The 195,783-nt window shown below is 33.8% G+C and carries 166 protein-coding genes, 5 tRNA genes and 1 pseudogene; 98 read left to right on the plus strand and 74 right to left on the minus strand.

The window, feature by feature from the left end; all coding sequences use genetic code 11:
• Positions 1-34: 34 nt before the first annotated feature.
• Entirely contained in the window at positions 35-1,006 is a 972-nt protein-coding gene (locus NBRC110019_RS05230) for a YpdA family putative bacillithiol disulfide reductase (RefSeq protein WP_281753049.1), read from the minus strand.
• A 171-nt stretch (positions 1,007-1,177) separates the two neighbouring features.
• Here NBRC110019_RS05230 and NBRC110019_RS05235 point away from each other — a divergent pair, with 171 nt between their 5' ends.
• Positions 1,178-1,600, plus strand: coding sequence for a CBS domain-containing protein (locus tag NBRC110019_RS05235; RefSeq protein ID WP_281753050.1), 423 nt, complete (start codon positions 1,178-1,180; stop codon positions 1,598-1,600).
• 100 nt (positions 1,601-1,700) lie between these two features.
• Here NBRC110019_RS05235 and NBRC110019_RS05240 read toward each other — a convergent pair whose 3' ends face one another.
• The 4 genes from NBRC110019_RS05240 to NBRC110019_RS05255 form a co-directional block, all read right to left on the minus strand.
• A complete protein-coding gene (locus NBRC110019_RS05240) occupies positions 1,701-2,234 on the minus strand; it encodes a DUF4890 domain-containing protein (RefSeq protein WP_281753051.1) in 534 nt (177 codons plus the stop codon).
• A 120-nt stretch (positions 2,235-2,354) separates the two neighbouring features.
• On the minus strand, positions 2,355-4,832 hold the full coding sequence (locus tag NBRC110019_RS05245) for a zinc-dependent metalloprotease (RefSeq protein WP_281753052.1): 2,478 nt from the start codon (positions 4,830-4,832) through the stop codon (positions 2,355-2,357).
• A gap of 301 nt (positions 4,833-5,133) precedes the next feature.
• Positions 5,134-6,609: an SLC13 family permease gene (locus NBRC110019_RS05250; protein WP_281753053.1), complete on the minus strand. Its 1,476-nt coding sequence runs from the start codon at positions 6,607-6,609 to the stop codon at positions 5,134-5,136.
• 113 nt (positions 6,610-6,722) lie between these two features.
• Positions 6,723-7,604 carry a DUF6268 family outer membrane beta-barrel protein gene (locus NBRC110019_RS05255; protein ID WP_281753054.1) on the minus strand — a complete coding sequence of 294 codons (882 nt, stop codon included), beginning with the start codon at positions 7,602-7,604 and terminating at the stop codon, positions 6,723-6,725.
• A 211-nt stretch (positions 7,605-7,815) separates the two neighbouring features.
• On the opposite strand from NBRC110019_RS05255, the gene NBRC110019_RS05260 reads away from it, so the two are divergent.
• A complete protein-coding gene (locus tag NBRC110019_RS05260; protein WP_281753055.1) occupies positions 7,816-8,472 on the plus strand; it encodes an HAD family hydrolase in 657 nt (218 codons plus the stop codon).
• A 56-nt stretch (positions 8,473-8,528) separates the two neighbouring features.
• Here the strand turns inward: NBRC110019_RS05260 and lysS are convergent, their stop codons facing one another.
• The 3 genes from lysS to NBRC110019_RS05275 form a co-directional block, all read right to left on the minus strand.
• Positions 8,529-10,217 carry a lysine--tRNA ligase gene (lysS, locus tag NBRC110019_RS05265; RefSeq protein ID WP_281753056.1) on the minus strand — a complete coding sequence of 563 codons (1,689 nt, stop codon included), beginning with the start codon at positions 10,215-10,217 and terminating at the stop codon, positions 8,529-8,531.
• Between the two features lie 158 nt (positions 10,218-10,375).
• Positions 10,376-12,124, minus strand: coding sequence for a T9SS type A sorting domain-containing protein (locus NBRC110019_RS05270; RefSeq protein ID WP_281753057.1), 1,749 nt, complete (start codon positions 12,122-12,124; stop codon positions 10,376-10,378).
• 151 nt (positions 12,125-12,275) lie between these two features.
• Positions 12,276-17,201, minus strand: a complete 4,926-nt coding sequence (locus NBRC110019_RS05275; protein ID WP_281753058.1) for a PKD domain-containing protein — start codon at positions 17,199-17,201, stop codon at positions 12,276-12,278.
• A gap of 449 nt (positions 17,202-17,650) precedes the next feature.
• Here NBRC110019_RS05275 and NBRC110019_RS05280 point away from each other — a divergent pair, with 449 nt between their 5' ends.
• The 5 genes from NBRC110019_RS05280 to NBRC110019_RS05300 all read left to right on the plus strand — a co-directional run bounded on the left by NBRC110019_RS05280 (position 17,651) and on the right by NBRC110019_RS05300 (position 21,773).
• Positions 17,651-17,809, plus strand: a complete 159-nt coding sequence (locus NBRC110019_RS05280; RefSeq protein WP_281753059.1) for a YqaE/Pmp3 family membrane protein — start codon at positions 17,651-17,653, stop codon at positions 17,807-17,809.
• 53 nt (positions 17,810-17,862) lie between these two features.
• Entirely contained in the window at positions 17,863-18,576 is a 714-nt protein-coding gene (gene lipB, locus NBRC110019_RS05285) for a lipoyl(octanoyl) transferase LipB (RefSeq protein ID WP_281753060.1), read from the plus strand.
• Positions 18,577-19,025: 449 nt separating this feature from the next.
• Positions 19,026-19,436 (plus strand): hypothetical protein, encoded by a 411-nt coding sequence (locus NBRC110019_RS05290; protein ID WP_281753061.1) that lies wholly within the window; start codon positions 19,026-19,028, stop codon positions 19,434-19,436.
• A gap of 110 nt (positions 19,437-19,546) precedes the next feature.
• Positions 19,547-21,298 carry a discoidin domain-containing protein gene (locus NBRC110019_RS05295; RefSeq protein ID WP_281753062.1) on the plus strand — a complete coding sequence of 584 codons (1,752 nt, stop codon included), beginning with the start codon at positions 19,547-19,549 and terminating at the stop codon, positions 21,296-21,298.
• Position 21,299: 1 nt separating this feature from the next.
• Positions 21,300-21,773, plus strand: a complete 474-nt coding sequence (locus NBRC110019_RS05300) for a GNAT family N-acetyltransferase (protein WP_281753063.1) — start codon at positions 21,300-21,302, stop codon at positions 21,771-21,773.
• Between the two features lie 98 nt (positions 21,774-21,871).
• On the opposite strand, the gene NBRC110019_RS05305 is transcribed toward NBRC110019_RS05300, so the two are convergent.
• Positions 21,872-22,819, minus strand: a complete 948-nt coding sequence (locus tag NBRC110019_RS05305) for an aldose epimerase family protein (protein WP_281753064.1) — start codon at positions 22,817-22,819, stop codon at positions 21,872-21,874.
• Positions 22,820-22,945: 126 nt separating this feature from the next.
• On the opposite strand from NBRC110019_RS05305, the gene NBRC110019_RS05310 reads away from it, so the two are divergent.
• Genes NBRC110019_RS05310 through NBRC110019_RS05320 form a run of 3 tightly spaced genes read left to right on the plus strand, consistent with a single transcriptional unit; the run spans position 22,946 to position 25,539 of the window.
• Complete coding sequence (locus NBRC110019_RS05310; RefSeq protein WP_281753065.1) at positions 22,946-23,497, plus strand: RNA polymerase sigma factor; 552 nt, start codon at positions 22,946-22,948, stop codon at positions 23,495-23,497.
• On the plus strand, positions 23,481-24,077 hold the full coding sequence (locus tag NBRC110019_RS05315) for a hypothetical protein (protein ID WP_281753066.1): 597 nt from the start codon (positions 23,481-23,483) through the stop codon (positions 24,075-24,077). The genes NBRC110019_RS05310 and NBRC110019_RS05315 overlap by 17 nt, the downstream gene beginning before the upstream one ends.
• On the plus strand, positions 24,037-25,539 hold the full coding sequence (locus NBRC110019_RS05320; RefSeq protein ID WP_281753067.1) for a hypothetical protein: 1,503 nt from the start codon (positions 24,037-24,039) through the stop codon (positions 25,537-25,539). The genes NBRC110019_RS05315 and NBRC110019_RS05320 overlap by 41 nt, the downstream gene beginning before the upstream one ends.
• Here the strand turns inward: NBRC110019_RS05320 and mnmL are convergent.
• From mnmL to NBRC110019_RS05335, 3 genes are all read right to left on the minus strand, one after another.
• Positions 25,536-26,474 (minus strand): tRNA modification radical SAM protein MnmL/YtqA, encoded by a 939-nt coding sequence (mnmL, locus tag NBRC110019_RS05325; protein ID WP_281753068.1) that lies wholly within the window; start codon positions 26,472-26,474, stop codon positions 25,536-25,538. The genes NBRC110019_RS05320 and mnmL overlap by 4 nt on opposite strands.
• 172 nt (positions 26,475-26,646) lie before the next feature.
• Positions 26,647-27,534 carry a peptidase associated/transthyretin-like domain-containing protein gene (locus NBRC110019_RS05330; RefSeq protein ID WP_281753069.1) on the minus strand — a complete coding sequence of 296 codons (888 nt, stop codon included), beginning with the start codon at positions 27,532-27,534 and terminating at the stop codon, positions 26,647-26,649.
• Positions 27,534-28,265, minus strand: a complete 732-nt coding sequence (locus tag NBRC110019_RS05335; RefSeq protein ID WP_281753070.1) for a sugar-binding protein — start codon at positions 28,263-28,265, stop codon at positions 27,534-27,536. The genes NBRC110019_RS05330 and NBRC110019_RS05335 overlap by 1 nt, the downstream gene beginning before the upstream one ends.
• A gap of 158 nt (positions 28,266-28,423) precedes the next feature.
• On the opposite strand from NBRC110019_RS05335, the gene NBRC110019_RS05340 reads away from it, so the two are divergent.
• The 8 genes from NBRC110019_RS05340 to NBRC110019_RS05375 all read left to right on the plus strand — a co-directional run bounded on the left by NBRC110019_RS05340 (position 28,424) and on the right by NBRC110019_RS05375 (position 48,335).
• Positions 28,424-30,289, plus strand: coding sequence for a cytochrome-c peroxidase (locus NBRC110019_RS05340; protein WP_281753071.1), 1,866 nt, complete (start codon positions 28,424-28,426; stop codon positions 30,287-30,289).
• Between the two features lie 4 nt (positions 30,290-30,293).
• Positions 30,294-32,282 carry a cytochrome-c peroxidase gene (locus NBRC110019_RS05345; RefSeq protein WP_281753072.1) on the plus strand — a complete coding sequence of 663 codons (1,989 nt, stop codon included), beginning with the start codon at positions 30,294-30,296 and terminating at the stop codon, positions 32,280-32,282.
• 124 nt (positions 32,283-32,406) lie between these two features.
• On the plus strand, positions 32,407-32,976 hold the full coding sequence (locus NBRC110019_RS05350; RefSeq protein ID WP_281753073.1) for an RNA polymerase sigma factor: 570 nt from the start codon (positions 32,407-32,409) through the stop codon (positions 32,974-32,976).
• A gap of 96 nt (positions 32,977-33,072) precedes the next feature.
• Complete coding sequence (locus NBRC110019_RS05355) at positions 33,073-34,056, plus strand: FecR family protein (RefSeq protein ID WP_281753074.1); 984 nt, start codon at positions 33,073-33,075, stop codon at positions 34,054-34,056.
• 95 nt (positions 34,057-34,151) lie between these two features.
• Positions 34,152-37,409, plus strand: a complete 3,258-nt coding sequence (locus NBRC110019_RS05360; RefSeq protein WP_281753075.1) for a SusC/RagA family TonB-linked outer membrane protein — start codon at positions 34,152-34,154, stop codon at positions 37,407-37,409.
• A gap of 5 nt (positions 37,410-37,414) precedes the next feature.
• Positions 37,415-39,025, plus strand: a complete 1,611-nt coding sequence (locus tag NBRC110019_RS05365; protein WP_281753076.1) for a RagB/SusD family nutrient uptake outer membrane protein — start codon at positions 37,415-37,417, stop codon at positions 39,023-39,025.
• Between the two features lie 421 nt (positions 39,026-39,446).
• Positions 39,447-47,336 (plus strand): LamG-like jellyroll fold domain-containing protein, encoded by a 7,890-nt coding sequence (locus tag NBRC110019_RS05370; protein WP_281753077.1) that lies wholly within the window; start codon positions 39,447-39,449, stop codon positions 47,334-47,336.
• 87 nt (positions 47,337-47,423) lie between these two features.
• Positions 47,424-48,335 carry a leucine-rich repeat domain-containing protein gene (locus NBRC110019_RS05375; protein WP_281753078.1) on the plus strand — a complete coding sequence of 304 codons (912 nt, stop codon included), beginning with the start codon at positions 47,424-47,426 and terminating at the stop codon, positions 48,333-48,335.
• Here the strand turns inward: NBRC110019_RS05375 and msrA are convergent.
• From msrA to NBRC110019_RS05410, 7 genes are all read right to left on the minus strand, one after another.
• Positions 48,332-48,997 carry a peptide-methionine (S)-S-oxide reductase MsrA gene (msrA, locus tag NBRC110019_RS05380; protein WP_281753079.1) on the minus strand — a complete coding sequence of 222 codons (666 nt, stop codon included), beginning with the start codon at positions 48,995-48,997 and terminating at the stop codon, positions 48,332-48,334. The two genes, NBRC110019_RS05375 and msrA, sit on opposite strands and share 4 nt — an antisense overlap.
• 137 nt (positions 48,998-49,134) lie before the next feature.
• Positions 49,135-52,503 carry a preprotein translocase subunit SecA gene (gene secA / locus NBRC110019_RS05385; RefSeq protein ID WP_281753080.1) on the minus strand — a complete coding sequence of 1,123 codons (3,369 nt, stop codon included), beginning with the start codon at positions 52,501-52,503 and terminating at the stop codon, positions 49,135-49,137.
• Between the two features lie 82 nt (positions 52,504-52,585).
• On the minus strand, positions 52,586-52,807 hold the full coding sequence (locus NBRC110019_RS05390; RefSeq protein ID WP_281753081.1) for a DUF2795 domain-containing protein: 222 nt from the start codon (positions 52,805-52,807) through the stop codon (positions 52,586-52,588).
• 153 nt (positions 52,808-52,960) lie between these two features.
• The gene (locus NBRC110019_RS05395; RefSeq protein ID WP_281753082.1) at positions 52,961-53,536 is read right to left on the minus strand and encodes a cob(I)yrinic acid a,c-diamide adenosyltransferase; all 576 of its coding nucleotides are present in this window, start codon (positions 53,534-53,536) and stop codon (positions 52,961-52,963) included.
• 73 nt (positions 53,537-53,609) lie between these two features.
• Entirely contained in the window at positions 53,610-54,296 is a 687-nt protein-coding gene (locus NBRC110019_RS05400) for an ABC transporter ATP-binding protein (RefSeq protein ID WP_281753083.1), read from the minus strand.
• Positions 54,297-54,485: 189 nt separating this feature from the next.
• Entirely contained in the window at positions 54,486-55,271 is a 786-nt protein-coding gene (locus tag NBRC110019_RS05405) for an O-methyltransferase (RefSeq protein ID WP_281753084.1), read from the minus strand.
• Positions 55,272-55,282: 11 nt separating this feature from the next.
• Positions 55,283-57,139, minus strand: coding sequence for an ABC-F family ATP-binding cassette domain-containing protein (locus NBRC110019_RS05410; protein WP_281753085.1), 1,857 nt, complete (start codon positions 57,137-57,139; stop codon positions 55,283-55,285).
• A gap of 188 nt (positions 57,140-57,327) precedes the next feature.
• Between NBRC110019_RS05410 and NBRC110019_RS05415 the strand changes: the two genes are divergently transcribed.
• From NBRC110019_RS05415 to dnaK, 17 genes are all read left to right on the plus strand, one after another.
• The gene (locus tag NBRC110019_RS05415) at positions 57,328-58,044 is read left to right on the plus strand and encodes a polysaccharide biosynthesis/export family protein (RefSeq protein WP_281753086.1); all 717 of its coding nucleotides are present in this window, start codon (positions 57,328-57,330) and stop codon (positions 58,042-58,044) included.
• A gap of 14 nt (positions 58,045-58,058) precedes the next feature.
• Positions 58,059-60,539: a polysaccharide biosynthesis tyrosine autokinase gene (locus NBRC110019_RS05420; RefSeq protein ID WP_281753087.1), complete on the plus strand. Its 2,481-nt coding sequence runs from the start codon at positions 58,059-58,061 to the stop codon at positions 60,537-60,539.
• A gap of 4 nt (positions 60,540-60,543) precedes the next feature.
• Positions 60,544-61,113 carry a sugar transferase gene (locus tag NBRC110019_RS05425; protein WP_281753088.1) on the plus strand — a complete coding sequence of 190 codons (570 nt, stop codon included), beginning with the start codon at positions 60,544-60,546 and terminating at the stop codon, positions 61,111-61,113.
• A 1-nt stretch (position 61,114) separates the two neighbouring features.
• Complete coding sequence (locus NBRC110019_RS05430; protein ID WP_281753089.1) at positions 61,115-61,981, plus strand: ABC transporter permease; 867 nt, start codon at positions 61,115-61,117, stop codon at positions 61,979-61,981.
• Between the two features lie 3 nt (positions 61,982-61,984).
• On the plus strand, positions 61,985-62,797 hold the full coding sequence (locus tag NBRC110019_RS05435; RefSeq protein ID WP_281753090.1) for a polysaccharide pyruvyl transferase family protein: 813 nt from the start codon (positions 61,985-61,987) through the stop codon (positions 62,795-62,797).
• A gap of 7 nt (positions 62,798-62,804) precedes the next feature.
• Positions 62,805-64,094 (plus strand): ABC transporter ATP-binding protein, encoded by a 1,290-nt coding sequence (locus NBRC110019_RS05440; RefSeq protein WP_281753091.1) that lies wholly within the window; start codon positions 62,805-62,807, stop codon positions 64,092-64,094.
• Positions 64,078-64,638: an acyltransferase gene (locus NBRC110019_RS05445; RefSeq protein ID WP_281753092.1), complete on the plus strand. Its 561-nt coding sequence runs from the start codon at positions 64,078-64,080 to the stop codon at positions 64,636-64,638. Before NBRC110019_RS05440 ends, NBRC110019_RS05445 begins: the two co-directional genes overlap by 17 nt.
• A gap of 58 nt (positions 64,639-64,696) precedes the next feature.
• Positions 64,697-65,347: a sulfotransferase family 2 domain-containing protein gene (locus tag NBRC110019_RS05450; protein WP_281753093.1), complete on the plus strand. Its 651-nt coding sequence runs from the start codon at positions 64,697-64,699 to the stop codon at positions 65,345-65,347.
• Positions 65,331-66,239, plus strand: coding sequence for a glycosyltransferase family A protein (locus NBRC110019_RS05455; protein WP_281753094.1), 909 nt, complete (start codon positions 65,331-65,333; stop codon positions 66,237-66,239). Before NBRC110019_RS05450 ends, NBRC110019_RS05455 begins: the two co-directional genes overlap by 17 nt.
• Positions 66,240-66,241: 2 nt before the next feature.
• A complete protein-coding gene (locus NBRC110019_RS05460) occupies positions 66,242-67,252 on the plus strand; it encodes a glycosyltransferase family A protein (protein WP_281753095.1) in 1,011 nt (336 codons plus the stop codon).
• 135 nt (positions 67,253-67,387) lie between these two features.
• Positions 67,388-68,080, plus strand: a complete 693-nt coding sequence (locus NBRC110019_RS05465) for a hypothetical protein (RefSeq protein ID WP_281753096.1) — start codon at positions 67,388-67,390, stop codon at positions 68,078-68,080.
• Between the two features lies 1 nt (position 68,081).
• A complete protein-coding gene (locus tag NBRC110019_RS05470) occupies positions 68,082-69,533 on the plus strand; it encodes a hypothetical protein (protein WP_281753097.1) in 1,452 nt (483 codons plus the stop codon).
• Positions 69,534-69,556: 23 nt separating this feature from the next.
• A complete protein-coding gene (locus NBRC110019_RS05475) occupies positions 69,557-70,636 on the plus strand; it encodes a glycosyltransferase family 2 protein (protein ID WP_281753098.1) in 1,080 nt (359 codons plus the stop codon).
• Entirely contained in the window at positions 70,623-71,774 is a 1,152-nt protein-coding gene (locus tag NBRC110019_RS05480; protein ID WP_281753099.1) for a glycosyltransferase, read from the plus strand. The genes NBRC110019_RS05475 and NBRC110019_RS05480 overlap by 14 nt, the downstream gene beginning before the upstream one ends.
• Positions 71,775-71,784: 10 nt before the next feature.
• A complete protein-coding gene (locus NBRC110019_RS05485; RefSeq protein ID WP_281753100.1) occupies positions 71,785-72,945 on the plus strand; it encodes an acylneuraminate cytidylyltransferase in 1,161 nt (386 codons plus the stop codon).
• Between the two features lie 483 nt (positions 72,946-73,428).
• Positions 73,429-73,551 (plus strand): hypothetical protein, encoded by a 123-nt coding sequence (locus tag NBRC110019_RS05490; RefSeq protein WP_281753101.1) that lies wholly within the window; start codon positions 73,429-73,431, stop codon positions 73,549-73,551.
• Positions 73,552-73,668: 117 nt separating this feature from the next.
• Positions 73,669-75,591 carry a molecular chaperone DnaK gene (gene dnaK, locus NBRC110019_RS05495; protein WP_281753102.1) on the plus strand — a complete coding sequence of 641 codons (1,923 nt, stop codon included), beginning with the start codon at positions 73,669-73,671 and terminating at the stop codon, positions 75,589-75,591.
• Between the two features lie 68 nt (positions 75,592-75,659).
• On the opposite strand, the pseudogene NBRC110019_RS05500 reads toward dnaK, so the two are convergent.
• Positions 75,660-75,895: pseudogene (locus tag NBRC110019_RS05500) on the minus strand (integrase core domain-containing protein); the annotation flags it as partial.
• Positions 75,896-76,070: 175 nt separating this feature from the next.
• Positions 76,071-76,949 carry an N-acetylneuraminate synthase family protein gene (locus NBRC110019_RS05505; protein ID WP_281753103.1) on the minus strand — a complete coding sequence of 293 codons (879 nt, stop codon included), beginning with the start codon at positions 76,947-76,949 and terminating at the stop codon, positions 76,071-76,073.
• Between the two features lie 190 nt (positions 76,950-77,139).
• Between NBRC110019_RS05505 and NBRC110019_RS05510 the strand changes: the two genes are divergently transcribed.
• From NBRC110019_RS05510 to NBRC110019_RS05585, 16 genes are all read left to right on the plus strand, one after another.
• A complete protein-coding gene (locus tag NBRC110019_RS05510; RefSeq protein WP_281753104.1) occupies positions 77,140-78,534 on the plus strand; it encodes a UDP-glycosyltransferase in 1,395 nt (464 codons plus the stop codon).
• Between the two features lie 36 nt (positions 78,535-78,570).
• Positions 78,571-79,821: an alpha-1,2-fucosyltransferase gene (locus NBRC110019_RS05515; protein ID WP_281753105.1), complete on the plus strand. Its 1,251-nt coding sequence runs from the start codon at positions 78,571-78,573 to the stop codon at positions 79,819-79,821.
• Positions 79,822-79,824: 3 nt separating this feature from the next.
• The gene (locus NBRC110019_RS05520) at positions 79,825-80,973 is read left to right on the plus strand and encodes a glycosyltransferase family 4 protein (RefSeq protein ID WP_281753106.1); all 1,149 of its coding nucleotides are present in this window, start codon (positions 79,825-79,827) and stop codon (positions 80,971-80,973) included.
• Entirely contained in the window at positions 80,970-82,505 is a 1,536-nt protein-coding gene (locus NBRC110019_RS05525) for a glycosyltransferase family 2 protein (protein WP_281753107.1), read from the plus strand. The genes NBRC110019_RS05520 and NBRC110019_RS05525 overlap by 4 nt, the downstream gene beginning before the upstream one ends.
• On the plus strand, positions 82,495-83,499 hold the full coding sequence (locus NBRC110019_RS05530; RefSeq protein WP_281753108.1) for a glycosyltransferase family 2 protein: 1,005 nt from the start codon (positions 82,495-82,497) through the stop codon (positions 83,497-83,499). The genes NBRC110019_RS05525 and NBRC110019_RS05530 overlap by 11 nt, the downstream gene beginning before the upstream one ends.
• On the plus strand, positions 83,496-84,509 hold the full coding sequence (locus tag NBRC110019_RS05535; RefSeq protein ID WP_281753109.1) for an ATPase: 1,014 nt from the start codon (positions 83,496-83,498) through the stop codon (positions 84,507-84,509). Before NBRC110019_RS05530 ends, NBRC110019_RS05535 begins: the two co-directional genes overlap by 4 nt.
• Positions 84,510-84,525: 16 nt before the next feature.
• On the plus strand, positions 84,526-85,641 hold the full coding sequence (locus tag NBRC110019_RS05540) for a glycosyltransferase family 4 protein (RefSeq protein WP_281753110.1): 1,116 nt from the start codon (positions 84,526-84,528) through the stop codon (positions 85,639-85,641).
• Positions 85,642-85,646: 5 nt separating this feature from the next.
• Complete coding sequence (locus NBRC110019_RS05545) at positions 85,647-86,717, plus strand: glycosyltransferase (protein ID WP_281753111.1); 1,071 nt, start codon at positions 85,647-85,649, stop codon at positions 86,715-86,717.
• Positions 86,704-88,086, plus strand: a complete 1,383-nt coding sequence (locus NBRC110019_RS05550) for an O-antigen ligase family protein (protein ID WP_281753112.1) — start codon at positions 86,704-86,706, stop codon at positions 88,084-88,086. Before NBRC110019_RS05545 ends, NBRC110019_RS05550 begins: the two co-directional genes overlap by 14 nt.
• Complete coding sequence (locus NBRC110019_RS05555) at positions 88,046-89,068, plus strand: glycosyltransferase family 4 protein (protein WP_281753113.1); 1,023 nt, start codon at positions 88,046-88,048, stop codon at positions 89,066-89,068. Before NBRC110019_RS05550 ends, NBRC110019_RS05555 begins: the two co-directional genes overlap by 41 nt.
• A 101-nt stretch (positions 89,069-89,169) precedes the next feature.
• Entirely contained in the window at positions 89,170-90,357 is a 1,188-nt protein-coding gene (locus NBRC110019_RS05560; protein ID WP_281753114.1) for a phenylacetate--CoA ligase family protein, read from the plus strand.
• 5 nt (positions 90,358-90,362) lie between these two features.
• Positions 90,363-91,751, plus strand: a complete 1,389-nt coding sequence (locus NBRC110019_RS05565) for a sugar transferase (protein WP_281753115.1) — start codon at positions 90,363-90,365, stop codon at positions 91,749-91,751.
• A gap of 101 nt (positions 91,752-91,852) precedes the next feature.
• Positions 91,853-92,917, plus strand: a complete 1,065-nt coding sequence (locus NBRC110019_RS05570; protein ID WP_281753116.1) for a putative type IX sorting system protein PorV2 — start codon at positions 91,853-91,855, stop codon at positions 92,915-92,917.
• A gap of 30 nt (positions 92,918-92,947) precedes the next feature.
• The gene (gene lnt / locus NBRC110019_RS05575) at positions 92,948-94,534 is read left to right on the plus strand and encodes an apolipoprotein N-acyltransferase (protein ID WP_281753117.1); all 1,587 of its coding nucleotides are present in this window, start codon (positions 92,948-92,950) and stop codon (positions 94,532-94,534) included.
• A 32-nt stretch (positions 94,535-94,566) separates the two neighbouring features.
• Complete coding sequence (locus tag NBRC110019_RS05580; RefSeq protein ID WP_281753118.1) at positions 94,567-95,301, plus strand: CDP-alcohol phosphatidyltransferase family protein; 735 nt, start codon at positions 94,567-94,569, stop codon at positions 95,299-95,301.
• A gap of 3 nt (positions 95,302-95,304) precedes the next feature.
• On the plus strand, positions 95,305-96,258 hold the full coding sequence (locus NBRC110019_RS05585) for a glycoside hydrolase family 25 protein (RefSeq protein ID WP_281753119.1): 954 nt from the start codon (positions 95,305-95,307) through the stop codon (positions 96,256-96,258).
• Between the two features lie 81 nt (positions 96,259-96,339).
• Here the strand turns inward: NBRC110019_RS05585 and lptB are convergent, their stop codons facing one another.
• Genes lptB through NBRC110019_RS05605 form a run of 4 tightly spaced genes read right to left on the minus strand, consistent with a single transcriptional unit; the run spans position 96,340 to position 99,258 of the window.
• Positions 96,340-97,080 carry an LPS export ABC transporter ATP-binding protein gene (gene lptB / locus NBRC110019_RS05590; protein WP_281753120.1) on the minus strand — a complete coding sequence of 247 codons (741 nt, stop codon included), beginning with the start codon at positions 97,078-97,080 and terminating at the stop codon, positions 96,340-96,342.
• A gap of 32 nt (positions 97,081-97,112) precedes the next feature.
• Entirely contained in the window at positions 97,113-97,463 is a 351-nt protein-coding gene (locus tag NBRC110019_RS05595) for a carboxymuconolactone decarboxylase family protein (RefSeq protein ID WP_281753121.1), read from the minus strand.
• On the minus strand, positions 97,463-98,293 hold the full coding sequence (gene tatC, locus NBRC110019_RS05600) for a twin-arginine translocase subunit TatC (protein WP_281753122.1): 831 nt from the start codon (positions 98,291-98,293) through the stop codon (positions 97,463-97,465). The genes NBRC110019_RS05595 and tatC overlap by 1 nt, the downstream gene beginning before the upstream one ends.
• Positions 98,293-99,258, minus strand: coding sequence for a KpsF/GutQ family sugar-phosphate isomerase (locus NBRC110019_RS05605; RefSeq protein ID WP_281753123.1), 966 nt, complete (start codon positions 99,256-99,258; stop codon positions 98,293-98,295). The genes tatC and NBRC110019_RS05605 overlap by 1 nt, the downstream gene beginning before the upstream one ends.
• An 86-nt stretch (positions 99,259-99,344) precedes the next feature.
• Here NBRC110019_RS05605 and recQ point away from each other — a divergent pair, with 86 nt between their 5' ends.
• The gene (gene recQ / locus NBRC110019_RS05610) at positions 99,345-101,546 is read left to right on the plus strand and encodes a DNA helicase RecQ (protein WP_281753124.1); all 2,202 of its coding nucleotides are present in this window, start codon (positions 99,345-99,347) and stop codon (positions 101,544-101,546) included.
• 70 nt (positions 101,547-101,616) lie between these two features.
• Here recQ and NBRC110019_RS05615 read toward each other — a convergent pair whose 3' ends face one another.
• Positions 101,617-102,396 carry a zinc ribbon domain-containing protein gene (locus tag NBRC110019_RS05615; protein WP_281753125.1) on the minus strand — a complete coding sequence of 260 codons (780 nt, stop codon included), beginning with the start codon at positions 102,394-102,396 and terminating at the stop codon, positions 101,617-101,619.
• 3 nt (positions 102,397-102,399) lie between these two features.
• On the minus strand, positions 102,400-103,494 hold the full coding sequence (locus NBRC110019_RS05620; RefSeq protein ID WP_281753127.1) for a Nif3-like dinuclear metal center hexameric protein: 1,095 nt from the start codon (positions 103,492-103,494) through the stop codon (positions 102,400-102,402).
• Positions 103,495-103,573: 79 nt separating this feature from the next.
• On the opposite strand from NBRC110019_RS05620, the gene lpxK reads away from it, so the two are divergent.
• A complete protein-coding gene (gene lpxK / locus NBRC110019_RS05625) occupies positions 103,574-104,578 on the plus strand; it encodes a tetraacyldisaccharide 4'-kinase (protein WP_281753128.1) in 1,005 nt (334 codons plus the stop codon).
• On the opposite strand, the gene NBRC110019_RS05630 is transcribed toward lpxK, so the two are convergent.
• The 9 genes from NBRC110019_RS05630 to NBRC110019_RS05670 form a co-directional block, all read right to left on the minus strand.
• Entirely contained in the window at positions 104,575-106,737 is a 2,163-nt protein-coding gene (locus tag NBRC110019_RS05630) for a response regulator (RefSeq protein ID WP_281753130.1), read from the minus strand. The genes lpxK and NBRC110019_RS05630 overlap by 4 nt on opposite strands.
• An 87-nt stretch (positions 106,738-106,824) precedes the next feature.
• Positions 106,825-107,820: a type I glyceraldehyde-3-phosphate dehydrogenase gene (gene gap, locus NBRC110019_RS05635; protein WP_281753132.1), complete on the minus strand. Its 996-nt coding sequence runs from the start codon at positions 107,818-107,820 to the stop codon at positions 106,825-106,827.
• Positions 107,821-107,874: 54 nt separating this feature from the next.
• A complete protein-coding gene (gene lipA / locus NBRC110019_RS05640) occupies positions 107,875-108,753 on the minus strand; it encodes a lipoyl synthase (protein ID WP_281753134.1) in 879 nt (292 codons plus the stop codon).
• Between the two features lie 42 nt (positions 108,754-108,795).
• Complete coding sequence (locus tag NBRC110019_RS05645) at positions 108,796-110,010, minus strand: Nramp family divalent metal transporter (protein ID WP_281753136.1); 1,215 nt, start codon at positions 110,008-110,010, stop codon at positions 108,796-108,798.
• 3 nt (positions 110,011-110,013) lie between these two features.
• Positions 110,014-110,577 carry an RNA polymerase sigma factor gene (locus NBRC110019_RS05650; RefSeq protein WP_281753138.1) on the minus strand — a complete coding sequence of 188 codons (564 nt, stop codon included), beginning with the start codon at positions 110,575-110,577 and terminating at the stop codon, positions 110,014-110,016.
• Entirely contained in the window at positions 110,568-111,680 is a 1,113-nt protein-coding gene (locus tag NBRC110019_RS05655; protein ID WP_281753140.1) for a glycosyltransferase, read from the minus strand. The genes NBRC110019_RS05650 and NBRC110019_RS05655 overlap by 10 nt, the downstream gene beginning before the upstream one ends.
• Before the next feature lie 14 nt (positions 111,681-111,694).
• The gene (locus tag NBRC110019_RS05660) at positions 111,695-111,901 is read right to left on the minus strand and encodes a membrane or secreted protein (protein ID WP_281753142.1); all 207 of its coding nucleotides are present in this window, start codon (positions 111,899-111,901) and stop codon (positions 111,695-111,697) included.
• A 69-nt stretch (positions 111,902-111,970) separates the two neighbouring features.
• A complete protein-coding gene (gene murB, locus NBRC110019_RS05665; protein ID WP_281753144.1) occupies positions 111,971-112,984 on the minus strand; it encodes a UDP-N-acetylmuramate dehydrogenase in 1,014 nt (337 codons plus the stop codon).
• The gene (locus NBRC110019_RS05670) at positions 112,981-114,174 is read right to left on the minus strand and encodes a pyridoxal phosphate-dependent aminotransferase (RefSeq protein ID WP_281753147.1); all 1,194 of its coding nucleotides are present in this window, start codon (positions 114,172-114,174) and stop codon (positions 112,981-112,983) included. The genes murB and NBRC110019_RS05670 overlap by 4 nt, the downstream gene beginning before the upstream one ends.
• 147 nt (positions 114,175-114,321) lie before the next feature.
• Between NBRC110019_RS05670 and NBRC110019_RS05675 the strand changes: the two genes are divergently transcribed.
• Complete coding sequence (locus tag NBRC110019_RS05675) at positions 114,322-115,614, plus strand: PDZ domain-containing protein (protein ID WP_281753149.1); 1,293 nt, start codon at positions 114,322-114,324, stop codon at positions 115,612-115,614.
• A gap of 13 nt (positions 115,615-115,627) precedes the next feature.
• Here NBRC110019_RS05675 and NBRC110019_RS05680 read toward each other — a convergent pair whose 3' ends face one another.
• Positions 115,628-116,059, minus strand: a complete 432-nt coding sequence (locus NBRC110019_RS05680; RefSeq protein WP_281753151.1) for a DUF1573 domain-containing protein — start codon at positions 116,057-116,059, stop codon at positions 115,628-115,630.
• Between the two features lie 122 nt (positions 116,060-116,181).
• Between NBRC110019_RS05680 and NBRC110019_RS05685 the strand changes: the two genes are divergently transcribed.
• A complete protein-coding gene (locus tag NBRC110019_RS05685) occupies positions 116,182-118,815 on the plus strand; it encodes a valine--tRNA ligase (RefSeq protein ID WP_281753154.1) in 2,634 nt (877 codons plus the stop codon).
• An 85-nt stretch (positions 118,816-118,900) separates the two neighbouring features.
• Here NBRC110019_RS05685 and NBRC110019_RS05690 read toward each other — a convergent pair whose 3' ends face one another.
• The 6 genes from NBRC110019_RS05690 to rsfS all read right to left on the minus strand — a co-directional run bounded on the left by NBRC110019_RS05690 (position 118,901) and on the right by rsfS (position 123,714).
• Positions 118,901-119,167: an acyl-CoA-binding protein gene (locus NBRC110019_RS05690; protein ID WP_281753156.1), complete on the minus strand. Its 267-nt coding sequence runs from the start codon at positions 119,165-119,167 to the stop codon at positions 118,901-118,903.
• 2 nt (positions 119,168-119,169) lie between these two features.
• Positions 119,170-119,817 (minus strand): phosphatidylserine decarboxylase family protein, encoded by a 648-nt coding sequence (locus NBRC110019_RS05695; RefSeq protein ID WP_281753157.1) that lies wholly within the window; start codon positions 119,815-119,817, stop codon positions 119,170-119,172.
• A complete protein-coding gene (locus NBRC110019_RS05700; RefSeq protein ID WP_281753159.1) occupies positions 119,807-120,631 on the minus strand; it encodes a phosphatidate cytidylyltransferase in 825 nt (274 codons plus the stop codon). Before NBRC110019_RS05700 ends, NBRC110019_RS05695 begins: the two co-directional genes overlap by 11 nt.
• A gap of 4 nt (positions 120,632-120,635) precedes the next feature.
• A complete protein-coding gene (locus NBRC110019_RS05705) occupies positions 120,636-121,247 on the minus strand; it encodes an LUD domain-containing protein (protein WP_281753161.1) in 612 nt (203 codons plus the stop codon).
• Between the two features lie 121 nt (positions 121,248-121,368).
• Positions 121,369-123,339, minus strand: a complete 1,971-nt coding sequence (gene ftsH / locus NBRC110019_RS05710) for an ATP-dependent zinc metalloprotease FtsH (RefSeq protein WP_281753162.1) — start codon at positions 123,337-123,339, stop codon at positions 121,369-121,371.
• Between the two features lie 3 nt (positions 123,340-123,342).
• Entirely contained in the window at positions 123,343-123,714 is a 372-nt protein-coding gene (rsfS, locus tag NBRC110019_RS05715; RefSeq protein WP_281753163.1) for a ribosome silencing factor, read from the minus strand.
• A 94-nt stretch (positions 123,715-123,808) separates the two neighbouring features.
• Here rsfS and NBRC110019_RS05720 point away from each other — a divergent pair, with 94 nt between their 5' ends.
• Complete coding sequence (locus NBRC110019_RS05720) at positions 123,809-124,540, plus strand: biotin--[acetyl-CoA-carboxylase] ligase (protein ID WP_281753164.1); 732 nt, start codon at positions 123,809-123,811, stop codon at positions 124,538-124,540.
• 38 nt (positions 124,541-124,578) lie between these two features.
• Here the strand turns inward: NBRC110019_RS05720 and NBRC110019_RS05725 are convergent, their stop codons facing one another.
• Entirely contained in the window at positions 124,579-124,971 is a 393-nt protein-coding gene (locus NBRC110019_RS05725; protein ID WP_281753165.1) for an SRPBCC family protein, read from the minus strand.
• 52 nt (positions 124,972-125,023) lie between these two features.
• On the minus strand, positions 125,024-125,665 hold the full coding sequence (pyrE, locus tag NBRC110019_RS05730) for an orotate phosphoribosyltransferase (protein WP_281753167.1): 642 nt from the start codon (positions 125,663-125,665) through the stop codon (positions 125,024-125,026).
• A gap of 7 nt (positions 125,666-125,672) precedes the next feature.
• Between pyrE and NBRC110019_RS05735 the strand changes: the two genes are divergently transcribed.
• On the plus strand, positions 125,673-126,278 hold the full coding sequence (locus NBRC110019_RS05735) for an NUDIX hydrolase (RefSeq protein ID WP_281753169.1): 606 nt from the start codon (positions 125,673-125,675) through the stop codon (positions 126,276-126,278).
• 1 nt (position 126,279) lies between these two features.
• Here the strand turns inward: NBRC110019_RS05735 and NBRC110019_RS05740 are convergent, their stop codons facing one another.
• Genes NBRC110019_RS05740 through NBRC110019_RS05750 form a run of 3 tightly spaced genes read right to left on the minus strand, consistent with a single transcriptional unit; the run spans position 126,280 to position 129,547 of the window.
• Entirely contained in the window at positions 126,280-128,037 is a 1,758-nt protein-coding gene (locus NBRC110019_RS05740) for a M14 family metallopeptidase (protein WP_281753171.1), read from the minus strand.
• 53 nt (positions 128,038-128,090) lie between these two features.
• Positions 128,091-128,543, minus strand: a complete 453-nt coding sequence (gene coaD, locus NBRC110019_RS05745) for a pantetheine-phosphate adenylyltransferase (protein ID WP_281753173.1) — start codon at positions 128,541-128,543, stop codon at positions 128,091-128,093.
• A 26-nt stretch (positions 128,544-128,569) separates the two neighbouring features.
• Positions 128,570-129,547, minus strand: a complete 978-nt coding sequence (locus NBRC110019_RS05750) for a D-alanine--D-alanine ligase (protein WP_281753175.1) — start codon at positions 129,545-129,547, stop codon at positions 128,570-128,572.
• Positions 129,548-129,708: 161 nt separating this feature from the next.
• On the opposite strand from NBRC110019_RS05750, the gene NBRC110019_RS05755 reads away from it, so the two are divergent.
• The 7 genes from NBRC110019_RS05755 to NBRC110019_RS05785 all read left to right on the plus strand — a co-directional run bounded on the left by NBRC110019_RS05755 (position 129,709) and on the right by NBRC110019_RS05785 (position 135,329).
• A complete protein-coding gene (locus NBRC110019_RS05755) occupies positions 129,709-130,350 on the plus strand; it encodes a PASTA domain-containing protein (RefSeq protein WP_281753177.1) in 642 nt (213 codons plus the stop codon).
• On the plus strand, positions 130,337-131,380 hold the full coding sequence (locus NBRC110019_RS05760; RefSeq protein ID WP_281753179.1) for an RluA family pseudouridine synthase: 1,044 nt from the start codon (positions 130,337-130,339) through the stop codon (positions 131,378-131,380). Before NBRC110019_RS05755 ends, NBRC110019_RS05760 begins: the two co-directional genes overlap by 14 nt.
• A 175-nt stretch (positions 131,381-131,555) precedes the next feature.
• Positions 131,556-132,317 (plus strand): peroxide stress protein YaaA, encoded by a 762-nt coding sequence (yaaA, locus tag NBRC110019_RS05765; protein WP_281753181.1) that lies wholly within the window; start codon positions 131,556-131,558, stop codon positions 132,315-132,317.
• A gap of 19 nt (positions 132,318-132,336) precedes the next feature.
• On the plus strand, positions 132,337-133,062 hold the full coding sequence (locus NBRC110019_RS05770) for a hypothetical protein (RefSeq protein WP_281753183.1): 726 nt from the start codon (positions 132,337-132,339) through the stop codon (positions 133,060-133,062).
• A gap of 7 nt (positions 133,063-133,069) precedes the next feature.
• Positions 133,070-133,741, plus strand: a complete 672-nt coding sequence (locus NBRC110019_RS05775; protein WP_281753185.1) for a uracil-DNA glycosylase family protein — start codon at positions 133,070-133,072, stop codon at positions 133,739-133,741.
• 186 nt (positions 133,742-133,927) lie between these two features.
• Positions 133,928-134,590: a hypothetical protein gene (locus tag NBRC110019_RS05780; RefSeq protein ID WP_281753187.1), complete on the plus strand. Its 663-nt coding sequence runs from the start codon at positions 133,928-133,930 to the stop codon at positions 134,588-134,590.
• A 28-nt stretch (positions 134,591-134,618) separates the two neighbouring features.
• Positions 134,619-135,329, plus strand: coding sequence for a hypothetical protein (locus tag NBRC110019_RS05785; RefSeq protein ID WP_281753189.1), 711 nt, complete (start codon positions 134,619-134,621; stop codon positions 135,327-135,329).
• A 58-nt stretch (positions 135,330-135,387) separates the two neighbouring features.
• Here NBRC110019_RS05785 and NBRC110019_RS05790 read toward each other — a convergent pair whose 3' ends face one another.
• The 22 genes from NBRC110019_RS05790 to NBRC110019_RS05895 all read right to left on the minus strand — a co-directional run bounded on the left by NBRC110019_RS05790 (position 135,388) and on the right by NBRC110019_RS05895 (position 158,195).
• Entirely contained in the window at positions 135,388-136,233 is an 846-nt protein-coding gene (locus NBRC110019_RS05790) for a sugar phosphate isomerase/epimerase family protein (protein ID WP_281753190.1), read from the minus strand.
• Positions 136,234-136,250: 17 nt separating this feature from the next.
• Complete coding sequence (locus NBRC110019_RS05795; RefSeq protein ID WP_281753191.1) at positions 136,251-137,651, minus strand: carbohydrate porin; 1,401 nt, start codon at positions 137,649-137,651, stop codon at positions 136,251-136,253.
• Positions 137,652-137,702: 51 nt separating this feature from the next.
• A complete protein-coding gene (fucP, locus tag NBRC110019_RS05800) occupies positions 137,703-139,022 on the minus strand; it encodes an L-fucose:H+ symporter permease (RefSeq protein ID WP_281753192.1) in 1,320 nt (439 codons plus the stop codon).
• A 22-nt stretch (positions 139,023-139,044) separates the two neighbouring features.
• The gene (locus NBRC110019_RS05805; RefSeq protein WP_281753194.1) at positions 139,045-139,965 is read right to left on the minus strand and encodes a carbohydrate kinase family protein; all 921 of its coding nucleotides are present in this window, start codon (positions 139,963-139,965) and stop codon (positions 139,045-139,047) included.
• Positions 139,966-140,105: 140 nt separating this feature from the next.
• Positions 140,106-141,113, minus strand: coding sequence for a LacI family DNA-binding transcriptional regulator (locus NBRC110019_RS05810; protein WP_281753196.1), 1,008 nt, complete (start codon positions 141,111-141,113; stop codon positions 140,106-140,108).
• An 86-nt stretch (positions 141,114-141,199) separates the two neighbouring features.
• The gene (locus tag NBRC110019_RS05815; protein WP_281753198.1) at positions 141,200-141,916 is read right to left on the minus strand and encodes a VIT1/CCC1 transporter family protein; all 717 of its coding nucleotides are present in this window, start codon (positions 141,914-141,916) and stop codon (positions 141,200-141,202) included.
• A 395-nt stretch (positions 141,917-142,311) separates the two neighbouring features.
• Entirely contained in the window at positions 142,312-143,910 is a 1,599-nt protein-coding gene (locus NBRC110019_RS05820; protein WP_281753200.1) for an MDR family MFS transporter, read from the minus strand.
• A 3-nt stretch (positions 143,911-143,913) separates the two neighbouring features.
• Positions 143,914-144,996, minus strand: a complete 1,083-nt coding sequence (locus tag NBRC110019_RS05825) for an HlyD family secretion protein (RefSeq protein ID WP_281753202.1) — start codon at positions 144,994-144,996, stop codon at positions 143,914-143,916.
• A gap of 30 nt (positions 144,997-145,026) precedes the next feature.
• Positions 145,027-146,337 carry a TolC family protein gene (locus NBRC110019_RS05830; protein WP_281753204.1) on the minus strand — a complete coding sequence of 437 codons (1,311 nt, stop codon included), beginning with the start codon at positions 146,335-146,337 and terminating at the stop codon, positions 145,027-145,029.
• A complete protein-coding gene (locus NBRC110019_RS05835; protein WP_281753206.1) occupies positions 146,327-146,947 on the minus strand; it encodes a TetR/AcrR family transcriptional regulator in 621 nt (206 codons plus the stop codon). Before NBRC110019_RS05835 ends, NBRC110019_RS05830 begins: the two co-directional genes overlap by 11 nt.
• Positions 146,948-147,381: 434 nt before the next feature.
• A complete protein-coding gene (trpA, locus tag NBRC110019_RS05840) occupies positions 147,382-148,140 on the minus strand; it encodes a tryptophan synthase subunit alpha (RefSeq protein WP_281753208.1) in 759 nt (252 codons plus the stop codon).
• On the minus strand, positions 148,133-149,227 hold the full coding sequence (locus NBRC110019_RS05845) for a family 10 glycosylhydrolase (protein WP_281753210.1): 1,095 nt from the start codon (positions 149,225-149,227) through the stop codon (positions 148,133-148,135). The genes trpA and NBRC110019_RS05845 overlap by 8 nt, the downstream gene beginning before the upstream one ends.
• Entirely contained in the window at positions 149,224-150,252 is a 1,029-nt protein-coding gene (locus NBRC110019_RS05850; RefSeq protein ID WP_281753212.1) for a carbohydrate-binding family 9-like protein, read from the minus strand. Before NBRC110019_RS05850 ends, NBRC110019_RS05845 begins: the two co-directional genes overlap by 4 nt.
• Before the next feature lie 74 nt (positions 150,253-150,326).
• Positions 150,327-151,508, minus strand: a complete 1,182-nt coding sequence (trpB, locus tag NBRC110019_RS05855) for a tryptophan synthase subunit beta (protein WP_281753214.1) — start codon at positions 151,506-151,508, stop codon at positions 150,327-150,329.
• 16 nt (positions 151,509-151,524) lie between these two features.
• Positions 151,525-152,160: a phosphoribosylanthranilate isomerase gene (locus NBRC110019_RS05860; protein WP_281753216.1), complete on the minus strand. Its 636-nt coding sequence runs from the start codon at positions 152,158-152,160 to the stop codon at positions 151,525-151,527.
• Positions 152,157-152,942: an indole-3-glycerol phosphate synthase TrpC gene (gene trpC, locus NBRC110019_RS05865; protein WP_281753217.1), complete on the minus strand. Its 786-nt coding sequence runs from the start codon at positions 152,940-152,942 to the stop codon at positions 152,157-152,159. The genes NBRC110019_RS05860 and trpC overlap by 4 nt, the downstream gene beginning before the upstream one ends.
• A 5-nt stretch (positions 152,943-152,947) precedes the next feature.
• Positions 152,948-153,943: an anthranilate phosphoribosyltransferase gene (gene trpD, locus NBRC110019_RS05870; RefSeq protein WP_281753218.1), complete on the minus strand. Its 996-nt coding sequence runs from the start codon at positions 153,941-153,943 to the stop codon at positions 152,948-152,950.
• Between the two features lie 51 nt (positions 153,944-153,994).
• Positions 153,995-154,564, minus strand: coding sequence for an anthranilate synthase component II (locus tag NBRC110019_RS05875; RefSeq protein WP_281753220.1), 570 nt, complete (start codon positions 154,562-154,564; stop codon positions 153,995-153,997).
• A 10-nt stretch (positions 154,565-154,574) separates the two neighbouring features.
• Positions 154,575-155,975 (minus strand): anthranilate synthase component I family protein, encoded by a 1,401-nt coding sequence (locus tag NBRC110019_RS05880; RefSeq protein WP_281753222.1) that lies wholly within the window; start codon positions 155,973-155,975, stop codon positions 154,575-154,577.
• 544 nt (positions 155,976-156,519) lie between these two features.
• Positions 156,520-157,080 carry a YceI family protein gene (locus NBRC110019_RS05885; protein WP_281753224.1) on the minus strand — a complete coding sequence of 187 codons (561 nt, stop codon included), beginning with the start codon at positions 157,078-157,080 and terminating at the stop codon, positions 156,520-156,522.
• Between the two features lie 27 nt (positions 157,081-157,107).
• The gene (locus NBRC110019_RS05890) at positions 157,108-157,740 is read right to left on the minus strand and encodes an NAD(P)H-dependent oxidoreductase (protein ID WP_281753226.1); all 633 of its coding nucleotides are present in this window, start codon (positions 157,738-157,740) and stop codon (positions 157,108-157,110) included.
• Positions 157,741-157,745: 5 nt separating this feature from the next.
• Positions 157,746-158,195, minus strand: a complete 450-nt coding sequence (locus NBRC110019_RS05895) for a MarR family winged helix-turn-helix transcriptional regulator (protein WP_281753227.1) — start codon at positions 158,193-158,195, stop codon at positions 157,746-157,748.
• 219 nt (positions 158,196-158,414) lie between these two features.
• On the opposite strand from NBRC110019_RS05895, the gene NBRC110019_RS05900 reads away from it, so the two are divergent.
• The 34 genes from NBRC110019_RS05900 to guaB all read left to right on the plus strand — a co-directional run bounded on the left by NBRC110019_RS05900 (position 158,415) and on the right by guaB (position 191,808).
• On the plus strand, positions 158,415-159,011 hold the full coding sequence (locus tag NBRC110019_RS05900) for a TlpA disulfide reductase family protein (RefSeq protein WP_281753229.1): 597 nt from the start codon (positions 158,415-158,417) through the stop codon (positions 159,009-159,011).
• Positions 159,008-159,637, plus strand: coding sequence for a thioredoxin family protein (locus NBRC110019_RS05905; RefSeq protein ID WP_281753231.1), 630 nt, complete (start codon positions 159,008-159,010; stop codon positions 159,635-159,637). The genes NBRC110019_RS05900 and NBRC110019_RS05905 overlap by 4 nt, the downstream gene beginning before the upstream one ends.
• 59 nt (positions 159,638-159,696) lie before the next feature.
• Entirely contained in the window at positions 159,697-160,002 is a 306-nt protein-coding gene (locus tag NBRC110019_RS05910; protein ID WP_281753233.1) for a rhodanese-like domain-containing protein, read from the plus strand.
• Between the two features lie 59 nt (positions 160,003-160,061).
• Positions 160,062-161,336, plus strand: a complete 1,275-nt coding sequence (locus NBRC110019_RS05915; protein ID WP_281753235.1) for a DUF2851 family protein — start codon at positions 160,062-160,064, stop codon at positions 161,334-161,336.
• Positions 161,337-161,363: 27 nt separating this feature from the next.
• The gene (locus NBRC110019_RS05920) at positions 161,364-161,591 is read left to right on the plus strand and encodes a PspC domain-containing protein (protein ID WP_281753236.1); all 228 of its coding nucleotides are present in this window, start codon (positions 161,364-161,366) and stop codon (positions 161,589-161,591) included.
• Positions 161,592-161,594: 3 nt separating this feature from the next.
• A complete protein-coding gene (locus tag NBRC110019_RS05925; protein WP_281753238.1) occupies positions 161,595-162,614 on the plus strand; it encodes a potassium channel family protein in 1,020 nt (339 codons plus the stop codon).
• Positions 162,615-162,713: 99 nt separating this feature from the next.
• Positions 162,714-164,372 (plus strand): alanine/glycine:cation symporter family protein, encoded by a 1,659-nt coding sequence (locus tag NBRC110019_RS05930; RefSeq protein ID WP_281753240.1) that lies wholly within the window; start codon positions 162,714-162,716, stop codon positions 164,370-164,372.
• Between the two features lie 15 nt (positions 164,373-164,387).
• Positions 164,388-165,287 carry a ComEA family DNA-binding protein gene (locus tag NBRC110019_RS05935; protein WP_281753242.1) on the plus strand — a complete coding sequence of 300 codons (900 nt, stop codon included), beginning with the start codon at positions 164,388-164,390 and terminating at the stop codon, positions 165,285-165,287.
• Positions 165,288-165,962: 675 nt separating this feature from the next.
• The gene (locus NBRC110019_RS05940) at positions 165,963-167,105 is read left to right on the plus strand and encodes an acyl-CoA dehydrogenase family protein (protein ID WP_281753289.1); all 1,143 of its coding nucleotides are present in this window, start codon (positions 165,963-165,965) and stop codon (positions 167,103-167,105) included.
• A gap of 116 nt (positions 167,106-167,221) precedes the next feature.
• Positions 167,222-168,598 carry an alpha-amylase gene (locus tag NBRC110019_RS05945; RefSeq protein ID WP_281753244.1) on the plus strand — a complete coding sequence of 459 codons (1,377 nt, stop codon included), beginning with the start codon at positions 167,222-167,224 and terminating at the stop codon, positions 168,596-168,598.
• Between the two features lie 72 nt (positions 168,599-168,670).
• Positions 168,671-168,865 carry a 30S ribosomal protein S21 gene (rpsU, locus tag NBRC110019_RS05950; protein WP_281753245.1) on the plus strand — a complete coding sequence of 65 codons (195 nt, stop codon included), beginning with the start codon at positions 168,671-168,673 and terminating at the stop codon, positions 168,863-168,865.
• A gap of 84 nt (positions 168,866-168,949) precedes the next feature.
• Positions 168,950-169,843 carry a tyrosine-type recombinase/integrase gene (locus NBRC110019_RS05955; RefSeq protein WP_281753246.1) on the plus strand — a complete coding sequence of 298 codons (894 nt, stop codon included), beginning with the start codon at positions 168,950-168,952 and terminating at the stop codon, positions 169,841-169,843.
• Between the two features lie 47 nt (positions 169,844-169,890).
• Positions 169,891-170,193 carry a ribosome hibernation-promoting factor, HPF/YfiA family gene (hpf, locus tag NBRC110019_RS05960; RefSeq protein WP_281753248.1) on the plus strand — a complete coding sequence of 101 codons (303 nt, stop codon included), beginning with the start codon at positions 169,891-169,893 and terminating at the stop codon, positions 170,191-170,193.
• Positions 170,194-170,285: 92 nt separating this feature from the next.
• Positions 170,286-170,359: transfer RNA gene (locus NBRC110019_RS05965), tRNA-Thr, on the plus strand.
• Positions 170,360-170,387: 28 nt separating this feature from the next.
• Positions 170,388-170,470 (plus strand) — tRNA-Tyr (locus tag NBRC110019_RS05970).
• A gap of 13 nt (positions 170,471-170,483) precedes the next feature.
• Positions 170,484-170,556, plus strand: a tRNA-Gly gene (locus tag NBRC110019_RS05975).
• 22 nt (positions 170,557-170,578) lie between these two features.
• Positions 170,579-170,650: transfer RNA gene (locus NBRC110019_RS05980), tRNA-Thr, on the plus strand.
• 56 nt (positions 170,651-170,706) lie between these two features.
• On the plus strand, positions 170,707-171,894 hold the full coding sequence (gene tuf, locus NBRC110019_RS05985; protein WP_281753250.1) for an elongation factor Tu: 1,188 nt from the start codon (positions 170,707-170,709) through the stop codon (positions 171,892-171,894).
• A gap of 51 nt (positions 171,895-171,945) precedes the next feature.
• A tRNA-Trp gene (locus tag NBRC110019_RS05990) sits at positions 171,946-172,016 on the plus strand.
• 18 nt (positions 172,017-172,034) lie between these two features.
• Positions 172,035-172,229 (plus strand): preprotein translocase subunit SecE, encoded by a 195-nt coding sequence (gene secE, locus NBRC110019_RS05995; protein WP_281753252.1) that lies wholly within the window; start codon positions 172,035-172,037, stop codon positions 172,227-172,229.
• Between the two features lie 19 nt (positions 172,230-172,248).
• Positions 172,249-172,800: a transcription termination/antitermination protein NusG gene (gene nusG / locus NBRC110019_RS06000; RefSeq protein WP_281753254.1), complete on the plus strand. Its 552-nt coding sequence runs from the start codon at positions 172,249-172,251 to the stop codon at positions 172,798-172,800.
• Positions 172,801-172,864: 64 nt separating this feature from the next.
• A complete protein-coding gene (gene rplK / locus NBRC110019_RS06005) occupies positions 172,865-173,302 on the plus strand; it encodes a 50S ribosomal protein L11 (protein ID WP_281753257.1) in 438 nt (145 codons plus the stop codon).
• 18 nt (positions 173,303-173,320) lie between these two features.
• Positions 173,321-174,010: a 50S ribosomal protein L1 gene (rplA, locus tag NBRC110019_RS06010; RefSeq protein WP_281753259.1), complete on the plus strand. Its 690-nt coding sequence runs from the start codon at positions 173,321-173,323 to the stop codon at positions 174,008-174,010.
• Between the two features lie 23 nt (positions 174,011-174,033).
• Positions 174,034-174,552, plus strand: coding sequence for a 50S ribosomal protein L10 (gene rplJ, locus NBRC110019_RS06015; RefSeq protein ID WP_281753261.1), 519 nt, complete (start codon positions 174,034-174,036; stop codon positions 174,550-174,552).
• A gap of 54 nt (positions 174,553-174,606) precedes the next feature.
• Entirely contained in the window at positions 174,607-174,981 is a 375-nt protein-coding gene (gene rplL, locus NBRC110019_RS06020; protein WP_281753263.1) for a 50S ribosomal protein L7/L12, read from the plus strand.
• A 129-nt stretch (positions 174,982-175,110) separates the two neighbouring features.
• Entirely contained in the window at positions 175,111-178,920 is a 3,810-nt protein-coding gene (gene rpoB / locus NBRC110019_RS06025; protein WP_281753265.1) for a DNA-directed RNA polymerase subunit beta, read from the plus strand.
• 69 nt (positions 178,921-178,989) lie between these two features.
• Positions 178,990-183,288 carry a DNA-directed RNA polymerase subunit beta' gene (rpoC, locus tag NBRC110019_RS06030; RefSeq protein ID WP_281753267.1) on the plus strand — a complete coding sequence of 1,433 codons (4,299 nt, stop codon included), beginning with the start codon at positions 178,990-178,992 and terminating at the stop codon, positions 183,286-183,288.
• 12 nt (positions 183,289-183,300) lie between these two features.
• Positions 183,301-183,612, plus strand: a complete 312-nt coding sequence (locus tag NBRC110019_RS06035) for a DUF3467 domain-containing protein (RefSeq protein ID WP_281753269.1) — start codon at positions 183,301-183,303, stop codon at positions 183,610-183,612.
• A 104-nt stretch (positions 183,613-183,716) separates the two neighbouring features.
• Positions 183,717-184,904 carry a tRNA 2-thiouridine(34) synthase MnmA gene (gene mnmA, locus NBRC110019_RS06040; RefSeq protein ID WP_281753271.1) on the plus strand — a complete coding sequence of 396 codons (1,188 nt, stop codon included), beginning with the start codon at positions 183,717-183,719 and terminating at the stop codon, positions 184,902-184,904.
• Positions 184,905-184,923: 19 nt separating this feature from the next.
• On the plus strand, positions 184,924-186,537 hold the full coding sequence (locus tag NBRC110019_RS06045; RefSeq protein WP_281753274.1) for a S8 family serine peptidase: 1,614 nt from the start codon (positions 184,924-184,926) through the stop codon (positions 186,535-186,537).
• A complete protein-coding gene (locus NBRC110019_RS06050) occupies positions 186,537-187,487 on the plus strand; it encodes an NAD(P)H-dependent flavin oxidoreductase (protein ID WP_281753276.1) in 951 nt (316 codons plus the stop codon). The genes NBRC110019_RS06045 and NBRC110019_RS06050 overlap by 1 nt, the downstream gene beginning before the upstream one ends.
• 4 nt (positions 187,488-187,491) lie before the next feature.
• Positions 187,492-188,355 (plus strand): hydroxymethylglutaryl-CoA lyase, encoded by an 864-nt coding sequence (locus NBRC110019_RS06055; RefSeq protein WP_281753277.1) that lies wholly within the window; start codon positions 187,492-187,494, stop codon positions 188,353-188,355.
• 16 nt (positions 188,356-188,371) lie between these two features.
• On the plus strand, positions 188,372-190,264 hold the full coding sequence (locus NBRC110019_RS06060; protein ID WP_281753279.1) for a tetratricopeptide repeat-containing sensor histidine kinase: 1,893 nt from the start codon (positions 188,372-188,374) through the stop codon (positions 190,262-190,264).
• A 71-nt stretch (positions 190,265-190,335) separates the two neighbouring features.
• Entirely contained in the window at positions 190,336-191,808 is a 1,473-nt protein-coding gene (guaB, locus tag NBRC110019_RS06065) for an IMP dehydrogenase (RefSeq protein ID WP_281753281.1), read from the plus strand.
• 147 nt (positions 191,809-191,955) lie between these two features.
• Here guaB and rplT read toward each other — a convergent pair whose 3' ends face one another.
• From rplT to thrS, 4 genes are all read right to left on the minus strand, one after another.
• The gene (gene rplT / locus NBRC110019_RS06070) at positions 191,956-192,300 is read right to left on the minus strand and encodes a 50S ribosomal protein L20 (protein WP_281753283.1); all 345 of its coding nucleotides are present in this window, start codon (positions 192,298-192,300) and stop codon (positions 191,956-191,958) included.
• A gap of 108 nt (positions 192,301-192,408) precedes the next feature.
• On the minus strand, positions 192,409-192,606 hold the full coding sequence (gene rpmI / locus NBRC110019_RS06075) for a 50S ribosomal protein L35 (RefSeq protein ID WP_093025656.1): 198 nt from the start codon (positions 192,604-192,606) through the stop codon (positions 192,409-192,411).
• Positions 192,607-192,677: 71 nt separating this feature from the next.
• Positions 192,678-193,226 (minus strand): translation initiation factor IF-3, encoded by a 549-nt coding sequence (infC, locus tag NBRC110019_RS06080; RefSeq protein ID WP_281753291.1) that lies wholly within the window; start codon positions 193,224-193,226, stop codon positions 192,678-192,680.
• A gap of 29 nt (positions 193,227-193,255) precedes the next feature.
• Positions 193,256-195,199, minus strand: coding sequence for a threonine--tRNA ligase (thrS, locus tag NBRC110019_RS06085; protein ID WP_281753287.1), 1,944 nt, complete (start codon positions 195,197-195,199; stop codon positions 193,256-193,258).
• Positions 195,200-195,783 lie beyond the last annotated feature (584 nt).

Below are 195,783 nucleotides of genomic sequence, written 5' to 3' on the forward strand. Positions count from 1 at the left end.
AAAGATTCTATCTGAAATATAACATAAACGGAGGCTATTTAGCCTCCGTTTTTTGTTTAAATAAAATATTTTTTGTGATAAGCTCTGCGTGAATTATGGAGTTTTCTATAAACCATTTATGAGTTTCCATACCACCACAAATAACGCCTGCTAAGTACAAGTTATCTATATTGGTTTCCATGGTTTCGGGGTTATATGATGGTTTTAAAGCATCTTCTGTATTTAATGAGACTTTGGCCATTTTTAAAAACTTAAAATTTGGCATATACCCTGTAAGTGCTAGTACAAAATCGTTTTCAATTTCAATCGTACCTTCTGGAGTATGAACTTGTATAGTGTCTTCTTTTATTTCGGTAATATTAGCATTAAATAATGCTTTTATACTGCCTTCCTTAATACGGTTTTCTATATCAGGTTTTACCCAATACTTTACACGTTCTCCAATAGCGTCTTGTCTAACAATCATTGTAACATCGGCTCCTTTTCGGTAACACTCTAGAGCGGCATCAACAGAGGAGTTACTAGCACCAATCACTGCTACTTTTTGATTCACATATAAGTGTGGCTCTGTATAGTAATGTGATACCTTAGGTAAATTCTCACCAGGCACTTTTATTAGATTAGGAATGTCATAAAAACCTGTTGCAATAATTACATTTTTAGCAGTATACTTATCTTTAGAAGTTGTAACTGTAAAATCATTATTATTTTCAATATTAGTTACTTCCTCGTATAATTTTATGTTCAGTTTATTAGAGGTAACAATACGTCTGTAATACTCCAACGCTTCGTTACGTTGTGGTTTGGGTTCTTTACAAATAAAGGGGATGTTGTCTATTTCTAGTTTATCAGAAGTAGAAAAGAAATGCATATTTAGGGGATAATTGAAAATAGAATTGGTAATACATCCTTTTTCAATTATTAAATGTGACAAGTTATTTTTCTTGGCTTCTAATCCACAGGCAATTCCAATAGGACCACCCCCAATAATAATTATATCATACATAGTACTAAGGATTAAGATACAAATTTACAATAATCTAAAATTCTATGATAGTAATGAAGGGCATGAGTAATTATATTATTTACAAAATTTTTAGCGTTTTTAGTATGATTAAAATCAGTATTCAGCAGTTTTTTATTCAGGATATTTATAATGTTTTAAAGAAGCACTGATATGAAAGTAAATATCCCAGTTTTGGAAATTATGACAACGGATTTGGTGCTGTTGAATACAGATGATAGTCTTAATAAAGCAGAGCAGCTTTTTAAGAAACATCATATAAGGCATATACCCGTAGTTAAAGGTAAGGTTATTGTAGGAATGCTCAGCTTTACAGATATCTTAAGAATTAGCTTTGCAGATTTTGCAGATGATGAAGAAGAAGTTGAAACCATTGTTTATAATATGTTTACAATAGAGCAGGTAATGTCTAAAGCGCCAACGGTTGTAAGTCCCACTAGTACAATTAGAGAAGTGGCAGAAATACTCTCAGAGAAAGAGTTTCATGCGCTACCTGTTGTAAATAAGAGAACTTTGGTAGGTATAGTAACAACTACCGATATTTTAAAGTATTTATTAAAACAATGTGATTATTAATATTAAAACAGAATTTCAGATTTTTGGGGTTTATAGTTAGCAAAAGGCCAGTAAGAATTAATCTTGCCGGCCTTTTCCATATAAAATATACCATATTTTATTATTGTCTTGATTTTTGCCCTATTGATCCCTCTAGTCTGTGTCTTTTACCGTCTTTAAAGTTACTTTTCATATGCTTTTTCATTCCTTCTTTACGTTGTTCACGCATGGTGTACCATTTTTGGTATTGCTCATCGGTAAGTATAGATTTCATTTTATTTTTAAAAGCAATTTGTTCATCTAAGCGCTCGTTTTCCATAGCAAAGCGTTCTTCTGCTGTAGGTCTTTCAAATTCACCATCTTTTGCTTTTTCTCTTTTAGTTTTCATAGCTTCAAACTTAGCTTTACGTTTGGTAGCCATTTTTGTATTTACTTTTAAAAGCTCTTTTTGTTGTTTTTCAGTAAGGTCAAGAGCTAATGTTAATCGTTTTGTTTTTAAAGTGGCTATTTGTTCTGGAGTAAAGTCTTCCATCATTCTTTCAAATCCCGGTCTTGGATCTTTTCCATCTCTACCCTTTACTTTTTCTTGAAAATTTCCCTGAGCCATAGCTACTGTGGTAACTAAAATGGTTGCTAATACTAATAACTTTTTCATAATAAATATTTTAATGTTTGGCTATAAGACGGAACCATTTAGATAAAGTTTAATGAAAAGAGGGTGTAAAATGAAAAAAGCACCTATTTTAGGTGCTTTTTAACATTTTTATGCGGTATTCTATTTTACAGGATTCAGAATTAGTTCAATTCGTTTCTGTAAATCTTTTAAATGGTATTTAGTAGTAAGATCAGATGTTCTTGCTGCTCCAGACTTCACTTTAGATAAAAGCGTTCCCAATTCACCACGAACGATAGCTCTAATATCAGACTGACTAACATTAACGGTTGTATTTCCGAAAGATTTACTTTGGTCTTCGGTCATTAAGTATTCCATACGATCTACATAAGCACGTTGTAAATTACGTCTGTAAGTATCCATTTTCTTTCCGTATGGTAATTCACTAAAAATCCCCTTGCGTAACTCGGTCATCATATCTAATAAAGAATATGCAGACTTTCCATTGAGCGTTTCATTTTCAATTAATCGCTCCATTCTTCCAAAATCTAAAATATTATTTAGCGTTCTTACTTGTAGTCCACGAATACGCTCTACAGCACCGGCAAATTCAATTTTATTAAAAATATTCTCATCTATTAGCCATTCTGGTGTAGTAAATAATTGCTCTTGTAAGAAGTTCATGCAGTTTTGCTGATGCTCTTTAGAAACATGTGTATATACAGCACCTTCCTGATCGTACGTTTTATAATACTCATAAACCCCGCCAATGTTAGCGGTAACGTGTCCCATGTAGCGGTTAAACTGATTTAATAATTGTCCGTACATGAAATCTAATTCTTCATAATCTTGTCCTTTTTCATAAGTCCAATCGATTAGGTTTGGCATAATACGCTTTAAGTTAGCAATACCATATAAAGAAGCTTTAATAGCGTCATCTCCTAAATCTTCTGTTTGAGAACTTGGATCAATTACGATCCATTGCTGACTACCAAATCTATATAATGGATCACCTGCATGTTCTAAAATCCATCCGTCTAATATTTCTTTTTCATCTTTAGCATCTTTATCAAGAATAGGTTTGTACCCCCACATAATAGCGTACTTATCGTAAATACCAATATTAGGCATTAAAGCAACTCCTTTATCTTCTGGTTGTGCTACATAGTTAAAACGTGCGTAATCCATAATAGAAGGGGCTGTACCAAATTTATTAGTAAAGTTTGCAGATCGTAGTGAGTCTACCGGATAGGCAACACTACTACCCATATTGTGCGGTAAACCTAAGGTATGACCAACTTCGTGAGAAGAAACAAAACGAATTAAACGTCCCATAACTTCATCTTTAAACTCGGTTGATTGCGCATCTGGGTTAATAGCTGCTGTTTGAATAAAGAACCAACCTTTTAATAAGGTCATTACATTATGGTACCAGTTAATATCAGATTCTAATATTTCTCCACTTCTAGGGTCACTCACGTGAGGACCGTTAGCATTTGGTATAGGAGAGGCTAAATATCTTACAACCGAGTATCTGATGTCTTCAGGAGACCATTCAGGATCTTCTTCTACTGTAGGCGCATCCTTTGCTATAATTGCATTTTTAAATCCTGCTTTTTCAAAGGCAACTTGCCAATCTTCAATACCTTGTTTTATATATGGTACCCATTTTTTAGGAGTAGCACGATCTAAATAATAAACTATTTGTTTTTTAGGTTCAACTAATTCACCTCTTTTGTATTTTTCAATATCTTCTTCCTTTACTTCTAATCTCCATCTGTCAAGGTATTTAATAGATTTACTTTCTTGTACATCTAAACCATAGTCGGTTTGTCTTGTAGTAAACCACCCTACACGTTGATCAAAGTATCTACGTTTCATTGGTTCCTCAGGAAGTAAAATCATAGAAGTGCTCATTTCAACAGTAATGGTTCCTAAACTATAGTTAGAAGGAGGCTGGTTAGATCCGTACGTTTTTACGTGTCTTGCTTCTATGTTAAGAGGATAACTCTTAATAGATTCAATAAAGGATTTTTTGCTGTCTAAACGTGTTACTTTATAACCTTTTCTATAATATTCGGGAATACCTAGTGCTTTTACATCGTCTTCGAAAAGATTATTGATCTGAATTACAGTAGAGTTTCCTAATGAGTCTTTTTTCTCAGACTTAATGTCGAATGCTTCAAGAATAGGTTCGAAATTTGAGTTAACAACCGCTTCATGAATTGGCAACGAATCGTTTGCGTATACGTCATAAGAAACAACACGTAATAATACTTGCTTATCTTTTTTCTCCCATCTTAATACCTGAGTATTAGCTTTACCACCACCAAAACCAAGTCCGTTAGCAGTTTTAGCAATACGCGATACCATTAACATTTCTCTTCCGAATAGGGAATCCGGGATTTCATAAAATTCTTTTTTGTCTATTTTATGAACTTTAAAAAGTCCTTCATCGGTAATGGCGTCTTTAGTAATAACCTTATTATAGGGTTTGATGCCTCCTTTGGGTTCGGGTTTTTTTTGTTCTGTTTGTGCTTTCTTTTTATTTTTCTTTTTCCAGAATTGGGCTTGCGCATCTTGCATACCCAAGAAACAACCAAACACGAGTAGAAGTGTTAGCGAAAGATATTTTTTCATGATAATGTAATTAGTACTTACAAAAGACTGAAAATTATCTGTTTTATAAAAGTAAAGTTGAAAATTAGATAAGAGATATTATTTTTTAATACAAAAAGTACAATCTTAAAGAAACGATAAAAATGTTAAATTATAGCCAACAAGTGCAACATTTTTAGCTTTTTAGAGTCTGCATAATAAATGGTTTTAAAATTATTTTTGAGTTAGAATTATTTGAATTAGCGATTAAAAGAGCCTTCTAGAAAATAGAAGGCTCTTTTTTATGAAACTACTTCGGGGCAAGTCCACGAAGCATTTAATCTCAATTATTGAGTAAAAATTCTTTAGGAAACATATTTGGGTCTAAATCCCATAGCATTGGGATTAAAAAATATACAGAAAGGGTAACTATGATAATAGATAGTATATTTAACACAATACCTTTACTAACCATATCGGGTATCTTTAAATAGCCGCTACCAAATACCACAGCATTAGGAGGAGTTGCCACGGGTAACATAAAAGCGCAAGAAGCGGCAACAGCTGCGCCTGTCATAATGATTAGCGGATGAATGTTTAGTGATAGCGCCATTGGTGCTAGTATGGGTAACAGCATAGCTGTGGTAGCTAAATTGGACGTTATTTCTGTTAGAAAATTAACAGATGCTACAAGAATAAGTAAAATTAGTAAAAGAGAGAATCCTTCTAGACCAGCCATTTTACTGCCAATCCAGTTGGCGAGTCCGCTAGTATCAAAGGCACTTGCTAATGCCATACCACCACCAAATAGCATAATAATACCCCATGGTAGTTTTTGAACATCTTTCCAAACCATTAAATTCTCAGTTTTTGTTTTATTAGGTACTATGAACAATACAATACCAAAGGTTATAGCAATAATAGTATCATCTACCCCAGGAATTAAATGTTTTAAAACAAATGATCTCAAAATCCAGCAGAGAGCTGTTAAAAAGAAAATAAGGGTCACTAATTTTTCTTCATAAGAAAGTGGACCTAGTTCTTTTTTAATACGTTGTATTTCTGATTTTCCTCCCGGAATATTTTTTTGCTTAAATGAAAATGCTCCATTAGTTAAATACACCCAGCAAATAACAAGTAAAACACTGGCCACTGGGAAACCATATTTAAACCATTGAAAAAAAGTAATTTCATAATGATATGTTTTTTGAACGATACCTGCTAATACCAGATTAGGAGGAGTACCAATTAAGGTGGCAATGCCACCAATGCTGGCGCTGTAAGCAATAGACAGCATAAGTGCTTTACCAAAACGTTGGTTCTCTTTTTTATCGGTATTTGGATTTTCTTTTATTTGAGAAACAATGGCTAAGGCAATTGGTAGCATCATTACCGATGTAGCAGTATTACTAATCCACATAGATAAAAATGCAGTAGCCAACATAAAACCTAAAATTAACTTCTTAATATTGGTACCTATTAAAAGAATGATGTTAATAGCTATTCTTTTGTGTAGGTTCCATTTCTCAATAGCCAAGGCAATAATAAAACCACCAAAATATAGAAATACGTATTTATGGCCGTAGGCGGCTGTGGTAGCACCAATACTTAATCCGTTAGTAATAGGAAAAAGTACAATAGGGAGTAGGGCAGTTACGGCAATAGGAATAGCCTCTGTAATCCACCATGCAGCTATCCATGCAGTTGTTGCTAATACAGCATTTGCTTCGGTACTTAATCCTTCCGGATGAAATAGAAATCTAATTAAAAGAAAAAATACCGGACCTAGTAGTAATCCTATTTTTTTTGATGTTTTCATGCTACAACGTTTGATGGTGTCTAATTTACCAAAATATATTAGGTAGCAAATACAAAAAAAGGAATCTGTATCACAGATTCCTTTTTTATTTGTTCGGAAATGTTAACGCTATTCTAGTCTAATAGCTTATTGGGTATATTCCAGTTAATCCCTACATTAATGTAGAAACTATTATCAATATCAAAATCATAAACTTCGTTTTGATCCATATCCCAAATACTCATATTGTTATAAAGTGTTTTACCAGCTTTTAAAGTGGCCGAACCATTTTTCCATAATTTAAGATTGTATCCCAAGCCTGCTAATACAGTAGTTTGTCTTAAAATACCAGTATCTTCAAAATTTTCGGTTTTAATTTCAAGGTCATCGTTAAATGTTCCCATAAAACCATCAAGTTTAGCAAAAGCACTAAACGTATGAACCTTACCAACATGGTATCTAAAGTACATTTGTGGCACTCCAATTTGGTAAGACATTTTTTCGTTTACTTTTTTAGCATAAGTAATAACAGGTATAGGAGAGCTTAACCCGTATTGCGGATTATATGTTGCTCCAAAGGTAATAGTAGCGTTTGCTGTAGTATCTACTTTTCTTACTACAATAGTACCATTATAAAAGTAACTATCATCTAAGTTGTCTGTCTTATAGTTAGAAGAAATCATTCCACCTGCCTTTACAATAAAATTCCACTGATTCCCAAAGGCTCTGGCATATTTTAAAGAAGGACCAAAGGTGTAAAATTCTTCAATCTGATCGGTAGCATAAGGTACATCCTCATCAACGTAGTCAAAATTTATGAGTTGATAATCGAATCCTACACTAAAACTGTTATTGTCATTTTTAAAAAGGGGAATGTTTGCACCAGCATTTACTTTACTAATGTCAGCTACATTACCACCAGACAGCATTCCGGCATTAGCATACATACCATCAGATAGCTGCGCCAAAGATATTTGGCATAAGCATAATGCAATTACAAAAGATAAAATTTTCATGTATTTAAACTATTAATTATAATACGAATGTACGCATTGAGTCCCTAAAAATAGCAGTAAACATAAGGGGTTTAACAAAATTTTGATAGTATATTATACCAAGCGGTAAAAAGTATCTACCAACAAAAAATAACTAATTTTAGGCTTTTAAATTAATAGTGGCTAACATCTATTTTCTAATTTTGCTAGAACTGGAGTAAATAAAAGTATTATGGCACAATATAAGGCAGTTATTTTTGATTTGGATGGTACATTGGTTAACTCAATTGATGATTTGGCAGAGTCAATAAACGAGGTTTTAAGAACAGCGAATTTTCCGGTGCATACTATAGAAAAATGCAAAAGCTTTATTGGTAGTGGGATGAGAAAATTGGTGTATCGTGCACTACCGGAATCTGCTAGAAGTGATGAAGAAGTTAGCAATTATACCAATAAATTAATTGAAATATATGGTGAGAGGTGTACACTTAAAACCTACCCATATGATCATATAGTTGCTGTATTAGATAAATTAGCCTTTGAATCTATTGTGATTGCTGTACTTTCTAATAAAATAGATCATTTAACTAAAAAAATTGTAAATTACTTTTTTTCAGATTATGAAATTAAAGAGGTTTACGGAGTAAAGGACGACAGACTTAAAAAACCTAATCCGGAAGTGACACTACAGATAGCTAAAAATTTAAATTTAGCACCAATGGAGATTCTTTTTGTGGGAGATTCAGATATAGATATACAAGTGGCAAGAAATGCAGGTATGGATGTGGCTAGTGTAACTTGGGGATTTCAGCCTAAGGAAAAACTAGTAGGCAGTAAGCCTGATTATATAATCGATTCTCCTTTAGAGTTAATAGCGGTTATATCATAAAAAAAAAGGAATCCCTTTCGAGGATTCCTTTTCAGTATAGTTTAATAGAGTATAGCTTACAGTACTTCAACAAATAAGCCATCATCTGTTTTTTCTACTTTAGCTACTTTTTTAGCAGTAAGACCTTTAATGGCTTTATCCCATTTTTTGTTACTCATACCAGTAGCTTCTTTAAGAGCAGGCAATTCAATAGGGGATTGCTTTTTCAAGATTTCAAAAACAGCCTTTTCATCATCACCCAATTCTACTTGCTTTTTCTCTGGTTTCATTTGTGGGAAGAACAATACTTCCTGTATAGATTGGTTATTCGTTAAAAACATGATCAATCTGTCCATACCAATACCTAATCCTGAAGTAGGAGGCATACCAAATTCTAAAGCTCTCAAGAAATCTTGATCAATAAACATAGCTTCATCATCACCACGATCCGCTAATTTTAACTGAGCTTCAAAACGTTCACGTTGGTCTATTGGGTCATTAAGTTCAGAGTATGCGTTAGCAATTTCTTTACCGCAAACCATTAACTCAAAGCGCTCGGTTAACTCAGGGTCGTTTCTATGGGCTTTACATAAAGGAGACATCTCTTTAGGATAATCTGTAATAAAGGTTGGTTGAATAAAGTTACCTTCACATTTTTCACCAAAAATTTCATCAATCAATTTACCTTTACCCATGGTATCGTCTACAGCTATCCCCATTTCAAGGGCAGCAGCTTTTAACTCTTCCTCGGTTTTTCCGGTAATATCAAACCCTGTAAATTGTTTAATAGCATCGGTCATAGTTACACGAGCGTAAGGAGCCTTAAAATCTACCTTATGTTCTCCAAAGGTAGCTTCAGTAGTACCGTTCACCTGCATCGCACAATATTCTAGCAAGTTTTCGGTAAACTCCATCATCCAGTTGTAATCTTTGTAAGATACATAGATTTCCATGGCGGTAAACTCAGGGTTATGTGTTCTGTCCATTCCTTCGTTACGGAAGTTTTTAGAAAACTCATAAACACCATCAAATCCACCAACTATTAAACGCTTTAAATATAATTCGTTTGCAATACGCATGTATAGCGGAATATCTAAAGAGTTGTGATGTGTAATAAACGGACGCGCCGATGCACCCCCCGGAATTGATTGTAAAATAGGCGTTTCTACCTCAAAATATCCTTTGTCGTTAAAAAAGGTACGCATAGCTGTAAACAGTTTGGTACGCTTCATAAATACCTCTTTAACTTGTGGATTTACTACTAAATCTACATAACGCATACGGTAACGTAATTCTGGGTCTGTAAACCCATCATGTATGTTTCCTTCAGCATCTGTTTTTGGTAAAGGTAAAGGGCGTAACGTTTTACTTAATAGGGTAAAGTCTTTTACCAATACCGTTTTTTCACCTACCTTAGTAGTAAATAGTTCTCCTTCAATACCTATAAAATCACCTAAATCAATAAGTTTTTTAAATAGGTCATTGTATTTAGATTTATCATCACCCTGACAAATTTCGTCACGGTTAAAGTAAATTTGAATTCTTCCTTCGCCATCCTGCAACTCTGCAAAAGAAGCCTTTCCCTGAATACGGGTAGACATTAATCTACCTGCTAAGATAACCTGTTTACCTTCTTCATATTCCTCTTTCACCTTTTTAGATGTGTGGTTTACAGGGTATAGCGCAGCCGGATATGGCTCAACGCCCATCGCTCTTAAGTCCTCCAGTTTTTTTCTTCGAATTAGTTCTTGTTCAGAAAGTTGCATACTATTTTAATTTAGAAGTGCAAAAGTACATTTTTTAGAAAATTTGCACACACCTTTTTAGGTAATTTTAATAGATAATAGCGGTTATAGGTTCTTTGATGGGGTTCGAAATTAAAATTTGATTCTTATAAATAGATTTTTAGGTAGCCTTGTCTAGGTTACTGTTTTATAATTTTATGTGTTTGTGTGTGTCCGTTTGCTGTGGTTAGAGTTAATAGGTACATGCCCTTAGGATAGCTGTTTAGCTTTACGGTATTGTTGGTATTGTTGAGTGCGCCTTTTTGTAGCAAGGCTCCTTGTAGGGTAACCAGTGTATAGGTAGCTTCTTGTTTTAAGGTAAGTGTCACTAAGTCTGTGGTAGGGTTGGGGTATAGTTCAATGGTATTTTTTTGTAGGGTTTGGTTAGCCATAGGAGTACATGCCTGCGTGGCATATTTAGCGATAAAAAAATCGGAGTCACCGCCTATAAAGTATATATTGTTATTGTTTGCATCTTCCAACATATATCCAAAATTACCTCCCAAGAGATAGTCTCCTGAATTATCGATAGCAATAGCTCTTGCGTAATCATTTTGACCTGTACTTCCATTCATGTAATGTAAACCAGTACAATCACCCGTTATAGGATCAAAAGTACCTAATAGCGGAAAGTTGCCCAACGGGTTATTTGGATATGCCGTTTGACTACCCCATACATAGGGCCCTGTATATCCGCATAATCCTGCATATATTAACTGGTTTTGGTTGGTGTCTAACATCAGGTCACCAAAGTTAGCTGCAATCGAATAATTATGGGTACTCCAATAGGTCGTATTTGCAGTAGCCGCATCTGTTTTTAAAATAAAACTAGGAATGATAGATTCAGAAATAGACATTCCTAGAAAACTATCCATACTATAGCCAATTGTTTTACCAGCAATATACATATCGTTTTGATCATCAAAAATTAGTTTATGGATATATAAAAGGTTAGGATCTGTTGCCGTGTTTTGTTTTATAAATTGTAATTGTCCTGTGGTATCAAAACATGCAATTACAGTGCTTCCGGTAACTGATTGTCCTTCTATACTCATAGTTTCATTTGGGTTGTTCTTTCTTGAGGTAATATAAAAGTAACCGTTGTTAGGATTTCTATAAAATAGCATATCATTATAAAAGCCTCCATCCGAAACATCAATATCCAGTTCGGTGGCGTCTATATAATTACCATTGGCATCGTATTTAAAAATAAAAATACCTCTATCGGTGCCTGTATAGGTAAATGCCCCATCTGCAAAAGTACCGGCAAAGTTAATTCCAACAAGCCAGTAAATAGTACCATCATCTAAAACAATTAAATCTAGTGATAGCATGTTGTTAGAAGGTTCATTCATATCTTGAGGGTTTTCCATCCATTGAAATACCCCGTTTTCATCATATTTTACCAGAAAGTTAAGTCTGCAATCTATTGGAATAGTATTTTGTTCATTTATCCAGTCATCATCGATACGTGGCGGACTTGTGTTGTTGAGATAGCAACTCATAAATTTTCCTGCAACATAGGTATTATTGTTGCCGTCAATTTCAAATCCTTTTATAAATTCGTTTCCACCGCCTCCAATTATTTTACTCCATCTGTACGTACCATCACAGCTAAAGCTTGAAAGTGCATAATCGGGGTTGGTGTTAGAAGCCCCATAAAAAGCTTTACTAACTCCTGCAATATCAAGAGCTGCACCACCTACTGTAGATAGCGTGTAGATGTTATTGTTAGAGTCAACTTGAATTTCAAAAACAGCTTCTTTATCGTCTGCAGCCCCCATTGTAGAAATAGAGCCGCCCCGTTGTATCCATTGCCAGTCTTGGGCATGAGAGATTGTTGGTATATTGAAAATAAGACAGATTGAGAAGAGTAGTTTTTTAGTCATAGGTCATATTAATTTAATATATGGGTGATTTTCATATTAGAATTGTCATTTATTTTTGAAATACTTTCAGGTTTTTTCCTGAAGTTGTTTAAGATACATCACTAATGTATTAAAAAAATAGACTGCCTTTAAAAAGGCAGTCCATAAGTAGTTATTTTACTACGAATTTAATTGATTTAATAGTATTTCCATTTTGATGTAATGAAATAATATAAGTACCTGAATTCCAATCGCTGCAGTTAAGCTCATGTACTCCCTCATTGTTTGGTAATGCAATTTTTGCAACTGTTTGTCCGCTAAGGTTTGTAACAATTAAACTTAATGTATTTTCTGCTGGTGTATAATAATATACGGAAGTTGATTGATGCGCTGGATTAGGTGCTGCTATCAACTTTTCTTCAAGTGTAGTATCTGTACTTAATGCTATCCGTTTATTATCGCCACATTCAGGAACTTCAATAGTTATACTTTTAAATATGCATGGATGTGGTTCACCGGTAATTTGACCAATAAAAGATACGGTTGTACCTGCCGTTCCTGAAGCAGGGAAGTAGTAGAAGTATCCATTACTACTACCGTAAGGGCTTAGTGTAATGGTACTATTTCCTGTATATCCTGCAGATGACGGATCTACTGAGAATTGAATTGTTGTAGTATATGGAGATGTACTGTATACGTTATATTCAACTTTAATAACATAATCACCATTGATATACTCACAGAATGTTTTTATTAATTTTGTACTATATTCATGTTCACATTTTGAACAATCAACTCTAGATAAATCTAACTCACCCATAGTATAATCACAACCTTCATTATTAATAGTTAGCTGGAAAATGTTAGGGCTCTGTCCGTATGAGAAATCTATTTGTTCTCCAACCGTCCCAATTCCTGAATTTCCAGCAGGTTGATAGTCAACATCCCATTGCCAGTTATGATACGAACCCAATGGTCCAATTAGATAGGCATCTTCAGAAATAGAGTCACAGAGTTCAACACAACCAGTAGGCACAATCCATGCCAGCGCCTCTACATCGATAGGAAGGTCTATTTGGGATGTTGCAGAACAACTGTTTTTCTCAACACGTACCTCTAGGGGGCCATCGTGGTATACTGTAGTATCGCTACCGGTATCGCCATTACTCCAATAGTATTGTGCACCTGAGTCTACGTTGGTTACATTAACCTTTACCATATACGGATCACAGGTTATGAGCGTGTAAGTAATAATTGGTGGGGTTAGAGGAGCATCCACAGTTACTTCCCAAACACCTGCATCACTTGTACATGTGGTTCCAAGAGCAGATGTTACTTCTGCAATTACAGAATAGGTATAAGTTCCTGCAACGGTTGGTGTATCTGTAACTTCTGTAAGCCCCGTCCAGCTACTTTGCAATGTTCCGTTAATACTCCAATAGTAAGTAAGATTACTGCTAGCGCTTACCGAAAGTTCTACATCTTCACCCAAACACACAGCATCGGGACCTTTAATTACAGGAGTTTCCGGTATAGGAACTTGATTAATATCAATAGCAGGGATAGCATAACTTGTACAGCTTTCGTTACTCGTTACATATACAAAGTAATGTCCCGAACTATTTACAGTAATGGTATTTGTTTGAGTAGTTTGTATAAAGTTATCTAGGTCATCTTTATACCAAGAGTACTCTGTAGGCATTGTTGCACTGTTAATAAAAGTAATATCAACATTAGAACCTTCACAATTTTCTATGGGTGATATGGCTAAATATCCATCTAAATCAGGATCTACTACAGTAAGTATTTTAGTAATTTCAGTATAACAACCAAATTCATTGGTTACTTTAAGGGTTACCTGGTATGTTCCGTCTGTATCGAAGGTGTATGCAGTTGATTCAAGTGAATTTGTTGCGTATGGAAAGGTCCATAGGTACGTGAATGAGCTTCCCGAAGGTACGCCTGTAGGATAAAAATAGATAGGTTCTTTCATACACTTTCCTACTATTTCCATATCAAAAGTAGACATGTCTGGTAAAACCAATTCATCGAATGCAGTACAGGTTGAATAACCAGATGTTTCAAGTTTTACTCCTATATGGTAAATACCCGGACTTAACGTTACGTTGTATTGTGGATTAGTACTTACGTTTGTAGCGGCGTACCAGTTGCTACCGCCATCAAACGTGAATGAAAAGTTATCTACTCCAATAGGATTGTATACTTCTGAGAAGTCTAATAATTGAACTTCATAATCTCCGTTTGTACCACAAGTAACATTGTATTTGATACCTGGAACATACGGATTATCAATTATAACTGTTTCATTAATTGAGCAATATTGCCCATTTATTAAATAGATAGCGGTAATAGAAACAGCGTATTGTCCGGCAGGTGCATCCTCAATCTCTGCATAGGTACTTGTATTTGTGACTACATAATCATATAAGTCGCTATTAACAGGAATGCCTACGGAAACGGGGTTTCCCGAAGCGGTATAATTAATTAAAAAACTTCCGCATCCTTGTTGTGTCACACTTGCCGTAATGGTTTCATTAGCAACACATCCTGGTTGGTTTGAACAATAAACACGAATAAAATCTGTATATGCTGTACACTGATATTCATTGGTAACAACGGCATAGTAGTATCCTGTGGCTGCTCCTGAAAGATCTATCGTATCTGTATTTCCTGTCAGTATAGTACCTGTGTAACTTTCAGAGGTTGAATAATACCATGTTATATTGGTAGTAGCTCCAAAACCACTCTGAATATTTACCGTGTACGTACTATCGCTATTGTTAGCGCAATAATTATAGTTTTGCTCAGGGCTTATTGTAATTACCGGAGACGGAGATACAATCATATTATAAGTGGCAGTAGCAGGTAAGCAGCCCTGATCAAAATATACCGTAGCTGTAATAGTCTGCTGTACGCTTCCACCTGTTGGTTGTAAAAACGTATGGTCTTGCGATCCTGATGTTGAGGTCTCATAGGTGCCTGCAAAATCCCAGTCTACCGAGGTTATATTTGCTGAACCTGTGTGTGAAATCGTAAAATTAACGGTTTCATCAGCACAAACATCTGTAATGTTACCTACTGTATTAATGGTAACTTCAGGGCTTTCTACAATTGTTACAGGAAGGATATAATTATAATCAACATTACATTTTCTAACGATTAATTTAACGTCTGCATTGCTTGGATTTGTGGAAGGATTATTCCATAATACTTGTACAGAATTTGTGTTTTGACCAGCTATAATACTACCCGATGAGGTGGCATCAATACTCCATTCGTAGCTATCAACATCATCTAGTAAAGGAGTGGTATAGGTTTGTGTAGAACTTCCACAGGTATTTATAGGTCCGCTAATTGAAAGCGTAGGTACATCTTTCGCTATGGGTAATGTTAATACTGAAGAGGAACAACCCTCTTTTTCATACCATACATTTACTTCATAACTGGAGTAATTGCTGTCAAAAACAGCAGTGATTTCGCTTCCTGTATCGCTGCCTAGGATACTACCATTGGTAACAGACCAATGTGCAGTTAAACCGCTAGGTACTGTAACGGAATATGTTTCGGAAATATCAGGACATACTTCGTCTTCTCCTATAATGGCTGTGGGTGCATTAGGGGATGCTTTCACATTAATATATATCGGGTCTGAGCAATAGTTACTTGAGATGATACTTAATACATATGTTCCCGATGTAGGAAAGCTGTATGTAAATGAACTCCCAGAACCTGTAATTGTTGTTCCGGTAGGGGTAGATAATGACCATGACGAAGGGGTTATGGCAGAAGTTCCGTAAAGTGCACTATATGTTGTTGAGGTATTTTGACATACTTCTTCCAGTCCTGATATTTCGGCCTTTTTTAAAACCTCCAGTGTAATGGTGGCAGATCCACCACACCCTAAAAGCGTATTGTTGTATGAACAGTTTAATGTAATTTGTCCGCTGTTTACAGTATTTACAATAATTTCATTACGTTGATTGGTGTATACCAAATAAGCGCCTGTTGAGCTTATAATACTCCAGTTGTACTCAGTAGTAGGCCATTGTGGTAAGCTAAAGGTAGCCTGCTCGTCTGTACATAGTACAGTATCGCCAACAATAGACCCTACAGAAGTTACTACAGGAACTTCAATAGTAGAAATACAATTAGTACAAGAAGAGGCGATGTTTACAGTACCATAGCCCGAGGAACCCACATTATCCCAAAGAATGGTAGCACTTCCGTTGTTAGAGGATATCAATGTTCCTCCGTTAACCGTCCAATTATAAGAGCATTGCCCTGCATAGTTAGAGATGGTATACGTAGCTTGTTGTCCTTCACAAACAACCGAAGGGCAATCGATACTACTAATACCATTAGAAACTTGTATTTCGTATTTGTAGGTTGATGAACAGCCACAACCATTGGTTACCGTTAAAATAACGTAATAAATTCCTGCAGCTGTGTATTGATGAGTAGGTTCAAATTCGGTAGATGAATTACCGTCACCAAAATCCCAATAATAATATAGTACAGAATTTCCATCAGATGGAGAGGATAGGTTATCGAAAATAGTCTCGTTTTCCATACAAATTACGGGAGCACCTGCTACCGTAAAAAGAGCCTTAGGAGCATCTATTTTTTCGATACAAAGTTCAATGGTTTTTTCAGTACCATCGGATAGTGTACAGGTGACCGAAACATATCCTTGCGGATTGATGGCACTGCCCCATGAAACATTACAGGTGGTGCTAGATTGTGAATTGATTGAGCCTCCTGTAATCTGCCAGCTAGCGCTGGTAATATACGAGGTATCACCAATAATAGTGTATATCACAGAACTGTTTTCACAGACTCTTATACATTCTCCATCTACGATGTCGGAGGTGCTGTGAATACTAGTTTTTGTTTTTTCACTAGAGTTTTCCTGACAGCTTACATCGGTGTTCCATTTTAAATAGAGATCAATGCTATTGGGGAGTTCAGAGGTTAAAGATGCATCTAAGCATTTCAAGGGATTTGTACCTTCATAGGCAAAGACACTGTTTAGGCATATTATAAGAAATATGCCTAAAAGAGAAGTAGTTTTCTTCATAGGTTATATTAAATTAAAATGTTTACAAAACAGAAACAGTTTAGAGGTACAAGACTTTGGGGTGTTGGGTATTTTGGTATATTTACATAGTGTTAATGTATTTATTGTTTTATAAATATATTAAATAAAATAGTACACTAATGTATTTTTTTATATGTTTTTTTAAAGTTTATTCTTATTTTTTGTTAAAAAATAAATTAAAACCAACGTTCTTTTGCTTTTAGTGAGCACTAGGCTTTTACTCAATAATTGAGATTAGATGCTCCGAGACTTGTCTTAAAATAGAAATGCAATGCTTACTAAATGCTTCGTGGGCTTGCCCCAAAGTAGTTTACTATGGTAATGGTTAAATTTCACTAGAGCTAGTTAATATTGTGTGTTGTTGGTGTAACATTTTAGATTAAAAATAGTCTTATTAGTATCAATCAAATCAAACGAAATTAGAAAAGATGGGATGTTTTAGAGTATTATTATGTATTATTTGTCCGCCACTTGCCGTGATGGATAAGGGGTGTGGCTCTGTAGTTATAACCACCATTTTATGGATTTTAGGATGGATTCCCGGAACAATAGCGGCCCTAATTATTCTAAATAACCCTGACCGATAATTTTGTATCTTTACACTTAAGTTTTTAGTAGAATTCTATAAAGATTAATGACGTTGAATAAGAAAGTTTACATAGAAGATTTAGGGGTAAAGGATTATAAAGAAACCTGGGATTATCAGGAAACTATATTCAAATCTATATTAGACCTTAAGATTACCAATAGAAGAGAGGAAACAGATAAAGAAACACCAAATTATTTTTTATTTGTTGAGCACCCACACGTATATACTTTAGGAAAAAGTGGTGATAAAAGTAATTTGCTACTTAACGAAGAGCAACTACAGGCAAAAGGGGCTACTTTTTATAAAATTAATAGAGGGGGAGATATAACCTACCATGGTCCTGGTCAAATAGTTGGGTACCCTATTCTTGATTTAGATAATTTTTTTACAGATATTCATAAATACCTTCGTTTTTTAGAAGAGGTTATTATTTTAACACTTGCAGATTACGGATTACAAGCTGAAAGAAGCGAAGGAGAAACTGGAGTGTGGCTAGATGTAGGTACACCGTTTGCCCGAAAAATATGTGCCATGGGTGTTAGAGCATCTCGCTGGGTAACCATGCATGGGTTTGCATTAAATGTAAATGCCGATTTGGGCTACTTTGATAATATTATTCCATGTGGTATACGCGGTAAAGGAGTAACCTCTTTAAATGTGGAATTAGGAAGAGCCGAAATACCATTAGAGGAAGTTAAGGAAAAAATAAAAGGACATTTTCAGCACCTTTTTGAGGCTGTTTTTGTGGAGAAATCTGAAGTTTAGTAAACTATATTTATGATATTATCTGGTAGCTATTAGCACAAAAGCTGCTTATTGGAGTAAGTTGCGCAAGGATGTAGCTGTTATTTTTTTATAGAAAGTAGCATTTTACATATTTTTAGTATTTATTTTTTTGTCTTCATTTATAGCAACATATGCGTTCTTAGTGTATAGTTTTTCTTTGTTTATGTAATAAATATGATTGCCTATTGCCTTTCCCACTGTCTTTAGTAGAGGTTTTATATAGTTGTTAAAATCAATCTCTTAATAAAGATGTTAAAAATATACTTTGATGTTTTTATTTTTTATATATTAGCGTTATATGATTGCTGTTTAGTAAGTGTATGTATACCCAACGTCTTACGCATAGAATGAGTACTACTTATAACGTAATTTAAATATATCAATAAGCGTATTGATAATTTTTTGGTGTGTTTTGATATAAGAGTGCCATGAAAACAATTATTAAAAGACCGCATACATTTTTTTGGGTTTCTGTTCCCATACTTATTTTGGGAGGAGTTATTCATACAGATGCCTTTTATTACCTATCAGTTAGCAATTACATAATCTCTATAAGAGGAGTTGATCTTGCTATATTAGCGGCCATTGTGTTTGAATTTATCGGAATTGGTTATTACCATTCAGATCGTAATAAAAAACAACTTTCTAGAATTATAAGCACACTTCATATTGTAGTTTCAGGAGTAGGAGTAGCTATGTTTTTTATATGTACGGTTTGTGCCCTTACTAAAATCATGGTATTTGGCGTATTTATTGGTCCTTTACTTTTGGTCATGCTGCTAGCTCAGTTTCTTTTTGCTATTAATTATTTGTGGGGCGTTTATAAAACATTAGGATAGTAAGTTTTTTTGTCAATTTGTTAAAATATTTTTATTTTACTATAAAAAACACAATTGAGCGGTTTGTTTTTTATAATTTTAAAATTATAAAAAAACGAACAAAAACTCGAATGAGATACTTCTTAAGTATTGTTATGTTATGTGTTGGCCTACATTCATACGGTCAACAGCAAACGTATTGCAACCCAATTAATATAGACTATGGGTACACTCCAATAGAACCTTTTACAACATTTGGTAAACATCGTGCAACTGCAGATCCTGTTATTGTTAACTATAAGAGCAAGTACTTTCTGTTTTCTACCAATCAATGGGGCTATTGGTGGAGTGATGATATGTTGCATTGGAATTTTATTTCCCGAAAATTTTTAAGAGAACGTAATAAAGTATGGGATGAGCTTTGCGCTCCCGGAGCTTTTGTAATGAATAATGAACTGTACCTAATTGGTTCTACTCATGGTAAGGCATTTTCAATGTGGAAAAGTAGCAACCCAACCAAAGACGATTGGGAGATAGCGGTAGATTCTTTAAAAGTAGGGGCTTGGGATCCTGGATTTTTATATGATAAAGATAAAGACAAATTATTCTTGTACTGGGGTTCTAGCAATGTGTTCCCTATTTTAGGTACCGAGCTAGATACGAAGACCTTTCAGTCTGATGGATATGTGAAACCAATTCTTACGTTACATCCTGAGGATCATGGATGGGAACGTTTTGGAGAGCATAACGATAATACATTCTTTCAACCCTTTATGGAAGGTGCTTGGGTAACTAAGCATAATGGAAAATACTATATGCAATATGGTGCTCCTGCAACAGAGTTTAGCGGCTATGCAGACGGGGTGTATGTAAGTGAGAGCCCTCTTTCTGGTTTTGCGTATCAAAAGCATAATCCGTTTTCCTATAAACCAGGTGGATTTGCTAGAGGTGCAGGGCATGGGGCTACTTATCAGGATAATTATGGTAACTGGTGGCATACATCTACCATAACCATTGCAAAAAAGAACAATTTTGAACGACGCATAGGAATTTGGCCAGCAGGGTTTGATACTGATGATGTAATGTATTGTAATACAGCCTACGGAGATTATCCTACTTATTTACCCCAAAAGGATGCTGACCATATAAAGGGACTGTTTACTGGATGGATGTTGTTAAACTATAACAAACCGGTACAAGTATCTTCTACATTGGGAGGATATAAGCCTAACTTTGCTGTAAATGAAGATTTGGAAACTTATTGGAGCGCTAAATCAGGAGATAAAGGAGAATATTTTCAGACCGATTTAGGAGAGGTTTCAACTATAAAAGCTATTCAGATTAACTATGCCGATCAGGATGCTGAATTTATGGGGAAAATGTTAGAAACGTATCACCAGTATAAAATTTATATTTCTAATGATGGGAAACAATGGAAAACATTGGTAGATAAAAGTAAAAACAAAACCGATGTGCCTCACGATTATATAGAGCTTGAAAGACCTGCTAAAGGAAGGTTTCTAAAACTTGAAAATATTCATATGCCGACGGGTAAATTTGCGTTAAGTGGATTTAGGGTATTTGGAAAGGGAAGTGGAGAAAAACCTACAACTGTGCAAAATTTTGTAGTGCTTAGAGCTAATCCTGCTCAATACGGTGAGCGCAGAAGCTCTTGGATTAAATGGAGACAAAATGATATTGCAGACGGATATGTAATTTATTTTGGTAAAGACCCGGATAAACTTTATGGAAGTATTATGGTATACGGAACTAATGAATATTGGTTTACTGGAATGGATAGAACCGATACCTATTATTTTCAGATAGAAGCTTTTAATAATAATGGCGTTAGTGAACGTACCGAGGTAATAGAAGTAAAATAAAATGAAAGAGGAAATAGCAATTATTCCATATACAGGAAAATATGCAAAAGCCATTAAAGAGTTAAATTATGAATGGATTTTACATTATTTCAAGTTAGAGCCGGGAGATATTAAATCACTTAACAATCCTGAAAAAGAAATTTTGGATAAAAGTGGTTATATATTTTATGCCATTGTAAATGAGAATGCTGTTGGGGTGGTAACCTTATTAAAAATCTCTGATACTGTATATGAACTAAGTAAAATGGCGGTATCTTCTGCTTATCAAGGAAAAGGTATAGGAAAGAGATTAATAGTGCATGCGCTTCATTTTTCAAAAGAAAAAGGATTTGAAAAACTAGTTTTGTATTCTAATACAAAACTGGTTTCAGCAATTCATCTTTATAAAAATTTTGGATTTTATGAAGTTGAATTGGAAACCGGTTTGTATGAAAGAGCTAATATTAAAATGGAAAAGCTCCTTTCTTTTATATAAACGATACTTTGGGGTAAATACACAAAGCATGTATGATAGTTACATTTTTGTTTCGAGATAAGCCTGAAAACACTTAATCTCGGTTATCGGGTAAATAGTTACCTTAAAGTAAACTCAAAGGCACTTACATTTTTATATTCTTCACCTGCTTTTAATAGTGGAGAAGGAAAATTTTCATGATGTGGTGCATTTGGGAAGTTTTGTGTTTCAAAACAAATTGAGGAATAACTACCGTATTCAGCATCATTTAAAAAGTTACATTCTCCTAAATTTTCAGGAGTAAAAACAACCATTCCTGGTTGGTTGGTAGTAACTCTCATCTCAATTCCCGTTTTAGGACTAAATAAGCGTGCCGCTTCTACATCTTTTAAAGCAAAACAATCATCTACCCCTTTAAATCCTTTTTTATCTTTTATAATAATAGGTGCTCTAAAATCAAAAGGAGTATCGGTTACATCTATTAGTTTTCCGGTAGCTATTTGTGTATCGGTTACCTCTAAAAAGGCATCACTATTAATAAAAAGCTCATGCTCTAATATGTCTCCTTCTCCGTTTAAATTATAATAGTTGTGGTTGGTAAGATTAATAACGGTATCGGCATCAGAAGTTGCCGTGTAGGTAGTAACCAACTTATTAACATCTAGTGCATAAGTTACTCTTGCCACAAGGTTTCCCGGGTAGCCTTCGTCTCCGTTTTCACTTTCAATTTTAAAAGTAATGCTGGTATCTGTATGGTTTTCCACTTCCCAAAATCTTTTATGAAATCCGTTTTTACCACCGTGTAAATGTACTCCGTTATCATCTGTGTAAATAGGATATTTGGTTTCGTTTACTTTAAAGTACCCGTCTCCAATTCTGCCAGCATAACGCCCTATACTAGCCCCTAAACAATACCCATGATTTTGATAATCTTCTAAGGTTTTAAAACCTAGTACAACATTGGTGTCGTTTCCTTTGTTATCTTTAGTAACCAGTGAGGTAATGGCTGCGCCATAATCTGAGCAAAATAACTTAAGAAAGCTATTTTTAATAGTATATGTTTTCAATGTAGATAATTTAAAAGGTTATTCTAACAAATTTACTATTTATTGATCACTTTTTTGCAACGCTGATACTTTTATATCGTCTATAAGAGCGTAAAGTAATTTTTAACCACCAAGAAACTAGCCGGCATGTTTCAAGGCAATATTATTGAAAAGTGTAAAAATAATGACCGTAAGGCCCAAGTGCAATTGTATAACAACTATTGTAATGGGATGTTTCATGTTGCCTACAGGTTTTTAAAATCGGTAGAAGACGCGGAAGATGCAATGCAGGAAGCTTTTGTAAAAGCCTTTAAGAAACTGCACCAATATAATAGTGAAGTGCCATTTGGCGCTTGGCTAAAGCGAATTGTAATTAATCATTGTTTAGATCAGTTGAAGTATGATAAAAATAAAATAGAATCTATAGAAGATCAGCTGTACGAACCTGTGGAGGTTGAGAATGAAGAGTTTTCAGAAGCATGGCTATTAGAAGTGAAAGAAAGTATTATGGAAGCTATAGAACGACTATCGGAAAAATATAGAATTGTGGTATTGTTGTTTTTAGTGGAAGGGTATGATCATAAAGAGATTTCGGAGATTTTAGGAATTACGGAAACAGCTTCGAGAACAAAGCTTTTAAGAGGCAAAAGAAAATTACAAGAATATTTAAAAGTTTATAGCAATGGCGTTACAAAGTGAAGAGAAGAACATGTTTCGTAGCAATGTAGCATTGCCGGAAGGACATGAGAAAAGATTTCTAGACAAGCTTGAAAAAGAGCTACCTGAGAAGCAAAAGAAGCGTTCGGTTTTCTTTTATGTAAAAATAGCTGCAGCTGCAATTATCGTCATAGGTATTGGTAGTATGTTGTTTATTCATAGTATATCTGATACTAAGGAGGAATTAGTACCCGATAATCAGGTAGTAGATACAACTGAGGAAACGGAATCATCACCGGAAAACGAACAGATTACTTTGGGCGATTTGTCACCCGACCTTAAAAAAGTAGAAGAATACTATGTTGCAAGCATTAATGTTACCTTGGCAAGTTTAGAAATTAATGATGTTAATAAAAGGCTGTTTGAAGGTTATATGGATAGATTGTCTGTTTTAAACAAAGAGTATAAAACACTTACGACAGAATTAAATACATATGGCCCTAATGAACAGACCATTGGTGCACTTATAAATAATTTACAATTACGGTTACAATTGCTTTACAAGTTAAAAAACAAATTAGATGAATTTAAAAAAACAAAGCAAGATGAAAGCAAAGGCTAATTATTTAACTTTTATGATGTTTTTGGCGGTGGCTGTAGTAAGTGCGCAAAAACAGACCAAAGAGTTTAAGGAAACGTTTAGTGTAAACAAAGATGTTACTGTAAATGTTAATACAATAAATACAGATGTAGAGTTTGATACTTGGAACCAAAATAAGGTTGAGGTAACGGCTACTATAGAAATTGAAGGATTGAGTAAAGAAGAGGCTCAGGAATATTTTAATAGCTGGGAGTTTGAAGCTTTAGGAAATAGTTCTAAAGTAGAAATTTCTGCTGTTGGAATGAAACATTCAGTTGTAGATGTCCAATCTATTGATTTTTTATCCCCTACTAATGATCTTGTAGTTATAGGAAGTCCGTTTGTAGAAGAAATAGAGATAGACTCTTTGTGTATTTTACCTCCGTTACCACATGCTATTATAGAGTTAGGAGAAGTAGATTTTGATTATGAAGCATTTGATAAAGAGGGAGAAGCCTATTTGAAAAAATGGAAACAGGAATGGGATCAGAATTTTAACAAACTCTATAGCAAGGCTGCCATAGAAGAGAAAATGGAGGAGTGGAAAGCTAAGGTTGAGAAACAAAAAGCAAGACGTATTGTGCTTATGGAAAAACGAAAAGAAGCGGTATCAAAGAAAAGAGAAGAACTCCAAAAAGAACTTGAAAACCGTAAGGAAGAGTTGATAGAAAAGAGAACAAAACTTGAACTTAAAAGGGCAGAGTTAATAGAGAAAAAAGTAGAAAAAGTAATTGTAACCAATTATCCTAGAATAGAAAATAAATTGGTAAATGGTTTTAACTATGATTTTTTTACTGGCAATGGATCTAGTGAAATCACCATTCATAAAGATGGTAAAGTCATCACGTTAAAAATTAAGAAAAAGATAAAAGTTAAACTTCCTAAAGGTGCTAAGTTACATTTAAATGTGCGTCATGGAGAAGTGAAATTGGCTGAAAATACGACCAATATAAAAGCAACCTTGAATTATTCAAGGTTGCTTGCCAATACTATAAATGGGAATAAAACCTATATTGAGTCTTCCTATGCTCCTGTTGAAGTCGGACAATGGAATGATGGTAAGTTGATTTTGAATTTTTCTAATAAAGCGGATATTAAATCGGCAGGAGATATTCATTTAATAGCCAGCTCTTCCAATGTTATTATTGATAAATTAACTAAAAAAGCCGTTATAGATGCTAATTTAGGCTCTATTAAAGTGACGGAAATAAATCCTGCTTTTTCATCTTTAATTTTGAATATGGATAATATGGAGGGGAGTTTTAAATTTCCGAATACACCTTATAAGCTTTTTATAAAAGATGAGCATGGGTCATTAAAATTTCCTAAAAACTGGAAACTTACAAAGCTTGATAAAGTTACAAAGCAAGGCTATAATATTAACTCAAATACGTCTAAGACCGTAACTTTAAATAGTTTTTTTAGTAACCTAGTATTTCTTTAGGTTTCGTAATATTTTCCTTGCCATGTTTGTTTTTGTTGTAATGTGTTTTGTAGCATGTTAGCAAATTCATAGTTTTTTAATCCCCAAGTAGGAGCAATTAATAACCTAAGTGGAGATTGCGAAATAAAACGCTCCATGGCAATATCTGGTCTTAATCTTTCTAAGAAAGAAATAACCAGTTCTAAATATTCTTCTTTCGTATAGAGCTGAAACCATTCTGGGTTTGTTTTGTATTGCTTTGCCATTATAGTTCCTTTTACTAGTTGTAATTGATGCAGCTTTAAAGTATCTAAAGGAAGTTTGGAAATTTTCTCTGCATGCTCTAAAATTATATTCTTGTTTTCACCAGGAAGCCCTAAAATTAAATGCGCTCCTGTATGTATACCTCTTTTAGCCGTAGCTTCTATTGCATCCACAGCACATTCGTAGGTATGTCCTCTATGTATAAAATCAAGTGTTTTGTTGTTGGTAGATTCAATACCGTATTCAATCATTACGTACTTTTCTTTAGCCATTTCTGCAAAGTAATCCAGTAGCGTATCCGATACACAATCGGGTCTGGTGCCTATTACAATACCCTCTATCTGTGGGTGTTTAAGTGCTTCTCCATACAGTTGTTTCAAATTTGCAAGAGTGTCGTAAGTATTAGTGTACGATTGAAAATAGGCTAGGTAATACTGACTTTTATAGCGTTTGTTGAAGAAGGAAATATTGTTATCTATTTGTTCAGTAATTGGCTGTATTTCTTTACTAAAGTTAGGGCTAAACGATTGGTTGTTACAATACGTACAGCCACCATAGCCTTTACTGCCATCACGGTTAGGACAGGTAAAGCCTGCATTGATACTGATTTTTTGTACTCTACCACCAAATTGATCTTTTAAAACCGTATTGTAATTTAAGTAGGGTAGTGTAATACCATCTAATAACTCCATAGCCAAACAATGTAAGTGTAACGCAAAGAAGTAATATTTGTATGAGATAAAGAATGATATTCTTCAGGTTTACTTTAAAATAGAGATCAAACCCCTTTGTATCTGTTTCGACATAAAAGAGTACTGCTTATAACTACTCTGGAAAACTTACCTAAAAGCAGTTTAACTATTTTTAGTAAACAACATATTCAAAGGCAAAATTTAAAAAACGTTCTCCTTCAAATCCGGTTTTATGTAGTAGATCTGTTAAGTTGACAGGTTTAATAGCAGTTAGGGTAGATTTAATATAACTTTGAGCATTATAAAGGTCACTTGTTTTATGGGTAAGTACCGGTCTTATAATGGCATTACTTACTTTAACAAATGCATCTTTCTGTACATTGTAAGTGCCAAGTATTTCAATACCAAAGCAGATGCCTTCTTTAGGAATTTTAATGAATTCCTTTTCAATAGCAAACTTCCGTTCAACCTGATTAATAAAATCTATTTGTACAGGATCGCTACTATAGATTCTATCTGTAGGGATATCATTTTCTAATGTATAGATATTAAGACGTACAATATTTCTTAAATTGTCTACATCTTCCATGTTCTTAAGCTCTATAATTTTCGCAAATTTTATAGAAATCGACTTAAAAAAAGCATTTTTAGGGAGTTGTTTAGGGGTAAAGTACGTAACAATTTCATTTCCCATAAATGAAGGCCAATTACCAATGGAATTGGGTGTTTTTAGAAAATCTACTTGATGTGTACTTTTGACCTTGTCATAAACAGTTACATCATTTAACTCTTCACGCTCAGAAGTTAAGGTAATAGTGGAGGGTAATGTATTAGTAGCAATGGCTTTTGGTGTAAATCCGATACACGAAAAGTAGATGCTATCGGAAGTTATTCTATCCAAAATCTTAAAAGAACCGTCTGCATTAGCATACAATCCTGCTTTGTTAAAGCGAATGCTAACAAATGGAATAACATTACCATTGGTGTCTTTTACAACTCCTTTAACTTGGGCAAAAAATAAACTAGGTATAAGAAATAATACAGAAAGAATATACCTCATTAATTTTTAAGTAATAGGGTTCCAAAAATATTAGCATCTATCCATCCTTGGTTTTTATCTTCTCCCTCTACATAAATAGAACCGATGAAGTTTTCACGTTCTTTACTGTGATCGTTATCGCAATATGCTAGGGCAAAACCAACCTCTTTGTTATCATGTAATTTTACGGGCGTATTTTCTTCGCCATCTACATAAGAGTCGTCATATAAATATACCTTTAATTCCCAGGTAGAAATTTTACCATTGGTTACTCGTTTAGAAAGCACATGATCGTTATATAAATGCGGAATTTCTTCGGGACCTATATCCATTACATTTCCATCTAAAGCCACATGGTATGCAAACGCATTATGGTTGTATTGGTGTTCTCCACCAGAGTTATCTTCATCTACAAATACCTCTACACAATCATCATCCCACCATAGTTTTTTAGGATCTTTATATTGGTCAAATAACACATCATCATGTATTTGAACTAGTAAATACAAAGCATCATCATCCCAAGTTAATTTGTATTTACCACTAAAGTCATCGTCTGAATAAGGCGCTCCAACCCATCTTTGACTTAAAGGTAGCCAAGTTGTATTCATCCAACAAGCATCGGTTCCAATCCCATCTAAAACAGGAGTGGTTTCGGCTTTCTTTATAGAAATTAATTGTTTGGTTTCTTTAGTGTTATGACAGCTTACAAGCAAGATTAGAGACGTTAAAAGGAGTACTACTTTTTTCATAAAAAGTACATTATAATTAATTGGTTGTTTCAAAGGTATAAAAAAATGATGTGGGTTTATACTAAACATTTCTTAACAATTAATTAATCGTGGTGCTAAAGCAACCACTTAAGTTTGTTGGGTTAACAAACTATCAATTTTATATTAATATATTCAACATGAAAAAGCTGAGAACCGGCTCGGTAGTAATACTTGCTATTGTATTGCTATCCTCTGTTGCATTTGTGTCTTTCACGCCAACCAAAGACACCGCAGCAAAAGGTTTTTTGTTAAAGGAATTAGACCTGCTTAACAAAAACTTTTATGAGTTAGATGCCATTGCCGAAATGTACAAAAATGGTAATGCTGAACTTTCTATATTACAGTCAGCAATTACTAAATCGCGTTTACAATATAAGCGCATTGAATTTTACTTGGAGTTTTATTATCCTGAATTTGTAAAGAGCCATATTAATGGTGCTCCTTTATTGCATACAGAAGTAGAAGGAACTAATATTAATGTGCTTACTCCAGAAGGTTTACAATCATTAGACGAATTAATTTTTAGCGATAATGCCTATGAGGAAAGAGCTCATGTTTTTGGTCTTGCTAGAAAATTGGTTAGTAATTATAGCATGCTGCATAAGCGTTTAACTGAAAACGATGTGCCAGATTTTTTGGAAATAGAATCGTTACGCTTAGAATTGGTAAGAATCTTTTCTTTGGGGGTAACCGGATTTGATACACCGGGATCTCTAAATGCTTTACAAGAAGCAGCAGCGGCATTGACAGGAATGAAGATGTATTTTTCTGAGGTTTATGGAAGCGATCAGGGAACCGCGGAAGAAGAAAGAGTGCTTTTGTTATTTGATAAAGCAACCGATTATTTAAAAGCGCATACTGACTTTAATACATTTGATAGACTTACTTTTTTAAAGACCTATATAGATCCTCTATATCTACAATTAAAATATTTCAACTCAAGATATACGAGTGATTATTTAAGTTACACAGCATCGTGGAATACACAGAGTGAGTCTATTTTTTCACGCGATTTTTTGAATCCGTATGCCTTTACAGGATTAAAAAAAGAAGAGGATAGTAAAGAACTTTACGATTTAGGGAAAAAGCTGTTTTATGATCCGTTAATAAGTGGAGATAAAAAATTTAGTTGTGCCACATGTCATCAACCGTCAAAAGGATTTGCAGACGGGGTAGCAAAATCTATGAGTAATGTACAAGGTAAAACCGTTTTAAGAAATGCGCCTACCCTTTTAAATGCTGTATACGCAGACCGATACTTTTACGATTTAAGAGCTTTTACATTAGAACAGCAGGCAGAGCATGTAATCTTTAATCCGGCTGAATTTAATACGGCCTATAGTGCCATTATTAAAAAGTTAGAGGCGAGTAAAGAGTATGTTAAAATGTTTACCAAAGTATTTGGTAAAGATGGAGTGTCTAGAGATAATTTTTCAAAAGCATTAGCATCGTATGTACTGTCATTACAATCATTTGATAGTGATTTTGACAAATATGTTAGAGGAGAGATTAACACATTGCCCAATTCGGTAAAGAATGGATTTAATTTATTTACAGGAAAAGCAAACTGTGCGACCTGCCATTTTTCACCTACCTTTTCAGGTCTTGTTCCTCCTTTGTATAATGAGAATGAAAGTGAGATTTTAGGAGTACTTGCAGATAATACTTCAATACCTCATATGTTAGACGCAGATGAGGGGAGGTATGAAAACTCGGTACATGTAGAAAGGGCATGGATCTATAAAAAATCCTTTAAAACAAGTACAGTTCGTAATGTGAAATTAACAGGACCTTATTTTCATAATGGAGCTTATAAAACATTAGAAGAAGTAGTAGACTTTTATGACCAAGGAGGTGGAGTAGGAATGGGATTAAATGTAACCAATCAAACGTTGCCTGAGGATGCTTTAAATTTAACTGAGCAAGAAAAGAAAGATCTGATAGTTTTTATGGAGTATTTAACCGATAACTCGGCAGGTGAAAAATTAATACATAAGAACTAGAAGGATGAGAGGTTTATATCATAAACTATGGAGCATACTAAAGGTAAATGCTTCCATAGCACTGTTTTTATTGATGGTCACAGTTCAGCTTCAGTTTACATTACCTAATGAGGAGGATAACATGTATGTTAAAGAAACTATTGACAAAAAACTGCATGAAGTAAGTGTACTTATAGGTGACTTTGTGACTATAGCAGAGGCTTACCAAAATAAAAAGGGAAATGAAAAGAGTGTACAAGAGGCTTTAAAAAAAGTACGCTTAGCGTATAAGGAAGTGGAAAGTGTTACGAGCTTTTACTTTCCTGAGCACGATAAGTTTTACATTAATGGAGCTCCGCTATATCATATAGAGCCCTATCCTACAGGAGCAACCTTTGAAAAAAAGAATTACTATGTATTTACTCCTGAAGAGTATAAGAACACATTGGTGTTAGATAAAATGGAGGGAGGTCATTATTTAGAAGGAACTTCAAAAGTGATAGCCCCAGTTGGATTGCAACGATTAGATGAAATTATTTTTACAGAAGAGGTCGTAACTGAGCAAGATAGAATTTTGGTATTAGCACAGGATTTAAAAACAAAGTTTTCCATTCTTGAGAAAGAACTTAATAGAAGAAAATATTACCAAGATTTTGAAATAATGGAGTTTACGAGATTGGAGTTGATTAGGATTTTGACTAAGGGTATAACAGGCTTTGATACTCCGGGTTCCTTAAATGGTATTCAAGAATCGGCTAGCGCATTAGAAGGGATTGAGGACATACTGCATCCTTATTTAAATAAATGTAATTTGAATGATCAGAAGAAGATAGAAACGCTTTTTAAAAATAGCAGAGCATATCTTTTAAAGCATACAAACTTTAATAATTTTGATCGGTTAGTATTTATTAAAAATTATTTAAATCCTTTATACAAAGAACTACTACTTACCCGAAAACAATTAGAAATTCCTAGTGTTGCAGAACGATACGGACAAACTCCTTCTTGGAACGCAAATAGCGAGAATTTTTTTGATGAAGATTTTTTAAACCCTTACTATTACAGTATGCTTAAAAAAAAGGAGGACAGTCCAGAATTACGAGCTGTAGGTAAAAAGTTATTTTATGACGGACAACTAAGTGATAAAGGTACCCTTAGTTGTGCAACTTGCCACCAACCAAAATTAGGGTATGCAGATGGGCAACGAACCTCTTTTGCTGGTATTCCCGGAAAACGTCTGGAAAGAAATTCTCCTACACTTATCAATGCCGTTTTTTCAGATAAATATTTTTATGATTTAAGAGCTAATGATTTGGAAGATCAGGCAGAACATGTAATAGAGAGTCACATGGAGTTTAATACTTCCTTTGAAGATATTGTAGCAAAACTTAATGCCGATGCATATTATGTAAACGCCTTTAAGAAAATTTATAACACCAATACCATTACCAAATACGAATTTTCTGCAGCACTTGCATCTTATATTATCTCGTTGCGCTCGTTTAATAGTGAGTTTGATAAGTATATGAGAGGAGAAACGGATAAGCTGGATAGAAAGGTAAAAAAAGGATTTAACTTATTTATGGGAAAGGCTAATTGTGCTACTTGTCATTATGTGCCAACTTTTAGCGGATTAGTACCACCTCTTTATAATGAGAATGAGAGTGAGGTTTTGGGAGTTATGGAGGTTCCTGAAGAATTGAAAATGGGAACAGATTTTGGACGATATGAAAATGGAGTGAATAATGAGAATGTAGCAATTTATAAATATTCGTTTAAAACAGTAACGGTTAGAAATGTTGCGTTGACAGCGCCTTATTTTCATAATGGAGCTTACAAAAGTTTAGATGAGGTGTTGGAGTTTTATAATAGAGGAGGAGCTCAAGGCGTAGGATTAACATACGAGGTGCCTAATCAAACTTTGGCACCGGATCATTTAAATTTATCTAAGTCAGATATAGAAGCTATAAAGGCCTTTATGGAATCTCTTACCTCTGTTCCTGTGGATAATTGATATAGGTCTAACGAAAAGTCATATCAATTTATGAGTTTAATAAAATTAACTTATTCATTACATAAAGTGATGATAATTAAGTAGAAGGAGTGTTATATTTCGAATATAAAAATATGCGAGGTTAATGAGCGGTAGTCTTCATATTAATAAGAATATTGAATTTCAAAAAATTTACAGAGAGCATTGGAAATCTTTGTACATATATGCCTATAACATTCTTAGAGATAAGGAAACTGCTGAAGATGTTATACAGGAAATTTTTGTCGATTTATGGACGCGCTTAGAAACTACAGAAATAGAAAATCCTAAAGCTTATTTATTGCAGGCAATCCGATATCAATGTGCCAAGATATTTAAGAAAAAGGAGTTTCTTAACGGTTTTCATATCGAGCAACTAGAAAATGCTATAAGTTTAGTAACGGATGAATCTGAATCTGAAAATTTTAAAGAGCAATTGGCATCCTACGTTTTTGAAAAAGCAACACAGGTATTACCAGAACAATGCTATAATGTATTTGACTTAAGGTTTAATAAGCAGCTTTCTATTAAAGAGATAGCGAGTCAGCTTCAAATTTCTTCAAGTACTGTAGAGAATCATATTAATAAAGCATTTAAATTATTAAAGAGCGAAGATTTATATCAAGCCAAGTTGATTGCCTACATTATACTTTCGTCTACATTTTGTGTTGTCTAAATGTTATTAGTGTTAACATAAAGTAAAGTTTACAATATACAGTAGGTGCAGCCCCAAAATTATGTACTCTATTTATAAAGCCCTGTTTTATCTATAATGAAAATTAAAAATTACAGAAAATTATTTGAGCTGTACGAGAGTAATAATTTATCTCAGAAGGAACAACAAGTAGTAGAGACATTTTTTTCTGAAATGCAACATAACGGGATGCATCCTGATGAGATAGATTTGGCATTGGAAAGAAAACTTTTTACGGCAATTAAAAAATCTGTAAAGAGGAAACAAAAGGAAAGAGGTGTTGTTTGGAGAAGCATGGCGGCTGCTTTACTAGTTTTAATAGGGGTGTCTTTGTTTTATGTATATAAATGGAATACGGTAGCGGATGTAGCATATATTACGGTAACAGCATCAGAAAATGTAACAAAGAGAATTGTTTTACCAGATTCAACTATTGTATACTTAAATAAAGAAAGTTCATTATCATATCCAGAGAAGTTTATGAACAAAACAAGGGAAGTGAAGTTAGAAGGTGAAGGGTATTTTCGGGTAAAACATAATGCAGAAAAACCATTTTTAGTGGTTTCTGCAAATATGGTAACAAAAGTACTAGGAACCCAATTTGTGGTATCTGATAATAGTCAGGATATGGAGCCCTCTGTAAAGGTTTTAAAAGGAAAGGTAAAAGTAAATAGTAATACCAAAAAAGCCGAAGCAATACTTACCAAAAACCAACAAGTATTCTTAAATAAAGAAACAGGCATTTTAACTAAAAAAAGTTTACTAAAAGACACGGTTGATACCTTTTGGAGTTCTCATAAAATTAGATTTAAAAATGCTGATATGAGCACGGTTATAGCCAAGCTTAATGAGTATTTTAAAGTACATATAGTTTTAAAAACACCCGAATATGATGGGTGTAAAAAGATATCGGGGAGCTTTAAAAGCGATGAGGTAGAAAGTGTTTTAAAAGGAATACAGTTTTTAAATGACATGGAATATAAGAGGGTAGCAGAGAATGAAATACATATATATTTAAAGTCATGTGAAAACGATGATGAAGTAAGATTGAGAATAGAGTAAAGTTTAATATAAAAAAAGGAAAACCCGGTAAAGGCGCCAACCAAAATAACCGGGTTTATAAATCAATTTTATATTAACTCCCCAAAGTTATTCAAATGAAGTGTTTTGTAACAAACGTTTTATCAAAAAAAAGACTTTTTTTTACTTTTTTTTCGGTTTCGTTGTTTGTTTTGGGTACGCTTAGTGCCCAAAACAACGATGGGGGAGTTATTGACTCCGTTTATGTAAAAATTTCTAATGATATTAAACATGTTACTGATGTGTTGGATATTATAGAGAAACAGACTTCTTTTAATTGTTTATATACTACTTCGGTTGGTAGCTTAGAGAGTTCTACTCCAATTATAAGTGAAGGCACTATAGGTCTATATAAACTACTTCAGGTTTTAGAGGATAAATTCTCTATTAGATACGACATACAAGACCGGAATATTTATTTAAAATTAGAACACGATGATACTAATATTCAGATTCAACTTAGCGGTACGGTTACAGATGAAGAAGGAGTTCCTATTTATGGGGTAACAATAAAAGTAAATGATAACGTTACCCAAACTAATTTTGATGGAGACTATAGTATGAATGTTCGCAGTGGTGAAATGGTAACATTTTCTTATTTAGGAATGAAAACCGAGAAAGTTGAGGTAACAGAAGCAAACATAAATATGACTTTAGTACCCTGTGCCGAAATACTTTCTGAGGTAATGGTTACCGGGTATGGAACACAATTAAGAAAAAATGTATCCACCGCTATTGTAAAAGTAAAGCCTGAGGATTTTAATGGAGGGATAGTTTTGTCACCCTTAGATTTAATCATGGGAAAAGTTGCGGGCTTAACCATTACCAACGTAGCCAACAATCCTAATGGCGGGGTGTCAATTCAATTACGTGGAGTTACCTCTATACAAGGAGGAACTACCCCGCTGATTGTAATAGATGGGATACCGGGAGGAAATCTAGATTTAATTCAACCCAATGACATAGCGTCTTTTGATATATTAAAAGATGGTGCTGCAGCGGCAGTTTATGGAACCCGCGGGAATAATGGTGTTATTTTAATAACCACGAAACAGGGGCATAAAGGGAAAGCTACTTATGAATATGCGACCTATTTTTCGAAAGAGTTTGAAGATAAACATGCCAAACCAGACTTCTTAAAAGCAGCTGATTGGAGAAAATTAATAGCTCAAGGAGATTTAAGCGCTAGTTTAGATCATGGAGCATCTACAGATATTTGGGATGCTCTAATTAATAAAAACAATTTAAGTGAGTATCACACTTTTGCCACTAGTGGAGGAGGGGAAGATAACAGGTATAGAGTATCATTTTATTACAATAACTTTGAAGGAATTTCAAAAGAAAATGCTAGAGAGGAAGTAGGTGGTAGAATTAATTTCTCCCAAAACGGATTACAAGATAAATTAATGATTCAGGCAGGAATTGCTGTAAATCATAATGATGCAAATTTATTGGGAGGCGGTAACTTTGGAACCGTTATAGATTGGAATCCTACCGATCCTATTTATGCAGAACCTTCCAATAGTAACCCTGGAAAGTATGGGTATTATGAGATTTATGGCAGATATAACCCTATATCAAGATATAGTTCACGTAGTTATGAAAGGCAGCAACTCACCTTATCTGCAACCGCAAAAGTTTCCTATGAAGTATTAAAAAATGTAAAAGCACAGGTTTTTTGGGCATATCAATACGACAATTATGAAGATCGATATTATAGAACAACCAAAGACTGGACACAATATCAGGAGGGGAGTCCGTATAGCGGAACCGGATATGCCTATAAATCTAATTATTTGAATTATAATAAATTGTTAGAGAGTATGTTGAGGTATTCTAATACCTTTGGAGCGCATACTGTAGATGCCTTAATGGGGTATGGGTATCAATATGAAACTATTGAATTTTTTGATGTTAGCAATAGTGGTTTTACCAGTGATGCTACAGAAGATTGGGATATAGGATCGGATAATAGCTATTCTACACCAACTTTAAGTAGTCGTAAGGAAGATAATACTCTTATTTCATTTTTCTCTCGAATTAATTATTCATTTAAAAACCGCTATTTCTTTCAAGCCTCTTGGCGCTATGAAGGGTCTTCCCGTTTTGGAGCTAATAATAAGTGGGGAGATTTTCCTGCGATATCAGGAGGTTGGGTTATTACAGATGAGCAATTCATGAAACAGCAGCATGTGTTTTCTTTCTTGAAAATACGCACAGGTTTTGGAATTACTGGAAATCAGGATATTGATAACTATCAGTCATTGGCTAGTTTATCTGGCGGATATAGTTATCCTATTTATTACGATGGAGTTGATGAGGTATTGTATTATACAACCTATGGACCAGCAAAAAATGTGAATCCAGACTTAAAATGGGAAAAGAAAGAAGAGTTTGATGTAGGTGTTGATTTTGGGTTTCTTAAAAATAAGCTAACTGGTACCATTGATTATTTTTCAAGAACTACCAAAGATGTCTTATATAATTATTCAGCTCAATTACCTTCAGGAGTAGCTTCAACAGTATTGGCAAATGTGGGGTCTATAAAAAATTCAGGCGTAGAAATAACAGGGAACTACACACCAATTAGGAATGCCAATTTTAAATGGGATGTAGCATTAACTGGGAGTTATCAAAAAAGTATAGTAAAATCACTTTCTAATGACACCTACTTTTTAAGTGAATTTGAAACGGGGAATATAGGAAATCCGGGTAGTTTAGGAAATGCGTTTTTAATAAAGGAGGGACGCCCAATTGGAGACTATTATGGAAAGGAATTTGCTGGCTTTACCGATAGTGGCGAATGGTTATTTTATAAGGCAGATGGTAGTATAGGAACTTCTTCTGAAGTAAGTGATGCTGATAATAGAATTATAGGAAATGGCATGCCAAAATATCAGGCTTCGTTAATAAATAATATTAGCTATAAAGGTTTTTATCTGTCTGTGTTTTTACGAGGTAAATTTGATTATGAGATATTAAACACTTTAGATATGTTTTATGGGAATCCTTATATTATTGGAACCTCTAATGTGTTGCAATCGGCATTAACTACTCATAAACATATTAATGAAACTCCTATTTATTCTAGTTATTACTTGGAAAAAGGAGATTTTGTAAAAATTGATAATGTTCAGATTGGATATAATTTCAAAGAGTTAGGTTTTGTGTCTAATCTTAATCTTTACCTAAGTGTTAGAAATTTATATACTATTACGGGGTATACTGGTAGAGATCCTGAAGTTGACGATACCGGACTAACACCTGGTATGGATGATAGATCGTATTACCCAAGAACCAAAACTTTCACCTTTGGATTAAAAGCTAGTTTTTAAAAGTTATGAAACAGAAAAAATTACTATTAATAGGGATGTTTTTTAGTTGGGTGTTTTTTGGATGTACCAATCTCGACGAAAATGTATATAGTGAAATATCTGAAAATAACTTTTACAATTCTAAATTAGAGATATATGAAAGTGCTATGTATCCTTTTACCTATATGTATGATTGGTTGGCATGGTCTAATGAGTATAGTTATTTTTATCATAATGAGCTATCGGCTGACCAGTTGGCATGGCCGCAAAAAGGAAGACATGGGTATGATAGAGGGGAGCATATAAGGGCACATTACCATACTTGGACTACAGATGAAAGACGAATAGGGCTTATGTGGGGTGCTATGTATAAAGATATAGGCTATACCAATTTTGCTATTTCAAATTTAAGTACGGTAAATGTTGCCTCTGTAGATATGACCACTGAGGAAATGGAAAGTCTTATAGCAGAGCTTAAAGTGTATAGAGCTTTTATACATATGAAATTAATGGATATGTTCGGCAATATTCCTATTTCAACAGATGTAACCTCTGTTAATATTCCAACAGTTGAAAGAACTGAAGTGTTCAATTGGGTTGAAAGTGAGATATTGAATAATATAGATAAGCTTCAACTAGCTTCAGAAAATTTGGTGGGGCGTGTAACCAAAGTGGTTGCATATGCTATGCTAACCGAGTTGTATTTAAATGCAGAAGAATGGACGGGTACGGCAAGATGGAATGAGTGTATAACCTATTGTGACCAAATTATTTCGGGAGAAGGAGGTGCCCAAACTGGAAGTTTACAATTAGACGAAAATGTTTTAGGGCCGTTCAACAATACAAATCATTTATCGAGTGAGAATATTTATGAAGTTCCTTTTAGTTTTGACAATGGGTTTAGTAAAAACTGGTCAGGTATTCTTATGGGATTTTCAAATATGTCATCAGCGTTAAACGTAAATTATAGTGGTAACAATGCTTTTGTAGTAATACCAACGGCTTTTGATATGTTTGAAGAGCAAGACTACAGAAAACAACAATGGTTTTTATTTGGTCCACAATATGAGTACGGAACCACAACGCCCATTTTAGGTTCTGAAGAGTACTTAGGTGAACCTTTTATTTATGTAAATAATATTAGAAGGAACTCTGAGGGACAAACGGGGGAAGGAGGTATGACAGATGGAGAAGAAAATAGTGGAGCACGTTTTCACAAGTACAGATCGGGTACCGCAGCAGATGCTAATTACTTAGAAAATGACTTTGTGGTTTACAGGTTAACAGAAATTTATTTTTCTAAAGCTGAGGCTATTATGAGAGCTAACGGAGGGATGCCAACTCAAGAAGCGGTAGACCTGATAAATGAGAGTAAGAGTAGGTATTTTTCTTCAACAGATTTTATAAGTAGCGCATACACAATAAACTCCTTAACACTTAATGAATTGCTAAATGAAAGAGGAAGAGAGTTCATTTTTGAAGGTAAACGGAGAACCGATTTAATACGGTTTGGAAAGTTTACAACTACTTCATGGTGGGATAAATCTCCGGATGGGGGCAATTACCTAAAGCTAATGCCAATTCCTGCCGATCAAATAGCTGCAAATCCTAATTTGATTCAAAATACTGGTTACTAGTATTTTTGTAAGTTATTTTTTATAAAATGAATTATTTAGGGTAGTAGTGTTTTTTATTTCTTAATGTATATGTAGGATCTGTATTTAAGCCAATTTTTTTTGTTCAGAAGGTTTATGAAGTGTGAATTTTAGTTGTATGTTAATTTAAGGTAACTATAAAATAAATCTTAATTTGATAATAATTTGATAACATATCTATTCTGTCGCTATTTCTTTTTTAAGTAGCATAAAACCTCATTTTTTTATTCTATAAAGTTGCTCGTAAGCCTTGAGCACCTATGTTTTTAGGTTAATTTAAAATGAATAATCTAACTATTTCAATTAATATAAGTATAAAACATAGAAGCTTATATCTCCTTTCTGACTATCTATTTTTGCATCGGAATCAATTTTTTATTAACTAAATTTTTTGTGTAACACTATGAAAAAAAGTTTACTACTTATTAGTTTATTCTTTTCGCTGTGTATGAATTTTGGCTTGCAAGCGCAAACCACTATTCCGGGAGATTCATTGGTCTTTGGCCCTATGTTTAGCCCTGTATACCAGAACAAGGTAAGAGTATGGATGCTTACCAAGAATAACACAGGAACGGGGGCTACATTGACCCTTTCTATGACCGGAGCCAGTACGCCAACCACTGAGCTAACCGGCACTGTTTACAATTCAGATGACCGTTTAGATTATTCTTTACGTTCGTTTGAGTTTACCAACTTACAGGTGGGAGAAACCTATACGGCTACCTTACTTGTAGATGGTGTGAGTTCAGGAAGAACATCAACAATCTCTAATGAACAAAGTATTGTTGATGATTTTACGTTTTTAGCTGGAGGATGTGCCAGAATTTTTGATCTTTCTCGTTGTATTGATACACCTGAGTCGTTTACCCACATAAATGGGGATCCGGAAATTTTTAATCATATGGCTGCTGAAGATAGTGATCTTATGGTATGGTTAGGAGATGCGGTTTATTTACTAGGTTTACAGCACGCTGATGGACAATGCCCTGATGGGGTTGACGATTGGGCCAATAAGAATATGGCTTTTGATCGTTATAGATTTTATCGTCAATTTCACGATAGTCTGTTAATGTCAATGCCTCAACTTGCTATTACGGATAATCACGATACCGGACCTAATGAGTTTAATAAAACCATGCCTACGCTAGCGGATACACGTGAAGTTTTTATGGAGTGGTGGCCAAATCCAGAATATTTAAGTACTTCTGAAGGTCAAGGTTTATACTCTTCTTATGTATATAAAGATGTGGAGTACTTTTTGACAGATAACAGAAGCTACCGAGATGGTACAGCGCAACATTTTGGAGATGAGCAGTTAGAGTGGTTAAAGCAAGGGTTGTTAAACTCAACTGCAACTTTTAAAGTAATTATTAACGGAACACCTACATTTAGAGAAATTGGTGGTAGAAACTTTAGTGTGAGTAATCAGGCTGATGAGTTTTTAGCATGGATTCAGGATCATAATATTAATGGGGTATTCTCGTATTGTGCAGATATTCATGATCAACGTTTTATGGTGCGTGAAGGAGATACAAAATACCCTTTATATGATATAATGTCTGGAAACCTGAATTCTGATATTGGAGGTAATGGAGAAACAGGGAGTTATTCTGTGAATTATCAAGCATCTGACGATATACTTTCGGGTGTAAAACATGCGTATGCTAAAAATTCTGTATACGGAGATCCTGGAGACAGAAGAATAAAGATTGAATATGTTGGTTTTGATGGAGTAACATTTTTTGAAGAAATTATTCATGAGCAAATGCTTACGAGTCAAAATTCAGATGCTTTAAACTTATCTTTAGATTTTGCCAATGATGTAGCAGATGCTTCTGTAAATGCACATTCAGTACAAGCAACTAACTATACTTTTGGTACAGACCATGAAGGTACGGCTAATGAGGCTTTAGTATACAGTGCAAATACAACCATGAGTGCTCCTTTAGCTAATTCGTTAACTTTTCATGATAGAGCATATAGTCTTAGTTTTTGGGTAAATCCTGCTAGTATAGGTTCTAAAGCTACTATTTTATCTAATGGCGTTAATGGAGCCGGAGTATCTTTTGGTATTTCAGATAATGGAAACTTAATTTATACCAACCATGCTACAGGTAATACCTTAACAAGTAATTACACCATTTTAGCTAATGATTGGATTTATGTTACTTATAAATATGATAATGTACGAAGAAAGTTAAGTTTATACTATAACGGATTTTTAATTCAGACTTGGAATGGAGTTGCATCTCCTATAGAATCTGGAGCCGATGTAACAATTGGTAACGATTTTGAAGGAAACCAATTTATTGGAAGTTTAGATGATGTTAATTTATATGGTAGATTAATATCTGATGAAGATATTCTTTTAGCAGCAAATGTAGATTCTAATCGTGGAGAGATGTTAAAATTAGCAGGCGGGCAACAAACAAATGTGCCTTCTACTAATGTTAACTCATTATTTACAAACGATTTTACAATAGAGTTTTGGGCTAAATTAAATGCAGATCCAGGAACTAATGTACCTATGTTTTCTTCTCATGGTAGAGTAAACGGAAACTCTACAGGTATTTCTATGGAGTTCAATGATTCGAACCAATTAAACATTGTATTGGGTACAAATGGATCGGGTTGGAATAAGATAGATTCTCAAGGAGATTCTTGGACAGTAGGTGAATGGAACCATGTGGCAGTAACCGCTACTGATGGGGGAGCTATAAAGTATTATTTAAATGGAGCATTTGTTGCCGAAATGACCAATAGTGGTTATGTACCTAACGATTACGGAATGGGATTTGGTTATAGCCCTTACTATGGTAGTGATTTAGCCGGTGGTATGGATGAGTTTAGAATCTGGACAAAAGCTCTAACAGCTGAAGAAGTTGCTGAAAGTATGCATTATCCGTTAGATGGTTCAGAAACTGATTTAGGATTATATTACGACTTTACAGAGTACGATACTACTGGAACTACGGTAATGAGTGAAGGTTCTGTAAATTACTTAATGGATGTTACTACAGCTTCTCTAACTACTTCAACAGCACCAGTAGGTAATATTGGGGTTACCTATCAAGATGAAGTTTTAGGAAAATGGAGTAAAGTAAATTCTGTGAATAGTTATGGACTAAGCTTCTCTGATGCTATTTCTATTTATACAAGTAATATAGTTATTGGTAAACAAGTTAATACAGGGATGGCTGCTGTGCCTAATTTAGCTGATGTTTACTATTTAGAAGGAGGTTGGAAGATAGATCCGTTAAACAGTCCGTTTGCTTCTGTACGTGTAAATTTATCAGAAGCATTAGGAACTTCTGCCGATTCAATAGCCGGAATAGCAGGGCAATTTTATTTATTGAAAAAAGACGAAGGAGCTACAGATTTTACAGTAGTAAAAGAGGGTAGCTTTGATGGTGCTAATGTTAACTTTTACGATACAAATTTAGAAGAGTCAATCTACTATTTTGCATGGGAAGAAGCTGATTTTATCCCTGGAAGAGGAGGAGCTATTTCGTTGACTGATAATCACGAAATGAAAATTCATTATACACCAGCTGAGATTGTTTTAAATGGTACCCACACTTTTGAGTTGTGGTTAAATATACCTAGTGATCCTAGTGACAAGCCTATTCTATCTAACCATGGTAGAGTAAATGGTTTAAGTACAGGTTTTACATTAGAGTTGAATGACAATAATACGCTTTCTGCTGTATATGGTAATAATGGCTCTGGATGGACTAAAGCTTCTACTTCAACCTCATTAAATATGGGAGAATGGTATCATGTTGCTATAACTGCAAATCCTGGTAATGAGGTTAAAATTTATTTAAATGGTGTTTTAGAGTCTAGTACAGCGTTCTCTAGTTATATTGCTAACAACACATGGGAGTTCATGTTTGGAGAAAGCGAAAACTATGGAGGTTCTGTAAACTATATGATGGATGAATTCCGTATGTGGTCTGTTGTTAGAACTCAGGATGAAATTATTGCCGATATGCACCGTATGTTAGATGTTTCGGGAGAAACATTGAAATACTATTTTGCTTTTGATCAGGACGATACAGGTATTCTAGTAAACGAAGGATACAATACAACTACCGATATTACGTATGCAGATGCAACTATTTTGGATGCTACTAGCCCAGTAGCAGATTTAGATGCTGCATATGATAATACCGTTACAGGTAGCTGGAGTATTACCAGTGAAGAAATTAACGGAATGTATGTAGGTGAAAATATTACAGATTATACGAAGAACATTGTTTTTGGTAGAAATGAAGATAATACCATAGCAGAAATCACTAGTACTACAGACGAAACACATTATGTTACCGGAGGATGGTATGCTAGCGTTATGAATATGACTACTGCAGATATTTCTGTTGATTTATCGTATGTTTTTGATAATGTAGCGATGATTGACGCAACGGTAGCTCAGTATTTATTACTTTCTGGAGATCCATCTAGTGCGTACGTTGTTGAAGGTACTGCTACTTCTGTTAATGGGATAGTTACTTTTAATGATGTGGCTATTACTAATGGAATATATTATCTGGCGTATGAAATAGACTTAGCTGCTGCAGTAGCCGAACAAGGAGGAGTTCTTGAGTTACAAGATAGTCATGATGTAGCAATTGATTATACAACGGCAGAAACACTTATGGCAGGAGCTCATACTATTGAGTTATGGGTAAACCTTAGTGAGGCTGCTTCTGGAAGTAATAAAACGATATTGGCTAACCATGGAAGAATAAATAGCCTTACAACTGGTTTTACATTACAATTAGAATCGGGTAATGCGCTTAATGCAATCTATGGTAACAATGGTTCTGGTTGGACATTAACTGGTACGCAAGGATTGCAATTAGGAGAATGGAATCATATAGCAATTGTTGCAGTTCCTGGTTCGGATATTAAAGTGTACCTAAATGGAGAGTTAGAGTCTTCAACGTCGTTTACTTCGTATATACCAAATAGTACATGGGATTTTACTTTTGGTAAAAGTTTAAATTACGGAGGAAGTATTAACTTTAAAGCAGATGAGTTTCGTCTTTGGACTGTTGAAAGAACACAGGATGAAATTAAAGCTGATATGTATAAAACATTAACCACTACAGAACCTAACTTAGCTATTAATTATACATTCAATCAGGATGATAATGGTACTTTGGTAGATGGAGGTAGTGCAACATCAAATATTACATATACAAATGCTGCTATTGTGCCTGCTACAACACCGGTACGTGTGGCAACAGCGCCTTACGATGATGTAGTTGCTGGTAGCTGGAGTGTTAAAAATGATACAGCAGCGGGAATGTATTACGGTTCAACAATTACCGATTTTAATAGCAATATTGTTGTTGGAAAAGAAACGGGTACAACAGTACTACCTGTTTTAGGGGCTGCTACTATAGATACTTTGTATTTAAATAGTAGATTTTATGTAGATCCATTATTTATAACTTCAGGATCTGTACACGTTGACTTAACGGAAATTTTTGATGATTTAAACCAAGTAGATTTAATCGCTAATGATTATTTCTTATTAACCGGAGATCCTGCTACAGCAGTAAACATTATTGCAACAGGTTCTAAAACAAATAATGTGGTAACCTTTGATAATGTTACTTTTGATGAGGAACCTGTGTACTTAGCTTGGATTAATATCAACGAATATCCAGTGGGAACGTTCCCGATTGCTTCTGGAGGTATCTGGAAATACAATGACAATGGAGTAGATTTAGGTACTTCATGGTACGATCCTTCTTATGATGACAATAGTTGGTTATTTGGTAACGCTGTTTTGGGGTATGGAGACGGTATTGAATCTACTACATTAGATTACGGAACCGATGCTAGTAACAAGTACCCTACCTATTATTTACGTCATACGTTTACTGTGGATGATGCATCAGTAATTGGAGACTTAGTATTTAATGTACAAAAAGATGATGGGGTTGTAGTGTATGTAAACGGTACTGAAGCGTTTAGATTGAACATGCCTACGGGTGTTATCACTTATGATACGTATGCATCTTCTGCAATCGGAGGTTCAGATGAAGAAGCTTGGATAGAAGTTGAAACCAGTAACTTATTGGTTACAGGTGAAAATGTAATAGCGGTAGAGTTACACCAAGCAGGTGCAACTAGTTCAGATCTTAGATTTGATATGTCTGTAGATTATAATGCCCCTGCTTTAGATGTTACAGATTATCCTGTAAGTAAAGATGAAGAATGGTATTATTTAGATCAAGGAACTGATTTAGGAACTGATTGGTTAGCTACAGACTATGATGTAATTCCATGGTCTAGAGGAAATGCTCCTTTTGGATATGGTGATACAGTAAATACAACAGTATCTTACGGATCGGATGCTAGTAACAAGTATATTACTACATACTATGTTAAAGATATTAATGTAACGTATAATGACTTAACAGATAACGTTGAGTTTGGATTACGTAGAGATGACGGTGCAGTTGTTTATGTAAACGGTGTAGAAGTATTTAGAAGTAATATGCCAACAGGTACAGTAGATTATTTAACTACCGCTACAAATGCTATTGGTGGTATAGATGAAAATATCTACTTTACTATAGAAGTACCTAAAACAGCCTTTGTAGATGGAGTAAACCGTATAGCGGTAGAATTACACCAAGCAAATGCTACTAGTTCTGATACTCGCTTTGATATGTATCTTAAGAATACAGAAGATTTAGGAATAGATTGTACTACAGAGGCTATCGGATGTTTTACATCTATAAATCCTACATCGCAAACTACCAACTTAATTATACCGCAAGAGCATACCTTCCAAATGATTATGAAAGAAGGAGATGCTTATATGACAGGTGGTGGTAACATGCCGGGTAATAATGATTTTACTTGTTATGTGCCAATTAATGGAAGTAGTGAACAAGGGTATTTATCTGTAAACCAAGAGAACACTCCTGGTGGCGTATCGATGTTAGATATTCATTTAGATACAGCTACTAACTTATGGGTAGTAGACAATAGTCAGGCAGTAGATATATATGATGCAGATTTAGTGACTACTACCAGAAACTGTTCTGGAGGATTAACTCCATGGGGAACTGTAGTTACTGCAGAAGAAACTATGAACTCAGGAGACTCTAACGGAGATGGATATCAGGATGTAGGTTGGTTAGTAGAAATTGATCCTGCTACAGCATCTGTTATCGATCAGGACGGAGACGGATCTAAAGATAAGTTATGGGCAATGGGACGTATGAACCATGAGAACGTAGTAATTACTGCCGATGGAACAACGGCTTATTATGGAGAAGATGGTGGAACTCATTGTGTATACAAATATGTAATGGATACACCAGGTGATTTAAGTGCCGGAACAGTATATGTGTTAAGTTTAGATTTAGCATTATCAGGTAGCGATCCTTCTTCATCAACAGGAACATGGATTGAAGTTCCAAACGATACACAATCTGATAGAAACAACTTAAATACGGTGGCTTCTAGTGTAGGAGGTACTACTTTTAATGGAATTGAGGATGTAGAGATTAATCCTTTAAACAATAAAATCTATTTTACTGCTAAAGGGTTAAACAGAGTATATCGTTTTAAAGATAATGGTGATGGCACTTTTAGTGAGTTTGAAACTTTTGTTGGAGGAATGAGCTATGATGTAAACACAGCTAGTGGTGCACAAACAGAAGCTTGGGCTAATGGAAATGACAACTTAACATTTGATGATCAAGGAAACCTTTGGGTATTACAAGATGGTGGTAAGAACTACATTTGGGTTGTAAGACCAGACCATACTCAAAGTACTCCTAATGTAGAGTTATTCTCATCTATGCCAATAGGGTCAGAACCAACCGGATTAACGTTTTCACCAGATTACAAATACGGGTTCTTTTCTGTACAGCACCCAAGTGGTAGTAATGTATCACAAACTGATGCTGCCGGAAACTCAGTGACTTTTAATGCTTCTGCAACTATTGTAATTTCTTTAGAAAACAATTTAGGAACCTATGGATTAGAAGAGGTTTCAGGAGATTCAAACGGAATTACGTTGTATCCTAATCCAACAGAAGGACTAGTTACATTACAATTCAACGGATCTTACTCAACAGAAGGAATTACTATTGAAGTATTTGACGTGTTAGGAAGAAGTTTAATTACATATAACGATATGTCGTTGGTAAATAAAGAATTATCATTAGACTTAAGATCGTTAAGTGAAGGAAATCAAGTATTATTACTTCAGGTAACTGTTGATGGGGTATCTCAGCAGTTTAAAGTACTTATGAAGTAATTTATACAGAGATAAATTTAGATTAGTTAAGGGAGCCGGCTGTTATAGGCTGGCTCCTTTTTTTTAAACCTATTGAAAATTTTACAAATGAAGTTACACTATATAGTACCAATTTTAATAGTTTTTGCATGTAAGATAGGATTGGCACAGAATGCAAATCCGTTAGAAACACCAGTTTATAGCAGCATGGAATTGGCTATGAAGGATGCTGAAAATGTGTATCAACTTAGCTTACGAGATAAACACCAATTTTATATTTCTAAGGATATAGCTAAATTAAAGAAGCTTACTTTTTTTAATGCTATGGGAAATAATTTAGAGTTCTGGACTCCAGAAATTTTTGCTCTTAAAAAGTTAGAGGTACTAAATTTAAAGTTAAACTCATTAACTTATATACCCAAAGAAATAGCAAAGCTAAATAATCTTCTTAGATTAAATTTAGCTAATAATGGAATTACGAATGTGCCCGTTAGTATTGGCGCTTTAGATAAATTACGCTTTTTACATTTGTCTATTAATGTTATCACTGAAATACCTGGTACAATAAAGGGCTGTAAAGATTTAGAAGTGTTAGAATTAGATAATAACCAGTTGAGTTTTTTACCAATAGAAATTACATCTCTTAAAAAGTTAAGAGTGTTAAATATCGGATATAATCAGTTTAACGAGCTGGAACCTGAATGGACTGTATTTAAGAAATTAGAGGAGCTAAATGCAGAACACAATAACTTACGTGCTATCCCTACCGAATTAGGTGAATTATCTAGTTTAAAATCATTGCTTTTAAATAATAATAAATTGGTTTCGTTACCAGAATCATTAACTAATCTGCAGCAGTTAGAATTATTATTAGTATCGAATAATAATATATCTAAAATGCCTCATGATCTTGAAAAGCTAAAAAACTTAAAAACACTTATTCTAAACGGTAATCCGATTAGTTTGTTAGAGCAAAATAGAATTAGAAAGTCGCTTCCTAATTGTAAAATATATTTTTAGTTCGTTTCATTAAACTTTTTCTTGAACTGTTCTAATCTTGGTTTAGATACACGTTTTATATAGGGATTAAAAGGATTTTCCTCCTCATAGTTTTGATGATAAGCTTCAGCTTCCCAAAAAACGGCAAATTTTTTAACTTCGGTAACTATAGGTTTTTTGAATGTGTTTTCACGTGTAAGTTTAGCAATATAATCTTCGATTATTTTCTTTTCCTCTGCTGTTTTGTAAAAAGCTATCGATCTGTACTGAGGGCCTCTATCGGGTCCTTGTTGATTTAGAGTAGTGGGGTCATGAGAATCGAAGAAAGCTTTAACAAGGGTTTTAAAACTAACTTTTTTTGGATCATAAACAACCTCAACCGTTTCAGCATGGCCTGTAGTGCCTGTGCTAACTTCTTCGTAAGTAGGGTTTACTGTGGTGCCTCCTGAGTACCCCGATATGGCTTCTTTAACACCATCTATACTTTCATAAATAGCTTCTACACACCAAAAACAACCACTTGCAAAATAGGCCTTTTTATAGGTTTTATCTGAGGTGTTATTGGTGTTCATTGTATATGTAGAATCTACCATGTTAGATTCAGCTTTAACAGTTTTCTTAGGAACATCATTACATGCAGTAAGTACGATGCTCGATAGTATAATAATAAACCAGTTTTTCATTTGCTACATTTTAGGAAAAGATAGCTTATTTAATTGGCATATTATGTTGTTGATTTGTTAAAACAATAGAGCGTATGTGCTACTAAATATAAAAGGTCTGCATTTAGCAGACCTTTAATTTATATGGAAACTAGTAATTAGTTTTCTTCGGTTAGTACCCATTCACCTTTACTAATTAACGGCTCGGCTTGTTTGTATTTTACCGTTTTGCTTTGACCGTTCATTACGTTTTTAATGGTAACTTTATCGTTTCTTCCAATTTTAGGTTGGTCTCTAACAATAGTTTCGGTCACCTTAGGTTGCTGACTTTGGGTTTGTCCTGCAGCTCTGTTTTGAGCAGCTAACTCATCGCTATTAGGAATTTCTTCTTTAGAAGTTTCTAATTTTTCCTTAGGTTTTCTTACCTGAGCTGCTTCTTTAATGTTTGAGGTATTATTTTGAGGAAGTTCTCCTTTAAATAAAAATGAGAGAACATCTTTATTAACTTTTTCAAGCATTTCTTTAAAAAGGTTGAAGGCTTCAAATTTATAAATTAATAAAGGATCTTTTTGTTCGTGAACAGCAAGCTGCACAGAATCTTTTAACTCATCCATTTTTCTTAAATGCGTTTTCCAGGCATCATCAATAATGGCTAACGAAATATTTTTTTCAAAATCGTTGATTAATTTTTTACCATTAGATCCATAAGCCTCTTTTAAGTTGGTTACTACATTTAAGCTTTTTTCTCCATCGCTAAACGGAACAACAATACGCTCATAAGTGTTATTAGGGTTTTCATAAACTTCCTTAATAACAGGGAAGGCTGTAGCTATTTTGAGCTCTACTTTATCTGTATAATAAGCAGAAACCGCTTTATATATTTGAGGAATTAAAGTACTTGTTGAAGCTTTGTTAAATTCTTGCTCAGAAACCGGAGAGGTCATAGAGAAGTATTTTATAAGTTCATACTCAAAGTTTTTATAATCGTTAGCAGTTTTATTAGTTTCACAGATAATCTCTGTGGTATCATAAATCATGTTAGCGATATCTACCTTAAGACGTTCTCCTCGTAAGGCGTGCTTTCTCCTTTTGTATACAACTTCTCTTTGAGCGTTCATTACATCATCATACTCCAATAATCTTTTACGAACCCCAAAGTTGTTTTCTTCTACTTTTTTCTGCGCTCTTTCAATAGATTTGGTCATCATTGAGTGTTGAATAACTTCACCATCTTCAAGTCCCATTTTATCCATCATCTTAGCCACTCTTTCAGATCCGAATAAACGCATAAGGTTATCTTCAAGAGATACGTAGAATTGAGAACTACCCGGATCTCCCTGACGACCAGAACGACCTCTTAACTGTCTGTCTACCCGACGAGAATCGTGACGCTCGGTACCAATAATAGCCAAACCACCGGCTTTTTTAACTTCATCAGATAATTTAATATCCGTACCACGACCAGCCATATTGGTTGCAATAGTAACAATCCCTGGGTTACCTGCTTCTGCAACAATATCAGCCTCTCTTTTGTGCATTTTCGCATTTAATACATTGTGGTGTATTTTTCCACGTTGCAACATACGGCTCAGTAATTCAGAAATTTCTACAGAGGTAGTACCAATAAGTACCGGTCTTCCTGCATTAGAAAGTTTAATTACTTCTTCTATTACTGCATTGTATTTTTCACGTTTTGTTTTGTAGATAAGATCTTCTCTATCGAATCTTGCAATAGGGCGGTTAGTAGGAATTTCAACTACATCTAATTTATAGATTTCCCAAAGTTCACCAGCTTCTGTAATTGCTGTACCAGTCATCCCCGATAACTTACCGTACATTCTAAAGTAATTCTGTAAGGTAACTGTAGCATAGGTTTGCGTTGCAGCTTCAATTTTTACATTTTCCTTAGCTTCAATTGCTTGGTGCAGACCATCTGAATAACGTCTACCATCCATTATCCTACCTGTTTGCTCATCTACAATCATTACTTTGTTTTCCATTACCACATATTCGGTATCTTTTTCAAACAAAGTATAAGCTTTAAGTAATTGGTTAAGCGTATGTATACGTTCTCCCTTAATACTAAAGTCTTTAAAAAGATTTTCTTTTAATTCTGCCTCTTCTTCAATAGGTAAATTTTGCTTTTCAATAGCAGCAATAGCAGTACCAATATCTGGCATTACAAAGAAGTTTTTATCGGTGCTCTTCTCAGAAAGATATTCAACTCCTTTATCGGTAAGTTCTGTTTGATTGTTTTTCTCGTTGGTAACAAAATAAAGATCCGCATCTACCTTAGGCATCTCACGGTTATTATCTTGCATATAATAGTTCTCAGTTTTCTGTAAGATTTGTTTAACACCTTCTTCACTTAAGAACTTGATTAAGGCTTTATTTTTAGGTAACCCTCTGTGTACTCTTAATAATAAGAAACCACCATCTTTTGTATTTCCTTCTGCTATTAATTTTTTAGCTTCAGCTAAAATTCCGGTTAAGAGTTTACGTTGCATAGTAACCAACTCAGAAACTACAGGTTTCAGCTCGTTAAATTCGTGCTCATCACCTTTAGGAGTAGGACCAGAAATAATTAAAGGAGTACGGGCATCATCTACCAATACAGAATCTACCTCATCTACAATCGCGTAGTTATGTTTTCTCTGTACTAAATCAGTAGGGGAGTGTGCCATATTATCTCTTAGGTAGTCAAAACCAAATTCGTTGTTGGTACCGTAGGTAATATCAGAGTTATAAGCTTTACGTCTTCCTTCAGAGTTGGGTTGGTGCTTGTCGATACAATCCACTGTCAATCCGTGGAATTCAAATAAAGGAGCCATCCAAGCACTATCCCTTTTAGCAAGGTAATCATTCACAGTTACAAGATGAACCCCATTTCCGGTTAATGCATTCAGATAAACAGGTAGGGTAGCTACTAATGTTTTACCTTCCCCAGTTTGCATCTCTGAAATTTTACCTTGGTGAAGTACAATACCACCAATTAGCTGTACATCGTAATGAATCATGTCCCATGTAACCTCTTTTCCGGCGGCATCCCATGAGTTACTCCAAATAGCTTTATCGTCTTCTAGAGTAATATAGTCTTTATCTCCAGAAAATTCTCTATCGTATGCTAAGGCTGTAACCGTAATGGTTTTGTTTTTAGCAAAACGTTTAGCAGTTTCTTTAACAACTGCAAATGCTTTAGGAAGTAAATCGTTTAGCTTGTTTTCAGTAATAGTATACGCATCTTCTTCCAGCTTATCTATTTGAGTATATATATCCTCTTTGGCATCGATATCCTCTTCAGTATCAGCCTTCGTTTTAAGCTCTTCAATTTGCTTATCAATTTCGCTCCTCTCTTTCTTAATCAGCGCTTTGAATTCGGCTGTTTTTCGTCTGAGTTCGTCATGTGAAAGCTTTTCGAATTCTGCTTCGTTCGCTTTGATAAGATCTACTAAAGGCTGAATTTCTTTAACGTCCTTCTGCGCTTTATCTCCTACAAAAATTTTAATAAGTGAATTAATGAAACTCATTATTCGTATGTTTTAAAAATGGTTTTAAAATTAAACAAAAAAAAAGCCTCCAAGGAGACTTTTTAAAAGTTAATTTTCTCTGTTAGTATTCATCTTCATTCCAGAGGTAATCTTCCTCGGTTGGATAATCCGGCCAAATTTCTTCAATAGATTCATACATGTCCCCTTCATCTTCCATTGATTGCAGGTTTTCCACTACTTCTAATGGGGCTCCAGTACGGATAGCAAAATCAATAAGCTCATCTTTGGTTGCCGGCCATGGCGCATCATCTAAATAAGACGCTAGTTCTAATGTCCAGTACATGTGCTAATAGGTTTTAATTTATTTGCAAAAATAAATTTTTATGTTAAAAAGTCAAGTAAATTTAAAATTAATTAAACTTTTTTTCAGAGAACGTTTTTTTACCTCTATTTCATTAAAAATAAGGGAATAAAAAGCTTTAGAAATTGCGATAAATTAAGAATTCTTTTCAGGAATCCATTTTATTTCCTCAGCGTTCAAATCTTTAGACAACTTTCGTGCCAATACAAATAAATAATCAGATAGGCGATTAAGGTACTGAATAACTGTCGGGTCAATGGGTTCATTTTCGTTAAGAAGGCAGCTTATACGCTCTGCACGTCTACATGTGGTACGGCCAATATGACAGAATGACACACTTTGGTTACCTCCAGGGAGTATAAAATGCGTCATAGGCGGTAACTCTTCGTTCATTGCATCAATTTCACGCTCTAATAATTCACAATCCGATTCAGAAATTCTAGAAATATTAAGTCTGTTTTTGCCGTTTTTCAACGTTTCCTTTTCAGGAGGAGTAGCTAAAATAGCACCAATAGTAAAAAGCTTATGTTGTACAATGTTTAAAATTTCCTTTGTTTCGGCGGTTATAGGCTGATCTTTAATAAGTCCTATCCATGAATTAAGCTCATCTACGGTTCCGTAGGCGTCTATACGTATATGATGTTTAGGGACTCTGGTACCACCAAAAAGAGCCGTAGTGCCTTTATCACCGGTTTTTGTATATATTTTCATAACATGCTAATTATTGGTAGCAAGGTACAAAGTTTCGTAAAGGAAACCAGATGTTACTTGTAATAAGTATATTTTAATGAGACTTTCTTTCGTCGCTTTCTATTTGTCCGTCTCTTAAACGTATGATTCTATGCGCATGTTCTGCTATGTCTTCTTCGTGTGTAACTAAAATAACGGTATTTCCTTTAGAATGAATATCATTAAATAAATTCATAATCTCAATAGAAGTTTTGGAGTCTAAGTTACCAGTCGGTTCATCGGCAAGAATAATAGAAGGGTTGTTTACTAAGGCCCTGCCAACTGCAACTCTTTGTCTTTGACCACCCGATAATTGGTTAGGTTTATGATCCATACGATCGCCTAATCCAACATCTTCTAATACTTCAACTGCTCGTTGTTTTCTTTCTGTTTTTGTAGCACCGGCATATACCATAGGTAACGAAACGTTGTCTAAAGCAGAGGTTCGAGGCATTAAATTAAAGGTTTGAAAAACAAATCCGATTTCCTTATTTCTAATGTCAGCAAGTTCTCCGTCAGACATTTTACTTACATCTTTTCCGTTAAGAATATAGGTGCCCGAAGTTGGAGTGTCAAGACATCCAAGAATATTCATTAGAGTTGATTTACCAGATCCTGATGGTCCCATAAGAGCAACGTACTCGCCTTTATTAATTTCAAGATCAATACCTCTTAACACATGAACAATTTCCGAACCTAGTTTAAAATCTCTTTTAATATTGGAAATAGATATAAGACTCATTGTATAAACTTTAAAAGTTAGATTACTCGATAATCGAGATTAAATGTTCCGAGATTTGTCTCGAAATTAAAATATAAATTTTTGCTAATGCTTTGTAGACTTGCCTTCTAAGTGAACAGTTGCTGTTTAACTATTTTGGTAGCCCTGTATTAGCACATTGCCTTATTAGTTGCAGAACTTATTTATTTGTTACAGCCTAATAATAAAATTCTGTTTTACCTGTTCTTTTCTAAAAAAAACAATCCCCCAATAAAAAGAGTCTATTGTTACGGTAACCTCTGGATGTAGCTTTATTAGTTCCCAAGCTTCGGTCATTTCTATCGACCAATGTATGTCATCAAAAATCCAAATAGAGTCGTTGTGTTTACTTGATAATAATTTGTTGAAATAATCTAGCGTATCTTTTTTAGTGTGATTACCATCAAAATAGATGAGGTCGAAAGTAGTGGTTTGCTGATTTTGGATTGAATTTAAGTAGGTTTTGAATTCAGTTTGAATAATTTCTGAATTCTTACTATTAAATTTTGTTAATCCCGTTTTTGCCGCATTAACAGTATTTGGGCATCCTTCTAGTGATATAACTTTGGAGTTTGAATTACCAAAAGAAAGTGCTGCTGTTGCCAAACCTACAGAGGTTCCAATTTCAAGAATACTTTTGGGGTTAAAGTATTTTGTAATTCTATATAATAGTTTGGATCTTCTTAGAGTGATTCCTGCAGTTGTTGCAATTTTATTAATCGAACGATTAGAGTTTTTAAAAACTTTTGAACCTGCGCCAAAGTCGGTTACAGAAATTGTTTCTTTATTGTTTAATAAATATTCTCTGTGTTCTTTCAATAATTTGTAATCCTCAAGATTACTTTTATCATAACAACATTTGGTTATAAAATCATAAACGAAAGGAGAATGCACACCGTGTTCATTAGTAGACTTACATAGAAAAATAAAATATTGTTTGATTAAATAAGTATTCATTTTAGATTTTATTATTCCATTTTTTCCATTAACTCCATCCAGCGCATTTCTTTTTCTTCAATTGAGTCAAGAATTTTTTGAAGTTTTTCAGACGCCTCATTTACCTTGTCTGTAGTAATAGTTCCGTCTGCAAATTTAGCTTCCATAATTTCCTTTTCTTCAGCTAGTTTTTTTAAATCTTTTTCAATTCTATTGTATTCTTTTTGTTCGTTATAAGATAAAGCTGAGTTGGCATCTTTCTTCCAGTTTCTCTTTTCCTTTTTTACTTCTGTTTTTTCTTCAAGAAGGGTACTATCTTCATACATTCTGAAGTCTGAATAGTTTCCAGGGAAATCTTCAATTACTCCATTACCCCTAAAAACAAAAAGGTGGTCTACAATTTTATCCATAAAATAACGATCGTGAGAAACTACCAATAAACAGCCCGGATAATCTAATAAAAAGTCTTCGAGCACGTTTAAAGTAACAATATCTAAATCGTTAGTAGGCTCATCCAGAATAAGAAAGTTTGGATTTTGAATAAGTACAGTACATAAATACAACCTTTTTAATTCGCCTCCACTTAGTTTTTCAACGTAGTCATATTGTTTTTTTCGGTCGAACATGAATCGTTCTAATAATTGAGATGCAGAAATAACCTTTCCTTTAGTAAGAGGAATATATTCTCCAAATTCTTTAATTACTTCGATTACTTTTTGTTCTGGTTTAACAACAATACCCGATTGAGTGTAGTATCCTATTTTAATGGTGTCACCAATAATAATTTTACCTTTATCAGGGGTAATTGATTTGGTTAGTAGATTTAAGAAGCTCGATTTTCCTGTTCCGTTTTTTCCTATTATACCTGCTCGTTCGCCTTTTTTAAATGTGTATTCAAAGTTTTTAAGAATATCTTTATCTCCAAAAGACTTAGAAACGTTATGGATTTCTATGATTTTACTTCCAAGACGTTCCATGTTTATTTCTAGTTGAACCTGATGTTCTTTTCTACGTTGATGTGCTTTCTCTTTAATTACATAAAAGTCATCAATTCTAGATTTTGATTTAGTAGTACGCGCTTTAGGTTGTCTGCGCATCCAATCAAGTTCTTTGGTATATAAGTTTTTAGCTTTTTCTAGTGAAGAAGCCTCCGCTATTTGTCTAGCATCTTTTTTTTCAAGATAGTAACTATAGTTTCCTTTATATTGATAAAGAGTTCCGTTGTCAATCTCAATAATCTCATTACAAACTCTTTCAAGAAAAAAACGGTCGTGAGTAACCATAAAAAGCGTTATTTTTTCTTGCGCAAAGTAATTTTCTAACCATTCAATCATTTCTAAATCTAAATGGTTGGTAGGTTCGTCAAGAATTAGTAAGTCTGGTTTGCTTATTAAAATTTGAGCTAAAGCAAGTCTTTTTTTCTGCCCTCCAGAAAGATTTTTTACTTTAAGAGATAAGTCTTCGAGTTTTAGTTTGAAGAGAATTTGCTTGTATTGCGTTTCAAAATCCCAGGCGTTATGAAGTTCCATTTGTTCAAATGCTTTTTGATAAACATCTGTGTCTTCTGGGTTCTTAAGAGCTATTTCATAATTATGAAGTACTTGTAAAATAGGTGAATCTGATTGAAAAATAGTTTCTTCAATAGATAATTCAGGGTTTAAAATAGGTTCCTGTGACAAGAATGAAATATGGATGCTATTTCTGTAAACAACTTGCCCTGAGTCAGAGGTATCGTTTCCTGTAATTATATTTAATAAAGATGTTTTTCCTGTTCCGTTTTTAGCAATTAATGCTATCTTTTGATCTTGATTAATTCCAAAGGAAATATCGGAAAACAACACACGTTCTCCATATGATTTTGATATGCTTTCAACAGATAATAAATTCACTTCTTCTATGTTTTTTGCAAATTAAACGGAAAAAAATGCAATAGCCGCATTAAAATTTTTTAATTCATGTTATAGGATTATATTTGTTCAAAATGCATAATTTAGAAATGCGGTTACATTTTCTTTTTGTTTTAGTTATAGTTTTTTTTAGTCTGCATTCGTGTATCTCTAGAAAACAGCTCACGTATTTGCAGGATAAGGATGGAAGTATAGATTCTACAATGGTAATTACCCAAGTAGCCAAGCCTTATAGAGTGCAAGTAAACGATTTGATTTCTATTACGCTAAAAGCGGATAACTCTGATTTGGTTCAGATGTTTAATAAACGAGAGAATACAAATCAGCAGCAGACAGTGTCTGAAGCTAACCTTTATATGAATGGTTATGTTGTAGATGAACATGGGAATATAAGAATTCCTGTGCTAGAGGAGGTAAATGTGCTTGGGTATACCACGGAAGAAATTAGGAAAAAGGTTGAAAGCCTTTTGTATGAAAAATATTTAAAAGAAGAAGTACAGCTTTTTGTAAGTGTAAAACTTGCAGGATTGAGTTATACAACTACGGGACAGGTTAATAATCCGGGAAGGGTTACAGTTTTTAAAGATAAATTAAATATTGTAGAGGCGTTAGCGCTAGCTGGAGATATAAATGATGTTGCAGATAGGGGCGATGTTGTAATTGTAAGGCAATATCCTGGCGGTAGTAGAATTCATCATATAGATTTAACAAATGTTAATGCTATGTTGTCTCCTTATTATTATATTAAACCAAATGATATGATAATTGTGAATCCGTTGCCACAGAAGTCTATTGGAACAGGTACTAACGGATTACAGACTTTCACCACTATATTTTCTGTGTTTTCAGTTATTACAAGTAGCATTTTGCTTATTAGAACTTTATAAACGACGAATAGAAGATGTTAGATAGCGATTTTGAAATTAATACTGGGAGAGCTCAATCTCTTTTTGATATAAAAGGTTTTTTTGTTCGTTTAGTAAGCTCTTGGTATATTATATTACTTTGCGTTATTATTGCTATTGGTGGAGCATACTATATGAATTTAAGGGCGAAGAGATTGTATCGTATCGATACTTTAATTTCAATCAAGGAAGAATCGAATCCTTTTTTTAGCAGTAGTATGAGTCTAACCTTTAACTGGGGTGGAGCCTCAGATAAAGTAGAAACAGTACGTACGATTCTTAAATCCAGAGCACATAATGAAAAAGTAGTTAGGCTTACTCAAACCTATATTCATTACATGAAACAGGGTAGGTTTAGAATGGATGATGTTCATAAAAAAGCACCTTTTGTTGTTGAAATAGATGAGTCTAAATTTCAGTTTTTAAACCAACCAATTCAAATAACATTTCTTTCTGAATCTCAATTTACCCTATCTTATGCCCTTGATGAAGCAAAGGAAGTTCAAGGAGTTAGGTATGTAGATGATTTTTCAAAAGACATAGATGTTCCTTTAAAATATACCAAGAAATATAGATTTGGGGATGCTATCTCTGAACCTTTTTTTAGTGGGGTGCTAAAAAAAAGAACAGATGTAGAGCCTAAAAAAGGAAATGTTTATTTTATAAAATTTACTTCAATAACCTCTGAGGTTAATAAATATCGAAATATAAAAGTTGAATTAGAGGTGAAGGGAGCCTCTATGTTACGATTACAACAGGTTGGAGAAAATAAGGATATTTTAGCCGACTATTTAAATGCTACAGTCGAAATATTAAAAAAGGATCAATTAGACCAAAAAAATCAATTTTTCACCAACACCATAGAGTTTATTAAAAATCAATTGGAAGGAGTAGCAGATTCTTTAGCAAAGAATGAAAGAATGTTGCTAGACTACAGACAAGAAAATCGAATTTTTGATGTAAGTAGTAAAGGGCAGTTGATAAATAGTGAAGTTAAAAGTTTAGAGTCAAATAAAATTTTGATTACCTCTCAAATAGGATATTTAAATATTTTAAATGATTATTTGGTTAATAAGTCTGATTATTCATCTTTACCGGCACCTGGTTCTTCAGGTATTGATGATTCTAATATTTTAATAAATGTGACTAAAATAGTTGAACTTTCTGTTGAGCGAGATGCTTTTAGAACGAAGGTTAAAGATCCGATTTATTATAGAAAAATAGATAATCAGATAGACGCATTGAAAAGCGTTTTGTTAGAGAATATTAAAACAGCTAAAGCTAAGCTGGAATTTGATCTTACAAACGTTGAAATAAGATTAGAAAGGGCTAATTATGAATTTAATAAGTTACCAGTTGAAGAACAGCAATTGTATAACATTCAGCGAAAATATGAGTTAACGCAGTCTAGTTATGATATGCTATTAGAAAAAGGAAACGAAGCTAGATTAGCTAGAGCTGCAAATGTTTCAGATGTTAAGGTTATAGATCAGGCAAAAAATATGAATCAATCTGCCCTAACGCCAAATATTTCAAAGAATTATTTCATGGCGGTTTTAGGTGGATTAATTATTCCTTTACTGATTATTTTATTACAGACATTATTAGATAATAAGATTCATGGAACTCAGGATTTAGAAAGGTTAAGTTCTATTCCTGTTTTAGGATTGGTAGGGCATAGTTATGCCAACAATAACTTAGCAGTTTTTAATAAGACTAAATCGGCTATTTCCGAGTCTTTCAGGTCAATACGTTCTAGTTTGCAATATTTTTTAAGAAAGGAAGAAGTAAATAAAAACGAAGATGTTGATTGTAAGGTTATGATGGTTACATCATCTGTTAGTGGTGAAGGAAAAACGTTTTTCTCAATTAATTTAGCTTCTGTTTTTTCATTAGGTAATAAAAAGACAGTATTGGTGGGGCTTGATTTAAGAAAGCCTAAAATATTCGGAGATTTTGATTTGAATAATGATATTGGAGCGGTTAATTATTTAATTGGACAAAAATCATTGGAAGAGGTTATAGAAAATTCAGGGTACGATAATTTAGATATTATTACTTCGGGGCCGTTACCTCCTAATCCATCTGAACTATTGATTAGTGAGCGTATGACTAAAATGATAGAGGAGTTAAAAAAGAAATATGACATTATAGTGTTGGATACAGCTCCTATGGGATTAGTTGCAGATTCTTTAGAGTTGGTTAAATATGTTGATGTTACTTTGTATATAGTTAGACATGGTTATTCTAAAAAAGAAATGCTTGGTTTAATTAATGAAAAGAAGAAAAAAGGAGAAATAGGTGCAGCCGGTATTGTCTTGAATGATTATGTTAATAAATCAAGATATGGATACGGCTATGGTTATGGATACGGCTATGGCTATGGATATGGTTACGGGAATTATGGAAATGGTTATCATGAGAAAGAGCAACGTACAAGCTTGATAAAAAGAATATTTAAAAAGCTTAAAACATAATATTTTGTCGGTTACACAAATAATACTAAAAAGAAGCTTTGATGTTTTCTGTAGTTTATGGGTAGTGTGTGTATTGTTTCTACCGATTTTGTTATTAATATTTATTGCTAGTTTTGATACAAAAGGGACTGGTTTGTTTTTTCAAAAGCGTGTTGGGTTAAATGGACAAAGTTTTGTTATTTATAAGATACGAACAATGTCTGTGAAAGATGATTCAATATCTCGTTTTGGAAGTTTTTTAAGAACATTAAAAATTGATGAGTTACCACAATTTTTAAATGTTCTTATGGGTACTATGAGTATTGTAGGTCCAAGACCGGATGTTATAGGTTTTGCAGACGCTTTAATAGGTGATGATAGAAAAGTTTTAGAAGTGAAGCCCGGAATAACAAGCGATGCTTCAATAAAATATTTTAATGAAGAAGAGCTGTTAAGGGGAAAAGTGAATTTAGATTATGTAGATAGAATTTGGCAAGATAAAGTTAAGCTGAACAAAGAATATGTTGAAAATTGGACTTTTAAAAGGGATTTGAAAATAATCTTAACAACAATAAAATTAATATTAAAAAGATAAGATGCAGAAATCAGATGATCCGGTTTGGATATATGAAATATCTCCTAAAAAGAGTTTGATAGAATTTAATTTTAAGGAAATTTGGAGGTATAGGGATCTATTAATGCTGTTTGTAAAAAGAAATGTAGTAACTGTATATAAGCAAACAGTATTGGGGCCGTTATGGTTTTTAATACAGCCTTTACTAACTGCAGTGGTGTTAACTTTTATTTTTAATACAGTAGCAGGAGTGGATACTTTGGGGGTACCTAATTTTTTATTTAACCTTGCTGGGGTGTCACTATGGAATTATTTTAGAGAATGCCTAACAACTACATCTTCTACATTTGTGACAAATCAAAACTTATTTGGTAAGGTTTATTTTCCAAGGATAATCATGCCATTGTCTACCGTAATTTCAAACCTGTTGAAATATGGAATTCAACTCTTTATTTTCATGGTATTTTACCTGTATTTTATTTTTAAAGGAGCGAATAATTATCATTTTCAGATTGAATTTATTTATTTTCCAGTACTAATATTATCCATGGCTTTTATAGGTTTAGGTTTAGGAATGATTTTAGCTAGTCTAACAACTAAATATAGAGATGTTTCTTTTCTTATAACATTTGCCGTTCAATTGTTAATGTATGTCTCGGCAGTCATGTACCCTATTTCATTTTTGGTAAAAAAGTCACCGAAATATGCTTGGTTGGTAGAAAATAATCCTTTAGCACTTATTGTAGAAACTTTTAGATATATGGTGTTTGGATCCGGAATATTCACTTATTACAATTTGATAGGATCGTTTTTAATATCTGTGGTTATATTTTTATTTGGAGTAATTGTTTTTAATAGGACGGAAAAAACTTTTATTGATACAGTATAGTCTATGAAAGGAATCTATTTATATTGGTGGAGCGAAATTTTTATTCAGAAAAAGAATAAAGAAAATTATGGTGATCTTTTAGGTAAGTATTTAGTTGAAAAGATTTCGGGTAATAGGGTTCATTGGTTTAATCCTAAGAAAAAATGGTTTTTAAAGAAGCCAATTGTTTACGCTACAATAGGAAGTATTCTGAGTCATGTAAAGAAAGATTGGATAGTGTGGGGAAGTGGAATTATATTTAAAACAGATAAGGTTGAAAATGCAAAGTTTTTAGCTGTTCGGGGACCTCAATCAAGAAAACATTTATTAGCATTGGGATATAGTGTGCCAGAGGTATATGGAGATCCGGGTTTATTGTTACCGGATTTTTATAACCCTGTTCATATAGAAAAGAAATATTCATTAGGAATTATACCTCATTATAATGATTATAAAATGGTTTCTGAAATGTATTTGGGTGATGATGATGTTAAAATAATAAACTTAATGACAAATGATATAGAGGGTACAACTGACGAGATTTTATCTTGTGAAAGTATTGTTTCTTCTTCTTTACACGGTATTATAATGGCGCATGCCTATAAGATACCTGCAGTTTGGGTAGAATTTTCAGATAAGGTGCATGGTGATGGGGTTAAGTATCAGGATTATTTTGAATCTGTGAATATGGATTTTTATGAACCCTTAAAGGTATTAGATAAGTTGAGCAAGGAAGATTTGGAAAAGTCTTTGAATGATTTGCCTTCTAAACCTGATGATAAAATTATTTCAACTTTAAAAATGGGGTTAATGGAAGTTTGCCCATTTAAACATTAAATTAATTATGAGTGTAATTTTAAAAGCTGAGAATATATCAAAGCAATATAGACTTGGGTTAGTAGGTACAGGTACGCTTTCTCATGATTTAAATAGATGGTGGTATAAGGTAAGAGGTAAGGAAGACCCGTATTTAAAAATAGGTGATACTAATGATCGTAGTAAAAAAGGGAGCAGTGATTATGTTTGGGCTTTAAAAGATATTAATTTTGAAGTGAAACAGGGGGAAGTGCTCGGTATTATTGGGAAAAATGGAGCAGGGAAGTCAACTTTACTAAAGATATTATCTAGGGTAACTTCTCCAACAACGGGTATAATTAAAACGGGAGGGAGAATAGCTTCCCTATTAGAAGTAGGTACTGGTTTTCACCCTGAGTTAACAGGAAGAGAGAATATTTACCTTAATGGGGCTATTTTAGGAATGAGTAAAGCTGAAATAACTTCTAAATTAGATGAAATAGTTGCTTTTAGCGGCTGTGAGCGTTATATAGATACTCCAGTAAAGCGTTATAGTAGTGGAATGAAAGTACGTTTAGCCTTTGCAGTGGCAGCACACCTAGAACCTGAGATATTGGTAGTTGACGAGGTTTTGGCAGTTGGAGATGCTGAATTTCAAAAGAAAGCAATTGGTAAAATGCAGGATATCTCTAAGGGAGATGGAAGAACTGTTTTGTTTGTAAGTCATAACATGGCGGCAGTAAAGAATCTATGTACTAGAGGGATTATTTTGGAAAATGGAGGTGTTAAATTTGAAGGAGATATTGATTCATCTGTTGATGTATATTTGAATGATGGAGGAAGTAAAATGAAAGGGGAATTAAAAAGGACAGATGATAAAGTAAATGAAAAACTTTTTCACTTCACAGGTTTTCAAGTTGAGAATAAGTATGGAGAAGTTATTTCTCAGGTCTTATCAGGAGATGACATATATATAAGAATGTTTTATGAAGCCAAGGAAGAGTTGGTAAATGTGGTTGGCAGAATACAAATAAAAAATAGATTAGATGAGGTGATTTGTACACTGAACAATTATCATTGTGATGAACCTTTTAAAAAGATATCTAAAAAAGGTAGTTTTTTATGTTATATACCGATGATACCATTTTTTGAAGGCCAGTTTAAGTTTGATTTAAGTTGTTTGTCCAACCTTAATCTATTAGAACATGTGGTTGATGCTGGAGTATTAAATGTACATAGTGGAGATTTTTTTAAAACAGGACGTATTCCAAAAGATAAGAGGGGAGTTTTAATTACAAATAAATGGAGTAATGAGTCTAAAAATGAAAGCATACATTAGGCTTAAGACAATTATTAAAAAGGTACATCGGTTAGCCTTTAGCATTGTTTTTAAGGAGGTTTTTGTTGGGGATTTAGGTAATGTAAGTTCTAAAATAATTATAAAGAAGTTTACTTTAGGAAAAAACAATTTAAAGGTGCATTTGGGTAAGAATGTAACTATTTTGGATTACGTTATTATACAAGGTTCTAGTTCACTTTATATAGATGATAATTCATTTATTGGAGAATTTTCTGTTATAGGAGTTAACAAGGAAATTAAGATAGGTAAGAATGTGATGATAGCTCAGGCTGTATCAATTAGAGATACAGATCATGAATTTAGAAATGTTACGAAACCAATGAAATATCAAGGTATTACTACTTCAGCTATATTTATCGAAGATGATGTCTGGATAGGTTATGGAGCAGTAATAACTAAAGGGGTAAAAATAGGTAAAGGATCCATAATAGCAGCTAATGCTGTAGTAACAAAAGATGTTCCTGAAGGATCTATAGTTGCGGGAGTACCTGCTAGGGTGATTAAAAAGCGTGTATTAGATTAATCTTTATAAAGATTAGATATTTATGTTAGGTATAAATGCGAATATTAAGAAATACCATATGAAATTTAGATTTAAATTGTATAAATCTAAGAGTCATATAAATGCATTACTTGTAAAAAGAGCATTTTTATTCTATAAGGAGCATAGATCTTTATTTTTACATATTCCCAAATCTGCAGGTGTATCAATGCACTATTCTTTATATGAAACTGACTCTTATGGACATATTCCACTAAAGGATTATTATAAATTGTTTGGAAAAAGGGAGGTGAAGAAATGTTTTAAGTTTTGTTTTGTAAGAGATCCATATGAAAGATTGTATTCAGCGTATTCTTATTTAAAAAAAGGAGGTAGAGGATGTCCTATTGATTTAAAATATAAAGAATATTTAACCCCTATAGAAGATTTTGAAGATTTTGTTTTAAACTACTTAGATAGAAGAGAGATTAGGGAAATGGAACATTTTAGGAGTCAAACTTTTTATTTAGTAAATAAACGAGGGAAATTGAATATAGATTTTATTGGTAGATATGAATCTATTGAGCAGGATTTTGGAAGATTATGTGAGCTGTTGAGTACGAAAAAAGGTACTTTACTTAAAGTGAATAAAAATAAAGATAAGGATCCCTATGTTTTAACTACAGAGGTTAAAGAAATTATATATAATGCTTATAAAGAGGATTTTATAAATTTTGGATATAGAAGATAAAAATATAATGTTAGCAATTGTAATACCTTATTTTAAGATAAAGTATTTTAAACACACACTTGACTCATTATTGATACAAACAGATAAAAAATTTGTAGTATATATAGGGGATGATGGTAGTCCAGAAAATCCAGAGGCTCTCTTAAATCAATATGAAGGTAGGATCAATTATGTATATCATAGATTTAAAGAGAATATGGGGCAAAATTCTCTTGTGAAACACTGGGAAAGATGTCTTGATTTGGTTGATAATGAAAATTGGGTGATGATTTTAGGAGACGACGATGTCCTCGAAAGAAATGTAGTTTCTGAATTTTATATTAATAGTAAAGAAATTCAAAAACATAATGTTTCTGTTGTCCGTTATTCCTCGATTAAGATTAATCATTTTGGCGACGAAATTTCTAAAGTTTATCATCATAAGAGCATTGAGGAAGCAAAAGAGATTTTATTTACTGGTAAGAGAAACTCCTTAAGTGAGTATATTTTTAATTATCCTTGTTTATTGAAGAAGGGGTTTAGAGATTTTCCACTTGCATGGTACTCTGATGTATTGGCTGTTTTGGAGATTTCAGAATTTGGAAATATTTTTAGTATAAATAGTGCAATATTAAAGATAAGAATATCTAAAGAAAGTATTTCAGGAAGTGATTTTTATTATAAGTGTAAAGAAAAGTCTCGTTTATTATTTTATTCTATACTTATAAAAAAATATCAAAGTCATTTTTCAACAGAACAGCAAGAGGAATTAATTAAAAGACTATGTAAAACGTATGTAAATAATAAAAAAGTATTATTTTGGTATATAAAAATCAACTCATTATTCATAATGAAATTTAACTTTAAAGCAATTTATTGTTTTCATAAATTAATATCTAAAAGTTTATTATGAGATTGGGTATTAATGAAGTGAAAGATATAAAGACTAAGATTCAAACATGTTTACACAGAGTAATAATACCTTTATTTATACCAAATGAAGAAGGGTATTATAAACAGGCATACGAAATTTTTTTGATTACTATAAAATCCATTTTAATAACAACTAATAATGTTAAAATTTCTGTAATAGCTAATGGTTGTGGAAAACAAGTTATTAAAAAGCTTTTTGATTTATTTGATCAAGGTGTTATAAATGAGTTGATAATAGAAGCAGATCCAATAGGAAAATTAAATAGTTTGCTAAAAGTTTTAAGAACAGTAGAAGAAGATTTTGTTACTGTTTCGGATGCCGATGTTTTGTTTTTAAACGATTGGGAAAAAGAAGTGATGAATGTTTTTAGTGAGTTTCCTAAAGCTGGTGCCGTATGCCCTACGCCAGTTTTTAGAAAACATAATAATTATACTCAAAATATTTGGATAGATTATTTGTTTTCTAGAAAGATGTGTTTTACTCCAGTTAAAAATCCGGCTGCTATGACACGATTTGCAAATAGCATTGGATGGCCTTGGTTAGATGAGAAGTATAAAGATGTATATTTGACTTTAGAAAATAATAACGGTTTTAAAGCCATGGTAGGATCTAGTCATTTTGTTTCTACTTATAGAAAACAAGTATTTCAAATGTTGCCTACCAGTAATACTCTGTTTCAGTTAGGAGGAAATAGTGAAGGAAAATATTTAGATGAAATAGTTGTGAAGTCGGGTAGATATAGATTATCTACAATTGATAATTACGCTTATCATATGGGGAATAAATTGGAAAATTGGCACTTAGAAAGGTTTAATTTATTGGAAAAAGAGAATGTTGAGAGGGATTTTATTAAAAGTGAAAAAATTAAAACCCATAAAATGGGATATTTTTTTAAGAGGAAACTTTATTCAATCATCTTTTCTTCAACGCTTTTAAAACATTTAATATATAAATTTAAGGGACTTAGTACATCCCAAATTAAGGACTTTTAAATGAGCAACCATTCTCTAGTAGTTCACATAGGATTGCATAAAACTGGGACCACTTTTATGCAGAATGCTCTATTTCCTCTTTTTAAGGACGTTCTGATTGTTAGGGCTTGGTACACACACCGAAAAATAACTGATATGCCAATTCAAGAAAGAATAATAATCACTGATGAAGGCATATCAGGAGATCCATGGAAAGGAGATTATTTTAATTCTTTTGAGCAAAATATACTGAAAATAAAAAAAATATATGGAAATCCTAAGATAGTTTTAGGAATAAGGAAGCACAAAGATTTTATTTTATCTATATACAAACAGCATCTACACCAAAAAGGCTATAAAGATTTTTCAGAGATTTTTAATATTGAGAATTCCGGATTAATAAAACATAAAGATATTTTATTTCATCCGAGAATAGAAGTTTTAAATAGGAATTTTGAAAATGTTTTTATTTATACACAAGAATCATTGAATGATGATTTATTTTTTTTTACATCACAATTAGCTGATTTTTTAAATGTTACCTATGATAAATCTAAATTATTAAGCGTTCTAGGAAAGAAAGAAAATACTGGGGTAAGTAGCGTTTTTCAAGTGAATTTATTAAAAAGATTAAACAGATTGAACAGCTCTTCTTTTATGCCAAATTTATATTCTGAAAGGCTTAACAAATATAAATTAACCCCTAGAGACCTTTGTCAGAATAAATTTAAAAATATAAAATCTGAAAAGTTTTCTCTAACAGCTGATATGGAAGCTTTTATACAAGATAACTACAAGAAAGACTGGGATGAGTCTATGGACTATGTTAATACTATAAAATCTATTTGATTTGAAAGAAGAAAATCAATTGATGAAAAATATTTTCCACACGTTAGAGGCAAATTTTCCAGTTGAAAATTGGAAAGTTAATGGCATAGGGATTTGGCCTTATCTTAGAATCAAAATATATATTCATTTATTATCTATAAGTATTAATTCTGGTGGTCGACAAGAGAAAAAGAATGATTTAAAAAAAACTACTGTTATTGCCAAAAATAGACATAGTATCATAACTGATTTTTTGGTGGCGTTTAAAGGTTTTTTCAATTTTTTAAGGGAATTAAAGACCAAAAAAATAGTTTTCTTTGGATCTCATAGTCAAAGAGTACTACATGAAGGGTGTTGGTTCAACCGCTTTTTTGATAGTATGGTAAATACATATAAAATTGACAAAGAAGTCTATATGGTAGAGTATCTTCAAGAACTTGATAATACTTATAACCCGAATTCTATCATTTGTTTAGACAAAAACCTAAATTTTTATAAAACGGTTTTTTTTTGGAGAAAAAGAATTAAAAGAAAATCAGATATTTATTTGAAAAACTATGATCTGTTTTTAAATTATATCCAACAAGAACTAAATATATCTCCAACGGAATTGAGAATACAGGAATCTAATATTATTGATTGGACAAACAAAATAATCTTTTTATCTGGATTTTATAGAATTTTTTTCAAGCGTGTGAAACCAAGCAAAATAGTTTTTGCTGGTTATTATGGATGGGATAATTTGTACGCTGCTATTTATCAAGCAAATAAAATGAAGATTATGACCGTTGATTCACAGACAAACCATATGGTCTTTTCTGATTGGACAAAAATTCCTGAGAGAGGATATGATTTAATGCCTAAGAAGTATTGGAATTGGGATGAGATTTCTAAAAATAACATTGATACATGGGCTTCTAAAACTAATGATGTGTTGGCTTATGTAGTAGGACAATCATATTTGGGCTACTGTAAAAGCAAGTATCAAAATTCTAGTGATGAAAAAATAATTTTTTTTAGTCTACAAACTTTTGAATTAGAAGAAATGATACCTAATGGAATTATTAGTTTTATTAAGAATACTAATTATAAATGGATATTTAGGTTACATCCTAGAAATACTTTTACGCCACAGGAATTAAGTGTGTTTATAAAAAATAGAGTAGTAGAAGATTTGAACTATGAGATTCAAGACTCTAGGTCGGTTCCGATTAGCGAGGTACTTTGTTCTTGTTTTTTGCATATTACAGGATTTTCTGGATGTTTATTGGAATCCAAAATGATGGGCGTATCAACTATATTAATACACCCTTTGGGAGAAGAAATGTTTGAAGATTATATAGATGAAAAAACGGTATTTTTTGTAAATGGTAAGGATGATTTTTTTTATGAAAAAATTATTGAGATAATATCTAATTTAGAATATAAAATTTCTATTTCTCAGAATTTTTATATTCATAATCCTTTAGATTAATTATGAAATTATGTTACTAATATATGCTAACAATTGTATTAACATACCGAAATAGAGATTTATACATAGTTAAACGATGTTTAGATTCGTTATATCAGCAATCTGATGAAGATTTTAAGCTGTTTTTAGTAGATTATGGTAGCGATAATAGTTTTGTAGAGCAGTTAGAAAAGTTATTGGAGGACTATACTTTTGTGACAAGTATTTATGTTTCTACACAGGGTCAGTTATGGAATAAAAGCAGAGCTATAAATATTGCATTTAAGAAATGTAAGACACCTTATTTCTTAATGGGTGATATTGATTTGGTATATCATAAGGATATGGTGAAATACTGTAAAGAAATGATGAAGCAGTATGATTGTGTTTATTTTAAATATGGTTTTTTATCGGAAGAGGAAACCAAAAAGGATTTGGGATTTAATGAATATGAGACAGAATTCTATGGGAATCAAGATGTTACAGGGACTACGTTATACAGAACGGATGTATTAAAATCAATTAATGGGTATGATGAATTTTATCATGGTTGGGGAGCTGAAGATACCGATGTTCATCTTCGATTAAAAAACGCAGGGTATGATGTATATTTTTATGAGAAAGAAATTCTTGTAAAACATCAATGGCATCCAAAGGCGTACAGATCAAAAAATAGCACGGCTCCATTTCATACCAATTTAGAACGTATTAATCACGATTATATGTGGCAACAATTTCATTCGGGAGCCACTGTAGCAAATACAAAATTTAATTGGGGGGAACTTACTTCCGAATCACAGGTACAAAAACTAAAAAATATAGATAGGGAGATGAAAATTACAACCGAGAAAAGGAAGTTAGATGCTTTATTGTTTGGTGTACTTCCCGAATTATCAGTCTCTGTAGAATTAATTATAACCTATGAAAAAGGCGCTAAAAGCTTAAAGAATCAGATAAAGAAGATTCTTGGCAGGAAGAGCATTCATTCATATACAATAGAGGAAGCAAATAATATGTTGTTGTTACAATTAATAAGTCATCATAGATTAGCGTCTTATAATTATTCAATTAACTGGAGCAACGATGAAATTGTCTTAACTTTTACTCCGTATGAGAAAGCCTAAGAAAATTTTGATGGTTTCCATGCCCACACTTCATTTTTTTAGATGGGTAGACCAATTAAAGGAGGAAAATTATGAGGTGTATTGGTTTGATATAACAGATGGTGCTACTAAAATACCCAGAATTAATTGGGTGGATCAAATTACCGATTGGAAACTGAGATGGAATTATCCTGGTCGGATTTTCTTAAAAAAGCAACTTCCTAATATTTACCGGAGTATAGGGCGAATAAATGAGAAAAGTACTGTTGCTGTTTTTGAAGAAAAACTTAAGGAAATTCAGCCTGATATAGTTCATAGTTTTGCATTATATGTCTCTTGTACGCCTATTATTGGAGTAATGGAAAAATATAAGGACATTAAATGGATATATAGTTCATGGGGTAGTGACCTTTTCTATTTTCAGAATCAGCCAGAATATCTTAAAGATATTAAACGTGTTTTACCTAGAGTAGACTATTTGTTTACAGATTGTCATAGGGATTATAATATAGCAAAGAAGCACGGATTTGATGGTGAGTTTTTAGGGGCATTTCCAGGAGGAGGAGGTTTTGATTTTACTTTGATGGATTCTCTAAAGAAAGATATATCTAAACGTAAGGATATTTTAATAAAAGGCTATCAGGGACGATCAGGTAGGGCAATAGAAGTCTTGAAATCATTACTAGCTTGTAAAAGGCTGTTTTCTGATTATAATATTGTAATTTTTGGAGCTGGTAAAGAAGTGTTGGATTATATTCATAATTCAGAATTTAAGTCATGGACAAACCTGCAAGTGAATGAACGGATAAAACATGATAAGGTTCTTGAGTTAATGGGGACTTCTGTTGTATACGTTGGAAATAGTGATTCTGATGGAACACCAAATACTTTGTTAGAGGCGATGTGTATGGATGTTATCCCTGTACAGTCAAATCCAGGAGGGGCTACACAAGAACTTATTGAAGACGGAAAGAACGGATTTCTGATTCAGGATTGCGAAGATATATTACATATTCAGAGTGTTTTAACCAAAGTAATTTCTACTATATCTGATTCGTATGTAGCTATTGTAAATGAGAATAGAGCGCTATGTAAAAGGTTTGAATATAATATGGTAAAAAGTGAAGTGCTAAAAAAATACCAACAAGTTTTAAGTTAGATAAATAGATATGAAAAAAATAGGACTAATCCCTATACGAAAAGGTTCAGTAGGAATACCTAATAAAAACAAAAAGAAAATAGTTGGTCGTCCTTTATTTACATGGGTTTTAAAAGAAGCCATCTTTTCTGATTTAGATGAAGTATATGTTTTTACAGATGATTCGGATGTTATTTCATTTATAGAAAAAGAATATCATTGGACAGCAAAGGTAAAGGCTTTGTTACGTAGTGATGAAAATGCAAGTGATACAGCTTCTACAGAAGCAGCAATGGTAGAGTTTTCTGAGAAAATAAATTACGATTTTGATCTTTTATGTTTATTACAGGCTACCTCTCCATTTACCTTGTATTCAGATATCGATGCATGTATTCAGAAGATTGTAGCAGATAACTATGATGCTGCTTTAACGGTAGTAAATACACATCGTTTTACATGGGGTAAAGAAGGGACTGCTTATAATTACAATGTTTTTAATAGACCTAGGCGTCAGGATTTTGAAGGGCTTCTTATAGAAAATGGAGCTGTATATTGTACCACAGCAAAAGCTTTTAAAGATTCTAGTAATAGAATTAGTGGTACTATAGCAACAGTTGAGATGGCGGAAGAGTCGTTAACCGAAATAGACTCGAAATCCGACTGGCTAATTGTAGAAAAATTATTGGCGCAGCGTTTAAAACGAAACAGAACTCCTAAAAAAATAACGCATTTGGTGTTAGATGTAGACGGGGTGTTTACAAGTGGGGCTATAACATATACTGCTGAAGGTGAACATACAAAAGAATTTGATATGAGAGATGGTATGGGGCTTGAAATTTTAAGAGAGGATAATATTAACGTGATGGTAATGACTTCTGAAAATTCTCCACTGGTAGCTGCTCGTATGAAAAAGCTTAAAATTGAGAATGTATATCTGGGAGTTAAAGATAAATATGCGTTAATAGCTCATATTATAAAGGAAAATGCTTTAGAATTAGCCGAGTTTGCTTATATGGGTGATGACGTAAACGATTTGGCAAATTTATGTAGTGTAGGTTGGGCATTGGTGCCCAATAATGCTACAGAGCGGGTAAAACCTTATGCCGATGTTTTAATAAATGCTGATTCGGGCAATGGAGCCATACGCGAAGCTTGTGAATGGATTATAAGGTATAACGAACGATTTGAATAAACAAAAACGGGGATCTTAATTAAGATCCCCGTTTTTGTTTGGTTGAAATCCCACTAATTTCCCAAATGGGAGGAGGTCGACCCTGCCAATAATAGAATCTTAACACACTTTTGACAGTTTAGTTCAACCTACTTTTGTGTCTTGTTTAGAAAATAGAGTATATGAAAGTTGGTTTTATGGGATTGGGTAATTATGGGATCGTATGGCTATGAATTTATTAAAAGCAGATAACGAGTTAATTTGTAAGTATCCCTTAAAATCGTTCTTTTAGGCATTCATGGGTAAGCCTACAGGTTATGAAACTTATGATTAACCAAATGCCATTACAAAGTATGCTGACCTTTTTCGAAAGTTTGATACTGGGCATGACTATGGGGATAGAGAAAAAACAGGCATGTTTTGCTGGGTAGCTGTTAGTAGGCCTTTACTTGCTGCTTTTCGTTAATACATCTTCAGAAAGACTTGCTGCTATTTACCAATATTGTGTTTGAACTAAACGAAGCGATGCTTTTTACAAATACAGCAAAAGAGGAATATACACTGGCAAAACAACAAGGAATGGCAGGCCTTGACTGTGCAGCTGTGTTTAAATTATGGCAAGAATAAATAAATAAAACTTTAAATTGTGACACCTTGTCAGTTATCTGCGCTTGGCATAATCATTGACTAAAGTGTATCAGTTTTTAAAGAATATTTATTTAATACATACAATATAACAAAACTATGAGTAAGATAATAGGTATAGATTTAGGGACTACCAACTCATGTGTATCTGTAATGGAAGGTAATGAGCCGGTAGTAATTCCTAATGCAGAAGGTAAAAGAACAACCCCATCGGTAATTGCATTTGTTGATGGAGGCGAGATTAAAGTTGGAGATCCTGCGAAACGTCAGGCAGTAACAAACCCACACAAAACGATTTATTCGATTAAGCGTTTTATGGGGAATAAGTTCTCTGAGTCGCAACGAGAAGCCGATAGAGTACCTTATTCAGTAGTAAAAGGAGATAATGACACACCTCGTGTAGATATTAACGGACGTTTATATACACCTCAGGAATTATCTGCTATGATTCTTCAAAAAATGAAGAAAACTGCAGAAGATTATTTAGGTACCGATGTAAGTGAAGCAGTAATTACTGTGCCAGCTTACTTTAACGATTCTCAACGTCAGGCTACAAAAGAAGCCGGAGAGATTGCAGGATTAAAAGTGCAACGTATTATTAATGAGCCTACGGCTGCTGCGTTAGCGTATGGTTTAGATAAGAAAAACTCTGACCAAAAGATTGTAGTATTTGACTTTGGTGGTGGTACACATGACGTTTCTATCCTTGAGTTAGGAGACGGTGTATTTGAAGTATTAGCTACCGATGGTGATACACACTTAGGTGGTGATGATGTTGATGAGAAAATTATTGATTGGTTAGCAGAGGAGTTCAACGCAGAAGAAAGCATGGATTTACGTAAGGATGCTATGGCATTACAGCGTTTAAAAGAAGCTGCTGAAAAAGCTAAGATTGAGTTGTCTTCTTCTACACAAACAGAGATTAACTTGCCATATGTTACAGCTACTGCTAGCGGGCCAAAACACTTGGTGCGTACGTTAACCAGAGCTAAATTTGAGCAATTAATTCACGATTTAGTAGAAAGAACAATTGCACCTTGTAAAACGGCATTAAAAAATGCAGGATTATCAGCTAACGATATCGATGAGATTATTTTAGTAGGTGGTTCTACTCGTATTCCTGCTGTACAGGAAGCTGTAGAAAAATTCTTTGGTAAGAAACCTTCTAAAGGGGTGAACCCTGACGAAGTTGTTGCTGTTGGAGCTGCTATTCAAGGTGGGGTATTAACAGGTGATGTTAAAGATGTACTTTTATTAGACGTTACACCGCTTTCTTTAGGTATTGAAACTATGGGAGGTGTAATGACTAAGTTAATTGAGTCTAACACTACCATCCCAACTAAAAAATCACAAGTATTCTCTACGGCTGCAGATAATCAGCCTTCTGTAGAAATTCACGTGATTCAAGGGGAGAGACCAATGGCTGCCGATAACAAAACAATTGGTAGATTCCACTTAGACGGTATTCCACCAGCGCCAAGAGGGGTTCCTCAAATTGAAGTAACATTTGATATAGATGCCAACGGTATTATCAATGTTTCTGCTAAAGATAAAGGAACTAACAAAGAGCAAAACATTAGAATTGAAGCTTCATCAGGATTAACTGACGAAGAAATCAACAAGATGAAAGCGGAGGCTGAAGCAAATGCAGATGCTGATAAAAAGGCTAAAGAAAAAGTAGATAAGCTTAATGAAGCAGACGGAATGATTTTCCAAACTGAAAAGCAATTAGGTGAGTTTGGAGATAAATTATCTGCTGATAAGAAAGCAAATATTGAAAGCGCTTTAGAAGAATTGAAAAAAGCGTATGAAACCAAAGATGTTGATACCATTCAACCAGCGTTAGATAAAATTAACGAAGCTTGGAAAGTGGCGTCCGAAGAAATGTACAAAGCACAAGCGGAAGCACAACAAGGAGCTCCGGGTGCAGGACAAGATCCAACAGGTGGAGCGGAAGCTGCAGGTGATGATGCCAGCCAAGGAGACGATGTTCAGGATGTAGATTTTGAAGAGGTTAAATAACTCTATAATTTAGATTTAATACTCGTAAGATAATGTACACCCTTAAAAAATAGGTTAACAATTTTTGATTAAACTATAAATGAACCAGAGAAGCTAGCTTCTCTGGTTTTTTTATATATAAAGTTTGGAGTTTTCATATTTAAACTCAAATGTTCTTAAGTTATTGTAAGTGTCACTCGATTCTGGCAAGCACTTTATTGTTTTTACATTTATAAATTAGGAACTCTTGTTTTAGTATTCCATTAATTCTTTCAGTCAAAGCATTTTGATAGCAATTGTATCTATCTGTTATTGAGAGTGATACTGTTGTGTTTATGTCAACTTATTTCAGGACGGGACAAAACAAAAAAAGCCTCCGTAAAACGGAAGCTTTTAAAAGTATCAATCCACTAAGATTGAATAATATGTTTTAGTAAATTATTCTAAGACTTGTCTCTGAGTAGTTACACTCGATTAAGTAAACTCAAAAGCGTTACTAATTACTTTCTATATTTTAATTTATCTCTTTGTACTTGCTCAATGGCTAAGATATCGGTGTTTTTAAAAGAAAGTGCTTTGTGTACAGCAGTAAGATCTCTTTTTAATTTTCTAAGTCCCATAGGTTCTAAAGATGCTGCATGGTCTGTTCCTTTCCAAGTTCTGTCAATGGTATAGTGTCTTTCAATAATATTAGCTCCTAAGGTATAGGCAGCAATATCTACAGCAATTCCAAGATGGTGACCAGAAAATCCTATGTGTTTTACCTTATCAGCATACTTTTCAATTAAAAGTGTAATATCTAATAAACAAACATCTTCAAAAGGTACCGGATACCCTGACGTACAGTTGTATACAACTAAATCTTTGTTTCTTCCTTTTTCAGTAAAGAAAGTAATAAGATCTTCAATCTCATCTTTAGAAGTCATACCGGTCGAAATGTGAATTTCACCACTGTAATTTTCACAAAGCCATTCTAACATTTCGTAATGGTTATTACAAGCCGATGGTATTTTAATAAACTCAGGATTTAAAGACGCTATTTCTTTGGCAGAAGTAGTATCCCAAACAGAGGTAGAATATACAATTCCTATTTCTTCACAAAAATCTTTAAGCTCTTGATGTTGCTCTACAGAAAATTCTAAAAACTCTCTGTGCGCTCCATAAGTATCACCATACGAGTTTACCGGGTTAGGGTGTGGCGCGTTGTATTGCTCTTCTGTCAATAACTCTTTGTTATGTCGTTTCTGAAATTTTACAGCATCGGCATTACAAAAGATTTTGGCAACTTTTATAAGTTCCTTTGCTATTTCCATTTCTCCTTTGTGGTTACATCCTATCTCGGCAATAACAAAAGGTGGTTTGTACGTATTTTGTGTCATAAAGAAAATTAAAATATTGAAGGCAAATATAAATATTTGATACCTAAGGACAAATTCAGTATAACAACATAATTTGCTTTTAATCTAAAATTAATAAGTAGGATGTTTTTAAAATGTTAATTTTGACTCGATAATAGAGAAATCAGTTCAAAGAGGCATACCTCATAATTTTATTTAATAGAAGCTTAGTATGGCTAAAAAGGTTTTTGTGCTTTTTCCGGATGGTATAGGATTACGGAATTTTGCGTTAACTAATTTTAAGGAAGAAGGAGAAAAGCAAGGCATAGATGTATGCTATTGGAATAACACCAACTTTTCTATAAAAGACCGATTGGGTTATAATGAAGTGGTTATAGAAGACCAAACCATACACTCGCTTACCCCAATATATAGTAGAGCCAGAAAACGTACCGAATTGAATGTTTGGACTAAAAAATTATCGGATGCTGTGTATCAGATGTATAAGTTTCCGTTAAGTATTAACGGACTTAATAATAAGATAAAATCAGGATTAATTAGATTGCTTATAGGTTTAAAATCATCTGAACGTGGGGTAGTAAGCATCAGAGAAAAAATAAAACAACTAGAACGCAGTACTTCTAAATATAAGTATTGTAAGCAACAATTAGAAGAGCACAGACCTGTGGCGGTTATGAGTACCAGTCAGCGTGCTACACAAGCCATTGCTCCATTATTAGCAGCAAAAGATCTAGGAATACCTACCATTACCTTTATATATTCATGGGACAATGTGCCCAAGGCTATGTTGGTGGTAGAAACCGATTATTACTATGTTTGGAGCGATCATATGAAATCTGAATTATTACAGTATTATCCTTTTATTAAAGAAGAACAGGTAGTGGTTACGGGTACACCGCAATTTGGGCCTCATTTTGATGAATCGTTGGTAGTACCAAGAGAGACTTTTTTCGCCGAACATAATTTAGATATAGAGAAAAAATACATTTGCTTCTCAGGAGACGATGAGACTACTTCTCCTTTAGATCAGTATTATTTAGAAGATTTAGCAAAAGCGGTAAGAGGTTTAAATGGAGAAGGGTATAATCTGGGGATTATTTATAGAAAATGTCCGGTTGATTTTACCGATAGATACCAAAAGGTAATAGATGGGTATACCGATGTAATAACGGTAATTGATCCTATATGGGAACAGATAGGAAGTAGCTGGAATGAGATAGCACCTTCAAAAGAAGATTTTGCCATGTTGGTAAATGTGTGTAAGCATACAGAGCTAGTTACCAATGTATGTTCTTCTACGGTATTTGATTTTGTAGCGCATGATAAACCGTGTATTTATTATAATTACGAACAGCCACAGTTAAAAAAAGGGATAAGAGATATTGGTCAGAATTACCACTATGTACATTTTAGATCGATGCCTTCTAAGGATGCAGTACTATGGGCGTTGAATAAAGAGGAGTTAAAGGATAGAGTGAAGTCTGTACTAGACGGTGAAGTGAATCCGGTTCCTGTAACCAAACAATGGTTTAGTGTTATTGTTGGTAATACACCAACTGAAGCTTGTGAGAATATCTGGAAATCTATCAACCAACTTATCAAGTAGGTTTCTAACATATTCAATAACTACAAAAAAGTATATATGCTAACCTTTAGTAAAATAGGAAGAAAAGGGAATTTAGGAAACCAGCTATTTCAAATAGCTTCTACTATTGGTTTGGCATCAGACCTTGGGGTAGATTACGGTTTTAAAAAGTGGCAGTATCAGCAGTATTTTAAAAATAGGTTACCAATTATAGATACAGATACTATAGATTTTCAGCATGAAGATGAAAAGTTATACGAACATCATAAATGGAATCTAAGTATTGATACAGATTATGATTTAGAGGGGTGGTTACAAACAGAAAACTATTTTGATGTAGCTAAAACAAAACACTATTTTAAATTTAGTGATGAGGTAGTAGAAAAGGTAAAAAACAATTATAAAGAAGCGTTTACAAAGGAGACCATACTCCTCTCTATTAGAAGAGGTGATTTTGTAAATCATCCTGACTATTTCCAGACGCCTATTCAGTTTTTTATAAATGCGCTTTGCTCTCATTTTCCCGATTGGCTTACTACTAAAAATTTGATTATCTGTAGTGATGATCTGAATTATAGTAAGTTTCATTTTTCATTTTTAGAGAATGCTTTTTTTGGAGAAAATCTTTCAGCTGTAGAGCAATTATGTTTGGGCTCATTATGCGATCATTTTATTATTAGTAATTCTACTTTTTCGTGGTGGTCTGCCTGGTTAGGAGAAAAGGAATGTTCGAAGATTATAAGACCCTTACAAAATTTTAGAGGAGCAAAAGCAAAAGAACTAAACGATAAAGATTATTTTCCGAAGCGGTGGTTACCGTATGATTTTGAAAATAAACGTATCAAATTAAATAATTTAGTAGTAGAAAAGGCAGAAATAGATACTAGTTTGAAAGACTATCTAAATGCCTTTTTTGAGTTTAATTCGGTTGTAAATGAGACCAATAAAAAGCAACTTTTACAAGATAAACCTTATATAGCACCACCTTTATTATATTATTATACAGCGACTAAAAACGTGGAAAGTATACAGTTAAAACCTAATACTTCTGTTTTTAAAATAGCAAAGACATTTAATTATCAAGAGTTTATAGATAATAATTATGATTTCGGCTTTTTTTCTAGCATCTTTAAGTTTCAAAATACTCCTTTGATTAATAACCGAGCGAATAGAACAAATTCAGATTATTTGAATGTTCCGGTAGGACTTTTTGTTATTTTTGGAGGATATAAATTTGGTTTAAAAAGATACAGAACAGAACAGGTGAAGGCTTTAAAAAGAACCATTAAACGTATTTTATTTAGATAATAAATGACAAAATTAACACATGTTGGCTATATAGTTTCTCATTATCCACACGAGGTTTTTGGACATGACGGCGGATTGGGAACAAGCGTATTTAATCTGGTAGAAATGCTGAGTCAAAAGATTAAAGTGTCTGTTTTCGTATATGGTCAAGAAAAAAATTTTGAAATTAAAGAAGGGAATCATACTATTTATAGTATTAAAAATACGACTAAAAAGCCTGGCTTTTATTTTAATAGAAAACATATAGAATCTTTTATAAATAGAAAGATTAAGGAAGAAGCAATACAGCTTATAGAAGCACCGGATTGGACAGGAATTACGGCGTTTATGAAGTTTCCAATTCCTTTGGTAATTCGATTTCATGGGAGTGATACGTATTTTTGCCATATTGAAGGTAGGAAACAAAAATGGAAGAACAAGTTTTTTGAAAGAGTGGCAGTTAGCGGAGCTGATGCTTTTATAGCTCCTACTGCGTATGCAGGGAAAGTATCTAAGGAATTATTCAAAGTAACTAAACAAGTAGAGACAATTCATTATGGTTTGAAATTGGAAAATTTTGATAATGATGAACCTGAGAGTTTTACCGAAGGATTGATTTTTTACATCGGTACTTTAATTCGAAAAAAAGGAGTATTAGAACTTCCTCATATTTTTAAAAATGTATTGAATAGGTGTCCGAATGCTCAATTAGTTTTAGCAGGTAGCGATGCACCTGATATTGAGACAGGAGCATCCTCTACATGGGAATTAATTCAAGATATGATGGATGAGTCCTTAAGTAAGCAAGTAACTTATATGGGTAAAATACCTTATAGTAAAGTTAGGGAAATGGTGCAAAAAGCACATGTATGTGTCTTTCCTACTTATGCAGAAACATTGGGGATGGTTACAATAGAATCTATGGCTATGCAAAAGCCAGTAGTAAATAGTAATATAGGATGGGCCCAAGAGTTAATGGAAGATGGGAAAAGTGGTTTTTTAGTACACCCCTCTAATCATGAATTCTATTCACAAAGAATTATAAGTCTTTTAAGTGATAAAGAATTGAGTCTTAATATAGGCAAGGAAGGAAGGGTTTATGTAGAAGAGAAATTTGATATAAGAAAGCAGGCAGAAAAGAATATTGAATTTTATACACAACTACTATCATGATAGTTGTCTATCACAATTATAAAAGAGTTACTGAGATAACAGGAATAGAACTGAGGGATGATGTAACTACTTTTACATTACCTCAGGTATTAAAAAAAATAGCTACGGAGTACCGAAATGAAATAATTGTTTGGTGCGCTGATGAGGTTAAGGAACTACTTAATCTATTAATTTTACCAGAAGTAATGCATCATCATAATTTATTGGTAAGTTATGCTTTTAATAATTACATGGGAGAAGCTATTGGCTACGTGGATGCCTCTCTATATTGCAATGAAAATAAGGAATTCCCTTATGGAACTTGGCAAATGAGTGGAATGGTTGGGGTTACATCCTCAGAAGTTTTAAATAACATTACGGATGAATTTTACGAAATAACAAACTTTACTTATTTTTTAAATTCGGTAGCAAAGATATACATGCCTTTAGGGTTGTTATGTTATTCAGATCCACGTTTACTTATAAATAGAGAAAACGGAGTAGAAACACCTGTAGCTTCTGTTTCAGAATTGTTTCGGTTTGTAAAAGAGCATTATAAAACTACTTGGAGCTGGTTGTTACTTTTGAATTTTTTAATCTATGAAAAGAAATTATACGTAGGTTCTTTTCTTAAGACGTTCTTGTTCAAAAAAAGGGGACTTAAAGCTTCTTCAATGAACATAGAAGTAAGTTCAACAAAGAAAATTGATAGCGATTTCAGTATAGATGTAATTATACCTACCATTGGTAGAAAAGAGTATTTATATGATGTTTTAACCGATCTCAAAAACCAAATACATTTACCGGTTAAAGTAATTATTGTAGAACAAAATCCTGTACCGGAGAGTGTTTCTGAATTAGATTATATTACTAAAGAAGCATGGCCTTTTGAGATAGATCATACCTTTACGCATCAAACAGGTGCGTGTAATGCTCGTAATATTGCATTAAGCAAGGTTACTTCAGATTGGGTCTTTTTGAATGATGATGATAATCGTTTTGATGGCAATTTAATCTCGGAAGTTTTTAAGAGAATCAAGAAATACGGAGTTCAGGTGGTAATGACTTCCTATTGTAAACCCTCTGAACAAAAAACGTATATCCATACATTTCAACCACCGTTTTTTGGAAGTGGAAATAGTTTTATGAAAAGTAGCTTACTCAAAAAGGTAAAGTTTAATATGGCCTTGGAGTTTGGGTATGGAGAAGATACAGAGTTTGGATTGCAATTAAGAAATCTTGGAGAAGATGTTATTTATTTGGCAGATGTTGATATTACACATTTAAATGCTCCTAGAGGTGGTTTTAGAACAAAATTTGTTCAGGCTTGGGATAATGATGCTTTACAGCCAAAACCATCGCCTACTATTATGTATGTAATGCAAAAGTATAGTACGCTAAAGCAGTTATATGGGTATAAAACAACTTTAATGTTGAAGTTTTATAGATCTCAATCTATAAAAAACCCGTTTAAGTATATGAAGGTATTTAAACAAAGATGGGAAAGAAGTATTATTTGGGCTAACAAGTTAAAGGAAAAACATGAAGTTTAGTTTAATAATTTGCACATACAAACGTCTTGATGCTATCAAAAGGTTAATGAATTCGGTTTTAGAGCAGGCATTATATCCAAATGAGATATTAATTGTTGATGGTTCTGCAGACGATGATACAAAAAATTATCTTGAAAGCGATTGTGATTTTCTGAATCTGGTTTATTATAAAGCACCTGAAGAGCATAGAGGATTAACTAAGCAGCGTAATTATGGAATTTCTAAATTGGGAAGTGACATGGATGTGGTGTGTTTTTTAGATGATGATACTGTTTTAGAAAAAGAGTATTTTTATGAAACTATAAAGGTTTTTAAAACCGATATGGAAATAACAGGTGTTGGAGGTGTTGCTGTTAATGAAAATAGATGGGAACCTAAACAGTCTGATGTGTTATACAATCCTAAAAAGTATTATGAGTTTGAAGGGTATGTATGTAAAGAAGGTTTAAGAAATGTAATTAGAAATTACTTAGGATTATCTTCTACATTGGCTCCGGGGAAATTACCAGCATATTCTCATGGTCGTACTATGGGTTATCCGCTTACTGGAAAATATTATGAGGTAGATTTATTGGTTGGAATGTCTATGGCGTTTAGAAAAGAAGTTCTGGATGGTATTGAATTTTCATCATATTTTGAAGGATACGGACTCTATGAAGATGCTGATTTTAGTCTTAGAGCTTTAAAATTTGGTAAAAATGTGATAGCCACCTCAGCAAGATTAGCACATTATCATGATGCTTCGGGAAGACCTAATAAGTATAAGTATGGTAAAATGGTTATCTTAAACGGTTGGTACATTTGGCGTGTAAAGAATCCGTCTCCTAGCTTAAAAGCTATTTTTAAGTGGTATAGCATAACATGGCTGTTAATAGCCATTAGGGTCACTAACATTGCAGGATCTAAAAGTAAAGAAGCCTTTACTGAGGTTTTGGGAAGAATAGTTGGATGTCTTTTATTGATTTTTAAAAAGCCTACGGTAGATTCAGAATGAATGTAATAAAAAAGAAAATACAAAAGAAGTTATCTGAAGTTAAGAAGTACCATAGTTATTTTCGTTGGTTTTCTTCTGAAAAGGAGGTTGTTTTACTCGATTTACCTAATAAAACAAAGGTACGAACGTATTTAAATCTTATTATTAGACTTAATGCGTATTATAATCTTCCGGTGGTCATAAAGTTTTCTCCGTTTAGGTATTTCATTTTAATAAGGTGGTTTAAAGACTTTGATAATCTGTATTTTAAAAAGCCTTTTTCAAAAATTCGAGTTCATAAAGAGTTTTCGTTTCGAGGAAAGGCCGATTTTAAAGTAAATTACAAGTATAAGAAGGTATATAATCAGCAGGAGTATATTCCAAATGCATTACCGTATATAATGCATCCAGCGAATTATTTAATGGAACAACCTGAGGTACTACCAAAATCGGTGGGTATTGTAATGAGTGGGAATATGGATAAGCATATTTATGATACCAATCATATGAAAAATCATTTTAATATTTTAAATAGATGGAAGATATATGCTGAACTCATAAAACTAGAAGGAGTTGTTGAGGTAGAAGGAGGTGCCTATGTTAGAGCACTAAAGACCGGAGACTATTTACGGAATATGGTAATTATGAAATGGCAATCGGGAGCTTTACCAATAGAGAAATGGAGATATTATTTGTCTACTGCGAAGTTTATTTGGTGTGCTCCGGGAATGACAATGCCTTTATGTCATAATATTTTAGAAGCTATGTCTGTTGGGGTAGTTCCTATATTAAATTATGAAGACTGGTTGAACCCATCATTGAAAGATGGTGAAAACTGCTTGGTGTATAAAAAGGAGGAGGATATGGAAAAAGTACTTAATAAGGCATTACAAATGAGCGCAGAGAATTATCAAAATATACAAACCAATGTAGTAAATTATTATAATGAATATTATAGTGTGTACGATTTTGATGCTGCACAGGGGCAAGATTTTATTATGCTTAATGAAACCATTGAAGATATTATTTAAAACAAAGCAATGACACATGAAATTTCTCATTATTACACATGTAGAGCACTCTAAGCATAGTGAACGATATTACGGTTATGCACCGTATATACGCGAAATGAATTTGTGGCTACAATATTGCGATGAGGTAGAAGTAATAGCTCCTTTGGAACAAAAAGAAGTTTCACCTATTGATATTCCTTATCAACATAATAAGATAACCTTTACAGAGGTTCCACTGTTTAATTTACTATCAATTAAAGAGTTGTTTTCTACCATTATAAAGGCACCCGGTATTTGTAGAGCTTTGTATAAAGGCATGAAACAAGCAGATCATATACATGTTAGGTGTCCGGGTAATATGGGGCTTTTAGGATGCATTATACAAATAGCATTTCCTAAAAAAAAGAAAACGGCTAAATATGCAGGTAATTGGGATTTACAAAGCAAGCAACCTTTTACCTATAAGCTACAACGAAAAATATTAAGAAATACGTTTTTAACTCGAAATATGCAGGTGTTGGTCTATGGAGATTGGAATGATAACACTAAAAATATCAAACCTTTTTTTACGGCTACTTACCATGAAAAGGATAAAAAAGAGATAGCAGATAAATCGTATTCTGGAAAATTGAACCTTATGTTTGTAGGGGCTTTAAGTGCAGGGAAACAACCTTTATATGTAATTGAACTAGCACAAAACTTACTAAAAAATGGTATTGATGTAAAGTTGGATGTTTACGGAGATGGTACACTAAGACCCGAATTAGAAAATTACATAGCAAATAATAACCTTTCAGAAGTAGTTACCCTAATGGGAAATAGAACCAAACAGGAAGTAGAGAGTTCATATCGTAACAATCATTTTATGATTTTGCCTTCAAAGAGTGAAGGGTGGCCAAAAGTAGTAGCAGAAGCGATGTTTTGGGGATGTATTCCGATAGCTACCAAAGTTTCTTGTGTACCTTATATGTTAAATGAAGGAAGACGAGGTATATTGTTAAACATGAACCTGAAAACAGATACCGAAAGTTTAGCCAAATTGATTGGTGATAAAGAAAAGTGTACTATCATGAGAAGTGAAGGGGCAAAATGGTCTAGAAACTATACCTTAGATTATTTTGATGAGGAGATTAAAAAACTTATGATGTAAGACTTATGCGAAGTGTACAACTGATAGATTCATTAGAACCGGGAGGTGCAGAACGTATGGCTGTAAACATAGCCAATGGATTTGCCAATAAAGGGGCGTTTTCTGGCTTGGTTACAACCAGAAAAGAAGGAGCCTTGCTAGATACGGTTTCTAATACAGTAGATTATCTGTTTTTAGAACGGGTCAAGGTATTGGATTTAAAAAGTATTCTTCTATTTAGGACTTATATTAAGCGGAACAAGGTTGAGGTTGTACACGCACACAGTAGCTCTTTCTTTATAGCTGTATTAACTAAACTTACGTTTTGTAGGTTTAAAATAGTTTGGCATGATCATTATGGTAAAAGTGATTTTTTAAGTGAACGCTCTTCTCGTGTTTTTACGTTGTGCAAATCCTTAATCAATAGTGTAGTTGTTGTAAATAAGAAGTTAGCGGATTGGAATAGAGATGTTGTTGGTTTTAAAAAGATAGAGATGATACCTAATTTTGTTACAGCAGTAGATACAGATGCAGTTACTAGATTAAAGGGAACTGTGTCTAAAAGAATTATTTGCTTAGCAAATTACCGTCCTCAAAAGGATCATTTAAATTTAATTAAAGCTTTTTCTTTAGTGCTAAAACAGTATACTGATTGGACGTTACACTTAGTAGGGAAAGATTTTAATGATGCATATTCTTTGCAGATAAATGCATTAATTGAAGAACTAAATTTAAGAAAATCAATTTTCTTATATGGTAGTGTACAAGATACGGGGCATGTTTTATCGCAAGCTACTATTGGGGTTTTAGCGTCTGAATCGGAAGGGTTACCTTTGGCGTTATTAGAATACGGATTAATGAGTTTACCTGTTGTTGTAACTAATGTTGGTGAATGTGGTAATGTGATTACGCATGAAAAGAATGGGTTGTTAGTTCCTTCGGGTAATGCAGATGCATTAGCAAAAGCATTAAGTTTTTTAATACAAAATGAAGATGTTCGGTTGCAATATGGGACAGTTTTTTCGCAACATGTAATGAAAAACCATGGTATTGTTGGTTATTTAGAAAGATTAGAAAAGGTATATGAACAAGCTTAGAGAACGTACAGGGAAATATTATACCGAAGTATTTTGGCTTCTGGTTCATATAGGCTTGGGTGTATTATTCTCTTATGCAAGACCGCTTGCAAAGCTGTTTGTTCCTATTCTTATCATTCAGGCTTTTGTTTATATTTTCCGAACTAAAAATAAAAACAATGAAGTACTGCTAATATGTTCATATCTGGCAGGAGCAGATGTTTTTATGAAAATGACTGGTGGACTGTTTTTTTCAGAATTGATGAAATACATGATTATTATTTTGATGATAATTGGAATGTTTTATCAAGGGATTAGCAAAAAAAGTTTCTGGTATATTTTATATGTAGTTTTGTTGTTTCCTGGTGTTTTCGTTTCGGGGATACATCCATTAAGTTTTGAAGCGGAGTTTAGAAAAGTGATTGCTTTTAATTTAAGTGGTCCTGTTTGTGCTGGTGTTTGTGCTATTTACTGTATGGATAAGGAAATTAGCTATAAGGAGATAAGTAAGATTTTGTACTGGTTTTTACTTCCAGTAATAGGTATGACAACCTATATGGCATTGTACAGATCTAATTTAACTACTGTGTTTTTAAATACAACCTCCAATTTTGAGGCATCAGGAGGGTATGGACCTAATCAGGTAAGTGTAATTTTAGGAGTGGGAGTTTTTATTTTACTTTTTCGGTATCTGCTTTGTTCGGAGTTTCTTTGGCTTAAAGTTTTGAATGCATGTTTACTGGGGTATTTAACCTACAGAGGTCTATTAACTTTCTCTAGAGGAGGAATGCTTACAGCACTTGCAGCAATAGTGCCTTTTGTTTTTTTTATTGTTAATTATGGAGGTGTAAAGATGAAGTCTAATGCAATAAAAACATTGGGAGGACTGAGTGTATTGTTGTTTCTTATATGGGGGTATTCTAATATTATTTCTAACGGATTATTAGAAAAACGATATAATAATGAGGATGCGTTGGGGCGAGAAAAAGAGGATGCTTTAGGAGGAAGAGAAGAGCTTATTTCATATGAGTTAGAAGCGTTTAATGAGAATCCGTTTTTAGGGATAGGAGTGGGAAATAATAAGTACTATAGAGAAGATGAGTCGGGTATAGAAGCAGCTTCGCATAATGAGATAACTCGAATAGTTGCAGAACATGGATTATTTGGTCTTTTCGCATTTTTCATACTATTTTTGACTCCTCTTGTTAGGTTTTGGGTAGTTCATAGGAATATTTTAGCAATGTCGTTTTTTATATTTTGGTTTTTAACTATAAATCATAATGCAACCAGAATATCAGCGCCTTTATTTTTATACGGATTATCTGTCATAACGCTATATCAGAAAAAGGATGAAGAACGTGAAAAAGAACGTACTGTACATAGGCAATAAATTGTCGGGTAAAGGAAAAACCGTTACTACTATCGAAGAGTTAGGAATGCGGTTAGAGAAAGATGGTTACCATATTTGGTATGCCTCATCCATAGAAAACAAAGTTTTACGAATGCTGGATATGGTTCTTGTTTTTTTTAAAAGAGTCTCGCAAACAGATATTGTTTTAATTGACACTTACAGTACATTTAATTTTTATTACGCAGTTATTATAGCGTTATTATGTAGCTTAAAAAAACTACCATACATTCCTATTTTGCATGGGGGAAATTTGGAAAATCGTTTAAGGAATTCACATAAATTATCGAAAAAACTTTTTAGTAAGTCGTATACAAACATAGCGCCCTCAAGATTTTTAGAAACTACTTTTAAAAAATATGGATATACAAATCTTACTTATATACCTAACGCTATAGAACTTACTAATTACCCGTTTAAAAAAAGAGAGTCAGTTTCTTGCAAATTATTGTGGGTACGTTCTTTTGCCTCTTTATATAATCCTGTAATGGCTGTAAAAGTTTGCGAGACCTTAATCGCAAGAGGGTATAAAGCTGAGCTATGTATGGTAGGACCAGATAAGGATGGAAGTTTAGAAACATGTAAATCATATGCTTTAAAAAATAATATTCCAGTGACTTTTACAGGATTGTTATCAAAACAAGAATGGATTGATTTATCTAAAGACTATGATGTATTTATTAATACCACAACCATTGATAATACCCCAGTAAGTGTTTTAGAAGCAATGGCTTTAGGCTTGCCGGTACTATCTACGAATGTAGGAGGTATCCCTTTTTTAATAGAACACGGGGAAAACGGTTGGTTAGTGGGTTCTAATCAAATAGAAGAAATGGTTGAGGGAGTGAAATATTTGTTAGATAATTCAGAAAAAATGAAGAGTATTACAGCTAATGCGAGAGCATTTGTTGAAGATATGGACTGGGAAGTAGTTAAATTAACGTGGAATAAGTTGCTACAATAGGGATGCGTATATTCAAATCAATATATAATTTAGGGGAACGATTTAGGAATCCTTCTTTGCATAAACATTTTTTGTTTTTAAAAGAGACAGAAAGGTGGAGTATGGAAGCACTTCAAAACTATCAGTTAAAGCAACTTAAAATATTGGTAAAGCACGCCTATGAAACGGTTCCTTATTACAAACAAAAATGGGATGAGCTAGGCATAACAAGCAGTCATATACAAACATTAAAGGATCTTGAGAAATTACCAGTACTTACCAAAAAGGAATTGTTGGCGAATGTAAATTACCTTCATAGTTCTAAGGAGTTTAAAAAGCAATTTAACGCTGTTACCTCGGGTACATCAGGTGATAGTTTGAAATTTTTAAGAGAAGAATCGGCAGATTCTTTTAATAGAGCCTCTATAAAAAGAGGATATAGCTGGTATGGGGTTCAACCTTGGGAATATAACGGATACTTTTGGGGGTTTAATTTTAGTGGTTTATCACAAGTAAAGACGAAGTTACTAGATGTTTTACAGAATCGATTTAGGCTATTTAGTTATGAAAATGATAATCTTAAAACATTTTGTAAAAAACTTCAAAAAGCATCTTATGTACATGGGTATTCTTCTATGATATACCAAACGGCTAAAATGATTTTGGAGAAAGATTTACCAAAGCCAACTAAATTGAAAATGGTAAAAGGGACTTCTGAAAAAATTTATGAAAGTTATAGAGATACGGTTGTTAAGGCTTTCGGAAAACCAATTATTAGTGAGTATGGAGCAACAGAATCTGGTATTATTGCTTTTGAATGTCCGTACGGGAACATGCACATTAATATGGAGGGTGTTATAGTAGAAGAAATAGAAAATCGGATTGTTATCACCAATTTGAGCCTTTTTAAATTTCCTATTATACGTTATGAACTAGGTGACTATATAGAACTGCTAGATACATCGGAGTTATGTACCTGTGGAATGAAGCATACTATCTTAAAAGAAGTAACGGGGCGCATAGGTGAGGCAGTAAGAGGTGTAGAAAATGAATATCCAAGTTTATATTTCTATTATATTTTTAAAAATTTAGCAACTCATAATAAATTAAAGCTCACGTACTATATCGAACAGCATAAGAAGGGAGAACTTTTATTTTATATAGAAGAAGAAATAACAACTAACCAAGTAAAGTTACTGGAAAAAGAAATAGATAAGTATTTCAAGGGTGATGTAGTTTATTTCATCGAAAAAGGAAATGGGGAAAGCAAAAGAAATGGTAAAATTAAAAGTTTTAAATCTTATATTTGACCCCTATGTCATCAACAAAGAGTAATATCCATCTTGAATTATCTGAACGGATTATATTATTAAGAATATTTGATAATGTATTTATCCTGTTTGGGTTGATTTTGGTTGGTGAAATTTTTCAATTTGATTATTTTCTAATCAGTTCTACCAACTGGTATTGGGTGTTTGTGTTACTTCTGTATTACAATGTTTTTGCAACAGTTTTAGAGATGTATAATCTGCAAAAAGTAGCTAAATCAGATCAAATAATACAGAATGTTTTAGTAGTGGCTTCTTTAACCACATTGTTTTTTCTTTTAACGCCATACTATACACCGGTATTACCGGATAACCGTATGCAGTTGATTTATTTTTATTTGGCGGTAACTATGTCGTTAATGTCTTGGAGGTATTGTTATGTGTTTTTTGTGTCGTCTCCTAGATTTTACAAAACTATATTACTGGTAGGTACTGCTTCTGAAGTAGAATTAATGGTAAAAACCATTACTAATGATGCTTTAACCTTTGTAATAACAGGAGCCGTAATTACTGATAATTCGGAGTTAAAAGATGTAAAAGTTACTATTATTCCTTTTGATAAGCTATTTCAAACAGTTGGAGAACAAAAGGTTTCAGAAGTGATAGTAGCTTCAAACAGTAAAGTAGAATTTCCTGAGCAAATAGTAGATGTACTTATTCGATTGTTAGAAAAAGGTGTGCCGATTAAAGAGTATACTCATGTTTATGAAGATCTTACAAATAGAGTTCCGGTACAATATGTTGGTAAAGATTTTTATAAATACTTTCCTTTTAGTAGAAGTAATCAAAACCGCTTGTATTTATTCTTTAGTAGGTTATTAGACATCTTATTATCTTTTATAGGTTTAATAGGGTTGTTAATATGTTTTCCTGTTATTATCATAGGTAACTTAATAGGGAATAGAGGACCATTGTTTTATGTACAAGAGCGTGTGGGTAAGAATGGAGAGTATTTTAAAATAATTAAATTGCGAAGCATGGTGGTTGATGCTGAAAAACAGGGTGCTGTTTGGGCGCAACAAAATGACCCGAGAATCACACTTTTTGGAAATTTTTTAAGAAAGTCGAGATTAGATGAAATGCCTCAGTTTATTAATGTTCTTAAAGGTGAAATGAGTATGATTGGTCCTAGGCCTGAAAGACCTGTGTTTGTAAGAGATCTTTCAAAAGTAATACCTTTTTATGAAGTTAGACATATGATAAAACCAGGGGTTACCGGTTGGGCTCAGGTAAGCACAGAGTATGGAGCATCTGAAGAAGATAGCTTAAAAAAATTGCAATACGATTTATATTATATTAAGCATAGAAGTGCTTTTATGGACATAAATATTATTTTTAAAACACTTAGTACCATCCTATTTTATCGTGGTAGATAAATAATATTTATGTTAGTTATAATTTGCGTAAAACAATATCTTATCTAAAATAGAGTTTATATATCTGATGAAAAGTAAGATATTTGCTAAAATTTGAATCGTTGAGAAATCCATTTTTCCTTATTTTAATACTATTTACAGCTTCATTTGCTTTTGGGCAAACTACTAAATATTCAAATGAGTTTATGAATATTGGGGTAGATGCTAGAGCTTTTGGAATGGCTAATGCTGTAGTTGCACATACCGATGATGTAAATTCGGGATACTGGAATCCTGCAGGATTAATACATCTTGAAGATAAGCAAATAGCGTTAATGCATGCTGCTTATTTTGCTAATATAGCCCAGTATGATTACGTTGGTTTTGCTATGCCTATAGATCATTATAGTGCTTTAGGGGTGTCTTTTATTAGGTTTGGAGTAGATGATATTATGAATACGACTCAATTAATAGATTCGCAAGGTAATATTGATTATGATAGAATCTCATTATTTTCTGCGGCTGATTACGGAGTTGTTTTCTCTTATACACGTAAGCCGGTAACTAATGATTATCTTTCTTATGGGGGAAATGCCAAAGTAATTAGACGAGTAATTGGTGATTTTGCAAGTTCATGGGGTTTTGGGTTCGACTTAGCTTTGCAGTATCAAAGAGACGATTGGTCTTTTGGGGTTATGTTGCGTGACATTACTACCACCTATAATACATGGCAAATTGATGAAGATATTTTTGATGGGGTAAGTGATCAGATTCCAGAACAAGAAATACCTGAGACTACCGAGGTTACTTTACCCAAGGCTCAAATTGGGGTGAGTAGAAAATTTGTTTTCAATTTTGATTATACCTTATTGGCTGAGGTAGATTTAAATATGAGATTTGCAGAAACCAACGATATATTTTCGTCTGAAAGTGTAAGTATGACTCCTGCAGTTGGTTTTGAGTTTGGTTATAGAGATATGGTTTTTGTAAGAGCTGGGGCTGGTAACTTTCAAAATGAATTGCAATTAGACGGATCTGAAAATATGAGTTTTCAGCCTAATATTGGTGCTGGTTTCCGTTATAAAAGTATTCAGGTAGATTATGCGTTAACAGATATAGGAGATCAAAGTGCGGCAATTTATTCAAATGTTTTTTCTGTTAGGGTAGATTGGAAATTATTTAGGTAACTTGCAGATTATATAGAAGTACTATACCCAATGAAAAACTCTTATGTACTAGCACTGTTATCAGGTGTTTTGTTAGCTATGTCATGGCCGACATATGGCGTATCCCTTTTTATTTTTATTGCTTTTGTACCTTTATTGTTAGTAGAAAATTCCATTAGAACTTCTAATGTTAAAAGGAAAAAGAGAAAGGTATTAGCAAATGCTTACGTTACTTTTTTTGTTTGGAATATTTGCACTACTTGGTGGATCTATTATTCAACCGCAATAGGTATGGTGTTTGCTGTGGTAGTTAATTCACTTTTAATGGCGTTGATATTTTTGTTATATCATGTTGTTGCTGCTAGAGTTTCTAGCAAAATATACTATATTTTTCTTCCGGCCATTTGGATAGCTTTTGAGAAATTTCATCTGAACTGGGATTTTTCATGGCCATGGTTAAATCTAGGAAATGTTTTTGCTACGTCAACCAACCTAATTCAATGGTATGAATATACCGGAAGTTTTGGTGGCTCTCTATGGGTTTGGGTAGTGAATATTATATTTTTTAAAGGACTTTTACTGTACCTTGATAAAAGAGCGCTTAAAGCTATTCAAAAACCATTGATTAAAGGACTTTTATTTATAGCAGTTCCAGTGATTATTTCTCTTGCTATAAAATTAAATTACGAAGAAAAAAACGATCCGTTATCTGCTGTTATACTCCAACCAAATATAGATCCATACGCAGAGAAGTATGATATGACCAATACTGATATTAGCAGATTACTTATAAAATTAGCCGCTAAAAATGTAGATAGTACTACTGATATAATTATTGCTCCTGAAACGGTTTTTGCCGAAAATACGCCCCTTAAAAGATATGAAAGGATAATGGCATTTTATCAGTTTCGAAAATTTTTAAGAGCCTATCCTAAGGCTCATTTTTTAGGAGGTATTTCACTTTATGAAATCGTCAAAGATGAAAGTAAAATTACGTATCAGTCAAACAAACTAAAGGACGGTGTTTGGTATAACGATTTTAACTCTGCCTTTTTGCTTGGTACTGATACCGATAGCATACCTTTGTATCATAAATCTAAGTTAGTAGTAGGAGTAGAAAACTTTCCTTATAAATGGTTGTTTGAGCCCATTTTTGGTGATATGATGTTAGATTTAGGAGGAACCGTGGCTATGAAGACCACACAAGAAGATAGAACTCCTTTTACAACAGATACCTATAGTGTTGCCCCTGTAATATGTTACGAATCGGTATATGGTGAGTTTGTGTCTAAATATGTATATAATGGAGCTGAGTTTTTGGCTATTATAACGAATGATGCTTGGTGGAGTGATACTCAGGGACATAAGCAACATTTAGCATATGCATGCTTACGAGCTATAGAGACTAGAAGAAGTGTTATAAGAAGTGCTAATACAGGTATTTCGGCAATTATAAATCAAACGGGTGAAATAGAAAAAACATTGCCTTATTTAGCGCAAGGGGCAATAAAAGGTAGTGTTAATCTTAATAAGCAACTAACATTTTATGTGAAATATGGTGATTATATTGCACGTATAGCCGTATTTTTTAGTGTTGTTATCTTCTTATCAGCTTTTGTTAGAAGAAGAAATACCTAAGTTTGTAGTTATATTTTAATTAGTTGTTTACAATGAGAAAACATATTCCTAACCTTATTACACTTTTAAATTTATTTAGCGGATGTATAGCTGTAATTTTCGCTGTAAACGATGATTTGGAGTATGCGGCATATTTTGTGTTTTTAGGTATCTTTTTTGACTTTTTTGATGGTTTTGCGGCGCGTGCCTTAAAAGTGCAATCAGAGCTTGGTTTACAGCTTGACTCGTTGGCAGATATGGTTACTTCGGGGGTAGTGCCGGGTATTGCCATGTATCAAATGCTGCAATGGAGTACCGGAGATGTGGTGCCAACTACTATGACGGAGACCATGGCATGGAAGGAATTTAATTTTTTACCGTTATTTGGTTTGCTTATAACGCTGGCTTCTGCGTATCGATTGGCTAACTTTAATATTGATACAAATCAGACCAATTCATTTATAGGATTACCTACTCCTGCAAATACATTGCTCATATTATCCTTTCCGTTAATATTGCAATTTGAAAACGGGGAAGGGTTACATGAGTTTGTTTTAAACAAGTGGTTTTTAATCATATTAACGTTGGTGTCATCTTATATGCTTAATGCAAAGATTCCGTTATTTGCTCTTAAGTTTAAGACTTGGGGTTTTAGAACTAATGCAGTGCGCTATATTTTCTTGTTTTTATCGGTTTGTATGATTGCAACGATGCAGTATTTGGCAATTCCGTTTATTATTATTTTATATGTTGCTTTATCAATAATTGTTAAATTGATAAAATGGTAATATATGGCTGGAGGTAAAGGAAAGGATAAAGAGCATCCGTTAAAACCTTTAGGGGTAACTCCTAAAAAGGATATTGCAAAGCGTGAAACTAAAACAAATACAGCAGCAAAGAATGCAGTAAAAAAAAGAACTCCACAAAAAAGAAATACGACTAAGAAGAAGAAAACGGAAAGACGTTTTTCATTTGGAAAACACATTATTTTTCCAATTTTTCTGATCGCTTTTTTATATGGATTATGGCATTATCGATATGCACTTTATTACTTTATAGAGAAGAAAGTTGAAAAGCGTTATGAAATTTCCTTAACAGATGAGATGCGTATTTATGATGTATTGAATCGACACAATAACCATTTGTACGGTTTAGATATTTCGCATTATCAGGGGAGCATTGACTGGTCTGAATCGTTAAAAATTCAGGATAGTTTTCCGGTTTCTTTTGTGTTTGTTAGAGCTACAGCGGGAAAGGATTTAGAAGACAGAAAGTTTAAAGAGAATTGGAAGGCTTTAAAAGAGCATGGTATTATGAAAGGAGCTTATCATTATTATCGACCCAATGAAAACTCGATACAACAAGCTATAAATTTTATAAATACAGTAAGTTTAAAAAAAGGAGATTTACCTCCCGTTTTAGATATAGAGAATGTTCCTTCTACACAGTCTATAGATAGCCTTAAATTAGGACTTAGACGTTGGCTAAATCGTGTTGAAAATCATTACAAAGTGAAACCTATTATTTATAGTGGGGAAGATTTCTACAACCGGTTTTTGTATGAAGACTTTGAAGAGTACACCATCTGGATAGCGAATTATAATTTTTTTGTGGAGCGTATAGAACCCGACTGGCACTTTTGGCAGTTTACAGATAAAGCCACCGTACCAGGATGCAGAGAGCCGGTAGATGTAAACGTTTTTAATGGAGATTCTTTAAAGCTTAAAAAGCTAATACTTAAATAAGATCTTTTTAAAAATAAATAAGGGATCATGAATTATTGAAGTCATGATCCCTTATTATCTGTATTGTACTTAAAAAAGAAATTAAAACTCTAATTTCTTTTTACGTAATTCAAAGTTTTGGCCAAGGTATACTTTACGAACCATTTCATCTGCAGCAAGATCTTCTGGTATACCGGCTTTTAAAATACTACCTTCAAACATCAGATAGGAGCGCTCTGTAATAGCTAAAGTTTCCTGTACGTTATGGTCGGTAATTAAAATACCAATATTTTTATTTTTAAGCTGTGCAACAATACGCTGAATATCTTCTACAGCAACTGGGTCAACCCCTGCAAAAGGTTCATCAAGTAAAATAAAACTTGGGTCGGTGGCCAAGGCACGGGCAATCTCAGTTCTACGTCGTTCCCCACCCGATAACAAATCACCTCTGTTTTTTCTAATATGGTTTAAGCTAAACTCGTCAATTAGCGCGTCCATTTTTTTAATCTGTTCCGCTTTAGAAAGTTTGGTTAACTGAAGCACGCTCATAATGTTATCTTCAATACTCATTTTTCTAAAAACAGATGCTTCCTGCGCCAAATAACCAATTCCGTTTTGAGCACGTTTGTACATTGGGTAGTTGGTTATTTCTTTATCGTCTAGGTAAATTTTTCCTCCGTTGGGTTTAATAAGTCCAACAATCATATAGAAAGAGGTAGTTTTTCCGGCACCGTTTGGGCCTAATAAACCAACAATTTCTCCTTTGTTAACTTCTAAAGAAATTCCTTTAACTACTTTTCGCCCTTTATAGGCTTTCATTATATTATCTGCTCGTAACTTCATGCTTTTAATAAAAGTGTTGTAAAAGTAACTTTTTATTCTGTTTTTTCCTGTAGGGCATCCCAAAATTCGTAAGCTCTTCTTAGGTGAGGTATTACAATTGTACCTCCTACTAGTGTAGCTATGCTTAAGGCTTCTATTACTTCCTCAGAAGTAAGTCCGGATTCTTTACACGATTTTAAATGATACTTCACACAGTCATCACAGCGCAATACTGTAGAAGCTACCAAACCTAATAACTCTTTGGTTTTTACATCTAAAGCACCTGCTGCAAAGGCGTTGGTATCCAGATTAAAGATTCTTTTAATAATTTTGTTATTGTCATTTAGAATACGGTCGTTCATTTTAGACCTGTATGCATCAAATTCTTCAACTAAATCGCTCATTATTTATTTTTCATTTTCTTTTTATCTCTCTTCAAAACGTATGCCGAAATAAATATACTTACCTCATAAAGTATAAGAATAGGTATAGATACTATAATTTGACTAGCAACATCGGGTGGTGTTATAATAGCTGAAACCAATAAAACCACTACAATAGCATGCTTTCTGTAGGTTTTTAAAAACTCAGGGGTTACCAATCCTATTTTGGTAAAGAAATAGATAATAATAGGTAACTCAAAAATAACTCCTGATGCTAATACAGACGATCTTACAAGGGCAACATAAGAGTCTAATTTAATAATGTTCTGTACTTGGTTATTTACATGATAGGAGCCAAAAAAGTTGATAGATAGCGGAGAAATTAAAAAATAGCCAAAGGCAGCTCCGGTAAAAAATAGAAGGGAAGTAACAAAAATAAATCCTCTCGCATTTTTACGTTCTTTTTCATATAATCCAGGGCTAATAAATTTCCATAATTCATAAACAAGAAAAGGAAAGCCAATTACAACACCTGTCCAGATAGAAGTCCACATATGGGCTGCAAACTGTCCGGCCATATCGGTGTTTTGTAATTTAAAATCTAGTTTGTTTGTACAGAAAGTATCGTCAAATCCTAAAAATTTAGATATATAACAAAAGAATTTATAGGTAACAAAATCAGGGTCTTTTGGACCTAAAATAATGATTCCAAAGATGAAGTCTTTCATTATAAAGGCTATAACTGCAATAATTAATACAGCAATTATAGATCTGATAATGTGCCATCTAAGTTCTTCTAGATGGTCTAAAAACGACATTTCATCTGCGGGTTTTTTGGGTTGTCTTGCCATTATAAAATTCCTTCTTTAATAAGATCGTGAAGATGAATAACACCAATGTATTGGTTGTTTTCTTCTACTAAAAGTTGTGTTATGTCGTTTTTTTCCATGAGTTCTAATGCATCTACCGCAAGTTCTCCGGCTTGAATTCTTTTAGGGTTGGCAGACATTATATCTTTTGCTTTTAACGAGCCAATATTATCATGCTTGCTCAACATTCGTCGGATATCCCCATCGGTAATTACACCAATAATACGATTTTCTTCTATAACGGCTGTTATTCCTAAAAGTTTTTCCGATATCTCTACGATGGCATCTTTAATACTGGTTTCTGGATTAACTTGAGGAATTAAATTTCCGGCTGCAATGTCTCTAACTCGCAAGTATAATTTTTTACCTAAGGCTCCTCCAGGATGATATTTGGCAAAATCATTACTACTAAAACCTCTCATTTCTAGTAAACAAACTGCCAGCGCATCTCCCATCACCAATTGCGTAGTAGTACTGGTAGTAGGAGCAAGGTTATTAGGGCATGCTTCTTTCTCTACATGAGCATGTAATACATAGTCGGATTGAGTACCTAAGAACGAACTTTTATTAGCGGTAATGGCAACCAATGTATTGGAGCCATTTTTTAATAGCGGAACTAAAACCTTAATTTCTGGTGTATTACCACTTTTAGAAAGGCAGATAACCACATCGTCTTTTTGAATAATTCCAAGGTCACCATGAATGGCGTCTGCGGCATGCATAAAGATTGAAGGGGTACCAGTAGAGTTTAGTGTAGCCACAATTTTATTGGCAATAATAGCACTTTTACCTACTCCGGTAACTACCACACGACCCTTCGATGCATAGATGAGTTTTACCACTTCAGCAAATTTTTTATCTACCAGTGACATTAAATTTTGAACTGCTTTGTATTCATTTTCAATTGTTTTTTTAGCAGTTGCAATAATGGATTCTATATCGTTCAAAATTAATCGGTTTTTTCTATTTGTATAAACTGAATAATGTGTTATCTTTATTAGTGCAAATGTATGTAAAATAGTAAAAAGATAGCATGAGTTTAGTTGAAATTGACTTGCATAAGGCGCTTAAACATTATTTCGGATTTAGTAAGTTCAAAGGACTACAAGAAGAGGTTATAAACAGTATTGTGTATAAAAATAATACGTTTGTTATAATGCCTACAGGAGGTGGTAAATCGTTATGTTATCAGCTACCTGCGCTTGTACAAGAAGGAACGGCCATTGTAGTTTCTCCGTTAATTGCTCTAATGAAGAATCAGGTGGATGCCTTACGAGGTATTTCTTCGGAAGAAGGTATAGCCCATGTGCTAAATTCTTCTCTGAACAAAACAGAAATTAAAAAGGTAAAGAGCGATATTGTCGATGGTGTCACCAAATTATTGTATGTAGCACCAGAATCATTGACTAAAGATGAGAATATTGAGTTTTTACGATCTGTTAAAATTTCGTTTGTGGCTATTGATGAAGCCCACTGTATTTCGGAATGGGGACATGATTTTAGACCTGAATACAGAAACCTTAGAAATATAATTAAACGTTTAGGAGAAGATATTCCGATTATTGGTTTAACTGCTACGGCTACACCAAAAGTTCAGGAAGATATTCTTAAGAACTTAGGAATGAGTGATGCAAATACTTTTAAGGCATCATTTAATAGACCTAATTTATATTATGAAGTACGTCCTAAAACCAAGAATGTAGATGCAGATATTATTCGTTTTGTAAAGCAGAATGCAGGTAAATCGGGTGTAATTTACTGTTTAAGCAGAAAACGGGTAGAAGAACTTTCACAGGTATTGCAAGTAAATGGTGTTTCGGCAGTTCCGTATCATGCAGGTTTAGATGCCAAAACAAGAGCTAGACATCAGGATATGTTTTTGATGGAGGAGGTAGACGTAGTTGTTGCTACCATTGCTTTTGGTATGGGTATTGACAAGCCAGATGTTCGTTTTGTAATTCACCATGATATTCCTAAAAGTATAGAAAGTTATTATCAGGAAACCGGACGTGCAGGACGTGATGGAGGAGAAGGGCATTGTTTGGCATTTTATGCCTATAAAGACATAGAGAAATTAGAGAAATTTATGTCGGGCAAACCAGTAGCAGAGCAAGAAATTGGTCATGCTTTATTACAGGAAATGGTTGCCTATGCCGAAACCTCTATGTCTAGAAGAAAATTCATTCTTCATTACTTTGGGGAAGAATTTGATCATGTGAATGGAGAAGGGGCAGACATGGATGATAATGTAAGAAACCCTAAGAAAAAGAATGAGGCTAAAGATGATGTGGTTATCTTAATAGATATTGTTAAAAAGACAAAGCAAAAATATAAGCCAAGAGAAATTGTAAATACCTTAGTAGGTAAGGTAAATGCCTTAATAAAGTCGCATAGAACAGATGATCAACCATTCTTTGGAGTTGGCAAGCATCAAGATTCTAAGTATTGGATGGCTTTAATAAGACAAGTATTAGTTGCGGGATATTTGAGAAAGGATATAGAAACTTATGGAGTATTGTTCTTAACCAAAAAAGGGGAAGGCTATTTAGAAAATCCTATCTCGTTTATGATGACAGAGGATCATACCTATAGCGAAGAGATAGATGATTCTATTGTTACAGCTGGCAAGGGTTCTGGCGCGGGTGCTGATGAACAATTACTTACCATGCTTAAAGATCTTCGAAAAAAGGTAGCTAAGAAATTAGGTGTTCCACCATTTGTGGTTTTTCAGGATCCGTCTTTAGAGGACATGGCTTTAAAATATCCTATGACGGTTGAAGAGCTAAACGCTGTTCATGGTGTAGGAGAAGGAAAAGCTAAAAAGTATGGTAAAGATTTTGTGAAATTTATAGCTCAGTATGTTGATGATAATGATATTGTAAGACCAGATGATTTAGTTGTAAAAAGTACCGGGGCAAACTCATCTTTAAAATTATTTATTATTCAGAGTGTAGATAGAAAATTATCTTTAGAAGATATTGCTTCTGCCAAAGGTCTTGAAATGAATAATTTTATTAAGGAGATGGAACAGATTGTTTATAGCGGTACTAAGCTTAATATAGATTATTGGATAGATGACATATTAGATGAAGACCAACAAGAAGAATTACACGATTACTTTTTGGAAGCCGATACTGATAAAATAGCTGTGGCAATGGATGAATTTGACGGAGATTATGAAGATGAAGAAATTCGTTTATACCGAATTAAGTTTATAAGTGAAGTAGCTAACTAGTTGAATGATTTATATAACTAAAAAACCTCGCAATTGCGAGGTTTTTTTATATCGTGAAAAATTAAAATGCTTATAACGTAGCAAATAATTGTTCCATTTTTTCTCTTTCTTCATCGGCTAATGCTGGGTCAACTAAAATTCTTCCACTGTGCTCATCAGTAATGATTTTTTTACGAGCAGAAATTTCCATCTGAATTTGTGGTGGAATAGTAAAGAATGATCCTCCTGAAGCCCCTCTTTCAATAGATACTACAGCTAAACCATTTTTAACACTACCTCTAATTCTTTTGTAAGCAGTAACAAGTCTACCTTCAATTAATTCTTGATATTCATTAGACTTGTCAATTAACGATTGCTCTTCTTTTTCAGTTTCAGCTAAAATAGCATCTAACTCATCTTTCTTATGTTGTAAGTGAGTTTCTTTATCAGATAGATGCTCTTTAGTTTTAGAAATTACCTCTTTTTTCTGTTCTACTTGAGCTTTAAATTCTCTAATGTGCTTTTCGGCCAATTGAATTTCTAATTCTTGATATTCAATTTCTTTAGTGATAGAGTTGTATTCTCTGTTATTTCTAACATTTTTTTGTTGCTCGTTGTATTTTTTAATTAAAACTTTAGCTTCCTCAATTAAATTTTTTCTATTTGTTATCTCGTCGCTAAGAGTTTCTAATTCGCCGTTAAGCTTTTGCATACGTGTTTTTAAACCTTCAACTTCGTCTTCAAGATCTTCAACCTCTAAAGGCAGTTCCCCACGTACATTTCGTATCTCATCAATTCTGGAGTCTATTAATTGTAAATCATAAAGTGCTCTCAGCTTCTCTTCTACGGTAACTTCTGTTTTTTTTGTCATGTCTTATAAATACTTGATGGGATTCGTATTTGTTGTTGATAAAATGATTGCAAAATTATGAAATTTTTTCTTAAGTTGCTCAACTAACAGATTTTTTGTAAACTGCTCGCTTTCATAATGCCCAATATCTGCAATAACTATCTTATTTTCAGCTTTATAAAATTCGTGATATTTAACGTCTGCGGTTATATAAACATCGGCTTCTACTCCAATTGCGTTATCAATAGCAAAAGCTCCACTACCACCAAGCACAGCCACTTTCTTAATTGGTTTGTTCAATAACGCAGAATGTCTAATACAGGAAACGTTCATCTTTTCTTTTAAAAAAAGCATAAATTTTATTTCTTCCATAGCTTCTGGTAATTCACCAACCATTCCCATTCCAATATGTTGATTCATGTTTTCAAGAGTTGTTATCTCGTAAGCAACCTCTTCGTATGGGTGAGAAGCGAATAAAGCCTGTAAGATGCCTTTTTCTACATGTTTTGGGTAGGTAATACCTATTTGGGTTTCTTTTTCAAAATGAAGTACTCCTTTTGTACCTGTTTGAGGATTAGAAGATTCGTTACCTTTAAAGCTTCCTGTTCCATCTACATTAAAGCTACAGTTGTTATAATTTCCTATACTACCACCACCTGCATTAAAAAGAGCTTGCCTTACCAATTCTGCATTAGCTATAGGAACAAAGGTGGTAAGTTTTTTAATAGTGCTTTTTTGAGGTATTAAAACCGATCTGTTTTCAAGTCCAAGTACATTACATATAGTTCCGTTTACACCGTCAAACATATTATCCAATGCTGTGTGCATTGCGTAAATGGCAATATTGTTTTGTATGGCTTTAATAATCACTCGCTCTACGTAATTTTTACCAGTAATTTTTTTTAGCCCTGAGAAAATAATTGGGTGGAAACTAACAATAAGGTTGCATTTTTTTTCAATAGCCTCATCAACAACTGCTTCAAGAGTGTCTAAGGTTACTAATACTCCAGTTACTTTGGTGCTACGGTTACCAACTAATAAGCCTACGTTATCAAAGCCTTCAGCGTAGCTTAAGGGAGCCAATGTTTCAATATGGTCAATAATATTTTGTACAGTCATTTTTGAGAATCTTAAGGTACAAAAATAATTTTTTTTATGAACGCTTAAAATAAGCTACTTTCGTTTATTATTAAGAATTATGAAAATACTCAGATGGTTACTTTTTCCTGTTTCGGTAATTTACGGATATATCGTATGGACAAGGAATTTGTTTTATGATAAAGGTGTGTTCCAAAGTAAATCTTATAATTTTCCAATTATAGCTATTGGTAATATAAGTGTTGGGGGTACGGGTAAAACACCTATGACAGCTTATGTTATAAAGCAATTTATAAAAGAACGCACCGTTGGAGTATTAAGTAGAGGTTATAAAAGGCAGTCTGAAGGTTTTGTTCTGGCCGATGAACATACAACTGCTGCAATTATTGGAGATGAACCATTTCAGTTGTATAGCGATTTTCCTGAAGCTACCGTTGCTGTTGATGCGAATAGACAAAACGGAATTGCTACTTTAGAGAAGTTAGGTGTGTTACCAGAAGTTTTGTTGTTAGACGATGCTTTTCAGCATCGAAAAGTAAAGGCGGGTTTTTATATGTTGCTTACCACTTATAATCAATTGTATGTAGATGATTTTATGTTGCCAACAGGAAACTTAAGAGATACAAAAAATCAGGTAAAAAGAGCAGATTGTATAGTGGTAACAAAGTGTCCTGATGATTTTTCTGAGGAAAAAAAACAACAGGTGCTAAAAAAGCTTGCTACTGTTAAGCCCGTTTATTTTTCAAAAATAGGTTATAGTAATACTGTTTATAAGGTTAAAGAACAGCTTGAATTAGAAGACTTAAAAGAAAGGAGCTTTACGTTGGTTACTGGAATAGCAAAGCCAGCGTATTTGGTGGCTTATTTAAAAAATGCTGGACTTCATTTTGAACATTTATCCTATTCAGATCATCATAATTTTACAGATCAGGAGGTGCAAACCTTAAGAAGCAAGGAACTTATTATTACAACACAAAAAGATTATGTAAGGTTGCAGGATAAACTTGATAATATATTTTATTTACCTATAGAAACTTTATTTATTGATGGAGAACAAGCGTTTGTATTTCAATTACACGATTTTGTATCAAAATGGGATAATTAATTTAATCTAAGATTTTTAAGAATATTTTCAGCTATTTTTCTGTAGAATTCATCGGGCTTAAATGGCTTAGTTACAATGTCATTACAGCCTGCTTCATAGAAATCGTCTGTGTTTTCATCTAAAGAGATAGCGGTTAAGGCAATAATAGGTACTTCATCATTGAATTTTCGAATCTCTTTGGTGGCTTTTAAACCACTAATACCTGGCATATGAATATCCATTAGTATGGCATCGTAGTTGTTATTTTTAGCCTTTTCTATAGCAATGTATCCATCATCCGCAATATCGCAAGAAATGTTTTTCTGAAGTAACATTTTCTTTGTAATTACTTGGTTAATCTTATTATCTTCAACTAATAATAAGTGAAGGTTGTTAATTATTTCATCGGTATTAATTTCATCTCCAATGTGTTCACGTCTAATTTCAATATCTTTTGCTTTTTCAAACTCAATATCAAAATAGAAGTTACTTCCTTCGCCTATCTTACTACTAAGATTAATTTCGCTTTTTAATAATTCTAACAAACTCTTTACAATATTAAGCCCTAAACCGGTACCACCATATTTACGGTTAATTTGAATAGATCCTTGAGAAAAGCTTTCAAAGATGTTTTTTTGTACCTCCTCAGAAATACCTATACCATTATCCACTACCTCGAAATGAATAGTAGAGTGTGTATCGGTTTCTTTAATCGTTTCCGCTAATAAGATAATTTTACCATTCTCTGTAAATTTAAGCGCGTTTCCTAGAAGGTTTATAAAAATTTGAGATAATTTTAAAGGATCCCCAATTAGCTGAGCCGGAATGGTATTGTCTATTTTAAGTTCTATAGTGTTGTTACTTTCTTTAGAAGTTTGATTTAAAGAATTAATAACATCTGACATTATTTCTTCAAGATAAAACGGTACATTTTGTATAGTAAGCTTTTTTGCCTCTATTTTATTTATTTGAAGAATATCATTTATAAAAGTAAGCAAATATTCTCCTGAAAACTTTAATGATTTTAAATGCTCTTTCTGATTTTCAGTTGGGTTTTCTTGCAGTAACAAATGTGTTAATCCGGTAACTGCATACAATGGTGTTCTTAATTCGTGACTTACTGTTGATAAAAACTGAGTTTTAGCTTTCATCGCTTTTTCAGCCTTTTCTTTCGCTCTTAATAACTCGTTATTTTTTTTAACCAATAACTCATTCGTTTTTAACTTTATCTTGTTATTTCTGTATAAAGAAACTGTAAGTAACGAAATAATAATTAGTAAGGCTGAAGTGAAAATAGAGGTTAGGTTAGACTTGCTAAGCTTTTCGTTATTTTCTCTGTTTTGCTCATTATACGAGGCTATTAATTTATTTTTATAATCTATTTCAGATTGATCTACAATAGATTCATTTTTAATTAATTGATTGGAATCATAATTTTCAGAAAGCTTGTTCTGGTATTTTTTAGAAAAATCTAAAGCTGATTTAAAGTTGCCGTTTTCTTCAGCAATAGAACTTTCTAGTTTTAACGTGTTTAGTAATATTTCTTTGAAATTGAAAATTTCTGCATATTCCTGCGCCTTTTCAGCATTCTCTTTTGCTTTTATAATTTGATGAAGGTCTAAATATGCAATTGCTAGTTCTAAGTAAATTTTGCTAGATATATAATCTTGCTCGTATTTATTATTAAGCGGTAGGGCCTTTTCAAAATTTCTAATAGCTTTTTTGCTCCTGTTGTTAAGTTTATTCCAAAGCCCTTTTGTGTAATATAAATTAGACTCTAAATCCTTTAATTTATATTGTTGAATAAGTTTTTTACACTCATTTAAAGAGGAGACTATTTTATTACGAACAGATGGAGTTCCAATAGAAATTAAGATTTGTGTTTTACAAAGCTTAGCTAATATAAGTTCATAAGGTGTGTTACTGTTAAGAAATTCTTCTTCAGCAAGAGTAATAAATTCTAATGCTTGCTTATGTCTTTCAAGGTTGTTGTGTATTTTGGCTAGCGATAAATGCCCTAGACCTGCGTAAAATTCACCTTGCTTTTCATCTGATAACTCTAAAAGAAAATTAGCTTTTTCTATAGCTAACCCATAGTTGCCTTGATTCTTGTAAAGAAATATATCTGAGATTAATAGAGGAATGCTGTCATGCGAGCTTTGGTAGCCAAAACTTCGCATAATTGTAAAAAATAAGAATATAAAAACAGTATTTCTTAATCGGATAATCCTCATATTATAATTAAAAGGATTCCAAATATAATAATATTATGAGATATAAGTGATTAAGTTGATAATTCTATTTGAATATCCTACTTCATTATCGTACCAACCAATAATTTTTACCATTTTATCTATTACAGATGTCATTTCAGCATCAAATAAACAAGAATGTGAGTTGTTTAACACATCTATTGAAACTATAGGATCTTCTGTATATTGTAGATATCCTTTAAGGTAGGTTTCAGAAGCCGATTTAAAAGCTTGATTAATCTCCTCAATGGAAATTTCTTTTTTAACGTTAAAAGTAATGTCTGTCATAGAGCCATCGGGTACAGGTACTCTAATACCGCATCCTCCCATTACATTGTGTAGCTCTGGGAAAATTTTAGTTAATGCTTTAGCGGCTCCGGTAGTGGTAGGCACAATTGATTGCCCGGCAGCGCGTGCTCTTCTTAAATCTTTATGAGGTTGATCGTGTAAACTTTGATCTGTGGTATATGAGTGAATAGTTGTAATATAGGCTTGTTCAATACCACATAAGTCTTTTATAACTTTAATCATCGGAGCTGCATTATTGGTCGTACAACTCGCATTTGAAATAATATCTTCTGAGCCGTCTAAAATATCATGATTTACACCTAGTACAACCATTTTAATACTGTCATCTTCTGGGGGTACTGATAAAATTACCTTTTTGGCTCCGTTCTTTAAATGATTCTCTAATAAAGGTCGGGTTTTGTGTTTTCCGGTAGCTTCTATAACAATATCAATATTATAAGGAGTCCAGTCAATATTGTCAATGGCACGTTCATTAAGAAGCGGAATTTTGGTGCCATTATTTATAATATGATTACTATCATAACCTACCTCATGTGGTAATACACCGTGTATACTATCGTATTTAAATAAATGACTTAAGGTACGTGCATCGGCTAAATCATTTATGGCAACCACTTCAATAGTAGGGTTGTTTTGAATCAATCTGCATACGGTACGTCCTATTCTTCCAAAGCCATTAATGGCTATTCTTGTTGTTTTCATTACGTATAAAGACAAAATTTCCTGCGTTGTGCAGGAAATTAATGTAAATGTATGTTATTCAATGTGTTTATGTGCCTTGTAAGAAGACCTTACTAGTGCTCCACTTTCTACATGTCTGAAACCTAATTCTTTTCCGATTTCTTCGTATTTCTTAAACTGATCAGGAGTAATGAATTGTTTTACCGGAAGGTGTTTTTTAGAAGGTTGAAGGTATTGACCTATAGTAACAATATCAACATTGTTAGCTCTAAGATCATGGAGTGTTTCAATTACTTCTTCTTCTTGTTCGCCAAGTCCCAGCATAATACCTGACTTAGTTCTGTTAATGCCTTGGTCTTTAAGATATTTAAGCACACCTAGGCTTCTATCATATTTAGCCTGAATTCTAACCTCTCTAGTGAGTCTTCTAACGGTTTCCATATTGTGAGAAACAACCTCGGGAGCTACTTCAATAATACGGTCTATATTTCTTTCAACTCCTTGAAAATCGGGTATTAAAGTTTCCATGGTAGTGCCTGGGCTCATTCTCCTAACCGCTTTAACTGTTTCTGCCCAAATGATAGATCCCATGTCTTTAAGATCGTCACGGTCTACAGATGTAATAACGGCATGTTTAATTTTCATTAATTTTATAGAGCGAGCTACTTTTTCAGGTTCTTCCCAATCAATACTTTCAGGTCTACCAGTTTTAACACCACAGAAACCGCAACTACGGGTACAGGTGTTACCTAATATCATAAAGGTAGCGGTACCTTCTGCCCAGCATTCACCCATGTTGGGGCAACTACCAGATGTACAAATAGTATGTAAGTCGTATTTATTTACGAGTCCTCTTAATTCAGTATATTTTTTACCTGTAGGTAATTTTACGCGCAACCACTTCGGTTTGTTTTTAACGGCAGAAGTAGAACTGCTAATTGTCTCTGTACTCATACACTCAACTTTAGTTTAGCAAAGATACAAACTAATATATTATTAAAAGAATTGAATTATATACCAAATACCAAAGGCTATAAGAAATAAAATTCCAGCGTAGCTAAGTATCCTAAGTGTCTTTCCTGGTTGCCATTTGGTAGGCGTATGCTTAGAGGTTATAAGTTTAAAATTAGCGATGGCGTAAAAAGGAGCAGTTATAAATGATAAGATAGTTGCTATTTGTACTAATACTTTCATTTCAGACAAGAAAAAAATAAAAATAGCCATAGTGCCTAATGTTAAAATCACAATCCATATAAGATATGAATGTTTTATTTTTTTATCGGTAAGCAATTCAAAAGAATTTGACATAACTCTTGGAGAAGCATCTGTAGTAGTTAGGGTGGTACTAAACATAGTAGTAAAGGCAGCAATAGCAATTAAATAATATGTACTGCTTCCTAAATGGGTGGTGTACATGTTTATTAATTGTGCTGCAAACTCAGTCGCTTTTGCGCTAAAGGTTTGCTGTGAGTTGTGCATAATAAGTGAACCTAAGCCTATAAATAAAAGTCCAATTAGGGTTGCAGCTACATAGCCAATATTAAAATCGGCTAATACTGATTTTGATTTATATTCGGCAGTACTTTTTTGCTTCTCTAACGTCCATAAAGATTGCCATATAGAAACATCTATAGGAGCGGGCATCCATCCCATAAAAGCAATCAGAAAAGTGAGTCCAGCGGTGTCTAAAGGAATTATTTGAGAAAATGAAGATGGAGTATCGGTTTTAAAAAATGCAATAGCCAGCGCAATAGCGGTAGATATGGTAAGTGTGGTTACAATAATTTTCATTAATGTATCGAGTAGTTTGTATTTACCTATGAGTAATATAACAATGCACACTAGCGTAATAATAAAACTCCAGGTAACCACATCTATGGGGAAGTTAAAAAGGTTAGCAGCCAAACCTGCGGTTACTATGGTAACGGCAGTTTGTATGGTAAACATGGTAGCTATGTTTAAAATAAAATATACCAATAATACCCATGGTCCCAATCTATAATACCCTTTTAAAACACTTTCTCCTGTAGCTAATGAGTATTGTGGTGCAAATCTGAAAAAAGGATATTTAAATAAGTTTACTAGTAATAAAGCCCAAACAAGACCAAAACCATAATCGGCACCTGCTCTAGTAGATTGTACTAAATGCGATACACCAATGGCTGCTCCGGCAAAAAGGATTCCGGGTCCTAATTTTTTAAGAATCCCCATGGGTTACTTTTTCTTAATGATTTCGGCTAATAATTTTTTTGCTCTAAGTAACTTAACCTTTACATTGTTAATAGGTTCTTCAATGGTTCCCGAAATTTCTTCGTAAGTCATTTCCTGAAAGTACCTCAATTGAATAACCTCTTGATAATGTGGTTTTAATTTTTTTATATACTTTAAAAGCTTCGCTAAGTTTTGTTCTTGAATTAAAATATCTTCGGCACTAGGGGCATCATCAGGAACATTAAAAATAGCGTCGTCTGTATCTTGTATGGCTTTATGAGAAATACTGCTTTTACGTTTTCTAACCAAGTCAATATGCAGATTTTTAGAAATAGTCATGAGCCAAGTTTTAAACTCATACTGCTCATCAAAACGCTCAATTTTATCAAACGCTTTAGAGAAGGTCTGAATCGTAATGTCTTCAGCATCATTCTCATTTTTAGTACGTATTAACTGAAAACCATATACATCATTCCAATAGGTGTCTAAAAGAAACCTAAAAGCATTCTGATCTCCTTTTTTAGCAAGTTGAATGCTTTGTTGTATACGTTCTGATTTTATTTCCAATCTACAGGTTTTGAAATAGTGTTAGCTATAAAGATAAACAGCTGAAAGCAAATTAAAATACATTCATACAGAGGTAGTAGCCAAATTAGGCTAGTTTCTTGTAATTTTTTAGCTGAAAATCCTACGACAAGATACTGAATTAAAAATCTGAAACCAATAACACACCCCAAAAGAAGTAATTGTGTTTGTAGGCTTAAAAGTGTAATTGTAAGTATCCAGAATAATATTTGTGAAATATAAAAAAGCCCTAACGTAAGTTGATGTCCAAATTTATAATGTTTTGCCGTAGAAACATGTCTTCTTTTTTGGGCTATCCAATTCTTAAAAGAGGTTTTAGGTTCAGATATGGTAAAAGAATCAGGAGTGTAGCTTATTGTTACATTTTTAGAAGTAGCTGCTTCATTTACAAATAAATCATCGTCACCGCTTTTTATATGCATATGATTAACAAACCCATTGTGTTTTAAAAATTCTTCTTTATGATAAGCTAGGTTTCTTCCAACTCCCATATAGGCACTTCCAATTTTAGCCATTCCAAAATATTGCATGGCTGTGATAAGTGTTTCAAACCTTATAAGAGCATTCAAGAATGATTTTTTTACTTTCTTGTATTGACCGTATCCTAATACAATGGTTTTTTCGTTTGTAAAACACCCTGCCATTTCTGTCAACCAGTTTTCTGAAGCCGGACAACAATCGGCGTCACTAAATATAAGATAGTTGTGAGAGGTAACTTTAATACCTAATGTAAGAGCATATTTTTTTTTACCCCAAAAAGTCTCGTTGTGGGCAACATTTACAATTTTTATATTGTTATATTTTTCGGCAAAACCTTCCATCACCTCTAAGGTGTCATCACTAGAAGAATCATTAATCAAAACAATTTCAAATGCAGAATATTTTTGATTGCAAAAAGAAGGTAGATTTCTTTTAAGATTTTCTGCTTCATTCTTGGCACATATAACCAACGAAACAGGTGGTAATTGCTGTGTGTTATGGTCTTTCTTTTTTTTAGCAAAAGCAAAGTTACTAAAAACACCTAAATAATAGATGCATTGAACACTAACAACAGCAATAAGGGTATATAAAAGCACTGTAACCATTTTCGGCTATACAGTTAGTTTTGGAATTTTTCCTGATTTCTGCATTCTTGCTCTTCCGGCATTTTTCCGCAAAAACTACATGCCTCTCCATCTTTATTAAGAAATGGACTCTGACTAGCACAAGTTCCAGCAAATTTACCATCTTTTTTTGCCCATATCTTAATAGCGATACCAGCAAAACCAAGGCCTAGTAATATTGCAGAAATAATGAAAACGCGCATAATATAAAATGTCTTAATTAGTAAGTTGCAAAGATAACTATTTAAGAGAATAATGTAAAGTAAATGCCCTTAAACTATGTTAACTTCGGGTTCTATATTGATTTTGAAGTTTTTAAATACGGTGTCTTTTATATTTAACGCTAGTTCCCAAATTTCATTTCCAGTGGCATTACCATAATTAACCAATACTAATGCTTGGTTTTTGTGTACACCTGCATCTCCAAATCGTTTTCCTTTAAATCCGCTTTGCTCTATAAGCCAACCGGCAGGAATTTTAAATTCAGTATCAGATACTTTATAAAAAGGTGCTTCTGGATGTTCCTTTCTAAAAATATCAAAAGTTGTTTTGTCAACTACCGGATTTTTGAAAAAACTACCACTGTTACCAATCTCATCAGGATCGGGTAATTTGCTTCTTCTGATAGCAATTACTGCTTCCGATACATCTTTTATTGTAGGAGAGGTAATTCTGTTACTTTCCAGTTGTTGTTGTATAGCTCCGTATTCGGTATGTAATGTATGTTGTTTGGTGGTTAGTTTAAAAGTAACCTTGGTAATAATGTATTTGCCTTTTTTAGAGGTTTTAAAAATAGATTCACGGTACCCAAAATGGCACTCTTCTTTTGTGAATATCTTCTTTTTACCTGTAGCTATGGTAATAGCTTCACACGAATAGAAAATATCTTTTAACTCTACGCCATAAGCTCCAATATTCTGAATGGGTGAGGTGCCAACATTTCCTGGGATTAATGATAAATTTTCAACCCCTCCAAAATTATGTTCAATACACCATAGTACAAATTCGTGCCAGGTTTCTCCAGCATTTGCTTGTACCAGTACAGAATCATTAGTTTCTTTACTAATGGAGATACCTTTAGTATTAAGATGAATTACTAATTGCTCAACATTGTTGACTAGTAACATGTTACTACCACCACCTAAAATAAATTTAGGGGTATCTTCGTATTTATTTAATACTTCTAATAGTTCATTTTCGGTATTGACGCTGGCAAAAAGCTTTGCTTTTACATCAATACCGAAAGTGTTATAAGGTTTTAAAGATATGTTCTCTAAAATATTCATTCGTTTGGGTATGCTTTTAAGGCTTGCTCTAAAATAGTGGCAGCATTCAAAAGGTCTTCTTTCTTTAAAACGTATGCAATTCTAACTTCATCTAAACCAATATTTGGAGAAGAATAGAAGCCTGCAGCAGGAGCCACCATAATAGTTTCACCTTTATAGTTAAAGCTTTCTAGTAACCATTGTGCAAAATTATCTGCATTTTTTATTGGTAATTTTACAATACAATAGAAAGCTCCTTTTGGTTTGGCAACTTGTACACCTTCTATTTTTTCTAATGCAGCAACTAACGTGTTTCTGCGTTCTACATATTCTGTAATCACATCCTCAAAATAACTTTGTGGTGTTTCAAGTGCTGCTTCACAGGCAATTTGTGCTAATGTAGGGGGAGATAAACGTGCTTGTGCAAATTTTAAGGCTGTAGTAATTACCGCTTTATTTTTAGAAACAAGGCACCCTATACGAGCACCACACATACTGTAACGTTTAGAGACAGAGTCAATAACTATAGCATACTCATCTATACCTTCTTCTTGTAAAATAGAGTAATGTTGTACACCATCATAGGTGAATTCTCTGTATACTTCATCAGCAATTAAAAACAAATCATGTTTTTTAACTAAAGCTGCTAATTTTTGTATTTCTTCTTTAGAATATAAATACCCTGTAGGGTTACCCGGATTACAAATAAGTATCGCTTTTGTTTTTGGGGTAATTAATTTTTCAAATTCCTCAACAGGAGGTAAAGCAAAGTTGTCTTCGAATTTAGAAAAAACAGGAACCACTTTAATATTTGCAGAAGTAGCAAAACCGTTATAGTTAGCGTAAAAAGGTTCAGGGATTATAATTTCATCTCCCGGATCTGCAATGGTACCTAAAGCAAATAGTAATGCTTCAGAACCACCTGTGGTTACTATAATTTCTTCTGCGGTAACGTTGATGTCACATTTTTTATAATACGCTGCAATTTTTTCACGATAGATTTCAGAGCCTTCGCTTCTGCTGTACTCCAATACCTCGATAGCGCTATTCTTTACAGCCTCTAATGCAATTTCAGGAGTTTTAATGTCGGGCTGACCTATGTTTAAATGATATACTTTAGTACCTCTTTTCTTAGCTGTTTCTGCATATGGTACCAATTTTCTAATTGGAGATTCGGGCATATGAATACCCTTGATAGATATACCTGGCATCAGTTTTTAATTTTTAAAGTCTAAAGTGCAAATTTATTTTTTAAGAAGTAATGGGGAAGCTTAAATCGATTTTTTTTTCGTAAATTATTAGAAAAAAGGGGGAATGTTATGTTTTTGCTTCGCTGTACGCTTTTTAGTATATGGTTCATGGGGTGTATTGTTGTAGGTCAACCTTTTGAATATCAGAGTACTCGGTCATATGAAGAATTTACTTTTAATACTTCAGGAAATCTTATTTTACTTCCGGTGGAGCTAAATGGCGTTCCAATGAATTTTGTCTTAGACTCAGGTGTAAATAAGACAGTTATATTAAATTTAACCAGTACTGATTCTTTGCTTCTGAATGATTTACAAGAAATCTATTTAACAGGGATAGGCAGTAAGGAGCCTTTTAAAGTTATTTATTCAGAAAACAATACGTTAAGTGTAGGAAACTTGTTTGATGTGCATCATGAATTGTATATTATATTAGAGGATACAGCCACATTTAGTAAGCTTTTAGGGGTGGAAGTTCATGGGATTATGGGGTATGATATACTCAAGGATTTTGTGGTAGAAGTTGATTATGCCCGACATATTATTCGGTTTTATCCTCATGAAAAATATAAAAGAAGGAAGAAGAATAAAGAGGCGGAGTTGCCCTTAGCGTTTTATAAAAGGAAACCATATATAAGAACAACAGTAAGTTTGGATACAGGTGTTGATGAGGTGGTTAAATTGCTATTGGATACAGGGAGTGGCGATGCCTTGTGGTTGTTTGCCAATGATACTATAAAGGTACCCGATAATTATTTTATGGATCATTTAGGAATTGGGCTTTCTGGAGATATTATAGGACAGCGGACAAAAATAAATAGCTTGAAAATTAGTGAGGATTTATTATTGAATGATGTTAAGTGTGCATTTCCTGAGCCTGAGTATTTAGTGCATTTATCGGATGATAATTTTGGTAGAAATGGAAGTCTTGGAGGTGAAGCTTTAAGTCGGTTTTTAGTTACTATTAATTATAGAGATAAATGGCTTAGATTGAAAAAGAATAAAAATTATAAAAAGGAGTTTTACTATAATATGAGTGGTATTACAATTCAGCACAATGGGATGCGGATTGTTCAGGAACGAATACGAAATAAAATAGATCCGGCAAGTAGTGATATAAGTAATAGTGGAGCTTCTTATACATCATATTTTAAACAACAGACACAGTATTATTTAACGCCTAAAATAGAGATAGCTGAAATACGAACAGGCTCTCCTGCTGCATTGGTAGGGGTACAAAAAGGAGATGTTATTTTATCTATTAACAAAAGAACTGTATTAAAACAGAGTATTAATGAAGTTCGAGATATGTTAAATCGTAAAGATGGTAAGACAATAAAAATTGTTGTAGATAGGAATGGAGATGTCTTAAAGTTTAGCTTTGAATTAAAAAGGCTTTTTTAATTCAAAAGCCTTTTTAATTTTTTCTGTCCATTACAGATGTCTTTTTCATAAGAACGCTTTGCTCTTCATGATTTTCTACCGTACCTGAGATGCGTAATGCAGCAGTTGGTTTGTTATGGGCGTTAGAATAAACCGTAATTGTTTTCTTTATAGGTCCTACTCGGTTAGTATTGTATTTAACTTCTATGATACCTGTTTTACCGGGAGCTATTGGTTTTTCTGGTTTTTTAGGGATGGTGCATCCACAACTTGAGTATACTTTAGTGATGACCAATGGGGCATCCCCAGTATTTGTAAATTCAAAAGTTCTAATTCCGTTGCTACCTTTAGCAATAGAGCCGTAATCAATTTCTGTTGTCTTAAACTCAATGTTTGCTAATTTTTTCTGAGCGTAAGTCACTGCAGATAAAGTGCATAGTAATAATAAAATGTGAAATCTTTTCATTAAGTAAGTGTTTATGTTGTAAATGTAGCTAGTTTCTTAATACCATCAAAATATATTAATTGCTTTTAAAATCATATAGATATAGCTACTTTTGCAAATTATATTCCAAAAAGTGAACCAAAATGGAAATTCCTTCTAAATACGAAGCACATACTATAGAGAATAAATGGTATGATTACTGGATGAAAAATAATTATTTTCATTCTGAGCCAGATGAGCGTACTCCTTATACAATTGTAATACCGCCGCCAAACGTTACGGGGGTCTTACATATGGGACATATGTTAAACAATACTATTCAGGATGTGTTAATAAGAAGAGCCCGATTAAAAGGGTTGAATGCTTGTTGGGTACCAGGAACTGACCATGCCTCTATTGCTACAGAAGCTAAGGTTGTTGCTAAGTTAAAAGAAGAAGGAATTAGCAAAGCTGATCTTACTAGAGAACAGTTTATGGAGCATGCATGGGAGTGGACAGAAAAGCATGGCGGAATAATTCTTGAGCAATTAAAAAAATTAGGATGTTCTTGTGATTGGGATAGAACCAAGTTTACCTTAGATGATAATATGTATGCTTCGGTAATTAAGGTTTTTGTTGATTTATACAACAAAGGTTTAATTTACCGTGGGTATCGTATGGTAAACTGGGATCCTGAAGCAAAAACAACGCTTTCTGATGAAGAGGTGATTTATGAAGAGCGTCAGGGACAGTTATTTTATTTAGAATACTCAATTGAAGGGAGTGATGAGAAAGTAACTATTGCAACTACACGACCTGAAACTATTTTAGGAGATAGCGCTATTTGTATTAATCCGAATGATGAGCGTTATACGCACCTTAAGGGTAAAAACGCAATTGTACCATTAGTGAATAGAGTAATTCCTATTATTGAAGATGAATATGTTGATATAGAGTTTGGTACGGGTTGTTTAAAAGTGACACCTGCACACGATGAAAATGATAAGACTTTAGGAGAAAAACATAATCTTGAAGTAATAGATATTTTTAATGCCGATGCTACATTAAATTCTTTCGGGTTACATTACGAAGGTAAAGATCGTTTTGTGGTGCGTAAAGAAATTGCAAAGGAACTTGAGGAAAAAGGATTTTTAGTAAAAACAGAAACGCACATTAATAAAGTAGGTACTTCTGAAAGAACAAAGGCGGTTATTGAACCTAGGTTGTCTGATCAATGGTTTTTGAAAATGGAAGACCTTGTGAAGCCTGCTATTGAGGCGGTTTTGGGTAGTGAAGAGGTGAGGCTGTTTCCTAAGAAGTTTGAGAATACCTATCGTCATTGGATGGAGAATATTCGTGATTGGAATATTTCTCGTCAGTTATGGTGGGGACAACAAATACCGGCATATTATTACGGAGATGGTAAAGAAGATTTTGTAGTTGCAGAAACTATAGAACAGGCTCTTGAGTTAGCAAGAGAGAAATCTGGTAATGCTATCTTAACTGTAGGTGACTTGAAAAGAGATGAGGATGCTTTAGATACATGGTTCTCTTCTTGGTTATGGCCTATGAGTGTTTTTAACGGAATTCTTGAGCCTGAAAATAAAGAGATTGAGTATTATTATCCAACCAATGATTTGGTAACGGGGCCTGATATTTTATTCTTTTGGGTAGCTCGTATGGTTATTGCGGGGTATGAATTTAGAGATAAAAAACCATTTACCAATGTATATTTAACTGGTTTGGTTAGAGATAAGCAACGTCGTAAGATGTCAAAATCTCTAGGGAATTCACCCGATGCATTAAAGTTGATTAAAGATTATAGTGCAGATGGGGTACGTGTAGGATTGCTTTTAAGTGCTGCTGCTGGTAACGATTTGTTATTTGATGAAGGGTTGTGTCAGCAAGGTAAAGGGTTTGCTAATAAAATTTGGAATGCGTTCCGTCTAGTAAAAGGATGGGAGGTAAGTGAAACCATTGAGCAACCGGAGGCATCTAAAATTGCGGTTACATGGTACGCTAATAAATTACAGAAAACATTGGTGGAGATAGAAGATCACTTTAGTAAGTATCGTATTTCTGATGCTTTAATGGCTTCATATAAGTTGGTTTGGGATGACTTCTGTTCATGGTTCTTAGAAATGGTAAAACCAGCCTATCAACAACCTATAGATGCGGTTACATTTAAGCAAGTAATAGCATTGTTTGAAGATAACTTACGTATTCTTCATCCGTTTATGCCGTTCTTAACAGAAGAGATTTGGCAGTATGTTGAAGAACGTACGACAGATGAGGCGCTAATTGTAGCTAAATGGCCTGAGATAACGTCTTATGATGAAGGAATCTTGAAAGAATTTGATTTTGCTACAGAGGTTGTGTCTGGTGTTAGAACAATTAGAAAAGAGAAAAATATAGCCAACAAAGAACCGTTAGAATTATCAGTTTTAAATAGCGAAAATGTAGCGAGTACCTTTGATTGTGTAATTACTAAACTAGGTAATATATCTGAACTTACGTATGTAGATGATCAGGTAGAAGGAGCTTTGTCATTTAGAGTAAAATCTAATGAATATTTTATACCTGTAGCCGGAGCTATTGATGTAGAGGCAGAGATAGAGAAGTTACAAGGCGAATTAAAGTATGCAGAAGGATTTCTTACTTCGGTTCGTAAGAAGCTGTCTAATGAACGTTTTGTTAGCAATGCACCAGAACAGGTAGTTGCTATAGAGCGTCAGAAAGAGGCAGATGCTTTAGCGAAAATTGAAACTATTAAAGCTAGCTTAGCAAATTTGAGCTAGTTGGTTTTGGGTACTATAATTAAAAAAGGGCTTTTCAATTGAAAAGCCCTTTTTTAATTATATGTGTTTTAAACGTTTTTTCTTATTATGAAATAGATTGGAAGTATTTGTCAGCATAAGCTACATAACTTTTTTTTGCTTCATCAATATCCATTTCTTGCACTTGAAATAAGGCATTGGCCTTAAAAGCATTAATTAAGGGAGTTTTACTACCCGGTCTGCTTTGATCTCTGGTAGCAACTTTGTAAAAAGCATATAGTCTTAGTAAAACGTCGGCAGGAAATGGTTCTTTGTGACTATTTACTTTGTCTACGGCATTCTGAAATGCAATTTCTAATTCTTTTGCTGTCATATTTATTCTGCAATAATATCTACGCCTCCTTTAACTTTTTGATTTAGGGCGACTTTAATATTAGCATCTAGGGGTAAAAAAACATCTACTCTCGATCCGAACTTAATAAAGCCGGCGTCAGTTCCCTGAACAACCTCTTCATCAACCGTGGCGTAATTTACGATTCTTTTGGCTAAGGCTCCTGCAATTTGTCTATAAAGGATTGATCCGTATACTTCATTTTCAACTACAATAGTAGTACGTTCGTTTTCTTCTGAAGCTTTAGGGTGCCATGCAACCAAATATTTACCTGGGTGATATTTACTGTACAATACTTTACCACTAATAGGGTAACGGGTAACATGTACATTTACAGGTGACATAAATACTGAAACCTGTAACCTTTTATCTTTGAAGTATTCTTTTTCAAACACTTCTTCAATTACAACTACTTTGCCGTCTACTGGAGCCAAAACATGTTCATTGGCCAGAGTTCCTGTTCTTTTTGGGTTTCTAAAAAACTGAAGAATAAGGATTAAGAAAATAACCGCACCTACTTCAATGGTTTTCTGAAACCAAAAATTCTCAACAAAATAATGCGCAAGTAATGCCAATACAATGGCCATTACCAAAGCGCTAAAAATAATCTTATGTCCTTCTTTATGAAACATATTTTAAAAATTGAATACACGCATATGCAAACGGGGCAGCAAATACTAAACTATCTAGTCTGTCTAACATACCTCCGTGTCCCGGTAAAATAGCTCCACTATCCTTAATACCGGCACTTCTTTTAAATTTAGATTCTATTAAATCTCCTAAGGTTCCAAAAATAACAATTACAAAGGATAAAACTACCCAATTTGTAAGATTCATTTCTTTGGTATACTTAAATAATAAAACAGAAGCTGCAATACTAAAGACTAAACCGCCTAAAAAGCCTTCTACTGTTTTTTTAGGAGAAACTCTCTCAAACAATTTGTGCTTACCAAATAAACGCCCTGTTAAATAGGCAAAAGAGTCATTTACCCATATTAAAATAAAAATTCCTATGATAAGTAATTTAGAGAATCCTTCATTTTGATAAGGAATCATGGTAAGAAAAATACAACCTGCTCCTATATAAAATATTCCTGTAATGAATTTTTGTATTTTGGTAAAAGGAACCTCTTTAACAGACACTAAATGACGTATTAAAACTAGGTCTGTTAATAAGGTAAGAACCATTAAAATATAAATCGTGTTTTGTTTAAAATTAATGGTAAATGCATCGTTTATGAAATAGATATATATCCACCAAAGTAATAGAAATATAATAAAAATAGCATAGCCTTTAAGCTGAACCATTTTTTTAAATTCATGTAAACAGGCGATACCAAAAATCATAAATAAAAAATCGAACGCATCGGTATTTAACCAAATGGCAGATATAATTAATAAAACATATATAATTCCGGTAATAGACCTCTTAAGTAATTCCTTCATTCTGTTATAAATCTTCAAGCAGCAGCAAATATAGCTTTTTTGAACTACTTCCGTAGGTCATAAAGTTATTGTCATCTGGAACATCAAAGTTTTTAAGTGTGGTAATGTTAGAAGGAATCTTGTTAGGGTGCTTCATTTTAATACCTTGAAGTCCGTCGCTAATTGTTTTAACAAACTGACTTGTAGTGGCAAATATGATAATGTAATCAGGGAAATCTTTTATATTGATCTCTGCTATTTGTTTAGATGAAAATAAAATAGCACCGGTGTCTGCTACAAGAAATTCACAACTTGCCAGAAAACACTCTGTTTGCGAATTGTTAGAAGCATAATTGATAGGAAACTTACTAAAGCACTGCCTTAAATGGTTGCTTAAACATAAGAAAGTAGCATCGTTCCAATTATTTTCACGGATAATATTGTCAAAACATTCATGAATCTCTTCCATGTTATCACAATAAAGAAATTTACCTCCGTTTTGTCTAAAGTTAATAGCAAATAACTCATCTACAGGCTTATCCTCTAATTGGTTTAGGGATTCCGTTTCTGTTTTAAGTACTTCTTCGGAGTCACTTTTAGATTTAGAAAATTGAAAAATTTTTTTCAGTAAACGCATGTAAGTTAAAATCTCTCTTTTACAAAATGTAGTATAAAGATAAAAAATCTTAATTGTACTTACATACAATTAAGATTTTTTAATCATCGGATGTTAATAATTTTTATTATCTCAATAACAATTAAGCTTCCAGATTTTTTTCTTTACCAAAAATTTCTTTTTCAAAAGGACGTTTTCCAAAAATAGCTTCTAAATCATCTTTAAAGATAACCTCTTTTTCCAATAATTGATTGGCGAGTAAAGTAAGCTTATGTTGATTCTCTTGTAATAATTGAATAGCTCTTTTGTATTGACCTTCTATAATTTCAGATATTTCTTTATCAATAATCTGAGCGGTTTCTTCACTATAAGGTTTAGAGAAGTTGTAATCAGATTGTCCTGATGAATCGTAATAAGTAATGTTACCAATTTTATCATTTAATCCGTAAATAGTAACCATTGCTTTTGCTTGTTTGGTAACTTTCTCAAGATCGCTTAATGCACCAGTAGAAATTTTATCAAAAATTACTTTCTCTGCTGCTCTACCACCCATGGTAGCACACATTTCATCTAACATTTGTTCAGGACGAACAATCTGACGCTCTTCTGGTAAATACCATGCAGCACCTAACGATTGTCCTCTTGGTACAATGGTAACTTTAACTAACGGAGCAGCATGCTCTAACAACCAACTTACTGTTGCGTGACCTGCTTCGTGATAGGCAATAGTTTTCTTTTCTTCTAGGGTAATAATTTTGTTTTTCTTTTCAAGACCACCAATTATACGGTCTACGGCATCTAAGAAATCTTGTTTATCAACTGCTTTTTTACCTTTTCTTGCAGCTATTAATGCAGCTTCGTTACACACATTTGCGATATCTGCACCAGAGAAACCTGGTGTTTGTTTCGCAAGAAAATCTAAATCTAAAGCTTCTTTTGTTTTAATAGGGCGCAAGTGTACCTCAAAAATCTCTCTTCTTTCATTCAAATCAGGAAGATCTACATAGATCTGACGGTCAAAACGTCCGGCACGCATTAAGGCTTTGTCTAAAATATCGGCACGGTTGGTAGCTGCTAATACAATTACGTTTGTATTTGTACCAAATCCGTCCATTTCAGTTAATAACTGGTTTAACGTATTTTCTCTTTCATCGTTAGAACCAGTAAAGTTATTTTTACCACGAGCTCTACCAATAGCATCAATTTCATCAATAAAGATAATTGCAGGAGACTTTTCTTTCGCTTGCTTAAATAAGTCTCTAACTCTTGATGCACCAACACCTACAAACATTTCAACAAAGTCTGAACCTGAAAGTGAAAAGAAAGGAACTTTAGCTTCACCGGCAACGGCTTTTGCTAGTAAAGTTTTACCAGTACCCGGAGGGCCTACCAATAAAGCACCTTTAGGTATTTTACCACCAAGAGAAGTGTAACGTTCAGGGTTTTTAAGGAATTCTACAATTTCTTGTATTTCTTCTTTAGCACCTTCTAAACCAGCAACATCTTTAAAAGTAGCACGAATATCTTTTTTCTCGTCAAATAACTTAGCTTTAGATTTTCCGATGTTAAAAATTTGCCCACCGGCTCCACCGCCACTACCACCAGACATACGGCGCATCAAGAAAATCCATAAACCTATAAATAGAATAATAGGTAGGAAGTTGAACAACGCACTAACAATCCAGTTATTCGTATCAGGTTCGAAATCTAATTCAGTGTTTTGATTAGTTTCTTTTATAATTTTACGAACTTGATTTTCAAAGTTTTGTTGATCCCCAAAATTCACCTTGTATTGCGGAACTTCTTCGTTAGCTGTTTGCGGTATTAAACTATCTTCTCCTTTAACATCTTTATGCACGTCTTTTTGAAGAGCTTCTTTCTTAATGTAAATTTTAGCCGTATGACTATTGTTAACGACTTCTATTCGTTCTACATCGCCATTGGTTAAAAACTCTTTAAGTTCTGTATCAGATATTTTTTTTTGCTGATACCACATACTGCCTCCAGTAAAAAACTGCGTTCCTAAAAGTAATAGGATAATAAGAATATAAATCCAGTACATACTGAATTTAGGCTTTTTATTTGGAGTGTTATTTTTTGAATTCTTTGCCATAGTTTAATAATTAGTAGCTATAGAGGTTACTTTTGCATCACCCCATAGACTTTCAATATCATAATATTCCCTTATGTGTCTTTGAAAAACGTGTACAACAACATTTACATAATCCATTAGCACCCATTCAGAATTATCTGTTCCTTCAACGTGCCATGGTTTTTCGTTCACTTCTTTACTTACAACTTTTTGAACTGAATTAGCAATGGCATTCACTTGCGTGTTAGAGGTACCATTACAAATTATAAAGTAGTCGCAAACGGTATTTTCGATTTCTCTTAAATCTAAGATATCAATCTGTTGTCCTTTTGCATCTTCAATCCCCTTTAAGATAAGTGTTATTAATTGATCTGTTCTACCTGAATCTTTATTCATTAATGATTTTTAATTTTTCACAAAGTTATCACTTTTTTGCTTTCTTAATGCTGTAAATTAACATTACCTTTATTTTTAAAATTAAATAAACACAATGAATTTAATCAAACTTAATGCCACAGAATCTACAAATTCTTATTTAAGGGGGCTTTTAAGAGAGACAAATTTGCAAGATCATACTGTTGTTTTAACAAAAGAGCAAACTAGAGGAAGAGGGCAAATGGGTACTCAATGGGTCTCGGAACCCGATAAAAATCTGACTTTTAGTGTGTATAAGAAGCTTCATTGCTTAGCTATAGATGAGCAATTTTATATAAGTATGGCTATCTCCATAGCAATCTATAAAGCACTGTCAAAAATGGGAGTACCTAATTTATATATTAAATGGCCTAATGACATACTGTCACTTAATTGCAAAATTTGTGGCATTCTTATAGAGAGTATCATAAAACAAGACAAGTTGGTGTCAGTTATTGCAGGTGTTGGGTTAAATGTAAATCAACTTGAGTTTGCTGGGTTGCAAAGTGTATCTTCTTTAAAACGATTAACAGGAGTATCATACAATGTAGAGGAAGTATTACATGAGATTATTAGTGAATTTTATGTAGTTATTAAGTTACTAGAAGACCAGAAACTAGAGGAGATTAAAAGTACCTATGAAAGTTTATTGTTTAGAAAAGACAAGCCTTCAACATTTAAAGACATGAACGGCAATCTTTTTATGGGTTTTATAAGAAGGGTAAACAATATAGGTAAGTTGGTAATTGAGCTGGAGGATAGGGAAGAAAAAGAATTTGACTTAAAAGAGGTGAAACTTTTATATTAAAAAAAAACCGGAAAGGAACTTTCCGGTTTTTTGTGTGATTATAATTTAGACATATTTTCTGTAAGTGTACCAATAAAATTAGTAATTGGACCTTTTATCATCATTCCCATCATTGCGTTAAATTGTCCTTCAAAAACTAATTGAGCTGTAGTTGTGTTGTCATCTACTTTGGTAAGGTTGGCCGTTAGTGTAAAGGGTAGTTTATCACTAGCAGCACCTAAAATAACTTTATTAAACGGTTCGGTACTTTTAAGTTCTAATACAATTTCTGGCATTCCAGATAAAGCAAATAGAAACCTTTTTTCGTTTAACATTTCAAATTTGTTAATATTTGCAGGCATTAATTTTTCAAAATTCTTAACGTCGCTAAGTACATTAAAAAGTTCTTCCTGACTTTTAGAAACAGTTACCTCTGGGCTATCTATGTTCATAATATTTTTTGTTATCTGTTAAAGATATAATGCTTAATAAATAACACCAAATTTATTGATTCCATTTATCTGGTGCTTCTCTCCACAATTGTAAAGCATCTACTTCGTCTTCGGTAATATACCCGGTGTTGGTAGCTTGTTCTAATAAGTGCATGTAATTACTTATTGTGTGTAATTCAACATTTGCCTCTTTAAAATTGTTATCGGCAATGGCAAATCCATATGAAAATATAGCAATCATCCCTTTTACAATGGCTCCGGCATCTTTCAATGCTTTAACGGCATTTAAGCTGCTACCACCAGTGCTAATAAGGTCTTCTACTACCACTACATTTTGACCCTTGTCTAAGAAACCTTCAATCTGGTTTTGTCTTCCATGTTTCTTAGGTTCAGGACGTACGTATACAAATGGGATTCCTAAATATTCGGCTACTAACATACCAATCCCTATAGCTCCGGTTGCTACACCTGCTATTACATCCGGCTTACCGTAAATGTTTTCAATTTGTTTCCCTATGTTCTCCCTAACATAATTTCTAATAGTAGGATAGGACAATATTACCCTGTTATCGCAATAAATTGGCGATTTCCATCCTGAACTCCATGTGAAAGGATTTTTTGGATTCAACTTAATTGCATTAATTTGCAATAGGAGTTCAGCTGTTTTTTTAGCTGTATCTTTATCTAAAACCATAGCACAAATGTATGAAGTTTTTGTAAATGAACATCCAATTATTTTGATTAGTGAATTGAAAAAGGAGGATTCATTTAAATATTTTCTATTAGAAAATGTAGATTTATCAAAAGTTGTTAAAGATCTTAATAACGGAAATATGGATGCTGCATATTTGTATCACCCTGATAAAGATAAATTACTTAAGAAATTTAAGAATAAATTACCTGTTGTTTTGGCTGCTGGAGGGGTGGTGAAAAATAAAAAAGGAGAAATTCTTTTTATTTTTAGAAATGGGAAATGGGATTTGGCTAAAGGAAAACTTGATAAGAATGAAAAAATTTATGATGCGGCTATTAGAGAAGTAGAAGAGGAAACGGGCGTTAAAAATTTAAAGCTTGACGGATACTTTAAAACTACGTATCATATTTTTAAAAGAAACGGGGAGTATAGATTAAAAGAAACCCATTGGTACTATATGAAATCTTCGTACACAGGTAAATTAAAACCTCAGTTAGAAGAAGGTATTACCAAAGTAGAGTGGAAAAATCCTGAAGATATAAAAGAGGCTTTAACTAATACATATCCAAATATTATAAAGTTATTTGAAGAGATAGAGGTATCGGTAGACTAATTTAGTCTACCGGTACTTCTATTCTATATATAGGATATCTTAAATGTGCTTTTTCGTAATATTTGGAGTTCATATATATCCAATCAAGTTGTGTTCTCCAATGATTTGAGAATGCTGTATCTGTTTCTTTTTTAGTTAAAAATTCTTTTTTTAACTTCGGATTTTTGTCTAAAATTTCAATGGCTAAATCTTCGAATACATAAGGTGAATAATGTTCTTTTTCCTGTAGAATCATATCAAAAAAGTTCCAATTGAAGAATGAATCTGTAGCTTCAGGTTCAAGAGTTTCTAAAAGATATCTTTTTCCTTTCTGATCTACTTTAACTATAACATCTCCTTCTTTTATTAAAATGCTATCTTTTTTAGGAGTAACCTTGGTGGCATAATGTAAATAGTGACCTTCGTATGCGTTATGAACCGTTTGGAAATCTTTAATTTTATAATAGGTAACATAGGCAGTGGAATCTTCCTTCATAACCCGTATGGTTATTTTATTCTTTTTTAATTTCTCAATAATAGGATACCAGCCTTTAGGTATTATATAAGCCTCCGGAACCTTTATTTTTTTAACAGGTTTGTAGTAGTTATAATATTTTATGTTGGTTGTAAGGGGGTTATCTCTATTATATTTAAGTCGGGGTAAACCAGTTATTTCGCTAACTAAAGTATCTGCTCTAAATCCTTTAAATTTTAATGAGGTATATTTGGTAGAGTCTAGTTCCCAAGTGATAGGGTAGTAGGTGTCTTGTGCTATTTTTTCAAAAGCCATTGTTCGTAAGTCGGCAATTCGTTTGGACTGATTATCGGTTATATTAATTACCGATTTCATAAGTTCATACGTGCCTTCAACTCTTGCTTTGTACGATTTTAGCATGTGCGTTTCTATCATTAACCCTAAAGTATTCCAAAGTGTTGTATATCCAGTAGAATATCTTGGATAATCCATAAATTGAGGAAAACCTACTTCGGGAACTTGATTGAATACGTTTACATAAGGAGTAATGTCTAAATTCTTTTGTGTTAAAGAATCTACAAGTGCTGGCATAAATTCGGTTTGTACATAGTTGCCTAAACTTCCTTGTAGTTTATTGTGTTGCGTAAACAAATGAGTTAAGGTGTATTGATAATCTGCACCGTTACTTACGTGATTATCAATAAAAACATCTGGTTGAACCTGATGGTATATAGCAGCAAACGACTCCATGTTTCTAGAGTCCATTTTAATAAAATCTCTATTTAAATCGTAATTTCTGGCATTACCTCTAAAACCATACGTTTCTGGTCCGTTTTGGTTAACCCTTGTAGTGCTATTTCTTTGTAATGCACCTCCTATATTGTACACAGGGATGGCTACTATAATGGTGTTTTCTGGAGGAGTAATTTGTCTTTGAGCCAGATTTCTCATTAGAATCATGGTAGCGTCTATACCATCACTTTCACCGGGGTGAATACCGTTGTTAATAAGTAATATTCGTTTATTTTCTTTTCTGAGATTTATAAAATTAAAATCACCTTTAGGGTTATATACCACAATGTGCAATGGTTCGCCACTGTCTGTAGTTCCCATAGTTTGCAGGCTTACCGTAGTGTACGAATTGGCTAACTCTTTATAAAAAGAAACAACCTCTTCATAAGTGGCAGTTTGTTCTCCTTCCGAACTCTCAAATAAGGTGATAAAACTATCCTTTTTAGTAACCGAATCATCTCGGCAACCTGTAAGCATTAATATTGAAAGTAATATAAGTAGTAAGCGTTGCATAGTCAGTAATTAAAAATATGTGATATATATTATACCCAAAAAAAATGTATTGGTTAAAATTTAACACTATCCGGAACCAACACTGTATAGTCTCCATTATTTCTGATAACATCTCTAACAATAGAAGATGAAATAAATGAAGTCTTGGCAGCTGTAAGCAAAAATACAGTTTCTATATAAGAGAGCTTTCTATTGGTATGTGCAATAGCTTTTTCAAATTCAAAATCAGCCGGATTTCTCAATCCTCTTAATATGAAATCGGCATCAACCTCTTTACAAAAGTCAACCGTTAATCCTTTATAGGTAGTTACTTTAACAATAGGCTCATCCTTAAATGCGTTTTCAATAAACTTTTTACGTTCTTCTAATGAAAACATATAATTCTTATCCGAGTTAATGCCAATGGCAACTATAACCTCATCAAAAAGTTTACATCCTCTTTTTATAATATCGTAATGACCTAATGTTATAGGATCAAAAGATCCCGGAAAAATGGCTCGTTTCATAATTACATTCTTTATGCTACTTTACGCTATTTTAAAGTTGCCATTTCTATGGCGTTTTCAAATAATTCGGGTAATGTAATACCAGCTTTGGCTGCTTGCTGTGGCAATATACTCGCTTCTGTAAGTCCGGGTATGGTATTTACTTCCAGTAAGTATGGGGTGTCTTCAATAAAAATAAACTCACTTCTGCTAAAACCGCTCATTTTTAAAACTTTATAAATAAGTTTGGCAACAGTACTTACATTACTTTCTTGTGTAAGAGAAATTCTTGCAGGTGTAATCTCTTGTGATTTACCTAAATATTTGGCTTCGTAATCAAAGAAATCATTTTCGCTAACAATCTCTGTAATAGGAAGTACGGTTACAGTACCTTGGTAATTAATAACCCCTACAGATACTTCTGTACCAGAAAGAAACGATTCGATAATAATTTCATCATCTTCTTTAAAGGCAACTTCAATAGCATTCATCATGTCTTCTGCTTTGTGCACTTTAGTTACCCCAAAACTACTTCCGGCATTGTTAGCCTTAACAAAACAAGGTAGCCCTACTTTATCTACTATAGTAGCAACTTCAATAGCGTCTCCTTTATTTACATAAAAAGATGTAGCCGTTTTAATTCCGTATGGTTTTAAAATAGCCAATAAATCTCTTTTATTAAAAGTAGTAGCAGCCTGATAAAAACCACAACTGGTTTGTGGAATTCCTAGTAAGGCAAAATAAGCTTGCATATAACCATTTTCTCCCGGGCTGCCATGAATAGCATTAAATACCACATCAAAAGTAATTTTAGTGTCATTAGCTGTAACCGAGAAATCGTTCTTATCAATAGGATATTCAATGTCATTATCATCTACATAAACCCATTTTTCTTTAAAAATATGAACACGAAATGCATGGTACTTTTCTTTTGGTAAGTGCTGGTATACAACGTTTCCACTTTTCAAGGAAATTTGGTATTCACTTGAAAAACCACCCATAATTATGGCAATGTTTTTTTTCATAGGGCGTTACTACTGGTATATAAGTTAATTAAACCCGAAAGTCGAGATACAATAGCTCTGAGACTAGCCTCAGAAGTCGATTTCTTATTTCAAAAGTATCTATAAAATTTGAAAGGGTAAAAAGAAAACACTTTTATATATATTTGCTAAATAAAATAACTATGATGAATTTTATAAAGTTTCTTTTCAGTAAGACCTTTTTAATACAGATAGGTCTTGCTCTTGTAGCACTTTGCTTATTTATTTTTATTGTGTTGCAATGGTTAGACAGTACCACAAACCATGGTGAGTTTGTAGTAGTTCCTGATCTTTCAAAAATGTCGTTACGAGTGGCAAAAGAAATGACCGAAAAAGAAACCTTACGAATAGAAGTTTCTGACTCTGCAGAATACAATCCTAATGTGCCTAGATATGCAGTGATTAGTCAGGAACCCAAGGCAGGAGAACATGTAAAAGAGCACCGAAAGGTATATGTACGTATTAACCCGTCTGGTTACAGAAAGGTTACTTTACCGCAGCTTAAACAGTTGACCAAGAGAAATGCACAAGCCATGCTTAAGGCCATAGGACTAGAAATAGGAGAAGTTGAGTATGTAGATGATATTGGTAAGGACATGGTGTTAGGTGCGTTGCATAAAGGGGATACCATTTATGCCGGAGATAAATTTCAAAAAACTTCAGTAATCGATTTAATATGTGGAAATGGAATTGATCCGGATGCTCCAAAATTTGGAGAACCTGTAATTGATTCTCTTCAACAAGTAAAAATAGACTCTATAAATACTATAAATGCAGGAGAATAAGACTAATAACGAGGCAGAATTTAATGACGATGAGCTTTATGAGCATTACAGCTTTAAAGCCGATAAAGGACAACAGCCTTTTCGTATAGACAAGTTTTTAATGAACCGTATAGAGAATGCTACGCGAAATAAAATTCAGCAAGCAGCTAAAAACGGTAATATCTATGTGAATGATGTTGCCGTAAAACAAAACTATAAGGTTAAGGCTTTTGATGAAATTAAAGTTCTTTTTGAACACCCACCACACGAATATTTACTTACTCCTGAAAATATTTCTTTAGATATAGTATATGAAGATGATCAGCTATTAGTAGTAAATAAACCTGCCGGTATGGTGGTACATCCGGGGCATGGCAATTATTCGGGAACACTTATAAATGCTCTTATATATCATTTTGAAAACTTACCGTTAAATAGTAACGAACGCCCTGGTTTAGTACACCGTATTGATAAAGATACCAGTGGTCTGTTGGTAGTTGCTAAAACGGAGCATGCCTTAAGTTATTTGTCTAAACAGTTTTTTAATAAAACTTCTGAAAGAGAATATATAGCCCTTGTTTGGGGTACTTTTGAAGAAGAGGAAGGTACTGTTACCGGACATATAGGAAGGCATTTGAAAAACAGACTTCAGATGGATGTTTTTCCGAATGGTGAATATGGTAAAGAAGCGGTAACACATTATAAGGTAGTAGAAAGGTTTGGTTATATAACCATGGTAAATTGTACCCTTGAAACTGGTAGAACGCACCAAATACGGGCACATATGAAACATATTGGGCATACCTTGTTTAATGATGAGCGCTATGGAGGAGAACGAATTCTTAAAGGAACTACCTTTACTAAATACAAACAGTTTGTAGATAATTGTTTTAAATTATTACCACGTCAGGCGCTACATGCCAAAACCCTTGGTTTTGAACATCCAACTACGGGTGAGTTTATGCGTTTTACGTCTGATTTACCCTCCGATATGCAAGAATGTATAGAAAAGTGGCGTACCTATGCAAAACACATAAACGATATAGAATAGATGGTATCGTAAAAATTGATACAGCTATAATAATAATCTAAATAATTACATTGTTTCTGCTTTTTTGGCTGTTTATCTTTGTAAATGAAAATAGATAATATGTTACTAACAGTCGGGTTATTTTTAACTATGATAGCCTGATATATTAGCTTAAATTGTAAGAAATACATACGTTATGAAAATAGTTGTCTCTCCGGCCAAATCGTTAGATTATGATAGCAAGCTTCCTTTTGAGGAATATACGGTACCTTTTTTTTTAAAAGAAGCAGAACGTTTAAATAGTTTATTGAAAAAGCAATCACCTAAAATGTTATCTGAATTAATGGGGATTTCAGATAAACTGGCCGAGCTTAACTGGCAACGTAATCAAGATTTTCATGTACCGTTTACTTTAGAGAATGCTAGGCCGGCTATGTATGCGTTTAACGGAGATGTGTATACAGGATTGGATGCTTATACTATTCCTAAGGAAAAATTAGACACATTACAAGATACTTTGCGCATACTATCTGGTTTATATGGGGTTTTAAAACCGTTAGATTTAATGCAGCCGTACCGTTTAGAAATGGGAACCAAGTTTTCTGTAGGGAAGAACAAAGACTTATATGAATTTTGGAAAAAAAAAGTAACCAAAAAACTAAATGAAGAAGTAGCGGAGGGAGAAATTTTTTTAAATCTGGCCAGCAATGAATACTTTGGAGCAGTGGATACTAAGGCTTTAAAAGTGCCTGTTATTACTCCGGTATTTAAAGATTGGAAAGGAGATAAATTAAAAATTATCAGCTTTTATGCTAAAAAAGCCAGAGGTTCTATGGTTCGCTACATTATTGATAATAATGTAACTACTTTAGAAGAATTAAAAGGCTTTAATTATGACGGATATGGATTTAGTGAAGAATATACTACCAAGAAAAATGAATTGGTATTTGTAAGATAAAGGTTATCTTGTAGCTATTATGTATTATTATATAGGTCTTGCATTAAACGCGTTTTGTATTTACCATGCTTATAAGAATGGTAAGGAATATTATTGGTTTTTTATTATTCTCTTTCTTCCTGGTATAGGTGGACTTATTTATTTGTTTACTCAAGTATCATTTGCAAAAACATCTGTATCCATATCTACGGAGCAAGCCGTAAATGCTATCTACCCAGCAAAACGAGTTAATAATCTTGAAAAGCAATTGGAGTTTTTAGATACTTTTGAAAACCGAATTATGCTAGCAGATGCCTATGCTCAGAATCAACGTTATGAAGAGGCTAGGGATATGTATTTAAGCGCTTTAAAAGGAAACTATGAGAACGATTATTATGGCGTAGCCAATTTAATTAAAGTATATGATGCTTTAGAGGAGTATGATAAGGTGATAGCATATACACAGAAAATTATTAATAAGGTAGAGTTTAAGCAGTCGGAGTATCAATTTTTATATGCTAAGGCATTAGAAAAATTAGGCAAAACAACGAAGGCTGAGCAAGAATTAATGAAAGTAAATATACCTTATAAAAATTATGGGGAGCGCTATTATTTAGCTCAATTTTTAATTGAAAGAAGCAAAATTACTGAAGCAAAGGAAATTTTAGAAGATATACTTTCGGAGTCTAAGCACATGCAACGCAAAAACTATCGTAAAAACAGTCTGGTCTTTTCTAAGGTAAGAGAGTTGCTAAATACACTTTGAGGCATTTATGTTTTTACATCAACATCCATACAAGCCATTTATACCTGAAAATGCAACTAAACTAATTGTTGGTACATTACCACCTCCTAGGTTTACTACAGGTGAACTTAAACCAAGAGATGTTGATTTTTGCTATGGAAGCATCGATGGGCAATTATGGCCAATACTTAATCGTATTTATAATTTAGATTTAATTTTTGAAAATACCACTTATGCAATAAATCAACGAAAGGCTTTTCTAGAGAATAATGGTATTGGTATTTGTGACATTGTAGAAAGAGCATACCGTTCTAAAATAGATGCTTCAGATCTTGGGATGCTCAATGTTGAGTTGCGAGATTTGATAGGTTATTTAAGGGCACATCCAAAAGTAGTTACTTTACTTTTTACTGGAGGAAATTCTAAAAATGGACCGGAATATTTCTTTAGAAAACATTTAAAAAAATATCATCTTGCCTTAGACCTTATGAATGCTACTACACCAAAAATACATACGTTTATTTTAGATGGTAGAATCATTACAACGGTTTCTTTAACAGCTCCTTCCGGATCGGCTAATCGAGCTGTGGGGAGTAACCCATTATATAAAAAAATGAAGGCAGAAAATAAATCATACACTACTATAGATTTTAGAGTCCTTCAGTATACTCCATACTTCAAAGGTGAAATAGATTTATAGTTTTAACATATAATGATTTGTTAAATTAAGGGTGAAAACGCGATCTTAACATTTCTGAATACTTAAAAATATTACATTTATTTCCTTTAATTAATAAAAGTAATGAATGTACTTCAATGTTTTTTGATATGTATATTAGTTTTTATTTCATCTGGTACAATAAAGGCACAAAATATACCTGAAAATATGATAGCCGGTATTGTCGATGGTGATTCTTTTAAGTTATCAGGGGTTTATGTCCGAAATGTTTCAACTAAAGTTTTTACATTGACTTCTCAAAAAGGGAGGTTTATGCTTCCTGTTAATATAGGAGATACCTTGAGGTTTGTGTATTTAGGAATGAAAGATAAGGTACATGTGCTTACTGCAGATGAGTATGATAAAAAGTATATACAAATTTCTATGGAGGTAGCTACAGAGGAGTTAAGTGATGTAGTTGTAGAAAAACAAGTGATTGATGAGGTTACGTTAGGAATTGTTAGTGAAAAACGAGTTCATTTAACTAAAAACGAACGACAATTAAAAGCTTCTGAATTTCGCCCTATACAGTTACTAGGGCTTTTAGTAGGAGGAATGCCTTTAGATCCTGTTATAAATGCCATTAGTGGAAGAACTAAAAAGTTAAAGAAAATGGTAGCCCTAGATAAGGATAAAATCAATGTAGAAGAACTTTATAATCGTTTTTATTCTTATTCGGTTATGACCTTAAAGGTGCCGGAGTCTCAGGTAAAACAGTTTATGTACTATATTGTGGATTATAAAAAGGACGAGGAACTGCTTTCTATGGACGAGGAACTTAGTGAATTTTATTTAACAGAAATCTATCAGGAATTTAAAAATCAGGATTAGATAGTCACTTATATTATAAATTATTCGGATGATAAAGCATTATTTTTTATATTTTTTATTGGGGTTGGTTTCTCTATATTCGTTTGGGCAAGATGAAGGAGTTTTAATGGAAGGTAAAATTATTCAGGATACCATTGCGTTACCCGATGTGTATGTGAAAAATATGACAGCCGGAAATTTTACCATAACTACTAAAAATGGGAAATTTCTGTTGAATGTTCATAAAGGAGATACCTTGCGATGCGTTTCTATGGGGTTACAGGACGTGGTTATTTGCGTTTCCAAAGATGATATAACCAATAAATTTCTTCTTATAAATATGCATGAAGTGCCTGAAGAACTTGGAGAGGTTATAGTACAGACCGATACTATAAACGCAATGAGTTTGGGGATTATATTCGGAATAGTTAAGCATTATAATAAAGATGAACGTATTGCTAAATTTACTGAAAAAGGTAGTTTGGAAAGTATTCTCATGGCACTTAGTGGTGAGCGTAAAAAGCGTTTGAGGCGTTTAGAGCTTTCTGTTGATAAAGGGAATTTTGATAAAATGTTTGAGCATTTTTATGTGTATTCCACAACTACTTTAGGACTTGATGGAGATGATTTTACTACATTTTTATATTATATAGTGGATAATAAAAAGGATGATAAAATTTTAAACGCATCTAGTGAAAGTTTAGCTGAGTTTTATTTAGCCGATGCTTTTCATGAATATAAAAAATGGATGGAGGAATAAAATAAGCATACCAGCTTATAAGGCGGCATGCTTGTATTGTATCGGAGTTTTTGCAAACTTATAAAGTTTGTACGTGTGTTTTTAAGTACATCAAACTTTGTGATGCTAGTTCTTTTGCAGTAAGTTTTGAGGGTTGCCATAACGATACGGCACTTTGCATACCCTTTACATGAGACGAAAAGTTTTCTAAAACTAAATTTCCTTCAAAATCAATAGTTTTTAAAGCATTAAAGAGTTCACTCCAGTTAATAGTACCGTCTCCGGGTTTTCCTCGGTTACTTTCGGTTATGTGCAGGTGTTTTAGCTTATTGCCAGACGCTATTATTGGATCGTGAAAGTTTGCTTCTTCAATATTCATATGAAACGTATCTAAATGTACTACAAGATTAGACTCTCCGATACTATTAATAAGAGCTAATACATTATTGGCTGTGTTACATACATAACTTTCATATCTGTTTATAGGTTCTATACCTATGGTAATACCCAGATTATTAGCGTATATAGCTGCCTTATGAAGAACTTCAGAAATAATCTTTAGTTCTTCTTGAGTAACAGGGTTTCCAGAGAAAACACCAATACCAGAGTGCAACACTCCTCCAATAAAAGTGGCGCCTAGTGTTGCTGCTGTTTCCAATGACTTTTTTATAAGGTCTAATGCTTCGTGAGGGTGTGTAGGTATGTGCGTTTCTGCATCTAAGTTTAATGCACAACTTACCTGTAATGAGTATTTTTGTAGGTGCCTTTTTAGTTTATGAGTGTCAACTTTATCGTGGTGTGGTAAAAGCAGTTCTATAAGGTCAAACTTGTTTGCGGCAATGTGTTCTATGGCATAAAGAACGTTTTCTTCTTTCCAGTTAGGAGGAATGAAAGATAACATAGATGCTCCGTAAGTAATGTTCATTGTATTTTGTTTTAGAGTTAGAATATCCACCATTCTGATCGTACACCAAAATAGGTGCCCAGTTGTTTTTTACCTGCTTGTACCAGAAATGGGGAGTAGAAGTTATTTTTAGCAAAGTCGTTATACCATGCTACTGAGGCTATAAACCGTATATGAGGACGTGCCCACGGACTACGTTCTGCTGTAGGCGCAATAGTTGGCGCTAAAGTAAACTTTACCATCTGCGCATTCGGGTTATATCCATCTTTACGCTGTGTGAAATGCAATTCGGATAATAGATGAATGGTGTTGCTGGCATAGTATATAAATCGACTTCCTAGTGCTATATCTGTTTTGCGATTGTATATAGATGTGTTGTAAAAGCTTGATGCCTGATGGTTACTATTGGATCCACCTTTACTATGAATATACACAGCATACGGATTGATACTCCATCTATCAGAAAGATTTAATAGCAAATGTTCAACTATAGTAAACGAAAAAGCTCCCTTATATACCCCATTAGAATCGGGAGCACCATACGTTCGCCAGGTTTGGGTGTTACCGTTATCACCTCCATTGGCAATACCTGCTCCGTATCTCATGGCAAATTGATTAAATGAACCTTTCTTTTGTGTTTGCAAGGAGGTGTTTAGTTTAGCCCCTGCTACCCATCCCCAATCGGAGGGATAGTCTACGGTACTGTTTTCCGAAATTTCAGGTACATTATGGTACTCTGCTAATAGCTTTACATTGTTTTTTGTACCTATTTGTAACTTCTGCTCAAGTACCAATACTTCGCGTTGTCGGTACGTGAGATTTTCATTTCCGGTAATGATGTTAGAATAGGAGTAAGGAGTAGTGCTTGTTGAGGTGGTATCTATAATAGCCGGAAAGTACATAGATAGTTTGGTGTTTTTATATTGTAAACCAAAACCTTGTGCAGAATGGTCGTCAAAATAAAAATAGTCTGCAATATGAATATCGTCATAGCGCATATACCGAGCACCGGCCCAGGCACTCCAGTCACTCCCATTTATATTACGAGCTTCTACAAAAGCCTCAGGTAAGCTAACAACTAATCCGTTTATGTTATTAGAAGTAACATTGCCTAGAAAGGTACTGTTACCAGAGTAAAAGGCTAACCTTACCTGAAAATCGATTACCGTACTGTCTTTATTGGTATTCACAGGAGTAAAATGAAAAGCAGGTAGTAAATCCATATAATCTCCCTGATCCATTCGTCCTCCTAAGGAACCTTGTCCCAATAGATTTAGTTGACGCCCAGTATGACCTTCAATTTGTGGAGAGTATGCAAAGCCAATTCTTCCGGTTGTACCAAAAGAAAAGTTCTTGTTTGTTATGGTAATTTGGGCATGTAAACACCCTGTTGCGGCTAGTAAAACTACTAGGCAACGAACAATATTTTTATGTTCCATGATATGTTTTGTTACTATCTACATAGAGATGAATTCGTTATAATGAAGTGGTTAAATACTTTTGGTTTTCTCTTTTTTAGCCGTATAAAACCCGTACCAAGCGATATATAAAAAGCAGCATAAAGGCAATATGAATGAGAAGTTAACCATGCTTATTCCCAGAATTGAAAACTTTTCTGTACCGCTAGTAGAAAGATCTATTAACTGCCCTTGAAGATTTGGCATTAACGCACCACCTACAATAGCCATAACCAGTCCGGCTGAGCCAATTTTAGCTTGTTCTTCAGTAAGGCTACTTAAGGCAATACCGTAGTTAGTAGGGTACATAATAGACATACAGAAGGATATAGCTACTAATGCATAAAGTCCAATAGTGCCGTGTATAGTAATTGTTAAGAAGGCAAAGCATACTGCCAACCCCGAAAAATAACCTAGCAATTTACCTGGTGTCAGAAATTTTAATAAGTAGGTACCCACAATGCGTCCTACAGTAAAAACTAGAAAGGCTCCAATTTGGTAGTATCCTGTGGTAACGTTGTCTATATGTATGGCTTCAGCATACGAATAAATATAGGTCCAACACATTATTTGTCCTCCCATGTAGAGTGTTTGAGACAGTACGCCTAATATGTATGTTTTGTTTTTAACAATGCTAGAAAAGGTTTTCGTAATATTTGAAACTTTGTCATTACTTGTGCTTTGAGGCATCTTAATTGTTAGAAACAGAATAAATACAAGAGTAATTACGAGTCCTAAGATAACATACGGGTTTCTAATAACCATTAAATCAGCTGTTCTAATCATGGTTTTAGTGGCTTCATCCAATGTTTTAAAATTGGTAATGTCATCAGACTGTAAATTTTTCAAGACAAATTGTTGCGCCACCAAAATTCCGGCAATTAAACCAACAGGATTAAAAGCCTGCGCTAGATTTAATCGTTGTGTTGCCGTTTCTTTAGCCCCCATAGCTAAGATATAGGGGTTGGCAGAGGTTTCTAAAAAAGCCAAGCCAAAGGTAAGTATGTATAAACCAAAGCAAAAGAAACCAAACTGTTCTGTAATCGCTGCAGGATAAAAAAGTAAGGCACCAACGGCATATAAAGCAAGCCCAATAAGTACTCCGGTTTTATAAGAGTACTTTCGCATAAACATAGCTGCTGGTAATGCCATACAAAAATATCCTCCATAAAAAGCCATTTGCACCATAGATGCTTGGGAGTAGGAGAGTTCTAGTACTTTTTTAAAAGCATGTACCATGGGATCTGTAACAGCATTGGCAAATCCCCAAAGGGCAAAGAGTAAAGTAACTAAAGCAAAAGGAATAAGTGCCATTTTAGACACTACGGGCGGGGTATGATTTGTAGTTTTCATAATCTTGTAATAAGTGTTTATATTAAAGGGAAAAGCGTTGTGTTGTCGTTTTTAAAAAGTTATTAAAATCTTCCATTGTATAGTCTGGACAAGCACCGTGATTTGAAGTAATAAAAGCACCTAGATCAATACCTTGTTTAACAGCTTCAAGCGGGGTACCTCCAGTGATTTTTTTAGAAATAAAACCCGCTAAAAAAGCATCTCCACTACCCACGGTGTCTGCAATGGTTACAGGTAGTGCTGAGACGGAGTAATAGTCTTTATTATTCATATATAAAGCGCCTTTACTTCCTTTTGTAATAATAACTTCGTCTAATGAATAATGCTCATGTATAAATTGTACGCTATCTTTTTCGTTGTAATAAGTTTTGTCTAAAAGGTTAATAATGGTTTTAAGCTCTGCCTTATTCATTTTTACCACATTCGATTTTTTTAGTAGTTCATTTACCTTGTTAAAATCAAAATAAGGCATACGAATATTGATATCGAAGACTTTATATGGAGCAATCTCTATTAACGCTAATAAGGTGTTATAAGATGTTTGATGTCGTGTAATAAGGCTGCCAAAAATAAATGCTGTAGCCGTTTGTAGTTTCTCTTTGTAATTATCTCTACATTCAATAAAGTCCCAGGCCACTTGTTCTACAATGTCATAATGAGCTTCATTTTGATTGTCGATAGTAGCTATAACTGTTCCTGTAGGCTTGCTATTATCTATTTGTATTTCTGTTTCAGGAATACCCCAGCCTTTTACTTTGTTTAACAGTTCATTTCCTAAAGTATCAAATCCAACTCTGCTTATCATATGAGAGTTGATCCCCATTTGTTTAAGATTATAGGCAACATTAAACGGAGCACCACCTGCTTTTTTGCCTTCAGGGAAAATATCCCATAGTACTTCACCGAAGCAGTAAACATGTTTGTTATTTGTATTTTGTATCATGATTTAACTGATTAAACGTTTAAGCAATAAGTTGCAAAAACAATTTATTAAATTTATATAGTATATTATAATTATTCATCTTCTTTATATGGTGTTTAATTTAACTGATTAAACGTTTAAGCAGGTCTTAAAAAAAATAGCTAGGAGGATGCTCCAACTATTAAACTAGCTTCCAGTGTTGTTTTTTGGAACTTTGTTTGCGGATCTTTAATCATTTTCTCCAATTGTGTTACGGCTTGTACACCTATTTCATATAAGGGCTGTTTTATATGAGATACAGGAACCTTAAAAACTTTATAAGCTTCTACTTCATCAAAAGCTAACACACCAATTTTTTCAGGTACTTCAATTCCAAGTTTTACAAGTGTTTTTAATCCTGCCACAGCAAGCTTATTGCTGCTAAAAAACAAAGCATCTATAACCGGATTAGGTGTTAGCAATTGTTTTAAATTTTTATCGATATCTCTGTCAATAAAATCTTTATCAACTTTTATTAGTCTTGAATTTTTAATAGGAACCTTATGAGCTTTCAATGCATTTTTAAATCCAATTTCTCTATCTAAGAGATGTTGTAAATCTGTTATATACGAGATAAAGGCAATCTTTTTTCTATTATTTTTAATAAGATGTTCGGTTCCTTTAAAAGTAACTTCGGTATTATCAATGCCAATAGTGGTAGCTCTTAAACTAGGAATATAGCGGTCAATTAAAACAAACGGAATAGCTTGCTTTTGAATGCGCTCTAAAAAGTTAGCACTATTTGCTACTGGGGCAATAATAAGTCCATCCACTTGTCTATCGCAAAAGGTGTTTATTAGATCTTCAAATTTTTCTTTGTCTTCATCACAACTGCCAATGATTAGTGTACACCCTATATGTTTAGCGGCGTCTTCAATAATTCGGGCAAGTTGCGAGAAATAGGGGTTAGCAATGTCTGCTACTAAAAGCCCAAAAGTAAACGTACGTTGTGTTTTTAAACTTTTGGCTATTTTGTTGGGTCTGTAATTAAGTTCCTGAGCAGCATTTTTCACCTTTTTAATAGTGTCTTCACTAATGCGACTATCCTTTCTGTTATTTAAAACATAGGAAACCGATGCAATAGAAACACCTGCTTTTTTGGCTACATCTTTAATAGAAACTTTTTTCACTACAACGTTGTTTGCTCCAAAAGTAGAAAAGATTAAACGTTTAAGCAAGCAAAAAATAAATATTTTTAAAAGATATACGATTGTTATTAAATAGCCATGTTAAACAAATGTCCGGCGAATGCACTTAAAAACATGGCTATAGTACCCCAAACTGTAATTCTTATCACTGCCTTTGTTATATTAGCTCCTCCGGTTTTGGCAGAGATAGCTCCTAGTAGCATCAGAAAAAAAATGGCACTCACATATTGAGAAACAACCATATGATTTACAGGTAGAAAAATGGTAACTAATAGTGGCATAAGTGCTCCACAGGTGAAAGAAGCTCCCGATGCTAAGGCCGCTTGTAAGGGGTTTGCCTTAGTCATTTCATTAATGCCTAACTCATCTCGTACATGAGCTTCTAGGGCATTATGTTCGGTTAGTTCTGTAGCTACTTGTAGCGCAGTATTTTTGCTTAGGCCTCTTGTTTCATATATCTTAGCCAGTAATTTAAGTTCCAGTTCGGGCATTTCTTCTAATTCCTTTTTTTCCCGTTCAATATCTGACTTTTCAATATCTGTTTGTGAGCTTACCGAAACATATTCTCCAGCTGCCATAGAAAGTGCTCCTGCAACTAAACCGGCTAGTGTAGCCAGTATAATAGATATTCTATCTGTAGTGGCAGCAGCTACACCAACAGCAATACTGGCAGTAGATAAAATACCATCATTAGCACCTAATACAGCTGCTCGCAACCAATTACTTTTATGAATGTAATGTACTTTATAGTATTCTTCTAAATCGGGTTCAATGTTTTTTTCCATACCTACTGTACCATTCTTTAAAATTTCATAAGATAAAGTACGTAAAATGTAATGAAGTTTATTATAGCAGATAGTAGTTTTTAAAGTGTTTATGCTAATTTGTAATAAGAATCAGTAAGAATATGAATAGTATAAAACAAAAAACATCCCGATAAGAGGGGTCTATCGGGATGCTTTCTAAATTCCAAAAGTTGTTGTCATCATTCTTTCCGTTTACAACTTCATTCTTTACAAATTTTGGTCTTTCTCTAAGCTTAGTTCTTCTAAGGCTTCACTGACCGAAAAGCCTGTGATTATTTTTCCTTATACTTTGTAAGTCTTAATTTTCTTATTTAAAGATACAACAGATAAAATATAAATTGTATTAAAATTTTTCTAAACTATTGTTAATAGTTTTAGTGTGCCGCATTACTCATATCTACTTTACCGGCTCCTTTTTTAATTAACATAACAAACGGAACACAAAGTAAGAATAAGATTCCCAGATACAGAAATACATCCATATAGGCTAGTACCGTACTTTGTTTGGTAATCGATAAATCTAACATTTTATGAGCTTTGTCTAAGGCTTCGTTAGATGAAAAGCCTTTGCTCATGAACATTTGTTGCGTTGCAGCCAATTGTTGCTGTACCTTATATTTAATAGGCGTAATATTAGAAATTAAGTCTACTCTATGTTGCATAGATATTCGGGTAATAAAGGTGGTGATAATAGCAATACCAAAAGACCCTCCTAATTGGCGCATCATTCCTGTAAAGGCTGCACCGTCTCCAATATCTTTTCCTTGTAAGGTAGATAGTGATAGGGTGGTAATAGGTACAAATAGTAACCCTAAACCAATACCCCGCACCACCAGTGGCCAAAAGAAATGTTCTGCACCTGTATCTGGTGTCATCAATAAATACATCCATAAACTATATAGGAAGAAAGTTGTAAACCCGCCTATAACCAAATATTTCTGAGGTACTCCTTTTTGCAGCAGCTTGCCAATAATAGGCATCATAAGTCCTGTTGTAATGGAACTTGGTATTAATAATAAACCGGCATCGGTTGCAGTCCATCCTAAAATAGATTGTGTATAGATAGGTATAATAAAGGTAGAACCATATAATCCAAATCCTAAGATAAATGTCATAAGGGTACCTACATTAAGGTTTCCGTCGCGGAGTACCCGTAAGTTTACCACGGGATGTTCATATACCAGTTCTCTCCATATAAAGGCTACAAAACCAAATAATGAAACAATACTAAGGGCAACAATTAAAGGTTCTTCAAACCAATCGTCTTGTTGACCATGTTCTAAAACAAACTGTAACGAACCAATAAAGGCGGCTAATAACCCAATTCCTAACCAGTCTACTTGTTTTGCTTTCAGTTTATCTCCGTATTTCGGGCTTTTTACAAATAAGATGGTTAAAATGATTGCGGCAATCCCTACAGGAATGTTAATATAGAAAATATCTCTCCAGGAGTAATTATCTACAAGATACCCACCAAGTGGCGGACCAAGCGTTGGTCCTACAATAACTCCCATACCGTAGATGGCTTGAGCCATACCACGTTTTTCTATCGGATAACTTTCGGTGATAATGGTTTGCGCTGTTACTAGTAATGCTCCTCCTCCCATTCCTTGTATAAAACGAAAGGCTACCAATTCCCAAATATTAGTGGCATTACCACATAAGAAAGAAGTAACGGTAAAGATTACAATAGAAGCGGCAAAGTAATTACGTCTTCCAAATTGTTTGGAAAGCCATCCGGTCATGGGAATAATAATTACGTTGGCAATGGCATAGGCTGTAATTACCCACGCCACATCTGTTAATGTAGCACCCAAACTACCTCTAATGTCGTTAAGGGCTACGTTAACAATGGTGGTATCTATTATCTCTAGTAGCGCACATAAAATAGCGGTAATGGTAATAATAACCCTGTTAAAACCGTATTCTACTAAGCTATTAGGATCTGTTATTTGTGCTTTTACTTCAGACATAGGTTATTTTAAATGTACATCTACAACTACATTCATACCGGCACGTAATTTTGCTAATTTTGCATTGTTGTTTTCACTTGTAAAACTAATTTTTACAGGTAAACGCTGAATGGTTTTCACAAAGTTACCAGTAGCATTATTAGGAGGTAGTAAAGAGAATTTAGCTCCGGTAGCAGGAGAAAAGGCAGTTACTTTTGCCATAAACGTCTCTTTTGGAAAAGCATCTACTTCAATTGTTACAGTTTGACCCACTTCTAATTTTTCTAATTGTGTTTCTTTAAAGTTAGCAACCACCCATTTATCTGTGGTGTTTACTAAATAAAACAATGCCTGACCAGGTGATACGAATTGTCCTGGTTGTAGCTCAACAGCGGAAAGTTGCCCCTCTATTGGTGCAGTTACAATAGTGTAATTTCTATTTAAGATAGCAGCGTTTAACTGAGCAGTTGCACTTTCTACATTAGCTTGTGCTACCGCTACTTTTTTCTGTGCAATATCTGAATTGGTAACAGCCGCATATCTTTGACTAGAAGATGCTTTTTGTTGATTCTGTAAAACCTCAAGAGCTTTTTCAGCTTCTTGCTTATCAGCATCTGCTTGTTCAAATTGTTGTTTAGTGATTGATTTTTTCTCGTATAAATCTTTGTAACGTTCATAATCGTTAGTGGCTCTCCATAAACGTATTTTAGCACTTTCAATGTTACCTTGAGCAGAGTTTACTTGTGCAGTACTTGTTTGTACTCCTGCATTAGAAGCGTTAATGCTTGCCTCGGCTACAAGTAACTGACTTTCTGCAGCAGCAAGATTAGCTCTTGCCTGTGCAACTTGTACTTCGTAATCATCGTCTTGTATAACAAAAAGGGTGTCACCTTTAAAAACTTTTTGATTATCGGTCACATAAACTTTCTGTATGTACCCTGCTACACGTGGTATAATGGGGTTCATGTTGGCTTCAATCTGTGCATCGTCTGTAGTTTCATGCGCCATACCGTTAATGATAGTATAGCCTCCGTAAACAAGACCTATAAATACCATTACAGAGATGATAATTATAAATTTTTTATTTGTTTTTTTCTTTTGTTCCATGATCTATTCGGTGAAAATTTAGTTTTAGTATTAATTTAGATTTGAGGTTAAGCGACCTTGAGTATTTAAGAATTCGTAATACGTTCTAGTAATATCTGCCTGTGCATTTGCCAAGTCAATTTTTGATTGAAGCTTTTGAACATCTGCCTCTAATAAATCGTTAGTGTCTTGCAAACCATTATCATATTTGTCTTTTACAATACGATAGTTCTCAGTAGCTTGTTCTTCAGATTTGGTATATACCGTTAACTTTTTTAATGCTAGCTGATAATTTTGTCTGGCATTTTCCACCTGAATGTTTATTTGCTCATTGGCATGCTCAATACTATATTCTAGGGTCTGTGCTTTACTTTTTGCTGCTTTAATATGACTCTTAGCTTTAAAGATATCTGAGATGTTATAAGAAATTCCAACACCAAAATTCATAGCATTGGTAATCGTTATAAAATCTTGTATATCTGCTGCAATATATCCACCAGAGAAATAGATAGATGGGTAATATTTAGCTTTTGCAATTTTAACTTGTGATTCAGCAGCTTGTTTTTGCATTTCCATAGCTTGTACATCAAATCTTGAAATGCTTACAGATGGATTTGACTGTGCAATTCCAAAATCAGCGTCTGAGGTCTCAATAGTTGTGTTTGGGGGAAGTTTTAATAATGTTAATAATTGATAGTTGATCATGTAACGAGTTTTAATTGCTTCGTCAAGTGCTATTTGAATGTTAGCTTCTTGTAATTCAGCTTTTAAACGGTCGTTTTTAGCTAACAAGCCATTGTCTTCCATATTCTTAAAATCAACTACACGTTGGTGAGCACTTTTAAGATTTTCTTCAATAAGACTAACTGTTTGTGTTGCTTTGTATAGATTTATGTAGCCATTAATAGCCGCTAAGGCAATTTGCTCTTTGTCGTTTTTGGCCATTAAAACTTCGGCTTCATAGTTTTGTTCACCGGCTTTAATTGCGTTCTTAATTTGAAACCCTGAAAATATAGGTTGGGTTAAAGTAGCCATACCCAATGCCAATCTGTTTGGACTTGGAGTGGCACCCGAACTTTCGCTTCCGCTATCGGTACTTCCAGTGTTGTATTTAAGATTCATGTCAACATTGGTTAAATACATATATTGACCTGAAAGTTTAAAGTCGGGATACTGATTGTTTTTAATAACATTTAGCTCGTTTTCTGCCGTTAGCACTTTACTGTCCGAAATTTTAATTTCGGTACTGTTTCCCAGTGCTAATGATACAGCTTCCTGAAGGTTTAAGGGTTTTGTTTCTTGTGCATATGATAGCCCCATAGCTAACATTAGTACTAAAAACAAGGTGGTTTTAATTTTCATACGTTAAAATAGCTTTAATGGTTTTTTGGATATGTTTTGTGAGGGTGTGAAAAACAAAGTCATCAATGTCTTTGTCTTCCAGTTTGTATATAATTTTAAATAGTTTTTTGTTGTAATAAAAACTGAAGTAGCTGCCTAGAATGGTTGGGAAAATAAGTGGAATTTCTATGTTTGAAACAAATACCCCATTCTTTTGACCATCCTTAATAAAGCTCTCAATAAGGGTGTAGTTTTTTAACTTATGTTCAATATATTTTTCAATAGTAATATTTCTAAGACCATTAGAATGTTCAAAATGGAGTATTTTATGAATACGTCTATTTTTATGTATCCTTTTAATAAGGAGCATCACCATAGTATCTAATTTTTCAATATAGGTGAGGGTGTCATTCTTTATTATATTGGTAATTTCATTTCGAAAATCTAGTGTTCTATATTCTAACAAGGTTTCCAGAAGTTTTTCTTTAGAGCCAAAATAATAAGATATCATGGCAATATTAATATCTGCTTTTTTAGCAATTTGTCTTACCGAAGTAGCACCAAAACCATGCTCTGCAAATAACTGCTCTGCTATTATTAGAATTTGTATTTGTTTATCATTAAGATTCATGTCTTGTTCATTTTCATGACAAAATTAAACAAACGTTTAATTTAAACATTTGTTTAATAATTAAAAAAACGAAATTTAACAATACAACGTTGGAATTTTAATAGAAATAGGGAATTAAACGAATTGAGTTTGTTTTAGTGCATTGTCTAAACAATTGATTTTTTTAATAGGAAAACTAGATGTATTCCCAAAGAAGATTTTTTAGAAGATTAAGTTAGCAAAACTTCTTTTTTGATGGAGGCTACCATATAAGTAGCCTTTTATCATATAGTTATTTTAAAAAAAGTGAACCTATTTTTTGGCATCATACTATACCTATTAATTCGATTTGAAATGTAATAGGGTTAACATCTTTAACGTTCAATTTTCATAAGTTTTTAATAGCGGCATTTCAGGTAGGGGATGCCTTGAAAGGTTATTTTATACAAGAATCTTTAATCAAAAATAAAGAAATCTTTAATTTTGATTAAATCATATGTTTTAATATGTTTTACAAATGCCGACCCTATAATAGCTCCTTTAGCATAGGTAGTAGCCGTATTAAAAGTGTCTGTATTACTAATACCAAAACCTACTATTTGAGGAGTTGTTAGCTGTAAGTCGGCTATACGCTTAAAATATGCTATTTGTGCATCTCCAAAAGCATTTTGGGTACCAGTAACACTAGCGGAACTTACCATATAAATAAATCCATTAGAAATACTATCTATAAATTGAATACGCTCATCACTGGTTTGAGGTGTTATTAAGAAGATGTTTATCAATCCGTATTTTTCAAAAATAGCTTGGTATTCTTCGTGGTACACATCTACAGGTAAATCTGGGATAATAAGCCCATCTATACCTATAGAAGCACATTTTTTACAAAAATCTTCCACCCCGTATTGTAGCATAGGGTTAAAGTATCCCATAATAATTAATGGAATGGTTACTGATTCACGAATGTTTGCTAGCTGATTAAATAATAGCTCTGTAGTCATTCCGTTTTTCAATGCTTGTGTAGAGCTTTCTTGTATGGTAGGTCCATCGGCTAAAGGATCACTAAAAGGTAACCCTATTTCTATGATATCGGTGCCGGCTTTTTCCAATTCTTGAATAATGGTTGTGGTATCATTCAGATTAGGGTATCCAGCTGTAAAATATATTGACTTCAGTTTTTTATCTTCTTCCAGTTTTTGTGCTATTCTATTCATGGTGTAATTCTTTATGCAATTTTTTTAATACATTTTGTTGTTCAGCAGATAAATCATCTGCGGTAAATATAGAGATGCCTTTTGCACCTTTTTCTTTAGCTAATAAGATGGCTTTTTCTAAATCTTTCTCGCTTTTAAGTGCCGGACTATATAATCCTGCTATCACCGGAAAATCTACACTTTGTACTCCTTGCTCGGTTGCAAAGCCTATCCAATTAATGTTTTGACGATAGAAGTTTTGGTATAGCATAGGAAATGCCATATCTAAATCCCAATCGTTCCAAGCTTGTCTTACCATTTGACGTGACATTTCAGGAAATGGAAAAACAGCTGCCGTCAGTTTTACGTTTTTTTGATGTGCCATTTCGGCAATTTCATTTACTAACGAGGTTACTGCATTTAAACGGTATTGTCGCCATTCAGTGCTCAGTTCTGGGTGCTTCATTTCAATAGGGTCTATACCAAATAAGTCTTGGAAGCCTTTTCTTGCAATCGGGTGATAGTCGTAATCATACTCTGGCATTTCATGGTCTTGAACCAGTCCGTATTTTGGTTGTAAATCGCTCCCCAATATTACATCAACATAGCGTACATAATCTAAATGTACAGATGCTAATCCTTCTACTTCTAAAAGTTTAGCTACATTACTTTTAATATAGTTACGAGCTTCTGGATGAAACGGACTTAACCATTGGTAATAGTCAACATAGGCTCGATAATCTAATGAGTTGTCGCCATTTCTGTTAACGGCATACCATTCCGGATGTTTGTTAGCAATGGTATCATTGGGGCGGTTTAAAGTCCACATCCATGCGTGGACTTTTATATGATGCTTATTAGCTAGTGGTACTAGTTGTGTAAGCACTTTTGGTTTAGCACCAACTTGTATTTCAGTAATACCCAAACTATCGTAATGCGTTAATTTGGTTTCCCATTTTTCTGTATCAAATGCATCACCTGCATGTACCCATGAAGCAAATATAAAATAGTCTGAAGTTTTAGGTTCAGTAGTTGTTGCAGTTTGTTCCTTTTTGGTGTTTGTACAACTCACAAAAAGAATTGAAATGATCAACATGATTTTTTTCATGGGGTAACGGAATTTAGAATACCTTCTTCATTAATTACATAGGTATGTGCGGTTTCATTACTGTTTATAACAAACTCAAACCCAATATTGGTTTTAATAAACTCAGCGTTTACAGTTTTACCAGTGTCATAGGTTACCTTATAGAATCTTTTAGTTTCGGCAGGTAAGCTTTGTAATTTCTTTAACGAGTTAAATTTTGTTTCTCTAAATAAGGCATAGGCGGTTTGCTTTATTTTTAAATCAATCTCCTGCTTATAGGGAACATTTTTTGCTGAGGTTTTTTCGGTAAACTGAATGTAACCCCATTTTTCAGGTTCGTGCATATTAATCACTTTCTGATTACTCCATACCCAATTGTATTCTGGTAAAAACGTACTGTTTTTCTTTTTTCTGTAATATCTACCGTTAATAAGATCATAATCCCATTCTACTCTTGAAAAATTTAAACGCCATTGCTCACCTTCTTTAGGGATGGCATGACTTCCTTTTAGTTCTGAAATAGCTTTAAGTGGAATGGCAATTTCCACCGTCCATCCGGTATCTGTATCCTTCGGATTATTGATAGTTCCCTGAATATTTACCGCCGATTTTAATTCCTTTAAATCCCAATGATTATTTGGTTTGCCACTAACTCTATACGGTTTATCTAAATGTAAATCCCATACGGTGTTAAAGGCATTTATTTCTATTTCACCATAATTTTTGGTGGTGTTTGAAGGATCTATAAATATTTCAAAATCGTTGTTATAAAAAATAATGGTATCTCGTTGTTTTAGTGTTGCCCATACATGAGGTTCTTCCAATTCTGCATATACGTATAGATAGGTATCATCCCAAAGCATTTTTACTTGGGTGTTGTATTTGGGCTGTTTAATACCTTCTATATCTATAAAGCTATCTGTATAACTGGTTTTTGCCCAATCCTTTTCACTTGCTTTTCCATCTATGGTAATGGGTTGGGTAGTTTTGGTAACTATGTAATGCTTAGGAACCACTATGAGATTGGAAACATTTATGGTTTCCATTTTTTTAGTGTTTTGAGCAAAACAAGAATAGCTTAAAACAAAGGTAAACCAAACGAGGTACTGAATAGGTTTCATTATAAATTAAAATGTTTGATATAGGTATCTAAATCTTTATCTCCGCGCCCAGAAAGGTTTATAATAACAATGTCATCTTCTTTAAACTTTCTTTCTTTTAGTATGGCAAACGCATGAGCACTTTCAATAGCTGGAATAATACCTTCTAATTGCGTAAGCTCTATACCTGCTTCCATGGCCTGATTGTCTGTTATAGCAATAAATTCGGCTCTTTCTGATTTAAACAAATGTGCATGTAATGGTCCAACTCCTGGATAATCTAACCCTGCCGAAATAGAGTACGGTTCCGTGATTTGTCCGTCTTTGGTTTGCATTAATAGGGTTTTACTACCATGAATAATTCCTTCATTACCCAATACAGAAGTAGCAGCACTTTCACCACTATTTACACCATGACCAGCAGCCTCAACAGCAATTAGGTTTACTTGTTCTTCATCTAAAAAATGATAGAATGCACCTGCCGCATTACTTCCGCCACCTACACAAGCTACTACGTGATTAGGGTGCTCGGTTCCCTCATGCTCTAATAACTGCTTTTTAATCTCTTCAGAAATTACACTCTGAAAACGGGCTACCATATCAGGATACGGATGCGGTCCTACAACCGACCCAATAATGTAATGGGTATCAACCGGATTGTTAATCCAGTCTCTAATGGCTTCATTGGTAGCATCTTTTAAGGTTTTACTTCCTGAGGTGGCAGCAATTACTTCTGCTCCTAACATTTTCATACGAGCTACATTGGGTGCCTGGCGAGCAATATCTATTTCGCCCATATAAACAATACACTTCATGCCCATTAAGGCACATACAGTAGCGGTAGCAACCCCATGCTGACCTGCGCCGGTTTCGGCAATAATACGGGTTTTACTCAAACGCTTTGCCATGAGTATTTGACCAATAGTATTATTCACTTTATGGGCTCCGGTATGGTTTAGGTCTTCACGTTTCAGGTATATCTTGGTCTTATATTTATCTGAGAGACGCTTTGCAAAATAAAGAGGCGAAGGACGTCCAACATAATCTTTCAGGAGTTTTTGAAATTCTTGTTGAAAATCTTCCTCCTGCATTATGTTAATATAGTTTTGGCGTAGCTCTTCTACATTAGGGTAGAGCATTTCGGGGATGTAAGCACCTCCAAATTCTCCGTAATATCCTTTTTCATTTACATGATAACTCATAGTCTTCAGGTTATATTTATAGTTGAACGGCCCCAAGTTCCGTTTTAAATTGTTTTAGTTTATCTCTATTTTTTAATGCTGGTGCTATTTCAAATTTACTGTTTACATCTATAGCATAACATTTTTGTGCAATGGGTAATTTAAAAAAATCGGTGAGCTGGGGTACAGATTCCAAACCAATACCTCCACTTAAGAAAAAAGGCGTGGAGGAAGTGTATTCTTTTAAAACACTCCAATCAAAGGTATATCCGTTACCTCCAGGTAAAGTTCCTTTGGTATCAAATAGGAAAAAATCAACGAAATCTTCATATGGAGATAACGTTTTAAAATCGAATTGATCTTTGATAGAAAACACTTTTATCACTTCAATATTTGGTAAATTCTTTTTTAGTTGCTCACAAAAAGTAACCGATTCATTACCATGTAACTGCAAAGCTTTTAAGTTATATTGAGTAATTACTCTGGTAATATACTCTAATGAGCTATTTACAAAGACTCCGGTTTTAATAATAGCTTTTGGTAATTCTGGTAAACTATCAGAAACATAACGAGGCGATTTTTCATAAAATATAAAGCCCATATAATCTGGTTGTAAATTAGCAACCTCAATTATATTCTCTTTATATTTCATTCCGCAAATCTTTAGTTTCATTTGGTCAGCTCTTTTATAAATTCAGTAGCACTTTTTCCTGGGTTATCCGTTTTCATAAAATTTTCTCCAATAAGAAAACCTTTGTAACCATAAGGTTGTAATTCTTTAATAGCACTCACAGTACTTATACCACTTTCAGAGACTTTTATAAAATCATCTGGTATTAAGGGAGATAACGATTTGCTTGTATCAAGACTTACTTCAAAAGTTTTTAGGTTTCTGTTATTTACTCCTAGCATGTCTAAACTAGGCATCACCGATTTTTCTAACTCTTCCTGATTATGAACTTCCAGTAACACATCTAAGTCTAAGCTTTTAGCAAGTTCAGAAAGTGTTTTAATTTCAGCACGACCCAAAATAGCAGCAATAAGTAATATAGCATCGGCTCCATAGGCTTTAGCCTCCAATAGCTGATATTCATCTATAATGAATTCTTTTCTTAATAAAGGTATATTGGTAGAAGCTCTGGCCAATACTAAATCGTCTAAAGAGCCACCAAAGTATTTACCATCGGTTAAAACAGACATACCGCATACGCCTGCATTTGTATACCCTTTGGTTACGTCTTGTACATTAAGATTATAGTTAATAACCGATTTAGAAGGAGAACGTCTTTTATGTTCGGCTATGATACCCGAATCACTCTCTTTTAATTTGGTCGCCAGTGAGAAGGTAGGCTTCTCAAACAAAACAGATTGCTCTAGTTGCGAAACCGGAATCAATGCTTTTTTAAGGGCTACTTCTTTATGCTTGTCAAAAACTATTTTATCTAAAATATTCATACCTATTAATTTTGACTAAGCGTTCTTAAGGTTTGAAAACTAGCTAATGCTTTCCCTGATAGTAAGGATTCTTTTGCGATATCAAAGCCTTCCTTAGGGGGGAGTTTTTTAACGGTTGCAATGGCGGTACCAGCATTAGCGCAAACTACATTGGTTTGAGCTTCGGTACCTTTTCCGTTTAATACATTTAAAAATATTTGAGCTGTACCTTCAATGGTATCAGTACCTTTTATAGCTTTCTGAGAATGTGAAGCAACCCCAAAATCTTGTGCAGTTAACATTTGCTCAGAAGTATTGGTTATAGCTTTGGTAGTTCCGGTAAGCGATATTTCATCGTACCCATCTAATGCATGTAGGATGGTGTAGTTTTTATCGGTTTTTTGGTACAGGTAGCTATAAATACGTGCTAACTCTAAACTAAAGACTCCTACCATTTGATTTTTAGGAAACGCCGGATTAATCATAGGACCTAACATATTAAAAAAGGTTTTAACGCCAAGCTCTTTTCTAATAGGTCCTACATTTTTCATAGCCGGATGAAATAGTTGAGCATGCAAGAAACAAATATTAGCTTTATCAATAGACTTCTTTAAAAAATCCTGATCGCTGGTAAACCTAATACCCAAATGTTCCATTACATTACTAGAGCCACATTTGGAAGATACTCCGTAATTACCATGTTTAGCTACATGAACACCTGCTCCGGCTGTTACAAAAGAAGCTAGCGTAGAGATGTTAAAAGTGTCTTTACCATCACCTCCTGTACCACACAGGTCTATAGTTTCATAACCGTTCAAGTCTACAGGGATACATAATTCTAATAAGGCATCTCTAAAACCTTCTAATTCCTCAGTGGTTACGCTTCGCATCATATAAACGGTTAAAAAGGCTGCTATCTGACTGGTGTTGTATACTCCGTTAGAGATGTTTACCAATACATTTCTGGCTTCTTCTTTAGAGATAGTTTCGTGATTTATAAGTCTGTTTAATATTGCTTTCATTTTTGATAAAAATTAAATTGAGATAAAAATTAATAGTGTAATAATGGTGTACTAAGAACTTTTAAGCCAATTTTCTAATATCTTTTTCCCATACGGAGTTAATACAGATTCAGGGTGGTATTGCACACCACAAACATCATAGGCAACATGGCGTAACGACATAATTTGGTTGTTTTCATCTATAGAAGTAATTTCTAACTGCTGAGGTAACTCTTCATCTGCTACTACCCACGAGTGATATCTTCCTACTTCCATATTATCGGGTAGGTCTGTAAATAATACATCCTCTTTTACTTTGGTAACATTGGTAGCTACTCCATGATATACTTTGTTAAGATTGGTAAGTTTACCACCAAAAACTTCTCCTATAGCCTGTAAGCCTAAGCATACCCCAAAGATGCTTTTAGTAGGGGCATAGGCTTTAATGATATCTTTCAAAAGTCCAGCTTCATTTGGGATTCCCGGTCCAGGCGATAACACAATTTTATCAAAAGGAGCAACCTCTTCAAGGGTTAGCTGGTCATTTCTTTTTACAGTTACTTCGCAATCTAAATCTTCAAGGTAATGAACGAGATTATAAGTGAAGCTGTCGTAATTATCTATAACTAATATTTTTTTCATTTTCTGCAATTTAAATGTCTTTGGCCATTTCAACGGCTTTGGTTAATGCGCCTAGCTTATTGTATACTTCTTGTAATTCAGATTCTTCATTTGATTCAGAAACCAATCCTGCACCGGCTTGGTAGTGAAGTTCATGATTCTTACTTAAAAAAGTTCGAATCATGATGGCATGATTAAAGTTGCCTTTAAAGTCCATAAATCCAATGGCTCCACCGTAAAAGTCACGGTTATTTTTTTCATACTTTTCTATAAGTTGCATGGCCATATGTTTAGGAGCACCACTTAGTGTACCTGCAGGGAAGGTATCTGCTACTACCTGCATGGTAGGTATTTCGGGTTTCTTTTTACCGGTTACTTTAGAAACTAAGTGAATTACATGCGAAAAAAATTGTACCTCTTTATAGGTGTCAATAGTAACATCGGTACCATTTCTACTTAGGTCATTTCTAGCAAGGTCTACCAGCATAACATGTTCACTATTTTCTTTTTCATCGGCAGCAAGTTTGGTAGCTAGCTCAGCATCTTTGGTATCATTACCTGTTCTTTTAAAAGTACCAGCAATAGGGTGAATCTCTGCAATACCATTGTTTACAACTAATTGCGCTTCCGGTGAGCTACCAAAGATTTTAAAGTCTCCATAGTCAAAATAGAAAAGGTATGGAGACGGATTAATACTTCTTAAAGCACGGTAAACATTAAACTCATCCCCTTTAAATTTTTGAGAAAAACGACGGCTTAATACCAATTGAAATATATCTCCTCTATAAGCATGTTTTTTAGCTAGTTGTACTTGTTCTTTGTATTCCTCATCTGTTAATACAGAAGTAGGTTCACTTTCTGTAGTAAAGGAGTAGGTAGCAAAGTTTCTTGAACTTAGAAGCGTTTTAATTTCTGCTATATTATTTTCTTTTTCATAGCAATGCGCAAAAATATATGCTTCGTTTTTAAAGTGGTTAATGGCTATTATATTTTGGTAAACAGAATAATAGACATCGGGAATATGAAGTGAGTTTTCTTTTTTAGAAATTTCAATGTCTTCAAAATACTGTACAGCGTCATACGCAAGGTATCCGAATAATCCACGGTTAATGAATTTAAAAGGTGATTCTGCTACCTCAAATTGTTGTGCAAATGAATTAATCTCAGACGGAACGTTAATGTCTTTAGTAATAGTAGTTTCCACAGTAGAACCATCAGGATATGATTTTTTTAGAAGGTTGTTCTCTATGGTAATGTTGGCTATAGGGTTAAAGCAAACATAAGAAAAACTGTTGTTGTTTGCATGGTAATCGCTACTCTCTAACAGTATACTATTAGGGTAATGGTCTCTTATTTTAAGATACACACTCACCGGAGTAATGGTGTCGGCGAGTAGGTGTTTGTAATGTGATTCTAGTTTGTAGGTTTTCATTTTTGTTTAATTTTTTGAATAAAAAAAAGGCTTGTCGTGAAATGACAAGCCTTTTTGTATATGTTTTTAATACTTATATAGGTGCTTTGCTCACGACGTCTGACGTAAGTTATACCACCACCAAGTATTTGTAATTCTCATTTTCATTCTTTGTTAATGTTAGGTCAAATATAGAAAGGTTAAATTAAATTTCAAAGAGGTAAATACAATAAATAGTATATTTAAGAGTATTTAATATAAATTGAAGTTATGAAGCAGTCTGAAATAGCTCATTTATACAGCAGAGCAGGTTTCGGAATTTCTCCGTTAAAACAGAATTCTTTAAATTTTAAACAAGAAAAAGTTATCTGAAGCGACAAACAAATCTTCAATAACCTTCTTCTTGTTTAAAATTTAAAGATGATAGTTTTAAAAGCAGAAAATTATCTTTGGTAAAGTACCTATAATAAGCATAATTAAATAACAAATAAAAAAGATCGCTAATGATAATTAGCGACCTTTCTGCCTTAAATATTTCGGCTTGGTTTGGGGTATTTATTTCTTTTTAGAACTGTAAGTCAACAACTAAGTCAAACTCATCATAGATGGTTTTATCTCCTAAGTTGTCAAAGAAACTACCAGAACCGTATCTTACATCATATTCAGAACGGTCAATTTTTACAGTAGCAGTAGCTTTGCTTCCATATACAGACATGTCAAAAGTTACAGGTTTTGTTGTTTTCTTGATAGTTAAATTACCTGTTACTTTATAACTGTTTTTTCCAGTAGACTTTACTTTAGTAATCACTAATTTGGCAGTAGGGTAGTTAGATACTCCGAAGAAATCATCAGATTTTAAGTGACCATCTAATTTACCTTTCATGTCTCCTTCAAGGTCAGTAGCACCAATAGTAGTCATATCAATAACAAATTCACCACCAGTTAACTTGCTGTCGTCAAATTTTAAGGTACCACTTTTAAGATCTACTGTTCCTTCATGAGAACCTGTTACTTTGTAACCTTTCCAAGTAACGGTGCTTTCACCTGTTTTAATTGTTTTTGATTGTGCATTTACAGTAACTACTGTTACTAATGCTAAAGCTAAAATTGCTAATCTTTTTTTCATTTCTTTTGTTTTAAAAAATTTGTGTAATTATATAGTTATAAATAATTCCTCTGCTGATTTTCTTACTTTCGTTGCATGTTGTAACAAATCGTTTTCACTTCTGTATCCTATTGTAGCAATAACTGCAGTAGCTAACCCTTTTTCCTCTAACCCTAAAATTTCGTCAAATTGTTCACTACTGAAACCTTCCATAGGACAAGCATCTATATTTAGAGCAGCAGCAGCAGAAAGTAAATTGCCTAAGGCAATATAACATTGCTTAGCAGCCCAAATAGCTTTGTGCTCTTGAGGCAAACTAACAATAGCCCCATTAATAGCACCGCTGAATCCGGCTAGGTCTTCTATGGAAACATTTCTGGTTTCGCTTATATTTTTCATATAGGTAGCAACATCTTCAGCCGTTACATCTGTTTTTGCTGCAAATACAATTACTTGAGAAGCATCGGTTAATTGAGTTTGATTATACGCTGCTTCTTTAAGCTTGGCTCTTACTTCCGGATTTTCAATGATTAATATTTCATAAGGTTGTAAGCCGTAAGAAGAAGCACTTAATTGTAAAGCCTTTTTTAAGGTTTCTAGGTCTTCTGAACTAATTTTTTTACTGCTATCAAATTGTTTTGTAGCATATCTCCATTCCAAATTTTCAATATAGGTACTCATAATTTTTAAGATATAAATTTTTCTAAAAGTGTATTTAATGTATTTAATTCTTCTTCATTTAGGTTGTTGGTAAAATGCTCTTCATATGCAAGCACCAAGGGATCTAAAATAGACAGAAGTTCTAGTCCTTTTTGGGTAATTAGTACTTCCATTTTTCTTCTGTTATTTTTACAAATATTTCGTGTAACTAAATCCTTTTTGAGCAACTTATCTACAAGTCGAGTAGTGTTACTGGTTTTGGCTATCATTCTATCCTGAATGTCACACATGTTTATAGGGAGACCTTTTTGACCTCTTAAAATACGCAAAACATTAAATTGTTCAGTCGACATATCAAAAGGTTTTAACCCTACATAAAGGGTTTCATTTAATTTAGATTGAGAATACAATAAGTTTAAAATTACCTTTTTTGACAATGTGATGTTTTCTGATTTAATGATTTCCTCTATTTTCATTTTACATTACAAAATTTGTATATACAAATGTATTGTTATTTTTAGATGAACACTCAAAATATATGTTAAAATTTCACAAAAAAATGGGGGAGTTTATTTTTGTATTCAATAGATTTACAATGGGTTATAGAAGTACATATGTTAAAATACTTATAAAATGCTAAATGGCGGGTTATTATTTTATAATATTATAGGAAAATGATATTTTTAATTAAATATATGATGCAAAAGATTATTTTTTATTTTATTTTAACGGTTTTACTAATTGGAATTGTTTCTTGTGATTCATCTTCGAAGGAAAATGACAAGACCGAAGAAACATCTCATCAGGTTATACAAACAAATACGAAGACCAAACCAAAAGAAAACGTAGTTTATACGGTAGGAGAAAAGAAAGTACCACAAATGGACTTCTCAGAATTGGAGCGTAAAGTACTTTCTCAAAGCAATAATAAAACGTATGTTGTTAATTTTTGGGCAACATGGTGCGCACCATGTGTAAAAGAGTTACCACATTTTGAAGCACTTAATGCTAAGTATAAAGATAAAAATGTAGAGGTGATACTTGTGAGTTTAGATTTCCCTGATAAAGTAGATACACAGTTAGTACCTTTTATTAGAAAAAAAGATTTACAGAGTAAGGTGATTTTTTTAAATGATAGTAATATGAATGAATGGATACCTAAGGTGTCTAAGAATTGGTCGGGTGCAATACCGGCCACTCTAATATATAACAAAGAAAATAGAACGTTTTATGAGCAATCTTTTACGTTTGAAGAATTAGAATCAGCATTAACTAAAACCTTAATACTATGAAGATATTTAAAATTTTAAGCGTAATATCCATTGCAATTTTAGCTATGGCCTTTGTTCCTAGTACTATATTAAATAAAAATAAAGTAGCCAAAGGATATGTAATAGGGGATAGTATAAAAGACTTTACTTTAAAAAATGTAGATAACAAAGAAGTATCATTTAGTGACTATGCTTCAAAAAAAGGGGTTATTGTAATATTCACCTGTAATAGTTGCCCATTTGCTAAAGCTTATGAAAGTCGTATTATGGATTTAGATAAAAAATATGCTGCCAAAGGAGTGCCAGTTATCGCCATAAACCCTAACAACCCTACTATAAAGCCCGAGGATAGTTTTGAGAATATGCAAAAAAGAGCAAAAGCCAAAGGATACACATTTCCTTATTTATTTGATGCCAAACAAACGGTTTATCCTGTTTTCGGAGCAACAAAAACTCCTCATGTATTTTTAATACAGAATACCAAAAAAGGCGGGGTGGTTAAATATATAGGTGCTATAGACGATAATGCGTTTGATGCTACTCAAGTAAAAGTAAAGTATTTAGAAAATGCTGTAGATGCAATGCTTCAGGGGAAAGAAATAGAAACAAAAACAACCAAAGCTATTGGTTGTAGTATTAAAGCATAATATATAAGTACTTTGAAGTTATACTATAAATGTTATTTTTGTTTAAAATATAATTGGTCATGAATTTATCTCAAGAAGAATGGGCAGAACAGTTTAAAAACGACGATAATGCCTTTTTATTAGATGTAAGAACTCCTGAAGAGTTTGAGGAAGTACATATTCCTGGTGCTACTAACATTGATATTCATAAAGGTCAAGGCTTTGTATATGAAGTTGATGAGCTTGATAAGAGTAAAAATTTTTATGTGTATTGTCGGTCTGGTGCAAGAAGTGCTAAGGCTTGTGAGGTACTAAATCAGTTAGGAGTAGCTAATACCTATAATTTATTAGGTGGTATTTTAGACTGGAAAGGGGAAACAGAATAAGGAAACCCTCAAAGATAAGAACAAAAAAATCCCGTATTTACACGGGATTTTTTGTTTTTATGAAAGAAGATTTTTTACATTATTTATGGAAGTTTAAGAAAATAGATTTTCGTAACAGTAAAACAACCAACGGATTATCTATAGAGGTTAAACGTTTTGGGGTGTATAATGAACTATCAGGAGCTGATTTTTTTAATGCCTTAGTGTTAATAGATGGACAGTATTGGGCAGGGAATATAGAAATGCATTTACGTTCTTCCTATTGGTTTATGCATGGCCATGAAAAAGATGCCGCTTACAATAATGTGATACTTCATGTAGTTTGGGAACACGATGTTGAAGTTTTTAATAGCAATAATCAGCCAATTCCTGTGTTGGAACTTAAAAATGTTGTTCCTGCTTCATTACTTAATACCTATCTAAAATTAGTAGAAAGTAAGCACCACTTTATAAATTGTGAGCACAGTTTATCGAGTATTGATAGTTTTGTTATAGAGTCTTGGTTAGAGCGATTGTATATTGATAGGTTAAGGGAAAAATCGATGGTTATACAGGAGATGCTAAAGCATTCTAATAACAATTGGGAAGCTGTATTGTTTAAGTTGTTAATGAAGAATTTTGGCGGGAATATTAACGGTGCGGCTTTTTTAAGTATAGCAAATAGTTGTGACTTTTCTATAATCCGAAAATTTATGCATGATAGGGACTTATTCGAGAGTTTTTTATTTGGTCAGTCGGGGCTATTGGAGTCCGAAATCCCTTCTTCTTACGAGAAAATGCTTTATGAAAACTATCAATTTTTATGTTCAAAATTCAATCTAAGTAAATTGGGGGTTTTACCTATTCAATTTTTTAAATTGAGACCGCACAATTTTCCTACTATTCGATTTTCTCAATTGGCAGGAGTGTATAAGGAGACGTCAAGTTTGTTTAGTTTACTTATAGAAGCCAATACTTTTAAGGAGATAAAAGAAATTATAAAGGTAAAGACCTCTGGCTTTTGGGAGAAGCATTATACCTTTAATAAAAAATCGAATAAGGTGGTAAAGTGTATTTCAGATAGTTTTATTCATTTACTTATAATAAATACTATTATCCCACTTAAATTTTGTTACCTGAATTACAAAAGTACAGTTGATACAGACCCGTTATTAAAGGTTCTATACGATTTACCTCCCGAGAAGAATAGTATTGTTGCAAATTTTGTTAGCTGTAATTTAAAAGTAAAGAATAGTTTGCATTCACAGGCTTTACTACATCTATATCAGAATTTGTGTAGTAAGAATAAATGCCTACAATGTGTCTTAGGAGTAAAGCTTTTAAAGGAAGAATAACTCAATATAATTGCTATCTTTACATTTATGAAATGGTTTGAAAACTTAAAATATTTTTTTGAAAGAAACGGATTTGAGGTTTCATCAAGATTTGCAGATCGGTTAGGGATGACGGCAAAAAATATACGCCTATTCTTTATTTACTTAACGTTTGCAACATTTGGTATTTGGTTTGCCGTGTATTTAACATTGGCTTTTTTGCTAAGGTTAAAAGATCTTGTTTATACCAAACGTTCTTCTGTTTTTGATTTATAATGTATGTTTAAACTTTTCAGAGCTCGGCTTTATATAGCAATTTTTTTGTTAATTACCATGATTGCGAGTGGCGTAGCGGGGTACCGTCTTATAGCTGGTTATTCATGGGTTGAGTCTGTTTGGATGACCATGATTACAGTGTCTACTGTAGGATTTAGTGAAGTGCATCCAACTAATGATGCTACAAAAATATTTACTATTGTCTTAATTGTATCCAGCCTTTTTGTAATAGCGTATTCTGTATCTGTAGTAACAGAGTATTTACTTGCAAGAAGCACCATTTACAATGTAAAATACAGACGTATGAAAAAGAAAATTGATGCACTCAAAAACCATGTAATCATATGTGGTTATGGAAGAAACGGAAAACAAGCTGCTGAAAAACTAAAAGCTTATAAAAGACCTTTTGTAATTGTAGAAAGAGATGAAGAAATCACCAATCAGATTCCAGATGACTTTTTATATATACTCGGGAGTGCTAATGAAGATGAATTTTTGTTATCGGCTGGGGTAGATAGAGCAGGGTGTTTAATTACAGCATTACCTGATGATGCGTCTAATTTGTTTATTGTACTTTCAGCAAGACAATTAAATAAGAATCTTAATATAATAAGTAGAGCTTCAAATGAAACTTCTTTAAAAAAATTACAGTTGGCAGGAGCAAATAAAACTGTAATGCCAGATAAGATTGGAGGAGATCATATGGCAGCCATGGTGGTGTTACCCGATTTGGTACATTTTATGGATCAACTGGCATTTGAAGGAAAGTCACTGATTAATTTAGAGGAAATTTCTATTGATGATATTTCAAGAGGACATAAGATAACTTCTATCTTAGATTTAGATATTCGTAAGCGAACAGGGTGTAATGTAATAGGATATAAAAAGCCTAATGGGGAATATATAGTTAATCCGGAAAGTACATTATTACTAGAATCGCATTCGAAATTAATTGTACTTGGAAGACCTGAACAAATTTTAAAATTAAATGAGCTTTTTCGCATAGAATCTAATGAATTTTAGAATAATAATAGCTTAAACTTGATTATTGGTTAAATTTTTATGAAATTGCGGCAACTTGAAAATAAAAGTTAATTTTTATTCAATTCAACTAATCTTTTTATGGAGAAGCGATTTCTTTCAATTCTATTGGCGTTAACGCCATTTTTTACATTTGCACAATCAGAGAAAAGTTTTGCAGAGTCGATAAATGAGGCATTTGCTAAATACACTACACCTATTGTAGAGGCTATTTTTTATCCTGTTACTATAGCAGGAAAAGATATGCCAATAGTAATTATCATATTATTGGCTGGAGCTTTATTCTTTACAATCTATTTTAAAGGGGTAAACTTTAGATATTTAAAATTATGTATTAAAACAGCCTTTGGTAAATACGATCATTTAGATGCTCACGTACCGGCTGACGAAGATATAGAAGTTGTTGACGGAGAGATTCAAGGGGCTGTAAAGTATGAAGGAGATGTGCCTGGTGAGGTAACTCACTTTCAGGCATTAACGGCATCACTTTCGGCTACCGTTGGATTAGGTAATATTGCCGGTGTTGCTGTTGCTATTGCATTAGGTGGGCCAGGAGCTACCTTATGGATGATCTTAGCGGGGATTCTTGGTATGGCGTCTAAATTTGTAGAATGTACTTTGGGTGTTAAATATCGTGAAGTAGATAGTAATGGGAAAACGCATGGTGGACCTATGTATTACTTAACTGCTGGATTTAAGGAGCTAGGAGTAGCTCGTTTAGGTAAGGTATTAGCGGTTTTCTTTGCAATTATGTGTATTGGAGGTTCATTTGGTGGTGGTAATATGTTTCAGGCAAACCAAGCGGCTTCACAAATTATAGAGCTAACTGGTTGGGAGAGCTCAGATGCAGGAATGTATTTAGGTTTTGTAATGGCTATTATTGTAGGATTGGTAATTATTGGGGGTATTAGTCGTATTGGTAAAGTAACAGAGAAAATTGTGCCTGTAATGGCATTAATATATATAGGTGCAGGGTTGGTAATTATTGGTATTAATTATGATATGATACCTTTTGCATTTGGTGAAATATGGGATGGAGCTATTAACCCTGATGCTGCATTTGGTGGTATAGTAGGGGTGTTAATCGTTGGTTTCCAAAGAGCTGCTTTCTCTAATGAGGCAGGTGTAGGTTCTGCGTCTATTGCACACGCGGCAGTAAAAACGAGATATCCTGCGTCTGAAGGCTTAACTGCATTATTGGGACCATTTGTAGACACGGTGATTATTTGTACAATGTCTGCTGTAGTAATTGTTATTACCAACGCCAAACACCATATTTTTGAATATGGTAAAGTAGATGGCTCTAATGTAATGTTGAATTCAACAAAAGAACTAATTGGGGGTGTTGATTTAACTTCTGTAGCATTCGATTCAGCAATACCTCACTTTTCTTATATTTTAGGTATAGCTGTAGTGTTATTTGCTATTTCATCTATGATCTCTTGGTCTTATTATGGATTACAATCATGGAAGTATCTTTTTGGTAAAGGAAAGATATCTGATATTGTTTATAAAATATTGTTTTTAATTTTTGTTGTAGTTGGTTCTGCTGCTAGTTTAGATGCTGTTGTGGGGTTTTCAGATGCTATGATTTTTGCTATGGTATTTCCTAATATAATTGGTCTTGTAGCATTATCACCGAAGGTTAAGAAAGAATTGATAAAATATTTTAATGCAATTAAAATTGACAAAATGGATGCAGATATCTCTGATCAGGCAACCGTGAAAAAGGTCAAATAATTAATTAGACATAATATGAAAAATTTAAAATCCCATTTCAGATTTCATAAGAAGGAACGAAATGGGATTTTTTCTTTACTTCTCCTTATTGCTGTATTACAAACTGCTTATATTGGTTTTCGTTGGTTGCATAATGATGATGAATATATAAATACAGAAAATACGATTGCTATGAATATCTATATTGATAGTATTGCCAATGCATCTGCTGTGTTAAAATCTAAACCACTTTTCTTTAATCCTAATTATATCGATGATCGTAAAGGATATCTTTTAGGGATGTCAGTCGAAGAAATTGATAGATTGTTAAAATATCGTAAAGAGGGTAAGTTTGTGAACTCGGCTAAAGAGTTTCAAAAGGTAACTATGGTTTCTGATGTTTTATTAGACAGTATATCTTCATATTTTAAATTCCCGGAATGGACTCAAAAGAAAAATAAATCAATAACTACTAATAAAGGAATTACTAATAAGGTAATTAAAATTGACTTTACTGAAACTCCTAATGCCATAAAAAAGGATATTAATACGGTAACAAAGGAAGAATTAATTGTTTTTAAAGGAATAGGAAACGTATATGCTAATAGAATTTTAGCGTATAGAAATAAGCTTCATGGATTTAGTATTGATGATCAGCTATATGAAATTTGGGGAATGGAAGAGGCATTGATTACACGTTTATTAGAAGCGTATACGGTTGGTACTTCGCCTGAAATTGACAAATTAGATATTAATTCTGTTTCACTTAAAGAGCTTAGTAAGAATCCTTATCTTACATATAGTATGGCAAAATCAATACTGATATATCGCAGTAAAAAGGGAATAATTAATAGTTTTGATGAGCTTTCCCAGATAGATAGTCTCTCCGTTAAGATTGTAAAACGACTGCCTCTTTATTTTTACATAAAAGAATAAAATACCTATTACAAGAATTAGTTAAACGTGTGTTTGCCAATTTTGTAATGGCGTATGTCTAAATCTACTGAGTTTTGAGGGGATTAGTCTGCTTAAAATATATATTATTTGATAAGTGTTACTTATAGCGTTGCTTGTATTTGTTTATTATTTGGTCTAAATGGCTTATAATAAACTTAAAGTATAGTATGTATTTAGCAACAATTAGTACGATGTTATTGGTACAGGGTATTTTGATTAGTCTGTTGCTTATTTGTCTATAGGGTATTAAGGATACCACCAAAGCCGAAACCAAATTTATATTCTGAAGATGATGATGTTGTGGAACGGTAATTTGAATACTAGTTTAGCAATACATTTTTTTAATAGAAATAAGTTTTTTTGTAGTAGAATCCTTAAATGCCTATAAAGTTCTGTAATTATATACGGTAAAAGTCAAGTTACTATCACTATAATTGCTAAATCTATTTTAAAATATAAAGGTGTCAAATTAAATATTACTACCTTTGAAATACGATGGATAGATAAGTTAAATTATATAGTAGATAATTACTTCCCAATTTTTTTAAAAATAAATAACAAATACAGTAATAATTTTGATAAATCCTTTATTTTTAACTAAAATAATTTTATAAGGATAAGTATAAATATATGGATATAGAGACATCAGTTAACATGAACTTTGAGTATTCAGAAACTCAACAAATGGTAGCAGAATCGGCAAGAGATTTTGCGGTACAATATATTAAACCCTACGTTAGAGAATGGGACGAAAACCAAACCTTTCCGGTAGAGGTATTTAAGAAAGCTGGAGAACTTGGATTTATGGGAGTTTTGGTACCTGAAATCTACGGAGGGTCGGCATTAGGATATCATGAATATGTTGCTGTTATAGAAGAAATTTCAAAAATAGACCCATCAATAGGGTTATCTGTGGCTGCGCATAATTCATTATGTACAAATCATATTTTGTCATTTGGAACAAAAGAGCAAAAGATGAAATGGTTACCAAAATTGGCTACAGCAGAATGGATTGGTGCTTGGGGGTTAACAGAACATAATACGGGTTCCGATGCAGGAGGAATGAACACTACTGCTGTTAAGGAAGGTGATTACTGGATTCTTAATGGAGCTAAAAACTTTATTACCCATGGTAAAAGTGGTGATGTTGCCGTGGTGATTGTTAGAACTGGAGAGAAAGGAGATAGCAGAGGAATGACAGCTTTTGTAATAGAAAAAGGAACTCCTGGTTTTTCTAGCGGAAAGAAAGAAGATAAATTAGGTATGCGTGCAAGCGAAACCACAGAGTTGGTTTTTCAGGATTGTAGAATACCAGACGCTAATAGATTAGGGGAGATAGGAGAAGGGTTCATCCAAGCGATGAAAATTTTAGATGGAGGTAGAATCTCTATTGCGGCACTTTCTTTAGGGATAGCTAAAGGAGCTTATGAAGCGGCACTTAAATATGCTAATGAGCGTGTACAGTTTGGAAAGCCAATTAGTGCATTTCAAGGAGTGTCTTTTAAATTGGCTGATATGGCTACGCAAATAGAAGCGTCTGAGCTTTTAATACATAAGGCTTCTTTTCTTAAAAATGCGCATAAACCTGTCACCAAAATTGGAGCAATGGCAAAGATGTATGCATCTGAGGCATGTGTGTCAATAGCTAATGAGGCTATACAAATACATGGCGGGTATGGCTATACAAAAGATTTTCCGGTAGAAAAATTTTATAGAGATGCTAAATTATGCACTATAGGGGAGGGTACTACCGAAATACAAAAAGTAGTTATTTCACGAAAAATACTTGCCGAATAAGGCTTGTATTTTAAGAAGTTATTAACACTATAACGTTTAAGTAAGTGGTGTTTTGCTTATACTGTATTTTTTACTGGTTTAATATTGTAAATTGATAAAAATTAAACCAGTAAAATATGAAAAAAGCAAATTTATTCTTTAGTTTTTTGATTTTAGTAGCTATTGTAGGTTGTTCAAAAGACGATCTTAATCTTCAAGAAGAGGCTACAGAAGATATCATTGTTAAGAAAACCGTTGATTTAAACGGATTTAGAAGTGCCGGTTCTGGAGTTATGATGCAAGCATTCTATTGGGATGTTCCAGCAGGTGGTGTGTGGTGGGATACCCTATCTACTAAAATTGCTTCGTGGAGTAGTGCGGGTATAGATGCTATTTGGTTGCCGCCGGCAAGTAAAGCTCAAAACGGACCTTTTTCTATGGGGTATGATCCGTTTGATTATTATGATTTTGGTAGTTATGACCAGATGGGAAGTATTGAAACTCGTTTTGGATCATTAACAGAGCTTCAAAATCTTATTTCTACAGCCCATAGTGCTGATATGAGTGTTATTGCTGATATTGTGATAAATCATAATAGCGGTGGTAATTATGAATTTAATCCGTTTGTAAGCGATAGTACTTGGACAGATTTTCAACCGGCCTCTGGTAATTTCCTTAGATCTTATTACGATTTCCATCCTAACGATTATCATAGTTATGATTCAGGTTCTTTTGGGGGGTATCCTGATATGTGTCACCATAAAACCTATGTTCAAGATTGGTTATGGAATAACTCTAATTCGGTGGCTAAGTATTATATGAATACGATGGGCTTTGATGGTTGGCGTTTTGATTATGTTAAAGGATTTGAGCCTTGGGTAGTTCATGATTGGGTAAACGAAGTTGGAGGATTTGCAGTAGGCGAGTACTGGGATAGTAATGTTTCTACCTTAGATTGGTGGACAGGCGAAGCAAATGCTAGTGCGTTTGATTTTGCATGTTATTATGCTATGAGAGATGCTTTATCGAATAACGATTTAACCTATTTAAATGGAGATATGTTATGGAAAACAAATGCGTCTAGAGCAGTTACCTTTGTAGCGAATCATGATACCGATGAAATTTATAATAATAAAATATTAGCCTATGCGTATATTTTAACGCATGAGGGGTATCCTACGGTATTTTATCAGGATTATGAAGAGTGGTTAGATAAGGATGCGTTAAATAATTTAATTTGGATTCATAACAATTTGGCTAGTGGTAGTACCGAAATACTACATGTAGATAATGATGAGTACATAGCAAAAAGAAATGGGTACAATGCTAACGGATTAATTGTGTATATTAATAATAGTGATAGTTGGTTAGAAAGATGGGTGCCAACTAACTGGAGTAGTACGGTAATTAAAGATTATACAGGAAATTCCTCTTGGGAACCAACCACACAGTCAGGTACTTGGGTTAAAATTCAGGCACCACCACATGGGTATACTGTTTGGTCTACAAAATAATTAAAAATTTTCTTTGGTATAAAAATTATATTCTTAATTTTGCCGTTCCAAAAGAGAGGAGGTGATAAAGATATGTTAGTAATACCGATTAAAGAAGGAGAAAATATAGATAGAGCATTAAAGCGCTATAAGAGAAAATTTGATAAAACTGGTACTATGCGTCAGCTAAGAGGGCGTCAACAGTTTACAAAACCTTCTGTTGCTAAAAGAGTAGAAGTTCAGAAAGCTCAATATGTTCAGCATTTAAGAGATCAGGAACAAGTATAAGTATATTGATCTTATATAATAAATTTAGAATCCCGCTATACGCGGGATTTTTTTGTTTATATTGGTGTGTAGAATTACTTAGGTATGGATTCATTAGAAGCATTTATAAGGTATTTAGAGTCAGAGAAGAATCATTCCAAACATACGGTGCTTGCTTATGTAAAGGATATTGATTTTTTCAAAGGGTATTGTTTAGCAGCGCATGATGTTCAGGTGATAGACGAGGTGCCTTATGTGTTAATAAGGAGTTGGATAATTCAATTGGTTTCAGATGGGATATCTAATAGGAGTATAAATAGAAAAATAGCTTCTTTAAAGGCGTATTATAAATTTCTGCTTAAAGTTGGTAAAATTGAGGTAAGTCCTTTGGCTAAACATGTTCCTTTAAAAGTGGCTCAAAAGGCTGAAGTTCCTTTTTCGGAATCGGAGATCACAAAAGTTTTAGAGGTTTTGAATACAGATAATTCTTTTGTTGGGATTAGGAATAAATTAGTGGTAGAGTTGTTTTATGCTACAGGTATAAGGCGGAGTGAGTTGATTCATATAAAGATGTCTGATATAGATTTGAGTATGTGTACTTTAAAGGTCTTGGGTAAACGTAATAAAGAACGTATTGTGCCATTGTTACCCTTTGTGATAGAAACTTTTCAGAAATACAGGGGTTTGCGTGCTGAAATAACAATAGATCAGGGTGTTAATTATTTATTTGTAAGTGAGGCCGGAAATAAAGTTTCTGAATCATTTGTTTATCGATTAATAAATAACTATTTTAGTATAGCATCATCAAAGGTAAAAAAGAGTCCACATGTTTTACGACATAGCTTTGCGACTCACTTACTAAACAATGGTGCTGATCTTAATTCTGTGAAAGAATTGTTAGGACATGCGAGTTTGGCGTCTACTCAGAATTACACGCATACTAGTATTGCGGAGCTAAAGAAGAGTTATGCTGGGGCGCACCCCAGAAACAAACAATAGAAGTTTCACAGAATAAAATAAATGTTGAACTTTAAATGTTGAGTAAAATGAAAGTAAACACACAATCTGTAAATTTTACGGTAGATGGAAAATTAGTTGATTTTATCCAAAAAAAATTAGATAAATTAGATCATTACTATGACAAAGTCATATGTGCAGACGTCTACCTAAAGGTTGAAAACACCAGTGCTAAAGAAAATAAGATTGTTGAGATTAAGGTGTCTGTTCCTGGAGATGAGTTTATTGTGAAAAAACAACGTAAGAGTTTTGAGGAGGGAGTAGATGATGTGGTAGGTTCTTTAGAGCGCATACTTATTAAAAGAAAAGAAAAAGTAAGGGCGAATGCTTAAGATAAAAATTTTTCAAAAAATGTTTTGATTAAAAAAATAAATATATACATTTGCAGTCCGTTAGAAATAGCGGACTTTTTTTATGTAAAAAAGCCGATGTAGCTCAGCTGGCTAGAGCAGCTGATTTGTAATCAGCAGGTCGTGGGTTCGAGTCCCTCCATCGGCTCAAAGAAGTTCTTAATAATAATGATATCGGGGAGATACTCAAGCGGCCAACGAGGACAGACTGTAAATCTGTTGGTTTTTACCTTCGCAGGTTCGAATCCTGCTCTCCCCACTGAAATTAAATTGCGGGAGTAGCTCAGTTGGTAGAGCGTCAGCCTTCCAAGCTGAATGTCGCGAGTTCGAACCTCGTCTCCCGCTCTAGAAGAGTACATCAATTTAAGCCGACGTAGCTCAGGGGTAGAGCACTTCCTTGGTAAGGAAGAGGTCACGGGTTCAATTCCCGTCGTTGGCTCGATGCGAAGCAAAATTTGAACACTAATATATAACTAAGATTAAAATTATTAAATCATGGCAAAGGAAACTTTCGATCGTTCCAAACCGCACTTAAATATTGGTACTATTGGACACGTGGATCACGGTAAAACTACCTTGACTGCTGCTATTACTACTGTTTTAGCTAATGCTGGTCTTTCTGAAATGCGTTCATTCGATTCTATCGATAATGCACCTGAAGAAAAAGAGAGAGGTATTACAATTAACACTTCTCATGTAGAGTATCAAACAGCTAACCGTCACTACGCACACGTTGATTGTCCAGGTCACGCCGATTACGTAAAGAACATGGTAACTGGTGCTGCTCAGATGGATGGAGCTATTCTTGTTGTAGCTGCTACAGATGGTCCTATGCCGCAAACTCGTGAGCATATCTTATTAGGTCGTCAGGTAGGTGTTCCAAGAATCGTTGTTTTCTTGAATAAGTGTGATATGGTTGATGATGAGGAGTTATTAGAGCTTGTTGATATGGAGGTAAGAGAATTACTTTCTTTCTATGAGTATGATGGAGATAATGGTCCTGTTATCCAAGGTTCTGCTTTAGGAGCATTAAACGGAGATCAGAAATGGGTTGATTCTGTAATGGAATTAATGGAAGCTGTTGATAACTGGATTGAATTACCACAGCGTGATGTAGATAAGCCTTTCTTAATGCCTATCGAGGATGTATTTACAATTACTGGTCGTGGAACTGTTGCTACAGGTCGTATCGAAACTGGTGTTGCTAATACAGGTGATCCTGTTGAGATCATTGGTATGGGTGCTGAAAAATTAACTTCTACTATTACAGGGGTTGAGATGTTCCGTAAGATCTTAGATAGAGGTGAAGCTGGAGATAACGTAGGTATTTTGTTAAGAGGTATCGAGAAATCTGATATCAAAAGAGGTATGGTTATTTGTAAGCCAGGTTCTGTTACTCCTCACTCTAAATTTAAAGCAGAGGTTTATATCCTTAAAAAAGAAGAAGGTGGACGTCATACTCCATTCCATAATAATTACCGTCCACAGTTCTATTTAAGAACAACTGATGTTACTGGTACTATTACGCTTCCTGATGGAATCGAGATGGTTATGCCAGGTGATAACTTAACTATTACTGTTGAGTTGTTAAGCACAGTGGCTTGTTCTGTAGGTCTACGTTTCGCTATCCGTGAAGGTGGTAGAACAGTAGGTGCTGGTCAGGTAACTGAAATTTTAGAATAATTTATTTAATTATTATAATCTCAAAGGTGCTTCTTTGAAGTGCCTTTTTCTACGGGTGTAGTTCAATGGCAGAATAGCGGTCTCCAAAACCGTTGATGGGGGTTCGAATCCCTCCACCCGTGCAATATAAAATCGAGATAATGGCAGGTTTTGTGACATACATTAAAGAATCATTTGACGAGTTAAAACACCATGTTACATGGCCTACATGGGCTGAGGGGCAAAAATTGATGGTAGTTGTGGCTTCTTTTTCAGTTGTTTTTGCTTTGGCAATTTTTGGTGTAGATAAAGCATTGGAGTTTGTGATGAGTTCTTTTTTCGACTTATTTAAATAATCTTATAAAACTTGAATCGATGGCAGATGGTCTAGTAAAGCAGTGGTATGTAGTTAGAGCTGTAAGTGGTCAGGAGAATAAGGTTAAGACATATATTGAAAATGAGATTGCTCGTTTAGGGTACTCTGATTATGTTGATGATGTTTTAGTTCCTACCGAAAAGGTAGTTCAGATCAGAAATGGTAAAAAAATAAATAAAGAGCGCGTTTACTTTCCTGGGTATATTATGGTGAAAGCTAATTTGGGTGGTGAAGTAGTGCATATTATAAAATCAATTACCGGAATTATTGGGTTTTTAGGAGAGGTGAAAGGTGGAGATCCTGTGCCTTTAAGAAAATCTGAAGTGAACCGTATGCTAGGTAAGGTAGATGAGTTATCTGTGAAAACAGATAATGTGTTGATACCGTATTCTGTTGGTGAAACTATAAAGGTGATAGATGGGCCTTTTAATGGTTTTAATGGAACTGTTGAAAAGGTTAATGAAGAAAAGCGTAAGCTTGAAGTGATGGTTAAGATTTTTGGAAGAAAAACACCATTAGAGTTAAGTTATATGCAAGTAGAGAAAGTATAATTTTAATTATTATAAATGTGAGTGTGTTTCTTAGTGGGCACACTTTTTCATTAATTTTCGAACAATGGCAAAAGAAGTAAGTAAAGTAGTTAAACTACAAGTTAAGGGAGGTGCTGCGAATCCGTCGCCACCGGTTGGACCTGCTTTGGGAGCTGCCGGTGTTAACATCATGGAATTCTGTAAGCAGTTTAATGCGCGTTCACAGGATAAACCAGGTAAAACATTACCAGTTGTTATCACCGTTTACAAAGACAAATCATTTGACTTTGTAATTAAGACTCCCCCAGCAGCAGTTCAATTAATGGAGGCAGCTAAGGTTAAAAAGGGATCCGGAGAGCCAAATCGTAAGAAGGTAGCTAGCGTAACTTGGGAACAACTTAAGGTAATAGCTGAGGATAAAATGCAAGATCTTAATGCTTTTACTGTAGAATCAGCAATGAGTATGATTGCAGGTACAGCAAGATCAATGGGATTAACTGTTTCGGGTGAAAAGCCTTTTTAAATCTTAAAGACTGGAAAAATGGCAAAATTAACAAGAAAGCATAAAGAAGCTTTAGCAAAGATTGAACCAAATAAATTGTATTCAGTACAAGAGGCTTCAGCTTTAGTTAAAGAAGTTAGTTACGTTAAATTTGATGCATCTGTAGATGTAGCAGTACGTTTAGGAGTAGATCCACGTAAAGCTAATCAAATGGTAAGAGGGGTTGTAACATTACCTCATGGAACTGGTAAAGACGTTAAGGTATTAGCGTTGGTTACACCTGATAAAGAAGCAGAAGCTACCGCAGCTGGTGCCGATTATGTAGGTTTAGATGAATATCTTCAGAAAATTAAAGACGGTTGGACAGATGTTGACGTTATTGTTACTATGCCAAGCGTTATGGGTAAATTAGGTCCATTAGGTAGAATCTTAGGTCCTAGAGGTTTAATGCCTAACCCAAAAACAGGTACGGTAACAATGGATGTTGCTAAAGCTGTTGCTGAAGTTAAAGCTGGTAAAATTGATTTTAGAGTTGATAAAACCGGAATCGTTCATGCAGCTATTGGTAAGGCATCTTTTTCTCCTGAGCAGATTGAAGGGAATGCTAATGAATTGCTTCAAACATTAATTAAATTAAAACCAACTGCAGCTAAAGGAACTTATATTAAGTCTATTTGTATGTCTAGTACTATGAGTCCTGGTATCCCTGTTGATCCGAAAGCAGTTTAATTGGTAGTTATAAAATTTAGATCATGACTAGAGAAGAAAAATCAACGGTAATTGAAGATTTAACTGCGCAGTTGGCTGAAAACAATATAATATATTTAGCAGATATATCTGGATTAGATGCAGATACTACCTCTAAATTACGTAGAGCTTGTTTTAAAGCTGATATTAAATTAGCAGTTGTAAAAAATACATTGCTTGCAAAGGCAATGGAAGCTTCAGACAAAGACTTTGGAGATTTACCTGAAGTATTAAAAGGTGCTACCTCTTTAATGTTTTCTGAAGTTGGAAATGCACCAGCTAAATTGATTAAGGATTTTAGAAAGAAATCTGAAAAACCAATCTTAAAAGGAGCTTTTGTAGAAGAAGCTATTTATGTTGGCGATAATCAATTAGATGCATTATCAAGTATTAAATCTAAGGATGAAGTTATTGGAGATATCATTACGTTACTTCAATCTCCTGCTAAAAATGTTGTTTCTGCTCTTCAATCGAGTGGAGGTAAATTGGCAGGTATTATTAAAACTTTATCTGAAAAAGAATAATTTCGATACGCACTTTAACAATTATATTTATTTTAAAATTTAAACGATAGAAAAATGGCAGATTTAAAAGAATTCGCAGAACAATTAGTTAACTTAACAGTTAAAGAAGTAAATGAGTTAGCTACTATATTAAAAGATGAGTATGGTATTGAGCCTGCTGCTGCTGCTGTAGCTGTAGCTGCTGGTCCTGGTGGTGAAGAAGCTGCTGCTGAAGAAAAAACTGAATTTGATGTAGTATTAAAAGCTGCTGGTGGTTCTAAATTAGCTGTAGTTAAGTTAGTTAAAGAATTAACAGGAGTTGGTCTTAAAGACGCTAAAGATATCGTAGATGGTGCGCCTTCTACAATTAAAGAAGCTGTTTCTAAAGATGAGGCTGAAGGTCTTAAGAAGTCTTTAGAGGATGCTGGAGCTGAAGTAGAGCTTAAGTAAGTTTTATTGCAGCTACCAAAGCTGTAAAAATTTGGTTTAGGTCTTGGGATTAATCTCCTTAAGACCTAAACCCTTTTATGTATATAATTGTATACGTTTTATATTTTCTAATCTAAATTTTGTCCATTGATGTTATTAAATCAGACTGAAAGATTGAGTTTTGCCTCCGCAAAGTATACTCCTGAATATCCGGATTTCTTAGACATTCAAATTAAGTCATTCCAGGATTTTTTTCAGCTGGATACCAAATCTGAAGAAAGAGGCAATGAAGGTCTATACAATACCTTCAAGGAAAATTTTCCAATCACTGATACCCGAAACCAGTTTGTACTTGAGTTTTTAGATTATTTTGTAGATCCACCAAGATATTCAATTCAAGAATGTATTGAAAGAGGTTTGACGTATAGTGTACCTTTAAAAGCAAGGTTAAAACTATATTGTACAGACCCTGAGCATGAAGATTTTGAAACTATTGTTCAGGATGTGTATTTAGGTACTATTCCTTATATGACACCAAGTGGTACGTTTGTTATCAATGGAGCAGAACGCGTTGTAGTTTCTCAGTTACACCGTTCTCCTGGGGTTTTCTTTGGTCAATCTTTCCATGCTAATGGTACTAAATTATATTCTGCCAGAATTATACCATTTAAAGGTTCATGGATAGAGTTTGCCACTGATATTAACAGCGTAATGTACGCTTATATTGATAGAAAGAAAAAATTGCCTGTAACTACATTGTTTAGAGCAATTGGTTTTGAAAGAGATAAAGATATTTTAGAAATCTTCGACCTTGCAGAAGAGGTGAAAGTTTCTAAAGCAGGATTAAAAAGAGTATTAGGACGTCGTTTAGCTGCACGTGTTTTAAATACATGGCATGAAGACTTCGTTGATGAAGATACCGGTGAAGTAGTATCTATTGAAAGAAACGAGATAGTTTTAGATCGTGATACTATTTTAGAAAAAGAACATGTAGAGGAAATTTTAGAGGCTGATGTTAAAACGATTCTTTTACATAAAGAAGAAAGTCAGTCTGCAGAATATGCTATTATTCACAATACATTGCAAAAAGATCCTACCAACTCTGAAAAAGAAGCGGTAGAGCATATATATCGTCAATTACGTAATGCTGAACCGCCTGATGAGGAGACAGCAAGAGGTATTATTGACAAATTGTTCTTCTCTGATCAACGTTATAACTTAGGTGAAGTTGGTCGTTATAGAATGAACAAAAAGTTAGGACTTGATATTCCTATGGATAAACAAGTTTTAACGAAAGAAGATATTATCACCATTGTTAAGTACTTAATTGAGTTAATTAACTCTAAAGCTGAGATTGATGATATTGATCACTTATCTAACCGTCGTGTACGTACTGTAGGTGAGCAGTTATCAGCGCAGTTTGGTGTTGGTCTTGCTCGTATGGCTCGTACCATTCGTGAGCGTATGAATGTTCGTGATAACGAGGTATTTACACCAATCGACTTGATTAACGCTAAGACGCTGTCATCTGTTATTAACTCGTTCTTTGGTACCAACCAGTTATCTCAGTTTATGGATCAAACGAATCCATTAGCAGAGATAACTCACAAACGTCGTTTATCTGCATTAGGACCAGGAGGTCTTTCTCGTGAAAGAGCTGGTTTCGAGGTGCGTGATGTTCACTATACACACTATGGTCGTTTATGTCCTATTGAAACTCCTGAAGGACCAAACATTGGTTTGATTTCTTCTCTTGGGGTGTTTGCTAAGGTAAACAGCATGGGATTCATTGAAACGCCATACCGTACCGTAACTGATGGTAAAGTAGATTTAAGCAAATTTGATTATTTAAGTGCTGAAGAAGAAGAGGATAAGATGATTGCTCAGGCAAACATTCCTGTAGGAGAAGATGGTACTATAACAGTAGATAAGGTTATTGCTAGAGAAGAAGGTGATTTCCCTGTAGTAGAGCCTTCACAGATTCACTATACGGATGTGGCTCCTAACCAGATTGCTTCTATTTCTGCTTCGTTAATTCCTTTCTTAGAGCACGATGATGCAAACCGTGCGTTGATGGGATCTAACATGATGCGTCAGGCAGTTCCTTTATTACGTCCTCAGGCTCCTATTGTAGGTACCGGTTTAGAGCGTAGAGTAGCTTCTGATTCTCGTGTATTAATTAATGCAGAGGGAGACGGAGAAGTAGAGTATGTAGATGCTCAAAAAGTAACTATCAAATATGATAGAACTGATGATGAGCGTTTAGTAAGTTTCGATAGCGATTCTAAATCATATAATCTTATTAAATTCCGTAAAACTAACCAAGGTACTTCTATTAACTTAAAGCCAATTGTTAGAAAAGGCGATAGAGTTGTTAAAGGTCAGGTGTTATGTCAAGGGTATGCTACCGAAGGTGGAGAGCTTGCTTTAGGACGTAACATGAAAGTTGCCTTCATGCCTTGGAAAGGATATAACTTTGAGGATGCGATTGTAATTTCTGAAAAAGTTGTTAGAGAAGATATTTTTACATCTATTCACGTAGATGAGTATTCTTTAGAAGTTAGAGATACCAAATTAGGAGCTGAGGAGTTAACTAATGATATCCCTAACGTTTCTGAAGAAGCTACTAAAGATCTTGACGAAAACGGAATGATTCGTGTGGGTGCAGAGGTTAAGCCTGGTGATATTTTAATTGGTAAAATTACACCTAAAGGAGAATCTGATCCTACTCCGGAAGAGAAATTATTACGTGCTATTTTTGGAGATAAAGCAGGAGATGTTAAAGATGCATCGTTAAAGGCTTCTCCATCATTAAATGGTGTTGTAATAGACAAGAAATTATTTGCGAGAGCACTTAAAGATAAACGTAAGAGAGCTAAAGATAAAGAGGATATCTCTAAATTAGAGCTTGAATACAGTTCAAAATTTGAAGCATTAAAAGATAGACTTATAGAAAAACTTTTCAACCTAGTTAATGGTAAAACTTCTCAGGGAGTTATGAATGACCTAGGTGAAGAGTTGTTACCAAAAGGTAAAAAGTATACTTTAAAAATGCTTAACTCTGTAGATGATTTTGCACACTTAATTCCTGGTAACTGGACAACAGATGATGCTACCAATGCATTAGTTGCTGACTTGTTACACAACTATAAAATTAAGTTAAACGATCTTCAAGGAGCTTTAAGAAGAGACAAGTTTACAATTTCTGTTGGAGATGAATTGCCATCAGGAATTATGAAGTTAGCCAAAGTATATATTGCTAAAAAGCGTAAGCTTAAAGTAGGTGATAAGATGGCGGGTCGTCACGGTAACAAGGGTATTGTTGCTCGTATTGTACGTGAAGAAGATATGCCATTCTTAGAAGACGGTAGCCCAGTAGATATCGTATTGAATCCATTAGGGGTACCATCTCGTATGAACATTGGTCAGATTTATGAAACTGTATTAGGTTGGGCTGGTCTTAAATTAGGTAGAACATTTGCTACTCCTATTTTTGACGGTGCTTCTTTAGATCAGATTAATGAATTAACTGATGAGGCTGGTATTCCAAGATTTGGTCATACTTATTTATATGACGGAGGAACCGGTCAGCGTTTCGATCAACGAGCTACAGTAGGTGTTATTTACATGCTTAAACTGGGGCACATGGTTGATGATAAGATGCACGCACGTTCTATTGGACCTTACTCTCTTATTACTCAGCAGCCTCTTGGAGGTAAAGCGCAGTTCGGAGGTCAGCGTTTTGGAGAAATGGAGGTTTGGGCATTAGAGGCTTATGGTGCTTCTAGTACGCTTAGAGAAATTTTGACAGTTAAATCTGATGATGTTATCGGTAGAGCTAAAACTTATGAGGCCATTGTTAAAGGTGAGCCAATGCCTGAACCAGGATTACCAGAATCGTTCAATGTATTAATGCATGAACTTAAAGGTTTAGGTTTAGATATCAGATTAGAAGAATAAAAAGTTTTGGGGTGAAAACACACCCCGAAACTTTAATACATTACACTTAATTCATTATCACCATATACTATGGCAAAATTAAAAGATAAGAATACAGTTAAGAGATTTAATAAAATCTCAATAGGTTTAGCATCGCCTGAGTCAATTTTGGCGGAGTCTAGAGGAGAGGTGCTTAAACCTGAAACTATTAACTATCGTACTCACAAGCCTGAGCGCGATGGTCTTTTCTGTGAGCGTATTTTTGGTCCTGTAAAGGATTATGAGTGTGCTTGTGGTAAATACAAAAGAATCAGATATAAAGGGATTGTTTGTGACCGATGTGGTGTTGAAGTAACTGAGAAAAAGGTTCGTAGAGATAGAGTTGGTCATATCAATTTAGTGGTACCCGTAGCACATATATGGTACTTCCGTTCTTTACCTAACAAAATTGGTTATTTATTAGGGTTACCTTCTAAGAAATTAGATATGATCATCTATTATGAGCGCTATGTGGTTATACAACCAGGTATTGCTAAAGGACCAGAAGGTGAAGAACTTAAGCGTTTAGATTTCTTAACAGAAGAAGAATACTTAAATATTTTAGATACACTTCCTCAAGAAAACTTATATCTTGAAGATACGCATCCTGACAAGTTTGTTGCTAAAATGGGAGCTGAGTGTATTGAAGAGTTACTTAGAAGAATAGATTTAGAAACATTGTCTTATGATTTAAGACACAAAGCTAATAATGAAACTTCTAAACAACGTAAAACAGAGGCATTAAAACGTCTTCAGGTAGTTGAAGCTTTCAGAGAGTCTCAACAAAACCGTGAAAACAATCCAGAATGGATGGTAATGCGTGTAGTTCCTGTTATTCCGCCGGAATTACGTCCGTTAGTACCTCTTGATGGTGGTCGTTTTGCTACTTCTGACCTTAATGACCTTTATAGAAGGGTTATTATTAGAAATAACCGTTTGAAGCGTTTAATGGAAATTAAAGCTCCTGAGGTAATTTTACGTAACGAAAAACGTATGCTTCAGGAATCTGTGGATTCATTATTCGATAATACTCGTAAGTCTTCTGCGGTTAAAACGGAATCTAACAGACCATTAAAATCACTTTCAGATTCATTGAAAGGTAAGCAAGGTCGTTTCCGTCAAAACTTATTAGGTAAACGTGTTGATTACTCTGCTCGTTCTGTAATTGTTGTAGGACCAGAAATGAAGTTGTTTGAATGTGGTTTACCTAAAAACATGGCAGCTGAACTTTACAAGCCTTTTGTTGTTAGAAAATTAATTGAAAGAGGTATTGTAAAAACGGTTAAGTCTGCTAAGAAGATTATAGACAAAAAAGAACCAGTTGTTTGGGATATATTAGAGAGTGTAATTAAAGGACATCCGGTATTACTTAACCGTGCCCCTACATTACACCGTTTAGGTATTCAGGCATTCCAACCTAAATTAATTGAAGGTAAAGCAATTCGTCTACACCCATTAGTATGTACTGCGTTTAACGCGGATTTTGATGGTGACCAGATGGCGGTTCACTTACCATTAGGACCAGAGGCTATTCTTGAAGCTCAGTTATTAATGTTAGCATCGCATAACATTCTTAACCCTGCTAATGGATCGCCAATTACGGTACCTTCACAGGATATGGTTTTGGGTCTGTATTATATGACCAAACAAAGAAGATCTACCGAAGCTGAAAACGTTGCTGGTGAAGGATTAACTTTCTACTCTGCTGAAGAAGTAAGTATTGCTTTTAATGAGAAGAAAGTAAATCTTAATGCTGGTATTAAGGTGAGAGCTAAAGATTACAATGAGAATGGTGAGTTGGTATACCAAATTATTGAAACTACTGTAGGTAGAGTTTTATTTAATCAGGTGGTACCAGAGAAAGCTGGATATATTAATCAGGTATTAACTAAAAAATCGTTACGTGATATTATCGGTGGCATTTTAAAAGTTACTAGCGTACCTGAAACAGCAGATTTCCTTGATAAGATTAAGGATATGGGATATAAGTTCGCATTTGAAGGTGGACTATCATTCTCATTAGGAGATATTATTATTCCTCAGGAAAAGCACGGAATGATTTCTGATGCTAACGAGCAGGTAGAAGGTATTATGATGAATTATAACATGGGACTTATTACAAATAATGAGCGTTATAATCAGGTAATTGATGTATGGACTTCTACGAATGCTATGCTTACTGAGTTAGCAATGAAACGTATTAGAGAGGATAATCAAGGATTTAACTCTGTGTTTATGATGCTTGATTCTGGGGCTCGTGGATCTAAAGAACAGATTCGTCAGTTAACCGGTATGCGTGGTTTGATGGCGAAACCTAAGAAATCAAACTCTGGTGGAGGTGAGATCATTGAAAACCCGATTCTTTCTAACTTTAAAGAGGGACTTTCTATCTTAGAGTACTTTATTTCTACTCACGGTGCTCGTAAGGGACTTGCGGATACGGCGTTAAAAACGGCAGATGCAGGGTACTTAACACGTCGTTTAGTAGACGTTTCTCAGGATGTTATTATTAACATTGAGGATTGTGGTACTTTAAGAGGATTAGAAGTTGAACCACTTAAGAAAAATGATGAAGTAGTTGAATCTTTAGGTGAGCGTATCTTAGGTCGTGTTTCTTTACATGATGTATACGATCCGTTAACTGAAGAGTTAATTATTAAAGCGGGTGAAGAAATCTTAGAAGATCATGCTAAGAGAGTAAATAACTCAGCTATAGAATCTGTTGAAGTACGTTCTCCATTAACATGTGAAGCAGAACAAGGTATTTGTGCTAAGTGTTATGGTAGAAACTTATCAACCGGTAAAATGGTACAAAAAGGGGAGGCAGTAGGTGTTGTTGCAGCACAGTCTATTGGAGAACCGGGTACACAGTTAACGTTGCGTACATTCCACGTAGGGGGTACTGCAGGGAACATTTCTGAAGAGAATAAATTATTCGCTAAGTTTGAAGGTGTTGCAGAGATCGATGATCTTAAAACTGTTAAAGGCGAAGATTCTGAAGGAAATCTGGTAGATATTGTTATTTCTCGTACTACAGAATTAAAGTTAATCGATAAGAAAACCGGTATTACTTTAAGTACAAGTAACATTCCTTACGGTTCTCAAATATTTATTGATAGCGGAGCACAACTTACTAAAGGTGATGTAATTTGTCAGTGGGATCCATATAATGGGGTAATTGTTTCTGAGTTTGCAGGTAAAATTGCTTACGATGGTATTCAACAAGGGGTTACTTATCAGGTAGAGATAGATGAGCAAACAGGTTTCCAAGAAAAAGTAATTTCAGAATCAAGAAATAAGAAAATTATTCCTACATTATTGATTCAAGATGCTAAAGGAAATACGTTACGTTCTTATAACTTACCGGTAGGTGCACACATTATGGTAGATGATGGTGATAAGATTAAAGAAGGTAAAGTACTTGTTAAGATTCCACGTCGTTCTGCTAAAGCAGGGGATATTACAGGGGGTCTTCCAAGAGTTACCGAATTATTCGAAGCACGTAACCCATCTAACCCAGCTGTAGTTTCTGAAATTGATGGTGTTATTTCTTTTGGTAAAATTAAGAGAGGTAATCGTGAGATTATAGTAGAATCTAAGTTAGGAGAAATTAAGAAGTATCTTGTAAAACTTTCTAACCAGATTCTTGTTCAGGAAAATGACTATGTGAAAGCTGGTATGCCACTTTCTGATGGTTCTACTACACCTGATGATATCTTAAAAATTAAAGGACCCTCAGCGGTACAACAATATCTTGTTAACGAGGTACAGGAAGTATATCGTTTACAAGGGGTAAAAATTAACGATAAGCACTTTGAGGTTGTAGTACGTCAAATGATGCGTAAAGTTAGAATTCAAGATCCGGGAGATACATTATTCTTAGAAGGACAGTTAGCTCATAAGATTGATTTTATCAAAGAAAATGATAGCTTGTTCGGTAAGAAGGTTGTAGAGGATGCCGGGGATTCTGGTAAATTAAAAGCTGGACAAATTGTTACAGTTCGTGAATTAAGAGATGAAAATTCAATTTTGAAACGTACTGATAAGAATTTAGTTGTGGCAAGAGATGTAATTCCTGCAACGGCAACACCGGTGTTACAAGGTATTACAAGAGCATCTCTACAAACTAAGTCGTTTATTTCTGCGGCTTCGTTCCAGGAGACAACTAAAGTATTAAACGAAGCTGCTGTAAACGGTAAGGTAGATTCTTTAGAAGGTCTTAAAGAGAATGTTATTGTAGGACATAAGATACCAGCTGGTACAGGTATGAGAGAATATGACAATATCATCGTAGGTTCGAAAGAAGAATATGATGAAATTATGTCTCATAGACAAGAAATTAATTTCTAATAAAACAGTTTCATGAGTGATCAGGAAAAAAAACAAGGACAGGTTAATATTGAATTAGATGAGAAAATAGCGGAAGGAATTTATTCTAATTTGGCTATTATAAATCATTCGGTATCAGAATTTGTTGTTGATTTTATAAGTATGATGCCAGGAACACCTAAGGCAAAAGTGAAGAGTAGAATTGTATTAACTCCCCAGCATGCCAAAAGGTTGCTAAAAGCATTAAATGATAATGTTCAGCGTTTTGAACGGGCTCATGGCGAAATTAAAGATTATGAGCAGCCACCTATTCCACTAAATTTTGGACCAACAGGTGAAGCCTAATAAACATAGAAACCCTGAACATTTTGTTCAGGGTTTTTTTATGGATATACTAAAACCGAGAACGCTACATTTTTTATAATTTTGTAGTTTATAATTTAGTTTAAATGAAAAGAGTAGTAGTAGGACTTTCAGGAGGTGTAGATAGTAGTGTTACAGCATATTTGTTACAGCAACAAGGCTATGAGGTAATTGGACTATTTATGAAGAATTGGCATGACGACTCCGTTACTATTTCAGATGAGTGCCCATGGCTAGAGGACAGTAATGATGCAATGATTGTGGCCGACAAATTAGCAATTCCTTTTCAAACAGTTGACTTAAGTGAAGAGTATAAAGAACGTATAGTAGATTATATGTTTAACGAATACGAACAAGGAAGAACTCCGAACCCAGATGTTTTATGTAATCGCGAGATTAAGTTTGACGTGTTTATGAAAATAGCGCTGGGCTTAGGTGCAGAGTATGTAGCAACAGGACACTATTGTAGAAAAGGAGTGATAGAAAAAGACGGTAAAGAAATTTATCAATTACTGGCAGGAATTGATGGTAATAAAGATCAATCTTATTTTTTGTGCCAGCTATCACAAGAGCAACTTTCTAAAACTTTGTTTCCAATAGGGGAGTTAACGAAGCCAGAGGTTAGGGCTATTGCAGCAGAGGCCGATTTAATTACTGCAGATAAAAAAGATTCTCAAGGATTATGTTTTATAGGTAAGGTTAGATTACCAGAGTTTCTGCAGCAAAAATTAAAACCTAAAGAAGGCGTAATTGTTGAAGTTCCAGAATCTATGGATGCTTATAATGAGGTGGTGCCACAATTTGAAACAAAGGAACAGGAACTTTCTTTTTATAGTAAAAAGCCTGAGTACCATATTTCAGATGGTAAAATTGTAGGGAAACATCAAGGAGCTCATTATTTTACAAAAGGGCAGCGTAAAGGTTTACATGTAGGTGGTACAGTAGCCCCTTTATTTGTTATAGATACAGATGTTGAAGAGAATGTAATCTATACGGGTCAGGGTAAAAATCATCCCGGATTGTACAGAAGAACTTTATTTGTAAAACAGCATGAGTTACATTGGGTAAGAGAAGATATGGTATTGGCTATTGGAGAATCTCTCAGTGTAAACGCTAGAATTAGATATAGACAACCTTTGCAAAAAGCTACTATTTACAAGGTAGAAGGTGGAGCTTTTGTAGATTTTGAAGAACCACAAAGTGCTATTACTGAGGGACAATTTGTGGCTTGGTATATAAAAGATGAATTAGTAGGATCCGGAGTAATTTCTTAAATTGCAAAAAAGATCCATTTTGAAACAAAAATTATTTTTACTTTTTACCCTTTTTCTAGCACTGGGTGTAAGGGCTCAAGAACATGCGTGGGTATACTTTACCGATAAACCAAATGCGGTAACGGCACTTGCTAATCCTATTTCTATTTTAACGCAAGATGCCTTAGATAGAAAAGCATTACACAATACACCTATTGATGTGAGAGATGTTCCGGTTGACGAAACCTATATCACCACGATTAAAAATCAAACGGGTGTTATGGTGATGGCTAAATCAAAATGGATGAACTGTCTTCATGTTATAGGAAGTCAAACAGATATTAATGCCTTACTAAACTTAAGTATTGTAGATAGTATTTTCTATGCCGATAATTCTTTAAATTCCAGACAGGCTAATGATTATAAACATTTAGATAAGACAGATAAGTTTGATATAAATGTTGATTTTACTTATGGCAATACAAATAATCAGGTAACCATGCTTAATGTAGATGTGTTACATCAAAATGATTACACTGGAGAAGGGTTGGTTATAGCTGTGTTAGACGCTGGTTTTCCTAATGTAAATACCATGAGTGGATTTCAACGTTTAAGAGATAATAACAATTTATTAGGGGGATATGATTTTGTGTTAAGAAGTACCGATTTTAATAATCCTTCACTAAACGGGCATGGTACTGCAACGTTATCAGATATGGCAGGTTTTGTACAAGATCAGTTTGTGGGAACGGCACCAGATGCTAGTTATTATTTATTTAGAACCGAAGATGCTCTAGTAGAAACACCTGTAGAGGAAAGTTATTGGGTAGAGGCTGCAGAAAGAGCAGATAGTTTAGGTGTCGACATTATAAACAGTTCTTTAGGATATACCACCTTCGATGATTCGAGGTATAACCACACCATGGCAGACATGGATGGGAATACTGCTTTCATTACAAAGGGAGCAAATATTGCTGTTGAAAAAGGAATTTTAGTTGTAAACTCTGCTGGTAATTCAGGCAATAGTACTACCTTTAATATTATTGGTGCTCCTGCAGACGGAAATGCTTTTGCAGTTGGAGCTGTAAATAATATAGGGGACTATGCAAGTTTTAGTTCTATTGGTCCATCTGCAGATGGTAGAGTAAAACCAGATGTAATGGCTAAGGGGGATGCTAGTGCAGTTATTAATTATTCCGATGTTGTTACTATTTCTAGCGGAACTTCATTTTCATCTCCTATTATGGCAGGATCTATAGCAAGTTTATGGCAGGTAAATCCGTCTAAAACAAATATTGAAATTATGCAGCTGGTTAGAGAATCGGCTTCTTTATATACTAACCCAACGAATCAAATGGGGTATGGTATCCCAAATTTTGGTCTTGCGATGGGTAGTTTGTTAAATACTCCTGAGTTTTCTGAAGACTTTGCTATTCAGATTTACCCTAATCCGGCTTCAACTTATTTCTACGTGTCATCTAATAATACAGAAACATATGAGGTAGTGGTGTATAATACATTAGGTGAACGGGTGATAAAAGTAACGGCTAGTGAAGATAATAAAGTTGATGTTTCAGGATTAGAAAGAGGAATGTATTTTGTGGATGTTACTATAAATACTACCAATAAAACATATAAGTTAATTATAGAATAATGCAATCAAATAGAATAACCTCACTGTTTAATATTACATATCCCATTGTTCAAGGAGGAATGGTATGGGCTAGCGGATGGAGACTTGCTTCTGCGGTTAGTAATTCAGGAGGACTAGGATTACTAGGGGCAGGATCTATGTATCCGGAAGTATTGAGAGAGCATATACAAAAATGTAAAAAGGCAACTAATAAACCATTTGGTGTAAATGTGCCTATGCTATATCCAGATATTCAAAATATTATGGATATAATTATAGACGAAGGAGTTAATATTGTTTTTACTTCGGCCGGAAACCCTAAAACATGGACTAGCTTTTTACAAGAAAAAGGAATAACTGTTGTACATGTGGTGAGCAGCGTTAAGTTTGCTAAGAAAGCTCAAGAGGCTGGGGTAGACGCTATTGTGGCTGAAGGATTTGAAGCTGGAGGCCATAATGGAAGAGATGAAACCACTACACTTACGTTAATACCGCAGGTAGCAAAAGAAATATTGGTTCCGTTAATTGCTGCAGGAGGTGTTGCTACAGGTCGTGCAATGCTTGCAACAATGGTACTAGGGGCAGATGGTGTGCAGGTTGGTAGTAGGTTTGTAGCTAGTAATGAGGCATCGTCACATATACTTTTTAAAGAAATGGTAGTAGCAGCCAAAGAAGGTGACACCATGTTAACTTTGAAAGAATTAGCACCAGTTAGGCTGTTAAAAAATACATTTTATAACGAATTGCAAGAATTATATGTAAATGGAGCAGATGCATTACAATTAAAAGAGCATCTAGGACGTGGTAGAGCGAAATTAGGTATGTTTAAAGGCGATTTAGAAAATGGAGAATTAGAAATCGGACAAGTTTCAGGTTTAATAGATACTATAAAACCGGTAGCTGGTATTATAGACGACATGATTACGGAGTTTCGTGTAGCACAAAAACGTATATCTTCTCTTCAATTATAAGTATATGAATGAAGTTCATATTATTGAATGTCCAAGAGATGCCATGCAAGGTATCAAAGCGTTTATTCCTACTGAACAAAAAATTCAGTATATTCAATCATTATTGCGTGTAGGTTTCCATACTATAGATGTAGGGAGCTTTGTCTCTCCTAAAGCAATCCCCCAAATGGTAGACACAATAGATGTCATTAAAGGATTAAACCTGAGTAATTATAACAGTAAGCTGCTTACTATAGTCGCAAATGTTAGAGGTGCGGAAGAGGCTTGTGGTGTAGATGAAGTATCTTATTTAGGCTTCCCTTTTTCAATATCCGAAATTTTTCAAATGCGTAATACCCATAAAACAATTCAAGAATCATTAAAAACTCTTGAAAAAATAAAAGCAATAGCCGATACTACAAATAAAGAAGTTGTAACGTATCTTTCCATGGGGTTTGGAAATCCTTATGGAGATCCGTGGAATGTAGATATTGTATCTGAATGGACAGAACGTTTATATCAAATGGGAATTCAGATATTATCATTGTCAGATACTATTGGAGTAGCAACTCCCGAAACTATTACATATTTGTTTTCGAATTTAATTGCAAAGTACCCAGATATAGAGTTTGGTGCACATTTACATACAACTAGAACAGCGTGGTTCGAAAAAGTTGATGCGGCCTATAAAGCTGGTTGCTCTCGTTTTGACGGGGCAATTCAGGGGTATGGAGGGTGTCCAATGGCAAAAGATGAATTGATAGGTAATATGCCTACCGAAAAATTGGTATCTTATTTTACATCTAAGCATGCAGATACAAATATAAGCGCTATGAGTTTTGAGAGTGCCTATAATGAAGCTTCTAAAATATTTAAATTTTATCATTAAAGTAAAATATATTCCGATGTACAGAAAGATGTTGGTTTTGTTGATACTGTTTCCGTTAATATTATTAGGACAACAGAGACATGTTTCTATAGATTCGGCACGCATATATTTAAATCTGGCACAAGAATTAAGTGTAAATAATACTACAAAGGCGCTTGAGTATATTCAGAAAACTGAAAGATTAATTGCTTCTGATGATTATACTACTACCGATAAGTATTTAGAGGCAGATCTATTGATTACGAAATCTAGAGTATATTATGTAAATGGAGATTACACTTTTGTGTATGAGAATATGTTGAAGGCCTATAATTTGTCGTCTTCCATTAATTATTATTCAGGTATGGCCAAGTCTTTAAATGGTCAGGGAATTGTTTTGCAAGCTATAGAAAATCACGAGGAGGCAATTGCAGACTTTAAAAAATCAATTGAGTACTTTAATAAGGAAGTATTTGATCCCTATATTTTAGCAGTTTATGTAAATATAGCGATTAGTTTAATAGAGCATAAGAAATATGAAGAGGCCAGAAATTATTTGGCTATGGTAATAGATGCCGATTATGAGCGAACTAACAATTACTACCAACATCTTGCCTTAAATAAATTAGGGTATATCTACAAGAAGGAAAAAAAATATCAGCTTGCATTAGAGTATTTTTCAAAAGTGCTAACCGATAAAATAGAACCTAATATATGGGAAAAGGCATATGCTAATAATGAGATAGCAAGTTGCTATTTGGCTTTGGGTAAGATTGATGTTGCTTTGGGATACGCTAAAAAAGGATTGCAATACGCAAAAGCTGTTGGAGCAAAATGGGATATGGAAAGAAGCTACTATGTAATGTATAAGGTGTATTCTAAATTGAATAACACTAAAGAAGCATTGTCCTATTACGAGCTTTCGGCGGCATATAAAGACTCTTTGTTTAGTCAGATACGGTTGCACCAAATCGATTTGATGAAATTAAGAAAGGATGAAAAGGAACGTAGCATTCTTATTGCTGAAAATGAAATGAAAGATGCCAAAATTAAAAGGGATAACATCTTACTTATATCTATAGTTGGTATTGCAGTTTTCTTATTGTTATTACTTCTTCAACATAGAAAAAGAATCAAGAGAGAGGCACGCCTCTATGAGGAAATTAAATTACAGAGCGCAGAAGTAGAGGCTCAGAACGAAACCATTCAGAATCATAATAAGATTTTGGTGAAACATAATCAGGCAAAGGATCGACTCATTTCTGTATTTTCTCATGATTTAAGGTCTCCCATAAGTTCAATGGAGCAATTGCTGGAGCTTATGGTACAAGGTCATTTTTCAGAGGAAGAGGTTAAGGATTTGATGGAAGAACTATTAATACAGGTTAGATCAACTTCTTTTATGCTAAATGATTTACTGAAATGGGCCAAATTACAATTAGATGGGCTAGAGGTAAATCCTGTGAAAGTTGATTTAATTGAAAAGGTAAAACGTACATTAAACTCATTTTATTTAAACATAAAACGAAAGAATATCTTAATAGAGAACAACCGTAAAGGCAATAATGTACTCCTTATATATGCAGATGATGCTCATGTAAATATAATTCTGCATAATATGTTGGCAAATGCTATTAAATATACAGATGTAAAAAAGAGCATTAAGATTACATATGAAACTGCAGAAACGGGAACTACGTTGTCAATTTTTAATGAAGGAGTGGTGATTTCTGATACTCGAATTGCTGAGATATTAAATACAAATAAAGCATTGAACTCTGAAAAAGGAACATCGTTGGAAAGAGGAGAGGGAATAGGGCTACTATTAATTAAAAGATTTGTTACTATAAATGATTGTACGTTAGATATTAAGGCGCATCCTTCTAAAGGGACTGAGTTTTTGGTTACATTTCCTAAATTCAAATCGTAAAAAAATTGATTTAGGCTTCCGTTTTTATTTAAATGGCTTATATTTGCATGCAATTTACTATAAATTGCATCATGAAATCACACATAGCAAAATTCGTAGGAGAAGGACTTACATATGACGATGTTCTTCTTGTTCCAAATTATTCAGAAGTATTACCGCGCGAAGTAAGCATTCAAACTAAATTTTCAAGAAATATTACCTTAAATGTTCCTGTTGTATCTGCAGCTATGGATACCGTTACAGAAGCTGCTATGGCTATTGCTATGGCACGTGAAGGTGGAATCGGTGTTTTACATAAAAATATGACAGCCGAGCAACAAGCAGCTCAGGTAAGAAAGGTTAAAAGGGCTGAGAGTGGTATGATCTTAGATCCTGTAACACTACCATTAGATGCTAAAGTTAGAGATGCTAAAATGAACATGACAGAGCATCATATTGGTGGTATTCCTGTAGTCGATGAGAATGGTATCTTAAAAGGTATTGTAACTAACAGAGATTTACGTTTTGAAAAGCATGAAGAGCGTCCGATAGTTGAAGTGATGACTTCTGAAAACTTGGTGACTGCCGGTGTTGGTATGTCATTAGCCGACGCAGAAGATATTCTGCAAGAATATAAGATTGAAAAATTACCTATCGTGGATGGTAACTACAAGCTGGTAGGTTTAATTACATTTAGAGATATAGCTGAACTTACTAAAAAGCCTTTGGCTAATAAAGATCAGTTTGGTAGATTAAGAGTGGCTGCGGCTATTGGTGTAACATCAGATGCTGTAGATAGAGCAGAACAATTGGTAAATGCAGGTGTAGATGCTGTAATTATTGATACAGCTCATGGTCATACCAAAGGTGTGGTTACGGTATTAAAAACCATAAAAGATAAATTTCCGCAATTAGATGTAGTAGTAGGTAATATTGCAACTCCTGAAGCAGCTTTATATTTAGCAGAGAATGGTGCCGATGCCGTAAAAGTGGGTATTGGTCCCGGTTCTATTTGTACAACACGTATTGTTGCCGGTGTTGGTTTTCCTCAGTTATCTGCGGTAATGGAAGTGGCTGCTGCTTTAAAAGGAACGGGTGTTCCAGTGATTGCAGATGGAGGTGTTCGTTATACAGGTGATATTCCTAAAGCTATTGCAGCGGGTGCAGATTGTGTGATGTTGGGTTCTATGTTGGCAGGTACCAAAGAATCTCCGGGTGAAACTATTATCTATGAAGGACGTAAGTTTAAGTCGTACCGTGGTATGGGTAGTGTAGAAGCTATGAAACAAGGTAGTAAAGACAGATACTTCCAAGATGTAGAGGATGATATTAAGAAACTGGTTCCGGAAGGAATTGTTGGACGTGTACCATACAAAGGAGATTTGTTTGAAAGTATGCACCAATTTATAGGAGGAATAAGAGCAGGTATGGGATACTGTGGTGCCAAAGATGTTGAGACCTTAAAAGAAACAGGACGCTTTGTTAAAATTACTTCTAGTGGTATTAACGAGAGTCACCCTCATAATGTAACCATTACAAAAGAATCTCCTAACTATTCAAGATAATATAGTAAGCAGTATTTTTTATATATAATAATAAAATCCCCGATAGCTAACTATCGGGGATTTTTGTTTTTAGAATGTAAGTAAATAAAAAATCCGATTCATAATTGAATCGGATTTTTTTCTAAGCGAAATATTGTTAAACGTTTATTATTTTACTTTTTCTACAATAGCTTTAAAAGCTTCAGGGTGGTTCATCGCTAAATCAGCTAAAACTTTTCTGTTAAGTTCTATGTTGTTAGCTTTAACTTTCCCCATAAATTGAGAATAAGATAAACCGTGTTGTCTTGCACCTGCGTTAATACGGGCAATCCATAAAGCACGAAACGTTCTCTTTTTATTTTTACGGTCTCTGTACGAATATAACATCGCTTTTTCAACCGCGTTTTTGGCAACTGTCCAAACATTTTTACGTCTACCAAAGTAACCTTTGGCTTGTTTCATTACCTTTTTTCTGCGAGCTCTACGAGCTACCGCGTTTACTGATCTTGGCATAATTTTTAAGATTTTTTGTAGCAGGCGGCAATGTTTATTGCTCTTTCTTTTTTTGGCCTGACTCCAGGGTTAAACAATTTTAAATTGAACCGACGAACAATTATCAGATTACTTTAAACGTAATTGTTCTTTAATACTGTTAACATCGTTATCGTGAACTAATCCACTGTGAGTTAACGCAAGCTTACGCTTTTTAGATTTTTTAGTCAAAATGTGACTTTTAAAAGCGTGCTTTCTTTTAATTTTTCCAGAACCTGTAAGCTTAAAACGCTTTTTGGCACTAGATTTAGTTTTCATTTTAGGCATTTCTTTCCTCTTTAAATTTGATTTCGCTTAACTTTTTATAATCAAATTACACTTATTAAAAGTACAATTTACTATTTTGCTGCTTTCTTAGGAGCAATAAACATAGTCATACGTTTACCCTCTAATTTAGGCATCTGTTCCACCTTACCTAGTTCTTCCAGTTCTTGAGCTAGTTTAAGTAATAAAATTTGCCCTTGATCTTTGTATACAATAGAACGTCCCTTAAAGAAAACATATGCTTTTAATTTGGCACCGTCTTTTAAGAACTTCTCTGCATGCTTTTTCTTGAACTCATAATCATGATCATCTGTTTGCGGACCAAAACGAATTTCCTTTACAACAACTTTCGTCGCTTTAGCTTTTAAAGCCTTATCGCGCTTCTTTTGCTCATACAGGAACTTTCGATAGTCCATTATTTTACAAACAGGAGGCTTGGCATTAGGTGATATTTCTACCAAATCTAATTCCATCTCTTGAGCCATGGCAAGTGCTTTTCTAGTTGGATATACATCCATTTCTACATTATCACCTACCAATCGTACCTCAGGAACACGAATTTTATCATTAATTCTGTGCTGATCCTTTTCCTCTCTGGGAGCTCTGTAATTATTTCTTCTAATAGCTATGGCTAAAAAATTTTAATTAGACTTTATTTAAACGGTTTTAATATACTATTAATTTCGGTTTTTATCAAATCGGCGAAAGCTTCAATGCTCATACTGCCTAAATCTTCTCCACCGTGTTTTCTAACAGATACTGTACCCTCCTTAGCCTCATTCTCTCCAACAATCAACATATATGGCATTTTTTGGGTTTCTGATTCCCTGATTTTTTTGCCTATAGTTTCATTTCGGTTATCAACGAGGGCGCGAATTTCGTGATTTTCTAATAAATTTAAAACATTTTTAGCATATTTTTCATATTTCTCACTAAGAGACAGTATAATACACTGTTCAGGCATTAACCAAAGTGGGAAATTTCCAGCAGTATGTTCTAATAAAATAGCAATGAAACGTTCCATACTTCCAAACGGAGCACGGTGAATCATAACTGGTCGGTGTAATTTGTCATCACTACCTTTATAAGATAGGTCAAAACGTTCTGGTAAATTGTAGTCTACCTGAATGGTTCCAAGTTGCCAGCTTCTTCCAAGAGCATCCTTCACCATAAAGTCTAGTTTAGGGCCGTAGAAGGCAGCTTCTCCTGTTTCTATAACATAGTTAAGTCCTTTTTCTTTAGTAGCGTTTATAATTGCACTTTCTGCCTTTTCCCAGTTTTCGTCACTTCCTATATATTTATCAGGGTTTTCAGAATCTCTTAAAGAAACCTGAGCCGTAAAGTTTTCAAAACCTAACGAACCAAATACATATAATACAAGGTCTATAACATTTCTAAACTCTTCATCTAATTGTTCAGGAGTACAGAAAATGTGTGCATCATCTTGAGTAAAACCTCTTACTCTAGTTAATCCGTGTAATTCACCACTTTGCTCATATCTATATACTGTACCAAATTCTGCATAACGCTTAGGTAGCTCTTTATAACTCCATGGTCTAGAATTGTAAATCTCACAGTGGTGAGGACAGTTCATAGGTTTTAATAAGAACTCTTCTCCTTCAGCAGGAGTGTGTATTGGCTGAAAGCTGTCTTCTCCATATTTAGCATAGTGTCCAGAAGTAACATATAATTCCTTTTGTCCAATATGTGGCGATACTACTTGCTCATAACCTGCTTTTTTCTGAGCCTTTCTTAAAAATTGCTCTAAGCGCTCTCTTAAAGCAGCACCTTTAGGTAACCATAAAGGTAATCCTTGTCCAACTTTTCTAGAGAAAGTAAATAATTCTAATTCCTTACCAAGTTTTCTATGGTCACGTTTTTTAGCTTCTTCTAAAAGTTCAAGATATTCTTTAAGATCTTTTTGTTTAGGAAATGATACACCATAGATACGTGTAAGTTGAGGTTTATTTTCATCACCTCTCCAGTAAGCACCTGCAGCATTTAATAATTTAACTGCTTTAATAATACCTGTATTTGGGATGTGTCCTCCGCGACATAAGTCGGTAAAGGTAGCGTGGTCGCAAAAAGTAATGGTGCCGTCTTCAAGGTTTTCAATTAATTCAACTTTAAATTCGTTTCCTTGATCTTCGTAGTATGTTAGGGCATCTGCTTTTGTAGCAGATCTCATTTTAAATTCATGTTTCCCTCTGGCTATTTCCAACATTTTCTTTTCAATAGTAGGGAAATCTTTCTCCGAGATACTTTGCTCACCTAAATCTATATCGTAATAAAAACCATTATCAATAGCAGGACCAATAGTGAGTTTTACTCCAGGGTAAAGTTCTTCTAAAGCCTGAGCCATTACGTGAGAAGAAGAATGCCAGAATGCTTTTTTACCTTCTGTATCATTCCATGTATATAATATAAGAGAACCGTCGGTGGTTAAAGGAGTGGTTGTTTCAACGGTGGTACCGTTAAATTTTGCTGAAATTACATTTCGTGCCAAACCTTCACTTATGCTTTTGGCAACATCCATGGGAGTTGAGTTAAGCTCAAACTCTTTTACTGATCCGTCCGGTAAAGTTATTTTTATCATTTAAATATTTATTAAGGAGTGCAAAGATAATAGGTTGTTTCAATCATTACAATATTTATTTATGGTATATATAGGTGAAAATCTAAATCTTAGGTGTTTTGTAGCATATATAAGGGTAGAATTTATTTATACCTTATATATAAAGGAATACTATATATTAAAACTGGATAGGTAATTATGGTAAATCCTAATAATATATAAGAGTGGAAGAGTAGAGGAAGAACCTGTTTTCATAGTACTTTAATTAATTTGATGAGGGTTTTATTGTGTAACTAATTGAATTGTAGGGTTTAGATAAAATGTTTTAAAAAAAGGTTAAGAAAAGCTTGGATAAAGGTTAATAAAGGTTTTATATTTGCACCCGCTTTCAGGGCGATGTTCATATAAATAGAGTAGAGATAATTGGTAAGAACTTTTAAGGAAAAGGTTTTACGTTTTATTAAAAAGTATTAGTTTTGCATCCGCTTCTTGAGGGAGGTATTGAAAGGTTGGAAAGTTAAGAAAAAACGGGTTTAAATTTTTATAAAAAAAGTTTTGCTAGTTACAAATAAAGTTTCTACTTTTGCATCCGCTTTGAGAGAGGC

This window comes from Neptunitalea chrysea (assembly GCF_027924145.1).
Lineage (GTDB): Bacteria > Bacteroidota > Bacteroidia > Flavobacteriales > Flavobacteriaceae > Neptunitalea > Neptunitalea chrysea.

What these genes read in the sequence shown, in the direction of transcription:
- trpC (WP_281753217.1), bottom strand. Translation starts at nt 152,942, where the DNA reads ATGAATATTTTAGATAAAATAGTTTTTGACAAGCATAAAGAAGTAGCC.
- NBRC110019_RS05695 (WP_281753157.1), bottom strand. Translation starts at nt 119,817, where the DNA reads ATGTTTCATAAAGAAGGACATAAGATTATTTTTAGCGCTTTGGTAATG.
- NBRC110019_RS05565 (WP_281753115.1), top strand. Translation starts at nt 90,363, where the DNA reads ATGTCATCAACAAAGAGTAATATCCATCTTGAATTATCTGAACGGATT.
- rplA (WP_281753259.1), top strand. Translation starts at nt 173,321, where the DNA reads ATGGCAAAATTAACAAGAAAGCATAAAGAAGCTTTAGCAAAGATTGAA.
- NBRC110019_RS05230 (WP_281753049.1), bottom strand. Translation starts at nt 1,006, where the DNA reads ATGTATGATATAATTATTATTGGGGGTGGTCCTATTGGAATTGCCTGT.
- fucP (WP_281753192.1), bottom strand. Translation starts at nt 139,022, where the DNA reads ATGAAAACTACAAATCATACCCCGCCCGTAGTGTCTAAAATGGCACTT.
- NBRC110019_RS05430 (WP_281753089.1), top strand. Translation starts at nt 61,115, where the DNA reads ATGCAGAAATCAGATGATCCGGTTTGGATATATGAAATATCTCCTAAA.
- mnmL (WP_281753068.1), bottom strand. Translation starts at nt 26,474, where the DNA reads ATGGAGTTATTAGATGGTATTACACTACCCTACTTAAATTACAATACG.
- NBRC110019_RS05755 (WP_281753177.1), top strand. Translation starts at nt 129,709, where the DNA reads ATGATGAATTTTATAAAGTTTCTTTTCAGTAAGACCTTTTTAATACAG.
- NBRC110019_RS05690 (WP_281753156.1), bottom strand. Translation starts at nt 119,167, where the DNA reads ATGACAGCAAAAGAATTAGAAATTGCATTTCAGAATGCCGTAGACAAA.
- rpoC (WP_281753267.1), top strand. Translation starts at nt 178,990, where the DNA reads ATGGCAAAATTAAAAGATAAGAATACAGTTAAGAGATTTAATAAAATC.
- NBRC110019_RS05270 (WP_281753057.1), bottom strand. Translation starts at nt 12,124, where the DNA reads ATGACTAAAAAACTACTCTTCTCAATCTGTCTTATTTTCAATATACCA.
- NBRC110019_RS05315 (WP_281753066.1), top strand. Translation starts at nt 23,481, where the DNA reads ATGGCGTTACAAAGTGAAGAGAAGAACATGTTTCGTAGCAATGTAGCA.
- NBRC110019_RS05940 (WP_281753289.1), top strand. Translation starts at nt 165,963, where the DNA reads ATGAACTTTGAGTATTCAGAAACTCAACAAATGGTAGCAGAATCGGCA.
- murB (WP_281753144.1), bottom strand. Translation starts at nt 112,984, where the DNA reads ATGAATATTTTAGAGAACATATCTTTAAAACCTTATAACACTTTCGGT.
- NBRC110019_RS05390 (WP_281753081.1), bottom strand. Translation starts at nt 52,807, where the DNA reads ATGTACTGGACATTAGAACTAGCGTCTTATTTAGATGATGCGCCATGG.
- NBRC110019_RS05795 (WP_281753191.1), bottom strand. Translation starts at nt 137,651, where the DNA reads ATGGAACATAAAAATATTGTTCGTTGCCTAGTAGTTTTACTAGCCGCA.
- NBRC110019_RS05675 (WP_281753149.1), top strand. Translation starts at nt 114,322, where the DNA reads ATGGGGTGTATTGTTGTAGGTCAACCTTTTGAATATCAGAGTACTCGG.
- NBRC110019_RS05360 (WP_281753075.1), top strand. Translation starts at nt 34,152, where the DNA reads ATGAAGTGTTTTGTAACAAACGTTTTATCAAAAAAAAGACTTTTTTTT.
- NBRC110019_RS05660 (WP_281753142.1), bottom strand. Translation starts at nt 111,901, where the DNA reads ATGCGCGTTTTCATTATTTCTGCAATATTACTAGGCCTTGGTTTTGCT.
- NBRC110019_RS06060 (WP_281753279.1), top strand. Translation starts at nt 188,372, where the DNA reads ATGTACAGAAAGATGTTGGTTTTGTTGATACTGTTTCCGTTAATATTA.
- NBRC110019_RS05300 (WP_281753063.1), top strand. Translation starts at nt 21,300, where the DNA reads ATGAAAGAGGAAATAGCAATTATTCCATATACAGGAAAATATGCAAAA.
- NBRC110019_RS05805 (WP_281753194.1), bottom strand. Translation starts at nt 139,965, where the DNA reads ATGATACAAAATACAAATAACAAACATGTTTACTGCTTCGGTGAAGTA.
- lysS (WP_281753056.1), bottom strand. Translation starts at nt 10,217, where the DNA reads ATGCAACTTTCTGAACAAGAACTAATTCGAAGAAAAAAACTGGAGGAC.
- thrS (WP_281753287.1), bottom strand. Translation starts at nt 195,199, where the DNA reads ATGATAAAAATAACTTTACCGGACGGATCAGTAAAAGAGTTTGAGCTT.
- NBRC110019_RS05820 (WP_281753200.1), bottom strand. Translation starts at nt 143,910, where the DNA reads ATGTCTGAAGTAAAAGCACAAATAACAGATCCTAATAGCTTAGTAGAA.
- NBRC110019_RS05910 (WP_281753233.1), top strand. Translation starts at nt 159,697, where the DNA reads ATGAATTTATCTCAAGAAGAATGGGCAGAACAGTTTAAAAACGACGAT.
- NBRC110019_RS05750 (WP_281753175.1), bottom strand. Translation starts at nt 129,547, where the DNA reads ATGAAAAAAAACATTGCCATAATTATGGGTGGTTTTTCAAGTGAATAC.
- rpmI (WP_093025656.1), bottom strand. Translation starts at nt 192,606, where the DNA reads ATGCCTAAAATGAAAACTAAATCTAGTGCCAAAAAGCGTTTTAAGCTT.
- NBRC110019_RS05955 (WP_281753246.1), top strand. Translation starts at nt 168,950, where the DNA reads ATGGATTCATTAGAAGCATTTATAAGGTATTTAGAGTCAGAGAAGAAT.
- NBRC110019_RS06035 (WP_281753269.1), top strand. Translation starts at nt 183,301, where the DNA reads ATGAGTGATCAGGAAAAAAAACAAGGACAGGTTAATATTGAATTAGAT.
- NBRC110019_RS05295 (WP_281753062.1), top strand. Translation starts at nt 19,547, where the DNA reads ATGAGATACTTCTTAAGTATTGTTATGTTATGTGTTGGCCTACATTCA.
- NBRC110019_RS05290 (WP_281753061.1), top strand. Translation starts at nt 19,026, where the DNA reads ATGAAAACAATTATTAAAAGACCGCATACATTTTTTTGGGTTTCTGTT.
- guaB (WP_281753281.1), top strand. Translation starts at nt 190,336, where the DNA reads ATGAAATCACACATAGCAAAATTCGTAGGAGAAGGACTTACATATGAC.
- NBRC110019_RS05330 (WP_281753069.1), bottom strand. Translation starts at nt 27,534, where the DNA reads ATGAGGTATATTCTTTCTGTATTATTTCTTATACCTAGTTTATTTTTT.
- NBRC110019_RS05645 (WP_281753136.1), bottom strand. Translation starts at nt 110,010, where the DNA reads ATGGGGATTCTTAAAAAATTAGGACCCGGAATCCTTTTTGCCGGAGCA.
- NBRC110019_RS05450 (WP_281753093.1), top strand. Translation starts at nt 64,697, where the DNA reads ATGAAATTTAGATTTAAATTGTATAAATCTAAGAGTCATATAAATGCA.
- NBRC110019_RS05790 (WP_281753190.1), bottom strand. Translation starts at nt 136,233, where the DNA reads ATGAACATTACTTACGGAGCATCTATGTTATCTTTCATTCCTCCTAAC.
- secA (WP_281753080.1), bottom strand. Translation starts at nt 52,503, where the DNA reads ATGAGTTTCATTAATTCACTTATTAAAATTTTTGTAGGAGATAAAGCG.
- NBRC110019_RS05405 (WP_281753084.1), bottom strand. Translation starts at nt 55,271, where the DNA reads ATGAATACTTATTTAATCAAACAATATTTTATTTTTCTATGTAAGTCT.
- secE (WP_281753252.1), top strand. Translation starts at nt 172,035, where the DNA reads ATGGCAGGTTTTGTGACATACATTAAAGAATCATTTGACGAGTTAAAA.
- NBRC110019_RS05340 (WP_281753071.1), top strand. Translation starts at nt 28,424, where the DNA reads ATGAAAAAGCTGAGAACCGGCTCGGTAGTAATACTTGCTATTGTATTG.
- ftsH (WP_281753162.1), bottom strand. Translation starts at nt 123,339, where the DNA reads ATGGCAAAGAATTCAAAAAATAACACTCCAAATAAAAAGCCTAAATTC.
- NBRC110019_RS05480 (WP_281753099.1), top strand. Translation starts at nt 70,623, where the DNA reads ATGAGAAAGCCTAAGAAAATTTTGATGGTTTCCATGCCCACACTTCAT.
- NBRC110019_RS05540 (WP_281753110.1), top strand. Translation starts at nt 84,526, where the DNA reads ATGAAATTTCTCATTATTACACATGTAGAGCACTCTAAGCATAGTGAA.
- rplL (WP_281753263.1), top strand. Translation starts at nt 174,607, where the DNA reads ATGGCAGATTTAAAAGAATTCGCAGAACAATTAGTTAACTTAACAGTT.
- NBRC110019_RS05240 (WP_281753051.1), bottom strand. Translation starts at nt 2,234, where the DNA reads ATGAAAAAGTTATTAGTATTAGCAACCATTTTAGTTACCACAGTAGCT.
- NBRC110019_RS05935 (WP_281753242.1), top strand. Translation starts at nt 164,388, where the DNA reads ATGAAAAATTTAAAATCCCATTTCAGATTTCATAAGAAGGAACGAAAT.
- NBRC110019_RS05245 (WP_281753052.1), bottom strand. Translation starts at nt 4,832, where the DNA reads ATGAAAAAATATCTTTCGCTAACACTTCTACTCGTGTTTGGTTGTTTC.
- NBRC110019_RS05705 (WP_281753161.1), bottom strand. Translation starts at nt 121,247, where the DNA reads ATGCGTTTACTGAAAAAAATTTTTCAATTTTCTAAATCTAAAAGTGAC.
- NBRC110019_RS05550 (WP_281753112.1), top strand. Translation starts at nt 86,704, where the DNA reads ATGAACAAGCTTAGAGAACGTACAGGGAAATATTATACCGAAGTATTT.
- NBRC110019_RS05535 (WP_281753109.1), top strand. Translation starts at nt 83,496, where the DNA reads ATGAATGTAATAAAAAAGAAAATACAAAAGAAGTTATCTGAAGTTAAG.
- yaaA (WP_281753181.1), top strand. Translation starts at nt 131,556, where the DNA reads ATGAAAATAGTTGTCTCTCCGGCCAAATCGTTAGATTATGATAGCAAG.
- lptB (WP_281753120.1), bottom strand. Translation starts at nt 97,080, where the DNA reads ATGAAGTTACGAGCAGATAATATAATGAAAGCCTATAAAGGGCGAAAA.
- NBRC110019_RS05465 (WP_281753096.1), top strand. Translation starts at nt 67,388, where the DNA reads ATGCCAATTCAAGAAAGAATAATAATCACTGATGAAGGCATATCAGGA.
- NBRC110019_RS05920 (WP_281753236.1), top strand. Translation starts at nt 161,364, where the DNA reads ATGAAATGGTTTGAAAACTTAAAATATTTTTTTGAAAGAAACGGATTT.
- NBRC110019_RS05350 (WP_281753073.1), top strand. Translation starts at nt 32,407, where the DNA reads ATGAGCGGTAGTCTTCATATTAATAAGAATATTGAATTTCAAAAAATT.
- trpD (WP_281753218.1), bottom strand. Translation starts at nt 153,943, where the DNA reads ATGAAAGCAATATTAAACAGACTTATAAATCACGAAACTATCTCTAAA.
- gap (WP_281753132.1), bottom strand. Translation starts at nt 107,820, where the DNA reads ATGAAAACAACAAGAATAGCCATTAATGGCTTTGGAAGAATAGGACGT.
- NBRC110019_RS05615 (WP_281753125.1), bottom strand. Translation starts at nt 102,396, where the DNA reads ATGACAAAAAAAACAGAAGTTACCGTAGAAGAGAAGCTGAGAGCACTT.
- rplT (WP_281753283.1), bottom strand. Translation starts at nt 192,300, where the DNA reads ATGCCAAGATCAGTAAACGCGGTAGCTCGTAGAGCTCGCAGAAAAAAG.
- NBRC110019_RS05835 (WP_281753206.1), bottom strand. Translation starts at nt 146,947, where the DNA reads ATGAATCTTAATGATAAACAAATACAAATTCTAATAATAGCAGAGCAG.
- NBRC110019_RS05580 (WP_281753118.1), top strand. Translation starts at nt 94,567, where the DNA reads ATGAGAAAACATATTCCTAACCTTATTACACTTTTAAATTTATTTAGC.
- NBRC110019_RS05485 (WP_281753100.1), top strand. Translation starts at nt 71,785, where the DNA reads ATGAAAAAAATAGGACTAATCCCTATACGAAAAGGTTCAGTAGGAATA.
- NBRC110019_RS05860 (WP_281753216.1), bottom strand. Translation starts at nt 152,160, where the DNA reads ATGAAACTAAAGATTTGCGGAATGAAATATAAAGAGAATATAATTGAG.
- NBRC110019_RS05890 (WP_281753226.1), bottom strand. Translation starts at nt 157,740, where the DNA reads ATGAGTACCTATATTGAAAATTTGGAATGGAGATATGCTACAAAACAA.
- NBRC110019_RS05370 (WP_281753077.1), top strand. Translation starts at nt 39,447, where the DNA reads ATGAAAAAAAGTTTACTACTTATTAGTTTATTCTTTTCGCTGTGTATG.
- NBRC110019_RS05875 (WP_281753220.1), bottom strand. Translation starts at nt 154,564, where the DNA reads ATGAAAAAAATATTAGTTATAGATAATTACGACAGCTTCACTTATAAT.
- NBRC110019_RS05310 (WP_281753065.1), top strand. Translation starts at nt 22,946, where the DNA reads ATGTTTCAAGGCAATATTATTGAAAAGTGTAAAAATAATGACCGTAAG.
- recQ (WP_281753124.1), top strand. Translation starts at nt 99,345, where the DNA reads ATGAGTTTAGTTGAAATTGACTTGCATAAGGCGCTTAAACATTATTTC.
- NBRC110019_RS05720 (WP_281753164.1), top strand. Translation starts at nt 123,809, where the DNA reads ATGAATTTAATCAAACTTAATGCCACAGAATCTACAAATTCTTATTTA.
- trpB (WP_281753214.1), bottom strand. Translation starts at nt 151,508, where the DNA reads ATGAGTTATCATGTAAATGAAAAAGGATATTACGGAGAATTTGGAGGT.
- pyrE (WP_281753167.1), bottom strand. Translation starts at nt 125,665, where the DNA reads ATGGTTTTAGATAAAGATACAGCTAAAAAAACAGCTGAACTCCTATTG.
- NBRC110019_RS05900 (WP_281753229.1), top strand. Translation starts at nt 158,415, where the DNA reads ATGATGCAAAAGATTATTTTTTATTTTATTTTAACGGTTTTACTAATT.
- rplK (WP_281753257.1), top strand. Translation starts at nt 172,865, where the DNA reads ATGGCAAAAGAAGTAAGTAAAGTAGTTAAACTACAAGTTAAGGGAGGT.
- NBRC110019_RS06055 (WP_281753277.1), top strand. Translation starts at nt 187,492, where the DNA reads ATGAATGAAGTTCATATTATTGAATGTCCAAGAGATGCCATGCAAGGT.
- NBRC110019_RS05630 (WP_281753130.1), bottom strand. Translation starts at nt 106,737, where the DNA reads ATGCGAAGTTTTGGCTACCAAAGCTCGCATGACAGCATTCCTCTATTA.
- rsfS (WP_281753163.1), bottom strand. Translation starts at nt 123,714, where the DNA reads ATGAATAAAGATTCAGGTAGAACAGATCAATTAATAACACTTATCTTA.
- NBRC110019_RS05620 (WP_281753127.1), bottom strand. Translation starts at nt 103,494, where the DNA reads ATGACTGTACAAAATATTATTGACCATATTGAAACATTGGCTCCCTTA.
- NBRC110019_RS05585 (WP_281753119.1), top strand. Translation starts at nt 95,305, where the DNA reads ATGGCTGGAGGTAAAGGAAAGGATAAAGAGCATCCGTTAAAACCTTTA.
- lpxK (WP_281753128.1), top strand. Translation starts at nt 103,574, where the DNA reads ATGAAAATACTCAGATGGTTACTTTTTCCTGTTTCGGTAATTTACGGA.
- NBRC110019_RS05735 (WP_281753169.1), top strand. Translation starts at nt 125,673, where the DNA reads ATGTATGAAGTTTTTGTAAATGAACATCCAATTATTTTGATTAGTGAA.
- NBRC110019_RS05655 (WP_281753140.1), bottom strand. Translation starts at nt 111,680, where the DNA reads ATGGTTACAGTGCTTTTATATACCCTTATTGCTGTTGTTAGTGTTCAA.
- NBRC110019_RS05880 (WP_281753222.1), bottom strand. Translation starts at nt 155,975, where the DNA reads ATGAAAACCTACAAACTAGAATCACATTACAAACACCTACTCGCCGAC.
- nusG (WP_281753254.1), top strand. Translation starts at nt 172,249, where the DNA reads ATGGCAGATGGTCTAGTAAAGCAGTGGTATGTAGTTAGAGCTGTAAGT.
- msrA (WP_281753079.1), bottom strand. Translation starts at nt 48,997, where the DNA reads ATGAAAAACTGGTTTATTATTATACTATCGAGCATCGTACTTACTGCA.
- rplJ (WP_281753261.1), top strand. Translation starts at nt 174,034, where the DNA reads ATGACTAGAGAAGAAAAATCAACGGTAATTGAAGATTTAACTGCGCAG.
- NBRC110019_RS05740 (WP_281753171.1), bottom strand. Translation starts at nt 128,037, where the DNA reads ATGCAACGCTTACTACTTATATTACTTTCAATATTAATGCTTACAGGT.
- NBRC110019_RS05365 (WP_281753076.1), top strand. Translation starts at nt 37,415, where the DNA reads ATGAAACAGAAAAAATTACTATTAATAGGGATGTTTTTTAGTTGGGTG.
- NBRC110019_RS05775 (WP_281753185.1), top strand. Translation starts at nt 133,070, where the DNA reads ATGTTTTTACATCAACATCCATACAAGCCATTTATACCTGAAAATGCA.
- NBRC110019_RS05255 (WP_281753054.1), bottom strand. Translation starts at nt 7,604, where the DNA reads ATGAAAATTTTATCTTTTGTAATTGCATTATGCTTATGCCAAATATCT.
- NBRC110019_RS05530 (WP_281753108.1), top strand. Translation starts at nt 82,495, where the DNA reads ATGAAGTTTAGTTTAATAATTTGCACATACAAACGTCTTGATGCTATC.
- lipA (WP_281753134.1), bottom strand. Translation starts at nt 108,753, where the DNA reads ATGAGTACAGAGACAATTAGCAGTTCTACTTCTGCCGTTAAAAACAAA.
- NBRC110019_RS05770 (WP_281753183.1), top strand. Translation starts at nt 132,337, where the DNA reads ATGTATTATTATATAGGTCTTGCATTAAACGCGTTTTGTATTTACCAT.
- NBRC110019_RS05850 (WP_281753212.1), bottom strand. Translation starts at nt 150,252, where the DNA reads ATGGAAACCATAAATGTTTCCAATCTCATAGTGGTTCCTAAGCATTAC.
- NBRC110019_RS05505 (WP_281753103.1), bottom strand. Translation starts at nt 76,949, where the DNA reads ATGACACAAAATACGTACAAACCACCTTTTGTTATTGCCGAGATAGGA.
- NBRC110019_RS05915 (WP_281753235.1), top strand. Translation starts at nt 160,062, where the DNA reads ATGAAAGAAGATTTTTTACATTATTTATGGAAGTTTAAGAAAATAGAT.
- NBRC110019_RS05345 (WP_281753072.1), top strand. Translation starts at nt 30,294, where the DNA reads ATGAGAGGTTTATATCATAAACTATGGAGCATACTAAAGGTAAATGCT.
- NBRC110019_RS05440 (WP_281753091.1), top strand. Translation starts at nt 62,805, where the DNA reads ATGAGTGTAATTTTAAAAGCTGAGAATATATCAAAGCAATATAGACTT.
- NBRC110019_RS05700 (WP_281753159.1), bottom strand. Translation starts at nt 120,631, where the DNA reads ATGAAGGAATTACTTAAGAGGTCTATTACCGGAATTATATATGTTTTA.
- NBRC110019_RS05280 (WP_281753059.1), top strand. Translation starts at nt 17,651, where the DNA reads ATGGGATGTTTTAGAGTATTATTATGTATTATTTGTCCGCCACTTGCC.
- hpf (WP_281753248.1), top strand. Translation starts at nt 169,891, where the DNA reads ATGAAAGTAAACACACAATCTGTAAATTTTACGGTAGATGGAAAATTA.
- NBRC110019_RS05930 (WP_281753240.1), top strand. Translation starts at nt 162,714, where the DNA reads ATGGAGAAGCGATTTCTTTCAATTCTATTGGCGTTAACGCCATTTTTT.
- NBRC110019_RS05475 (WP_281753098.1), top strand. Translation starts at nt 69,557, where the DNA reads ATGCTAACAATTGTATTAACATACCGAAATAGAGATTTATACATAGTT.
- NBRC110019_RS05680 (WP_281753151.1), bottom strand. Translation starts at nt 116,059, where the DNA reads ATGAAAAGATTTCACATTTTATTATTACTATGCACTTTATCTGCAGTG.
- rpsU (WP_281753245.1), top strand. Translation starts at nt 168,671, where the DNA reads ATGTTAGTAATACCGATTAAAGAAGGAGAAAATATAGATAGAGCATTA.
- NBRC110019_RS05395 (WP_281753082.1), bottom strand. Translation starts at nt 53,536, where the DNA reads ATGAAAATATATACAAAAACCGGTGATAAAGGCACTACGGCTCTTTTT.
- NBRC110019_RS05560 (WP_281753114.1), top strand. Translation starts at nt 89,170, where the DNA reads ATGGAAGCACTTCAAAACTATCAGTTAAAGCAACTTAAAATATTGGTA.
- lnt (WP_281753117.1), top strand. Translation starts at nt 92,948, where the DNA reads ATGAAAAACTCTTATGTACTAGCACTGTTATCAGGTGTTTTGTTAGCT.
- NBRC110019_RS05375 (WP_281753078.1), top strand. Translation starts at nt 47,424, where the DNA reads ATGAAGTTACACTATATAGTACCAATTTTAATAGTTTTTGCATGTAAG.
- NBRC110019_RS05515 (WP_281753105.1), top strand. Translation starts at nt 78,571, where the DNA reads ATGCTAACCTTTAGTAAAATAGGAAGAAAAGGGAATTTAGGAAACCAG.
- NBRC110019_RS05355 (WP_281753074.1), top strand. Translation starts at nt 33,073, where the DNA reads ATGAAAATTAAAAATTACAGAAAATTATTTGAGCTGTACGAGAGTAAT.
- NBRC110019_RS05275 (WP_281753058.1), bottom strand. Translation starts at nt 17,201, where the DNA reads ATGAAGAAAACTACTTCTCTTTTAGGCATATTTCTTATAATATGCCTA.
- NBRC110019_RS05510 (WP_281753104.1), top strand. Translation starts at nt 77,140, where the DNA reads ATGGCTAAAAAGGTTTTTGTGCTTTTTCCGGATGGTATAGGATTACGG.
- NBRC110019_RS05905 (WP_281753231.1), top strand. Translation starts at nt 159,008, where the DNA reads ATGAAGATATTTAAAATTTTAAGCGTAATATCCATTGCAATTTTAGCT.
- NBRC110019_RS05815 (WP_281753198.1), bottom strand. Translation starts at nt 141,916, where the DNA reads ATGGAAAAAAACATTGAACCCGATTTAGAAGAATACTATAAAGTACAT.
- trpA (WP_281753208.1), bottom strand. Translation starts at nt 148,140, where the DNA reads ATGAATAGAATAGCACAAAAACTGGAAGAAGATAAAAAACTGAAGTCA.
- NBRC110019_RS05825 (WP_281753202.1), bottom strand. Translation starts at nt 144,996, where the DNA reads ATGGAACAAAAGAAAAAAACAAATAAAAAATTTATAATTATCATCTCT.
- NBRC110019_RS05445 (WP_281753092.1), top strand. Translation starts at nt 64,078, where the DNA reads ATGAAAGCATACATTAGGCTTAAGACAATTATTAAAAAGGTACATCGG.
- NBRC110019_RS05420 (WP_281753087.1), top strand. Translation starts at nt 58,059, where the DNA reads ATGTTAGATAGCGATTTTGAAATTAATACTGGGAGAGCTCAATCTCTT.
- NBRC110019_RS05895 (WP_281753227.1), bottom strand. Translation starts at nt 158,195, where the DNA reads ATGAAAATAGAGGAAATCATTAAATCAGAAAACATCACATTGTCAAAA.
- NBRC110019_RS05250 (WP_281753053.1), bottom strand. Translation starts at nt 6,609, where the DNA reads ATGAAAACATCAAAAAAAATAGGATTACTACTAGGTCCGGTATTTTTT.
- NBRC110019_RS05685 (WP_281753154.1), top strand. Translation starts at nt 116,182, where the DNA reads ATGGAAATTCCTTCTAAATACGAAGCACATACTATAGAGAATAAATGG.
- NBRC110019_RS05845 (WP_281753210.1), bottom strand. Translation starts at nt 149,227, where the DNA reads ATGAAAAAAATCATGTTGATCATTTCAATTCTTTTTGTGAGTTGTACA.
- NBRC110019_RS05435 (WP_281753090.1), top strand. Translation starts at nt 61,985, where the DNA reads ATGAAAGGAATCTATTTATATTGGTGGAGCGAAATTTTTATTCAGAAA.
- NBRC110019_RS05555 (WP_281753113.1), top strand. Translation starts at nt 88,046, where the DNA reads ATGAAGAACGTGAAAAAGAACGTACTGTACATAGGCAATAAATTGTCG.
- NBRC110019_RS05830 (WP_281753204.1), bottom strand. Translation starts at nt 146,337, where the DNA reads ATGAAAATTAAAACCACCTTGTTTTTAGTACTAATGTTAGCTATGGGG.
- NBRC110019_RS05260 (WP_281753055.1), top strand. Translation starts at nt 7,816, where the DNA reads ATGGCACAATATAAGGCAGTTATTTTTGATTTGGATGGTACATTGGTT.
- NBRC110019_RS05525 (WP_281753107.1), top strand. Translation starts at nt 80,970, where the DNA reads ATGATAGTTGTCTATCACAATTATAAAAGAGTTACTGAGATAACAGGA.
- tuf (WP_281753250.1), top strand. Translation starts at nt 170,707, where the DNA reads ATGGCAAAGGAAACTTTCGATCGTTCCAAACCGCACTTAAATATTGGT.
- NBRC110019_RS05925 (WP_281753238.1), top strand. Translation starts at nt 161,595, where the DNA reads ATGTTTAAACTTTTCAGAGCTCGGCTTTATATAGCAATTTTTTTGTTA.
- NBRC110019_RS05520 (WP_281753106.1), top strand. Translation starts at nt 79,825, where the DNA reads ATGACAAAATTAACACATGTTGGCTATATAGTTTCTCATTATCCACAC.
- dnaK (WP_281753102.1), top strand. Translation starts at nt 73,669, where the DNA reads ATGAGTAAGATAATAGGTATAGATTTAGGGACTACCAACTCATGTGTA.
- NBRC110019_RS06050 (WP_281753276.1), top strand. Translation starts at nt 186,537, where the DNA reads ATGCAATCAAATAGAATAACCTCACTGTTTAATATTACATATCCCATT.
- NBRC110019_RS05545 (WP_281753111.1), top strand. Translation starts at nt 85,647, where the DNA reads ATGCGAAGTGTACAACTGATAGATTCATTAGAACCGGGAGGTGCAGAA.
- NBRC110019_RS05670 (WP_281753147.1), bottom strand. Translation starts at nt 114,174, where the DNA reads ATGCCAGGTATATCTATCAAGGGTATTCATATGCCCGAATCTCCAATT.
- NBRC110019_RS05320 (WP_281753067.1), top strand. Translation starts at nt 24,037, where the DNA reads ATGAATTTAAAAAAACAAAGCAAGATGAAAGCAAAGGCTAATTATTTA.
- NBRC110019_RS05785 (WP_281753189.1), top strand. Translation starts at nt 134,619, where the DNA reads ATGATAAAGCATTATTTTTTATATTTTTTATTGGGGTTGGTTTCTCTA.
- NBRC110019_RS05400 (WP_281753083.1), bottom strand. Translation starts at nt 54,296, where the DNA reads ATGAGTCTTATATCTATTTCCAATATTAAAAGAGATTTTAAACTAGGT.
- NBRC110019_RS05760 (WP_281753179.1), top strand. Translation starts at nt 130,337, where the DNA reads ATGCAGGAGAATAAGACTAATAACGAGGCAGAATTTAATGACGATGAG.
- rpoB (WP_281753265.1), top strand. Translation starts at nt 175,111, where the DNA reads ATGTTATTAAATCAGACTGAAAGATTGAGTTTTGCCTCCGCAAAGTAT.
- NBRC110019_RS05235 (WP_281753050.1), top strand. Translation starts at nt 1,178, where the DNA reads ATGAAAGTAAATATCCCAGTTTTGGAAATTATGACAACGGATTTGGTG.
- mnmA (WP_281753271.1), top strand. Translation starts at nt 183,717, where the DNA reads ATGAAAAGAGTAGTAGTAGGACTTTCAGGAGGTGTAGATAGTAGTGTT.
- NBRC110019_RS05945 (WP_281753244.1), top strand. Translation starts at nt 167,222, where the DNA reads ATGAAAAAAGCAAATTTATTCTTTAGTTTTTTGATTTTAGTAGCTATT.
- coaD (WP_281753173.1), bottom strand. Translation starts at nt 128,543, where the DNA reads ATGAAACGAGCCATTTTTCCGGGATCTTTTGATCCTATAACATTAGGT.
- NBRC110019_RS05335 (WP_281753070.1), bottom strand. Translation starts at nt 28,265, where the DNA reads ATGAAAAAAGTAGTACTCCTTTTAACGTCTCTAATCTTGCTTGTAAGC.
- tatC (WP_281753122.1), bottom strand. Translation starts at nt 98,293, where the DNA reads ATGGCAAGACAACCCAAAAAACCCGCAGATGAAATGTCGTTTTTAGAC.
- NBRC110019_RS05595 (WP_281753121.1), bottom strand. Translation starts at nt 97,463, where the DNA reads ATGAGCGATTTAGTTGAAGAATTTGATGCATACAGGTCTAAAATGAAC.
- NBRC110019_RS05725 (WP_281753165.1), bottom strand. Translation starts at nt 124,971, where the DNA reads ATGAACATAGATAGCCCAGAGGTAACTGTTTCTAAAAGTCAGGAAGAA.
- NBRC110019_RS05780 (WP_281753187.1), top strand. Translation starts at nt 133,928, where the DNA reads ATGATAGCCGGTATTGTCGATGGTGATTCTTTTAAGTTATCAGGGGTT.
- NBRC110019_RS05885 (WP_281753224.1), bottom strand. Translation starts at nt 157,080, where the DNA reads ATGAAAAAAAGATTAGCAATTTTAGCTTTAGCATTAGTAACAGTAGTT.